Genomic DNA, 230,686 nt, shown 5'->3' with positions numbered 1-230,686 from the left:
AACATGGTTAAGTACATTATAGAATTACCCGATCGTGAAGAACGTAATAAATATGCTCAGGCGGTAATTGACCTAATGGGATTCTTAAATCCTCATTTACGGGATGTTGCCGATTTTAAACATAAACTTTGGGACCATTTACATATTATATCAGGTTATAAGATAGATGTAGATAGCCCTTACCCTAAGCCTACCCCTGAAGCGGCTTTAATAAAACCTAATCATATTGGGTATCCTCAGCAAAAAATAAAATACAAACATTACGGCAAAACCGTTGAAGTAATGATTGAAAAAGCTAAAGCTGTTGATGAACCGGAACGCAGAGCTGCAATGGTACAAGGTATAGCAAATTTCATGAAAATGGCTTACGTTACCTGGAATAAAGATAGCGTAGCTGATGAAACAATCTTCAAAAATTTACGTGAACTATCTGGCGGTCAGCTTCAATTAGACGACAATATTAACTTAAATAAGGTTGAATTTAAACCTGTTGTAAGCAGACCTTCTAATAACAACAACCGAAATAGAAATAACAAAGGCCGACAAAATAACAACAACCGTCAGCAACGTAATAATAATCCTAAACAAAGACATTAATCCTTACCGATTTTAAAATTTAGATCCTTAACAGTAGTATGAACGCATTCGAAATAATTGGTGGAAAGAAGTTAAAGGGTGAAATTCATCCTCAGGGAGCAAAAAATGAGGCTTTACAGATCATTGCTGCTGTTTTATTAACAGATCAGAAAATAACCATCAGCAATATCCCAGACATTAAGGATGTAAACAAACTTATTGAATTGTTAGGCGACCTGGGTGTTAGTATAGAGCGTTTATCTAAAGATACTTACACTTTTGAAGCTAAAAATATTGATCTTAACTTCTTTTTATCTGATACTTTTAAAGCTAAAGGTGGCGGTTTAAGAGGCTCTATTATGATAGTAGGCCCGCTTTTGGGACGATTTGGAACTGCTGCAATCCCTAAACCGGGTGGCGATAAAATAGGCAGAAGAAGGCTAGACACCCACTTTTTAGGCTTTGAAAAATTAGGCGCTAAATTTATTTACGACTCTAAAAAAGAGTTTTTTAACGTTGATGCAACAAACCTTAAAGGGGCATATATACTATTAGATGAGGCTTCTGTAACGGGTACAGCTAATATTGTTATGGCAGCTGTACTTGCTAAAGGTACTACAACCATTTATAATGCTGCATGCGAACCGTACTTGCAACAATTATGCAAGATGCTAAACCGTATGGGTGCAAAAATTACCGGTGTAGGTTCTAATCTTCTTACTATTGAAGGAGTTGAAAAACTTGGTGGTACTGAACACAGAATGCTTCCTGATATGATTGAAATAGGTTCATTCATAGGTTTGGCAGCAATGACTGAGTCTGAAATTACCATTAAAAACGTATGCTATTCTGAGCTTGGGGTAATTCCTGATGTATTTAGAAAGCTGGGTATAAAATTTGAATTACGTGGTGATGATATCTATATCCCTTCTCAAAAACATTATGTAATTGAGTCGTTTATAGATGGTTCCATGCTAACCATTGCCGATTCTCCATGGCCGGGCTTTACTCCCGATCTTTTAAGTATTGTGCTGGTTATAGCTACACAAGCCAGAGGAAACGTACTTATTCATCAGAAAATGTTTGAAAGCAGACTATTTTTTGTGGATAAACTGATTGATATGGGTGCTCAGATCATTCTTTGTGACCCACATAGAGCAGCAGTTAATGGTATTGACAAGAAATACAAACTTAGAGGTATCAGCATGACATCTCCAGATATACGTGCAGGGGTTTCTCTACTAATTGCAGCACTATCTGCCGAAGGAAAATCTACAATCTTTAATATCGAACAAATTGAACGTGGTTATCAGGATATTGACATTCGCTTACGTGCATTAGGTGCACAAATTAAGCGTATCGAAGCTTCTGCCCCATCGCATTAAATCATAAATAAAAAAGCCCCAATCGGGGCTTTTTTATTGTATAGTGGTTTTTTGTCTCGGTTGCTTATTTAAGCAGAAATAGCGTTAATTATATCGTATTGAGTGATAATTTCGATCTTACCACCCTCAGTTTCAACCAGTACTGCACTGTTTTCTTTGTTTATTAACGCAGAAATTCTATCAATTGATGTGTTGAGGTCAACAAAAGGAAAACCAGATGACATAATCTCCTGAACCTTAGCCGATTTAAGCGATGGATTTTCCATTAATGCTTTTAAAATATCTCCTTCGGCGAGTTTGCCCACAACCATCTCCTTTTGGGTAACCGGAATCTGCGAAATATTTAACATATGCATCGTATTAATTGCTTCAAGAATGGTTTTTTCGCAATCAATTGTTACAATTTCTGTTTTGTCCTTTTTGTCGATAATTGTAGCAGCAGTAAGCTTTTCGTCTTTTAAAAAGCCTCGCTCCCTCAACCAATCTTCGTTATACATTTTACCCATATACCTGCTGCCATGATCATGAAATATAATCACTACAACATCTTCAGGTTTTAGTTTATCCTTTAATTGTAACAGTCCGGCAACTGCAGAACCAGCTGAATTACCAACAAAAATCCCCTCTTTGCGTGCTATATCACGTGTCATCAGGGCAGCATCTTTATCTGTTACCTTTTCAAAAAGGTCTATGATATCAAAATCTACATTTTTAGGAAGAAAATCTTCTCCAATACCTTCGGTTATGTAAGGATAAACCTCATTTTTATCAAATATTCCAGTTTCCTTATATTTTTTAAAAACCGATCCGTAGGTATCAATACCCCACACCTTAATATTGGGGTTCTGTTCTTTAAGGTATTTTCCGGTACCAGAAATAGTGCCGCCGGTACCAACACCAACTACCAGATGCGTGATCTTTCCTTCAGTTTGTGCCCATATTTCGGGACCAGTTTGCTCATAATGAGCCTGGGAGTTCGATAAATTATCGTACTGATTTGGCTTCCAGGAATTCGGAACCTCACGCTCTAAACGTGTAGATACCGAATAGTAAGACCTTGGATCTTCAGGTTCAACATTAGTTGGACATACAATTACCTCAGCACCAAACGCACGCAAAGCATCTACCTTTTCTTTCGATTGCTTGTCGGTAGTAGTAAAAATACACTTATAGCCCTTAATAATGGCCGCCATGGCCAATCCCATACCGGTATTTCCTGATGTTCCTTCTATAATAGTACCGCCAGGTTTCAGTTTACCACTTTTCTCAGCATCTTCTATCATTTTAACTGCCATACGGTCTTTTATTGAGTTACCTGGGTTGGTTGTCTCAATTTTAGCCAATATAGTAGCAGGAATATCCTTTGTAATGTTATTCAATTTTACCAGTGGAGTATTACCAATGGTTTCTAAAATATTATTGTACCACATGACACAAAAATACAGATTGAAGATTGGAATTTTATTTATAAATAGATATTCATAATTTAATATTGAAATAACGGAATTTATAGAATATTATTTTAATCTAGTACTCCAATAGACTTACAAACAAAGCAATATATAGGTATATAAAAAATTTCATTACAGACCTGGCTGGGCCTAACCACTAAGTTTATACATTTTACCTGGTAAAGAAATCAGAATTCCCTGCATTTCAAGGTTTAACAAATGCATGGCAAGCTTGCTTTGAGGTATTTCTGTTTGCAAAGAAAGCTCATCAATCCTTAAAGAAGATCTTCGTAAAAGATCAACAATTTTCTGTTCCTCATTTGAGAGCCCTATTAATAATTGAGTTTGTTCTGTTTTTTTTGGTTTCACTTCATGCCATCCCATGTAATAAACCAAATCTTTTGCATGATTAATCAGCGCTGCCCTATTCGTTTTAATTAAAAAATTGCAACCTTCAGAGCTTACATCGGTTGTTTTGCCAGGAAAAGCATACACATCGCGGTGATATGAATTTGCAATATCAGCGGTAATTAATGCACCCCCTTTAGCGGTTGCTTCTACTACTATTGTGGCATCGGCAAGCCCTGCAATAATGCGGTTTCGCTTAGGAAAATTCTCCTTATCGGGATTGGTGTGCAGGGAAAATTCTGTTAGCAGACCGCCATTTAATACCATTTTTTGAGCTATTGGCTGATGTAAAGGCGGATAAATCCTATCCAATCCATGTGCAAGCACTCCAACGGTAGGAATATTTTGATATAAGCTTTCTTTATGAACAGCTATATCAATGCCATATGCCAGGCCGCTAACTATAACAACATCATAATCAGCCAAAGTTACAGCCAACTGTTTACACAATTGCCTGCCGTATTCTGTAGCTTTTCTGGTGCCAACAATGCTTATAATCCTACCATGATTAAGATCTGCAGTACCTTTATAATACAACAGCACTGGCGCATCGAAACAGTTTTTTAGCCGTTTAGGATAGTTATCATCAGTATAAAATAAAACATCCACCTTATGCTTTTTAATAAATTTCAATTGCTCTTCGGCAATTTTTAATGCATCATTAGCTAAAATCTGGTCCGCAGTTACAGGTCCTATTCCGGGAATTTGCAATAATTCCTTTCTTGTTGCTTTAAATATAGCCTCTGCTGTACCAAAATGCTCAAGTAAGCTTTTGGCGATTACATGCCCCACACTTTTAATTAATGTGAGGCCTATTTTGTGGATTAAACTCATGGGCTAAATTATATATTAATTTACCTGTTAACCAGCAATTCAAAATATACACCTGTAAATCAGATAATTAAAAACAAACTACAAAAATAGTTTGCAAACTATAAAAATAGTAGTAACTTTAATTAACAACAATATTTAATACATGATGAGAGAACTTACAAAGGCGGAAGAACAGGTAATGCTAATTTTATGGGAAATAAAAGAGGGTTTGGTAAAGGATGTTATAGACAAAATGACCCCACCAAAACCAGCATACAATACAGTATCAACGGTAATCAGAGTATTAGAAGGCAAGGGGTTTATAGATCATAAAGCCGTTGGCAACACTCACATTTACTTCCCAATAATAACTGAAGCCGAATACAAGCACTTTGCATTTGATAAAGTAATGAACAATTACTTCGAAAATTCTTATCAGAGCCTGGTATCCTTCCTTGTAAAAGAGAAAAACATGGACATGGATGAGCTCGACGAATTGATCCAACTTGCCGAAAAACTTAAAAACAAGAAATGATGAACTGGTTGTACTATCTGCTGGAGGCTAATCTATATTTAGCTGCGTTTTACGGCTTCTACCGTTTGCTTTTACATAAGGAAACTTTCTATTCATTAAATAGATACTACCTTATTATTACAAGTATTATAGCTTTTATTATTCCACTTTTGCAGGTAGGATACCTTAATAATTTATTAAACAAGCAACAGGAAGTCAGGGTTTTGTCGGTTCAATTGGCACAAGCAACAGAAAAGACCAGTGCTATTACCCTAAATGAACTGTTGGTATACTGCTACCTCCTTATAGCTTTAACTTTTGCCATAAAAATGGGAATTAGCATCTATAAGATCATTTTACTTTCTATTAATGCTAATAAACAGAGGGCAGGCAGGATTACATATGTAGAACTGGATGAATCTCATGCCGCATTCTCATTCTTTAATCTATTGTTCTTAAACCCGGCTGTACAGGAGAAACACACTGTTCTTAAGCATGAAATGGTGCATATACAGCAGAAACACAGCTTAGACATTATTTTCTTTGAAATTATACAGATAGTATCGTGGTTTAATCCGGTTACTTATTTTATTAAAAAGGAAATTAAGCTGCTGCACGAATACATTGCTGACGACATTACAACAGGTAAGGATATCCAGAAACATCAGTACGCTATGTTTTTGATTCAAAACTCCTTCGGTATTGTGTCTAATCAGCTTACCAATCAAATATTCAATCAATCAATATTAAAAAGGAGAATTAACATGTTAAACAAAGAAAAGTCAACGGGAAGAGCAAGGCTCAAACTCCTGTTTGCATTGCCAATTGCCGGAGGAATGCTCTGTGCATCCACTATGGCGTTCACTAAAGATTATGCGATGATAGACCTGTATCCGGAGAAATACGAGGTCAATCAAACCGTAAAACAGGAAACGCCTAAGAAAAAAGCAAGTGAAGCAAAAGAGTTTAAGACTAAATCAGATGTAAAATCCAAACCAACAAAAAAAGGCGAGGTTGTAGAAGTTAGGATTGCGCCACCGCCACCGCCACCCCCTAAAGTTAAAACCGTCAAATTCCCGCCACCAATCGTAAAACCTGATGCACCCGCGCGACCAAAAAGAGCCAAATCAGGTGAAAAAGTGAAATTTCCGCCACCGATAGTAGTTCCTGATAAACTGGTACCTCCTCCACCACCGCCTGTTGAGCCAGTAAAAGAGGAAGGAAAATCAATAACTATTAAAGAAAATGACGGTATCACTTCAAATAACAAGAATGGAGAACCGGCAAAGGAAATAAAGAGTCAAAGAATCACTTTTACAGGGATAGGGAACTTGGGAACATCTAAAAATGACTCTAAAGAAAAACTAGGAAAACCTACAAAAGATGGTGCCAAAATAATACAAAAAGGTACCGTTACTTTCGAAGCCAACCCAGACAATTAACCTCTACTGCGGGATATAAACCACGAATTTAGTTTCAAAAAACTCTTCTTCAAAGTAATCTGAAAGCGGATACAATTCCGCTTTCAGTCGTGATTCAGAAATCTCTTCCTTCAAATCACCACCTTTTAAGTATAGTATACCATTAGGAATGGCATTTTTAGAGTCTTTATTAAACTTACCTTTAACCCACGGGTAAAAATCTATAAGCCTGGTAACTGCTCTTGACACCACAAAATCGTACTTATCGGTAATCTGTTCAGCTCTTAAATGACTCGCCTTAACATTCTTTAAACCCAGTGCTGAGGCTACCTCAGTAACTACTTTAATTTTTTTACCAATAGAATCTACCAGATGAAAATGGGTTTGGGGGAAAAGAATAGCTAACGGAATACCAGGAAATCCACCTCCGGTACCAACATCCAGTACCCGTTCTCCTGCTTTGAAAGTGCAGAATTTAGCAATTCCCAACGAATGCAGAATATGACGTTCATACAATTCATCAATATCTTTTCTTGAAATTACATTGATCTGGGAGTTCCAAAAACTGTATAATTCATACAATTGATCGAATTGAGCTATCTGCTGATCAGTTAGCCCTTTAAAATATTTCTGTATAAGAGTAGACTTTATTTCCACTGTACTTTTTTAACAAATATAGACAGAATGCCATTAAACACCAGGAAAATGAACAATAGAATATCCAAAACAGGAAACCAAAAGCTCAAATTACCATAACTTAACCGCTTTAACAGACGCGGATAAACAAAACACCTGATTATAATGCTCAGCACAAAAACACCAAGCGATATATATAAGGTAGCTTTAAAAAACAATAAAGCTACAAATAACGCATAAAACAGGAATTGGATAACAATTTGTGAAGAAAGGATAAACTTATGTTTTCCCTTATATAATTTACCTGCTCCAAAATGTCTCTTTTTCTGCCTCAAATAAGCCCCAAAGCTTGTATTAGGCTCACTCCAAACATGAGCATCTTTATTAATAGAAATTGCGGTATTACTTTTTGTGGCATGCGCATTTACGAAGAGATCATCATCGCCCGAAGGAATATGCATGTGTGCGGCAAAGCCCTTTTTCTTAAAAAACAGCGATTTTTTATATGCCATATTGCGTCCAACACCCATATAAGGCATACCTTTTAATGCAAATGAAAGGTAATTTACTGCTGTAAAAAATGTCTCGAAACGAATTAAAGCATTCAATATCCCTCTCTTTTTCATGTATGGCGAGTAGCCTAAAAGGATATCTGTATGCTCATCTGCAGGTTGCTGCATACCCAATAACCAATCTTGCGATGCTGGCAAACAGTCGGCATCTGTAAAAACAAGCCATTCATTTGTGGCTGCCTTAATACCCATCGTTACCGCAAATTTCTTTCCTGCTATAAATTTCTCTCCCTCGCTTATCTGTACAACTTTAAGGTGTTTATACTGTTTTTCAAAAGATTCAAGCAGCTCACGTGTTCCGTCCCACGATCTGTCATTAACTACAATAACCTCATAATCAGGATAATTCTGTTCCAAAACCGACGGCAGATATTCTGTGAGGTTCTTAACTTCGTTACGCGCACAAATTACCACGCTTAACGGTTTTTTACCTGTTTCAGGGATAGGGTCTATTTTAACTAAAGCTAGTTTTAAGTGAACAAAGAGGCTAAAATATAGCTGTACTAAAAAGCAAAAGATTAAAGCGCCGAGCAGGCAGCTCTCAATTAAGGTTAATTCCACGATGTATTTTTGTAACCGGCAAATTTCTCATTTTTAATCTGTAATGTACATTTATGTTGATAAAAAATTTAGCCTGTAAATAGCTGGTTTTTTGCTACTTTTGCCCTGATTTTCTGAAACTGGAGTTTACACACGAACTTCTAAATAATCAAAAATCAATAAACGTACACAGATGAAGTTTAGTTTAGAGGCAAAAGATACACATTCAAAAGCAAGAGCAGGAACAATTACAACAGACCATGGGGAGATACAAACCCCTATTTTCATGCCTGTAGGCACTGCCGGAACAGTTAAAGCGGTACACCAAAGGGAGCTCAAAAATGATATCGATGCTAAAATAATCCTCGGAAATACTTATCATTTATACCTCAGACCAGGTTTAGATGTACTTGAACAAGCCGGCGGATTACACAAATTCATTGGCTGGGACCGCCCGATTTTAACTGATAGTGGTGGCTATCAGGTATATTCTTTAAGCCAGGTAAGAAAGATAAAAGAAGAAGGCGTTACATTTAACTCGCATATTGACGGTTCTAAACACCTGTTTACGCCTGAATATGCAATGGATATACAACGTACCATTGGGGCCGACATTATTATGGCTTTTGATGAATGTACACCTTATCCTTGTGATTATAAATATGCAGCTTCGTCTATTAATATGACCCATCGCTGGCTAAAACGCTGCTGTGCAAGGTTCGATTCAACAGAACCAAAATACGGCTTTAACCAAACCCTTTTCCCTATTGTACAGGGCTCGGTTTATAAGGATCTAAGAAAAAAATCAGCTGAATTTATTGCATCTATGGATCGTGAGGGTAATGCAATAGGTGGTTTATCGGTTGGTGAACCTGCTGAAGAAATGTACGGAATGACTGAGGTTGTATGCGATATTTTACCGTACGAAAAGCCTCGTTATTTAATGGGTGTTGGTACTCCAATCAATATTTTAGAGAATATTGCGTTAGGTGTAGATATGTTCGACTGTGTAATGCCTACAAGAAATGCCAGAAACGGCATGCTTTTCACTAAAAATGGCATCATAAATATTGGCAATAAGAAGTGGGCGAACGACTTCTCGCCTATTGAAGCTGATAGCGATCTGTATGCAGATCAAGTGTATTCTAAAGCTTATTTAAGGCATCTAATGCACTCAAAAGAGATCCTTGGTGCACAAATAGCTACCCTGCACAACCTACATTTTTACCTGTGGTTAGTTAAACAAGCCCGCGAAAAAATCATTACAGGCGAGTTTTATGCATGGAAAAACAAAATGGTAACTATCTTAGGGAATAAATTATAGATGAGTTTCTTTAAAGACAGGATTAAAATCATTGATTGGTACATTATCAGTAAGTATCTGGGCACGTTTTTATACACCCTGACCTTATTTGTAGTGATCATTGTTATTTTTGACTTGTCGGAGAAGCTAGACGATTTTCTAAGCGCAAACCTTACTTTTTGGCAGGTTATAACCCTCTATTACGCAGGTTCAATCCCTTTTTATGTTAATATGCTTTCGCCTCTAATCAACTTTATTGCTGTAATTTTCTTTACAGCGAAGATGGCTGATCAGACCGAAATTGTGCCTATTTTGAGTGGTGGAGTAAGTTTTAACCGCTTCCTTTTGCCTTATTTTATATCAGCATTTATCATATTTTCTGTAAATCTGGCCTCAAATCTGTACATACTGCCTTACACAAATCAGCTTAAAAACAGCTTCGAAAATACCTACGTTAAGAAGAATGCTTCGCCAAGCAAGAACAACATCCACATGAAATTAGATGCAAATACCTACATCTACATGGATAGTTTTGACAATAAAACAAAGAAGGGAAGCAGGTTCTCATTAGATAATTTTAAAGGCGATGTACTAACCAAAAAGCTCGTTGCAGAAGAAATATCGTACGATTCTCTTAAAAGATCATGGAAGCTAACAAACTACTCTGTAAGGTATATTAATGGCCTTAAAGAGACCTTTGTAAGGGAAATGACCAAACCTAAAGACACAGTTCTGGATATGAGGCCTGATGATTTCTCGGCCTACGACAACATATTTGAGAACCTGAGCAACAAAGAGTTATCTGATAAAATCAGAAAGGAAAAAACCAGAGGCACAGGTATCTGGAATGACCTGTTATTTGAGCAGTATAAGCGCTATTTACACCCTCTTTCGGCATTTGTTTTAACTCTTATTGGGGTTGCACTATCCTCCAGAAAGGTGCGCGGAGGCGTTGGCTTACCCCTTGGAATAGGTATTTTATTAAGCTTTGGGTACATTGTAATGAACCAATTTGCCAAAATGTTCTCCCTAAAAGGAGGCACTTCTCCACTATTTGCAGTGCTTGCACCCACACTTTTCTTTGGCCTGCTTGGCTATTATTTACTGCGAAAAGCACCTAAATAATGACTCCGGTTACATAACTCCATTTATCTACTTCACAGTAACCAAAACCAGTATCAGGGTAACTAAAAAGCAGTTTTTACAGTTCTTTTTTACCGGCAGCATAGTAGCTGTACACTGGATACTGTTTTTTCATGCTATTAAGGTGTCAACAGTCTCTGTAGCCCTTGTATGCCTCTCTTCCTTTACCCTTTTTACAGCAATTTTAGAGCCTCTGATAAAGAAACAACGCATACAGATATCCGATGTCATCGTTGGTTTAATCATCATTGCAGGCATATATATGATCTTTAAATTCGAATCGCAATATACTTTGGGTATCATTTTCGGACTTGCTTCAGCTGTTGCATCGAGCCTATTTGCCACCATAAATTCAACTTTAGTCCAAAAAAGCGACCATAAAATTATTGGATTTTATGAGATTTCGGGTGCCTTTTTCTGGATCACAATGTATCGTTTTGCCGACCAAAGCCTGCTTACTGAAGCGTTTAATTTAAGCCTTACCGACTGGATTTACCTTACCGTTTTAGGCACCATTTGTACCGCACTTGCCTATGTTGCCGGCGTGTCTGTGATGCGAACTTTGTCGGCTTTCAGAGTAGCGCTCATCACCAATCTCGAACCTGTTTACGGCATCCTTCTAGCCTTCATTTTCTTCGGAACCAAGGAGGCAATGTCGACTGGATTTTACCTCGGGGCCGGGCTTATTTTAGGCTCAGTTTTCCTTTACCCTATCTACAAAAAAAGAAAGAATTTACAGTAGTAAAATGCGCCTTAAAAGAGCTGGTTTAAGGAGTGATTTAAGGCCTCCAAAATCCCATAACCAACAGATCAATAAAGCGTCTGCAATATAAAAATCAGACGCAAAAAAACGCTCCATTTCTTCTAAAAATACAGCACATTTTGCCAGCATTTTATTGCTTCGGTTTTATCATTTCCGTATACATTATGAAATTTTAACAAAGAATTTTTGTTGTATTTTAAGCTTAATTAGTGTACCTTAACAGCAGATTCCGACAACCTGAAATCAATTAGCGCAAGAAACTCAAAAACCCCAGTTTAAGCGCTAAAAATTCACAAAAATCAGAATTATCAGTTCTTTAATTAATTAATATATTTATTTGAAAATCAGAAAATTAAATTAATATATATAAATTAAAAAATCATCAAAATAAGCCTTCAAAAAAATACAATTACTAATTATTTTAGTAAACAACAAATATGACACTAAATAAAGAGTTAAACAAACTGATAATCAAATTAATAATTACAATAACTTTAAGTATTATTTCACATAGTGCTTTTGCACAGATTTTTGGCAGCGAACAAAACCCACTTAGTGTAAAATGGCGGCAAATAAATGCTTCCGGCTTCAGGATCATCTTTCCGGACGAACTCGAAAAAGAAGCGCAAAGAATGGCCAATACCCTGGGCTACATTTACCCTCGTGTTGGAGGTAGTCTGAGAAGACAAAAAACCACCCTCCCACTCGTCCTTCAAAACCGTGGGGTGATGGCAAACGGCTTCGTTCAGCTGGCTCCAAAAAAGTCTGAATTTTACACCACTCCTCCTCAACAATTCGACAGTCAGGATTGGCTAAATAACCTGGCCGTTCACGAGCTTCGACACGTTGCTCAATTCGACAAATTAACCGGCGGACAGGCCTACCCTTTTCCCGAGTATGTTTACTTCGCCTGGTTTGGAGTTAGCATCCCACTTTGGTTTTTTGAAGGCGATGCAGTAACCATCGAAACTGCACTTACAAATGCCGGTCGCGGAAGGCAGCCTTCATGGATCATGCCTTACCGAACCAGCTTACTCGAAGGCAAAAAATTTTCATACAGCAAAGTCAGCTTTGGATCAGAAAAAGACATCACTCCCGGTTACTACCAACTCGGGTACCTGATGGCATCGAACATCAGAAAAGAATTCGGAAAAAATATTTTCGACAGCCTGCTTACCGACATCCGTAAAAGGCCAATAAGACCTTACCCCTTTTCGAACAGTTTAAAAAAGTTCACCGGCAACGGCACAAAAAAATGGTTTAACAAAACAACCGAAACTTTAAAAAAAGAATGGACTGCGCAGTCAGAAAAATCTGAAACAGAAAATTACCCTTCGCTAAACAAGGATTCAAAATTTGCAACAAACTACTTCCTCCCTGTAAAAATTAAAAGCGGCGAAATTCTGACACTGAAACAAAGCAAGGCAGAGACAGCACATTTCACAATAATCGACAGCGCAAAAAAAGAAAAGAAACTACTAAGCATCGGTTACCAGGAGCAGCCATGGTTTAGTTACGCGAACGATGCTGTGGTTTGGGATGAGATCCGTTACGACCCAAGATATCGCCAGCGCAGCTACAGCGTAATTTGCAGTTACAACCTAAAAACCGGCCAACAAAAAAAACTAACTACCCGAAGCCGGATTTTCTCGCCCACACTCTCTGCCGATGGAAAAAAAATAGTCGCAGTAAAATTCGACCTCAGCAACAAGTGCAACCTGATAGAACTTGATGCAGAAACCGGCAAAATTCTAAACACCATCCCAAATCCGGAAAACCTGATACTGCAAACGCCTTCCTACAACCCAACAGCAAATCTGATCACCTACATCAGCGTTAGCGAAAAAGGAAAGGCTTTATGGGTTACCGACCGGGAGGAAAAAAACGAACAACTGCTAAAAGAAACGCAACAGCAGATAAGCAGACCAATATACATTGGCCGAGGAATAGCTTTTAACGCACACTACAACGGAATCGACAACATTTACAGCATAGATACCATTTCAAAAAAGATAAGCGCTCTGAGCGCTTCTAAATACGGCGCCTTTAACCCAACACAAGCCGACAGCACCACTTCTATCATTTTCAATAACTACACCCTATCGGGCTATGGAATTTCAGAAATGACATTGCAGCCAAAAACTCCGGGCGAAAACAACTTCGCTTATTTCGGAGGCGCAACACAACGACAGGAAAACACTACGAATGTTTTTGACAACATTCCCGACAGCACCTATACTTCAAAACCATACCGTACGTGGGCAAATCTGTTCAACGTACACAGCATAATTCCGATTATAGAAAATGAATACCGCGGCGGACTGCAATTAAATTCCGACAATCTGCTTAACACTTTTGGTTTTTTTGCAGGAGTTGATTATTACCGCGACCTGAAAAAATTTGAGTACAACGCTGGCTTCACCCTAAAAAGTTTTTACCCCATACTGCGGGCAACTTACAGGAACCGACCCCGAAGAACCCTCTACAACACAAAATCAGGCGTTCTGCAAGGCGATTGGAGAGAAAACAACATACAACTCCAGGCATCAGTCCCAATAAGCTTAAACGCGCTAAATGAGAGTTACAATTTTTCGTTCAACGTACTCACCAGCTATACCCAACGGTACCAGCCCGAAAACCTGCCCAAAAATTTCATCAGCAAATTAATTTTTCCGATGGAATACAATTTCACTTTTAACCACAGTACGGCACAAGCAGCCAGAGACATTGCTCCGAAATGGGCTCAGATATTCAGAATTTCTTACATGCACCAACCGTTCGACGAAAATCTTGCGGGCAGTTTATTTGCCTTCGAAGGATTTATGTATTTCCCTGGTGTGCTAAAAAACCACTCCTTCCTTGCCAACTTTAATTACCAAAACACCTCGGGCATCAGGTTGTACAATCAGGAAATCAATACGGTTTATGGCTATAGCAACATCAGGGCAAAAAGTATTCTTAGAAACACCCTGCTTTTCAATTACCGTTTCCCTATCGTTTTTCCTGATGCTGAAATCGGCCCGCTGGCTTATATCAGAAACCTGAGAGCAGGCATGTTTTGCCACTACGAGAACATTGGCTCGGAAACAAATTTAGCAGAACCTAAAACTTTTGGTTTTGAATTGCGTAGTAGTATGAACCTGTTGCGCTATCAGCCAATTGTTGATGTTGGCGCCAGGTGTGTTTTTGTAAACAAAGTATATAATCAAAATCCTATATTAGAATTAATTTTAAACTATAGCTTTTAAGTCATGAAGACCAAAACCATTTTCATCATCGCATTTACCGCCATCATTACTATTTTTTTAATGATAAATACAGACGCTGTAGAATTTAACTTCATTTTTGTAAAGAAGGAAATTTCTAAACTGCTGGTAGTGGGTGTATGTACTTTTGTTGGATTTATACTGGGGTATTGGGCCGGCAGACCTAAAACTACACTAAGCACGTATGACAGGGTTGATACGCCAATAAAACCTGAAGATCGAAAAAGGGCTTTAAGCGATGAGGATCGCGATTACATCAGTTAAGAGATATGGCCGTCATCTCGACTTTAGGAGAGATGACGGGGTTCAGATCAGAGTGACCTTACTGATGAATTTCGTATGTAAAATTCAGCGTAGCTGAACGCTCCAAAATATTAGATACTGAGCAATATTTTTCGAAAGTTAAAGCAAGTGCTCTTTCTACTTTTTGCACATTTAATGCTCCATAAAGATCAAAATGAATGTTTATCACATCAAATATTGGTGGCATCTCCTGATCCTTACGCGTAGCCTTAATATTGATTTTAATATCATCCAGCGGTTCTTTTTGTTTTGTTAAAACGTTCACAACATCAATTCCACTGCAGCCTCCTAAACCAACCAACAGCATCTCCATTGGTCTGAATCCTTTACCTTCTCCCCCAATTTCAGGTTTAGCATCAAGCTCTACAGTTTGACCACCCGGGTTCAGAGCTTCAAAGTTAAATTTATTATTTTTACGTATCAGGTTAATTTCCATTTGTAAATTTCTTTTTTGCTTTTGTAAATATATTTTCAGGCATTAAATGTTATAAAACACCTTATTATCCTTTTCAAGTCCGGGTAATTTAACCCCGTGTTCAAATATTGCAAAAACTGACGAACCACTACCACTCATGGCAGCAAATATTGCTCCCTCATGATAAAGCGCCTGTTTTATTACTGCTATTTCAGGATATTTTAGAAAAACAGTACTTTCAAAATCGTTCTTCAGATTTGATTTCCAATCTCTTAACGGCAATTGAATTAACTCCTTTAGTGATTTGGAGGATCTATGAGGCACAATTCCACTATAAGCATCGGCAGTAGACACATGCACCGGGGGCTTAACCAATATAATCTTGTAGCCAGAAAGATCAACATCGACCTCGCTAAACTCATCGCCCCTTCCCTCTGCAAAAACCGGTCTATTGTTAATGAAAAATGCACAATCGGCACCCAACTGCCTTGCATAATCTTCCATCTGATGGGTATTTAAGCCCAATTGAAATTTATCGTTCAATAACTTGATCAGAAATGCAGCATCAGATGAGCCCCCACCTAAACCAGCTCCTACCGGAATATTTTTAAGCAGTGTGATTTGTTGATCTGGTAAATCGAAATCCTTTTTAAGCAATTCAAATGCTTTTAAGCAAATATTATCCTTGGCACTGCCAGGAATATCTATCCCTTTAATCTGACAAGTTGTCTCTTCTGCATCTGTAATTTCTATAACATCATTTATTTTTACCGGATAAAATACGGTTTCCAGATTATGGTATCCATCAGGTCTTTTTTCAGTTACATACAGACCAAGGTTTATCTTGGCATTAGCAAATGCAAGCATTGATTTTTGCGTTTATTGTTAAGCTGGTAAACTTAGTTAAATCAAAAACATAAGACAATCGTTTAACTACAATTTTTTTAAAGTCCATGTTGAGTCCATGGTAAGTCCATGTCTAGTCCATCTTTTTACGATAAAAATATAGACTCAACGTTCATTACCAGCAGATTCATGTTTTAATTCTATCTTCCTGTAACTAAACTGTTCTGCGCGTTTAATTCTAAACACAAACAAGCGTTGGGAAATTCGACGGCAAGTTTCCAAAAAGATTCTATATAATATGTACTTTTGTATTCAATAGCCTTTTTAAATTAATCAGATGAAACAGTATTTAGATTTGATGCAGCATGTGCTTGATCATGGCACACAAAAACATGACCGTACCGGAACCGGAACCATCAGTGTATTTGGATATCAGATGCGATTTAATTTGCAGGAAGGCTTCCCTATGGTTACCACAAAAAAGCTGCATTTAAAATCAATCATCCATGAATTGATCTGGTTTTTAACCGGCGACACCAATATTAAGTATTTAAAGGATAATGGCGTAAGGATATGGGACGAATGGGCTGATGCTGATGGCAACCTGGGTCCTGTGTACGGATCGCAATGGCGCTCATGGCCTAAGCCCGATGGTGGACACATTGACCAGATTGAGCAGATTATTAATACCATTAAAAACAATCCTGATTCAAGAAGAATTATCGTATCGGCATGGAATGTTGCAGATGTGGAGCATATGGCGCTTCCGCCCTGCCATGCGTTTTTTCAGTTCTACGTTGCCGACGGAAAACTAAGCTGCCAGCTATATCAGCGCAGTGCTGATATATTTTTAGGTGTTCCTTTTAATATTGCTTCTTATGCTTTGCTAACCATGATGGTTGCACAGGTATGTGGCCTGGAGTATGGAGATTTTATTCATACCCTTGGTGATGCCCACTTATACAACAATCATATTGAACAGGCCAAACTGCAATTGAGCAGAGATCCTAAAAAATTGCCTGTAATGGAAATAAACCCAGAGGTTAAAAACATCTTTGATTTTAAATTTGAAGATTTTACTTTGAAGGATTATGAAGCGCACCCTCATATTAAAGGAGTGGTTGCGGTATGATCTTATCAATTGTAGTAGCTATTGCTCAAAATAATGCCATTGGCAAAAACAACCAGTTATTGTGGCATTTACCGGCCGATTTAAAGCATTTTAAACAAATAACCAGCGGGCATACTATTATTATGGGCCGAAAAACCTATGATTCTATTGGCAAGCCGTTGCCAAACAGGCGCAACATCGTAATAACAAGAAATACGGGCCTGACTATTGAAGGCGCTGAGGTAGTAACCACACTTGAGGATGCTTTAGCCCTTTGTGATAACGAAGACGAAGTATTTATTGTTGGCGGTGCCCAAATCTACGAACAGGCGCTTGCTAAGACCCACAGGATCCACCTAACTACCGTACACCAGAACTACGATGGTGACACTTTTTTTCCGGAAATTGATAAACAGGTTTGGAAAGTAATAAATTCTGAAGATCATGCACCGGATGAAAAAAATGTGGTAGCTTACACTTTTTCGACACTTGAGCGGTATTAAACAATCTTTAAAGCAAATAGTTGGAGGCCTATAATAAAAACTTTCATAACGTGGCCTATTAATTAAAAAAATAATTAGATTTGCCGACTTGTTAAAAAAATATATAGCATATAGACTAATAATTACAAACAAATGCAGGGTAAAGGTTTTATAAAATTTATGGCGATCCTTCTGGGTATCGTCTGTGTGTATTCTCTCTCATTCAACTTTGTTACTTCTAAAGTTGAAAAAGACGCAAAAGCTTATGCTAAAGGAGACCTGGATAAGGAAAAAGCTTATTTAGACTCGATGGCAACAGTACCGGTATATCCTCTTTTTGGATTTAATTACCAGTTCTGTAAAGAAAAAGAAATAAACCTTGGTTTAGACTTAAAAGGTGGTATGAACGTAACGATGGAAATTTCGTTATCAGAACTGGTTAAATCTTTAGCCGGAAATCCTGATGATGCTAATTTCAACAAAGCGTTGGTTACTGCTCAAACTCAATTGAACGCTGGTGGTAAAGATTTCATTAACTTGTTTGTTAACGAATTTGAAAAACTTTCTCCTAACACAAAATTAGCTGACTTCTTTTCTAACCAGGACAACTCTAAACTTCTTAAACCTGATGCCAGCAATTCAGAAGTAAAAAGCTTTTTATCAAAAGAAGCTACTAGTGCTATTGACCGTTCATTCGTGATCATCAGAAGTCGTATTGATGGTTTCGGAGTTGTAAGTCCGAACATGCAGAAACAAGAAGGTACTAACCGTATCCTTATTGAGATGCCAGGTGTTCAGGACAAAGAAAGGGTTCACAAATTATTACAAGGTTCTGCCGAATTACAATTCTGGCAAGTATACAACAACGAAGAGGTGTATCCGGTTATGGAGAACATCAACAAAACACTTGCATCTTCTTTAAAAGTTGTTGATACAACTGCAACCGCAAAAACTTCTACTGATACTACTGCTGCTAAATCAGAAAGTAAATTAGCAGGTTTAGCTAAAAATAAAGACACTAAAGATTCGGCCGGAGTTAAAAACGCTGAGCTTGCAAAATCTAATCCTTTATTCTCGGTATTAAACATCCCTACTTACCAAGGTCAGAACGGACAGCCTTCATTACGTCCGGGACCAGTTATTGGTTGGGTTGCTCAAAAAGATACTGCTAAAGTAAACGCTTTCTTTAAAAGACCTGAAATTGCTTCTATCATTCCTCAGAGCTACAAATTCATGTGGAGTGTTAAGCCGATGGACATTGCTCAATCAGGTGGCGCAAAGATTTTTGAATTGTATGCAATCAAATCTCTATCTGCTGATGGTAAACCTGATTTAGGTGGTGAGGCAATTAGTGATGCCCGTCATGATTACGATCAAAAAGGTCGCCCAGAGGTAACCATGTACATGACTGGTGAGGGTGCTGCAAAATGGAAAAAAATTACTGCTGAAGCTTCTGCTGATCCAAACAATAAAAAATCTATTGCTATTGTATTAGATAATACAGTTTACTCTGCACCTACTGTACAAAATGAAATCCCTAACGGTATTTCTTCTATTACAGGAAGTTTCACTGTTAACGATACTCAGGATTTAGCAAACATCTTAAAAGCAGGTAAACTTCCTGCTCCTGCCAGAATTGTTGGTGAATTCGTTGTTGGTCCATCACTTGGTGAGGTTGCTATTCACAACGGTTTATTATCATTCGTACTAGCGTTTGTTGTTATCCTTGTATTTATGGCTTTATATTATAATAAAGCAGGATGGGTTGCTAACCTTGCATTGGTAATCAACTTATTCTTTATCATGGGTATCTTGGTATCACTGGGTGCTGTGTTAACATTGCCTGGTATTGCTGGTATCGTATTGGTAATTGGTTTATCGGTAGATGCGAACATTCTTATATTTGAACGTGTTAGGGAAGAACTTACTTTAGGCAAACCTACTCCGGTAGCTATTAAAGAAGGCTTCAAACATGCAATGTCATCTATCATTGACTCAAACGTTACAGTATTTGTATTAGGTGCTATCCTTTACATCTTTGGTAGTGGCCCGGTTCAAGGTTTTGCTACTACATTATGTATTGGTATTTTATCATCTCTATTCTGTGCGGTATTAATCTCACGCTTAGTTTTTGAATATCTTTTAGATAAAAAATCTAACATCACTTTTGGTAACAAATACACTATTCACGCGTTTAAAAATATTGCCTTCAACTTTGTTGGTCATAGAAAGCTTTACTATTCTATTTCATCAGCAATCATTATTTTAGGTTTTATTTTCTACTTCAAAAATGGTGGTTTAAACCTTGGTATCGACTTTAAAGGTGGTAGAACTTATATCGTTCACTTCGATAAAGGAATGCACACTGAAGAAGTTAAAGCTACTTTAAATTCGTCTTTCCCTGAGTCAGAAACTATTGTTAAAACTGCAGGTGCTGATAATGAACTAAAAATTACAACTACTTACCACATTACTGATCAGGATCAGGGTGCTGATAAATTAGTTGAGAAAGCTTTACATGAAGGTTTAGCAAAAACCGGTGTTAAATACACTATTGAAAGTAATGAGAAGGTAGGTCCTATTATTGCGAGTGATATTGTTTACGGAGCTTACGGAGCAATTCTATTCTCTTGTTTAGTGATGTTCTTCTACATAGTAGTAAGGTTTAAGAAACTAAACTATGGTTTAGGTGCGGTTATCGCATTGTTCCATGATGTGCTTCTGGTACTTTCATTCTACACAATATTAGATGGCGTATTACCATTCTCATTAGAAATTGGACAGGACTTTATTGCAGCGATCTTAACGGTAATGGGTTATACCATGACTGAAACAGTAGTTGTGTTTGACCGTATCCGTGAGAAACTTGCTGAAAGCGGTAAAGAAGATCTTCATGGCGAGGAACGTAATAAATTAATCAACTTTGCATTGAACAGTACTTTAAGTCGTACTATTTTGACTTCATTAACTGTATTCTTCGTATTATTGGTAATCTTCATCTTCGGTGGAGCTAGTATCCGTGGATTTATCTTTGCTTTATTGATTGGTCGTATTATCGGTACATACTCATCATTATGTATCTCTACCCCTATCGTTATTGACCTTGGTAAGAACAAATAAGTAATTACTTACAAATGATAATTAAAGGCACCCTTTTTGGGTGCCTTTTTGTTTGTTATGTATATTTACCAAAATTGATTTTTATGGAACAACGTTTTCCTAAAGGCAACAAACCCAGAATTGTAATTGTAGGCGGTGGCTTTGGCGGCATTGAGCTGGCAAAAAAACTGCGAAATAAGGACGTAGAAGTAATTATGCTAGATAAACATAATTACCATACATTTCAGCCATTATTGTATCAGGTTGCTACGGGAGGCTTAGAGGCCGACTCTATAGCTTTTCCGTTAAGAAAAATCTTTAAGGGTCAAAAAAACCTAACCTTTAGGGTTACTGAAGTGAAAAAGGTTTTACCTCTTGAAAATGCCATAGAAACTACAATTGGTATTTTTGAATATGACCATCTTGTAATTGCTACAGGATCGACCAGTAACTTTTTTGGGCAGGCAGAGATAGAAAGAAATGCCATGCCCATGAAATCGATTCCTGAAGCTCTAAATCTCAGGAGCCTGCTGCTTCAAAATCTGGAAGCTGCACAGATCGCTACGGATAAGCTTACCGAGGCTGAGCTGCTGAATTTTGTTGTTGTTGGCGGTGGACCAACCGGAGTAGAAACTTCGGGTGCAATTGCAGAACTTAAAAAACATGTTTTAAAAAGTGATTATCCTGAGTTAGACCTTAAGAAAGTAAATATCTTTCTGATAGAAGGCTCTCCTGAATTACTTGGAGCCATGTCTGTTCAGGCGCAAAAGAAATCTGAAGAGTTTCTTGGAGAGCTTGGTGTAACCGTTATGACCAATTCCCGCGTTCAATCTTACGACGGAAGGCAGCTGATCCTTGTTGATGGCAGGATTATCCCTACTTCAACTGTAATTTGGTCGGCCGGAGTAAAAGGAGTGGTAATTGACGGCTTAAATCCGCAGTGCGTGGTTAGGGGAAATCGTGTAAAAGTTAATGAGGTGAGCAGAGTTGATGGGCATGACAACATTTATGCTATCGGAGATGTAGCCGCAATGATTACAGAGGAGTTCCCTAATGGTTATCCGGGTGTTGCACCTGCAGCTATACAACAAGGAAAGCAACTTGCCGAAAATCTGATCAATATTATTGGTAACAAACCGACTGAACCTTTTAAATACTTTGATAAAGGTGCAATGGCAACTGTGGGCAGAAACAGGGCGGTTGTAGATATTCATAAAGTTAGGTTTCAGGGCATATTTGCCTGGTTTACCTGGATGTTTGTTCACTTGATGACACTTGTTGGCTTTAGAAATAAACTGGTGGTATTTGTGAATTGGGTATGGAGCTATTTTAGTTACGACAGAGGAACAAGATTAATTATACGCCCATTTTTAAGGGGAAATCCAGAACCGCCTGTAGCTGCCACTCCTGTAGTAGAACCCAAACCTGTAAATGATGAAGCAAAGGTCAATTAAGCTTATAGAGTGTCCGCGTGATGCAATGCAGGGCCTTCATGATTTTATAGCTACTGATGTTAAAGCAGCATATATTAATTTGCTTTTGCAGGTTGGCTTTGATACTATAGATTTTGGGAGTTTTGTGTCTCCAAAGGCAATTCCTCAGTTACGTGACACACGTGAGGTTTTATCAAAGCTTGATTTAACCACTACACGTTCTAAACTTTTGGCTATTGTAGCTAATTTACGTGGCGTTGAAGAAGCAGTTGTACATAATGAGATAACATACCTTGGTTTTCCGTTTTCTATTTCAGAAACATTTCAGCAAAGAAATACCAACTCCAGCATTGCTCAGTCAATGGATACGGTAAAGCAGATGCTTGAGCTCTGTGATAAAAATGGTAAAACAGCGGTTGTTTATTTGTCTATGGGTTTTGGAAATCCCTATGGCGATGAATGGAATATAGAAATAGTTGAAAAATGGGCTGCTGAACTGGTTGCTAATGGAGTAAAGATTCTTTCTTTATCAGACACTACGGGTGTTTCTTCTCCTGAAAAAATCAGGAAGATTTTACCATCTCTGGTTAGAAAATTTGAGAACACGGAGATCGGACTGCATTTACACAGCACCCCCAATACGCGTTTTGAAAAGATTGAGGCTGCTTACGAAAGTGGATGCCGAAGATTTGATAGTGCATTAAAAGGATTTGGCGGCTGCCCTATGGCTACAGACGATCTGACAGGCAATCTGGCCACAGAAGAACTTATTACCTACTTAGAGAGCAGGAATGAGGCCTTAAATCTGAACATGGATAAATGGTGGGAAGCTGTTGAGTATTCTCAAAAGGTTTTCCCGTTATATTAATCTAAACTTATTTACGCATGATGGTGCTTTTTAACCATTCTGTAGTGCTGTATACCGGCTTCTTCAAATTGGTCGCCCTCTGCTATAAAGCCAAATCTCGAATATAACCTCATTGCATCCAGCTGCGCATTTAAATAAATGTAATCTGCATCAGAAGGTAAGTCAGACAAGGCTGCAGCTACCAGGGCCTGTCCTATTCTTTTTCCTCTGAACTTTTTTAGTACAGCAAATCGTTCTAATTTATATCCATTTTCTGTTTTGCGCCAGCGGCATGCGCCACAAGGTTCGTTGTTTAACAATGCCAGAAAATGTTTTGAAACATCTTCATTTTCCCATTCCAGCTCTGGAGGGCAGTTCTGCTCTTCAACAAAAACGGTTTTTCTAATTGCAAATACTTTATCCAAATCTTGCGGATTGTTTACCTTAATTACCTGAAGTGCGTCCATGATTTCTATTTATTTTTAGCTTTAAAATGCAACAAAAAAAGCGCCACAAGTATAATTCCTGTGGCGCTTCGAAACTTTTACCCAAGGATTATAATTTGTCGCTTGCGTCTTTACAATTTAAATCTTCAAATGCTTGTGTTAAACGTTTAACAAAGGCTTCTTCGCCTTTACGTAACCAAACGCGAGGATCGTAATATTTCTTATTAGGTTTATCTTCGCCATCAGGATTTCCGATCTGAGCCTGAAGATATCCTTCATTCGCTTTATAGTAATCTAAAATACCTTCCCACATAGCCCATTGCATATCTGTATCGATATTCATTTTAATAGCTCCGTAAGAAATAGCTTCTCTGATTTCTTCCTGAGAAGAACCTGAACCACCGTGGAATACAAAGTTGATAGGTTTATCAGCAGAAATATTGAATTTTTCTTTGATGAAATCCTGAGAATTCTTAAGAATTACCGGCTGTAATTTTACGTTGCCTGGTTTATAAACACCATGAACGTTACCAAATGCAGCTGCAACAGTAAATTTATCACTTACTTTACTCAACTCTTCGTAAGCATAAGCAACTTCTGAAGGCTGGGTATATAATTTAGAACTATCTACATCGCTGTTATCAACGCCATCTTCTTCACCACCTGTAACACCAAGCTCGATTTCAATGGTCATGCCTAATTTAGCCATACGTGCTAAATATTTAGCAGAGATTTCCATATTCTCTTCGATAGACTCTTCAGATAAGTCAAGCATGTGTGAAGAAAACAATGGTTTTCCAGTCTCAGCAAAGAATTTCTCGCCATGATCTAACAATCCGTCAATCCATGGTAATAATTTTTTAGCAGCATGATCAGTGTGTAATATTACAGCAACACCATAATGTTCAGCCAATAAATGAACGTGTTTAGCTGCAGATACTGCACCTAAAACGCATGCATTTAAATTATCATTATTTAATGTTTTACCTGCGTAGAATTGTGCTCCACCGTTAGAAAGTTGAATGATAACAGGTGAATTAACTGCTTTGGCAGTTTCCATTACTGCATTAATGGTATTTGTACCGGTAACATTTACTGCTGGCAAAGCAAATTGATGTTTTTTAGCCTGTTCAAACAATTCCTGAACGGCATCTCCGTAAATTACGCCTTTGTAGCCTTTTAAACTCATTTTTTATAATTTTATATCTGCCGAAGTTAGGAAAAATATCACTTTGGGCAAACCAATAAGGGGATTATTTTCAATTAAACCGTATTGTTTAGGCTTGGTAATGAAGTGGTCATGAGTTATTTTATATTTTTTTGATGATTTTAATACTCATAATCGTTTAACTAAAGTATCCTTAAACTGTTCTAATTTTTTTTTGTTTCTTTGTAATCGCATTTTTCAAGAAATAACATGGCTTGGTTTAAAAGAGAGAAAAAAGGTATTAGTACGCTTACTGAAGAAAAAAAAGAAGCGCCAGACGGTTTATGGAACAAGTGTCCGAATTGTAAAAAAGCATTACATACTGCCGATCAGATTGAGAATAAATATGTTTGCCAATATTGTGACTATCATTTAAGGATAGGATCTAAAGAATATTTCCAGGTATTATTTGATGATAATAAGTTCACTGAGCTTTTTCCGAATTTAACATCAGGAGATCCGCTGAACTTTACAGACAGTAAGCCTTACACTGAAAGATTAGTGGAAAGCATGACTAAAACCGGATTAAAAGACGCAATTAGAGCTGCTCATGGCAAAATAGAAGGCGAAGATCTGGTTGTAGCTTGTATGGATTTCAGTTTTATTGGCGGATCTATGGGTTCAGTAGTTGGTGAGAAAATTGCCCGCTCTATTGATTATTCTATGAAGCATAAAATTCCGTTTTTAATGATCTCCAAATCTGGAGGCGCACGGATGATGGAAGCAGCATTCTCCTTAATGCAAATGGCTAAAACTTCGGCCAAACTGGCATTGCTAAGTCAGGCTAAAATTCCTTATATATCTTTACTTACAGATCCAACAACAGGTGGTGTTACGGCTTCTTATGCAATGCTTGGTGATATTAACATTGCTGAACCGGGTGCTTTAATTGGTTTTGCCGGCCCAAGGGTTATTAAAGAAACTATAAAGAAAGATCTTCCTAAAGGTTTCCAAACTGCAGAATTTGTTTTAGAACATGGTTTCCTTGATTTCATTGTTGATCGCAGAATGATGAAAGCTAAACTTGCTGCTTTCCTTAAAATGATGAAGAACTAAAAAAATACAATAATAAAAAAAGGCGAGGTAAATATTTACCTCGCCTTTTTTTTGCTTAACTACTGTTATTTACCTGTATCTGTTGAAAGTGAATAAGGGAAATCGGCCTCATTAGAGCCTCTTTCTTTATTCGGAGTTCCAGACATATCAAAATCCAAGGTTGCTCCTTGTAATAAAGTAGAGTGGCTTAACCAGTTTTTAGAATACGGCTTTCCATTGTACTTTAAGGTTTGTACATATTTGTTATCAGCACTGTTTTTTGGCGCGTTGATAGTGATCGTTTTACCGTTCTCTAAATTAAGTGTTACCTTTTTAAATAATGGAGCTCCGATAACATACTGATCTACAGCCGGAGTTACAGGATAAAACCCTAAGGCAGAGAACACATACCATGCAGATGTTTGTCCGTTATCTTCATCTCCGCAATATCCGTCAGGCGTAGCTTTATACATTCTATCCATGGTTTCACGTACCCAGTATTGAGTTTTCCATGGCGCACCACCATAATTGTATAAATAGATCATGTGTTGAATTGGCTGATTACCATGAGCATACTGGCCCATGTTTGCAATTTGCATTTCGCGAATCTCATGGATAACACCACCATAATAGCTATCATCAAATACTGGAGGAAGTGTAAACACTGAATCTAGTTTCTGAACAAATTTCTCTTTTCCACCCATTAGCTTAGATAATCCGTCAATATCCTGGAATACTGACCACGAATAATGCCAGCTGTTTCCTTCTGTAAAGGCATCACCCCATTTAAATGGATTAAATGGAGACTGGAATTTACCATCCTGATTTTTACCGCGCATTAAACCTGTTGATGGGTCAAACAGATTCTTGTAGTTCATACTGCGTTTTTTATAAATATCAATTTCAGAAGCAGGTTTACCTAAGGCTTTACCTAACTGGTAAATCGCAAAATCATCATAAGCATACTCCAATGTTCGTGCAGCATTTTCGTTGATTTTTACATCGTAAGGTACATAACCTAATTCGTTATAGTATTTAACACCACGACGGCCAGTGGCTTCAGGGCCTTCATTATTGGCACCATGTTTTACTGCATCCCATAAAGTATTGATGTCATAACCGCGCATACCTTTAATATAGGCATCAGCGACAACAGAAGCAGAGTTATTTCCGATCATACAATCTGAATAACTAGGGCTTGACCATTCAGGCAACCATCCGCCACCTTTATAATCGTTTACTAAACCTTCCTGCATCTCTTTATTAATTGATGGGTAAACAAGGTTAAGGAAAGGATACAAGGCTCTAAAGGTATCCCAGAAGCCGGTACCAGCAAATCTGTAGCCTGGTGCTGTTTTACCAGTGTACGGGCTGTAGTGTACAACTTTGTTACTTTTATCTACTTCATACATTTTATGAGGGAAGAATAAAGTACGGTACAAACTTGAATAAAAAGTACGAACCTGATCTATAGTTCCACCTTCAACAGAGATTTTGCTGAGTGTTTTGTTCCAAATAGCTTTTCCTTTTTGTTTAGTTGTTTCGAAGCTATCGTTTGATAATTCTCTTGTTAAGTTAATATCCGCCTGCTCAAAACTGATAAATGAAGAAGCAACTTTCATATTAACTGCCTCACCTTTTGCAGTTTTAAAGCCCACAATAGCACCAGAGTGATCACTTTGCAACTCCAGGGTATCCTTTGCAAGATTTTTGCCTCTCCATGCATTTGCAGAAGTAAACGGTTTATCAAAGTAAATAACGAAGTAGTTTTTAAAGTTTTCGAGTTTTCCGCGGCTATATCTTGTACTGTAACCAATTATTTTACGCTCGCCTGGAATTATTTTGATGTAAGATCCTTTATCAAAAGCATCAACAACTACATATGCATCGTTTGTTTTTGGGAAGGTGAAACGGAACTGAGCAGCCCTTTCTGTAGGGGTTATTTCTGTTGTCACATCAGCATCAGCCAAATAAACACTATAATAGTAAGGTTTTGCAATTTCAGATTTATGAGAGTACCAGCTTGCTCTATCATCCTGGTTGAATCTCATTTTACCTGTTACAGGCATTACTGAAAACTGACCGTAATCATTCATCCATGGAGATGGCTGATGAGTTTGTTTAAATCCTCTTATTTTATCGGCGTCGTAGGTATAAGCCCATCCGTCGCCCATCTTACCAGTTTGTGGTGTCCAGAAGTTCATTCCCCATGGCAAGGCTATGGCCGGATAAGTATTTCCATTAGACAAGTCTGGTTTACTTGCAGTACCCATTAGCGGATTAATCCATTCAACTGGATCTGTTACTTTACCCACCGACTGTGCAAACAGTGCAGAGGATGCCAGAACTAATGAGGCGGTTAAAAATTGTTTAATCATGTTTAAAAAATATCAAGTGTGGTTATAATGTTTTAATCGATTTAGCACACAAATAAACATAATAAAATGAAGATTCCCTAGTTGATAATGGTAACAAAGTAATAATAAAAGATGAGAGTACGAAAAAAAGCCATCTTTAGTAAGATGGCTTTTCATAATTTCTATAAAATTGTTAACTAAGCAGTCACATTCTGACTAACGATTTGTTTTACTTTCTCTACTACAAAATCCAATTCTTCTTTGGTATTGTACTTACTAAAGGAGAACCTTACTGATGGGCGATTAGGATCAGCAGCTATACCTGTAAGTACATGTGAGCCAATATTAGAACCTGATGAACAGGCGCTTCCTCCAGATGCAGAAATCCCATTAATATCAAGATTAAACAGCAGCATATCTGCCATGTCCATAGCTGGGAAAGAAACATTTAAAACAGTATACAAGCTTTTTTCAGGGGCTGTTTCCCCGTTAAAAAACAGATCTGGCACTTCATTTTGAAGCCTATCCATTAAATATGTCTTTAATTCCTGAATATGATTTTGGTGCTGTTCCATTTCGGAATATGCTATTTGCAAAGCCTTTGCTAAACCTACAATGCCATAAACATTTTCTGTTCCACCGCGCATATTACGTTCCTGAGCCCCTCCAAAAATCATAGGACTGATTTTTATAGAATGATTAACATACAGGAAACCAACACCTTTTGGACCATGTAATTTATGAGCAGCACATACTATAAAATGAGCTTTGAGCTTTCTTACATCATGTACGTAATGCCCCATGGTTTGTACAGTATCACAATGATAAATGGCATTATATTGTTCACAAATATCACCTACCCTTTCTATATCTGTTAATGTACCCAATTCGTTATTTGCGTGCATTAAGGATACAAAGGAACGCTCATTGTTTTTAAGCAGCTCTTCAAGATGATTATAATCAATATTACCTTTTTCATCTACATTAACAAAACTCAACTTATCAATTACGCCTTGCTGTAAAAGCATATTAAGGGTATGCTCTACTGCATGATGCTCAATTTTAGAGGTAATGGCATGCTTAATATTGAAGGCTGCAATACCACAGCGAATGGCTGTATTATCGGCTTCTGTACCTCCTGAAGTAAAAAAAATCTCTGCAGGCGTTGCATTTAAAAGTCCGGCAACTGTTTTTCTGGCCTTTTCAATTAATGTGCGCACCTCACGTCCCTGGGCATGTATGGAGGATGGATTACCATAATAAGAATTCATCACATTAACCATTTCCTCTATCACTGCTGCATCCAGGGGTGTAGTTGCAGCATTATCTAAATAAATTCTTTCCATTTTTGTATTAACTCAGTTTTAATATTTCTTTGATGTCGGAAATGATTTTTGTAGCTAAACCCTCGGCTACAGTTTCTGATCCTGCTTCGCTATAAATACGGATAATTGGTTCTGTATTTGATTTACGCAGATGTACCCATTCCTTATCAAATTCAATTTTTAAGCCGTCAATTGTGCTGTTTGGCTGATCTTTATATTTCTCCTGAACTTTAACCAATAGGGCATCAATGTCCATTTCAGGAGTTAATGTTATCTTATTTTTAGAAATATAATACTCAGGGTAGCTTTTACGCAAAACAGAAATGGACTTACCAAATTTAGCCAAATGAGTTAAAAATAAAGCTATTCCAACTAAAGCATCACGACCATAGTGTAATTCAGGATATATAATTCCTCCGTTACCCTCTCCACCAATAACTGCATTTGTAGCCTTCATTTTGTTAACTACATTAACTTCGCCAACTGCTGATGCGTTGTATGTTCCGCCAGCATTTTCAGTAACATCTCTAAGCGCTCTTGTAGAAGAAAGGTTAGAAACTGAATTACCTGGTGTGTTTTTAAGAATATAATCGGCAACTGCTACTAAAGTATATTCTTCGCCAAACATAGAACCATCTTCGCAAACAAAGCACAAACGGTCTACATCAGGATCAACAACAATACCCAGATCAGCATTTTTGCTCTGTACAACTTTAGCAATCTCTGTTAAGTTTTCAGGAAGCGGTTCAGGGTTGTGAGGGAAATGACCATCAGGTTCACAATATAGCTCATAAACAGTTTCAACGCCCAAAGCTTTTAACAAAGCAGGTACAAATATGCCTCCTGTTGAGTTAACACAGTCGATTGCTATTTTAAAATTAGCTGCTTTTATAGCGTCAACATCTACTAATGGAAGCGCAAGGATTACATCGATATGTTTTTGCAGATAAGTGTTATTGCTTACTACTTTGCCTAAATCATCAACATCAGCAAATGCAAACTCAGATTTCTCTGCAATTTCCAAAACTTCCTTTCCGTCTGCATCGCTAATAAATTCACCTTTGTCATTAAGGAGTTTCAGCGCATTCCATTGTTTTGGATTATGGCTTGCAGTTAAGATTATGCCACCGCCGGCATTTTCCATTGGAACGGCAATTTCAACAGTTGGAGTGGTAGAAAGACCAAGATCTATTACCTCAATACCCAAACCTTGCAAGGTACCAATAACAAGATTATTAACCATTTCGCCAGATATCCTGGCATCTCGGCCTAAAACAATTCTTTTGTTATTGGTTTTGCTGATTACCCATGAGCCATAGGCTGCAGTGAATTTTACAATATCGATTGGGGTTAAACCATTACCGGCAATACCACCGATTGTCCCCCTTATTCCAGAAATAGATTTTATTAGTGTCAATTTGTTGATTGTTTTTTTTCCAAAAATAACAAAAATTAGGCAAAGCAGGTTAACCCAGTACCATGCATTAGTAAAATTATACCAGACTTAAAATTGTTTTATGATAACAATTTTATCTAAGTTTGTTTTTTTTCTAAAACATCAAAATACAGGCTCTATGCAGCGAAAATGGTTTCAATATTGGTTCAACTCTCCTTTCTATCATATACTTTACAGTCAGCGTAATGATGCCGAAGCCGAGTTTTTAATTGACAACCTTTCTGCTTATCTGAAACCTGCTGCAAATTCCAGAATCTTAGATATTGCCTGTGGAAGAGGCCGGCATTCAATTTACCTTAATAAGAAAGGATATGATGTAACCGGAATTGACCTATCTGAACAAAGTATTAAATACGCTCAGCAATTTGAACAAAAGAACCTTCATTTCTTTGTTCATGACATGCGTAAGCTATCTTTTATCAACTATTTTGATATAGCAATGAACCTTTTTACCAGTTTTGGTTATTTTGAAACGGAAAAAGAGCATGTAAATGCGATAAAGGCTTTCAGAAAGAGTATAAAAGACGATGGTACTCTGGTAATAGACTACTTTAACACGCAAAAGATCCTTAAAAATCTTACTCAGCAAGAGATAAAAACCGTTGAGGGGATAGAGTTTCACCTACATAAATTTATAGCTGATGGTAAAATCATTAAACATATAAATTTTGAGCACAGAGACAAACCTTATGCATTTGAAGAACGTGTACAAGCCTTTACATTGAAGGATTTTGAACGTATGTTTGAAAAAAGCGGCCTAAAAATAGCAGCTACATTTGGTAGCTATGGATTAGAACCATTTGATGAAACCAAATCTGACAGGTTAATACTAATTTGCAAAAAAGCATGATAGAAAGTTTACAACAATTTGATGTAGAACTTTTTCTTAAAATCCATAGAGGGTTGGCTAATCCATTTTTTGATTGGTTACTTCCTTTAATGCGTAATCGTTTTTTTTGGGCACCATTGTACCTGTTCATTATTGTATTCTCTTTTATTGAATACAAAAAGAAAGGCTGGTACATTATTGGAATGTTACTGGTAACTTTTGCTATTGGTGATTTAGTTTCATCAAGAATTATTAAGCCAACAGTAGCCAGAGTAAGGCCATGCAATGAAATAACGCTGGCTAATGATATCATTCATCGTGTGCCATGCGGAAGTGGGTATAGCTTCCCTTCTGCGCATGCTACAAATCATTTTGCAATAGCTGTTTTTCTTATCTTTGTATTTTACGACAGGTGGAAACTGATATTGCCAATTGGGCTCTTCTGGGCATTTATTATTTCGTTTTCTCAGATTTACGTAGGTGTTCATTACCCTATTGATACTATGGCAGGCGCAATACTCGGTATGCTTATAGGCTTATTGACATCAAAAATTTATAAAAAATTACAACCACAGTTATAATGGAAATCTGGAAGGTATTAATCCTATTTTTTAGTGCATTTTTAGGCGGATCGGCCATTTTTTTAGTAAAAAGTGATAAATCTCAGCTTTTAAAACTAATCCTCTCTTTTAGTGGTGCCTATTTGTTTGCTATTACTGTTTTACACTTAATTCCGGATGCATATAGTGGTTCTGATCCGCAAGAAATAGGAATTTTTATACTTATAGGTTTCTTATTACAAATCTTTTTAGAACAGTTTTCGGAAGGTGTTGAGCATGGACACATCCACAAACACCATGAAACACAAGTATTTCCATATGGAATTATGATCAGTCTTTGTTTGCATGCATTTCTGGAAGGAATGCCTTTAGCAAAAGATCAACATAATGCTTTGATATTTGGAATCTCGCTACATCATATTCCTGCTGCCTTTGCATTAGCTAGTATTTTAGTGCAAAACCAATTCAAAAAGAGTAACGTAATCATTTACATCGCAATTTTTGCTATAATGGCACCTCTTGGGTTTTATGTAAGCAATGGGTTGAGCAATGGAACTATCGGTGGTATAGAGAATTATTTTAATAGAATTATGGGAATAGTAATAGGTATATTTTTACATATTTCTACCACCATATTATTCGAATCAAGCGTAGACCATAAGGTATCAAAACGTAAAATGATTGCTGTTTTATGTGGTATCGGTATTGCGTTAATTGGATATTTTAGCTCAGGCCATTCGCACTAAGGAGATCTGCTAACCTCTCATTTTATCAAGCAGGTTGTTTAGCGTAATAGCTTCCTGCTCTGTTAAGTTTGATGAAATAAGTACTGAAAGGCTGACTTCTTTGTCCATCAGCTCCAGTAATTCCAAACCTTTATCACTAATTTTAATATCTACAGCACGTTTATCGATAGCATTTGCCTCTTTTACAACAAGCTCTTTTTGCACAAGCCGGTCTACTATTCTTGAGGTATCACTCATTTTATCCAGCATTCTTGATTTCAGAAGATTTATGGTAGCTGGATTAGGATTTTGTCCACGTAAAATTCTTAAAATATTAAATTGCTGAGTAGTTACCTCAAAAGGCGCTATAGTTTGTTTTAGTCTCTCTGTACACCAATTGCCGGTATGCCAAACATTTACAATGGCTTGGTGATGAATACTTTCAAATCGAGTGGTAAGCGTTTCTTTCTGCAACTGCATCTTTTCGTTCTTTATTTGTTTGGTGGCGTAGCTTTTGTTTTTTGCTTCCCAAATCCCCACGGGCAATGTTTGCATTTATTTTTACAGCAGTATCCACGTTTTAAGTGATAAGCTTCTGTAAAAACCATAAACCCATTTTCATTGAAGTAGTAATCTACACCTTCTTTCATCAGTTAAGCAATTTCACTACCAAACTTTTTTCGTAGTGTTTCTTTAAATGTTGCCCGTTGCCATGATTTGTCCAAACTTGTTGGGGTTTAACCTTTTCTATAGTTAAAATAATATCATTCCAATCGGCATGATCTGAAATGTACAACTGGATTTCCTGACCAGTTTGAAGGTGTTTCCAGCCTGTAGCAAATATCCTTACCACGTTAATTGCCTTGAAATAGCTTTTGAAAACCAGTGGTGGAACCATATAAACCATATTGGTTTGATTGTTTTTCATAACCTTCCGATCATAGATTTCATACTTGCCTAAATCTATACCCATTTGTTCATATATTTTCACGAAAGGCAACATACTATAGTGAACAAGTATCCTTTTTTCTGTACAGTATTCATTCATCAAGCTGATGAGGCGTTGGCATTTTCCTAAGGCATAAGCGCCAAGCATAATATTACTCTGTGTTGAGTTCAACTTAAGTATTTCAGCCTCTGCAACGGGATGTTGTGTTTGCGGATCAGCAAATGTAGTTTCCGTTATCAACACATCAGCTTCTACAAATTCTACTGGCTCACAAGTTTTATCAGGTTGCAGCTTATAATCTCCGGTATAGAGGTATTTTATACCCATATATTCCATCAATATCATTGCTGACCCTAAGATATGTCCGGCTGGAATAAATTGTACCTTAACATCATTTACATCAAAAGTTTGATGATAATCTATTATATTGAACTCCCCTCCTGCAAACTTTCTGTATCTGTGAAGCATAAATAAAGAGGTTGCTTCTGTACAATACACATTAAGATTACCCCCAACAGCATGGTCGCCATGAGCATGTGAAATAACTGCATTTTTAACTGCTTCTTTAGGATCGAGATAAAAATTGCCGTACTTGCAAAACAGACCGATTTTATCGATCACTATAAAATCTTCTAATATCATTAAAGTCCGTTATTAAGAAACAGTTGGTGTAACTCCATTACCTGATTGATAAGGGAATCTGTTTCGTTATTATTGATCAGATAATCAGCCATCTTTATCTTCTTTTCGTCAGTAAACTGTTTATCCATTCTGGCTTTTACCTGATCCGCAGTTACCCCATCTCGGTTCATCACGCGTTCCAATTTCAGTTCCATTGGAGCGGTTACCAAAATATTTTTATTGCACATTTTGTAGGAGCCGCTTTCAAACAATAACGCTGCTTCTTTAAGTATGTAAGGGGTGTCTTTTGGTAACTGAGCAGCCCAATTGTCAAATGCTCTAAAAACTGCAGGATGAACCATAGCATTTAATTTTGCTAGTTCCTGCTCATTATTAAATACAATACCAGCTATATGCTTATTATTTAATATACCTCCGGGCAGATAACTTTCTTCACCAAAAGAGTCTTTAACTCCCTGAATCAGAATAGTATCATTTACCATAATTTCTTTGGCAACCGTATCGGCATAGAATACCGGAATACCCAGTGTTTCAAAAATTCTGCATATAGTAGTCTTACCACTACCAATTCCTCCTGTAATCCCTACTTTTAACATTATTTCTCTATTATAAAATCAATCTTATCAGGAACAACATCTATTAGCTTGCAATAATCCGGAAAACGGGTTATTTTAACTCTTAACTGATTGTGTTTTAAATCTCTCCACTCATCCAAATCTACCACTGCATCTATAAAGTTTTCATTAGTTTGCTGGTATTTTGATAAGGCAACCAAAATGGTAACCTTAATTTTTTTAGGGTATAGTTTAACGTTATAGTACTCTTTGTTATTTATGATTCTAAGCGACAAATCAATCGTCTTTTCTGTGTATTCATCAACAGGTACTTTTACTTCTGCACTGGTAGGAAAAATACTCACATTCTTCATTTTATTCTGCATCATTGCTATTCTTGAAACAGTTGTATTTTGAACATTTGAGAGCTTTAAAGAATCTGTTGGCCATTCTTTAATCTTTTTAATTTCTTCTTCGGGCCCAGATAGGGTTACATATTTAGGAATAATTTCGATATCATCTGAAACTCCATACTGCTTAACAAATTCAAAATTAGAAACTAGTTTTACGGGAACTCTTTTAACAGTTCGTTCAGAAAAATCAAAATAAAGTGTATCAGGCCTTACAGAGATTATCTTTTGCGAGGTCTCCAGCTGCCTGTTTACGTTAAATAATTGTTCGGAAAAAAGGATGAAATTGCGATTATTTAATTTATCCAAACTAATGGCTATTGATTGGGGCTTAACTCTTAAACGGGCAAACAACAATTGCCAGCCTGTTCCCTCGACCTGCAAATCAACTGTATCTGACTGAAGAGCATGAAAGGCCCTTTTTTGGGGGAAATTCTTATAAACCAATACTGTTTTTGCCGTATAAACATACTTATTATTTAACGCCATTAGTAACCATGCTCCAATTGCCAATAATAAACAGGTAATCAAAACCAGGAAACGTTTGCGTTCTATTTTTGTAAGCTTTATAAACGGCATAATTGTAAAGTAAACAAACTTAGATAAAAATAAAACAAAAAAGCCGCTTCTAAACAGAAGCGGCTGTAAAAACATTATTTAAGTTATGCCTTAGGTGCTTCGACAGCTTTTGGGGCCGCAGCCTTTGTTGCATCCAAAGAGATTGCAGTTTTATCGAAACGAATTTTTGTCCCTCCTTCAACTTCGATAAGGAAAGTAGTATCGTTCATATCTACAATTCTACCGTGTATTCCGGCAGTAGTAACTATTTTATCTCCTTTTTTCAACTCTTCAACCAATTTTTTATGGTCTTTAGCTTTTTTTACCTGAGGTCTGATCATGAAGAAATAAAATACTACCATAATTAGAACCATCGGTACTAAAGTACTTAACATACTGCCACCACCTGCTGCCTGTAATATTATTGTTGATATCATACTGTTATTTTATAAATTTATTATTCTTTAATTTCACCTGTTAAGTGTAGCTCAATTGCGCTGTTTAATGCATTAGATCTAACTGAAACTATCTTATCTTGTCTGCCAGTTTTACCTGCACTATTGAACACAACATTAAGTTCTCCTGCTTGTCCCGGTTTAATAGGCTCTTTTGGCACCTCTGGTACTGTGCAGCCACAAGTTGCAATTGCCTCCTTAATTATCAATGGCATTTTACCTGTATTTCTGAACTTAAAACTGTAAGAAACTTTCTCTCCCTTTTCAATTTTACCAAAATAATAATTGCTGGTTTCAAAGGTTAATACTGGTCCGTCTACACGACGAACTGCCTCAGCTTTAGCAGAATCGGCTTTTGATGCAATTGCCGCACTATCAGTTTCAGCTGATACAGTGTTAACATTTTTGTCAGTTTTTGATTGGCAGGATGCTAATGTCAAAGCAACTGCTGCCAGTAACAAAATTTTCTTCATAAATTTTTATTCTTCTATAAGTCCGCGACCAATTTTCTTGATGCTGTTTGTTCTCTTAAGATCGCCCATAATTTTATCCAAGATACCGTTAATAAATGAATTACTTTTCGGCGTACTGTAATCTTTTGATAAATCAAGGTATTCGTTGATAGTTACCTTCACTGGAATTGAAGGAAAATTTAGCAATTCACAGATTGCCATTTTCATCAATATAGTATCCATAAGTGCTATACGTTCAGACTCCCAGTTCTTTGTACGTTCGGCTATAAATGCCTGATAATCTTTATCATTCTTAAGTGTATAGGCAAACAAATCTTCAACAAATTTCTTATCCTCATCCCAATCCTGGCTTATAGGTGTGAGCTTGTTTGCGAACGCATCCTCGGAAGTAAAATTTTTGATAGTTTTAGCTACCATACCTTGCATCACTTCCTTATCTACAGTCCAATTGATAAATTTATCTTCAAAAGCCTGTATAATGTTGTGACTTTTAAGAATGATTTTTCTAAAGATATATTTGATTATCGTTTTAGATTCTTCCAGATCATTTACTTCATCAGCAAGATAAGCAGCATATTCTGGAGTAACTTTTAAAGAATTGAAAATGGCTTTAACAAATTCAGGATCCGACATCCAGTTAATCTTGTATTTATTTACAGCCGCAATAAAATCCGGATTATTCTTTAAGGTAACAGCAAATTTATTGTTTAGTAGTTTTAAATTAGGATTAAGATCCTCTGCTGTAGGTAAATGCTTATTGGCACGTTCCGTTGCATCAATATCTGTATATTCTGTAACCTCTACTAAAAGAGAAAGCATCCATATGTACATTTCATATACATTATCAATACTATGCATAAGAGCCTTCTTAGAAGAAGTTAAATCTCTTTTGTCTGTCATGTGCCAAGCAAATATATTTTGCAAAGCTTTAATTCTTAAGTGCCTTCTATTTAACATGAATGTAAGAACGAGTGGTAAATTACCTGTTTATTAAAATGATGATTTTATTTTCTTAATGTCTATTATTCTTTGTTCTGCAATGCGATTAGCTGCCCATATTGTTGGAATATTATCCTTTTTGGACATCTTAATTACATCACGTGTAGCGTTATAAATGTTCTCTGTTAGCTGCATTGTACGTTTTTTTCCATACCCTGTTAGCTCAGAATAGCAGCTAATTAAGCCTCCAGCATTAATCAGATAATCTGGTGCAAACAGAATTCCTTTATCTAATAAAAGTTTGCCATGTAATTGTTCATCTGCTAATTGGTTATTGGCCGAACCAGCAATAATGGCAAATTTCATTTTTTCGATGGTTTTTGAATTTACTGTAGCTCCAAGTGCACATGGAGCGTAAATATCAGCATTGATTCCAAAAATCTTGTCTGCCGAGATTGGTTTGGCTTTATAAGTACGAGCCACATGTTGCAAACGATCTTCATTGATATCACTAATGTACACCTCTACATTTTCAGCTCGCAACAATTCTACCAAATGCTCTCCAACATTTCCAATTCCTTGTACAACAACCGAACGGCCTGCAAGCATATCAGTACCAAAAACCTCTTTAACACAAGCTTTAATACCGAGAAAAACTCCCTTAGCTGTTGTTGGTGCCGGATTCCCTGCTCCCCCTAACGATTCTGGAACTCCTGTAACGTGTTTGGTTTCCATTTGGATATATTCCATATCACGAGTATTGGTCCCCACATCTTCAGCAGTAATAAATTCTCCGTTAAGATTTTTGATAAACCTGCCATAACTACGCATCATGGCTTCTGATTTTCCTTTATAAGAGTCGCCGATAATTACAGCATTACCCCCGCCTAAGTTAAGGCCTGTAATAGCCGCTTTATATGTCATTGCCCTTGATAACCTTAACACATCTTCCAGTGCCTCAGCTTCGGTAGCATAATTCCACATTCGTGTTCCACCTATTGCAGGGCCCAACGTAGTATCATGAATAGCAATAATCGCTTTTAAACCGGTATCTGGATCATTACAATAAACAACCTTCTTATGCCCGGAGGCACCAATTTGATCTAAAACTGAATTTACGATAGAACTATTACCAGACATATAATTTTGTTTATCAGATAAGCCGCAAAACTAGTCAAAAAAACATTATTTACATTGTTTTAACTAAAGTCTTTAAAAAAATTATCTTCATTTGGCTAACTTTACCTCCTCATGAAACATCTCCGGTTTTTAAACAAGTACTTTTATAAATATAAATGGTGGATTATTCCAGGAGTTTTCTTTGTAATTATATCGAATATTTTTGGCGTAATCCCAGCTCAGGTTATAGGCCACGCATTCAATTTAATTACTGAGAATATCCAGATATATGGCTTGTTTTCTGGATTTGAACGTCGTGAGATTATTTATGACATTTTTTCTTACAGTTTACTATACTTTGGCGCACTTGTTTTGGTGTTGTACCTTTTAAGAGGCCTGTTTCTATTCTTTATGAGGCAAACGATCATACTTATGTCGAGACATATAGAGTATGATATGAAAAATGAGATTTATGCCCATTACCAGGAACTAAGCCTGGGCTTTTATAGAAGAAATAATACTGGCGACTTAATGAACAGGGCTACTGAAGACGTGAACAGAGTAAGGATGTACGTGGGGCCCGCTATTATGTATGCTATAAATACCGGGGTTTTATTCTTACTGGTAATTTATGCCATGTTTTCTGTTAATACTACACTGGCAATTTTTTGTTTATTACCACTTCCTGTATTGGTAGTCATAATTTATTTTGTAAATACTATGATTAATCAGAAAAGCGAGCAGATACAGGAGCAACTTTCAAAACTGTCGAGCTTTGTACAAGAAAGGTTTTCGGGCATACGTGTTATAAAATCATACGTTCGCGAGCCCTATACAAAAAAAGTGTTTGCTGAAGAAAGCGAGGGCTATAAACAAAGTGCTATGAGCCTTGTTAAAGTGCAGGCTTTATTTTACCCGACCATGCTTCTTCTTGTTGGTTTAAGTACCATACTTACTATATATGTTGGCGGAAAACAAGTGATTAACGGATCGATTACTCCCGGAAATATTGCCGAATTTATTGTATATGTGAACCAACTAACCTTTCCAGTTTCTATGCTTGGCTGGGTAACTACACTTATCCAAAGGGCTTCTGCTTCGCAAAAAAGGATTAATGAATTTTTACAACTTAAGCCTGAAATTATTTCTGGCAAACAGGAAAAAAGAGCAATAAATGGAAATATCAAGTTTGAGAATGTAAGCTTTACCTATCCTGACACAGGCATTAAAGCTTTACGAAACGTAAACTTTGAAATTAAACAAGGTCAGTTCGTTGCAATTATTGGCAGAACGGGCTCTGGGAAATCAACTTTGGCAAACTTAATAATGCGGATGTATGATGTAGAAGCTGGCAGGATAATAATTGATAACACGTACCTAAAAGAGCTTAATTTACAGGATTATCGCAATCAGATTGGTTTTGTTCCACAGGAAGTATTCTTATTTTCTGACACCATTAAAAACAACATAGCTTTTGGTCTCGATACTGTTAATGATAATGAAGTTGAAGCAGCAGCTAAGAATGCTGCAGTGTATAACAACATTATAGATTTCGAGCTTAAATTTGAAACCATGCTGGGTGAAAGAGGTATCACCCTATCAGGTGGACAGAAACAACGTGTTTCTATTGCGAGAGCTTTAATTAAAGAGCCTAAGATTCTGATTTTTGATGACTGTCTTTCTGCCGTTGACACCAGAACTGAGGAAGAGATTTTGAATAACCTTGGCAGAATAATGAATAATAAAACAAGCATTCTTATTGCTCATCGAATTTCAACAATAAAGAATGCAGATAAAATTCTGGTTCTTGATGATGGACAGATCATTGAAGAGGGCACTCATAATGAGTTATTGCAAAAAGGAGGTGCTTATGCAGAAATGTATCAAAACCAATTACTTGAAGAAGAAAGTCAATCTGTGTAATTTCTATTTTGAACTTTAGTAATTATTCCTTTATATTTACCCGAACCAAAACCAAGAGCTAAAGCAACCATGGGAGAATTTGACAACAAAGAGAGAGAAGAGGTTTTTTCAAAGAAAGTAAGAGCTGGCAAAAGAACTTATTTTTTCGACGTAAAAGCAACAAGATCAGGAGATTACTACTTAACCTTAACCGAAAGTAAAAAAAGACTGGAAGATGGTGTTTTTGTAAAACACAAAATCTTTTTATACAAAGAGGATTTCGAGAAATTTGCTGAAGGACTAAATGAAACTGTTGATTATATTAAAAGTCATCAGGAAGTAGTAGAAAAACGTTATGAATATTCTGAGAACCACGAAGGAGCTGGAACAAGAGTTCAAAACGACGACTTTTCATTTTAAAAAAATAATAAAGAAGCGCCCTGTTTGTAAATTGCAAACAGGGCGTTTTTTATTAACAGAACCCTAATAAAATGAGTTTAGGAAAACAGATCCATTACAGGCTTACCTAAACCATCAGGCGTAGTATAAAACGGTCGTTTCTCAACAAGATAATTCGTATCCGGAGCTATCCCAAGTGCATGATAAATACTTTGATGAACCTGATCAATAACTATAGGATTTTCAATCGTTTTACATGGCCTTTCATCAGCAGTTTTTCCGTATACCCCGCCCTTTTTTATACCGCCACCAAACATTAGCATTGAACATCCATCAGTAAAATGACGGTGCATACCATAATTTTTAATATCCTGGATAATATCTGGCTGATCTACCTGCTCCTGTACTTTTGCGTCGGGACGCCCCTCCACCATCATATCCCTACTAAATTCGCTAGCCAAAATAACCAATGTCCTATCTAACCTTCCACTCTTCTCTAAGTCTTTGATTAGCTGTGCTACAGGGCCATCTATCTGCTTTTTCATCTCTATTAGTCTGGTATAACCGTTGTCATGCGTATCCCAACCTTTAAATGGCTCATATTCGGTAGTTACACTAATAAATCGTGCCCCCTGTTCTGTAAGTCTGCGTGCCATAAGGCAGCCTAATCCAAACTTGCCTGTGTTGTAAATATCATATATTTCTTTAGGCTCCTGGCTTAAATCAAAAGCTTTGGCCTCTGGAGATTTCAAGAGTATGTATGCTTGCTCCATTGATCTTTTTAATGATTCTTTTTGATAATCACTACCATACTCTCCCATTGGACTTTTACTTATTAGATCATAATAAAGCTTATTCCGTTTTTCGAACCTACTTGAAGACATTCCCACTGGAGGCTGTACACTTTCTAATCCTCCTGAAGGATCCGGTATTAAAAAGGGACCAAATTCATTACCTAAAAAGCCTGCTGTATGAAAAGCTTTGAGTTCTTCTGCTTCACCAAGGGTAAACCGTTGTCCTATATCAATAAATGCAGGTATTACAGGATTTAATGGCCCTAATTCTTTTGCAATCCAGGATCCAATATGTGGGGCCAAAACGGATTGCGGTGGTTTATAACAGGTATGCCAGTGATATTGATGTCGTGAATGTAAAATATGTCCCATATCAGCAGCTACATACGATCGGATTAACGTTCCTTTATCCATCACTTTACCAATAGATTCCAACCCTTCAGAAAAATTAATTCCATCCAGAATAGTTGGTACAGATTTAAAGGTACTTAATACACTATTTGCCTGCATACCTTTAGTAAAAGGCGTATACTTCTTTGGATCGAAGGTATCAGTATGTGCCATACCACCTGCCATCCATAATAAAATAACAGTATCTGCCGTTGCATTGTTACTTTTTGTATTGCAGGAAGACAGCAAATTAGTAAGCGGAATTCCGGCAGCCATAGCAGCTAAAGTTGCTGCACTTGTATTCTTCAAAAAGTCTCTTCTGTTCCAACTCATCGTTATATGGGTATAGTTAATTTAAGCATAATTTGTGTTAATAGATAATTTGAAATTCGGGCAATAGTACAATGGCCCAAAATAAATCCTGAATGGCATCAACCCCCGGAGATTTACCAAGTGCCTGCTTCGCAATTTTCAATTCTGAATCGACCGGCGCTCTTCCTAAAGTTTTTAAATAAATATCCCTTATTAGCAAATCAGTATTTTTAAAATTTGCTTTCCAATGCTCAGCTCCGCTTTTTAATACAGAATTGAACCTCCAGCCGTTGGTCAGTTCAAGAGCTTGCAGCAAATTGGCTTGCGAATCTCTACTGGTGGCAACTGTTTCCCTATTTGGCCTGCCTAATGCAGTAAGGAAGCTGTTGTTTGCCACCATAGATGCCCGTATAAAAGACGGCTGAATTTGAGGTCTGTATCTAATATTTGAATCAGCAAAAACCGGGGTTACAACACTACTAACAGCATCAGTAAACTGCTCGGCCGACATCCTTTTGCGTACCATGCCTTTAAATTTATAGTTTGGATTGCTAACCTGAGCTACCTCTTTGAAACCTACTGAAGGCAGTTGATAAGTTTTGGAGGTTGTGATCTGATAAATGAGTTCTTTTAAATCTGATTTATTAGCAACAAAATTAAAAGCCATCCAATCTAACAAATCCTGGCTCCAGGGCTCATTATCCATAACATCAACAGGTTCAACCAGACCACGGCCCATTAGCTGCGCCCAAATCCGGTTTACTATTGTACGATAAAGCCGTCCGTCTTCAGGTTTTACCAGATTTTCGGCCAGTTGTTTTCGTTTCTCTTTAATTGGAGCTTTACTATCTATTGTACCAAGTTCTTTCCAAAGCATCCTCGCATCTACATACTTTCCTGTTGGCTTATCACAACGGTTAATTTCCAGAGTAGTGTCGGCAAAGATATTAGCAAACGCATAAGCATCCTCCAATTTTAAATCGCTAATAAAACTATTGTGACAAGAAGCACACTTTAAATTAAGGCCTAAAAAGACCTGTGAAACATTTTGAGCCGCCTGCATCTCCGTTCTCTGACTCGCATTTACAACACCACGCCATTTTATCCCCTCTATGAATCCCTTGGATTCTTCGGAAGGACTAATTAGCTCTTTAACAAACTGATTATATGGTTTATTCTCCTTTAAAGATTTGTATAACCAATCTGTGATATTAAAGCGTCCACCAGTAATATATCCTGTTCCAGAATAATCATTTCTTAATGCATCATTCCAAAAACTTAACCAATGTAACGCATAATCGTTATCAAGGCTTAAAAGTTTTTTAACCCATAAGGCTCTTTTATCTGGTCGGGTGTCTTTTAAGAATGATTCCAGCTCAGTTGTGCTGGGTAATAAGCCGACTATATCAAGGTAGATTCTCCTTAAGTAAGTACGATCATCCACCAATGAAGGCCATTTGGTATTGTTTTTAGCAAAATACTGGTTTGTCCATAAATCAACAGGGTTAGATAAATTATTTGATAGTGCTGGGAGAACAGGGTTACGTGGTTCCAGTTTGGCAACTCTAAAAACATTTTCCTTAGTCCCATCATCTGGCCATGGGGCTCCCTTTTCAATCCAAAAGCGAACAATTTGAATATCTTTTTCAGCTAGCTTTTTCCCTTTGGATGGCATCACATCCTTATGGTCAGCAGGTAATGTTATACGTTTGAATATTTCACTTTCCAGCGGATTTCCAGGCACTATTACTGGTCCATTTTCGCCACCTTTAAAAGCAACATGTTTCCCGTCAAGTCTTAAATCTCCTTTTACTTTCTCAGCACCATGACATTTGTAGCAGTTATGTGCAAGTATAGCCCTTACCTCAGTATTTAACTCTATTTCTTGTTTTTTAGTCAGTTTAGTAGTATCACTTTCTAAAGCAGCCAGATTAAAATTATCTGAGCCACCTGTTTTGTAGTCCTTGCTCCATGGCAGTGTACTAGTCAGGAAATCACCGCCATGCGTTAAATTAGCGCCAAAGTGTCCTGCAACAGAAATACCGATGGCAGTTGAGAACAACAATCCCCTGTAAACTTTAACTTGTCCAAACTTTGCTCTGTTGCGAATTTGATAAAGAAAGAAAAGAGTTAAAAGACTAAGCGCTGCAGTTGCTACTCCAATCCACTGGTGCAGTACTAAAACACTACCACTATAATCGCCATCCAAAGATAACAACCATCCGAAAGCAGCTGAAATTACAGCACCCAATGCCCCTGCAGCAAGAAGCGCATCAATACCTGAACGTAGTTTTGAGTTAAAGTTTTTTAATGTAAACAACTCCAGTACAGCAGCAAATAGAAGTAATGCCACTGGAAAATGCACTGCTAAGGGATGCAAATGACCTAAAAAATCCCAAAGCCAGAATGCCATGTATTGGAACATAATTCGATATATATTTGGTTTCAAAAAAGAGACTATGCTATAATAAGAATACTTATTGATCTCATTCTGATTATAGCACAGTTCTCTATGTGTTAAATAAATATCTAACTATATTCTATTCCAAGCAACCCGTACTGTCCTGCTTATTTAATTATTATGAATTTTAACAGAACGTCCTGATCTTCCGTTGTTATTAAATACTTTAAATATAATATCTCCTTTAGTACTTAGGGGCGCCAAATATGCAGCGCTATTAACAGTAGGCTCCGTTCCATCTGTAGTATACCTAATTATAAAACCGGGTAACTGTAAATTGGCCATCACTTTACCGTTTGCTACAACCACACCTGGTGTAGGGATACGATAATTATAACCCCCTGCGTAATGATTTAATCGCGGCATTTCTCTTTTACCAATGATATTGACAAATTCAGACCAATTTTGATTGTATATTGAAGCACTTTTTACTGTATCAGTTTCTGTGGCCCATTCAGGATTTTTTGCCCAGGCCCTTTCGGCCACACCAAACAATTTTGGCAAAAGCATATATTCAAATCTTTCGGGAGTTTTAATGATTTCACTCCACAAAGGTGCCTGTATACCTACAATGTTTGATTTTCCAAATTCAGTTAGTGTGGTTTTTCCCTCGAGGGTCTTTTTATCAATAGGATTGCCACCTTCATCTTCCTTTAAATTTTTGAACAGTTCATAAGGAACAAAATAATAAGGCTTATCAACATCTACATAACCTCCCCAATACTGCCCTGTTTCATTAAAACTCTTGTTGATAGCCAGATCCAGATAAAGATTTGTAACACAAGTTAGCACAACTTTATAACCAGCATTAGCTAATTTATAGGCAAGATCTTCATTACCACTTAAATTATTCCAAACATCAGCATGGAAATTTTCTTTAGCAAACCGTTCATCAAGTACCATCTTCTTTTCTCCATTTACCAGTGCTTTCCGCAGCCCAATTTCTTCCCATCCCGATAGATATAATTGCTTTGCTTTAAGCATATTATTAATCTTATTGAAGTAGTAATACCACATCTCATCAACACCACTCACAGAAGCATCAGCTTTTAGCAAATTTGCTACTGCAGGAGATCTTTCCCAAACTCCGGCAGGGACTTCATCTCCACCAAAGTGTATCGTTGCTAATGGGGCCTTAGCTTCTGTATACATAAAGCGTATTTCATCAACCACTTTTTCAAGAAAATTGTATGCTGACGGTAATGCTACATTGATTACGTTATCATTCCAGCCCTGAACAGATTCGTATATGGATTTATCATTCAAATCTCTTAATAAATACTGCTCAGCCTCCTCTTTTTTACCAGCTTTCATTAACCGCTTATATCTGGCATCCATAGACTTAATAGCGGCTCTGGCATGACCTGGGGTTTCAATCTCTGGTATAACGCGGATATGCCTGGCAGCTGCATATTTAAGAATTTCTATAAAATCTGAACGAGTATAAAACCCACTTCCTGAATTTACACCGATATCAGATCCGGATCCATACGATGGAACAATATTATCCCCGTCATCAATGGTATGTCCGCGCTGTGAGCCTACTGTGGTAAGTTCTGGCAAGTCCTGGATTTCTAATCGCCATCCTTCATCATCATTTAAATGAAAATGAAGAACATTCATTTTATAAAGCGCCATCACATCCAGAACTTTCAGCACTTCCTTTTTGGATTGAAAATTTCTTGCCACATCCATCATAAATCCTCTGAATCCAAACCGGGGAGCATCTTCAATTTCAACCGCTGGTATTGCGATTTCTTTTTGAATAACTCCCCAAGATGTGGAAGGGAGTAAGGTCTTTAAAGATTGTATACCATAAAATGCACCCGCCGGTTCGGCAGCTGTTATAAGTATTCGTTCTGGTGTAACACTTAGTTTATAAGATTCAGGGCCACTTACATTTCCTCTTTTAATTACAATTACATTTTTAGCGGGTGGCTGAACAAAAGCAGGCCTTTTACCTAATATTGTTGATAATTCATCAGCAAATAGCCTGGCTTCTTTATCAAACTCAATTTCAGTTATAATCGAAACTTCGGGGGTTAATTTAAATGTCCCATCTCCTTCTACATAAGATAAAGGTGTTGGAAAAACCTTTGGTAATTTCTCTAAAGGAATATCCTTTATTTGTTTGTTCTGATTAAATACATGAGCTGCCACATCAGTTTCTATTCTTCCAACATGCTGAATCGGATATACATCTTTATGACTAATATTATATCCTTTTGAAGGATTATTATCCCAGACGAGATAGAAGCCTGATGAGAGATCCGTAATATTTTTAACCTCCGTTGATAATACCTGAATCTTCATTGATCTACCCGATTTTAAATCCGAAAAACCTTTTATAGGATACAAACGAAATAGATCTCCATTTACATGTTTTATCCGTGCACTTAGACTATCCGAACCGGCAACTTCCATAGGCCTTGAATTAAAGTAAATACTCCATCCTTTACCTGGCAATGCTTGCTTTCCATTATTAGTAATTGTTAATACTGATAAAGTTTTATCCTCAGCATTACTCAATACCTCTCTGGTAATATACAGGTTACGAACGTTAAACGGCGATGACCGTTGTGCATAAGAATTTATTAAACCGCTAAAAAGCAGTGCAATTAAAATACAGAATTTCTTCATTTTGTTTGATAACTAAACGCGTATGTATATTTTCCTTTTATCGAGTATATATCCTACCAGCCAACAGATAAGCATAAAACATATTGCAAAAAGCAATGAACCAACAGGGCCAGGCGCTATAACCTGAAAAAACTTAGTACTAATCCATTCGTTAAAATTTAAACCAGGAATGACTACACCAATAATTGTTAACAGCACTTCTGAAACTATGTAAATGAACAATGGGTTTTTTCCAAAAACTGTAAAAAACCCTGTCCACTTTGTATAGGATTTTACTTCTATCACATAAATCAAAGCACCGATAATTACCAGATCCAGGCCACAGGTGACCAGAACAAAAGAACTTGTCCACAGCTTTTTATTTACAGGAAATACGGGGTTTAAGCAGATAGCTATTAATATTAACAGCCCCCAACAAGTAATAGTTTTGAAATTGTTTCAAATCCCTTTCCTTTTTCTTGTATGAATTTACCTGCAAAATATCCAATTATTACGTTTACACACGAAGGTATAGTACTCAATATTCCTTCAGGATCAAAAGCTATGCCCTCGCCATGATACATATGATTATCTCCCAACACATATAAATCCAGGTATTGACCGGCATTGCCTGTCATGCTAAAAGGATCTGTTGCATCTCCAAATAACAACAAGGCACCCCAATATCCAATCAGAAACAATACGCTGATAATTATTACACTTCTGGCACTTAGATAATGAATTAGCAATGAAGCAATTCCATAGCAAAGTGCTATCCGCTGCAGTACACCTAAAATACGGGTATTTGCTATTGGTGAAAAACTAATACCCCCACCTTCATTATAACTAAAAAAAGGAAACCAATACATTAAATACCCAATAAGAAATATAAGCAGAGTACGTTTAAATATTTTTGCCAGTACAGCTGAATTTTCCATTTGAGCAAATTTTTTCATGGAGAAACTCATGGCATTTCCTACAGCAAATAAGAAAGATGGGAATACAAGGTCTGTTGGTGTAAAACCATGCCATGCTGCATGATTCAGCATAGCAAAAGATTCAGCTCCTCGACCTGGTGTGTTCACGATGATCATGAAGCAGACAGTCATACCCCGAAATACATCGAGTGATAAAAAACGTTGTGGTTGGTTCATTGTTTTAGGTTATGTTCAGATTAATTATATCCTGGATTCTGTTTTAAAACCGGAGCACCATTAGATTGACTTAAATCGATCTGGCGCTGTGGTATTGGGTAATAATCATTCTTTCCCTTAACAAACTTACCATTCCTCACATCAGAAGTAATCTTTCCCTGATAGCTAAAATAGGCATTTAATTCCTGATCAGCTATACCCCAACGCACCAAATCAAAGAAACGATGTCCTTCCATTGCCAATTCTATTTTTCTCTCATAATAGATCGCTTTTAAAGCATAGTCTTTACCCTGGCTTGTGAAATTCCCAGCCGGATATTCGTTAATTTTGTAATTAGCTGCTGGTTCATCAGAAAATCCGGCAGATGGGTCTTGATCATCTTTATATTTAAAAAGCCAGCTTTCATGATCTGCAGCTCTTGCCCTAACCCTGTTTACATATTCTTGGGCCTTACTTAAACTCCCGATCTGCGCTTCGCATTCTGCAGCCATTAAAAGTACATCTGCAAAGCGGATAATTGAATAATTAACGGCAGTTCCCGGGGCCCAGGTACCCTGATCTCCATCACTATCTGCAGTTTCACTCCAGTACACATTCTTTTTAGGGCCATATGGCCCGCCATAACTTTGATCTCTTGCCCATGGTTTACCAGGATAAATTCCCCAGTCATGATAAGGTATACCACGTCGACCAGCTGTCCAATCCAAACGAGGATCTAGTGTTCCCTGATCTGGTGTAAAGGCTTGCCCCGCTTCTACTCCCATATCTGTTTTTATAGGAAAACTATTAAAGTTTGTTAAATAAGGAAGTCCTGTAGCTGGATTTGTTCTGAAATGATTTACCAAATCTATTGATGGCTGAAAGAATCCGCAGCAACTAAAAGGGCTACCATCCCCATAAGGAAAATTCAACATGTCTCCATTATTCGCATTTGAGGGACCTGTTGGATCTGCATTTGCAGCCATTTGGATTACAAAAACTGCTTCCGGATTATTTTCCCTGCTAGGCAACCAGTTGTCTTCAAAACTCTTGTTCAGATCGTATTTTAAACCTGAACTTGTTTGCCCTTGTGTAATAACTGCATCAAATACAGGTTTGGCAAGTTCATACTTATGTTGGTACAAGTAAGCTTTTGCAAGATATGCGCCAGCAGCCCATTTATTTGCCCTGCCTATTTCTGATTGAGCTGGAAGTAAATTATCATATGCATATTTCAGATCTTCAGTAATTTGTGGCCATATATCAACACTATTAGGTTGATTAAAGTTGGTTGTGGTTTCATCAATCCATGGAACCATATTCCACATCTTTTTTAATTCAAAATAATAATGACCTCGTAAAAAACGAGCCTGAGCACTAATGCTTTTTTGTTCGGCCTCACTCAGATCAGTAGCTTTTGCCATCAGCTTTAAAACATTATTTGTACGTGTTACGCCTTCATACAGTGCCTTCCATTTCCCATCATAAAAGGCATTAGTTGCTCCTGAATAAAAATTGGCAATTGGATCAATAGCCGGTTGATCTGCTCCATCACTTCCTTTAGAAGCATCACCCCCCACTACTGAACCAAAAACCCAGTTCGTAGGTGAGGCTTGCCAGGCATCGCCTCCACCAAGTGCAACATCCCCACCCTGCATACCATCTAAAGCGGCATAAGCCCCAATTAACAACCCATTAACGCCATTTTTGTTAGCAACGAGCTCTTCTGATAATGAGCCAAGAGGCGGCTGTTTTAGAGCCTTTTTACAAGAATAAAATAATTGCCCTGTAAACAACAGCACAACTATTAATATATATGTTGATCTTTTCATTTCCTTAAACCGTTAAGTAATTAAAACTGTAAATTTAAACCCAGCAAGAAAGTCCGCTGACTTGGATAAGAACCATCATCAACCCCATAAGCTGTCTGCTGTCCGGTTTCACTTGAAGTTCCAACCTCCGGATCCACTCCTGAATATTTTGTTACTGTAAACAAATTGGCAGCAGAGATATAAACTCTTAGCCTGTTAACACCTATCTTTTGAAGTGTATTAGTAGGAAGTGTGTAACCAATTTGTACATTTTTGAGTCTCAGGTACGAACCTTTCTCTACGAAATAAGAATTAGGGACGCTATTTGTACTAAAAGACTGGGTTGTTTCCTGTATTGGTGCTTTTGCGTTCTGATGTGAGGGAGTCCATGAATCATAAAGAGCCGTATGACTTTTTGCTCCTCCAAAAGAAGGCACAAAATCAGTCCACCATTTTACCTGGTTCCAAATTGAATTGCCTTGAACCCCATAAAAGAAAGCACTAAAGTCGAAATTTTTAAAGCTGGCACCAAGATTAAGTCCATAACTGAAATCTGGATTTGCATTACCTAAAAAGGTTCTGTCATCAGCAGTGATCAGTCCATCTCCATTTACATCTGCATATTTAAACCTGCCAACTTTAACATCATCCTGATATACGGTATTTGGATCGCCGGTAACGACCTGAGCTTTAGCATTTGCTGCTTCAATCTCAGTATCTGAATTCCAGAAACCTGCTATTTTATAACCAAAGAATTCACTAACAGAATGACCTACCGCATTACGAATGATACGACTTCCATCAAATCTTCTTGAATCTACGTCGTAATAATCAACATCCCCGGATACTTTTTTTATCTCATTCCGATAGGTTGTAATGGTAGCAGTAGCATTAAGCTTAAGATCACTGCCTACATCCTTATGTCCTGTTAAAGATATATCGAAACCATCATTTTTCATTTGGGCAATGTTAACAAATGGCACAGTAGCAGCACCTACTGTTGCAATCATCTCTGGGTTGTACAAAAGATCACGAACATTCTTCTGATAATAATCAGCAGAGATCTCTATGCCACCACCAAATAATGTTGCATCAAAACCAAAGTTTGAGTTTACATTTTTCTCCCATTTGGCATCGGGATTTCCTGTTTGATTTTGATAGAACCCTGCAACTACAGCATTCCCACCACCTATTGCATAGTAAGATTGGCCAATAGAGCTGCCAAATGTTGTAAAGGAGTTGGCGCCTGAAACATTTACCTGGTTACCCATAATACCCCAACCACCTCTTATTTTAAGATCAGTAATCCATTTTACATCAGACAAAAAACTCTCTTTAGAAATTCTCCAGGCAGCACTTACAGCAGGAAAAACTCCATAAGTATTTTTTAGAAATTTGGATGAACCATCTCTACGAATCGTAGCTCCGATAAGATATTTATCATTAAAAGCATAATCAACACGGCCTATTAGCGAAAATAAAGCATCGGCGGTTCTTTCACTAACAGTTTCCATTGGTCCACTGCCATTTGAAAGGTTTGTGTAATCAGGATCAAATGAAAAATATCCTTTGTTACTACCACTCATGGTGCTATACCGATTCTTATTATATTCAGTACCTACCAATACCTTTAAGCTATGCAAATTAAAAGTTTTGTTAAATGACAAGGTATTTGTCCAGGTATACTCTAGCCCTGTATTTGAAGATTCTGCATAACTATTACTGGTTGTATTCTCGGCATTTTCATATTGAGGAAAAACAAATGACCTTGATGCTCCTGAAAATGAATCGGCACCAAATGCAGTCCTAAGTGTTAGAAAAGGCAAAATATCAGCTTCTGCAAATATATTTCCAAATAACCTATTGTCTGTTGCTTTATTATCTTTAGTACGATACAACATGGCTACCGGATTATAGGCATCACCCAATTTCCCACCATACCCCCCGGCAAAATTACCCATAATATCATATACAGGAATTATTGGCTGTTCTCTAAAAGCATGCCCTATGGCGTTATCGCCGCTAAGTCCATCTATTTTAGGATTATTTGTAACGGTATAAGCTAAGTTCTCGCCAACTCTAACATATTTTCCAATGTTATATTGAGTATTAGAACGTACCGTGTATCTCTTTAGATAAGTTCTATCCAGAGTTCCTTTCTGATTAAAGTAATTTGCAGAAAAAAGATAACTCCCCTGGTCTGAACCGCCACTTACAGAAATATTCTGACTAGTTATTGGTGCAGGATTAAATATTTCATCATACCAATTCGTCCCTGATTTGTTTGCTTTGTTAATTCTATAAAAGCTATTATATTCTTCATCAGAAGTAAATAAGGGCTTTACGTTATACAATGATGGATTTACAGAAGGATCTCCTTCTTTAGCTCCAAGTGGATAGATATAGTCTGGCAATACATAGGTTGGCCCATTTCCATATAGTGGATCATCAAACTCCGTTTCTCCAGTATTTGTTTCTGCAAGTCTTTTCAGGTTTGCCATCTCCTGAGGCGACAGAATGTTCCAGACATTTCCTGTTTTAGGTCGCTGGCTACCATAATAAGCATCATACTGCACCTTTACTTTATCTTTCCCTTTTTTAGTGCTGATTACAATAACTCCATTTGCCGCACGTGATCCATATATTGAAGCAGATCCTGCATCTTTTAATACCTGCATCGACTCTATGTCATTTGGATTAATATCAGCCACATTGAGCGTTGGGACCCCATCAACTACGTAAAGCGGATTGTTATTACCAAAAGTATTTACACCCCTGATTCGTACCTGCGGTTCTTCACCTGGTTGTCCGGACCCCAAAATAGTAACACCGGATGCCTGCCCTTGTAAAAGGTTGTTTATAGATGGGCTAGGTTGCTTAATCATATCTGCAACGTTCACTACTGAGACAGCTCCCGTAAGGTCCTTTTTCTTTTGTGTAGAATAACCCAGAACAACAACTTCACCTAATGAAGTTTCTTCTTCGACAAGCTGAACATTTAAAGTGCTCTGGCCATTAACCGGAACTTCTTTTGACGTAAAACCGATATAAGAAAAAACTAAAACGGAATTGGCATCAGGTGCATTAATGACATAATTTCCATTTATATCTGTAATAGCAGCAGTTGTAGTACCCTTTATTTTCACACTCACACCTGGTAATGTTTCACCCTTTGTTGACGTTACCTTACCTTTAATTGGGAGAGGCGGCTTGCTAGTGTTTGGTTCATTAATTTTCTTAGAAACATCTTTATCGTAAAGAATAATTCGGTTGTCAATTACCCTGTAAAAGATACTTAATGGATATAATGTTTCATTTAAAATATCTCCAAGCCGCTTTTTGGTATAATTTGCTGATGTTTTACGGTCAGTTTTAATAACCGATGGACTATAAATAAATTTAACTTTTGTCTGGTCTTGAATTTCATTTAATAGCTCACTTATCTTAGCATTATTAATGCTGATGGAAACTTCTTTATTCAGTATCTCCTGAGCGCCTGCATTTTTTGCTGCTGCACCACAAGTGAATAGAACTACAAGAAATATTTGGGCTATAGATATCCTCATTGCTGTTTTTATTAAAGCAACAAATCGCTTTTTTTTCATAACTTTAGGAGTTTTGTTCGTTAATGTGAAACTTTTCGTACAGAATTCTTAACTGGCAATGTCCCGCAACATTGTCAGTTTTTTTTGATCATTTGGTTAGTAAAATTCTCTTTTCTTCATAAGCTGGTCTGGTTAGGTTTTTAGTTCTGGTTGATTTTTAGGTTTTACTTTTTTTCTTTGATTATTATTTTGGTTTCTTTTACCTGATAGGTTGCCTGAATTGATTCGCATAGAAAATCTAACTGACTGAATAAGTTTTGTTCTGAGAGGTCGCCTGTAAATGTATAATTGTACAATTCCTTGTCTTCTACCACAAATTCAACCCCATAAGATTTTTGAAGTTGATTTAATACATCAGCAACACGGCTATCATTAAAGGAATAATTCTCTTTTGAAGGCTGTTTACTATTTTTTGCTATTGGCAAAGGTTTATCTACAAGCGTGGTTGCGAAGGTATTTTCAGATGCACTATAAACAGTTTTTTGATTGGGTGTAAGCACTACCCCTTTTGCTGATTTTAAAATCTCATCAATTTTAAACGAAAGACTACCTGAATTTGGAGAAACAATTACTTTACCTGTTTTAACGGTTACTTCTGTTTCATTTGCTATTTCATTTGTTTTTACAATAAAGCTTGTACCTACAACCCTTGTGATTACATTGCTATTGTATACCAAAAATGGTCTGGATGGATTTTTGCTTATTTCAAAAAAACCTTCACCCTTAAGTGTTACTTCTCGAATGGTTTTTGAAAAATGCTTAGGATATTTCAATAAAGATTTTGGTTGCAGGATAACAGTACTGCCATCTTCCAAATTAACTAACATAGGTTGTAAAGTATTATTTGCAATAGAATTAATATCATCTGCAACTGCAGCCGCTAAGAATTCGGGCTTTTTACTATCTCCGGTAAAAAATATATATGCTGTAATAATAACAAAGCCTGCAACTATAGCGGCTACTGAAGCTACTAATGCTCTTGAAGGCCTATTGTGAGACTTAAGTTGACGAACTGGCACCTCACCTTCTGCTACTATGGCACTTTCATGTATTCTATCCCATAGTTTCTGCTCCAATGCATTTACCTGGGTAGAATCTACATCCTCCATGTCATGCTTGTCAAGCATTCCATACCATTTTTCAATAATTTCTTTTTCTTCATCTGTACATCTGTTCTGCAAGTACCTTTCTAACAATAGATGAAATGCTTCTCTGCTCATTTTTATAGCTTTTAAACTATATGTAAGCTAAGTAGCCCTTATCCCTAAAATAATTTTCAAAAAAATTGATTCCTATAGAAAAATAATAAAAGTAACCAGCAGAAACAGGTACTCTTTAAGATAAAATCGAATTGATTTAAGAGACTGGGTAATATGATATTCAACTGCCTTTTCTGATATATTCAGCTGTTCAGATATATCTTTAACTGATCGGTGCTCAATACGACTCATTCTAAACACTTGGGCTGTTTTTTTAGGGAGTAATGCAATACCCCTGGTCAGCGCATCAGAGAGTTCATTAAGCATCAATAAATAATCGGCATTGTTTACTACGCCATAATTTGCAGAAGCCTTTACATAATTATGGTAATTTTCCTGAACTAATAATGATTTATAGTGATTGATTATGCAATATTTTAAACTTCCGAAAAGATAAGCACTTAATGAGTTTATTGTAACCGTTTCCCTTCGCCTCCACAGCTCTACAAAGAGATTTTGAGTTAATTCTTCTGCAAGCTCCTTATGATGCACTTTCTTATAAGCGACCTGATACACCTTTTGCCAGTATCGCAAATACATTTCCTTAAAGGCATGCTGGCAACTTCCTCTGAAAAGAACAATTAATTCGTCGTCAGATAATTGCCTGCAATTCATGAATTTAATGTCTGCTTAAAACAAATTTAACAATATAATTCAAACAGTAACACGAAATTTTACTAATATATTGCTATCCGGTGCGATCTAAGCATGTATGGGCTTACTTCTGACTTACCTGCCTGTTGAAAGCTAATTACCTTTGAGGGTTTTAAAGGCATATGGCAATCAATGCAATTGGTTTTTACCATAGCACTTTCCAATGTTTTCTGTGTATGCTCTATGGTAGAGTGGCAACTTATACATTTTTTTGAATACAATGTTAAACTTCCTTTGTTCTGATCATGAGGACTATGACACGTTGAGCACTCTAGTGAATTACTTTTGGTGAAGCATTTGCTCCCCTCAAGCATCTGATTCTGTTGCCCATGAACATCTGGTTGAGACTCTTGTGAAGATGAAATATGAGCATAATATTCCTTAATATCCTCTCCCGGTTTAAATGAAAATGTAGATTTCAGCAATTCCGCATCATTGCCTGAATGACAAACACCGCATGCATCAACTCTCTGTTTCCTGGTAAGCGTTTTGTAAAGAGCAATAAATTTAGCGTCCTTCTTATCTGGATTTTTTAAATGGAATTCAACATGTTTACCTGCTGGTCCATGACACCGTTCGCAATCAATTCCATAAACTAAAGAAGATTTCAACATTTCGTGAGAAACAATTAAACTTCCATTGCTTTCCTTTTTACTTTCAATAAAAGAGCTATGGCACTCTAAACATCTTGAGTCTATTATCCTTCCAAAATCCGGGCTGCTTGTTCGCATACCAGGACTGTTGGCCCAGCCATTTATTTGCTTAAAAAAAGACAATGGAAGCTGGCTTAATATATTTCCTCGCCATGAGGCATAGGTATAAGCATTTTTACCCGAACCAATAGCAATATCAAATCTTCTTGCAAGTTTTTCATGGCCATTAAAATACACAACCTGAAAGGTACCACTATCTCTTTTTTCTATAGCAACTTTTAAATTTTTATCATATTCATAAACATAATCAGTGCCCAGATTAATCTGATTATTATTCTCAATTGGAGTTGAAGCAGCAAAATGAGCATTGTTTAGATATGAATTGGAAATATCTTTATGGCACTGCACACATGTTTTTGCCCCTGCAATGCTTGTTTCTGTTGCTTTCATTTTAGAGGCATCCATACATTGAGAAAACAGAATAACTAAAACAGCAATAATACTGAGAACAAGGAATAAACGCCCTTTACGCTTCATAGTTTGATCTGAGATTACATTTATCTAATAAATTGAAGGTAATTAAAATTAAAATAACCTGTATCTGCCAAAACCTTTATCCTTTGTTTTCCGGCATTTAATGCAATATTCTTTATTTCTATTGTTTTAAAGGTTTTCATATTCCCTGTATTTGGTACCTTAACCTCTTTAGCAATTAAAACACCGTTAGAAGTTAAAGAAATTCTTCCTCTGGAATTATCTGAAGCAATATTTAGTTTAATAGTATATACTCCTTTTTTCTCTATATCAACAGTATACTGAAGCCATTCTCCTGATTCGATATTGTTAACATAATAAGATTCATACTTAATATCGTCTTTTACGATATCTACTCCATCATTTCTATAAATCCTCCCCCTGTTTCCTGCAGTATATTTGCCTGTTGAGACATGGTAGTCTGCCGTATCCTTGTCAAAATACGCAATTCCATTTCTACCCAAATCATAGTCAACTGCATGTATTAAGGAATTGCTTCCAATAAAATGCTTTTTAAAAGGTTTGGTTTCGGCAGAAAAAGGTTGGCGTATCATCGCATCAATCACATCATAATGAATAATTGTATTTTCGAGTCTTGCATATGTAGCAAGTTCCATTAAGCCACTATAAACATTACTTTCTTTAGGCTTATTTCCATTGCCATTTATATAATTTACAACATCATTGTAGTTCAGGTTAGATTTTATTTCCATCGGATTATTAGCGCCAACCTTCTTTAACGGCCACCATGCCCAACCGATATTATTGGCTTCAAACAAACGAATAGCCTCTGTAAACCAAACGTTAGAATTCTCTCCTGTCTCGCCCAACCAAACAGGAATATTGTACTGATCTCTTGTTTTAATCATATTTTCAGCCGACGGTTGATCATTATAGCTCCAGTATTTATGAAAGCTTAAGACCATATTCTTATCCCATTGTGGAAGAATGCCATTATAGTTATTGCCCCAACCATTGCCCTCAATGATAACAATGTGTTTGTTATCTACCTCTCTTATTGCATTTGTAATATCAATCATCAATTTCCTTAATGGAGCATTCTTTTTTTCATTTATTCCATTTTTATCATTAGAAAGGTCTTCAAATCCCCAGTTTGGCTCATTTATAATATCGTATCCTCCAATCCACGGTTCATTGGCGTATCGTTCAGCCAATTTCCGCCATAATGCTATTGTTTTTTCCTGATTAGCCTGGCTATCCCATAATGAAGGTTTGGAAGGGTCACGATCTGAAATATTTAAATCATTGCCCTGACCTCCAGGTGCAGCATGAAGATCCAGAATTAAATACATCTGATTAGCCCTGCACCATGCAAGCAAAGAATCAGTCATAGCGAATCCTTTTTCAAGCCAGGTGTTTTGCTCCTTAACAGGTTCTTTTTCTATTGGTAAAGTGTATAGATTATAATGCATAGGTAACCTGATTGAGTTAAAACCCCATGCCTTCATTGAATCAACATCAATCTTTCTGGTATGATTAGCAAGCCACAGATCATAAAACTCCTGGGTTTGTTTCTCACCCATAAGTTCCTCAATTCTTTCACGGATACGATATTGTTGCCCCTCATTGTTTATTTTTAACATATAACCTTCCTGAAGCATCCAACCACCCAGGCCAATACCTCTTAACAATACATTTTCACCCCTTTCATTTACTATCTTCTTTCCATCTGCCCTTAAAAAACCTTGTGCAAAACCAGAACTGGAATACAAAACGGATACAGCTATTATAGAAAATAGCCTTATTAGTATTAATTTTTGAAACATAAAGTAAAAGTTAAATGTGTGTTAAAGTTGTTTTGAGGATGGCTTACCAAATATAAGTAGCCACATCATCACTCCCAATTGTATCGCTTACTAATTTTCCCATGAAGCTAATATTAAAAGTTTGTGCCTTCTCTCTACTGTTGGCTACAATAAGTACTTTCTTACCATCATGTGTTTTAAATGCAACATTAGGAAGACCTTGCGGTTCATTAGAAGCAATGCGTTGGGAACCGGGGCGAACAAACTTAGAGGCATGTGCCACAGAGTAATAAGCCAGGTTTCTTGTTACTTTGTCTTTATCAATAGTAACCGCACCCTGGCACATCGGGCATCCTCCTCTATCTGTAAAAGGCTTATTTTCAGGATCCGCAGCTAAATTCCATTCCAGAACATTTCTGCTCCAGTTTCTTGTTGCGCCTATAATGAGTCTTTTAATAGGCGATACAATATTGATCCTGCTTTCATTTGGATCTTCAATAACCATTTGCTCGGTAAAATAAATACTCTTGTCTGGATGGGCATTATGTACATCTGTTAACGCTTCAATTTTTCCGCCATAAAGATGAAAAGCCGAGCCATCTATGTATTTCCTCGCATCTGGATCATTTAAAATCGTAATTGGATAATCCGGACGATCTGCATTATGATCATAAATTATAATCTTCGTATTTATACCAGCCTTTTGGAAAGCAGGCCCCAGATTGTTCTTAATAAAGATTGCCTGATCAGGAGCTGTCATAAGCAGGCTTGGATTATTACCAGGATGAAGGGGCTCATTCTGAATGGTAACCGCATCTATGTGAATTCCTTCCTTCCCCATATCCTGAATATATCTTACAAAGTATTTTGCATAAGCTGCATAAAATTCCGGTCTTAACATTCCTCCCCTTGCATCGTAAGATGTTTTCATCCAAAGAGGAGGAGACCAAGGCGATCCCATTATTTTAATATTTGGATTAATAGCCAGTATTTCTTTCATTACTGGAATTACATCTATCCTATCAGGACCTAATTCAAATCTTTTCTGTTCCAGATCTGTTTCTCCTTCAGCTAAATCATTATACGAAAATACTTTTTCGTTCAGATCTGAGGCTCCAATAGTTAATCTTATATAGCTGACTCCAATATTATTACCATCAGTAGCAAATAATTCTTTTAACAAAGCAGTTCTTGCTTTTGGGCTCATTTTAATAATGTGCTGGGCACTTCCACCTGTTAGTGCGTATCCAAACCCATCAATTGATTGGAAAGACTCTTTTTCATTAACTATAATAGTTGGATTATTATTCTGTGCTCCAACAAATTTTAATGACATTTTCTGCTTTGTAAATAAAACCGTTTTATCTGCTTTTGTAAGCCATTTACTTACATCACTTTGAGCACTTGTAGTAAATGAAATTAATACAATAACTAGCCACAGAATTGCACAGAACCTTTTTGATCTCATAATTATTAAATGATATATTAAGAAATAAGAGGTGGATGAAATCATCCACCTCAAGGAGTATTATTTAGTACCGCCCCACTCTTTACTCTGAATTATTTTTGTATTATTTAGTTCAGCATTAGGAATAGGAAGTGTTTCATTTTTTCCTGCAGTAAAACCCTTAAAAGCTAATTTGGCCGGAGCAAGTCCCCACCGTACCAAATCAAACCAACGTTGTCCTTCGGCTGCAAGCTCTATTCGTCTTTCTTTCATTATATTATCCATCGTAACGTCAACGGGTTTCAATCCAACCCTAGCCCTTACAGCATTTAAAGCTGCATAAGCCCTGCTTCCCGCTCCAACGGCACCCCCGCTTTTCAAGACAGCCTCAGCTTCCATTAAGTAAGTATCTGCCAAACGTATTTCATAAAGATTATAAGGAAAGTTAAGTTCAAGCTGCCCACTGTTGGCTTTTGTTGATACTCTACCTGCATACTTTTCAACAAAGTAACCCGTATTATCGTTGGCGTGTTTATAAGTTACAATGCCTGCCTTTTCAAGACTATCTAAATTAGCAACTGTTGCCTTATTACGGGGATCAAAATGAATAAGATCAAAAAATTCTTTGGTGAATGGCATAACGCTCCAGCCGGAAACGTAATCGGGAGCTTTATCAGGAATTAGAATATTATAATTTCTTGGCCCCGACATAATGCCAGCAACATTACCTTCTCCACTCCCAACATTCCCCCAGCCCATATTTGAAGTACTGTTATAAGAAATCTCGAGAATAGACTCAGTATTGAATTTATTGGCTAGTTTATACAAATCTTCAAACTTACTCATTAGAGCATACCCATATTTACTAGGGGTAGTACCCGGCGAAGGGCCATTTACATCTGCAAACTCCGTAGCTGCTTCAGCAAATTTTTCCTGCCAAAGATATACCTTGCCAAGCAAAGCATGAGCCGCTCCCTGAGTCAGCCTTCCACCTTCCGTAGTTCTTGGCACTGTTACCGGAAGATTAGGTATAGCTTCCTTTAAATCTTGTTCAATTTGTTTGTACACATCAGCAGGTGGGACTTGCAAAACATTATACCAATCATTAGCTTCAACTGGCTTCAAAATAAGAGGTATATTCTTAAAAATTCGAACTAAATCAAAATAAAAGATAGCCCTTAGGGCTTTTGCTTCAGCAATATATCGGTTTTTAGTGCTCGCATCCATTTGTATCTCTGCTACTTTTTGCAAAAATACATTTGCTCTGTATGCTCCTGTAAATCCCTTACTCCAAAGGTAACTTGGAGCACCTGACAATGAACTTACCGTATAATTATTCATCGCCTGAAGATCACCAAGATCAGAGGGGAGTCTCCACCTGCATAATGATCATCAGATCCTGAAGAAAAAATATTTAGCTTGGTTAGATATCCTCCTGACTGATTCCCGAACTGATCATAAACAGAAATCAAACTGCTAAAGGCCTGTTCTGGAGTTTTATAATAATTAGATTCAAGTATTCTTTCTCTCGGATTTACATCCAAATCCTTTTTACATGCTCCCATGAACTGTGCTCCAATAAAAAGAGCGGCAATATATGTTAATCTATTTTTCATTTTGATACTTATTAAAATCCAACATTTAATCCAACCATAAACGAACGCGCTTGTGGATAAATACCCTTATCAACTCCAAATACAGTTCCTCCAATTTCAGGATCATAGCCAGTATATTTAGTTATAGTAAAGAGGTTTTCGCTCATCAAATAAACACGCACTCTTTGTGCACCTATCTTTTGAATTACACTTTTAGGAATGTTGTACCCAAGTTGTAATGTTTTTAACCTGAAATAATCTCCTTTTTCAAGATATCTTCTGGTGAAATTGGTGTTATTCTTATTATCATCCTTTTCAACAACTCTTGGTATTGTTGTTGAAGGATTAGTTGGTGTCCAGCGATTTAAAATTTCAGTTTGCCAGTTTGCAAATGTTACATCTAAACGGCGCAAACCCTGGAATATCATATTGCCGCCAGCTCCACTGCCAAATGCCACAAAATCAAAATTCTTATAAGCCATGTTTATCGTTAAGCCATAAGTATATTTTGGAATTGGGCTTCCCAGGTAAGTTCTGTCAGCCGCCTCGATTTGATTATCACCATTTAAATTAGCGAATTTAACATCTCCAGGTTTTGCGTTGGGCTGCAACTTAGTTCCACCTGGCCCAACATAACTATCAATTTCTGCTTGAGTTTGAAAAATACCAAGCGTTTCATAACCGTAAAATTCATTAAAGGAATGGCCTATACCTGTTCTGGTAATATTTCCCATCCCCTGGAAACTTTGTGCCTCATCTTCAATAAACAGTTTACCAGTAGCAAGTTTAGTAACCTTGTTTTTTAAGAAGGAAACATTCCCATTTACTCCCAGATTAAATTCTCCGAACGTTTTACGGTACCCCAGTTCTAGTTCCAATCCTTTATTTTCCATATCACCAATGTTCTGGGCCGGAGCTCCAGCTACCCCCAGATAATTGGGAAGTGTAGGATATTGAAGTACTCCAACTGTTTTCTTCTTGTAAACATCAAAAGCAATAGTAAAATTGGTAAATACAGTCGCATCAAATCCTAATGTAGTCTGTCGTGTTTCTTCCCATTTCAAATCCGGATTGGAAGGTGCCGCCGGACTCCATCCTATAGAACTTACATCTGTTGTTCCGAAAGTATAATTACGTCCGCTGGAAACCAATGCATTATATGCAAAATTTGAAATTTGATCATTACCGGTTACACCATAACCACCACGGATTTTAAAGAAATTAATAACACTATTTTCCTTCCAGAAATCCTCTTTAGTAGGTACCCATCCTAATGAAAATGAAGGGAAGTATCCAAACTTGTTATTATTACCAAAACGTGATGAACCATCGCGTCTGATAATACCTGTAAAAAGGTATTTTTCGTCGTAATTGTAAGATACGCGAGAAAACAACGAATTAACTTTATGAACGGTTCCATCATTTCCATCCGCACTACGATCAGCAGTAACTGGCTTGTAATTTAGGTTTGCTTGTTCAAAGTTAGTTGCAATAATATTATTGAATGTTACATTTAATGTTTTAACATTTTCATCCAGGTATATCCCTTGTCCAACTATAATATTCGCATTATGCTTTCCAAATGTTTTTGAATAACTCAGCGTATTTTCAAAATTGTAATTCAGCACATTATTCCAATTACGTACAAATGAATTTTTAGTTCTGATATTAGATGAATTTAAATAGGCCACCGGATTAAATGCATCATCACCATAAAATGCGATCTTAGTTCCTAATGTGGATCTAAATACCAGGTCTTTAATGGGTTGAACTTCTGCAAAGGCATTTCCAATTATGTTGTGATCCCATCCATAATTCCCAAGTTTAGTTTGAATGTAAGCCAATGGATTAATTAGCTCCTGACCTACCCATGGTGATAATCCGAATGGATTACCATTTTTATCTTTTAAAACATTTGCTATCGTGTAAGGTGGTTTTCCAATAAGATCAGCATTAGTTTCTACAGCAGGAGTAGTTGGATCTAAACCTATTGCGGAGCTTAAAGGCCCTCCAAATTCATTATTTGTATTTCCTAAGCTACTGTTTATAGAATGACTATATCCCAGGTTCTCTCCCACTGTTATCCATTTTGCTAATTTATGGGTAGAGTTTAAACGAATATTAGCTCTGTTCCACTTAGAGATGGGACTTGCCACTATACCCTCTTGCTTAATGTAACCAAAAGATGAATAAAAGGTAGATTTATCTCCTCCACCGGCTATGCTAAATTCATGAGTTTGTCTTCTTGCATCATTGTTGAATATAACATCTTGCCAATCGGTTCCCTTTCCCAATGCGTCAGGATTTGCGAATGGTAAAGTTGCATTAGGGTTTGTGTTTCTTGCTGCTTCATTTCTAAGTGTAGCATATTCCGATGCATTTAACAGGTCTAATTTTTTGGCTGCAGCAGAAGTACCATAAAATCCATTGTAATTAATTTGAAGAACCCCGGCTTTACCCCGCTTCGTTGTTACAATAATAACCCCATTTGCAGCCCGGGCTCCATAAATAGCTTGTGATGCGGCATCCTTTAAAACCTCAATTGATTCAATATCAGATTGATTTAGATAACCTATTCCCCCATTGTCTACAATTACCCCATCAACTACCCATAAAGGATTATTGTTTCCGTCTTTCGCAAAAGTAGTATACCCCCTAACCCGTACTGTAGCTGCACTTCCTGGTTGCCCATTGTTTGTTGCTATAGTTACTCCAGAAGTTCTCCCCTGTAAGGCTTGTTCAACCCTATTTATGGGCATACTTTCTAAATCTTTAGCCTTTACACTCGAAATTGAGCCTGTTACATTGCTCTTTTTCTGTGTTCCATAGCCTACTACTACCACTTCTCCTAATGCAGTAACATCTGTTTCCATAGTGATATTTAAAGGCGCATTACTAGCTATAGTTATTGTTTGCGGAATCATCCCCAGTTGGCTTATAACTATTTTTGAACCTACAGATGGAACTGCGATCCTAAAATTCCCACCTGCGTCTGTGAGCGTTGCTTTTGATGTGCCTTGTAATGTTACGGTAACTCCTGGCAATGGCTTTCCATCACTCTTGTCTGTTACCTTACCCGTTGCTATTACTTCTTGTGCCAATGTGGCAAATGGAGAAATAAGAAGACAGCAAACGAAGAAAATAAGTGTAAGACTTCTTTTCATACAATAAGATTTAGTTTAGTTTATAATTGGTTAATTTGGCTTCAACCTGGCGGTTTCAGCTAAGTCAAATCTATACCTGGAAATGGTTATTGTAACATTTCCATACCACTACACTACCCCTACAAAAAGAAATTCAAAGGTATTATTACAATAGTACTACCACTACATCGCCACTACAAAACAACCATAAAAACCTGATAAACAGAATGATTACCAATACACCTATTCAACAGATCTCGATATTTGTATAAGAAAATCATACAGATTAGTTTCTGACTGAATATGCAGCTTTTTTCTAAGGCGATACCTTCCTACCTCTACTGCTTTTATTGTAATATTCATGAGCTGAGCTATTTCCTTTGTAGAAAGATTCATCTTTAGGAAAGCACATAACTTAAGTTCATTAGGTGTGAGTTCGGGGAACTGATCTTTTAATTTATTGAAGAAATTTGTATTGACAGTATTAAAGTGAATTGAAAAATTGTCCCAATCCTGGTCACTCTTTTCCACATCTCTTATCAGACGGATCAAATGTCGGAAACTTGGCGAACTATCATTTATATCATTATTTTTAATCACAGCCGAAATCACTTCTTTTATTTTAGCCAATACCTTACCCCTTTGCACCAAATGCATAGTCATATTAGATAATTCTCTGTTTTTATAATTCACGTCGGCTTCAAGTTTTTCGTATTCCAACCGTACAATTTCCTTTTCACTTCGATCCATTTCGAGCTGGTGAAGGTAGCTTAACCTGGTTTGAGCTTTAATATGTTTCTTTTTCTGCCACTTAAAGAACATATAGATGCTTATTACCAAAAGCAATACATATAATATATACATCCATATTGTTTGATACCAGGCCGGTAAAACCTCAAAGGTGTAGCCTACAACTTCAGATTCATTACCAAAACTATTTCTGGCCCTAACGTTAAATGTATACTTTCCTGCAGGGAGATTAGTATAATCTTTTTCACTCTTTTGCGTCCAGGATGACCACCCCTTATCAAAACCGACAAGCTGATAACTGAATTCAATATTTGCCTGGTGTTCAAATAAAGTAGATGAATATTCGAAATGAAGAGAATTAAATACGTTATCGAGTTTTAAAACTGAAGATGGATCCTGAGTTTTCACTATATTCTCTTTATTAAGGAAATACCCGCCAAAAATTGCACTATCTTTCTTACCAAAAAGTTTTACTGAGCCTAGTAAAACATTAGGTTTTGGAATATTTTCCAGGTATTTAGCATAATTTAAATGGTAAGCACCTTTGTTTGCTCCAATAAATACATTCTCATCGTTCAAATAATAAATAGACTCAAACCCGCCCACAATTTTACCATCTAATTGGGGAAAATAATGTATGGAAAAGGTTTTTGTACCAGAAGGGCGACTAAAATCTAATATCCCAACCTTTTTATCCGAAACAAACCATAAATTTCCCTTAGTATCTTCCTTCAGATATTGGATGCGTATTTGCCTTAATGCTTCACTAAGTAATGGAAAAGCTTTGAATTTATCTTTTGCTGCATCATACTCATATACTCCATTTTTAGTTGCAACTACAACACGATTCTTTATTTTAAAAATGTAATTATATAAACGTGAAGGCAATCCCTGTTTATCTGTATAGACAGTATATTTCTTTATCTTCTTAAAATCTTCAGATAGTTCAATTTTGTATACTCCATGATAGGGGTGTGAAGCCCATAAATTATTATTCGCATCAAAAGCAATAAACCTTAAGGATTCTGTACGTCCTTCGATTTTACCATCATTAGTGAAACTTCCGTTTTTATAACTAATTTTTTGAAGTCCCAAGTAAGTGCCAGCGATGATACTGGCAGAAGGATAAACCTCTGAAGTTGGCTCAAACAACCATGTTCCAGGTCTATTATATATTTGATGGGCAACATCTTTGTCAATTTCAAAAAAGCCATCCTCATGCCCCATTAAAAGTTTATTATTGATTTCATCAAGATTCCAAACCTGCCCCTTAGAGTTTCTAACTTCTTTAAATACTCCCGTCGATAGACTTAAATCAGTGATTCCTGTTTCAATTTCGGTTACATAAAGGCCATTAGATGTTCCAATGTATAAATTCCCATTGAAATTGCGTATTGCATAACTTGTTATTTGCTTGTTTTTATCAGGAAATATGCTTTTTATAGCACTGTTAATCGCTACATAATCAATTCCGTCATTCAGTGCCAGCCAAAGATTTTTACTGCTATCCGTTATAAATCCCCTTACATTATTATTCTGCAAACCATCCTTGTAGGTGTATTTCTGTAAAACCTTTCCCTCTCTGTTAATTATAAGAACTCCTGCCGAGGTAGTTCCGATAACATATTTATCCCTGTCTATTTTGTCTGCACTATAAATTCTGTCATTATAAAATATCTGATCCAGTTTTGTCGGTTTAGGTGTAACCTTACCATTATGCATTAAAAACAGCCCGTTCTTTAAGGTAGCTACAAGCATTGTATCCTTGTTGTATTCCATAATAGACGTCACAGCCGATTTTAATAATACCGGGTCAGAGCAATATGGTTTCCAGATCTCTCCATCATAAACCATCAATCCATGTCCTTTAGAATGGGCAAAAAACTGATGATTACTTTTGCCTGCAAACTGCCACTCTATATCAGGCTTATACGTTTTTACAACACCATCCTTGTAATAAAGAATAACACTTGTAGTTCTGAAAATTACAGCATCGTCAATAATAGCTACATTCCATATATCAGCAAAGCTTCGGTACTTTTCGGGGATAAGGGGGATAATGGAATGATACTTCAATATTCCATCTTTTTCAGGATAAAAATATCCAGCCTCATCTTGCCCCCCTATAAAAATCCTATCATGCGAATCTATTTCAACAGATCTGACAGATGTAAAATTGGGTAATTTAATAAGGTTCCAAAATCTACCGTCAAAGGTTAGGAGGCCCTCATTATTACCAAAATATAGAATGCCATTTTTATCCTGAGCAACATCCCAATTTTGCATTCCGGCCTTATACTGATCATTATTATAGCTAAGTATTTGAGGAGTACCGATTTGGCCCCGGCCTTTAAAAGAGATAAAACAAAATAGAGTTAGGATGATTAATAAAGTTTTTCTCATAAGTAAGAACGAACAAAAAATCCGTATTTGGTTAGTTTCCCAAAGTACGGATTTTTGATCAGATCTTACATGAAGCTTCCGTCACCCCGTCGCATAATGCCTCTACCACCACGCCCTTGGGCCCCAGACCATTTTTGTAATCTCATACTCAGTTTAAGCATAAAATACCGGCTTATAGGATTTACTCTTGTATTTATATAACCGCCATCATCAGGCTGTTGCGTCCTCAGAAAATTATTCTGATTTAAAATGTCAAATGCCTGAAACGTGATCTGGCCTCTACGATTAAATAGCTGCCGTTCCAAACTTGCATTTATCACTAAAGGGCTATTATTTGTATTCCCAACTATACCATTTATGAATTGTTTACTTCCATTGTATCCAAACATCCATACATCCCATAAATATACTCTTCCATCTAAATTAAGAGAAAGGGTATTGATTTCGTTATTACCGGAACGAAGCGTTGAATTGGATTTTTCATTTTTGTATCCGATGTTCGGATTAATTTCGAACCATTCTGTAGGATTAATTTTTGGACCAAAGCGCTGATCTAAAGTGGTAATATTAGTAGTATTCAATATACCGTCCCTCATGCTCAAGCTGTGATTATAACTCACTGTACCGTTAAGTTGCAAATTATACTTTCTATTGTTCAGTTGTTTACTAATATTGTAATTACCCGTCAGTCTATATACCCCACTAACATTCAAAAAGTGTGTTTCATTAATTTTACTACCAGGAAGGTTTGGATCTGGATTATCTACGGTCTCCACATTTCTGATAACAGCATTTTTTGTATATGCCCCATTTAAATTTAGTGAAAGATTGAGCTTTGAGTTTGCAATATAATTATTGTAATCACCTCTTAAAGTGTGCACAAAAGTGGCAATCAGATCCGGATTACCAATAACAGGATTATTTGGATTTGTAACATCCCTAACTGGTTGTATCTGATCAAATGTTGGTTCTACTGCATTCCCTGAGTAGTTTAAAGATACTCTTTGCTGCCTGCTCCAGCGGTATTCAAATCTTGCAATAGGAATCAGGTTAAAGCTACTCCGGTTTGTTGTTGTACCAAGACTTACCTTAGTACCGGATAGTAATGCCGGCACACCTGTTAACCCAACAGAAAAACGAACTTTAGAAGTATTGGCCATTCCGTATCTAAAATTCAATGCAACGCGGCCCTGTGTAAAGGAATAGTTATAAATGTTACTTAATGAGTCTATAATACCACCAGAAACACCCTCCCCTAAAATATCTCTTGTAGTTGCAGTATTATCATACCCATTATAATTTACCTGGGCATTCACTTCAAATTGAGTATTTACTCCGAGAGGTTCCACATAAGTCATGCTTCCACGATAATTATCACGTCGATTCTTACGCGCTATGATCTGATTAATTATAGAATCTTTACCATCTTGTGCCGCTTCAGTATAAAAAGTTGTGAAATTATATCTTTCCTGCTCGTTATCCTGATTATTTTTATTCAAATCTATCTGTGCTGAAAAATTCCTTCTGTATTTTTTAAATAGATGCTGATAAAAAGTAGAGATACCAAATTGAGGTGCCGTGCTAGAATTTGAATTTGTTATGCGGCGATCCTGATCCAGCCCCATTGAAAGACTACTCCCCCTTTGACTTAAAGTAGAGGAACCATTATTAGTGGTAGAATTAGATTGGAAGGTGGGGACAACTTTAAGATAATTACTTGAATCCAGATTCACTTCAAATTCAAGCTTAAGATTATGATTATTCGACTTTTGCAGACCTGTGTTCGAACTATTGGAATGTAATTGTCCATTATTTAAAATACTTAGAGATTCGGTTTCATTTAAATTATCGCCATTGGAATTTTGAAATTGATAACCCAAATTATACTCTATTTTTTTCCCGATTTTATCACGCAAACTAAATCTCGCATTTGCATTCTTTGTTGAGCCGCTTAGTGCATTAAGATTAATTGCATCATTATAATTCCCGTTTAGCCCAATCTGTTGATTTCCGTTAATCCGCGTAGCAAACAATCCGGCTTCTTTTCTTTCGTTACTTCCTCCAGCGGTGTGCAGATTCATCATATTTCCAACAGATTTATCTGTTCTTGTAGTGATATTCAGTATCTTTTGAGGGTCACCATCCTTTACCCCTGTACGAGCTGCCTGATCACCATAGTCATCAACGATCTGAATTTTATCAACAATCTCAGCTGGAAGATTCTTAATTGCATTCGCAATGTCACCTCCAAGATATTCCTTTCCATTCAATTTGGCCTTAGTCACTGCCTCTCCCTGGTGCACTAAACTTCCATCATTACCTACCTCCATACCCTCCATCTTTTTCAGAAGCTCATCTACAGTTGCATTCTTTCTTACAATGTAATCACTGGCCTTATATTCAACAGTATCCGTTTTATAGGTAATAGACGGAGTTCCATTAATAACAACTTCATTTAAAGTGTTCCGTTCTTCTTTCAGAACTATTGGGTCCATTACAATTCTTGGGCTTGTATCGTTTTGTTTAAAGCGCATTGCCGGCGTTTTAATATAACCAATACTCTGTACCACTATAACATAGGTAGCCGACTTAACATTCCTGAATACGAATATCCCATCAGTATTAGTGCTTGTTTTTAGCGTGTCCTTATCTGAGGTTAAACTAACAGTAGCCCCAATTACTCCTAGATCAGTAGAATCCTTTACAATTCCACTTATTTCTCTTGTAGGCAATGGGGGTGGAGGGTTTTGTTCCTTTGTTTGGACCTGAGCATAAAGTACACCAGAACTGAATATCAATACAAGTAATACAATACCAGATTTCAATGCATTATATAAATAATTCATTTTTGTTTGTGTGGTTTATTTTGTGTGTGAATAGTATCTATGTAAAAGCTTATTTAAGGATATACTTTCCCCAAAAATCTGTTGGACTGGTTAATTCCTGAAAATCTATTCCAGAACCTCTTGGGCCGAAGTTTCCACCACCACCTCCACCACCACCTCTATTGCCCCCAAAGCCACCTCTTCCACCCCCATCTAGTCCCTGTAATTGCAAACCATTCACCTTAATATTATATGCAAATTCTTTTGGGGTATCTTTCGAAATTCCAAGCTCATCTAAAGGAATTGCCAATTCATAAAAGAATGCTTTGTCATTTCCAATACTAGAATATGCTTTAATCCCTAAATCGTTATAAATAGAAATAAGGGTATCAGTGGTTTTTTTAAATCCGTTAATCTTAATCTCTTTCACCTGGCTAAGTTGCCTTTTTTGCATCACAGCCATCATAGAATCTCTTTGTTCAGGTGTTTGAGTACTACCACTGCCCCCTCTACCAATTGCAAAACCTGCTACAGCTCCCATTTGGCGTCTTCCACCTCCCTGTCCACCACCTTGAGCAGGTCGGTTAATTAAAGGGTATGTAAGTGTAATACTTTCCTTTTCTCTTTTTTTACCTTCAGTATTTATTGCTAACGTAATGCCTCCGGCAAGAATTTTTGTATTATTTGCCACATCAGTAGACTTAATAACCAAGTATAAATTCTTATCATCGTTACTTATAGTATAAAAAATACCTGTTCTTTTATTTTCAGCCTGAAAAGTATCGTTCCACTCAGTGTTTCTACCGTCAACCTTTATGTTTGCCGGAGCACTTATACTTACCTCCTGCACATCTTTAAGTTTCTGAGCCTGCACAGTCATACAAAAACCTGCAATTAATAAAGTATTTACTGTAATTTTTAAGAATATTGATCTCATATTTGGTGAAAGTTTTGTCATTAACTATAGCTTTGAAACTATGACTCACCAAACTTGCTTAGGTTTAATCCTAATAAGCAGGTTTATTTGTTAATATTCTTGTTACAATTAACTTTCCCTTTCAACAAAAACTATTACCCTATAACAATTCTATAAAAAGAGAATTATTGAGTTTCCGGCAATTTCTTTTTTTGTTGAAATATATAGATCAGATAAACAAGGGCAGGCAAAATGAATATACTGCCAATTAATAAAGCATAACCTAATGTATCTATCGCTTTTGCTTGTCCCTGATGAATCAGCAGCGATAGATTGGTTCCATTTTTAAGCAATACAATATCGGGAAAATGGCTGTAAGTAGCTGCAAATAGGATCATGGTAACCTGAAACCCCGCAAGAACACGAAGAAATCTTGGCTTCTTACGCTGAAGTAAGAAAAACATTATAACTAACGAAATACTAGCTGCAATAATAGCAATCAAACCTAAAGTATCTCCAAAAATCCAGTTGGCTAATGGAATATTTTCTTGATATGCTGCAACAAAAACTAGTGCTCCGCAAAACATTACAGTATAAATTGTGCGTCGTGCCTTTCTTACAAAGAAATTCCTGTCATCATCATTAGCTGCCTGTCCTATTATAAAAATTGTTGCCAAAAAGCCGCAAATACTAACTGTAAAGATACCAACAGAAACAGAGAACCAGTTTAACCAGCTAAAAACATAGGCTGACAGAAAATCTTTAGCTTGTACATCTATCTGGCCAGATACTGAACTAGCAGCAATTATTCCTAGAAAAAATGGAGTAATTAAGCTTGAGTAAACAAAAATTGGGGTATACAGCTTCTGCATATCATCCTTTACAGCATCGTAGTTCCTAAATACAAATGCTGTTCCTCGTGCAATAATACCAAGCAACATACACACTAGTGGTATATGCAGATAAATTGAAACAGTAGTATAAATTTTAGGAAAACCTACAAAAAGGATAACAATAGCAATAATTAACCACATATGGTTTGCTTCCCAGATTGGGCCGATTGCATCATACATAGTTTTACGTGTTTTAGAGCGATTACCTTTCGAAGTAAACAACTCTATAATACCCGCTCCAAAATCTGCCCCACCTAATAGAATATATAATAAAATTGAAGTCCACAAGAAAACAATAACAACATAGATCATAGCATTAATTTTTAGGTAGTTTGGAAGTAGAGTCATATAATTTGCCAACCATAGTAATCTGACGATACAGCAGTAAACTCACTATAATAGCTAATGAAATGTATACCGCAGTAAAGAGATAAAATGAATAAGCGATTCCTGGCATTGGAGTTACTGCATCCGAAGTCCGCATAACCCCATTGATAATCCAGGGTTGTCTACCAACTTCTGTTACTGTCCACCCGGCTTCCAGCGCTATGAATCCCATGGGTGTTGCGATAACAAAAAGCTTCAACAGCCATCTGCTCTTAAGCCACTGCTTCTTTTTATAAAGTGCTAAAAAGTACAATAAAGCAATTAATACCATCGCCACACCAAGTCCAACCATAACTTGAAATGCATAATGCGTTACTGCTACAGGAGGGTGATCTTCTTTTGGAATAACATCAAGGCCCTTAACTTCACCATTAAAATCTCCAGTAGTCATAAAGCTTAGTAATCCTGGAATTTTAATGGCATAATCAACCTTTTTATTCGCAGTATCAGGTATCCCACCAATAATTAATGGTGCATTTCTTTCAGTATGAAAATGGGCCTCCATAGCTGCAAGCTTAGCAGGTTGACGATGAGCAACATCTTTTGCAGAAATATCACCACTTATAGGTTGCAAGCAAGCAGCAACGGTTCCAAACACAGCAGCTATTTTAAAAGCTTTGCTGTGAAAGAGTACATTTTTTCCCCTGAGAATCATTACAGCATGTACCCCTGCTACGGCAAACCCAGTTGACACAAATGCGGCTACCGACATATGTAGCGCCTGAGAAAACCAGGCTTCATTAAACATTGCCTTTATTGGATCAATATTTATATACTTTCCATCAACAAAATCGAATCCTGCCGGGCTGTTCATCCAGGCATTTGCCGCTACTACTAAGATTCCCGAAAGTAATCCACTTATTCCTACAACCACACCGGTAAACCAATGAAACCATTTATTGAGCTTGTCCCAACCATATAAATAAAAGCCCAGGGCTATTGCTTCAATAAAAAATGCCGTCCCCTCTAAAGAAAACGGCATTCCAAATATAGGACCTGCGTGCTCCATAAAAGTCGGCCACAAGAGCCCCAGTTCAAATGACAATACCGTTCCGGAAACAGCCCCTGTAGCAAAAAAAATTGCTACTCCCTTACTCCAGGCTTTTGTAACGTCTTTATAGACGACCTTTTTCGTTTTTAGCCAATAAAAATGGGCAACTGACATAAAAAAAGGCATTACCATACCAATACAAGCAAAAACAATGTGAAAGCCAAGAGAGAAGGCCATCTGGAGTCGGGCAGCTAAAAAATCGTCCATAGTTAGGATGTAATAAACGTTAGTCGCTAAAAGAAATAGTTAAGCAAAAGTACGTGTTTTAAGTGCAGGAACCCAACTTTAGAACATATTTCCATCAATACTTTTATCATTATTTCAATCCAGTTACAATTCTGTAAAAATAATTATATTTCTTTAAAAGAATTTAATACAAAACTATAAAGAAATTTAATTTGTTTTAAACGATATTTATAAATATGTTTGACGCTTATTATTAGCTAACATTTAAGATAACTGATGACTACATTAAAGTTTAAATACACACTTGCAGCGATTGGACTTATATTTTTAATCGTTTCTTGTAAAAAGAGAAAAATTCGCAAAGAGGAAAAACCTGTAGAAACAGATAAACCGGTCATTACAGACCCTGTCAAAAAACAATTGATCCCTATAAAATTTGAATCAGAAAACCTGAGCATTAACCTCAAATACATTGAGAACACAGCTTTTATTTCTGAAGTTAATAGTTCCAACGGCTACAGTGTCAAAGTCACTTATGAAAGCCAATTACCATATATATTTAAGCACAAAAACAATATCGTTTTTGAAGCGATTTATTTCACAAAGACAACTTCTCAAGATATAAAAGCTACGTTTTTTGATGTAGATGGCCGGGTAAGCTCCCCTACTGGTTCCTTAATATTAAAACGAGATATTAATGAACAGCTCGTCTCTATTTTAGCATCTGGCAATGGTCCTTCATATCCTTATAAAGAAAGTTCCTGGTCATATACCATAGCAGGAAATCTTTCAGACATAGTTGTGAAAAATGGCGCTGCTGAAACGACCCCTATTAAATATACCCATGATCAAAAAAATGGGATCTTCAAGAATGTAAAACATGCCCAGCTTTTATTTCTTGAAATGGGGTACAGTTTTTTCTGCGCAGATAAAAACAATAGATTAAGCTATTTAAATACAGATAAGCCATCTGAGGATACTGATTTCAATTATCAATACAATACTGATGATTATCCTAAACAGCTTACAATAACCCAAAGCAAACAAACTTTTAAAATAACTTATGCTGAACTTAAAGAATGATGCTATTCATTTAATAATTTCCGTGCTCTGAACAAGTTATCAGAGCATTGCAGAATTTTAGCTTTCAACTTTGGATTATATCGTGGATTTTTTTCTAAAAACTCTTGAACAACCTTTGCAGCTTCAGCACTCTGATAATAACCAAACGTAGCCTGTAGCCAATTTTGAGGAAAAAAGATATCTCCGGTTCGCTGTATTTCCAGCAACATATCTAAACTCTTTTTGAGGTATTTAAAAGAACTAGCTTGCCTTAAAGGATGATGAAGATAATATAAAGCAGCACCAACATTTGATTCCTTTTCTCTATTTGATTTTAGTTCAAGGCTCTTAAAGAAGGCGTCCCTCTTTGTTTCTGATGGAGATACAGCTGGCATAATAAATTCAAATCTTTTTCTTCTGTCAATATTACTTATTCGCTTAAGCTGTTTATCTAAAATTGAACTATCACCGCCTCTTAGAACAAGAGAAAAAGCCAATGATGTATAATCGTCTTCGGTAAGCTTTAATCCCACCGGAACTTTTTGGCTTTTCCAAATTGTATTTAACCGGTCCCCTCCCTTAACTGATAAATATACGTCCTGGTATGTCTTAAAAAGCACTTTCTTATTATTAGGTAAACTTTGTTTTTGCATAGCACTCCACAAGCTATTTTCCAACAGAGAAGATAAGGCCGAACGCTCTGAGTTAGAAATAAATCCCCAATAAATACTAATGATATAATTGGTTATCAATTTCAGATTTAGCTCCTCTTTTTCCTGGTCCAAGCCTTTTAGAAACAAATTCAATAAATCAGATGGTTTAATATACCTTCTATTTAACATATTCTCATATAGGGAGATGTATGCAGAGGCCCTGTCCAATGGTTTATCAATCAAATATATTCCACCAAACATTGCCTTATCTAATGGCCAGACACCATATCCTTGCCCCGACGAGTTAAACAGAACGTAGGATGGAATTTCCATACCTTCTGCTTCTTTTAATTCTACTTCTTTGCTATTTAGGTTAATTGTTAAATCTTTACTACGATCAGGGTAATATAGAGTAACTTCTATTATTTGAGGCCAAATCCTGTTTGTTCCATACTCTGGAGCTTGTTTAATTATGAATTCGCTAATTTTATTATTATTTCCTTTAATTGTATAATCTATTAAAGGTCTTCCTGTTTCGTTTACCCAAACCTTATTCCATTTAATTAAATCATCATCCGAATACTTATCAAGAATTGCTATAAGATCCGGCCATGATGCATTTTTATTTGCAAATTTTTTCAGGTATTCCTGTACGCCCAATTGAAATTTCTCCTTTCCCATTAAGCGTTCAAGTTGCCTCATCATAATTGGGGCTTTATGGTAAATGATATTTCCGTAAAGTGTTCCTGCATCCTTTAAATTATCCAAGTCCTGCCTTATTGGATTTGATCCTGTTGTTCGGTCCACTCCGTAAGCCGCAGGGAAATGATCTATCAAAAACTTAAGGTCAAAAGCTTCCTTTCCAGTAATACCCTCACTGCTTTTATCGGCCATAAAATTTGCAAAAACCTCTTTCATCCATACATCAGTAAACCAATTCATCGTAACCAGATCTCCAAACCACATATGAGCGGTTTCATGAGCTATCAGGTTATTACGCCCATTCAACTGATCTTTAGTTGCTCCTTCGTCTAAAAATAAGGCCGACGATTTATACTGAATTGCGCCTACATGTTCCATTCCTCCAAATTGAAAATCCGGAATAGCTACAAAACCGAACTTTTGAAAAGGATAAGGAATCCCGGTCCACTTCTCCAAATACTCCAATGATTTTGTATGGATATTAAACACTTCATCCAGGCTATTTTTTATTGTCAGTGAGTCCGTTTCTCTATATAAAAAATCGCTCAGCATAGATCCCACCTTCCCTTTTGCAAGTGTAAATTTTCCTGCTGCAAAAGCAAACAAATAGGTGCTTAGAGTATCTGAAGTATTAAACCGATAAGTTTTACGATTATCATTAACAACCGAATCTTTTAATGTAGCATTAGCCAATGCTTTCCAATCTGCAGGAATTTTTAAGGTTAAATTATATGTTGCCTTTAAATCGGGCTGATCGAAGCAAGGAAAAACAGTCCTTGCCCTATCCGGAACAAACAAAGTATACAGATAATCACTATTTCTGTTCAGTGCAGCCTCACCTGCTTCAAAGTTTAAACTTATTAAATTCTCACCCTGGTTTAAATATTTGGCATCAATAATTAAATGTTCATCCTTATAATTAACTATAACAGATGCTCCATTTACATGCAAACTCTTGATCTTTTTTGCATCCTCTCTAAAATCCAACTGTAATGGATATTGATTAGTACCAAGCTGAAATACAATTTCTTCAACAGCGTTTATTACCTCACTCCTTTCCTTAGGAATATCCAGCTCAAGCTTATAATTAATATTACTTAAAACTGATTTACGATAAATAGCCAGCTTTTTAGAAACTCCAGTCTCCAACACCGGTTTTGAGGCATATTTTGCGCCTGAACATGAGATAAGAAAGAGCGTTAAAACAGCTATTAAAATGCGCAAATTAACCATAGCAGCGAATTTAAGATTTTGTTGAATTAAAGCATTAAATAAGTGGTAATTTAGCGACAACAAAACTTAGATCAGTTTAAATTGACTGATCACCTAAAACAAATTTATGATCATGAAAAAGACATTAACGACAGTACTGTTTATTGCCCTGGCGGTATCATTACAATCTGAGCTTAAAGCGCAAGGCTTAAAAATGCCTCAACCAAGCTCAGGACAAACCATTTCTCAGGATTTTGGTTTGGGTAAAGTAACAATCAGTTATTCTCGCCCAAACACTAAAGGACGCAAAATCTTTGGTGGACTAGAACCATATGGCTCCGTATGGCGAACTGGTGCCAACTCTGCAACTACCATTGCTTTTACTGAAGCAGTTAAAATTGGGGGCAAAGATCTTGCTGCAGGAGAATATGAATTATTTACAATTCCCGGTGAAAGTGAATGGACTGTAATCATAAATAAAGGATCAAAACAATGGGGTGCTTACGAGTATAAAGAAAGTGATGATTTTTTACGTATAAAGGTTAAGCCAACTAAGCTTAAAGAAAAAGTAGAAACATTTACTATTCAATTTGCAGATGTTTATCCAGCTACTGCCAAATTACAGTTAATGTGGGAGAACACGGCTTTGACTATTGATCTAACTACCGATTTCGATGCCAAAGTTATGGCGGGTATTGATGAAGCAATGAAAGGTGACAAAAAACCCTACTTCCAGGCCGCGTACTATTATCTTGAATCTGGGAAAGACCTAAGTAAGGCTCTTGAATGGGCTACAGCTGCCGAAACTGCAGATCCTAAAGCTCCTTGGGTTAAATTATTAAAAGGTCGAGTTCAATTAAAATCAGGAGATAAAAAAGGTGCTGCCGCTACAGCAGAAGAAGGAATAAAATTAGCTACTGAAATCAAAAACCCTGAGTATATCAGATTACATACAGGCTTATTAGCTGAAGCAAAAAAATAGTAATTTAAATCACAGAAACTAAGTCTGTAAAATAAAAAACCGGATGCCATATATCAGCATCCGGTTTTTTATTTTTTTACCTGCTGGAGTACTACGTGCTTAATATTCCTCCTATCAAAAGTATAAGTAATATGAACTTTTCCGTCTTTAGATTGGATAATTGCCGGATAACTAAACTCTTTCTTTGTATCACCATCTTCAAGTTTCAAAATATCAGCCCAGTTTTTCCCATCTTCTGATAAGGCCACATTTAGTTTATAGCGTCCATTAAACCATTCCTTTCCTGGAACAGTTGGGTTATAAACAATCATGTGCGTGCCGTTTTTTAACGTTTGCGCATCAGTTCCTGAATTAGGATTCATTAAAGTGGTCGCATTTAATTTACCCCATGTTTTTCCATTATCATCAGACCATGACTCAACCACTGCTCCCTGCTTACTGCGGCATAGTATCTGTAACTTCTTACCTCCATATACCAATATGCTTGGTTGAATCACATCAAATTTACTATCTGGATCAACAGGAATAATTACCCATGTTTTACCTCCATCCGTGGATTTTTCAATGTGAACGCTCCATTTTTCATCCGTCTCAGTACTTGATGGAGATAAAATTGTTCCATCAGCTAACTCAATGGGTTTATTTTTTATTGGCCCTAACACTCCTTCTGGCAACCTGCTTTTAGCTGACCACGTCTTTCCGTTGTCATCTGAAGTTTGCACCATTCCCCACCATTCTCTAGGCGAAGGTCCCTCTTTATAAAATAAAAAAATCCTCCCCTTCTTTGTCTTAAACAATACCGGATTCCATAATGGATATGACCATTCACCATTAACTTTGCCATCTGCAACAGCAACCGGACTAGTCCATTTTCCATGTTCATTCACAGACAACCAGATCCTTACATCTTTACTTCCTTCATGGCTTCCCCCAAACCATGCAGCCATTAGTTTTCCTCCATCAATTTCAACTAATGTAGATGCATGGCATTGTTCAAATGGAGGATTATTAAATATCAACTCATCTGTCGTTTTCTTCCATACTTGCTGGCCAAATGCTATAGCTACAGAAATTGTCCAGATAAAAACAGTTAAAAAACTTCTTACCATATTAAATACTATTTTTCTCATTGGCAATTTCAGGTTTCTTCATTAAACTTTGAATAATTACAGACAAAAGAACTACTAACAAACAGCCTATCACGTTCAACCATAAGTAAGCTACCAGATCAAGTTTACCAATAATTACAATCACTGCTTCAGTTGCTAAGGCTGCAAAAAACACAGCTTTCCCATTCACATGCCTTACATAAAAAGCCACTAAAAACACACCTAGTATAGTACCATAAACATATGACCCAAGTATATTTACCGCCTCCAGCAAATTCCCTATCTTACTAGCATAAAGTGCCATAACAATACAAATCACTCCCCAAAACACAGTTGCAAGTCTCGAAGCTTGCAAATATTCATGATCTGACGCATCCTTTTTAATTAATCGCTTATAAATATCAATTACTGTTGTTGATGCCAAAGAATTTAAAGCACTTGCAGTAGACCCCATCGAAGCAAGAAATATAATTGCGATTAACAATCCGATTAAACCTTGTGGTAAATACTGAGTTACAAAACTTAGAAATATATAATTGTTATCTTTTGTATTTGCATGCTCATCATTTTTAACCATTAAATCAGTAGCCTGTTGCCTTATTTGCTTCTCATTTTCATCCGCTTGCTGCAATGCCTTTCTCTGTTGGTCAATTAATAATTGATCAGCCTGATCCAGAACAACATTCATTTTGTTAACTTCAATCTGCTTTTCCTTAAAAGCTTTATCATAATCAGCTTTAATTCTATCAAGTTCTGGGCTATACTTACTGTTTTCAAGTTTATTCAGTTCAAAGCTGTTGAAAAAGATTGGTGGTTTATTATATTGATAGAATGTAAACACCAGCACCCCAATTAATAATATAAGGAACTGCATAGGTATTTTAACAAGACCATTCATTAACAATCCCAATCTACTCTGACTAACAGATGCGCCTGATAAATATCGTCCTACCTGACTTTGATCTGTACCAAAATAAGATAATTGTAAAAAGAAGCCTCCAAGCAATCCGGTCCAAACGGTATACTGGTTGTTAAGATCAAAAGTAAAATCTATTGCATTAGCCCTACCCATTTTACCCGCTATACTTATCGCTTTCATAAAACCAATATCAGCTGGAAGCAAATGGACCACCATAACACCTGCCGCAAATAAACCACAAAATATGATGCTCATTTGCAGCATCTGTGTGTAGGAAACTGCCTTTGTACCTCCATAAACTGTATAAAACACTACCAGACTTCCAATAAACAATGTTGTATAAGTAGTATTTATATTTAAAATGGTAGAAAGAATAATTGAAGGAGCATAAATGGTAATACCTGTTGAAAGCCCTCTTTGTACAAGAAAAAGAAACGCTGTTAATGCCCTAGTTTTAAGATCAAACCGCTGTTCAAGATATTCATAAGCTGTATACACCTTTAAACGATGAAATATAGGTACAAAAGTGATACACAAAACAATCATTGCCAGAGGCACACCAAAATAAAACTGCACAAAACTCATCCCCGAAGAGTAAGCCAATCCTGGTGCTGATAAGAAAGTAATAGCACTTGCCTGGGTAGCCATAACAGAAAGACATACATGATACCATGGTAATGACTGATTACCAAGTAAATACCCTTGAATATTTTGAGCCCCTCGACTTTTATAAATACCGTAAGCTACAATTACAACAAGTGTAAGAATTAATACCGCCCAATCTATAATACTCATTCGAAATATTTTGTAAATGCGTAAAAGATTAGGATAAGAAATATAAGCCAGCCAATTAGCAACCGGTAAAACTGTTTCCAGGTTTTAACAAAAGGGGGTAACTCTTGTTCTGGGTTTTCTGGTACCGGGTTGTCATGCTCTGCCATGCTGTTTTATATTATTTCTTAACTGATATTAAATTCACAAACAATCTGTATGCTCCAGGAACGCCTGCTGGTAATTGTCTAAAAAACGAAAGGCCGGTATAAACAAATCTGCCTTTACCATAATCCGCGATAATTAATGAGCCTGTTTTCTCACTTTCACCATTATCATGCATCCCCAATAACGCCCTGTACTTTTGATCAGCATCTGTAACAAAATACAATCCTCGCTCTTGTACCCATCCTTCAAAGTCTTTATCTGTAATTTTGTTAGGATAATTTAAAACAGGGTCGTCAGACTTCAGTATCGTCACCTTGGCATCTTCTTCGGTTACCCTATCACGTGACAGACTAAAAGGATATGGCCCTAAATTATTGATTTTTAATGGCCCATTTACGTTATATTGAACAAGCAAAGTACCACCATCATTTACGTACTTCATCAATTTAGGCTGCATGCCCTTCATTTGTTCGTTTACGTTATATAACCTTACTCCAGCAATAATAGCATCAAACCCCGACAAATCACCATTTATAACCTGTCCGGCAGTTAAATTTATAACATCGTAGCCAATCTGCTTTAATGACTCCGGAACTAAATCTCCCGCTCCTGCAATGTAACCTATTCGCTTTCCGGCCAATTTTAAATCAACTTTATCCACTTTTGCTTCAGCAAATGGAAAAAGTGTTTGCGTAGGTATATGCTCATAATCTATTACGTGTAAACCGCGGTTATATGCTTTCCCTTCAACAACAACATTCAAAGCCAAATTACCGCTAATCGTATTTCCAGACGGGATAATTGTAAATTCCACCGCCTGTTCCTCACCTTTTTTAGCAATGTTAAAACTAATATCTTCCGGAGTAACCTTCCATCCAACAGGCACTTCAGGCTTCAATACCCCTGAAGCGTTTTCCTTAAAGCTTTTTAATTGAACAATTATTCTTTTAGGCTCATTATTAATAAACATAAATGCCTTTTCGCTCATAGTTGCTGTAACCGGCGGACCAATTACCAGTGGCTGATAAATTTCTCCACGAACCTGATCTGTATATTTATAAACTACAGACCGTTTCTTTTCAATCACCTCATCTCCAATTTTAATCCGGAACAGACCACTTAAGCCAATTGGATTTTCTGCCAATCCTATCTTTGATAATGAATCAACTACATATGAACCTAAAGTATGTTTCTTTTCAAGCCAATAGGGCTGAGTAATCCCCGTACCAGCAGTAGCTATTGTTTTGTCCTCCGAAACGAACTGATTAAGTGGCAAATCAAAAGAAGCTTTACTGTTAATTTCTTCAATGCTAATCTTTAAAGGAAAACCCTGTTTAGCCCTCGCAATAGCCTGTATCCTAACATCTACAGGGGAATTTATAGCATAGAATGAATTTACCGCAGCACTTTCAAACCATATACCTGCACAAGCTAAAATCAGATCATCCAGCAAACTCTGCTTAAAAGGTTTACCTTTAACCAATTGCCTAAGCTTCAAAAGTTTTATTACCGATTTAGATGGATCAGCTATATCATACTCAGCGTTAATTTCAGATACAAGCTTTTGTACTTCTCCATTTCCAGGGAAACGATTAAGTGTAAAATCTATCCCCTCAAATATATCTTTCGAAGCCTTTTCACCTGCTACATAGCTAAAAAATTCAATTGCTGATCCACGTTGTCTGGAGGAACCAAATCCCTGACTTCTATGATTAGATCTGCTTTCGGCAGCAATTTCTCCATAACTTTTACCTAATAAAGCATTATAGCCACCAACATCAATTTTCAGCTGATCATCTGAAGTAGTATTGTTACCACCAAAATTAAAAGTATTCCAAAGGATGCGTTTCGCCTTCCATGGTTTTACATAAGCAAGCTGTTCAGGAAATTGTTTTGGATCTGCAGCTGCCAAAAATGCTTCATGGGCAAGTATTGCAGATCCTGAATGATGGCCATGACCAGCACGCGAATCTTCGGGAAAGCGTGTAATGATCACATCAGGTTGAAACTTTCGGATCACCCAAACAACATCTGCAAGTATCTTCGACTTATCCCAGATCTTGAAACTCTCTTCAGGATTCTTAGAGAAGCCAAAGTCATTTGCTCTTGTAAAAAACTGCTCGGCACCATCTGTGCGTCTGGCTGCCAGCAATTCCTGGGTCCGTATCAACCCTAGCAATTCTGCCTGTTCATTACCAATAAGATTTTGCCCTCCATCGCCTCTTGTCAGCGACAAATAACCGGCTCTAACCTTTTTTTCTTTTGCCAGATAACCCAACAACCTGGTATTTTCATCATCAGGATGAGCAGCAACATATAAAACACTGCCAGCAACATTCAAACCTTCAAGACCCTGCTTTATCTCCGCAGCATTAAGCTGCTGCATATTCTGGGCCTTAATTAACGAAGGAATCAGCACCGTAATCAGGAGCGAACATAAACGTAACTTCATATAAACATCTTAGATTACATTTTATGTAAACTCTAGATAGCCCGAAAATAATTAAAAAACATTAATCCCAAGTGTTATTGAAAACTTAAATCCGTAACAATCCTGCAAAAATACTACGGTTCTTATAGGAGAATCTTACTGCTAACTTCCTTATCAATAGTAATAAAGCCTGGATACTTCACTAATCCTCCGGCAACTTTAATACTTGGTCTGATTTTAAGTGTAAGTATCCCTTTCTTTTCAGGTCCATTTTTCCCTGACTGAACAAAATCAGTGATCTCTCTCATTACTTTGCTGTCAGAAATAAACGGATAAACATTCACCTCCATATCAACGGGCACTACAGTAGCTTGTCCTGCAGTTACATTTACTTCCTGATTTACAAAACCTGTGGCAAGCTCCTGTCTGTTTATTAATATTTTATACTCAAACTGATTAATTGAAGCATCATTGCCAGTAGGATTTTTCACTTCCAGGTTCAAGCGCGCTCTTAATGGAATATCCCTTCTCAACAATCCAAGAGCAAGCCCCGGAAGGCTACCCAGATTAATATCCTGGTTATTGATCATCTTTTTTACATCAGCACCAGCCAAACTGATCTCATCAGCCGAAGTGATCCTGTATTTACATCTTTCAAGAGCTTTTATCTGTTGAGCCTGCTTATTTATGCCACAACCAGCTATCCCCATCGCCATCAGGCAAATTAATAATATCTTTTTCATAACAGCTATAACGGATTATTCAGAAAAATTATACAAATCGATTTTTCATTATCGTCTACGGCTATTACTATTACGGCTTATTAAATGATCTACACTATACTTACCTGAACCGGCAACAAGTAAAAACAAGTAGGTAACCAGAAAATGTAATCCAAGCTCTTTTTTCTCAAATGCATCTGGTGCATGAATAATAAGAACAGCAACAAGCATGAGTATTATCAAAGGTATTACTGCAAGTCTGGTTCCCAACCCTAATAAAATCAAAACAGAACATACAACTTCTGCAAATACAGTTAATACAAGAGATGTAGCCTGACCAAGACCTATAGGATCTGCAAACTGAATCTCACCCCCGGCTAAAAGCCACGGTAATTTCTGAAGGCCATGGGTAAGCATAAACGCAGCAACGGCAATACGGGTAATAAGAAGCATAAAATGTACGCCTTCATTGTTAAAATTAGTGTTAAATAGTTTTCTCATGTTTAAACTTTCAGTTTTCAGTTAACGATAAATATAGAAATTTTAGAAATTAATTATTTGTAAATGATTTAATAAATCCAGAAATCGCATCCTGAAGGATCAATTTCTTCTCTGGATCAGGTTTTCCAACCTTCTGAATCATCTCTATTGAAACCAAACCATGCAAAATGGAAAGGTAGGTATGATATTTTAAAAAATAGTTGATTTCGGTATTGCCACCTAAAGCAATTGCCTCTTGAATAGTAGTTATCATAATACCTGTCATATGTTTCATTTCGGCAATTTGATTTACCATTTCACATGCAGGTATCCCAAGACCAAACATCAACTGATAGTACTCCTTGTGTTCAAAAGCAAAATCCCAGTAAGCATGCGCCATAGCCTCTAGTTGTTCCGATGGTTTAGTGTGCTTGTTCTTCACTTCAACAAGCGCATCTGCCAATTTTTGAAAGCCCTCTTTAGTAAATTCCAAAAGAATAGCTTCTTTATTTTCAAAATGATTGTAAATAACCGGAATACTGTATTCAATGGCATCCGCAATTTTACGAATAGATAAAGATTGCCAGCCGTCAGTTAGCACCTGTAGCCATGCAGCTTCCAGAATACTCGATCTGAATTCTTCTCTTTGTCTGATTTTACGTTCTGCAATTCCCATACTGGTTTAATTTTAGTTAACAGTGTTAACAAAAGTAATGGGTTTAAGATACAATTAAAATTTCAAATACTTTTCTGACTTAATTCCAACAAACATTTCGCTTTCTTCTATTAACAAATACCAGATCCTATGATTTAATCATTCTAAAAGTCAAATTAATTCTTGGTTGAGTTTCAACTACCGTTTTAGGGAGTCTGTGCTCCCAATAATGCTGGGTCTCCCCTTTCATTATCAACAAGCTTCCATGGGTCAACTCAATAGAAACAATTGGCAATTTATCTTTATAATTCCTAAATTGAAAAATCCTTGAAGCTCCAAAACTTACTGAGGCAATTACAGGAAATTTACCCAGGTTTCGCTCATTATCTCTATGCCAGCCCATATAATCCTTACCGTCTCGATAATGATTCAACAGGCAGGCGTTAAATTTAGTTTCAAAAGTAGTTTCAATACTTTCTTTTATTCGTTGTAAGGTAGTTGTCCAAGGCAAAGCATTCATGGTAATACCAGAATAAGTATAACTTACATCATCGTTGCCATAAAAGGCAGTAAAGCGAGGCTGAAGAACAGTTTTTCCGAAAATCTTTATGGGTTCCTGTTTCCATTCAACCTCTTCTGTTAACCTATCCAGATACATATAGCTATCATCCTCCATAAAAAAACCCGGATGAAAAAATGCTTCACCGGGTATAGTTAAAAGATTTACATGATCACCATAGATTTTTTCCATGCATGCAATTTAGGCAATTAATCTCTGTTCCAAAATGCAGGTGGCTCAATACCTAAACTGCGCAGATAAACAGTACCCTGTGCACGGTGGTGAATCTCGTTATCAATAAAGTAAAGGATAATTCCATATGCCTCCCCCTCATATTGACCAAAAGCCAATACTACTTCCTGAAATTTCTCAGTAGGAATCTGTGCCCAAAAAGTATTAATCTCATCAGTAATCCTATCCCATTCCATCAACAATGCATCCTTTGAATTCACCTCAGTCTTTCCTGTATGATGATCCATTTCATTAATAGTTGTCCACTCATCAGTAGCAATACCTTTTACTCCCGGACCAGACATACTCGTAATTTCACTAATCAAACCTGCGAAAGGCCGCATTCCACCAATAGAATAATTAAATAATTCATCTTCCGGAAAAGCCTCAATTACACGTCTTGTTACTCTGCGGTGTCCCTGCCAATGGTTTAAAAGGTCATTAGAGTTAATAAATAAAGGTGCTAAAATTGTCTCCGTGGCTGTGTTAATCGTAGTCATAATGTAGTGTTTTTAGTAGTTAATCTTATTTCTTATACAAAGAAAACTACCCCTACTGACAACCCTATGGCAGTCTGTTTTTTAAAATAAAAAAATAATTACTTATGCTTTTTATCTCCTGTATAAATCATTTCACCAGCTTTAACCTTAAGTTTCAGGTCATTTTCTGCCGGAGGTTTAGGACATTGATAACCATCGCTATAAGCACAATAAGGATTGTACGCCTTATTAAAATCAACTTCAATAAAATTCCCTTTAATATCTTGGCTGCTTAGATCAATATATCTTCCACCGCCATATGATTCCTCAGAATTGGTTTCATCAGTAAATGGCAAAAATAAATGGTCCTTATATTCCGCAATTTTAGATAACGAAATACTCTTATATATAGTGAGCTTCTGAGGTTCGCCATTTAATTTGAAACCAAGGATTGCGTAACGGATATACTCCCTGCTTGTGCCTGTATAAGTTGGCATTTGAAACGGCGTTTCGTTCATCAAAAGCTCTATTTTAGCACTTACCCTATAATTACTATCAGCCTCAAAAAAATGTAAATTCTTTAGATCATCTTTCTTTAGTGGTGAACGGGTATCCTTCAAAAAATCTTCTTTGTAATTTTCACGGTGAGTTGCAATCTGTGCCTTATAATCTTGTGCAAAACTGTTCAATTGAATCATCATAAACAGTATAAAGCAATATCTAATCATATCATTAAAATCTAGCTTACAAAGCTATCATTTTATATATTAGAAACTGTTTTTATCTATCCATTAATAGCGTCTTCCAACTTAGAGCCATCTTTTGTCAACACTTCAAAATGATGGCTTTTAGATAGTTTTAAAAGATGACCTATAAAGTCTGTAGCCGTAGGATAAACGTGTTTATCGAATTTAAGAATAGTCTCGATCTTGTTAACTGCATTAACATACTCGTCGTTGATTTCTTTTTGGTTCATAACTTACTGCTTTAGTGTATAAAATAAACAATACAAGATACAAATTAATTCATTCATCATACAACCTCAAATCCTTACGATGATAATTATATTACATACATTTGAGTATTAAACCTATGGTAAAAAATGACGACAAAATCTCGGCAAGAAGACTAAAGGCCATTTTTGGCGGTTCAATAGGTAATCTTGTAGAATGGTACGATTGGTACGCTTATTCTGCTTTCGCAATTTATTTTTCTGCTTCCTTTTTCCCACAAGGCAATCCTACTGTACAACTAATAAATACGGCAGGAATATTTGCTTTAGGATTTTTAATGCGCCCACTTGGGGGGTATATTTTTGGGCGTATTGCCGATCGTATTGGCCGTAAACAATCCATGACACTTTCAGTATTATTAATGTCGCTGGGCTCTTTTCTAATCGCGCTAACTCCAACCTACAAAACTATTGGTATTATGGCCCCCATCGTGTTGTTAACAGCAAGACTACTTCAGGGCTTAAGCGTTGGCGGCGAGTATGGAGTATCTGCAACCTACTTAAGTGAAATGGCCACAAAAAACAGGCGCGGATTCTATTCCAGTTTTCAATATGTAACCCTCATCGGCGGCCAATTACTTGCCCTTGCCATTCAATTAATTCTGCAAAGATTACTACTCTCCGAAGATCAACTTCAGGAATGGGGTTGGCGCATCCCATTCATATTCGGGGCAATCCTTTCTATTGTCGCACTTTACCTTAGAAAAAACCTTGACGAAACAAGAGCATTCGAAAACCAAAAGCAACGAAAAGATGATAAAAAAGGAACTATAAAAGAATTATTAAAACATCCCAAAGCAGTAATAACAGTAATAGGACTCACATTAGGAGGTACTCTGGCCTTTTATACCTACACAACTTACATGCAAAAATTCCTGGTCAACACTGTTCACATGACAAAAGAACAATCAACATTGATGTCTTTTTTAACACTATTCATCTTTGCATGTTTACAACCTGTCTTCGGAGCCCTATCAGACAAAATAGGAAGGCGGCCACTTCTCATAGCCTTCGGTGTATCAGGTACAGTATGTACAGTTCCATTACTCACCGCGCTAAGCCATACCACATCACAATGGCAGGCATTTTTTCTTTTAATGATTGCGCTAATCATTGTTAGTGGTTATACAAGTATAAATGCAGTGGTAAAGGCCGAATTATTTCCTGCAGAGGTTAGAGCGCTTGGTGTTGGATTACCTTACGCATTAACCGTTGCTATTTTCGGTGGATCTGCAGAATATATTGCCCTGCAATTAAAAAACTGGCACCATGAAGAATACTATTATTGGTACATTACCATTTGTATTTTTATTTCCTTAGTGGTGTATATTTTTATGAAGGATACAAAACATACCTCCAAATTGAATCAAGACAACTGATAAAAATTCCCGGCAGCAAGTTTTTAAAGAAGGCATTGCTGTTCGATGCAGGAACAACAATGCCTAAAAACCAAATATAAGCATGTCTACAAATCTAGATAGACATAATTAAAGAAAAGTGCTAAACAAAAATTTATTTATGAGACTACAATTTAGGCGCACAATTCTATTAACAAAAGTCTCACTCTTCCAATTCAAAAACAAAGAATATCATACATTCCGCACTTTTTCCGGCTATTAACTTTACAGCAATTTTTTGTTTGGCGTTATCATCCATAAAAAATAAAATTCCAAATTTTGTATTTAATTAAATCTGCCAGATCTTATCAATTACGCTCTAAATTAAGCCATCACCGGATTATCAACAATAGGCAGCTTTGCAAATCTGATTACCTCAACGCTTGGGAAACCAAAATCCTCCACTACCTTCCCTAATATCAGGTAACAACCCTTTCCCCTAAAAGGATAAACAGGCGTATTGTTAGGAAAATGCGTAGTATCAAAGAAATTCCCATCTGCATCCAGGAAAGTACCAAACCACATTTTCTTATTATTTTTGGTATGTACAGTTTTTTCGCAGACATACAGCCCTACCATTTTTACTGTTTGTCCAACATATTGAATCAGGTTATTCGTACGTACATCTCCTCTGTATGGGGTTTTCAACAGATCAAACATCGAAAGTGATAAAGGAAACCCAAGCAGTTCCAACTCATGATAAGCATCTTCAAGTTCGGTATTAACCAATTCCGGCAATGTATAATGTTTGCTTTCCAGACGAAAAAGTTCTGCATAATTAAGGGGCTTAGCCTTACCGCTCAGCATCATATGCACCTCCCACAACAAAGTTTTCTTACTCTTACCTGTAAACCTTAAAGCCCCCACCCTAATCAAAATAATTGCCTGTTCCAAGCCCACTCCTGTACGTTTCACAAAATCTTCGAGATCAGTAAATACACCATTTCGTCTAACCTCTTCAGGAATTAGTTCTATATACTTATTTTCAAGCCCCTGTATACCAATAAGCCCCAAATAAGCATCCGTTCCCGTAATAGATACTACAGACGTACTTATATTTACACAAGGCAAATGCACCTTTGCACCAGCTTTCTGTAATTCATGAACATACAACCATCGCGTGTAAAATCCGCCATAATTATTCAGTACAGCAACCATAAACTCCAGAGGGTAATAAGTTTTTAAAAATAAGCTCTGATAACTCTCTACTGCAAAACTTGCCGAATGTGCTTTAGAAAAACTATAACCCGCAAAAGAAAACACCTGCCTCCATACCTCAGCTGTAATAGCCTCTGGCCTCCCCAAAGCCTTAGCGCTTTCATGAAACTTCTCTATCAGCCTATTAAATTCAATTTTCGAACGATATTTCCCACTCATCCCCCTCCTCAAAATATCGGCATCTGTACCATCCATCCCCGCATAATGAATACAGATCTTAATTACATCTTCCTGATAAACCATCACACCAAAAGTTTCTTGCAACTGTTCCTTCATTACCGGATGCAGGTATTGCACTTTATCCGGCTCATGAAAATTCTGAATATACGCCTTCATCATGCCCGACTGTGCAACCCCTGGTCTAATAATACTGCTGGCTGCAACCAGCGTCATGTAATTATCACAGCCTAACTTGGTAAGCAATTGTCGCATAGCAGGCGATTCTATATAAAAACACCCAATACTATTGCCCGATTTTAGCTTGTCATTCAGATTAGCATCTTTCATAAACACTTTTACCTGATGGATATCTATTTTACGTTGCTGGTTTTCCTCTATCAACCTCACTGCTTCCTTAATATGTCCTATTCCTCTTTGGCTTAAAATATCATATTTATCATATCCAATAACCTCTGCCTCGTACATATCCCATTGTACAGTAGGCATGCCTTTGGGTGGTAAATCCAGTGCAGTGTAATAGGTAATCGGCTCTTCCGAGATCAGCACACCACCGGCATGAATGCTTCTTTGATTCGGCATCTCCTTCATCATTCCATATATAGCAGTGATTTTTTCAAAAGTAGGGTTCTTTCTATTTTCCTCAGCTTTAGCCGGATCTGTAAAACCATCAATCTCCGCTTTTGGCAGCCCCATTACTTTACCAATTTCACGGATAACCGAGCGATCTTTAAAGGTGCTCATTGTGCCTAACAACGCAGTATGTGCTTTCCCGTAACGCTTAAAGATATAATCCTGTACATCTTCACGCTCGTCCCAGGAATAATCAATATCAAAATCAGGAGGCGAAGTACGTTGAGCATTCAAAAAACGCTCAAAATACAAGTCAAGCTCCAACGGGTCTACATCAGTAATACGCAAACAAAAAGCTACAGTACTATTAGCTCCAGAGCCCCTCCCCACATGATAATATCCCTTAGCCATAGAATAACGAATAATATCCCATGTAATCAAAAAGTAAGCACAGTATCCAAGGTCATTAATCACTTTCAACTCATCCTCTACCTTCTTTAATGCCTTTTTATTGCTCTTCCCGTAACGATATACCATACCTTCCATCGCCAGCTTTTCAAGCAATGATTTATCGTCATTCTTACTCCCTGTAAAGGTTTTCCTATTTAAGCGAACTTTTCCCTTCTCATAGTCCATCTTACAGCCATCCATCAGTTTCCGCGTATTATCCAGTATAAAAGCGTACTTACTAAATTTTGCTTCCAATTCCCCCGGGGGCAAAAACATATCGGTCTTGCTACATTTATCTTCAGGCACAACCATCGTAAGCAACGTATTCAAGTCTATTCCTCTTAAATACTCGTGTAAACGATATTCAATTCTATCAGCCACAAAAACGGGTTGTAATGCAAGCAGTTTATCCTTTACATTACTAATATTCTTTCCATGCAAACTGTGCAATTCATCGAAGCGAATTCCCAGATATTCATTTTCTCTTAATGATCCAGTGATAATATCATCTGTATAAGGATAAATTACTATTGCATATCTAAAGGGCTTTGCTTTGTCGGGCAATTCCTTCTGTTCCAGATTATGCTCGGTCAGGAAATCATTTAACTCTTTCATTCCCTCTTTATCCCTTGCAATCCCTACATAAAGTAATTGCTTATTTCGCCTAAATTCAATCCCTCCAATGGGTTTAATCCCATGCTCATCACACCCCCTCATAAACTCCATAATACCTGTAGAGTTATTAATATCAGTAAGTGCCATTTGTGTAACACCACAAAAGGCAGCTTCTTTTATAAGCTTCTCGATAGGCATAGTGCCATAACGTAAACTATAATGAGAATGAACATTTAAATACATAACTTATACATCAATACCCAAAACGGATGCCCTTGTTATTGCCTTTTCTCCAAAGCGCTTGCGAATTCTATCCATTGCCTGTACCAGGCTGTATTGCTCCTGCGACTCACTATACATGTCTATTTGTTCAAACCCGTTTACCAGACTAGATAAACGTACACCAACAAGCCGCAATAACATCCTCTTGGTATATACCTGTCTAAAAAGCTCTTTAGCCTTTTCAATAAGTGTACTATCAAGTGAAGTATAAGGAATAGATGCCTGCCTGGTAACATCCTCAAAATTAGAATACCTGATTGTTACGGTAATACAGGCAGCAAGTTTCTTTTTTTCCCTCAACTGAAATGCAATATCCATTACCATTGAAATAAGCAGGTTATTAATCATGTTTACATCTATAGTATCAGCTTTAAATGTACACTGCGTACCAATACTTTTTTGTTCGGCATAAGGAATTACCGGACTATTATCTATGCCTTTAGCTTTTTGAAGTAACGACAACCCATTTTTCCCCATTAGCATACTCATCTGGTCCGGATGGATCTGGGCCAATGTAGAAATCTTTTTAATCCCCATGTCACTAAGCTTAATAAAAGTCTTTTCACCAAGTCCCGGAATTTTCCTGATAGAAAGCGGATTTAAAAACGGCTGCACATCCGATGCTACAACATTCTTCTCACCATTTGGCTTGCATTCATTTGTAGCCATTTTGGAAACTGTTTTATTCACCGACAGCCCAAAAGAAATCGGCAGCCCCAATTCTTTGATAATAGTTTGCCTAAGTTCATGCGCATAAGTCATGCAGCCATAGAACCTGTCCATACCCGTCATATCTATATAATGCTCATCAATACTCGCTTTTTCAAACAAGGGCACCTTTTCTCTGATAATATCAGTTATTTCATGAGATGCTTTTGAGTAAGCATCCATGTTCCCTCTAATAAAAACCGCATGTGGGCATAGCATTTTCGCCATCCTGGCTGGCATAGCTGCGTGTACGCCAAACTTACGAGCCTCATAACTACATGAAGTTACCACTCCACGGTCTGATGTACCGCCAATAATTACAGGCTTTCCAGCAAGACTGCGGTCTTTTTTAATCTCTACAGACACGAAAAACGCGTCCTGATCCATATGAATTATTTGCTTCCCTTCCCTCATGACAAATAAATTTAGGTCATGACAAAATTAAGCTAATATTTTTAGTTAAACAATTTAATAGCTAAAAATATTAGTAATCAGGCAAGCGTAAGCCCGGGAACCTCTTTTAGAATCTGATCCCTGTGGGCCGCAGATAGCCAGATATTAGACTCCAGATTTAAAATATCTATATTTTCTTTAAGAAAGTAATTCCAGCAAATCTTTCCACTTTCTTTCGTAGTAGTAACAATATCATGAATAATATCATTCGATATAACAACAGGGGTACTATCTTCTCCATGATTAAATTCAGTTACATGAACATCTTCTAACACCACGGTACCTAAAACAGCCGAATTTTCCTGACTTTCATCCTCGGCAGAAATTATCAGTTCATAAGTATTGGTGTCTTTTTTAGAATACCCAGTCACTTCTTCAGAGAATTTAAAAGCTGCGCAATGAGAGTGTTTTGGAATTTTAGCAGCATTCAATTGTTCCCATTCCTTTCGGTGATCCGGATTTTGATGCTCATCACAGTACCATTCCGGGTTGCGTACCCAAATTTTAACGACTATGTTCATACACTATTCCTATTTGATTAGATAATGAAGATAATAAAAAAAATCTTTACTAATTACAGCACACCTTTCAATTTCGTCCAAACGTTTTCTGCAAGTATCTTTTGTCCTTCAGCAGTAGGATGAATACCATCGTTCTGATTTAGCTTAGGAATTCCCGCTACCCCCTCCAATAAAAAGGGTAAAAAAACCATTTCGTTCTTAGCCGCAAGCTCCTTAAACATGTTCCTGAAATCAGAAGCATATTTAGCCCCCATATTAGGTGGCACTTCCATCCCGGTCAAAATCATTTTCGCCTGTGGGTATTTCTTTTTAACCTTATCTATTATAGCCTGCAAATTTGCAGTAGTTTCATTTACAGCTACTCCACGCAAACCATCATTAGCCCCCAGTTCAAGCACAAAAACGGCTATAGGTTGTTTTAGCAGCCAATCAATTCTGTTTTTCCCGGCTGCTGATGTCTCTCCACTTAATCCTCCGTTTATTGCTTTATAAGGAAGTTTAAGTGAATCCAGTTTCTTCTGTAAAAGCTCCGGATAAGCCTCTCCTTGTTCAAGTCCATATCCCGCTGTTAAACTTGTGCCAAAAAATAAAATATTTTTCTCTTTAACCAAAACCTCCGTAGCCACGGGAGCCGCCTCAGCAGGGTTTGCCTTTGATTCATCAGTCTGTTTATTTTGGTTATTTCCACATGATGCCAATACAACTGACAATAGTATGATCAGGGTTGAAGCTTTAAAACGTAACATATCTATGTAATATAAATCTAAAATTAGCCATTACTTACCAGGCCTCGTATATTTAACTATAAAAATACCTATTTATTAATAATATGCCTTCAGAAAACATACTCCATATTGAAAACGTAAGCAAAATATATAAAAGCGCCGGAAAAGAACTTACAGTTCTTAACAACGTCAATTTCTCTGTAGAAGGAGGCTCTACACTTGCCATAACAGGCCCATCAGGCAGTGGCAAAACTACACTTCTGGGACTTTGTGCAGGGTTAGATAGGTCTACCACGGGCTCAGTTAAGTTAAATGGCATCAAATTAGACGAGCTTACCGAAGATCAGCGGGCCGCAGTACGCAACCGTTATATCGGTTTTATATTCCAAAATTTCCAGTTAATGCCAACCCTTACTGCGCTTGAGAACGTGATGGTACCAATGGAGCTGCGCGGAGAAAAAGACATTCGGGCGCATGCCATGGATCTGTTAGATAAAGTGGGCCTTGCAGAGCGTTCACATCATTATCCGGTTCAGCTTTCAGGTGGCGAACAGCAACGTGTTTCACTGGCAAGGGCATTTTCCAATAAACCCGCTATACTCTTTGCCGATGAGCCTACCGGAAACCTGGATGCTGAAACCAGCGAAAAAATAGAAAAACTAATGTTTGAACTGAACAGAGATGCCGGCACTACACTCATCATAGTTACGCACGATCTGGAACTGGCTATGCGTACAAACAGGATAATAAAAATAAAAGGTGGCGTAATCATTTCAGACGATCCAAATGCAACAAAATAACCCCGTACTTAAAAGATCTGTAAACATTGGCTGGCTATTTAAAATGGCTTGGCGCGATGCCCGCCGCAATAAATCCCGCCTCTTTCTTTTCGTATCATCAATTATCCTGGGAATAGCCGCTTTAGTAGCTGTATATTCATTTAGAGATAACATGCAACGCGATATCGACGATCAGGCAAAAACCCTTACCGGGGCAGATCTGGTAATACATGCACGCAAGCCCGTAAGTGCAAAAACACAAGCAGTACTGGATACCTTAGGAAATGAAAAAGCATCAGAAAGAAGCTTCGCTTCAATGATCTATTTTCTTAAAAATGAAGGCAGCAGATTGGTACAAGTGCGTGCCCTTGAAGGCAACTACCCCTTTTATGGCACCATAGAAACTACTCCTGCAAATGCAGCCACAACCTTCCAGCAAGATCGCAGGGCATTGGTTGATAAAACAGTAATGCTGCAATTCAATGCCAAACCAGGCGATTCAATTAAAATTGGCTCAGTTCACTTCCTAATAGCCGGAGTACTGGATAAGGCACCCGGACAAACCGGAATATCGGCCACCGTAGCACCCGTAGTTTATATCCCCCTAAAATATCTGGAACAAACCGGATTAACCAAAATAGGTAGCAGAATCCAATACAAATACTATTACAGGTACAACAAACCATCCGCAGTAGCAGGTCAGGTAAAAAAAATCCAGCACTTACTCGATAAAGAAAACCTTGATACAGAAACTGTAGAATCTAAAAAAGAAAGTACCGGAAAATCATTCAGAGATGTAAGTCGGTTCCTTGAACTTTCAGGTTTTATTGCCCTGTTACTAGGGTGTATAGGTGTTGGAAGCGCCATACATGTATACATCCGCGAAAAACTAAATTCCATAGCCACCCTACGATGCCTCGGTTTAAAAGCCTGGGAAGCATTTTTAATTTACCTTATCCAAATTGTTTTTATAGGCTTTATCGGTGCCGTTTTAGGTGCTGCATTAGGTACAATAATACAATTTGCGTTACCTCTGGTATTAAAAGATTTCATTCCTGTTCAGCTCACCATCCAAATTTCATGGCTGGCCATTGGGCAAGGTGTACTCCTGGGTTTAATCATTTCGGTCTTATTTGCTTTACCTTCATTGCTTTCGGTACGCATCATTTCTCCCTTAAATGCCATCAGGCATTCATTCGAAAAATCAACCGACCCCAAAGATCCGCTAAAATGGATTGTATATCTGCTTATTCTGCTTTTTGTGTTGGCCTTTACCAGATTTCAAATGAGTAGCTGGATGCAGGCAGCAGTATTTACCGGAAGTATATCAATTGCGTTCCTCTTACTTTTTGGCTTATCAAGGGTCTTAATGTGGACGGTTAAAAGGCTTATCCCAAGTTCTTCCAGTTATTTATGGAGGCAGGGCTTTGCAAACCTCTACCGGCCAAACAACCAAACCCTTATGCTTACCATATCCATAGGTCTATCAACAGCATTCATTTGTACACTATTTTTTGTGCAAGGTATTTTAATAAAAAGGGTAACCATATCCTCTGCCGCCAACCAGGCAAATATGATATTGTTCGACATTCAGAACGAACAGAAAGAGGCAATTGCCACACTAACCAGAGATTTTAAATTGCCTGTAATGAACCAGGTACCTGTTATAACTGTCAGAATTGAGAAAATCAACGGAAAAACAGCACTTCAGGATACTGCCGGTGATTCCCGACGTGCCTTTCAAGGAGAGCTTAGGGTAACTTTTCAAGACACCCTTACCTCAGCCGAAAAGGTAATTAAAGGTGTATGGCAAGGCAAAGCAAAACCAGAAGAAAAAGTCTATGTATCTTTAGAAGAAGGTTACGCCCGAAACATCCACGTAGGCGTTGGCGATAGTATAGTTTTTAATGTTCAGGGATTATTGGTCCCCACCATTGTTGGAAGTTTAAGAGAGGTGAACTGGGCACGGATGCAAACCAATTTCAGAGTTGTTTTCCCAACAGGCGTGTTAGAGGATGCTCCTCAGTTTCATGTACTGATGACTCGAATTACCTCAAACAATGTTTCGGCTAACTACCAAAGTGCTGTGGTTAGGAAATTTCCTAACGTATCCGTAATAGATTTGGGGCTCATATTAAAAACCTTAGATGAATTGTTATCAAAAATAAGCTTCGTAATACAATTTATGGCTGCCTTTAGCATGGCAACCGGATGGATAGTGCTCATTTCTGCGGTGCTTACAAGCAGGGGACAGCGTTTAAGAGAAAGTGTACTGCTCAGAACTCTTGGAGCAAGCAGAAAACAGATTCTGGCAATTACCACCATAGAGTACCTGTTTCTTGGAGCATTCTCTGCCGGTGCAGGAATAATTCTGGCACTTGCAGGCAGCTGGCTACTGGCGGTGTTTAGCTTTGATACCAGCTTTACCCCTTCACTGTTACCAGTATTGTTATTGTTTGTGCTAATCTGCTTTTTGGTTGTACTAACTGGTGTATTAAGCAGCCGAAAAGTATTAAACACCCCACCTTTAGCAGTATTAAACGCCTAAGCCTATGCCATTATGAATTTAATGTAATTACTTTAACTCCACTTTTTCCTGCTATTATTGCTTTTGTAGCAATTCTATAAAACAGAGAATGCTCTACAACGCCAGGTATCATTTTAATCTGAACGTTGAGCTTTTCTAATTCCGGCAATTCAGCAAAGTGAACATCGGCAAGCAAATTTCCATTATCTGAAATAACAGCCCCGTCTTTTTGGGTACTTATACGCAGCTTTATGGCTGCTCCCGGAAACTCAAACGACAATCTGCCTAATACCATCTGCAAAGCCTCAGGCAATATCTCTAATACCAGTGGGTAAGTAGCATCCAGCTTCGACACAAATTTCCCCTCATCTCCTATCAATATAAAGTCCGCAGCCATCGATGCCAGTATCTTTTCAGTAGTATGAATACCACCTCCGCTTTTTAAAGCATTTAGTCCTTCATCAAACTGATCACAGCCATCAAAATAAATATCTATTTTTTTAAGTAATGAGGGCGATTGCACCTTTAACCCACTTTGCTGCAAATAAGCAGTGGTTTTAAATGACGACGAAGTAAAAACAACACCTGTAGCCAAATTCTCATTCTGCCTCACCATATCCACCAAATGAGATACCGTTGTACCTGCGCCCAAACCTACAATTTGGCCAGTTTTAATAAACGGCAGGGCTGCCTTTGCCGCTTCTATCTTATAATCGATCATGTCGGCAATTTAGAAATTAATAAGAATTATCACCACCTTGATTTTAAAAATTGACTAAGCGTACAAACACTTATAACCCCGACGATACACCCAAACGCAAATAACTATACTTATTGCGGTAATAAATATTATACGGATCCTCTCCATAATACCCAACAGCAGCCATTAAAAACACATTATTCATAAAAGGAAAACTGTAATTAAATGAACCTTCTATATTAAGTCGTTTTTTTATAGCCAAAGCCCCATAATTCTGCATTGCATTCACGGCATAATTCAATCCAATATCACTACGCCAGTTCTCTTTCTTTTTAACATACCTGCGAAGCGAAAAATCATAAATTATCCTTGTAAATCCATAATCATGCGTTAATGCTTTCTCGTAATGAAACCATTTATGCCATTCAAAACCCGCATAATGATTAAATGAATAGGAAACAGCATTTACCGCACTCGTTTTTGTTCCGGAATTATAACCAATAGTGAGGTAATTGGTACTAAAATTACCATCGCGGGTATTTATCCTGCCAGTACTATCTAATGCTTCGCCATCCTGCCCGTTCGAGTGGTGAGTAAATTTTAATGTTGCATATTTATAATTGCTAACAGATTTACTTAATCTGAAATAGAAAGTTCCTCCCAATTTTAAGCTTGGAGTTCTTACACCCGATGATCTTTCATCAATTACTTTAACCGTAAAATCAGGCACCATAGCAAAAGCTACAGGCAATTCAGGTATTGCAAGTATCATATAAGTTTTAGTAATTCTGCCGTTAATAATGTACTTAATGGGGCCGGCTAGTTCCCCTCTTGGCGATATGTACGACAAATCTCCGTTTTCCTTATAAATGTCGCTATACTCCCTGTTATGTAAATACCTGCGTGTAATCAACGAATCTCTGGCAGCTGAATTTACAGCTTGCGAAATTACAGTTCCAATGCCCGCAAAATAAAAAACTACAATCAGATACAATAGTTTCATTGTGCTTTTATTGAAATATACGTTACAACAGCTATAACAGTTTATCGGGTATTTGTGTTTTTCAATATCCGGCCTACTCAGACCCCCAATGTAAAGTGTTTGATAAATTTGAAGTACAGACTCAATTATTTAAGCTAATTCTTATATTAGCATACTCAAAATAAAAACTCATGAAAAGAAAATTAATCGTTTTAGCAGCCTCTGCATTCTTATTTACCACTGCAATGGCTCAAACACCTAATACGCTCTCAAAAGAAGAAAAAAAGGCTGGCTGGAAATTGTTATTTGACGGAAAAACGACAAAAGGATGGCACACCTATCTTAAAAAAGAAGCAGGTGCAAAGTGGGAGGTTAAAGATGGAGCAATAGTTTTTAACCCTACCTTGTCGACAGGTGGAGGCGATCTTGTTACTGATGGCATTTATGAGAATTATGAACTTAACCTAGAGTGGAAAATATCTAAAGGTGGTAACAGTGGAATCATCTTCGATATTCAGGAAGATCCAAAATACGGAGCTACTTACCTTACCGGCCCTGAAATGCAGGTATTAGATAATATTGATGCTAGCGATAACAAAAAAGAAAATCACCTTGCAGGATGTTTGTACGACATGTCTGGCGATGCAACTGTATCTAAACCAGTACCAGTTGGCGAATGGAATAAAGTTAAACTAATCCAAAACAAAGGACATCTTACTTTCTGGTTAAATGGCATCAAAACATTTGAAGGTCAAATAGGTAGCGACCAATGGAACCAAATGGTAGCCAACAGTAAATTCAAGAACAAAGAGTTCTCGGACTTTGCTAAGGTTGCAAAAGGCAAAATCGCTTTACAGGAACACCCGGGATCTAGCCAGTGGAGAAACATCAAAATCCGCACTTTATAAATCCAATATAAAATCAATTTAAAAGAAGAAGGCCCGAATCATGATTCGGGCCTTCTTCTTTTTATCTATTTACATTCGGTTGGGGCAAAAGTAAACCTACCTCTTTCAAAGTTAATCGGTTTTCCCTTCACAAAATATGATCTCCCTAACGATGTTTCAATCTGACCCACACCTAAAACCAGCTTACCATCTTTTTTCAACAATGCCAGTGGGTTTTTATAAATGGCTTTATTTTCGCCAATTTTAAAGGTATAATCAACAAACAAGGTATCACCTCTAAACTTTCCGTCAATTAAGCCATCATTGGTTGCTTTTTCATGATACTTTATAACCAAACCACCTGTAACTTTTCCCTTTCCAGAGGTTATTACATTTAAATGTGCAGTATCAACCCCATCAATAGCAATAAAACATTCATTGCTCACTTGGGCGTCTGCACTATCAATCATTGTACTATCTTTTAGTTCCGAGCTTTTATCTCCTCCCTGATTGCAGCTAAATGCCAAAGGCAAAGCTATAAGTGCTAAATAAAGTGCTGATTTTTTCATGACCATAATTTAAATTGAGGGTTTACTAAATACTATACAAAATTTGATGCTATATGGTTTTATAAACAATACATCCGATTTTAGAAGGATGATCTTGTACTAATGTTTCCATATCCAACTTTCTAATCATATTTATCATCATAAAATCGCCTCCGGCAGCCATGGTAAAGAACATACCAAATGCAAAAAGCTGAATATTTCCGGTAATTAAAGCTAAAATTACAGGGATTATTCCTAACAGTATAGCAGGCATAATAGCACCCAATATATAGTGTTTTATTTTTAAAGGCTCTTTACAGTGGCAATATGGCGTAACCGCTTTCCAGATTACACCGAACTTAATCGACTTAAATCTTTCCTTTGCAAACAGGCACCATGTTATTCCATGAATTAATTCATGGAGCACAATTCCTATAAGTATTACCAAAATCATGATTGCGCTTGTCAGCAAACCATTCATCTCCTTTGGAAATAAATTTTTGAATAGGTCAAGTGTTCCGTCACCCCACAAAAAATAGTAAAGTGGGCAAAATAAAATAACAAAAGGGATAAAATAGACAATTGAAGTAATCTGCGCTTTTGCGGCATCAATAGTCATTTCTTCCATTTTATAGCCGGATATATTGAATTGTTCCATAGTATGGAACTAAGGTATAAAAGTAAATTGAATTATTTTACCCTCAAATAGAACTTGCTGTAACCGTCATAATAGTTATCGCTGATAAGTAAGGAATCATTTCTCAACCCAAGTACATATTTCCTTTGCTCTTTAGAGATGGGATCTGTTTCATTAAATGATATTGCTGTTTCCAGTTGCCCTGAATAAATACTTTTAACTTCCGAAAGCACATATTTCCCTTCCTTAACTACGCTACCATTTTCAATCTGCTGGTAGGTACTTTTAGATTTGAATGCTAAAACTGAGCTTTTTCCCTCTTCAATAGGTATAGTTTTACCAGTAAAACCACCACTTGAAGATTTAAGTTCCCACTTGCCAATTATTTTTTGCTCAATATTCGGATCAGACTTTTGCTTCTCGCAGGCATAAAAGCCCACAGTTGTAAAAGCAATAATTGCTAAAAAATACACTTTCATGTCCATGCTTTAAGTTATATATAAAAACGTTTAAAAAGCAAAAATCGCTACACCTTAACAATTTTATGCTCAGGTTAGCGATTTTTATAAATTCGATATCAGCTTTAACTTAAGCTGTTTCCAGTTTTACTATGTTTCTGTAAGGAAAAGATCCAAAAATATGTCTGCGTGCAAACCTACCAGGCGAATCAGCATTTACTAACTTCACATAAACCGCCTTAGGTACGCCAAAATATTCATAAGCACTGCCATCAAGGAAATGAACAGTTAGTACTAAACCTGCCCAGTTATAATCAGCAATACCGCAAGTAGCAGTAGTTTGAGTATACTCGTCAAGTGAAAGTGCTAATGTTTCAGGGGCAATACTAACCAGAAAATGATAAGCCTCAATTATTTCTTTACTTTTCGTTTCTGCTTCTAACTTCGCCTCTTCACTATCCTGAAACTTATCAGGATGCCAATCTTTCATTAAGCCCCTGTAAATGGTTTTTAGTTCTTTTAATTCGGTATCCTTCTGTACACCCAATAACTTCCTGTAATCAACGATCTTTTTCATAAAATTTGCGCGAAGGTACGCAGATTTTTCGGGTAATCATATTATGTTTCAATTAATTAATGTTTGGCACCATGTGATACTTTAAATCCTATCTGTTCCCTCGGAGTATCTTCCTTATCTATAAATTTATTAAGGTATGTAAATAACAACTCTATTTTCTGGTCTTGTTTAATCATCTGTTTTTCAAATTGTTCTACTTTAATCAAAGCATCTTTATTATCTAACAGGATTTTCCTGATTTTTGTAAATATTCTTATGATCTCGATATTAACTTTGATAGCACGTTCACTGCTTAAAACACTTGATAACATTACTACCCCGTACTCTGTAAATGCGAATGGGCTAGATGGACTATACTTTGCATTCTGTGGGAGGTTATCACAAATTGTGATAACCTCTAACCATTCTTCTTTACTAAGCTGAAACATAAAATCATCCGGAAATCTGACAATGTTTCTTTTTACTGCTTGTTTCAAAGCTCTAGTTTCGACACTATATAGAGCAGCAAGATCAAAATCAAACATCACCTTCTGATTTCTTATCATATAAATTTTATTTAAAACAATTTCATCAGGAATTCCTACAAGTTTATCAGTCATAATCTTTATTCAGTTATTATAGCATACCAAACATAATAAGGAAACTTAAAATAACAAAAATATCTAATAGATTAACAACAAAGTATTTAAAGTAAAAATTGAGTATAATATCAATATTTTGAGATGTACATAAAACTATGACAATTTTCAACTACTAGAAAGATCCGTATGCGAGATCATTGACAGGGCGTTCAGAGAGCTTTACTAGGGCCTTGGTAGGGCTAAAGACCTCCCAACACCCTAGCAACCCCCCGTTAATAATCATGATTTTCCTTGCTATTTGGAAGTCACCTGTATAAAACTTCTCCGCCAGATACTATATATTTGCCATATATGTTCAAAATTGGATTAGCAGAAGATGATGTAAAAATAGCCGCTTTAATAAAAAGCGGACTAGAGGAACATCAATACCATGTTACCCCTATACATGATGGCAGCCTCGCTTTAACAGAGTTTAAAGATCACGAATATGACCTGGTGATACTGGACATTATGATGCCCGGTTTAAACGGCATCGAGGTATGCCGCCAACTGAGAGCAAAAAACAAAGACCTTCCCATCCTTATGCTAACCGCGCTAGGCTCTATTGAGGATAAAGTAACCGGCCTAAGTTCCGGGGCCGACGATTATTTACTTAAACCATTCCATTTCAGAGAATTACTTGCGCGCTTAGAGGCGCTTTTAAGAAGAAACAATAAAAAATTCACCCCGCATAATATCCTTAATTTTGCAGATATCACTATGGACACCTATAGCAAATCTGTTGAAAGAGCGGGCGTAACAATTGAACTTACTGCTAAAGAATATATACTGCTAGAGTTATTTTTAAAGAACCCAAACAGATTACTATCCAGACAATACATTGCAGAAAATGCCTGGGATATTAGCTTCGATACTGGCACAAACGTAATTGATGTTTATATCAATTTCCTCAGAAAGAAAATTGAAAAGGGCTTTGATAAACGATTGATACATACAAAAATTGGGATGGGCTATATCCTGAAAGAGTCATGAAAATAAAAGACCGGTTGGCTTTATACTTTACACTGATCAGCACTTTGGTATTGGTTTGTGTACTCTTTACCATATATTTTACCTTCATAAAGTTTATGCAGGGCGACTTTTTTGATCGACTTACAGACCGAACCATGGTTACTGCCAAACTTTATCTGGAAGCCGATGAAATATCAAGTGATTCATTAAGCCGTGTAAGGGAGCAATACCTCGAAAAGCTAAATGGAGAGGTGATCCGTATTTATAACAGCAAAAACGACGCAACTTTTATTGGTGATGATCAGCAATACTGGAACATTCAAACCATCGAAAGGGTAAGGCGATATAAAAAAGCCAGATTTAAGGATGGCAACAGACAAGTGGTAGGTATTTATTATAAAGACAACCAGGGTGATTTTGTAATCCTGGCCTCTGCCATCGATCAAAGTACTATTACCAGGGCTGAAAAATTGCTTAAAATAATGGCCGTTATTTTCCTTGTTATCTTTATTGGGTTGCTTGTTTCTGCACGATGGATTGCAAAAAAAATACTCCTGCCCCTGGATCTTTTTATAGATCAGGTTAAACTCATTAAGTCAAACAACCTGCATTTCAGGGTAAAAGAAGGTACAAATAAAGACGAAATCCATCTGCTGGCACAAAACTTCAACAACCTGATGGAGCATCTGGAGCAGTCATTTATATTGCAAAAAACATTTGTGGCTAATGCTTCACACGAACTCAGGACACCAATTACCCGAATGATCATAGGTACTGAAATTACACTTTCTCAGAATCGCAGTAAAGAAGAATACCAAAAAGCCCTATCCTCGGTATTGGAAGACTCCGAAAAGCTGGAAAACATTATCAGCAGTTTACTTAAGCTTGCCCAGGCTGATCTTGAATATGGTTCATCTAATCTCCAAAAGGTACGTATTGATGAAATGATATGGAGTTTGCAGCAGGAATGGAATAAGAAAACCGATAAACATCAGCTTCTGGTTGAGGTAAAAGACCTGCCTATGGACGAAGATCTGCTAACCATTGCCTGTAACCCTACCCTATTGCAAATTGCAATTGATAATCTTATTTCAAATGCATTTAAGTTTTCAGACAATCGGCCTGTTAAATGTACGCTTGAGGTTGAGGATGATGGCATTCATATTTTAATTACCGATACAGGTGTCGGAATAGAACCCGCAGATGTTGACAATGTATTTAAACCTTTTTACAGCTCATCAGCTAAAGCCGAACATGCTGGCAGCGGAATGGGCTTATACATGGCACATAAAATCATTACACTTTACCGCGGAAACATCACTGTAAAGTCAAAAAAGGATCAGGGCACCACTTTCCATGTGCACTTCCCGCGATTTTAATCTCATTTTAATTTCGCTTTAATTTCGCTTTAATTCCCTCAGGGTAGGTTTGACCAAACATTACACAAATGGTCATGATACCTTTAAGATTCAATACCTTTTTAGGCTGCACACTGCTCATTTTCTTTACAGCAACAGCTTCAGCACAGGTAACAGATTCAATTAAACTAAGTCTGCAGGATGCCGAAAGTCTTTTTGTAAAGAGCAACTACCAGCTAATTGCCCAGCAATACCAAACAGATCAGGCAAAAGCCGATGTGATAACCGCCCGCTTATTCGACAATCCGGAAATCAGTTACGAAAATCTTTTGTACAACAAGGAAACCAAAAGATTTCTGGAAACCAGTAAGGCTACCGGTCAGTATCAAGCCTCTTTATCTCAAATGATTAAGCTTGCCGGCAAACGCAATAAAAATATTAAACTGGCTACCACCGGTGTTAAACTGGCCGAGTACGAATATTTTGATCTGATGCGCACCTTGCGGTACACGCTTAGCTCAACCTTCTATAAGATGTATTACGACCAGCAATCGGCCAAAGTATATCAGGAGCAGATTAATTCTCTGGAACTTTTATTAAATGCCAATGAACAGCAGTTAAAAATGGGAAATGTGGCTATGAAGGACGTCATAAGAATTAAGTCTCTGCTATATAGTTTGCAAGGAGAATACAACAGTCTGCTTAACGACATTGAAGATCTGCAAACTCAGATTAAACTGATGACAAATATTAAGCCTGATGCCAATCTTGTGCTTGTAGTTTCGGCAGCAGAGGAACAAAATTATCAACCTGATAAAAAGCCATATACCAGTTTACTGGATACTGCAATGAACAACCGTGCTGATCTTCAGCTCGCAAAAACAGGGATCATGTTTGCACAAAACAACCTGAGGTTGCAAAAGGCCAATGCCATTCCTGATGTGGAACTCTCTCTTGTTTATGACCTTAAGGGTTCCTATCCCGACAATTATACCGGCTTAGGCATAAAACTTCCAATTCCATTGTTTAACCGGAATCAGGGTGAAATAAAAAAGGCAAAAATTGCAATTGATGCAAGTAATTCTAAGCTCGATCAGCAGGAAGCAACTTTGTCCAATGAAGTATACAACAGTTATACATCGGCTTTAAGAACTGAAAAATTATACCGTGGCTTCGATAGTAATTTCAATGCTGATTTTGACAAATTGATTGTTGAAGTAATTAAAAATTTCAAAAACAGGAACATCAGCCTTATCGAATTTTTGGATTTCTACGACTCCTATAAAGCCAGCACACTTCAAATGAACACCTTAAAATACGAGCGCATGAACGCCAAGGAAGAAATCAATTTTGTTACCGGCTCAACTATTTTTAAATAACGCACACATGCAAAAAATCATTAAAACCATCAGTACACTCACCGCTCTTTCTGCTGTAATATTTCTGCAAAGCTGTTCAGAACAGCCCAAAGAAGCTCCAAAGGAAGAAAAATTTGTAATCACAGATTCCTTACTTAAAAGACTGGAAATAGATACTGTGCAAGGCGAAAATAATCAGGCAGACCTTAATTTTTCGGCAAAGATTACAGCTAACGAAGAGAATCTTTCAAAAATTTATCCTATGGTAAGCGGCCTGGTAAAAAACGTTCCGGCGAAGCTTGGAGATCGGGTAAGCAAAGGACAATTACTGGCCACCATGACCAGTGCAGAAATGGCAGGTTTTGATAAAGAAGCCATCAGCTCTTCAGCTGAATTAAGAAATGCACAACGTAGCGTAAAGCTTACGGAGGATATGTTTAAAAGTGGGCTAGCTTCTGAGAGAGATCTTGAACAGGCAAAAAACGACCTTCTGGTTAAAGAGGCCGAGGATAAAAGAAGCAGGTCTATTTTATCACTAAACGGAGGTAATAAAAATGGCACCTATGCCATAAAAGCACCAATATCTGGCTTTATAATAGATAAAAATGTAACCAGCAACATGCAGGTCAGGCCTGATAATAATGAGAACCTGTTTACAATAGCTGATCTTTCAAATGTATGGGCATTGATCAATATTTATGAGTCAGACATTTCCAAAATTAAAGAAGGCGATGAGGTAAACCTCTCTATTCTATCCTATCCTGATAAGCCATTTAAAGGCAAGATCAGTAAGATTTACAACATGCTGGATAATGACAGTAAAGTAATGAATGCACGGGTGGTAATAGATAATCCTGGCTATTTATTAAAGCCGGGAATGATGGCAACTGTACAAATTGCTACCAGGAATGGTGCAACCTTGCCGGTAGTAAGTACAGATTGCCTCATTTTTGACAACAATAAATACTACGTTCTGGTGCTTGATCCTATAAAAAAAGTACGCATACAGGAAATAGAAATAGGCAGAAAATTTGAAAACAAGGCTTATATCAGTAAAGGCCTTAATGCGGGAGATAGAGTTGTTGCCTCTAAACAACTTTTCCTGTACGACAGTTTGAGACCTCAGTAACCACTTAACTTACAGTAATGAATCAATTCATTAAGTCGATCATAAATTTTTCCCTTAAAAATAAATACTTTGTATTTTTTGCCACCTTTATTTTAGTGTTGGCGGGATATTTGAGTTTCAAGCACACCACCATTGAAGCTTTTCCGGATGTAACAAATACCAATATAACCATAATTACACAGTGGCCTGGCCGCAGTGCCGAAGAGGTTGAAAAGTTTGTTACCCGCCCACTCGAAATAGCTATGAACCCAACCGAGAAAAGAACAAGTATCCGTTCTTCTTCTTTGTTTGGATTATCAGTAGTTAAAATCACATTCGAAGACGATGTAGATTATCAATTTGCAAGGGTGCAGGTCAATAACCACCTTGATGAGGCCGACCTGCCTTCGGGTGCAAAGCCGGAAGTACAGCCCCCATACGGACCCACCGGAGAGATTTTCCGTTACACACTTAAGAGCGATAAGAAATCTGTAAGAGAACTAAAAACTTTGCAGGACTGGGTGGTACAGCGTGAGTTGCTATCAGTACCGGGTATAGCCGATGTGGTAAGCTTTGGCGGAGAAGTAAAAACCTACCAGATCACAGTTGATCCACAAAAATCATTACAATACGGAGTAACTGCTACTGAACTTTTCGAAGCTGTTTCTAAAAGCAACATTAATGTGGGTGGCGATGTGATTGAGCAAAGTGGACAAGCTTATGTGGTACGCGGAATTGGCGTTTTAAATAATATTGATGAGATCAAAAACATCATTATTGACAACTTTAATGGTACGCCGGTATATGTTAAAACCATTGCCGAGGTAACGGAATCGGCTCTGCCGAGATTAGGCCAGGTGGGCAGAGACCACGACCCTGATGTGGTTGAAGGGATTGTTGTAATGCGTAAGGGCGAAAACCCAAGTGAGGTAATCCGCAACCTTAAGGAAAAAATTAAGGAGGTAAATGAAACCATTTTACCAGGTGATGTAAAAATAAGCCCTTTCTATGACCGCGAGAATCTGGTAAATTTTGCCACACATACAGTAATGCACAACATGCTGGAGGGGATAATTTTTGTTACCCTGATCGTGTTTTTATTCATGGCCGATTGGAGAACTACACTGATCGTTTCGGTTATTATACCTCTGGCACTATTATTCGCTTTTATTTGCTTAAAACTAAAGGGAATGTCGGCCAACCTGCTTTCTATGGGTGCCATAGATTTTGGGATCATTATTGACGGTGCGGTAGTAATGGTAGAAGGGATTTTTGTGGCTCTGGATTATAATTCCCATAAAAACGGAACAGAGAAATTTAACCGGATGAGCAAGCTGGGCATCATTAAAAGAGCTTGTCTGGAGAATGGAAAGGGTATTTTCTTTGCCAAACTAATTATCATTACCGGCTTAATGCCAATCTTTACTTTCGAAAAGGTTGAAGGCAAAATGTTTTCGCCACTGGCATGGACCTTAAGTTTTGCATTACTGGGTGCCTTATTGTTAACTTTTACCCTGGTACCTGCAATGGCCAGTGTATTGCTCAGAAAAAACATTAAAGAAAAGCACAACATATTTTTAGAGTTCCTTGCAAAAGTGGTAATGCGGGTTTACACGGCATGCTTTAAAGCCAGAAAACTCGTGTTTGGCACCGCTATGGTTATACTTGTTGTTGGCCTGTTCAGTTTTAAATTTTTAGGAACAGAGTTTTTACCCACCCTTGATGAGGGTTCCATATATGTAAGGGCAAGTGCCCCCCTAAGCGTTTCACTTAATGAAACCAAAAAGCTTTCGAACGAAATGCGCAAGATATTTTTAAGCTTTGAAGAAGTTAAGCAAGTAATATCGCAAACCGGCAGGCCAAATGATGGCACCGATGCAACGGGATTTTACAACATGGAATTTCTGGTTGATATTTACCCCAAAGCAGAATGGAAACGCAAGCAAACCAAAGAGGAACTTGTGGAGCGTATGCAGGAAAAACTTAAAGGTTATCCGGGCATTAGTTTAAACTTTTCTCAGCCAATTTCTGATAACGTAGAAGAAGCGGTTTCAGGTGTAAAAGGGTCTATTGTAGTTAAAATGTTTGGAAACGACTATTCTTTTATTGAAAAGCATGAACAGGACATATATAATATTTTAAAAACAGTTGATGGTATTGAAGACCTGGGAATTCTTAGAAATCTTGGACAACCGGAATTACAGATAAACCTTGATCAAAGTAAAATGGCGCTATATGGCGTTAGAACAGAGGATGCAAACTCCATAATAGAGATGGCAATTGGCGGTAAGGCTGCTACACAAATTTATGAGGGAGAGCGCAAGTTTGATCTTCGGATCAGGTATCCTGAAGATTTCAGAAAAGACGAAGCTTCAATTGGTGCCTTAAGGATTCCTACCATTTCGGGTGCCAAAGTTCCGTTAAGTGAAATTTCGACTATCCGTAAAATTACCGGGCCAAGTATCATTTATCGTGATAAACATGAACGCTATGGGGCCATTAAATTCTCTATAAGAGGACGCGATATGGGTAGTGTAATTGCTGAGGCACAGGCAAAAGTAAAGGCTCAGATTAAGCTCCCTAAAGAATACAAACTGGAGTGGGCAGGTGATTTTGAAAACCAGCAAAGGGCTACCAGTCGCCTATCAGAGGCTGTTCCAATCAGTTTGCTGCTCATATTTTTTATCCTGTTTGTACTGTTTGGGAACATTAAAGATTCACTTCTGGTATTAAACAATGTACCGTTTGCAATGATTGGAGGGATACTTGCGTTACTGGCCACAGGAGTTAACTTTAATATTTCTGCCGGTATAGGGTTTATTGCGCTGTTTGGCATATGCGTACAAAATGGGGTAATCCTTATAACCCGATTTAAAAGCAATATGATAGAATTAAAGCATAGACCCGAGTGGACATTTGCTGATGCATTGAAAGATGGTATTGCCAGCAGAATGCGCCCCGTAATTATGACCGCTTTAATGGCTGCCATTGGTCTGATGCCGGCCGCATTATCAACAGGAATAGGTTCAGAGGCTTCCAAACCTCTGGCTATTGTAGTTATTGGCGGGTTAATAACCAATACATTATTTAACCTTTTTGTATACCCAATAGTTGTCTACTGGGCATACCAGAAAAAGGTTAAACATTTACATCTATCATCTGCTCCACAGAATTAATGCCTATAAGTCCGGTGCTTTATATAGTTGTACGCTTGAAAGTACCGGGCAGGCATTTGCATCCAGGATATTCACCCTGATCTTACTGGTTTTTACAGTAGGGAACACCAGGATTCTCTTGCGGCCAATGGTAGTTTGTGTATCTAGGGTTTTAAACTCAGACCCTTCCAAATACTCTACTGAGAAAGATTTTACTCTTTGTCCTAGTTTAATATACTCCTGAAGTACGATACGGTTAAGCTCAGTTTCTTTACCCAAATCTATGGTAATTACTGCATTTTTAACCTGATCATCAGTAGTCCAATAGGTTTCAGCATTTCCATCCGTTAAGTTTTGGGCAGCAAATTTTTTATCCTTTCCTCTGAAGCTGCTTGCTGTTACTTTTTTGCCTTTTGCAAGATCAGTTTTGTAGGCAGCATCAAGATATTTTTTGAATTCCATTAATCTGGTTGAATCTGTTGGATGAATCAAACCATCACGATTTACAGGAACATTTAGCAATAAGTTACTGTTCCTGCCAACAGAAGTATTGTAAATAGATTCAAGCTGATCAAGCGTTTTAACCTGATCATCGGTGCTGGCGCTGTAAAACCAACCCGGTCTGATAGATACATCAACCTCAGCCGGGATCCAATATTTACCATTTTCATTACCTGTATTAAGCACTTTACCTTCAGGCGCTGCAGCCCCTACCCCAAAACCATCTGTGTTTAAGGTCGACCAGTTGGTTTCACCTGCAACACCTCTTTCATTCCCCATCCAGCGAATATCAGGGCCAATATCACTAAATATTACTGCCTGTGGTTGGTTTTTACGCACTACACTATAAAACTTAGGCCAGTCGTACACCTGCTTTTTCTCGCCACCATTTGCTCCATCAAACCATTGTTCAAAAACACTTCCATAATTGCTTAATACCTCATTAAGAGTATTTGCAAATACATCATTATATTTAGGAGTACCATACTCAGGGTGATTACGATCCCACGGAGATAAATAAACTCCGAATTTTAGTCCATATTCTTTACAAGCTGCAGATAGCTCTTTTAGCACATCTCCCTTACCATCTTTCCAGGCACTTTCTCTAACAGTATGTGTACTGAATTTACTTGGCCAAAGGCAAAAACCATCGTGATGTTTAGCTGTAATGATAATGGCCTTCATACCGGCATTTTTTGCAGTACGGGCCCATTGGCGGGCATCAAGTTTTTTAGGGTTAAATACTTTTGGGTCTTCATCGCCATGCCCCCACTCTTTATCTGTAAAAGTATTTGGTCCAAAATGGATAAACATATAGTACTCCATTTGTTGCCAGGCATATTGATTCTTGTTTGGTACTGCACCATAAGGCTTAGGTGCTGCTACGGAGGATTGCGCATAACTGTTTGCAGTAAACAATAATGAGCACAATGCCGCTGCTGAATAGGTTTTTATTAGTTTCATCGTGTATGGTTAATTACGAACTTTAAAAATGCAATTTATGCATTGCTAAAAATTCTATGTAATTGTCATTAAAATAAATGATTTTGGCAAATCTTAAAACTTATCAACCAACAAAATGTTATTGTTTTATCGTTGCCAATAAAATGAGCCATCTAATGAAAACACATGAAACTAATTTAAAACTACGGTCGGGAAAATTCTCTATCGAGAAGCATCATTACGAAAATATAGGTCTTACAGAACGTATGGTTTCCGTACTGCTAAGTGGCATACTGATGACCAGAGGTATCAGAAGGCCGCTTAGAGCGCAATTTTTATACGGTGCCTACCTGGCATACAGAGGCTTTACCGGACGATGTTTCTTATACGAAAAGCTTGGCATTGATGGCAATAAACCAAGGGCTATAAATATTAGAGGCGAATTTGAAATTGACAGACCTGCGCACGAAGTATACGCTTATTGGCGTGATTTAAACAACCTTCCGGGAAGTATTAAACACTTGCTAAATGTTGAGGTTATTGACGAAAGCCTCTCTCATTGGAAAAGTAATGTAATGGGAAATTTATTCTCTATTGACTGGGATGCAGAAATTATTAAAGATGAGCCGAACCGGTTAATTGGATGGAAATCTTCTCCAAGCTCTTTAATAAGCCATGTTGGCCGGGTTAAATTTACTGAAACAGCAGATAAGTCAGGGACTATATTGAAGGTGGTTCTATCTTATCATCCTCCTATTGGAGGGGTTGGCATTGGTTTGGCCAGATTGTTAAATCCTTATTTTGAGAGTTTATTAAAAAAGGAAATCAGAAGTTTTAAACATACAATAGAAAACAAGGTTCCGATATATGCTAACGGAACCCTGTAAAAGTACATTTAGTTATTAAGCAGCAACACTGCCTGCGCCCAAATAGGCTACAATGCCAAGAAGGAAAGAGATAATATAAAGACCTAGTATGGTAATGGTAATGATACCCCAAAACTTAAAAAATGATTTCATTTTGCTCATTGCCTCACTTAACGCTGGCTGATCTCCATATAACACTGCCTGCTTTGCCGAATTGGCATATTTAAACATCAATAAGCTTGGGTAAAAATAAAGTAAAGCCGATAATAGGAAAACTACTGTAAGAAAACCACCTCCAAGGGCTGCCCAGGGATTGTTGGCCGCACCTACCTTGCCATTCATTGTACTTATAAGCGCCTCGGCGCTAAATGAAAACAGAATCATAATTCCTGTTACTACAAATCCTACAATAGATAGAAATTTGGTCCACTTTGCGGTTTCGTATATATAACTGCGGATGTCTTCAGTAACTGTCAGTAATACCTCATCTTGTTCTTGAGGGTCATTCTGCGTTGTTTCTTCAGGATTTTCTTCTTCAAAATATTCCATGTTTAATTGTATTGTTTTTTAAAGGGCTTTTAGCTTGCCTAAACATAAAGAATATTTTTAAAAAATTGATACCTTTGCGGCAAATCAAGAAAAAAACATACATGGCATTACAATGTGGTATAGTTGGTTTACCAAATGTTGGAAAATCTACTTTATTTAACTGTTTATCTAACGCAAAAGCTCAGGCCGCTAACTTTCCTTTCTGTACTATCGAACCAAATATTGGTGTTATTACAGTTCCCGATGATAGGTTAACTAAACTTGCAGAACTCGTAAATCCTAACAGGATTGTACCAAATACAATAGAAATTGTAGATATCGCGGGTTTGGTTAAAGGTGCCTCAAAAGGCGAAGGTCTTGGTAATCAATTCCTGGGTAACATTAGGGCAACAAACGCTATCATACACGTTCTACGTTGCTTTGATGATGGAAATGTAATTCACGTTGATGGATCTGTAGACCCTATCCGTGATAAAGAAATTATTGACACAGAATTACAGCTTAAGGATTTGGATACTGTTACAAAACGTATCCAAAAGGTCGAAAAAATGGCTAAAACTGATAAAGATGCCAAAAGAACTTTTGATATCCTTAGCGTTATAAAAACTCATATCGAGAGTGGTAAATCAGTGCGTTCTGCGGCTGTTTCTGCTGAAGATTTTGAATTTATTCAGGATTTAGGCTTACTTACCCAAAAGCCTGTAATGTATGTTTGTAACGTAGATGAGAATTCGGTAATAAACGGTAATGCTTATGTTGACCGTGTTAAAGAAGCAGTAAAAGATGAAAATGCTGAGGTATTGGTGATCTCTGCTAAAATTGAATCTGAAATTGCTGAACTTGAAAGTTATGAAGAGCGTCAGGAATTTCTTGCCGATCTTGGTTTAACTGAATCAGGTGTAAATAAATTGATCCGCGCTGCTTACAGGTTACTAGACCTATATACTTACTTTACCGCAGGTGTACAGGAAGTAAGAGCATGGACCATTACTAAAGGTTTCACTGCACCTCAGGCAGCTGGTGTAATCCATACAGATTTTGAAAAAGGATTTATCCGTGCAGAGGTAATTAAATATAACGACTTTGTAACACTAGGTTCTGAAAACGCATGTAAAGATGCCGGAAAACTAGGTGTTGAAGGAAAAACCTATGTTGTTGAAGACGGAGATATTATGCACTTCCGTTTTAACGTATAATCTTAATTAGTAAAGAGGCAAAAAGCTTACTATTCTGAGACTGGAATAAATGCGCTGAAGAAGCGCAATGATTCCTAGGTCTCTTCATAGTAAGCTTTTTTATTTCCAAATTATGCATCATGCCTCCACAAAATCGGTCTTCTAAGAAAAGACCGATTTTGTCCTTTATAACAGCACTCCCGTAAGAAACAGCACCGCTACAGAAAAATAGATAATTAATCCTGTTACATCCACTAAAGTGGCTACAAATGGTGCCGATGAAGTAGCAGGGTCAGCTCCAAGCTTCTTGAGCAATAACGGAAGCATTGATCCCGCAAGTGAACCCCATAATACCACCCCTACTAAAGCTACCCCAACTGTAATACCTATAAGGAGCCAATGCGGGCCATACATATCAGTAAAGAAGGTCCATGCAAAGATCCTTAAGAATCCTATAGTACCCAGTACCAACCCCAGCATTAAGCCAGAAATGATTTCCCTTCGCATAACCCTCCACCAATCACCAATGGTGATCTCACCAAGGGCCATTGCCTGAATAATCAATGTAGAAGCCTGAGAACCACTATTTCCACCACTCGAAATAATCAGGGGAACAAACATGGCCAATATAACTGCCTTAGCAATATCATCTTCAAAATGTGCCATTGCAGTAGCTGTGAGCATCTCTCCTAGAAAAAGTACAACAAGCCATCCAATCCTTCTTTTAAATAAACCAAGAATAGGCATATCTAAATAAGGTTCATCTAATGCTTGGGTACCCCCAATTTTATGCATATCCTCAGTATACTCCTCGTTGGCTATCCATAAAATATCATCAACTGTTACTATACCAAGCAGTACATTATTATCATCAACAACCGGTAATGCTACCCTGTTATTCATCCTAAAGGTGTTAATGGCTTCTTCCTGATGGTCACTAGCTTTTAAAGCAATCAATCGCTGATCTGTAAGATCACCAATTTTTGCTTCAGGATCGGCCAATAGTATTTCCCTTATTCTGATGTCATCTAATAACACCCCATCCTTATCAATCACATAAACCACATCAATGGTCTCAGAGTTTTTTCCATAACGTCTGATGTGCGAAAGTACACGGGCTACTGTCCAATACTTTTTAACTGCAACATAGTCGGGAGTCATCAACCTACCCACACTATCTTCCTCATAACCCAGAAGCGAGAGTGCTTCAACCCTATCTTTGGCAGGTAAAAGGATAATTAACTTTTTAACTGCATCACCTTTAAGCTCACTAAAAAGCGAAGTACGGTCATCAGGAGGAAGCAAATTGATTAGCTCAGCTAACTTATTACCCGGAAGCTTTTTAATGATCCTTTCCTGGGTAGGAAAATCAAGAATACGGAATACATTTACCGCCCTGTTAACAGATAAAGTCTCAATAAATTTTACTGCATACTGGGGGACTTCGTCTATCAGATGTTCTACATCTGAAATATTCAGATCATCTAAATAAGCCTTTAATTGTGTATCGTCCTGGAGCTCTATAAGCTTTACGATTTCTTCAACAACTACCTCTTCCATATGCACTAAATTCTTTACATGATTTTCACTGTTTTTACGGGTGCAAAAATGCCTTTTTATTTTTAAAAAAGGCATTTATAATCAGAAAAATATTTGAATTAAAATAGGGCTCTGCAGAGCCTGGAAGCTTAGTTAACAAGGCCACCCATTATTGTTGCCCTTATTCTCCAAAATTTTTCTAAATTTAGTAGACCAAATTTAATCACCCTAATCCTCCCCTCTAATGAACCTAAATTTTATTGATTTAAGTACGTCTCCCCCATCCGGCTAGTTTATTTTATAGATAATAATAGCCTCTTAAGTTTTGCATTTCACTAAAACAATATGCTCTCCAAAATGGAGATTATGTGTTTTTGGTAAGTCATACGCATGCAGACTTAACAAAAATTTAATCTGTTTATAAATTTTCTGCAATACTATTTGTTTCTTTTTGCAGATCAAAATGATGTAGATGCACGAGATAGATGATCATGACATTCTTATTGATCTAATAGCTGGTTGTGATAAAGCATTTTCAACTGTTTATCACACCTACCAAAACCAGGCTTATACCTATTTATTCCGCCGTACCGGATCGGTTACCTTTGCCGAAGAATTGGTTCAGTTAAGCTTCATTAAACTTTGGAAAAATGCAACTGCATTAAACCCTACTATAGCTTTAAATATACAGCTATTTAGAATTTGCAGAACTGTAATGATCGATGAAATCAGACGGTTGGCAGTACGTAAAAATACCGAAATGGGCTACATTGATGTTGTTGGAGAACCCGCAGCAAATAATGATGCATTGGTAAAACAACTTAAAGACGATATCCACTCCGCAATTTCAGCATTGCCCCCGGCAAGAAAAAAGATTTTTCAGCTAAGCCGAATCGAAGGGTATTCCCATAAAGAAATTGCACAAATGATGTCAATCTCTACAAGTACAGTTGAAGATCATATTGGAAAAGCCTTAAAACTACTTCGGAGAAAATTAAAGGACAGCATTTATTTTTTTCTGTTCTAAGCCAATATTAACTAAAAGTAATGTTACCTGAATATTAATAACATTAAATTTATGTAAACAGCAGGGGCAAAGCATTTTGGATGCGTATTAGTAGTATAAATGCGATCAAAATGGACAAGCAACTGCTTCAAAAATTCCTCAATCAACAATGCAGCCCTCAGGAGGCAGAATATGTACATAACTGCCTTCGGCAAGATCCCGACCTATTGTCTCGCCTGCTTCCCGACGAAGAATGGGCAGAAGCAGGTCGCGACCTCTTATTAATGCCAAATGCAGAAACTGTTTTTAAACGCATTAAACCTAATAAAACACTTTGGCGGTATAAATTTAATTGGGGATCTGTTGCTGCTGTACTGGCTTACGCTGTGCTCACATTGCTTACTGTAAAATACATTATTCCTACAGAAAACAGACCACAGCTCTCCTATCAGCATACCACACCAGAAAGTAAGCAGATTATTGTAAAAAATTCAGGTTCAACAGTTCAGGTAATTAACTTAAAAGACGGCTCAATTGTTAAACTAAGCCCAAATAGCACCCTTCAATATCCGCAACCTTTTCCTGCAACTCAACGAAATCTGATTTTGCAGGGCGAAGCTACCTTTGATGTAGCGCACGATAGCACCCGCCCTTTTACAGTTACCGGCCAAGGCATCAATACAACCGCTTTGGGTACCTCGTTCCGTGTGCGTGCTTTTAAAGCAACTAACGTAGAAGTACAACTATTTAAAGGAAAAATAAGAATTGCAAAGGCTACCGGTTCCTCAAAAACATCCTTTAATCAAGTAATCCTCTATCCTGGGCAGCAGTTCTGTTACGCAGCCGGAAAAGTAAAAATTACTCAGTTTGAGCAAAGTATAAGGCAGCACTTACTAATTAAAAAACCAAAACCAATGGCTACCGAAAGCCCTGCTCCTTTGGTTGGTGGTGTGCTAGAGTTTGATAAAACACCTTTAACACAAGTTTGTAAAGAGCTATCTGAGCGATACAACCAGGCCATAAACTGCGAAAAAGTACAAAAGCCAATTCTTTTAACGGGGCAGTTTAATGGAACAGATAAGCTGAAAGAGATACTGAACAAAATTGCATTGTTAAATAACCTGACAATAGCCCAGCTTCCAGATGGCTCTTACCTGATTACTGAAGAAAAATAACAAATCATCACATACATAAAACTATAAGAATCTACTCTAAACAACAAAATCATGCAATTAAAAATTACTCTTCTTTTTAAACGTTTTAGCAGGAGGCTTCTATTGCTTTTGCTGGCGTTCAGTATCACTTCTCTTGGCTTTGCCCAGGTAAGTCCCGGAGGCAAAGTCACCGGATCAATTAATGACGAAAAAGGCCTTCCACTAGTTGGCGTTTCTGTTATGGCTGTTAATGAATCTACCCAGCTTAAAAAAACCACCTCAAGCGATAATAAAGGGCTTTTTACTTTTACTGATCTGCCAGCAGGCAAGGGATATTCATTTGTAATTAGCTATGTAGGCTTTCGCACTCAGAATTTAAAAAACTATGAAGTTAAAACAGGTGAACAGATATCATTAATAGTAAAAATGCTCGAAGATCAGAGCGACCTGAACGAAGTAGTTGTGGTTGGTTATGGCACCCAGAAAAAGGTAAACCTTACCGGTGCTGTTGCCACTGTAAACGCCAAAACTCTAGAAGACAGACCAATAGCTAACATAACCCAGGGCTTACAAGGTGCTGTTCCTAATTTAAATATCTCTTTTGGTGATGGCAGGCCGGGATCGGAAGGAAAAATTAACGTACGTGGTTATACTTCAATTAACAGCGGCGGTAGCGGTGGAGGCCCTCTGGTACTGGTTGATGGTGTTCCGGGGGCAATAAATAACCTTAACCCTAAAGATATAGCAAGCATCTCTGTACTAAAAGATGCCTCTTCGGCTGCCATTTATGGCGCCCGTGCTGCTTTCGGTGTAGTTTTAGTAACCACCAAAAATGGAAAAAAAGGCAGAACCACAATCACCTACAGCAACAACTTTGGCTTTACAGATCCAACTACAAGTACGGATTTTATGACCGATGCCTATGATGCTGCAAAAATGAACGACGAGGCATTTATCCGTGCAGTAGGTAATTCATATACCGGCTATACAGACGAGGATTACGCCTATCTGTTAAAACGCAGAACTGATAAAAGCCTTCCTGATTATATTATTGACAACAGAAAAGGTAAAGATCAATATGTTTACTATGGCGATACGGATTGGTGGCATACCATTTTCCGCGACAGGCAAACAAGCATGGACCATTCACTATCAGTATCCGGAGGAAGTGAAAATACAGATTTCCTATTCTCAGGACGTATGTATCAGAAAAATGGGATGATGCAAATAAATCAGGATAAGTATAAATCCTACAACTTGCGGGCTAAAATAAATACCAAAGTAAACAAGTGGCTAACTATTGGCAACAACCTTCAGTTTAATACTTCTAACTATGATTATCCGGGATGGGGCGTTAATGCAAATTTTGTTTCAGTATCGGTACATGCCCTACCTTCCTATTTGCCAAAAAATCCTGATGGTACAGCAACCTACCGTACAGAACTTAATAACTATACCATTGGTGATGGTCTTTTTGCAGATCTGTTACACGGCAAATCAAAAGGAAATGAAAAAGAATATGAATTTATTAACCTATTCAACGTAACCGCTCATTTAGCCGAAGGATTAGAACTAAAAGGTAACTACACTTATAACTTTAAACCATCAGGCGTATGGGCGCGCAGAGCACAGGCACCATGGTCAATATACCCGGGTGTTATCAGCCAGTTTGGCTTTGATCAGTTTTCAGAAACCAATTACACCAGGCAATCGCACGTGGTAAATATTTTTGGAGATTACACTAAAACTTTGGGTAAGCACACCTTTAAAGCACTATTGGGCTACAATCAGGAATTAAATACCTACAAAAGAGTTTTTGCACAAAGAAATGATCTGATATCGCAGGACCTTAACGATCTTGATCTGGGATCGGGTGATGTTTTTGCTACAGGAAATGCCAACGAATATGCATTACTAGGTGGATTCTTCAGGCTAAATTACGATTACGAAGGCAAATATCTTTTAGAAGTAAACGGACGTTACGATGGTACTTCTAAATTCCCTCCAGGAAAGCGCTTTGGCTTTTTCCCTTCTGTTTCAGCAGGATGGAGAATCAGTCAGGAGAAATTCTTTCCACTTAAAGGAATCGTCGATGAGTTGAAATTCAGAGGATCTTATGGCTCGCTGGGCAACCAACAGGAAGCTGCAGAATATGGCTACATACCACTATTATCCAGAGGAACTACAGATTATATAACCGATGGCAAAAAAACCGAATACCTATCTTCTCCAACCCCTATTTCGCCTAACCTAACCTGGGAACGCGCAACTTCAGTAAACTTTGGGGTAGATGCCGGATTTTTGGACAATCGCTTAACCGCAACCTTTGATTACTATGTCCGCAATACTTTTGACATGCTAACTGCCGGCAAAACAGTATCTGCAGTTTTCGGAGCTGGCTCACCAAAACAAAATGCAGCCGATTTAAGAAGTAAGGGTTGGGAACTTGCCTTAAACTGGACACAGAATGGCACATTGGCCGGAAAACCTTTAAACTGGAACATCGGTGTTGGCTTATCGGATTATACCGCTGAGATTACCAGGTTTGACAACCCAAACAACCTTTTAAACAACTACTATGTAGGGCAACAGATAGGCGAAATTTGGGGTTACCGTGTAGATGGTTTCTTCAAAACAGATGAAGAAGCGCAAGCCTATAAAATAAACCAGAATTATGTAAACCAACAGCGCTTAAAGGCACCCGGAAACTGGGCTAAGCTATCAGCAGGAGATTTAAAATTCCTTGATATAAACGGAGATGGAATTGTAAACAACGGAAAAAACACATTAGCTGATCATGGAGATTTAGAAGTAATTGGCAATTCACTACCACGTTATTCTTATGGCATTAATGCCGGAATTAACTGGGGTAATTTCGATATCTCGGCCATGTTTCAGGGAATAGGTAAACAGCAATGGTACCCAGGAAATAATGCTGACAAATTCTGGGGACCTTTTTCCCGTCCTTATTACTCTTTTGTTGACAAAGATTTTCTTAAAGATGTTTGGACTCCAGAAAATCCAAATGCTTATTTCCCTAAGCTAAGAGGATACGAGGCATTAAACGACAGAGGAGAACTGAATGTAAAAAATGACAGGTATTTACAAGATTTGGCATACATCAGATTAAAAAACTTAACCGTTGGCTTTAGCTTACCGGAAACCGTATTGAAAAAGATAAAACTTTCAAAAGTTAGAGTGTACTTAAGTGGCGAGAACCTATTTACTTTCACCAAACTACGTTCAAACTATATTGACCCTGAGCAGGCTGCCGGCGATTATAACAACTCTACTGTAGATGCAAACGCAAGAGTATATCCTTTCAGTAAAGTTTATTCTTTCGGTTTAGATGTATCCTTCTAATTTTTAACAATACTAAGATGAAAAATATAAAAATATCAATAATTGCTGTTTGTATACTATTAACGGCATGTAAAAAGGATTTTCTTGACAGGCAGCCTTTGGCTCAAATCTCGCCTGATGCCTTTTTCAGAACAGAAAGCGACCTAAAACTTTATACCAACTCTTTTTACACTGCTATCCCATCTGCAGAGGGTATTTATAATGAGGCGGTAGACAATGTTGTAAAATCTGATCTTGGTGAGCTGATCACCGGAAACCGTACCGTGCCTGTTTCGGGAGGTGGCTGGACATGGACTGAACTTAGAAAAATCAACTATTTCCTGGAAAACTATGATAATATTATGCCAGCCGAAGCCGGCAAAAAATATGCAGCTATTGCAAGGTTTTTTAGGGCATACTTTTATTTCGACAAGGTTTCCAGGTTTGGTGATGTGCCCTGGTACTCAAAAACCATTGCCTTTGAAGACGAAGAAACCTTAAAAAAAGCAAGAACACCAAGAACTCAGGTTATGGATTCGGTACTTGCCGATCTGGATTTTGCTATTGCCAATGCCGATGAAGGCAAAAATGTTGAAAGGGTAACAAAATGGACTGCTTTGGCATTAAAATCAAGAATATGCCTTTTTGAAGGAACATTCAGAAAATACCATACAGAATTTAAGCTTCCTGATGCAGAACGTTTCCTGCGCGAGTCTGTTTCAGCATCAGATAAATTAATGTCAACCGGCCCGTATAGCATATACAAATCAACCCCAGAAAAATCTTATCTGGATCTGTTTGCATCAAAGGCAGCTATAGACCAGGAGATAATTTTAACCAGACGTTTTAGCACTGCGCTACAGGTTTGGCATAACTTAAATTATTATACCATTACCGCATCATATGGCAGACCAGGTTTAAACAAAAGTCTTGTAAATACCTATTTAATGAAAGACGGAAGCAGATTTACTGATAAGCCTGATTTTAACAAGATCCAGTTCTTTGAAGAGGTACAAAATCGTGATCCACGGTTGTCGCAAACCATCCGTACACCGGGATATACCCGTATAGGAAATACCAAAATTTTAGTACCCGAATTTACTGCGTCAACCACAGGTTATCAGGTTATTAAATATGTAACAAGCGAGGCAAACGACTCGTTCAATAAATCTGATAATGATATGCCAATCTTTAGAATGGCCGAAGTGCTGTTAAATTATGCTGAAGCAAAAGCTGAACTTGGCGAAGCTGCCCAACCAGATATAGATCGTTCAATTAAGCTGTTACGTGACAGGGTTGCAATGCCGAATTTAAATATTGTTACAGCAAATGCTAATCCTGATGCTTATCTTGCTTCGCAATACCAAAACGTAAATGGAGGGAACAAAGGTTTGATCCTGGAAATTAGACGTGAGCGCAGAATTGAGCTGGTAATGGAAAGCTTACGATGGAATGATTTGATGAGATGGAAAGAAGGTCACTTAAATGCACAACCATACGTGGGTATGTATTTTCCGGGGCTTGGCAAATATGATCTGGACAAAAACGGAACCACAGATGTGGAGATTTATACCGGTACCAAACCTACAGGATCAGGGATACAGTTCTTAAAATTAGGAAGCGAGATTATCCTTGAAAACAACACCAATGGAGGCAATGTATTGGTAAATCCGAGCACTCCCAAAACCTTTCGCGAGGACAGAGATTATTTATTTCCAATTCCGATACAAGAGCTTCAGCTAAATGAAAACCTCACACAAAATCCTAATTGGGAATAAATGAATCAATTTATAAACACATATATGAAAAAATACCTAAAACATCTGGCTGTAATTCTAGCCCTAAGTAACTGCGCCATGATTGCGACTGCAAGTACCGCAATCAAAAAAGCAGACTCTTTAAAAGTAATGACCTACAACATTCATCATGCAAACCCTCCGGCTCAGGCGGGCGTGATAGATCTTCAGGCCATAGCCGATGTAATTAAAAGTCAGTCGCCTGATCTGGTAGCTTTGCAGGAACTTGATGTATTAACCCCGCGCAGCGGCAATGTTGATCAGGTGAAAAAACTGGCAGAATTAACGGGAATGTATAGTTACTTTTCAAAAGGAATAGATTATGATGGAGGCGAATACGGTGTTGCCATACTATCTAAATTTAAAATCAACAAAACTGAGCGTTTTCCTCTTCCTTTTAAAGAAGGGCTGCAAGCAGAACAACGCTCATTGGCAATAGTAAATGTTACTTTGCCTAATGGAAGCAAACTTGATTTTGCCTGCACCCATCTTGACCTTAAAGATGAGCATCGCCTATTGCAAGTGGCCGAAATAAACAAAGTATTGGGGAACAGAAAAAATGAGGTTATTTTGGCTGGCGACCTTAACCTTACAGCTTCAAACCCTGCAATGGCCATACTGGAGAAGCATTTTACCCGCAGCTGTGAGCAAAACTGCGCACCAACAATTCCGGATGTAAATCCGGATAAGGAGATTGATTTTATCCTTCTAAAAAAGAAAAGTAAACTTAAGGTAGCATCTCATAAGGTTATAAATGATATTCATGCCTCAGATCATCTTCCGTTGGTAGTTACCTATACCAAATAAGAAGTTTTATAAAACAGAAAGGGCCTGCATAATGCGGGCCCTTTCTGTTTTTACTATTTGATTTTACTGGTATCAAGTTCCCAATCATCGGTTCTAAATGGAGCAACAGGTAAGCCTCCTTTACTAAAAAGATTACCTAACCCTGTATTGCTAAACTGGTAGCGTACAGCAGCCGGTGCCTTTACCTGCTTACTAGAAACAAAGATTTTATTGCCCTTAATTTTAACCGTTGCAGGATAAAATACTTTATCCGCTCCTGCTATAAAAATTTCTTTAGGTTTGTCTCCTTTTAGCATTAATCCAGTTTCTTCTGCATAATCAAAATCAATCACAGCGTTGTTCCCGCTGGCATTGAAAGATTTATAAAGCGGACTATTATACGAGTCTTTTTTTAATCCGTAAGTTTCGGCCAAAGCCAAATTGGCTAAACGCAGGCCTACATCCTTCTTATTGGTTGGGTGGATGTTCAGTGTATCGGTAACTAAATCAGAAACTACCACCATTCCGGTTTTTTCTGTGGCAAGGTTTTTAGTTTGGGCCTCTCTTAATAAGGCAGCAATATTGTAAGTATCGTACTTATATGGGGCTATTTGCACATAATAAAATGGGAAATTATTATCCCATGCCTTGCGCCAGGCACCTATCATTGTATTCATTAATTGAGTGTAGCTCGATGCGGTTCCGGTATTACTTTCGCCCTGGTACCAGATTGCACCTGCTATGTTATAATTAACAAGCGGAGCAATCATAGCATTATAAGCATAACCCGAAGCAACAGGCCACCATGGAGCAGGTGTTTTTTTTGCTGCGGCTTCTTTTAAAACTGCATTACCTTCAACTAAATTTTCGGGTGTCCAAACCTCGGCCGGTGTACCACCCCAATTACTGCTTATTAGTCCTATCGGCACATTCAAATCCTTATTCAGCTCTTTCCCAAAATAATAACCCACAGCACTAAATGATTTTAAAGTGTTGCTATCGCAAGCCACCCAGCTACCCTCGGTATTATCCTGTGGTGTTGTTGAAGTTGTTTTAGCTACTTTGAATAACTTGATATTTAGCTTGCTGAGTTGCGAAAATTCATCTTTAACACTGGCAAGCCCGTTGTTGTAGCTCCACTCCATATTCGATTGCCCGCTGCATACCCAAACCTCACCAATAAATATATTTTCGAGAGTAATTTTGTTTTCACCTTCAAGAACAATGTTGTAAGGGCCACCAGCTTGTGGTGTTGAGATGCTTATTAGCCATCTTGCATTTCCATCAGTTAAGGCCTCTATAGTTTTGTTATCCCATGAAGTAGTAATCTTTACCTTTTCGCCGGGCGATCCCCAGCCCCATAGCTTGGTGGTCGATTTCTGTTGTAATACCATATTGCTACCCAATATATTTGGCAAACGGATATTGGCATGTAGCGCAAAAGCGAGAAAAGAAAAGGTAAGGAATAACAGATATTTTTTCATTTGGTTATATTTTGAACAGTTTAAAAGCTGATTGGTTTGTTGATAAGCTTAAAGATGCAATTATTTTTAAGAAAGAGACTGCAAATATTTTCTCCCTGCCTCCATTTATCCATTACTTGTAAGTAAAATTTTGGTTCGACAGTTAAATTTATTTGGAGCCGTTTTGGGAGGTTCAGGTCCTTCGGGCCTGGCGCCATTTTGGTTCGCTACATATTCGACTCTGGTCGAACGAGGGCCGTACCAAACCCGTATTAGCATGCTTCCGAAAACGACTATATTATATGCCGAAAAATGTGTATTTCCCAAATCCGGCACCAGGCCAAATTCCATTCAATTTCTTTACTTATTTATTCTATAATTAAATATAAAAGAAATTTAAATGCGCATTTGTGCTTTACAACAGTAATTAACGCATTATGCGTAATAGTACATATTATGCACTTTTTATGGTTTTAAAATGATAGACCTTTCAAAAACAATTTCGAGAAGACTCTTTGGAATCCACCAAAGAGCCGCTCACCAAATTTAACTACCTAAATTGTTTTCTTGCAATGCTAATAACCAATTTTCCAACTTGCATTGCTTAAGAAACCGAGCCACAAAACTAACACCCCCTGCCTTTATGTTGCTGTACCCACATTACCAGAAACTGACACTTTATTACCCATTATTTAGTTGCTTTAAATGATTTATAACTAAGCTTACTACTCTATGCTGATTTAGAGAATCTTTTGAATTTTAGCCTATATTTGGGTTCAGAATCGTCTCGATTTGTACAACATTCTTGAAGTTAAATTACATGCGAAAAATAAATTTTGGGGTTCTTACTATTAAAGATATTGCCAAAGCATTAAATGTCTCCGTATCATCAGTATCCAAAGCCCTTAAGGATAGTCATGAGATTAGTGAGAAAACAAGGAAACTAATTCAGGATTACGCTAAAAAGCATAACTTTCAACCAAATCCGATGGCCCAAAGCCTAAGGCATGGCAATAGCAGATCTATTGGGATTGTGGTGCCGGAAATTGACAATCCTTTCTTCTCTCAGGTCATTAATGGAATTGAGTCTATTGCAAATAAGAAACAGTATAATATCAGCATTTCACAAACACATGAGTCATACGAGGTTGAAAAAAGGAATATTCAACATTTAACAACACGTGCAATTACAGGTCTTCTGATTTCCTTATCGGCCGAGACTAAAAACATAGATCATATAAAGGCACTGCACGTTCAGGGATTGCCGATTGTTTTTTTTGACCGCGTAAATGAAGAAATTAATACACATAAAGTAGTGGTTAACAATTTTCAGGGAGCTTATGATGGCACCACTGAACTTATTAAATCAGGCTATAAAAGAATTGCACATATTACCAGTTCACGAAATTCTTTTGTTACCTCTGAAAGGCTTAAAGGCTACAGGGCGGCACTAAAGGAAAACAATATTAAGCCGCAGGCAGCTTATGTTAAATATTGTGCACATAGTGGCAGGGAGCCGGATGAAATAGGGACTGCAATAGATGAATTGCTAAAAACAGACAACAAGCCGGACGCAATATTTACCGCATCAGACAGGATAACCACCACAACACTGTCTATGCTTAATAAAAGGGGAATTTCTATCCCTAATGAAATGGCATTGCTTGGCTTTACAAATACTCAGTTTGCCAGTGATCTTAATCCTTCATTGAGCACTGTTTTTCAACCTGGTTTTGAGATGGGCGAACGGGCCATGGAAATGCTAATTGGCATTATTGAGAGTAAGCGTCCGATAGAAGAATTTCAGACTACAGAGTTACCCGCAATTGTAATTGGCCGGAATTCATCTTTACCAATCATTAGTTTACCGTAAATACTGATGTTAATTCGTCACAAATTCATCCAAATTTTCATATCTTAGCGCCCCGCTCCCGTAGTTTAATGGATAGAATGCGTGGTTCCGGTCCTCGTGATAGGGGTTCGAATCCCTTCGGGAGCACAGTAAAAAGCCTTAGATTTCTCTAAGGCTTTTTTTGATACACACTATCGGCTACAGCATCTAACCATACTGTTTCGCCTTTTTCCCTTCCGGTTATTGCTACTTGAATAAATTTGGTATCTGAACTTGCGCCATGCCAGTGAGGGATATTTGCGGGACATTTTATTGCATCACCTTTGCGAAGGATTTTTTTGGGTTGTCCTTTTTCCTGATAATAACCAATGCCATCTATGGCCAATAATATTTGTCCGGCCGGATGGGTATGCCATTTGCTTCGGGCTCCTGCCTCAAAAGTTACGCTACCAACAGAATTCTGGTTCAGGGTATCAGCCTGAATTAAGTTTTCAAGCCATACGGTTCCGGTAAAATTATCATTGGTTATCTTTTTCCCTTTTGCAAAAACAGTTGAATTTTGCAATTCAGATGTTTGTTTCGTTTCATTTTTCTGAGTACAAGAAAATGAAACTACCCCAATGAGCAGTAGTATAGCTATATTTTTAAAGTTCATAGTTTTCATTTTTAAAGATTTGCTTTATAAAATTCAAGCAATTTATTTACTGCTTTAGATACATATTCTGGTTTCCAATAGGTCTGTATATGTGTAGCTCCATCGATCAGAAAAAGTTCCTTGTTTTTTGCATTGGTTGCTTTCTGAAATGCTTCGTCTGTCATGTATTTTGTATCAGCTTTGCTTCCTGCTATCATTAACAAAGGCTGATTGATTAAGTCCATATTTGTTGCAGCATCCCAAGTCATTAAATCCAGCAGACTGCTCATTGTGTATAAAAAGGTAGAATTTGGATGCGCATGAGATCTATAATAATACTCGAATCCTTCACGATACAGATCGGTTTTAGTTTTAGCTATTTCTTCGTCAGTTATGCTTGCCACACCAGCATAAATCATTTTACCACCTATGGCTTCCTGCTGGCGGGAATCTGAAGCTTGTTTTAGTCGTTCCTGAATGGTAGACAATTGGGAATTCTGAAAACCATTACGTCTTACTTCACCCGAATTAAACATACTCAATGTAGCAACAGCCTTAAACCGCTTGTCTGATTGAACTGCTTTTAACGTATAACCGCCGCCACCACAAATACCTAAAACACCTAAGCGATTTGCATCAACCCCTGCATATTGGGTAATAAAGTCGGCCATGCCATGAATATCTTCAATACGGTTTGCAGGTTTATCCGTATGACGTGGCTCACCGCCACTTGCACCCTGGTACGCTGCATCCGCAGCAATGGATATGTAACCCGCCTCTGCCAAACGCTGCGCATATAATCCGGCTGTCTGTTCTTTTATACCACCATTAGGATGTGCTACGGCTACTGCCGGATATTTCTTTGAAGCATCGTAATTTGCAGGAGTATAAACATTTGCAGCAATATCAATCCCGTTCAGTTTATATTTCACAGGATGAATATTCACTTTTCCTTTTTCATTCTTGGTTATGGCACCTTCGTATACCAGCGTAAAAGGATTTTGTTGCCGTCCTTTTTGTGGAGTCTGCGCACTTATTGTATCTGTAGCTCCCATTGATATTGCTAATGCGATTATCGATGTTAATTTCTTCATCATTTTAATGTTTTAAATTTTACTTTTTAGCACTTCATCCAAAACTTTGTGTGCTGCTTTTGCTTCCTTTTTACCTATAACTGATTTGAGAGTCTCGATGAACTGCTGTAATTGATTTGTAGCTATACCAATGTTTAAACAAATGTTTAGATGTGAGCGCAACATAGGCTCAACACCACCAATACTGCTCAGTACCGAAACGGTAACCAATTCTCTTTCAGCATAGGTTAATACATCCCTTTCAAAAATATCAGCGAAAAGATGCTCTTTTAAAAAGACTTCTATTTCAGGTGCAAATGCCGCATATCCTGTTTTCGATGCTGTTTCCTGCACGCCGGTTAGTTTTTCTAATATTGCCTTGCCCCTTTCATACTTGCTCCGTTCATCACTAATTAGCGAGGCTTTTAAACCTATTTCATCATTAATACCTGTGGCTTTGCGTTCATCCAAAACGGTCATAAACGTTTGTAATCCTCTGATGCTACGTGGAAAACCAGCATAGGCGTAAAGGTGAATAAGTGATTCTTTGACCTGATTAATGGTTAATCCGGCTTCGAGCCCCTTATGCAACTCCTCCTTTAATTTTGGCAGATTACCTTTTGCTGCAATTGCCGCAATAGCAATCATACTTTCTTGTTTGGAACTTAATGGTTTTTCGATAGCGTTTTTTTGTTGCGCAGTTACGCTAGATAATGTACCCACTATTCCGATTGATACGACTGCCAATATGATGCTGAATACTTTAATTGTTCTCATCTTTAATTCTTTGATACAAAGATCCAAAGAACTAAAAGATTTAATGTAGATGGATTACGGAGATTACTACCAATATTACTTATCCAATCCTTTTTCCTTTAACCATTTAGATAGCAGATTGGCTATTTCCATGTTATTTAAATCCGAAAAGGGAAAATGGGTATTGCCTTTAATTCCTATTTCAGGCAAATGGACTACTGTTGCATCGCCTCCATGTTTGTTAATTGTAGCCGCCCAGATTCTTGCCATTTCAAGTCCCGAACGCCAATGGTCTTTATTCCAAACTTTGGTAGGTTCTTTAGCGATATTATCGCCATAGTAAACTACAATAGGAACTTTTGCAAGTCTGTTGAAATCGGCTAAAGGTATTTCCACACCTTTTAATTCGCCAAAAAGACCTGCAGATGCTATTGGTTCAGGTAACTCTCCTTTAGGAAAAACAAAGCCACTATATGGTTCGTAAGCCACAATTGCTTTAACCTTATCATTTTTAATAGCCGTAGTCCAGCCTGGGCCTCCTCCTTGAGAGTGTGTTACCAAAATACCTCCGCCAATTTTATCAAACAAGTCAGAAACTGCATCAGCAATAACATTACCGTCAAAGCTGCCAGTATTTGGGGTCATTTGCCTATAAAATTGTTCTAATGAAGCTGAATCTTTTGGAAACTGTACTCCTTCAAAATATTCAGGGTAATTACCTATCCTGAATTGCGTAAACCAAAACTGTTCGTCAGCAGTTGGAGTAATGGTTGCAGGAACTGCGCTCTTTCCAGCCTCGCCACGCCTGGGCTGATCAAGCAGATAAACGCTGTAACCTCTTCTTAAAAATATATTTTGAAAGCCTTCTCTACCGTCGGGTGTGGTTTCCCATGTTTTTTTAGATTGTCCTGCGCCATGCAGAAAAACCAGTGGATACTTGCGGGCTTTTACGGGAATCTGGTAAAAAGCATAAGCATGATCAGCGTGAAAAGTCTGGCCAGCAGGCTTCAGGGCATCAGTTAAAACAAAACTACCAGGCTGTGTAGTCTTTGCGCCACCAACTAAAAAACTGCCTTGTTCTGCAATTATTAAAGGTTTTTGTCGCACGGTTTGCTGGGCAACAGCCGACGCTAACGCCGATATTATTACACCTGTTAATACTAAGTATTTTAATTTCTTCATATCTAATACTGCCAATTATTTATTATTGGTCAATTTAACCGGCCTTCTCAAATGCGAAAACGTTAACGAACCCATTTTCCATTTGCCATTTTCTTTAATATACACCTCGGTTACCATAAAAGCATTGGTAACTTCGTTTCCACCTACTACTGCCACCAGGTCGATATCATTTAACAGAATTGCTGTGTTGCCAAATATATTTACCGATGCTGAGTAGATTTCGGCTTTTTTGTACCAAATCATCCCACTTTTTATAACTTCCATCTCACGGCTTTTGTCAGAACCACCACTCATATGAACAAAAACAGCTCTGTCATCAAATAGTTTATCTAGCGTATCCAATTTCTTGTCAGCCATCCAAAGCCATTTAGCTTTCGAAAGGTCAAGAATTTCCTGTTCTGCTTTTGTAGGAGTAGTCTTTGTTTGCGCATTGGACAATGATATGCTAACGATTAATAAAAATAGTCCGATAATTGAGATTCTCATAATACTGTTTTTTGGGTTTATGTAATACTTGCTAATTTGATTTTCTTAATTTTTACCGCCCAATCATTTTCTGACTCTGCTCAGGATAGCGATGTCCCTGTATTTCAATTTTGGATAAGATTGTTTCAATTTCAATGAGTTCACTCCCTGATAGTTGAACCTGCGCTGCTCCAAGATTTTCTTTCAACCGGTGCACTTTGGTTGTCCCGGGAATAGGCACGATCCAGGGCTTCCGGGCAAGCAACCAGGCCAATGCTATCTGTGCCGGTGTAGCATCTTGCTTTGTAGCTATACTACCCAACAGATTAACCAATGCCTGATTTACTTTTCGGTTTTCCTCAGTAAAGCGGGGAACGCTATTACGAAAATCTGTTTTATCGAAGGTGGTGTTTTCATCAATCTTACCTGTTAAAAAGCCCTTACCAAGTGGACTGAATGGTACAAATCCAATTCCAAGCTCTTCCAATAGCGGCAACATTTCCTTTTCAGGTTCGCGCCACCAAAGTGAATATTCGCTTTGCAGGGCTGCTACGGGTTGTATGGCATGGGCTTTACGTATGGATGTTACACCTGCCTCTGAAAGACCGAAATATTTTACTTTACCCTCAGCAATTAAGTCCTTTACGGTTCCTGCAACATCCTCTATGGGCACAGCCGGATCAACACGATGCTGATAAAACAGATCTATGCGATCAGTGCGGAGTCTTTTCAATGATGCTTCTGCTACAGCTCTGATGGTTTCCGGACGACTGTCTAGCCCTTCACTTGTCCTGGCATTTTTGAAGCCAAATTTAGTAGCAATCACTACCTCATCACGGAATGGTGCAAGGGCTTCCCCTAAAAGTTCTTCATTTGTATATGGGCCATAAACTTCTGCAGTATCAAAGAATGTAACTCCTTGCTCGAAAGCCAAACGAATCAGTTCTATTGCTTTGCTTTTTTCTATAGCTGGGCCATACCCAAAGCTCATTCCCATACAACCAAGGCCTAAGGAGGATACTTCCAATCCGCTATTCCCTAATATTCTCTTTTCCATGTTTTTCTGTTTGGTTACTATTCTTCAAATTTTCTTTCTCCCAGCCATTTCACCATAGCCGGGTCACGGTGGTCAAAAAAGCTGCTGGCATTTGTATCCAGTATTTTTATAGAGTTCATGTCATCAGCACTTAGCTTAAAATCAAAAATGTCAAAGTTCTCTGCCATGCGTTCCTTGCGCACAGATTTTGGAATAGCCACCACACCACGTTGAATTAGCCAGCGAAGAATTACCTGAGCAACTGATTTGTTGTATTGACCAGCAATAGCAACCAATAATTCATCATTAAAAATATCGTTTTTCCCTTCTGCAAAAGGCCCCCACGATTCAATCTGTACATTGTTTTCCTTTAAAAAGTGGTGTGCATCAAGTTGCTGATGAAAAGGATGGGTCTCTATTTGATTGATAGCCGGAACAATTTCATTATGAACAATTAAATCCATTAGCCGATCAGGCTGAAAGTTACTTACGCCAATTGCACGGATCTTTCCTTCTTTATAAAGTTCTTCCATTGCTCTCCATTCACCATACACATCGCCAAAAGGCTGATGAATAAGATAAAGGTCAAGATAATCTAGCTGAAGCTTTTTTAACGAAGCTTCAAAGACTTTTTTTGTATCGGTATACCCGTTTGATTGTATCCAAAGTTTTGTTGTTATAAACAGTTCCTCTCTAGGTACATTACTATTTTTAATTGCCCTACCAACTGCTTCCTCGTTCATATATGAGGCAGCAGTATCAATTAAACGGTACCCAGTGCTAATTGCATCCAATACGCTGCGTTCACATTCTGCCAGGTCGGTTACCTGAAATACCCCAAATCCTAGTAAGGGCATTTCTACCCCGTTATTAAGTTTTACTGATTCCATATAGTTAATCTTTTTGACAATACAAATATCCGCTCAATAACTAAGAGCTATGGTATACAGATTCCTGCTTTTGCTACCAATATTACTGATAGTGTTCATGTTACAATGATAACAATACTCAATTGCGTAAGTTTGTACAAGTAATACAAGGAGTTATGGAAAAGGAATTTAATTTTGAAACGATCAGTGAATACAATGACTTTAATAACCACGAGACACTGCATCCGTTGGTTAGTGTGATAGATTTTTCAAAAGCAAAAGAAAGGACTGGCTCTAAAATGAACTTTGAGCTTTATTGCATCTTTCTTAAAGATGTTAAATGTGGCGACCTTAAGTATGGCCGTCATAATTATGACTATCAGGCAGGCACATTAGTCTTTATATCGCCAGGGCAGACTATCGATGTAGAGAATAAAATAGATTACTATCAGCCCGTAGGGCATGGTTTAATATTTCATCCTGACCTAATCCGCGGAACCTCACTGGCAAAAAGCCTGAGTGAATATAACTTCTTTAGCTACCATACTAATGAAGCCTTGCACCTGTCATCAAAAGAACGTCAGCTTGTACTCGATTTATTTGCCAAGATTAACTCAGAGCTCCAGCAGTCTATCGATAAACACAGTAAAAAGCTCATTGCCTCAAATATTGAATTGCTGTTAAATTACTGCGATCGTTTTTATGATCGTCAGTTTATCACACGGGATATGGTAAATAAAGGTGTTCTAGAGACGTTTGAGGAACTGCTGAATGGTTATTTTAAATCTGAAAAACCTTATTCAATTGGCTTACCTTCGGTTGCTTACTGCGCGGAAGAGCTTCATTTTTCGGCAAATTACTTTGGCGATCTAATTAAAAAAGAAACTGGCAAATCGGCTCAGGAATTTATTCAGGCGAAGATTATTGATGTAGCTAAAAATAAAATCTTTGACAGCAATAAAACTGTAAACGAGATTGCTTATGAACTTGGATTCAAATATCCACAGCACTTTATCAGACTGTTCAAAAAAAGGGTTGGCGCAACGCCAAATGAGTACCGTAGCCTTAACTAATCGATTTTTAGAAGTATTTTGAGCATTTCAAGTAAAAGATATATTTTACTTAAACATGGCTGTAACTTGTTTCCAGATTTCTTCATTTACAGGGATACCTGTTTTTTCATTTTCGAGACGCGTTTGCAATGTACGTTCTCCTGGGTAGGCTACCTTTTCATCAGAACTAACACCAGATTCTGATTTGATATATTCTAGAATATGGTTTATTAATTGGGCATGCATATTTGGCTGACGAATGCAGATAAAACATTGTGAAACACTGGTTTCATCTATACTCGCCGTTATTTGGCCTGTTGAATTACCACCGCTCAATGCTACAACCAACAAATCAAGCATTAATGCAAGGCCTGAGCCTTTCCAGAAACCAATTGGCAAAGCCAGCTTTGTTTTTCGAATGATGGTGGGATCTGTGCTCAGGTTTCCATGTTCGTCATATCCACCTGGAAATGGCAACGACTCATTTTTTAGTTCATACTCCTGCATTTTACCATAAGAAAACTGTGACATGGCCATATCCAATACCACATGACCACCCTCGCGGGGTATAGCTATAACCAAAGGGTTATTACCCAACACAGAAGCTTTGCCTCCCCATGCAGGCATACTGGCTATTGCATTGGTGAAACAAATGCCTATACAACCCTCATCGGCAGCTTGCCATCCATAAGTTCCTCCACGCATCCAATGATTGGTGTTTTTAATAGCAACACAGCCTATTCCATTTTGCTTAGACAGCTCAATTGCCCTACTCATACAATGGGTAGCATTAGACATGCCGGGAGCAGAATTTCCGTCCCAACGCTCTACCATTCCATTTTTCTCCAGTAATTTCGGTGATGCATTTGGGTCAATCAAGCCTTTCTCTACATAGTTTACAAAAACGGGAAATCGGTTTAGTCCATGAGAATATACCCCATCGCGACTGTTTACGGCAAATATTGTAGCACAGGTTTCGGCAGTCCCCTCAGGAAACGATAACCTTAAAAGTATCCTTTTAAATTCTTCTTTAAGTTCTTCAAATGGTATACGCATACTACTGTTCTTTTAAAAATAAATTTTACCCTAAGGTAGTTAATTATCCGGTGGAGCCTGCAAAACGAATATTCATGCCTCTATCTTTCATATAAAGGATTTTGATTCACGTTTACAAAACAATATATTTACATATCATGCAAAAAATGGGAATTTTAGGCAGGATAGATTTACGCTCTGTAAATAACAAAGAACCAAACTAACCTAATGAAACTACGTTTAAGCCTATTGGTAATAATATGCCTTGCAATTGCAAGTTGCAGTAAGAAGCCCGTTGAAAAAGATCCTGACGATGATATTAGTTTAGGCAACGATTCGTTGGTGAAAAGGTTAAACTTAAAAATTACTGATAAGCAAAACCTGATAATTAAGGTATTGGTTTTTAAGGATAGCAAAAACAACAATGTAATTGCCGGAGCTAAGAACAAAAAATACTGGATAGGTTATTTTGATGCATCTGGCAATGAATTAAAGGTTAAAACTTATACCGACGACCCTACCGAAATTCCAACAGCAAGCGGTAGTAAAGTACCTGTAGGTTATAACTTTTATACCAGGATTAAAGAGGTAAATAAAGTTGTTTACATTACCAGGCAAATGAGAGAGAGCCAGATCAATAATGCGCCTGACCCTTTTATAGAAGATTTCACGAGAATTGACATGAACAGCAATGCAATTGCCAATAACTACACCTCTGTTATACCTGGCAAGGATGAGCCCTATACCTCGGAAATATCAGTCTGGACAAATAGCCTTACCGCAATCACAAAAAGCAACCTGGACAACGCCGGTAATATTTCCAGTTCAATAAAGTATATATACAATGAACAGGCTACTTTGATGGGCAGCTTTGCATCTCCTAAAGACCTCAAGTATATCGAGAAGCCTTTATCTGCTACTGAATACATCCTGGTAACTGGTAATTTCCATTTTATTTGTAAAAAACTTACTGATAATTCGGTTAAGTATGATGTAGATCTGCTTGCAGGTATACCCCCAATTAGAAGCGGCACTATCGGTTTGGTTACCATTACCGGCAATGTAATTGAAATTGAATATCCATTGAATATGGCAGATGGTTCGAGCAGAAATGGTTACAAGAAAATAGATTCAACTACCGGAGAAGAGCTATAAAATTGACATAAAGCACATTCTGTAATAGAATTGTTATATAATTTATTAAAGAATGATTTTCTCTTTAATAAATGTTCTATTTGTTAAAAAACAATTATGCTCCCTGTTGAAAAAAAATCAGCCCCGCTTTTACTTGTTGCACTGGCCTTTCTTATCGTTTACATGGTATGGGGCTCAACCTACTTCTTTATTTCTAAAGCAGTAGCAGGCTTTCCTCCTTTCTTTTTAGGAGCCTTTAGGTTTATCATTGCAGGTATACTTTTGCTGGCCTGGTGCATTTTTACTGGTTTGCCGGTATTTAATAAAAAGAACATATTTCATGCTGGTGTAAGTGGCATACTTATGCTGGGTGTAGGCAATGGAATTGTGATATGGGTAGAGCAATTTTTACCTAGTGGCCTTGTTGCCATTATGGTATCATCGGCAGCGATCTGGTTTGTGATACTTGATAAGGGCAAATGGAAAGAAAACTTTAGCAATAAGTTTACTGTAGCCGGCTTAATAATAGGCTTTTTAGGAGTAATCCTTTTATTCTGGGAACAACTAAGTGCCAGCTTTTCTGTTCAGCAGGATCCACGAAATATTTTAGGAATGATCCTTTTAATTATTGGCCCGATTGGCTGGGCTGGTGGGTCGTTGTACTCTAAATACCACCCCGCTCCTGATACTCCCGCATCGGTTTCTACTGCCTGGCAAATGTTAATTGCCGGTGTTGTGTTTATACCGGGTAGCATTATAGCCGGGGAAATGAATAACTTTCAATTTCAAAATGTTCCGGAATCTGCATGGTGGTCAACTGCTTACCTGATCATATTTGGTTCTATAATAGCCTTTAGTGCGTATGTATGGCTTTTACAGGTCCGATCTGCAACTTTGGTAAGTACCTATGCATATGTAAACCCTGTGGTTGCAGTACTGCTTGCAGTATTTTTTGCAGGTGAGATTATAAGCATTATTCAGGTAACAGGTTTAGTTGTTATTCTGGCAAGTGTTTTACTTATAAACCTTTCTAAATATAAAAAGTCGCCCGTTAAGGCGACTTAATTCACAAACTAAACTTAACTAACTACTATTAATTCTGGTGCTGAACCACCGAGTAATACTTTAGTTCAATAATATCATTGGGTAGGGGTTTTGTATTCCATGATTTATGAATGGCCAAAGCTGCCCCAACTGCAGTTGCCTGAGCCATAAAGGCTGCAAAAACCTCAAGTTCAGGAAAAGCAAGTGCAAGCAAATTCATAAATATGGAATTTTTACTAAACCCACCATCTACAAATATTCTTTTAACAGGTGTTCCTTTAAGTACTCTATTTGTTGCTATGTATTGTTGATTTACCAGATCTAAAACAAGCTGATGATAGGCCTCAATGTCTGACGCAAAGTCTGACAGGTTCCGCTCTCCAAAAGATGTAATGTCTGTTTGGGTTTTATGAGCCAATTCATCAATAATCCTGGAATCGTATGGAACAGAACGATAAGTAATGATATCTGTACCAAAGTGGGCTGCTATCCGTTTCACCTGCTGCTCATGTTCATACCCTGAAAAAAGACGTGATGCTTTAACAGGCTTACCTTCATATTGCAGGTAACATAGGCAATCGTTTTCCAGCTCCTCTTTTGTAAGCGGGCTCGAATTAAAAGGATTTAAACTAATGCACCATGTACCTGTAGAAAGTAAAATAAACGGTTCATGGAAATTTACCAGATAAGGTACCAAAGCCGCTGAACTATCATGAAAACCTGCCCCTACGCCATAGTTGCTGCCAGGAAATGCTGCAGTCAACACACTGTTTGAAGGAACAATAGGTGCAAGCTTGTCAAATATGCCTTCCTTTTTAACCCATTCATGGTAGGTGTTTTTAGTAAAGTCCCATAAATTGGTGTGGCAGCCTATGCTTGTAAGGTCTGAATATACTTCACCTGAGATCAAATAACTAAGGTATTGTGGTAAGTGAAGTGCATACTTTATCCTTTTAAAAAGCTCAGGATTTTGGTATTTGATCCGATACAACTGCATTCCTGAATTCAGGCTTCCCAGTACTGGAGAAGCTGTAAGGTTAGAGAATGTATCTTTACCACCATAGGTATTATAGAATTGTTCTGTAAGTTCTTCAGGATAGGCTTTCAAATAATTATACAATGGTGCCAAAGGGTTCCCGGCCTCGTCTATGTAGACAAAGCTGGCACCATAAGTTGCAAAATTGATCGACTTTATTTCGAAAGCAGGATTTCTGAAAACTTCTCTTAAAGAGTCGAATACAGATAGCCTTAAACTTTCTAAATTTTCGCAAGGATCCCCATCCTCATCTACAGTTTCTGTAAACCGTGCTGATCTTTCAAAAACGATCTTATAATTCTCGTCAAAAAGAAACAGCTTTTTATTGGTTTTACCAACATCAAAAATTGCTATTACCGGGATTGCCTTCATTTTAACTCCCATTAGTTACAATCCGGTTGCTACGGTTTTTGAGCCACGGTTTTTAATTAACTCTTGCCTTACATTGAGCTTCCTGAAAACTTGAAGAGGTGATAACGCCGCTCCTGAACGCAAACGTGCTTCGGCTACCAATGGGCGTACATCTGTTCTGAAAGCCTGCTGCAAAATTTCCTGGCTACGTACTACATCATTAATGGCCTGTGCTTCCTGTAATGCAACACGATCAACAGATAATGCCTGAGCATAAGCAATCATGATGGCTTCTACAGATTGTAAAAGATCTTCAAGCGGATCTTTTACATTATGCGATGCATCAATCATCCAACCCAAGTCTTCTCTATGATCCATTCCTCTTGCATCCATACCTTCAACAAGTTCATTAAATATAAGGAACAATTGGTAAGGTTTAATACTGCCGGCCGTTAGGTCGTCATCGCCATATTTTGAATCATTAAAATGGAAACCACCAAGTTTTTCTTCCATTAGCAAAAGAGAAACAATTTGTTCAATATTTGCATTTGGTAAGTGGTGACCCAGATCTACCAGTGTATATGCCTTAGGGCCTAATTTACTTGCGTACAATAAAGATTGCCCCCAATCTCCAACAGTTGTTGAATAAAAATTAGGTTCAAACGCTTTATACTCAACAAAAATCTTCCAGTCGTTAGGCAAAGCTGCATAGATTTCGCGCAAGCTTTCCAAGGTATTTTGAAATGCTTTTCTAAAATTTAGCTGCCCAGGGAAACAAGATCCATCTGCCAGCCATACGGTAAGCGCCTTTGAACCCAATTCAACACCCTGGCGGATAACTTCGATATTATGCTCTATAGCGTGTTTTCTCACTGCTTTATCTACATGCTGTAACGATCCGAATTTATAACTCTGCGCCTGACCTGGCTGATCCTGAAACGTATTTGAGTTCATAGCATCAAAACGTAAACCATATTGTGCAGCCAAAGCTTTAATTGCATTTGTATTATCTGCAGTATCCCACGGAATATGTAAAGAAATTGCACCGCTTGAGCCATTAAGCTTATGGAGTAAACCTATATCTTCAATTTTCTCTTCCAGATTTCTAGGCTCACCTCCCGATGAGAATCGCCCGAAACGTGTTCCCCCGGTACCCAAAGCCCAGCTTGGTATAGCGATCTGGAAATCTACCAGTTTCTGAATAATGCCTTGAGCATCAGAAATTTCAGAAGTAATGAAATCCAGCTGGCGCTGATGCTTTGCCAGGTGTTCACTGTTATATGATTCTAATTGATAATTTTCTAGTTTCATCTGTGTAGGTTTTAAATTTTAACGAACAAAGGCATTTGCAACGCCCCCATCCACATTAAGTACATTACCGGTCGATTTATTCATTAGTCCGCCAACAAAAGCAAAACATGCATTTGATATATCCTCTGGCAATATCACTTCATTAAGCAAGGTACGCTTTGCATAGAACGCTGGCAACTCCTCGATAGTAATTCCATAAGCTTTTGCACGACCAGCAGCCCACTCGCCTTCCCAAATTTTGCTGTCAGATATTACAGCATCGGGGTTAACTGTATTTACGCGGATATGATCAGTACCCAGTTCTGCAGCATTTAACCTGCTTAAATGTAGCTGAGCAGCTTTCGCAGAACCATAACCTGCGTTGTTTGGTCCTGATACCAATGCATTTTTACTAACTATATTTAATACATCGCCACCAATGGCTTGTTTGCGCATTATTTTTACCCCTTCCTGAGTAACAAGAAACTGACCCTTTACCAGGATATCATATAACAGATCCCAATCTTTCTCAGTATGCTCTTCAATAGGTTTTGAGATTGAGATACCCGCACAATTTACTACTATATCTACCCCTCCAAATTCCAAACTAGCCTCTTCAAAGGCATTTTTTATACTTGTTGCATCAGTTACATCTAATACCACAGCAGTATAAGCATCCTTTCCAAACTCACTGTTGAAGCTGTCGTTAGCTTTTTGTAATCTGCCTGCATCATTGTCATTAATTACGGCACACGCACCTTCTTCAATAAATTTACGGGCAATGGCCTTACCAATTCCACCGGCGCTGCCAGTAATGAGGGCTACTTTACCTGAAAGTGGTTTCGGCTTAGGCATTCTTTGTAGTTTTGCCTCTTCCAAAAGCCAATATTCTATATTGAATGCTTCCTGTCTCGGTAAAGAAGTGTATTCAGATATGGCTTCAGCGCCTTTCATTACATTAATGGCATTAGTATAAAACTCGGCAGCAACTCTGGCAGTTTGTTTATCCTTTGAGAAAGAGAACATTCCTATTCCGGGATATAATATAATTACCGGGTTAGCATCACGTATGGCTGGGCTATTATCGTGTTTACAAGAATTATAATATTCGGCATACATGTTACGGTATGCTTCAAATTCAGGCGCTAATCTTTCTTTCAATGCTTTCAGATCGCTGATCTCTTCATTGGGCTTAAGTTTAAGAACAAGCGGACTTATCTTGGTGCGCAGAAAATGATCAGGACAACTTGTTCCCAATGGAGCCAAACGATCCAGATCATTAGAGTTAATAAACTCCAGCACTCTTGCATCGTCAGTAAAATGGCCTGCCATATGTTTTTCACTTGAGCAGAAACCTCTTAATACAGGAGCAATGGCAGCTGCTTGTTTGCGACGCTGGTTTTGTCCGGCACTTTCAATTTTCTGGCCTCCAAATACAGGCTTCTTTTTACCATAGTTGGCTTCCAGATATTCAGCACATTTTTCTATTACTTCAAGTGTATTGATATAACTTTCGAAAGCGGTATCTCCCCAGGTAAACAAACCATGTGAGCCTAACATTATACCCCTGATTCCAGGATTATCATCTAAACATTTACGCAACTGCAATCCAAGCTCAAAGCCTGGTTTTTGCCATGGCACCCAGCCAATTGTTCCGTTAAATAATTCTTTGGTAATGCGTTCACCATCTTTAGCTGCAGCTATCGCAATTGCAGCATCAGGATGCAGGTGATCAATATGCTTAAAGGGTAAAAAGCCATGCAACGGAGTATCAATAGATGGAGCTTTAGATTTCAGATCATATATACAATGATTAAACAATTCAACCATTTCATCTTCATAGGCAAGTCCTCTGTAAATATTTTTAAGATTTCGCAGGCTATCTACATACAATGCGGCTAACCCGCTTTGTTTTAATGTACCTAAATCACCTCCAGATCCTTTAACCCACATTATCTCGGTCTCCTGCCCGGTTAAAGGGTGCTTTGCAATTGCCTTACAAGAGGTATTTCCACCTCCATAATTTGTAAGCCTCAAATCGGCACCCAGTAAATTTGAACGGTAGATTAACAATGCAACCTCATCACCGGCCAATTCAGCAGCCTTTGCATCATCCCACAAATAACTTACATGTTTAAAATCAGTTGTTCTAACAGTCATAAAAATATTTCATTAATTAAATTTGCATTTACCTGATTGAGTTTCCGTAGCCAACAACTAGCACAGAAATAATAATAATAGCTATACCGGCTATAACGGTACCGAAAGTTCTTTTCTTTACTCCCGACCACTCTTTTAATACAAGCCCCCATGCGTTGGCAATTAAAATGATAAACGCCATGTGCAATATCCAGGAGCTAGCCCCATTACCCAATTTACTTTCGCCCATACCATAGAAAAAGAACTGTAAAAACCATGTGGTTCCTGCCAATGCAGAAAATATGTAGTTCTTTAAAAGAGGTGTCTTTTTATTTGTATAATCACCAAATGTTTTATTGCGGAAATTCAAGATCATACACCAGATCAGATTGGTAGTTAACCCTCCCCATAATATAAGGATATAGGTTACATTGTTCTGAAAAAGGAACTCCCCTTGCCCAGGATGTGTACTTTTCCAGATTTCATTTGCTGTATTGGCCATTTCTTTTCCGGCATCAATACCAAAAGCAAAACAGGCACTCAGGATACCCGAAATGATAGATACAATAAGTCCCAGACCAATTTTATATTCATTATTAGATGGATCTGCCTTACCTGCAGCTATCAGGTCTTTTTCTTTCATTCCGCCGGCCTTACCACATACTATAATACCTACAACACAGATTGCCAAACCAAGTAAAACCATTTGCCCCCAATGGCTGTTCAGCATATCAGTTAAACTGTCCTTTCCGGCCTTTGGATTAAAATTATAATATACGGATGGAATCAGGGCTCCGAAAACAGAGCACAATCCAAGGATAATGGAGCTTCCTAATGATACCCCAAGGTACCTTACACCTAAACCATAAGTTAAACCGCCTATGCCCCATAATGCCCCAAAAAAATAAGTAAGCAATAAGATTTTGCCATTTGTTGTAGCAATGATATCTGCAAACCCAGGTATAGTAAGCCATGCTGCCAAAGGCGGTACAAGCAACCATGAAAATATACCGCCTACAATCCAATAACTCTCCCAGGCCCATCCTTTAACTTTCTTGTAAGGAATATAAAAACTACCAGAGGCAAAGCCTCCTATAAAGTGGAAAATGACCCCGAAAATTACTTGCATACTTAGTGAACTTATATTTGGTTAAAATAATAGTCCTAATTTATACAAGTAGATTTTTAAAACTGTCATGTACTATCATGAACAGGGTAAAAAAAGTTAAATTGATGCTCTGCGGGTATAGTAAAAAGGCACTTCGATATGACGCCTTGAGTTATCGAGGATAAGATTTGCTGCCACCGTACCCATAAATTTAAAATCAGTAGAAATAGTGGTAATGCCGTTCAGCAATATTTTCTTTAATGGGGTTTCATTGTATGATATTACACCAACATGCTTTCCTATTTTATACTTCATATTTATAAGCCTTTCCAGTAAAATTACAAGGTCGGCTTCCATTAGGTTAATAAAAGCTTCACCCTCGCTTATTGGCTCAACAGATATATCACTTACTACATGATGAGAAAAAGCATACTGCTGACAAAAGCGATGGAATCCATCCAATATTTCTTTTGGGAAATAGCTTCTTTTAGGGAAAATGATTTTTAAAGTATGGTATTTACTTAATTCATTACGAGCCTGTTCTAGTGCATCGTAAATGTTTTTTTCAAAATTCTCATAGGCGGCGCCATAATCACCATCAACTCCCTTGATCTTTTTATCCAGTAAAATCAATTTTTCTTTTGGAATGGTATTGATAATGTCTCTGGCATACTCTTCGCCTTCAATAAAATGAGGGATAATCACATAGTGAGAGTACTCTTCTTTTTTGTCGTTCAGGAATCTTTTAAAAAGTCTGAAATCATTGTTATAAATATAGAAATCGACAGATACATCATCACCTAATGCTGCAATAAACGCATCGTAAACAATCTTTTTGTGTGCGCTAAGTTTATTAAAAAGCAGGAATACTTTTAGTTTTTGCTTAAAATCTATATTGGCAATATAATAGCCTTTACCGGGAACCGAGTTAATTACCCCTATGTTTTTAAGGTACTTGTAACCCTTTTCGGCAGTATCGCGCGAAATTTCCAGTTTATAGCTCAGCTCATTAATTGAAGGCAATAAATTGTCCTTTTTTAACTTTCCCTGCTCAACGGACTTTATAATCGCACTGGATAGTTGCAGATACTTTGGTGTTGCAGAATACTCATCAATATGAATAAAATCAAAAAACTTAGTCTTCATCTTCCTAAAAGTAAGTAATTTAATGCAATTGCACTATTTCAGACTAATAAGTTCTATTTAATTTCAAACTGATATTTACCTGCTCCAATGTTTAATTTAGCCAAAACTGCTTTGCCATCTCTGTAGGCTTTTTTATTACCCGTTAATGGGAAAGTTATGGTAGCGCTTGAATTTGCCGGAATAGTTACAGAATAGATTACCGAATTACCAGCCCTTTTCCATGAAGACACAATTTTGCCATAAGGCCCGTCGTGCTCAGCCTCGAAATGTTCTAATCCGGAAACAAAATTAGGACGAAGCTGCACATTCTTAAATCCAGGTTGCTGTTCATCAGGATGAATTCCGCCCAGACCTTTAAAGAACCAGCCTCCAATTTCGCCAAACATCATATGGTTTAAAGAAATATCTCTTTCGGCTTTAATATCCCAGTTTTCATATAAGGTAGTTGCTCCGTTCACAATCCACCATCCCCATGATGGGTAAGTATCCTGGGCAGCAAGTTTGTATGCAGTTTCTGCCTGTCCATTATCGCTCAAAGCATTTAAGATTGCTTTTGCACCTAATACACCCACATCAAGGTGCATCCCATCGGCCGCAACTCTTTTAGCAAGGTTCTCTGCAACTTTTGCTACAAGTTCATTTGGTACCAAACCCCATTGCAAAGCAACACTTAACTCAGTTTGTACACCTGATGCATAAATACCTGTTGCACGGTTTAAATACTTATCGTTTATCGCTTTTTTTATTTTCTCGGCAAGGTTGCTGTAATAACTATAGTCGGCCTGCTTACCAAACATTTTTGCTGCTTTTGCCAGGATAACTGCATCTACGTAGTAATAAGTAGAAGAAGTATATTCTAATGAAGATTGCGATTTAACAGGTACCCAATCGCCTCTACCAAATGTTGTTAAGCCCGTAGGACTGATTTGCTCTATATAATTCACATATCTTTTAATGCTGTTATAAGAATCTGACAGCAACTTACTATCTCCATAAAACATGTATATGTTCCATGGAATAATAGCAATTGTACTTGTCCAGTCGGTTCCATTTGCCGATCCATAGCCCCAGCCACCAGTAGGGATAATATCAGGGAGTACCCCATTTGGTTGTTGCTCATCTCTGTGGTCTGCCAGCCATTTTTCATAAACTGTAATGCCATCAAAATTAAACAGGCCAGTCTCAACAGCAAAATGCCCATCACCCGTCCATCCATTCTTTTCTCTCTGCGGGCAATCTGTAGGATATCCCATCAGGTTAGATAAGTAAGAATTATTAGTAGCCCACCATAACCTGTCAATCAGTTTGTTTGATGAACTTATTTTACCCGTAGGGGTAACATCACTATGCATAAAATAACCAGTGATACTTTCTTTTGTTAACTGAATTGGCTTGCTGCTGGTTACTTCAACGTACTGAAATCCCTTGTAGTTAAACTTAGGCATAAATTCAAGCTCCCCTTTACCGGATAAGGTAACAATATCTGTTTGAAAAGGATCTGTATTGTCTTTTGGACGATAGTAAACATCAATATTTGATAAGTCTACCCTACCGTTTGGATACAAACGTTCGCCATGCTTAATGCGGATAACAGTTCCTTCCTCTCCGCTTACCTTAATTTTTGTTACCCCCGAAATATTACGTCCCAGATCAAAAACATATGCAGTGTCATTAATCTTCTGCATAGTTTTAGAAGGAATTTCTTCAACATTTCGAATTGGCTGCATTACCTGACTTACTACATTGTTTGATGGTGCAGCTCTTAACGAAATGCCATTCCACTTTTTGTCATCAAAATCGGCAGTATTCCAACCTGGTTGTTCTTTACGCGCATCATAATGCTCAGCAGTATAAATGTTGTTAAGTACTATCGGGCTTGAACTTGTTTTCCAGTCACCTCCAGAGGTAATTACATCAACAGATCCATCATTGTAAGTAATCCTTAAATCCAGACAAAAAGCCGGCCTTGCTCTCCATGGGGCTTTATCAAAATTCCAAACACCTATAGACTGATGATTATACCATCCATTGCCAAGTAAAACGCCAACCGCATTTTTACCATTTTGAAGCTGAGAAGTAACATCATACGAAACATATAAGTTACGTCTGTCAAAACGGGTATACATAGGATCTAATCTGTGGTTTCCTACTTTCTTCCCATTCAGGTATAACTCGTACAAACCTGCAGCGGCAATATAGGCCCTCGCAGATTTTATCTTTTTAGAAGGTTCAAATACTTTTCTGAAATATGGTGCTTCCCTTTTATCGATATCGTTTCCATCACTAATCCAAGTACCTTTCCAGTTGTCAATCTTCATCATTCCTGTTTCAAAGCTCACTACCGGACCTGACGAAACTGGTTTACCATCTTTATCCCAAAGCTCAACAGACCAATAATACTTAGTAAAAGGCTCTAATGTTTTGCCTTTATAATTAATAAGGTTGGCAGACGATGTTATTTTGCCAGACTCCCATGAAAGTCCTTTTTTTCTTGCTACTTCTGATGAGTCTTTGCCCACAATAATTCTATAGGCCGTTTGTTTTGCACCCTGACGATTATCGGCCATCATCCATGACAAGCGAGGGTTTAACAGGTCTACCCCAATTGGGTTTATCAGATGCTCACATTGCAAACCAGAAGGTTTAACTTCATTGGCATTTGCTTTTTCGATGGTAGAAAAAGTAAATAGCACCAGCAGGAAAGAATAAAGGTATCTCATTAAAATAATTCAAGTAAAGTTTAGTGTGTTTACAATGTTAATTTTCTTAGTCATTTTCAGCAACCCGTACTGTCCTGCTCAAAATACAGAATATTTATTTTATGAATTTCTATAGGATTAGTAGATTATTCTTATATTTGTCCCAGCAAATGGTTCTTAAAACTTCCTGCTTATCAAGAAAGACTGAGGGATTGGCCCTATGATGTCTTAGCAACCTCTACAATTTATTGTAAAAGGTGCTAATTCCACTTCGCTGCAAAGCGAAAAAGATAAGATTAAACAGCAAACGCGAGTTTATCCATCATCATAACCAAATCTAATTCTGTTCACGACAAAGTATGGAAGGGCTGACCCAAACTATAAATGTATAAAAACATGAAACAGAAAGTACAATTACAAGAAATGCGCTGCTCCTCTCCTCCTCAGTATCCTCTAACTGGTCTTATGATCGGTCAGCAACGAATGCACTGTTGCTCTATTTAATACAACCAAAAGATTTAATATTAACCACTTTATTTAATTCAAATGTTAAAAATATACAAAATTTTTGCAGGGATCCTTATATCCTTTTTTTTCCTGCAAACCGTACAGGCACAATCTGTTAAAATAACAGGAACTGTTACCGGAAACCCAGATGGAGAGACCATTCCGGGAGCTTCAATTATTATAAAAGGAAAAAAAAGCGGCACAACTACAGATGGTAACGGCAAGTTTTCTCTTGCTGCAGACGTTAATGATGTGCTTAGTATATCTTATCTGGGATATGCTACAAAAGAAATAACCATTACCGCAGCAACAGCTACATTAAATATTACACTTGATGTAGCCTCAAACGCTTTAAGCGAAGTTGTTGTTACCGCCCTTGGTATCTCTAAGGAAAAGAAATCATTAGGATATGCAGTGCAGGAATTAAAATCTAAAGATATTGCTACTGCAAAGGAAACGAACCTGATCAATTCACTTGCCGGAAAAATTGCCGGTGTGCAAACAACAAATAGTCAGGGTGATATGGGTTCATCAAGAATTATTATTCGAGGTGAAACTTCAATCTCAGGGAATAACCAGCCTCTTTTCGTAGTAGACGGGGTTCCGGTTGATAATTCGCAGAATCTGGGTATAGCTGGGTCAAGAGATTTTGCCAACACCATTTCTGATATTAATTCGGAAGACATTGAATCTATCAGCGTGCTTAAAGGTCCAAATGCTGCTGCATTATACGGATCTCGTGCTGCAGCCGGTGTTATTCTTATTAAAACCAAAACAGGCAGAGGCCAAAAAGGTTTAGGTATAAGTGTAAACTCAAACACTACATTTTCAAATCTGTTAACACTGCCAGACTATCAGAACTCATTTGGGCAAGGTACAAGCGGCAAATTCAGCTTTGTTGATGGAAAAGGTGGGGGCGTAAACGATGGTGTTGATGAAAGCTGGGGGCCAGCTTTAGATGGCCGTTTAATACCTCAGTTTAACTCTAAAGGTGTAGCGGTGCCATTTATTGCTCATCCAGACAATGTTAAGAATTTCTTTGAAACGGGCTACGCACTTAACAATGGTATTGCTATTGCAGGATCAGGCGAAAAACAAGATGTCCGTTTCTCTTACAACAACCTTACCCAAGGTGGCATATTACCAAATTCATCTCAGGATAAGAATTCATTATTACTAAATACCTCATACAGGATCACGCCTAAATTAACGTTAAATGCATCTGCCAATTATATAAAAAGCAATGCTGATAACCTTCCTGCTTCTGGCGGAAAACGCGCAACGGGACCAATGCTTCAATTTACATGGTTTGGAAGACAGGTAGATGTTAGCCAGCTTAAAAACTATAAAGATGAAAACGGAAACGATTTTAACTGGAACAACAGTTATTATAGCAACCCGTACTTTATAGCTTACGAGAATACAGTTGGTCAGAAACGTGATCGTATTATTGGTAATGCTGAATTGAATTATAAAATTACCAGCGCACTTTCAGCAAATTTTAGAACAGGAAACGATTATTATACTGATCGCAGAAAGATCAAAATTGCTTATGGAACTAACGGTACTCCATTTGGTTCTTATGAGGAAGATGCATATACTGTTAATGAAAACAATACAGAGGGTCGTTTAGAGTTCAATAAAAAACTAAACTCAGATTTCTCAATAGATATTTTGGGTGGTGGAAACATAAGAACCTCTACTTTTGAACAAAACGATCAGAAAGCAACAAAGCTTGCAGTAAACGGCTTATATACCTTAAGCAACTCAAGAGACCCGTTGGTGTCTTCAAACTTTTACAGCAAACTTAGAACCTATAGTTTATTTGGATCAGCCCAGTTAGGTTTTAGAGACTATGCATACCTTAACTTAACCGCGCGCAATGACTGGGACTCTAGCTTACCCGAGCCTAACCTGTCTTATTTCTACCCTTCTGTTAACGGAAGTTTAATTCTTACAGAAGCTTTTGACATTAAAAGTGATGTGCTCAGCTTTGCCAAAATAAGAGGGGGATGGTCTAAAGTAGGAAAAGCAACAGATCCTTATCAGCTAATTAATACCTATAGTTTTACTGCGCCGTTTGATGGTAATCCACAACAATCAGCCAATACAATCGATCTTAACCCAAACCTTTTGCCCGAAATCACCAAATCAGCTGAGGCTGGTGCTGAAATTGGATTGTTCGACAATAGAATTAAGCTGGATCTGAGTGTATACAACACCAACAGTATTAACCAGATTTTAAAAGTTGACGTAAGTTCAGCAACGGGATATACACAAAAACTTATTAATGGTGGAAGCATCAACAATAAGGGTATTGAAATCCAATTGGGTCTAACTCCAATTAAACAAAAAGACTTTAGCTGGGACATTAATTTGAACTATTCACGTAACCGCAGTAAGGTTACTGAACTTGATAAAGAAGGACGCATTAGCAGTTATACCATAGGTACCAGCGGAACTCTTGATGTATTGGCAGCCGTTGGCCAACCTTATGGCACTTTCTTTGGAACTGCTTATCAGCGTGATGCTGCCGGACAAGTTATTGTTGGTGCTAATGGCACCCCACTTATCGATCCTGCAAAGCAGATTCTTGGTAAGTTCACTCCAAACTGGATAGGCGGAATTACCAACAGCTTTACTTATAGAAACTTTAATCTGAACTTCCTTGTAGATGCAAGAATTGGTGGTAAAGTTTTCTCAGGCACTAACTCTACCGGAACTTATACAGGGGTACTAGCCAGTACAATGAGAGGTAGAAATGCAGAGAATGGCGGGCTTACCTATACAACCGGGGGTGTTACCTATAATGACGGGATGATTTTTGATGGCGTTTTGGCCGATGGAACTAAAAACACCAAAGTTATCTCTGCTGAAGAGTATTATAAAGCTACAACCAAATCAAATGAGGAATTTGTTTACAGTGCTTCTTACATAAAATTAAGAGAGGTAAGATTAAGCTACAATATTCCTTCGCAATGGGTTAAAAAGATTGGTTTGCAAGAAGCTAACTTCTCATTAGTAGGGCGTAATCTTTGGATCATCCATAAAGATATACCAAACATTGATCCTGAAACAGCATTCAATACAGGAAACGCTCAGGGCTTGGAAAGCTTAACACTTCCAACTACAAGATCATTTGGTTTTAACCTTAATTTTAAATTCTAGACATCATGAAATTCAAATATATTCCAATCCTTTTTTCTGCAATATTGGCAACCTCTTTTACTTCGTGCAAAAAAGAGCTGGCAGATATCAACAAAAATCCTAATGAGGCAGAGAATCCACTTCCAGATTATTTGCTAACCGGCGCAATAAAAAGTACAACTGATGCTTATTGGGGAACTAACAACATTAATTCGAGCCTGTTATTTGTTCAGCATTGGGCAAAAATACAATACACAGATCCTGATCGTTATATTTTTTCTAATACTGATCTTCAGGATTTATGGAATAGTGGTTATACAAAAGGCATTACCAACCTAAACAAGCTGATTGAGCTGGCTGATGCTCAACAAAACACCAATTACAGAGGTGCGGCCAAGGTTTTAAGATCATGGACATTCCTTTTACTTACTGATGCTTATGGAGATATTCCTTATTCACAAGCCATACAGATCAAACAATTTGTAACTCCTAAATATGACACCCAAAAAGATGTATATTTTGGCTTACTTGATGATCTGAAATCGGCTCAGGCTGATTTGGCCTTGAATGGCAAAGCAATTGCCGGCGATATCATTTATGGTGGCAAGATCGACCGCTGGAAAAAATTTGCAAATGCTTTAAGGCTTCGCATAGCACTTAGAATAGCCGACCGCGAACCAGAAAAAACTAAAGCCGTATTAGCAGAAATTGCAGCTGAAGGTGGCGCTTATATTAGCAGCAATGCAGAAATAGCCCAACTGGTATACGTTACTTCGCCTAATCAAAATCCAATAAGCAATACATTTGATACACGTAACGATCACAGGATCAGCAAGACTATTGTAGACAAGTTAAAGAGCTTAAGCGACCCTCGCCTTCCAATATTTGCGAGTCCTACTAAAGATGTAACGCCAGAGGTTTATATAGGTGTACCGAATGGCTTGCTAACAAGTGATGCAAATAGCCTTGGTTTAAATAAAACTTCTAAACCCGGCACTTACTTTCTGGCTCCATCAGCACCGGCAGTTATCTTAAGCTATGCCGAAGTATTATTTGATCGCGCAGAAATAGCCGCACGTGGCCTTAGTAATGAAGATCCGGCAGCCTTATATAAACAAGCTATTGAAGAATCGTTAAGACAATATGGTGTTACAGAAGGTGAAATTAACACTTACACAAGCCTTCCGGCTGTAAAATATAATGCAGGCAATTTCAAAAAATCTATTGGAGAGCAAAAATGGATTGCCTTGTTTGGCCAGGGATTAGAAGCATTTGCCGAATGGAGAAGACTTGACTATCCCGAACTTGCACCTGCCGTAGCGGGTACATTAGGTGGAAAACTACCCGTAAGATTTATATATCCTGGACGCGAGCAATCGCTGAATGGCGAAAACTATAAAGCTGCTGTTGCAAAACAAGGTGCAGATTTATTAACTACTAAACTGTGGTTTGATGTAAAATAGTAGGTAGTATCTAGTACTTAGTAATTAGACAGGTTAAAGTAATCGCTAACTAAAACACTGATCTAAATACTAAGTACTATCTACTAAATACTAAATTTTGCTTTCAAAGTGATAACTACCAGATCCAATTTCTTTGGTAGCCTCTGGCAGTACTACCTTGGCTTTTGTATTTGCAGGTATGGTAACATCAAGCTTTAGCAATCCGTTTTCCAAAGTCCAGGCAGACTTTACTGTACCATAAACGGTTTCCAATTCTGCTGACGCATTAGTTATTTTACCTCCTGGTTTTGGCGAAATAACAATGTACTTGTAACCAGGCTGGTCGGCTACCGAATTAATTCCTGCAATAGTTCTGTACATCCAATCGCCTATGGCGCCATAAGCATAATGATTATAAGAGTTCATATCAGGAGTTTGAAAAGATCCATCCGGCTTTATACCATCCCATCTTTCCCATATTGTAGTAGCACCCATTTTGACAGGGTAAAGCCATGAAGGATAACTTTCCTGCATCAAAAGATCATAAGCTACATTATTGTGCCCATATCTGGTAAGTACATGACATAAATAAGGTGTGCCCAAAAATCCGGTTGTGAGGTGGTTCCCGTAATCACGAATATTGGCAACAAGGCGATCGGCGCATGGTGCCCTAAGTTCTTCAGGCAGCATATCAAACTGAAGTGCAAGCACATATGCTGTTTGTGTTCCAGATACCAGTCGGCCGGTTGGGGTCATGTATTCTTTTACAAAAGCAGCTTTAATATCTGCAAGCAATGTTGTGTATTTGGCTACATCATCTTGTTTACCCAATACCTTTGCAGCATTGATCAGCAATTGGGTAGAATGCGCATAAAAAGTTTGTGCAATCAGATATTTATCAGTCACTGCAGCCCTTCCATCATTGTCATCATTCGGACGATAAAACAACCAGTCACCAAAGTGGAAGCCCGAATTCCAAAGGTTGTTTTTAGCAACTGATGACATATAGCCCACCCATTTCTGCATACTTTCATATTGTGTTGCCAATATCCTGCGGTCTCCGTAGGCTACGTACATATCCCACGGAATAATTGTAGACACATCAGCCCATCCAGCCGATGCACCGTCATTAGGTCCAAGCACATTTGGAATTACATGAGGGATGAGACCATTAGGTTGCTGATCAGCCTTTACATCTTTTAGCCATTTGGTAAAAAAACCTGCCACATCCATATTGTAGGCTGCAGTATTAGCAAAAGCCTGTGCATCACCGGTCCAGCCCAGGCGTTCATCGCGCTGCGGACAATCGGTTGGGACATCTACAAAGTTTCCTTTTTGTCCCCATTGAATATTATGTTGCAATTGATTTAGTAAAGCATTAGAAGTTGAGAATTTACCGGTAGCCTCCATATCCGAATACACAGCAACGGCGGTCATATCTTCTGCTTTTAGTTCTCCCGGATACCCCTCTACCTTCACATATCTGAATCCCTGGAAAGTAAAATGAGGCTCAAAAACCTGCTCGGTGTTCTCTTTTAGGATATAAATATCCTGTGCTTTTGCCGACCTCAGATTTACCGTATAAAAGTTACCCTCTTTTGTAAGCACCTCAGCATGGCTTAGCGTTATCCTTGTTCCGGCAGCCCCTTTGGCTTTAAGCATTACCCATCCTACAAGATTCTGCCCAAAATCCACTACTGTTTCGCCTGAGGGCGTTTTGAAAATTTTAAGCGCTTTAAATTGCTCATGTTTCCTTACAGGGGGTCCGCTCATTGCCACTAGCCTTTCATTACCCTTGTCCATTATGCCAACTCCTATCCATGATGCGGTCTCTTTAAAACCGGTATTGTCCCACCCGGCTATTTCCATTCTTGCATCATACCTTTCACCATCATAAATATCTGAGGCCATAATTGGCCCATAGGCATACTTCCAGCTTTCATCTGTATTTACAATTTCTTTAGAGCCATCAGTATACTCCACTTCCAGTTGCATTAGTAATCCGCGCGTGTCTCCATAAAAGTTATGTTGATTTCCAAAACCAATTCTTCCTTTATACCAGCCGTTTCCAAGGGTTGCACCAAATACGTTAGGGCCACTTTTTAAACTGGAGGTTACATCGTATACCTGGTATTGCAGATGATCCTTATAGCTGGTCCATCCCGGTGCAAAATAAGTATCACTTACACGCTTACCATTTATACTGGCTTCGTACAATCCCTTTGCAGTAATATATGCTATAGCCGATTTAACTTTCTTTTGTAAGGAAAACTCTTTTCTAAAAAGTGGGCTTCTGGCAGAAGTATCTTTTCCTGATACTGTGATCCATTTTGCAGTCCAATCTGCCGAAGAAATTCCCATTTGAAAAAAACCAGGCTCTGACCATCCCGAGATATTGCCATGATTGTCTTTTACCCTTACCTGCCAATAGTATTTCTTTTTTGATTGTAATTCAGTACCAGAATAATCAATCAATACCGATTGCTCTGTAGAAATGGAGCTTTTCCAAACCAGGTCTTTACCTGCATTGATTGAGGCCTTATTGGTACCTACTCTAATTTCATAAGAAGATTGCAGTGTGTTCTTTACAGTTGAAGCTATTTTCCAGCTAAATCTGGGCGTCGGTGTTTCAATGGCCAGAGGGTTTATAAGATGTTCTACCTTAAGGTCATTTACGCTTAATTTTTGGGCAAGAGCCGTAAGATTCACGGCAAACAAAATCCCAAATACTGCAAATGTTTGCAGCAAATTCTTAATACTTGGTCTCATATTCGATTAATAATGAGTTGCCCGGAAATCCTAAGCAACTCACTATTATCCGTAATTAATTTGATATAAGTGTCATGCACTATCCTGTCTGTAACCAATTACTGCCCAATAAAGCTATATACTTTACCAGTTAATGTATTAAAGCTATACTTATATCCATTTTCGTCTTTACTGTTTTTAACCGCAAAAGCAGCTTTTAAAGAATTTGGTACGCGCAGATTGCATGCTCCCCCAGATAATGATTTTACAACCAATTTAATGATCTTTCCATTTTTCCACTGTAAGTCTGTGATCTCGAAATTTCCTCTTGCACGCAAGCCCTTCACACTCCCACTGATCCATTCTTTTGGTAAGGCAGGAAGCAATTCGATTTCTGAGGTCTGGCTTTGAAGCAACATCTCTGCTACACCTGCCGTGTAGCCAAAGTTTCCATCAATCTGAAAAGGAGGATGCGCACAAAACAGGTTGGCATAAATACCCCCACCCTTATTATAATCAACTCCAGAACCACCAACAAGAGTAATAAAGTTTTTAAGGATAAGATAAGCGTGATCGCCATCATGTAGCCTTGCCCAGAAATTCATTTTCCAGGCCATAGACCATCCGGTTGAAGCATCACCACGAGCAAGCAAACTTACTTTTGCAGCTTTAGCCAGCTCTGGGGTTTCAGTAGTACTAAATTGCCTGCCCGGATGTAAACCAAAAAGATGAGATGCATGTCTGTGATTATCCTTCGGATCATCACGATCCGTTTCCCACTCTTGTAACTGGCCCCACTTACCAATTTTAGGCTTTAACAAATGAGCACGCATATCCATAACCTTATCTCTGTAAGCTTTATCAACACCTAAGGCATCAGCAGCTTCAATGTAATTGGTAAACAAATCATATACAATTTGTTGATCATATGAAACACCATCTTCGGTAGGTCCATGTTCAGGCGACCAACCTTTAGGCGCCACTAAAGTCCCATCGTCTCTACGTTTTAAATAATCATCCCAAAATTCGGTTATCTCTTTTAGTATTGGATAGCCAAAGTTTTTAAGGTAAGCTTTATCCTTTGTAAATGCATAATGCTCCCAGATAGATTGTACATACCAGGCACTACCGGGTGTGTTCCATAAAAAACTTTCGCCGCCAAAAATATTATTTTCTGTTTTCACGGTCCATCCGCGTACTCCCGGATACTCTTTTTTAGTATTTTCTTTTTTCACTTCGCGCATACTGTTTATATAATCCAGATAAGGAAAATGAGACTCAGAAAGATTGGTAGGCTCAGCAAGCCAATAGTTCATTTGTATGTTAATGTTCGAATGATAATCAGACCTCCAAGGTGGGTTGTTGCTTTCGTTCCATAAGCCCTGCAAATTAGCAGGTAACCCACCCTTTCTAGAAGAATTAATCAGCAAATACCTTCCATATTGAAAAATAAGTGCTTCCAACTGTGGGTCAGTTACTTTCTTATAATTAAGTATTCTTTTATAGGTTGGTAACAATTGAGTTGATGCCGGGGTAGTACCAAGGTTTAATGACACCCTGCCAAACAGATTCTGATAATCTTTAATGTGGTTGTTTAACAACAGTTGATAATTTTTAGGTGATGCTGCGGCTAAAATCTCTTTAACCTTGATATCAGGAGCTTCGCCTTTCCATTGCTGCTCACGTTTATTACTATAGTCCGTAGCTGCCGAAAGCAAAACAGTAAATGCGTCAGCTTTATTAATACTTAACTGAGATCCGCCTTTGCCATCAGATTCTACTACTACAGATCCACCTTCTGTTTTTAATAATAAAGTAGCGCTGTATGCCATTCCATTCTCAAGTTTCCCTGCAATAGTTAATGTTGTTCCATTTGCAGTAACTTTTGCATCATGTGCATCTTTAAGCTGTATGGAAGCCGAAAAGGCAGATTTTTTATTGGCAGTAAAACGCAAAACCATCACCTTATCGGGGAAACTGCAGAAATATTCGCGTTTATAGGCAACTCCATTGTCTGTGAAAGAGATTTTCTGAACAGCTTTGCTAATATCAGTTTCTCTGCGATAATCAGCCGGAACAGCCGCTTTATCATCTTTGTCTTTAAAATTAATGTAAACATCGCCAAATGCCTGATAGGCACCGGTATTAGTTTCATCTCCCGTCCATAAACTAATTTCATTGAACTGAATGTGTTCCTGAGCTATTCCGCCAAATACCATCCCCCCAATTCTTCCATTTCCCATTGGGAAGGCTTCCGTCATCCATTCTTTAGCCGGCTTGTCATCCCACAGTTTTAAGACCTGTGAGGCTTGCCCTGTTTTCTTAACCTGAGCAGTCAGACTAAGCTGACATAGCAGGAAAATAAAAAGTGCATAAATTTGTTTTTTGTGTGGTTTCATTTTGTGTTATACAGGTTTGGTCTAAAAAGTTCTCCAATAATACCTAAAAAAGCCCACAAAAATTCAGCAATTCTTACATGTTCTTAAGGAATTTTAACATTAATCAGGTAAGGTACACTGAGATTAGTGATACTTTTTAATCACTGATTCTTTTGTAAACATACTGCCTGTCAGCATTTATAAGGAGCTGCATTTTCTTCTTTTTCCCCGAGAATACAGCATCAACCGGATCATTTTCATTTACAAAAAACTTATCGTTTGCGTAAGGTTTTATTTCAATAACCCCCTTTTTACGAATCATGTTAACTATACCTGGGGCTACAGTTATTTTCAGTGTATCATTAGTAAAATCATTATAATAAGATCCCTGATAGGTATCTAATATTTGCTGATCTACAGGAACTTTGCTGTATTTAAATTTTTTAATGCCCAACATCCAGATATACAGGCTATCCGTATTGTATGCCGAAGTCCAGCTGTCATGGCCATCTTCCGGGAATATGGTGAATTTAACATCCGGATTAATGGGCTTTAAAGCATCAACCATATCCTGACTCTGTTTAAGTGGCACAATATTGTCTTTCCCACCATGAAAAACCCAAACCGGTGTATGCCTGATGGTCCAAACTTTAGATACATCTCCACCACCACAAATGGGTATAATTGCAGCAAACATTTGCGGATATTTCATAGCCATATCCCAACTACCATAGCCCCCCATACTTAAACCGGTTAAGTACAAACGATCTTCATCAACCCTATACTTTTTCTTAATGTCTTTCATCAGGCGGAACAAATCTGTACTTTCCCAACGTTCTCCCTCTGGCACCTGTGGTGAAACAACGATAAAAGGAAACTTTTTTCCACCGGCAATCAGCTTGGGTAGTCCATTTACAGCTACCTTATTTACATCTTCCCCACGCTCACCACTTCCATGTAAAAACAAGACTACAGGAAATTTTTGCTGATCATCTTTGTTATAGTTTTCGGGCAAATAGAGTAGATACTTTATTTCATTAGTATATTTTTCCTGGGTTTGCTGGGCAATAGCATTGCCACACAACAAACTAAAAGCAACAAAGAGAGAGAATAGATGTTTCATACTGAACAATTTAATAATCAGACTCTTAATATACAAGAATGTTACCAATCGAAGAAACTATCTAAAACATTGATAACTGCTCATCTATTGGCATGAGAGGCTTGCCTTGAAAAACAAACTCATCGATTACTGCAAATTGGGTTTGATCTTCACGAACACGAAGAACTATTCTATCGCAAATGAAGTTTAAACTTACCTCTGTATTTATAAACAGTTCCCTAGCCAGAGATAATTGTTCGTTGTTTAGTTTTCTACCTATTGTTATGTGCGGGTTAGAACTTCCAGGAACCAATTTAACTTTCATAGATTTACGAATCCGTTTCATCAATGGTTTAAGCATATTCTCCGATTCTTTGTTCGGCAATAGGCAAACTACACCATTTACTTTATTCTCATAAATGCCTATATGATCAAAAGTTAAATTTAGAGCTGATTCTGTAGCACAAAGCTTTTGTAATAGACTTTTAATACCCAGCAATTCCCTTTCACCAACTGCGTTACACTCGCATATTGTTACATGGGCTTTTGAATTTCTACTTCCAAACCAACCGGTAAAGGATGCTAACTCATCTTTCATAGCCTTCACCTTTTTCATTATAGATATATCAGGATATATCGCTATAGAATAAACCTTACTCATAGCTACAAGATAAGTAATTACTTACTCCTGGCCTTATATCTTTTATAAGAAACAAGCGCTAAAGCAAAAACTACAGCCAAAGTAATATACACCCATGATGGAATTGGTACCGGGTCACCTTGTGCATAAGAGTGCAAACCAGTCAGGTAGTAATTAACCCCAAAGTAAGTCATGATTATACTAGAGAAAGCCAGTAACGACAGCAAGTTAAATAAGTATTTACTTCTTAATCCAGGAATTAAGCGAACATGTAAAACAAAAGCATAAACAATAACAGAAATAAATGCCCAGGTTTCTTTTGGATCCCAGCTCCAATAGCGTCCCCAACTTTCATTCGCCCATATTCCACCTAAAAATGTACCAACAGTTAATAAGAACAGGCCTACCGTTAACGACATCTCGTTAACAATTGTTAGCTCAGTTATCGAAGCTTTAACCTTAGCACTTATCTTATTGTTGTCAATAATATAAAGTATCAATACTACTGTTCCCATTAATGCACTTAACCCAAAGAAACCATAGCTCGAAGTGATAATAGCTACGTGAATCATCAGCCAATACGATTTCAATACCGGAACCAATGGAGTAATCTGAGGGTTCATCTGAGAACCTCCATGAGCAAAGCCCATTAATATTACCGCAATTAAACAACCTGCTGCAGGTATAAATGCATTACTGTTTCTATACATTAGCAAGCCAGATAAAACACCTATCCAGCTAATAAATAAAACAGCTTCATAACCATTACTCCAAGGCTCATGCCCAGAAATGTACCAGCGTACACCTAAACCAACACCCTGTAATATTGCGGCTATTCCAATTAGAACTAGTACTACTTTAACAAGTGTATCAAGTGATTTAGAGTTTTTAAAGAGCTTCATAAAAGCAAGCGAAAGTATCACTACTCCTAATAAGGCATAGGTAATCATTAAATTCAGGAAGATATTCCATGAATTATAACTGATCTCCCACTCTATTTTCCCCTGCGAAGGCACAACGTCTTTACCATATTTTTGCTGGGCATCACTAACATTTTTCAACGCTTCATCAGCCTGAGACCAGTTATCTGATACTTGCGCTTCATTAACAGCCTTAACATAACGACTTATAGCACTTGGCTTAACAAGTACGCTATCAAGATCATTCATTGTCATTGCAATCCATGTATTATTTGCATCGCCAATAACCGGAGAAACACGCAAATACTGACCATAAATTAATTGCTCCATAGCCTGTAGCTTATCATTAAGGTCTATTATATCTTTATCGAAACTATTTTGCTCAGCCGGCTTTTTAGCAAAAGCTTTTAAATATTCATCCTTTAACAAGAACTCTGCGGTTCCATCTGGGTTAATCTTTATCAGATTAACCATAGATGTATAACCATCCGCTGTAGCGCTTACCGTTTTAAGCAATTCCGCCCCCCCTTAGTATTTACTTTAATCAACGGCACGTTGATCCAGTTTAGCGGCATAGTCGAAATTGAAAGGAAAAACTGATTGGCACTTAAAGTATAAAAACGATCCTTGCGGTGTAATTTGCGTAGGATTTCAAGAGCCATAGTATTAACAGGCTCAATCCTGCCATCAATATTCTGAACCAATAAGTGGCCAAATCTATCTGCATGACTAGCATCAATTTTAATTGATGAAACAAATTGGGCCGCATCTACAGTCTTGGTAGGCAAAAACAATTGTGTGTCATTATGCTCATGTTTATGCTCTGGCATTGCACTATCTTGTGGTACAACATTATGCTCATGATCGTGAACCTCACCATTTTCATGAACATGTGTAGTTCCATCAGTACCATGCATATCTATCTTCTGACTGAAAGCTGCGCCTGCCGGTAAAAAGAAAAGCAATAATAATAGTGTTTTTGATTTAGAAATAGTTTTTAACTGCTCATTCAATTTTGAGAAATGCGTTCCTTTCCAGAACAGCGTAACAAACATCCCCAGAAAAAGTAAAGTATAGCCAATATAAGTAACGTTTGTACCTAATGAATCATGATTTACGGATAATATTGTACCCTTTTCATCCTCATCAAAACTCGCCTGAAAAAAGCGGTAACCAGAATGATCTAACACATGGTTCATAAATATTTTGTAAGGAGTTTCAGCTCCGCCGTCCTGTATCATCACATCAGAAGAATAAGCTGCCGGACTATTGCTACCCGGATATTTTTCCATCTTAAAGTCTACCAGTTTAAGCTTAAATGGTGTTTGGTATATTTTAGATCCATAAGCCAAAGAAATCCTTAAGCCACCAACTTCACTTTGATGCTGGAAATTGGTCATACCCTTGCCACCATAAAATGAAACCGTGTCAACAGCTGTCGGAGTAGTTATTTGCACCTTTACCAAATCCAGATCATGCTCATGAGTTCTCTTGTCTCCCTCAAAATAAATGATGCGGCCAGGTACAACACCTTCAGGTACAACAAATGCAAGTCCGCCATAAGTATACAAACTTCTAAGGTTAAAAGGCTGGGGGACATCATTTCCGGCAACTGGCTTCCTTTCCTGAGTAGCCATAATCATATAATTCCCTTCATATGGCGAAGAAATCTGTAATGCACCACTTGTGTCATTTAAATTAATAGCACCCGGCGTTTCCTTGTTGTAACTTACAAGCATGTTCTGCATTAGCTGAACACCCCCTGCCGGAATGTATTTATTTACACGCTTGCCATTTTCAAGTACAACAAGGTGTAGAGTAGGTGTGCCTGAAGCCTCACGAACCAATGAATCCTGAGCTCTGGCGTAAAAATCTACCACTTTTAACTTTACACGTTCTCCATTATAATCATACTCCGAAGTAAATGTTTTCTTAAAAGGTTTTAAGTATGTAGGAATTCTGTTTGAAGTTAAAATAGCCGGTACATCATCATATGCCAGCGCCTGATCTCCCTTCCCTATCTGGACCTTAATAAAGGTTTTATCCGAAACAATTTCATTGCTCGCTTCACCTTCTCTGATATGCATTGAGCCCTCAAAACTTATATAGCGCGTAATATATCCGCCAACAAAAATGATTATAAATGCAAGGTGAAACACCAGTAAAGGCCATTTTTTACGTTGCGTAAGTTGGTATCTCCCAATATTTCCAATAAAATTCAATACCAGGATTACCATAATCAGCTCAAACCACCAACAGTCATAGATTAGCGCTTTGGCTACAGCAGTACCATAGTCGTTTTCCACAAAAGTGGCCATGGCCATAGAAAAAGCATAAAGCAATAACATTACACCCATGGTACGGGTTGAAAAGAGAATTTTACCTAACCGATTAATCATTATTTGTGTTTCTTATTTATTCTTTCTGATAAGACTTTATAAATCTTACCAAAAAACAATTTGTGCATTATAATCGGTGGCAAAGATGCCCTTAGCAAATCAAAAAAAATAAGAGAATTGAATTTATGGCAAAAATAAGACTAAACGTCTGCTAATAAAGCTGTGAAAAAGGAAAAGATAGTTGTTTGTATAAAACATCATCCAAACCATAAATATCTTTATAGAAGTGAACGGCACCCTTTTTATCAGCCCAGGCTGTGTAATAACTAATCCATACGGGCACCTGAAGTGGTAAACCTATATATTTTGCTCTTGGATAACCATTAGCCATTGCTTTTTTTATCTGGTCAAACTTTTCTCCTTTACCAAACAACGCGTAAGCAAGGTTTAAAGGCTGCTCAACGCGTACACAACCATGGCTTACTGCCCTTCCCTTTTGTTTAAAAGGGGCTTGTACAGGGGTATCATGCAGGTAAACACTGCTCTCATTATTAAAAAGAAATTTGATTCTTCCCAATGGATTTTGTTCACCCGGTTGTTGTTTAAAAGAATAAGCGCCGGTTTCCTCCGATTTCCAGTCAATAGATTCCGGGTCACCTACCAGCTTACCATTTCTGTATACATTTATATCATTATTAGCAAAATAATATCTGTTCTTTTTAGCGTATGCGATAATCTCGTTACCGGCAATACTCTGTGGTATATTCCAAACCGGATTTACCTGTACACTATATATCTTGCTACCCAGCTGGGGAGTCTCTTTATCCAAGGCTTGCTCACCAACGCAAACCTTCATCCTAAGAGACACTTTCCCACTATCTATTACACTTAACATAAACTCCGGAATATTTACCTGCACATATTTATCTGTTAGAGGTTTATTTTTCCACCTCAATCGTTCCAGATTTACCTTTAAAATGCGATAAGTACTGTCATTCTCCTGTGGGTTTTCTTGTTCCGCTTTTAGTGCCTTTTGCAAAGCAACATATTGTTTGTCTTTTGGTTGTATACTATCCAGATAAGCTTTAAGGTTTTTTACCTTTAAAACTTGTATTACAGTCATGCTATCAGGTCTAAGCGTTGGAGTGCTGTAATTAATATAAACCCTTGCCGGATCAACAATACCAAATTGCATAGCGTTACTATACTTTATTATGGCATCGGCAATAACCAATTCAAGCTCCATGGCATCTCTATAGCTTTCCCGTTCTTTCTTTCGGGCATTTTCATGAATATAATTGTCTAATAGCTTTTTTATCCGATTCACAGTAAAAACCTGGGGGTCTATTCCATGAGCATCAACATTCATTAAATAACCTTCAAAAGTTTGTAGCTGGTCATCCGCCATAAATCTGGATATCAATACTGGCTGATATTCATTATTTTTATAAAAAGAATCAATTTGATCCGGATAAATGAAAGTCAGGCGACTAGCTTCAAAAATTCTTTTGAATTCGGCTGCAACATTCATTTTTTCGGTATGCTTTTTTAAAACAGGAGGTTCTATTTTAGTTAGCTGAATTGCCGGAGTTGGTGCTAAAGGGCGCTTAACTGAACATGAAGCGCAAAAGAGTACACAAATCATTATAAAAATGACGTTCTCCTTCAAAAAAAGGAGTTTAAGAGGATGATTTGTATCGAACATCTCTATGATACTTATACCAATCTAACAAATAAACCAACCTCTTGTTTTACAACATTTAACCTTATTTTACGAAGCCTGATCGCTTAGAATTACTTGCAATTCTTAAGAAAAATGGCATAAAATAACCCGCGACAAATTAATGTCGCAGGCTATTTAAATTAACGCTCTCGATACAAACGTACATACCAATTATGAAGATTTGATGAATTTTTCTAAATATTTAGCCAATACACGAATTTAACTACCAAAGCCCTGTTTTTAACCGCAAAAGGTTCTGGCAAATAATTATCGGTATATACAATAAACAAATCTGAGGCAGGGCGATACCGCCATTGAAACCTTGTATTTACGTTCATATTTTTCATTTGCTCATTGTACTGCACAAAGCCTGTAAGAAACAAAGTGTTTGTCATCGTAACATCCACTCTTGGCCCTATCAACCAAAAATCATTGTAGCCCCAGGGTTTCGGTAAGTTCAGTTTATTATAGTTTGCACTTAGTGCTATACTTACATAAGGCTGAAAGCGGTAACCAAACTCCCCACCCAATGTTAATCGTTTACCGTCAGCGTAATAGCCCCCATAACGAGCATTCAATGCATATGTAAACAAGCTTTGAGGCTTTGATACATAATCTGCCCCTACAGTAGCCCAGTTGTGTTCACTACCGGCCACCAGCGTATCTATTTTAGTACTTGCCGGATCAAATGGCTGTAAAAGCTTAATATAAGTACCAGACCCCCAAACCGTAAGTGTATTTCTGCTTCTAAAAACCATACCGTAAGATGCCAGCAGTTCATTATCTGTACGATGCATGTTTTCATCAAAGAAATTGGTCGATGTTATTTGAGGCCCATGACTTAACAAAGGGCCTTTTTTTGGAAAGAAAAGACGCGTAATCTGTGGCATCAATTTAACATAACCCTGCCTTGGCACATAGCCTACTTCGGCAGTATAATTACGTCCCACGTATTCATGTTGCCAGCTGATGTTCCATTTACCACTTGTGTATTGCAGATTGGCGGCGTGTGTCCAGTCATGCCCGCTTTTCCCCGGACTAAAAGATTTAAGCACCATGGCCTTTCCCGTCCAGAAGTTATTGGCAGAAGCCAGATTATATTCCATCCCGAAGTTCCTGTTGTAGCGCGAATAAGCAGCTGTTCCTGGGGCCAGATCATTCGGATTATAGTTTAAAGATTCTTTATTGATCAATAAAAAGCCAACGTTAGAGCGGGCAAACACACGGCGCTGTAAGGCTGCCACAGTAAAGTTCTGTGCTGGTAAAGCAGTTGAGCTTTGCTTCTCAGTTTGCATATTCATAATACCCAATCTCCAGTCTTTATTTAATTTACCACTTAAGCGTGCCCCAAATTTAATAGGTACGCCCAGACCTATCCTACGCGAAAAGAATGGGCGGATACCGGAATAGCCGAAATTGGTAAACTGATCTCCATTTTCCAGAAAAAACTGCCTTCTTTCCGGATAAAATAATTCAAACCTATCGAGGTTGGTTACCTGCTTATCTACGTCAACCTGCGAAAAATCAGGATTTACAGTAAGATCCAGATTTAATGAAGAAGTAATAGCTACTTTAGCATCTAATCCTATATCCTTTCTGTATGTAGAAGGCTTGTCAGTTTGAAAATCTTTAATTACACCACCAAGTGCATAAGGAATCAAAGAAACGGTAGTTCCGGGATCAGGGGGAGGCATATCCCAAACCAATGTACCTGTGTAAGCCAATGATGCTGATGGGAACTGCCTTGGCACAGGTGCCCAGCTGCTTTTTTCAGTAGTCTTCAGGTCATTTCTACCAAAATTTATTCCCCATTTAGTAATACCTTTCTTATATCTGATACTTTTAAAAGGAATTACGGCCTCAAAAATCCATTTATCAGGATAGTTCTTTACTACAGACTGCCATTTATTATCCCAGCTCAAATCCACCTTACCCCCATCATACATCAAACCGTCCCATTGTGCACCGGCAGCATTAGCACCAAACGCGAAACCATTGGTTTGATCGTCAAAAGGATCCATGAACATGATAAAGTTATCATTCTTTAAAAAAGAAAAATCACGACGCAAAGATTCCACCATATATGGTCCCTCAGTGCCATTATAATTTATTACCGATAGGTAAAGATTTTGCTGATCATATGTCATCCGCACATCAGTTCGCACTTTCGCGAAACTGGTATCCATTGGCAAAATCATATAGAAATCTGTTGCCACCTCGGCATCCTGCCAGGCTTGTTCATCTAGTTCACCATCTATTTTAATTGGAGATGAAGCTTTATTAATATGTAACTGATAGCTGTCATTCTTTTTTTGAGCTGAAAGAGATAAACTGAAAAAGAAGGCAAGTAAAAAGAGGTTAATTCGCACAATGGTTAGGTTCGGTTAAGGGCTCCAAAGTATAAAAAAAAGTAAGCACTCCAATGTTGCAATTGTAACATGATGAACATAATAGCCTATAAACTGAAGAAATTTAAAAATATTTGAGAAAAAAAAAAGCCTGAAACAATAATATCCATTCATGTAAAAAAGATTATTCCTAAGTTTACGCAGAAAAAACCTATACATAAACCTCACTAATGAAACAAAACTTCATTTCTACAATGTTCAGGGTAGCAATTGCCCTGAGTTTACCCTTAGTTTTCTTTGGCTGTTCTGTTAAACAATCATCACCCACCCTAAAATGGGAGCAAATGTTTGATGGCAAGGATTTAAACGGCTGGGATGTTAAAATAAGAAAGCATGACCTGAACGATAATTTCGGAAACACTTTTAGTGTTAAAGATGGAAATATTCAGGTGAGATACGATAAATATTCAGAATTTGATGAGCAATTTGGCCATTTGTTTTATAAAAAGCCATACTCCTATTATCTTATAGGTGTAGAATATCGCTTTACCGGCGATCAGGTAAAAGGCGGTCCGGGATGGGCATATCGCAATAGCGGTATCATGATCCATGGCCAGGATCCGGCAACTATGAAAAAAGATCAGGACTTCCCTAATTCTATTGAAGTGCAGTTATTAGGAGGTGCCGGAAATGGCGAACGTCCTACAGCAAACTTATGTACTCCAGGAACTCAGTTTGTAAAAGATGGCAAAGTAATTAAAACCCACTGTATCGAATCTAATTCTAAAACTTTCAATGGCGACCAATGGGTACGTGTTGAAGTTCTTGCCCTTGGAGACTCATTGATCGTACACTATGTAAATGGCGAAGAAGTACTACGCTACAACAGACCTCAATTAGATCCTGTTGGCGGTGCCGCAGAAGGTAAACTTTTAACTGGTGGATCTATTTCATTGCAAAGCGAAAGCCATCCAGTAGATTTCAGAAAAGTAGAGATCATCAATTTAGAAAAATATGCCAAAGATCCTGCAAAACTACAAGAGGTAGTTCAAAAACTAATGGCAGAAAAAAGAGTAGCAAAACAATAACACACTTATAATAAACACCTAATACCGTACACAAATGATTAAATTTTCTTTAAGTCTTATTTATTCCCTTGTTATATTTCTGGGAATAAAAAGCTTCTTTGGCGAACCAAAAGCCACCTCTTTTGACCCACCTGAATTAACAATTACTCCATTTGCCGGACCTGATGTTACCCCAAGTCCGGCTTGTTTGGCTGTTGCTGCAACAGGCGAAGTATTTGTTGGTGTTGATATGATTGGATCATTAGGTAAAGATCCAGACAAAGGCCGCATTCTTAAACTTATTGATAAGGATAATGATGGCAAAATGGACCAGCACGTTGAATTTGCAATGGTTGATAACCCTCGCGGTATCATTGCACAAGGCGACAAAGTTTTTGTATTACATACCACCTTTTCTAAAGAAACAAAAAAAGCTACAGGAATGGCCCTGGTAGTTTTTGAAGATAAAGATGGCGATGGAAAGGCTGATGGCCCTGCAAAACCACTTATTGAACACCTAAGTAACACTAAGTACATCCAGGAACGTGGAACAGACCATGCTACCAATGGAATTAGAATGGGTATTGATGGCTGGATTTACATTTCAGTAGGCGATTTCGGGTTCCACAATGCTACAGACCGTTCAGGCAAAAAGCTAACCATGTTGGGTGGTGGTATTGTCCGCGTACGTCCTGATGGAACTGAAATGGAAATATTTATGCATGGAACACGTAACGTTTATGATGTTGCTATTGATCCGTTTATGAATGTTTTCACAAGAGAAAACACCAATGATGGTGGTGGATGGAATGTTCGCTTTTCTCACTTTATCCAATCTGGAGAATACGGATACCCTGTTTTATTCCAGCACTTTACCGACGAGATATTACCAGCTTTAGTAGATGTTGGTGGAGGTTCTGGTACTGGTGCTTTATATATGAGCGAACCAAACTGGCCTGAAAAATACAACAACGTCCCAATGATGGCTGATTGGGGAAGAAGCATGTTGTATATCCATAGGGTTACACCTGATGGACCTACTTTTACCCAAAAAGAAGAGGAGTTTATCAAGCTTCCTCAAATCACAGATTTGGATGTTGATGGATCAGGCAGACTTTATCTTGCTGCATGGGATGGCGCAGGTTATTCTGGTAGCCCAAGCAAAGGTTATGTAGTTCGGGCAGTACCAAACAACTGGACTTACAAAGCGTTTCCAAATGTGGCCAAAGCCTCTGTTAAACAACTTGCAGAGTTACTTAAATCAGCAAGTGCTGTAGCACGTTTAAGCGCATCGCAGGAATTAATTGCTCGTTCTAGTAAACAAGCTACTGCCACCGCTTTAAAAGTAGCGTCTGATAAAAAACTTCCTCTTGTTGTACGTGTTGCAGGTATCTATACTTACGCACAAGCCGCCGGAGTAGACGGAATCCCTACTTTGTTAGAATTCACCAAAGAAGATGCGATGAGAGAATTTGCTTTAAAAACTCTTGCAGATCGTAAAAACAACGTGCAGAACGTTCCAACTGAGCCTTTTTTAGCAGGTCTTAAAGACGCCTCGCCACGTGTTCAAGCTGTTGCAGCAATTGGATTAGGTCGTTTAGGCCATCTAGAAACTGCTTCTGCCCTATTGCAAACTAAAGTTCCTGCATCATTTGTAGAACCAGCTAAAGACGTTGAAGGCCCTCATGCTACACCTAATTCAGCTATTGTGTTACCTCACCTTGCGGTTCAGGCATTGGTAAGCCTTAACGCTGTTGATGCTACTGTAGCTGCCATTAATGGCGAAAACTCAACCATTGCATTATGGACTTTACGTTATATGCATGATCAAAAAGCGGTTGATGGTTTAATTAATGCTTATCAGCAATCAAAAGATGAGAAGTTAAAAAAACAAATTCTGATCACCTTAGCTCGTCTTTACAAAAAAGAAGATGCTTACGATGCTTCATGGTGGTGGGGAACAAGACCAGATTCTCATGGTCCATATTACAAAGGTGTTGTTTGGGCAGCTTCTCCTGCTATCGAGAAATTCTTAAAAGGAGAATGGGAAAAAGCAGATGCTAACGGCAAACAATTTTTTGTAGATCTTGATGCACGTAACCGTATGGAAATTCCAGCATTTGCTACCGAAGAAAAAGTTGCTGCTGCCGAAGAGCCTAAAGTAGACCTTGAAAAGATCAAAAATCAAAAAGGACAAGTTGGTAAATCATCTATCGAAGATGTATTATTAGCTATCAATAAATTAGAAGGAGATCCGGTTAAAGGTAAAGCATTATTTACCCGTCAGGGATGTATTGCTTGTCATAGCATTAGCAAAGGCGAAAAAATGAAAGGTCCTTTTATGGGTCAGATCGGTTCTATTATGAACCGCGAGCAAATTGCTGAGTCTATCCTTAAACCAAGTGCTTCAATTTCTCAAGGATTTGCTACTGTAATGATCTCTGCTAAAGGCGATAAAACTTACATGGGCTTTATTACTGAAGAAACAGCTGCTAAGGTTGTAATGCGTAATATTGCTGGCGAAGTTTTCACTATTAAAGCAAGCGATATTTTATCACGTAAAGAAATGGATTCATCAATGATGCCTGCAGGTTTAGCCAATTCATTATCGTACGATGAACTTGCTTCACTTGTTACTTTCCTTTCTCAGCAAAAGAAATAAGAATTATTCAAAAAAACCTTTACAAAAAGAGGGGTGTACTTCAATTGCAAGTACACCCCTCTTTTTTGTTTTTGTTTTTAGCTTATATCCTTCATGTGCATTCCTATTTCCTGTATACTCGTCATCTCTCCTATCTTTGAGATGACGGATATGATGGTGACGAACGCATTAAAACCTTCCAGCAAGTGAAATCCCATATGTTTTTGGGTTCCCCAGATGGGCAGCTCCAAAATCATAAACATAATCTACATAGGCTTTATCACCCAGATTTCTTCCCCAGAAAAACAGATCAAATCTCTTATTAGAAACACCAACTTTTGCATTAAACAAATGATAGCCCTTTTGCTCAAATCTGTTCTGAAGGTCAAAAAACTGATCCCCTGTATATGCCCACTCGCCGCGAGCAATTAAATTCAGCTTATTAACACTCTCAATTTGATAGCCATACTGCAAAGCAAGCAATGAGGTTAAATCTGGTGTGTAAATCTGTTTATTACCATCAAAATTTACTACCTTGTTGTCTACGGGCAAACTCAATGACTTATATTTTGCATCAGTATAACCAAAGTTATAATCAACACTTAGTCCTTTAACCGGTTTGGCCGAAAGCTCAACCTCAATACCTTTACTGGTCAACTTTCCAGCGTTTCTGGTTATTGTTATTGCATCCGGCAAGATCAGCACAGGTATTTGTGCATCTGTAAGTCTAACATAAAAGGCGGCAACATTAAGACTCAGGCGCTGATCAAAAAAAGTATTTTTAGATCCAACTTCTATATTATTGCCATATTCCGGCTTATATGCCACTAAAGGTTTTGCAGTTCTGTCGGAACCTATTTGTGTAAGGCCTCCTGCACGAAAACCTCTGCTATACGTTGCATAAAGACTATGATCAGGCACAAACAAATAGGCAAGGCTAACTTTAGGAGATAGTGCCTTGAAGCTGGCAGTTGCACTGGTATCTTTTTGTTCAACTATTGGTTGATCTTCTCCCGGCATTGACATTTCCCCATAAACACCTTGCTTTTTATGCTCATAATCATAACGTAAACCCGCAGTTGCCATTAATTCATCAGTTATTGCATAGCTAGCCTGCCCAAAAGCGGCCAACCCAAAACTTTTCCCCTTGTTAACACTTAGGATACCAAGCCCCGGTACAGATCCAACCATTTCTGCATCCTCACCAAAAGACAATCCCTGTTTTACCGGATTTTTCTGGTAAAAGCCATACACACCTCCAACCCACTTAAATTTTGAATCTGATGACGAAGGAGAGCTGAATTTAAACTCCTGAGTTAATACTTCTATTTTATTCCAATCCTTACCGTAATTATTGATCAGGGAAATTCCATCTATTGGTGAGAAATCACTGTCTATTGGTTTATCATAATACCTATAATTAGATTGATAAGCACTTTGGGAAGTAAAATTAAAAGCATCACCAGCATAATTTGCAGACAGCGAAGCATTAAACAGGTTATCAACCATGGTAGTTAGCGTATTTTGACTTACCTTAAACGGCTTACTTAATGCGTCTTCAACAGAAGCTACCAATGGGAATGTGCCATCATTACGGTTCTCATTATGCTTAACATTTAAAGTTAAATCAAACTTTGAGCTGCCTTGAAACTTCAGATAGTAATTACCCAGGTAACCATGCAAACGATCAAACTTTTTATTATTAAACTCATTGGTATAAAATCCGTTTTGTCTGTTAACCAGACCCGCTGCACCAAAAAATAACTTATCCTTAATTAAGGCAGTTCTAATCCCGGCGCTATAACGCTGCTGACCATAATTTCCGAAATCAACACCAGCAAACCCGGTAGTATAATTTGAAGGCTTTTTGGTAATAATGTTAATTACGCCACCCATTGCATTTCTGCCATACAAAGTGCCCCGAGGACCACGTAACACCTCTATCCTTTCTACATCAAACAGAGAAGAAATATAGGTATCTAAACCAAATTGGTTTACCCCATCAATATAAGTAGCCACCGCCGGGTCGTAAGAAGTTGTACCAATACCTCTTATCGAGGTTACATTCCGTCCATCGCCAGGGTTACTGCTGTAAAGATTTGGAACAATAGCCGACAAATCTCTTGTGTTTTGTATCCTGTAATCGTTAACTTTTGCTGACGAAAAAACAGAGATACCGGATGGTATATTCTGAACATTCTCTTCTGTTTTCTGTGCAGAAACAACTACCTCATCTAATTTCAGGCCTGCATCTTCTAAAGTAATATTCAGTACCCTGTTATCATCAGCTACCGTTTTATTTATCGCTGCGTAACCAACAGCACTAAATCTTAAACTTACTTTACCCGAAGGGACATTAACAAGTTCAAAAGCTCCGGTTAAATTTGTAACAGTACTTAAGTTTGTATTTAATACCTGTACTGTCACTGCAACAACAGGAATTCCTTTAGCGTCTTTAACCGTTCCTGAAACCTTACTCTGTTGTGCATTCGCTGCAAAACTGATAAAAATGCTTAAACACAAGCACGCTATTATTCTATTCATTCTATTTCTATTGTACAATTATTAATTGGCAACAGCCTCAAAAGCAGCGCTGAAATCTGCAATAAGATCTTCTTGATCTTCAATACCTACAGACAATCTAACCATAGAATCAGGAATCCCCATTTCATCACGTCTTTCTTTACCTAATTCAAAGAATATGGTATGAGCAACAGGAATGGCAAGCGTGCGGGTATCACCAAGATTACTTGATTTAATAACCAGTTTAAGTTCATTCAGGAACTTAAAGCAATCAATGCCATCAACAAGTGCAAAACTCATTAATCCGCCATAACGATGGAACAGATTTGATGCAAGCTCATGTTGAGGATGGCTTTTCAATCCTGGATAATAAACTTTACTAATTAAAGGATGATTATCAAGGAATTCGGCAAGTGCAGCTGCATTACTACAAGCACGCTCTAACCTTAAAGCAATGGTTTCAGAACCTACAGAAATACTGTGTGCTGCCTCCGGAGCAAGTGTACCTCCACCATCACGCAATCCTCTTTTTCTTATTTGAGTAAGCCCCTGCATTTCCGGACGGATCTGCTCGCGGATTATCGGTGCAATGTTAGGAAAGTTAAGCCAGTTAAACAAACCGGTATCAGTTACACTGCCACCTAAGGCATTACCGTGGCCTCCAATATATTTAGTAAGTGAGTTGATAACCAAACTGGCCTTTACTGCAACCGGACGGAACAGGTAAGGCGATGTCATAGTATTATCCACTACATAGATTAACTTTTTATCTTCACAAAAATCGCCAATGGCGCCAAGATCAGATACCTGTGTAGCAGGATTTGCTATGGTCTCTACAAACACCATTCGGGTGTTTTCCTGATAAGCATTTTTAATGTTCTGAACATCTGTTGCATCAACAAAAGAAATTTCCAGCCCCATATCCATATAAGTCTGCATAATACTTCTGGTGTTACCAAAAAGGTATGAACTTGCAATAATATGATCTCCTGCCTTTATTAAAGCAAGTATGGTAGAAGAAATAGCAGCCATTCCTGTTGCAAAAGAAACAGAGGCTAAGCCTTGCTCCATTTGTGTTACCTTGTGCTCCAGTGCTGCTGTTGTTGGATTACCCTGACGGGAATAAGCATAGCCCTTGGTTTTGTTTTGAAAAACATTTACCAATCCCTGAACATCGTCGTATCCCCAGGTTACTGCGTTATGAACAGGTTGATGTAATGCACCGAATTCTGGTTTCAAAAGTCGGTCTGAATGAAGTATGGTGGTTGTAAATCCTTTTTTATTGCTCATTTAAACTTAATTTTATTCAAGAAAACAAACTTCCATCTTTTATTTTAAAAAAAAGACGTTTTCCATAGGAAATCTGAAATATTACCACCCTATTTACAGAATGGTTACTTTTACCAGTAAATCTAAAACACACAATGAAACCATCATTAGTACTCATTTTCATCTTATTCCTGATTACAGGAGTTAGCGCTCAACAAATAAAATATGGTACCGGAAACGACAGTTGGAATCCGGATTCTCTGGGGAACCATAGGGCCGTAATAACGGTAAGCGGAGCAGGCAATGTAGCAAAAGCAACTATCGAATGGCGAAGAAGAGATACCCACCCGGAGCTTAAAGATATTTGGGTAGTTGATGCTAAAACCAACAGCAGAATTACAAATGTAAAAGCCGCAAACATCAATAGAGAACAAGGCACCATATATTTTGAACCAACATCCGGACCTGGCACTTATTATGTTTATTACATGCCATACCAGGTAGAAGGACGTTCTAACTATCCAAATGCCCAGTACAGAAAAGCACAGGCAGGCAATAACCAATGGCCAAAATCAACCGCAAATGCTATAACAGCTAAACTTGTACGCATAGAGGCCATTAATGCAATGAGCAGTTTCTACCCTATGGAAGTAATTGCAACTGCCGCAGAAACTAAAAACCTGATAAAACAGCATCCGCAAAAAGACTATCTTGTTTTTACTGAAGACAGAACCAATCCTATAAAAATGCAGAACGATCTGCCTCAGTTATGGATCACAAAAGGACTAAAGAACACCTTCTCGGGAACAGCATCTAAAGGAGAAAACTACACCTATCAACTTGGTATCTATCCCGTTAAAAAAGACTTAAATGATGTTAAAGTTACTTTTAGCGCCCTAAAAAATAAAGCAGGAAAAACCATTTCATCAAAAGCATTTTCTTGTTTAAACACAGATGGTATTAACTGGGATGGCAGTCCGCTTCATAAAACTGTAAACGTAGCAAAAAACAAAGTCCAGGCTTTATGGATACTTGCCGATATCCCTAAAGACATTGCAACAGGTACTTATACAGGTACAGCAACAGTAAGCGCCAAAGGTTCGGCCAGTACAACTATCCAAATTGCGATAACAGTAAACAATACAGTTTTAGCCGACGGAGGTATAAATGAACCTCAAAAACAAACACGTCTTAAATGGTTAAACTCAACCATGGCCGAGAAAAATGAAGTTATTGCACCTTACATTCCTCTTGTTATAAACGAAAAAATCATTTCTCTGCTAGGCAGAAAGTTTACAATTAATCAGGACGGTTTACCTGCCCAGATACAAACATTTTTTACCCCGGAAATGACAGAAATATCTGCCACTCCAAAAAACATCCTTACCGAGCCGGTTCATTTTCATGTAACCAAACCAGACAATAAGGATATTAAATTTAAAACTACCGAAGTTACCTTTACTGATAAACAACCGGGCATTGCAAAATGGACTTCAAAAAGTACGTCAGATAGTTTAAATATGGAGGTAAACGCCTCCATTGAATTCGACGGTTTTGTATCATACACGGTTAAGTTCATTGCTGTAAATAACATTAAGCTCAATAACATTAGTCTGCATCTACCTTTTAGTCCTTCCGCATCTAAATACATGATGGGGCTTGGTCAAAAAGGGGGTTACCGTCCCGATTCCTTAAACTGGAAATGGGATGTGGCCAACAAAAATCAGGATGGTGCATGGATAGGTGATGTAAACGCAGGTTTACAATACTCGTTAAGAGACAATCATTATGTGCGCCCTTTAAACACAAATTTCTATTTACAAAAGCCCTTATTGTTGCCAACATCATGGGGTAACGAAGGTAAGGGTGGAATTAAAATTGGTAAAAAAGGACAGGCCATTCTGGCCGATAACTACAGCGGAGAACGCCTGATGAAAAAAGGTGACACCCTATATTACAACTTCACATTGCTAATTACTCCTTTCCATCCAATCAATACAGATTTTCAATGGAGCAACCGCTTTTACCATAAATACAATAACATTGACACCATTAAAGCTACAGGTGCAACATTAATAAACATACACCATGCCACCCCTATTAATCCTTTCATCAACTATCCTTTTATTGCCCACAAGGAAATGAGAACATATATTGATGAAGCGCATTCAAAAGGGCTTAAAGTTAAAATCTATAATACTGTCCGCGAATTATCAAACAGTGCATACGAAACATTTCCACTGCGCAGCCTTGGTCACGAAGTTTATTCACCAGGTAAAGGCGGTGGCTATTCATGGCTACAGGAGCACCTTGGCGATGACTACATAGCTGCCTGGTATGTACCCGAAATAAAAGACGCAGCCGTTGTTAATAGTGGAATGAGCCGCTGGCATAATTACTATGTTGAAGGTATGAACTGGCTGGTTAACAATGTAGGAATTGATGGTCTTTACCTGGATGATGTAGCTTTTGACAGGACCACAATGAAACGTGTAAAAAGTGTACTTACTCAAAACGGGCATCCTGGCATTATAGACCTGCACTCGGCAAACCAATACAATAAAAGCGACGGCTTTAACAACAGTGCAAACCTATACATGGAGCATTTCCCTTATCTAAACCGTTTATGGTTTGGTGAGTATTTCGATTACGAAAAAAACACACCTGATTTCTTTTTAACAGAATCCTCAGGTATACCATTCGGACTAATGGGCGAAATGTTACAAGACGGTGGTAATGCATGGCGTGGAATGGTTTATGGAATGACTAACCGCATGCCATGGAGCGACGGTGCAGACCCAAGGGCAATATGGAAAGCATGGGATGATTTTGGAATGCAGGGAACAAAAATGATTGGATACTGGGTAGAAAACAATCCGGTTAAAACCAATAATCCCGATGTAATTGCAACCATTTACAAGAAAGATAAAAGTGCTCTGATAGCGCTTGCAAGCTGGGCCAAAGAAGACACAAAAATAAAGTTAAACATAGACTGGAAGGCGTTAGGAATTGATCCAGCAAAAGCTACAATAACAGCTCCTGCCATTAAAAACTTTCAACCCGCTAAAACTTTCTCTGCTACTGAAGAAATACCGGTAACAAAAAACAAAGGCTGGATGATTGTTGTTAAAGAAAATTAACATTTAACAAAATATGAGATTTAAACCATTTGCCTTTATTATTAGTATTGCTATTCCTTTAGCTATGGGTGCTATCGGCGGATGGTTTACCTCTCAGTATGTTAAAACATGGTACTTAACCCTAAATAAACCCTCGTTTAATCCACCGAACTGGATATTTGCTCCGGTATGGACAACCCTCTACATTTTAATGGGGGTTTCGGCCTATCTGATTTGGTTAAAAAGAAAGGAAGTTGAACATTTCTCCCGTACTGCTGCTATATATTTATTACAACTTGTTTTAAATGTAATGTGGTCTTTTCTTTTCTTTTATGCACATGAAATTGGATTAGCGTTTTTTGAAATTATCGCCTTGCTTATTGCCATCATTATAAACGCAAGGGTATTCTATAAAATTGACAAAACCGCAGGTCTACTATTCATCCCATATATTTTATGGGTTAGCTTTGCTACTATTTTAACCTATAGCATATTTTCGTTAAACTAACTAATGAGATAGCTTTGTGAAATAAAACTCTTATTTTTAGCATGCTATGCTTATAAGAATACTGCTCATTCTGGTTCTGTTTATAAGTGCATTAAATGTAAATGCGCAAAAAGTAGGATTAGTATTAAGTGGTGGTGGTGCCAAGGGCCTTGCTCACATAGGCATATTAAAAGCGCTTGAAGAAAACAATATCCCTATTGATTACATTACAGGAACATCAATGGGAGGCATTGTTGGTGCTATGTATGCCGCCGGCTATTCACCAACACAAATAGAGAAAATAGCTTTAAGCAGCGATTTTCAGAATTGGGTAAGCGGAAGATACAAAAGCGATTATAGCTTCTTCTTCCAAAAGAAAAACATTAACCCTTCAATAATTACGGCAAAGCTTTCGGTTGACTCTAATTTAAGGTTCAATTTCAGATCTAACCTTGTTAATGACATCCCTTTAAACTTTGCCCTGTTAGAACTCTTTGCACAGGCATCGGCTATTTCAAAAGACAACTTCGACAATCTGTTTGTTCCCTACCGTTGCATGGTATCAGATGTATTGTCGCAAAATAGTATAACCGTAAAAAAAGGCAGTTTAAGCGATGCCGTTAGGGCAACCATGACTGTACCACTTATTTACCGGCCTATTAAATTAGACGATAAGTATGTTTTTGATGGCGGTTTGTATAATAACTTTCCGGCCGATGTAATGAAGGAAACTTTTAATCCAGACATTATCATTGGCTCTAATGTATCATCAAAAAACTTTAACGAATACCCTAAAAATAACGATGAGCGGCTAATGAACCGCCTCATGGTTTTCATGTTTCTCTCTAAATCAGACTCAACACTTATTGGCCCTAATGGAATTTATATCCAGCCCAACCTAAGCGGGTATTCTGTAACCAATTTTAACCCTGTAGAAGCATTAATAAAGCAAGGCTACGATGCAACCATTGCCGATATGGACCAGATTAAGAAAAAAATAAGCAGACGGGTAACTACAGGAGATTTGATGATCAAAAGAACACAGTTCAACAATAAAAAACCCAACCTTGTTTTTAGTGGAATAACTGTATCGGGAGTAAATACCCAGCAAAAAAAGTACATAGAGCGTCTTTTTAAAAGAGATCAGAACACCTTTGACCTCGAAGACATTAAACAAGGCTATTATAAATTGGTTGCCGATGAAACTTTCGAAACCATTTATCCCAAAATAACCTATAACCCGGTTTCAGACAGCTATAACTTTGAAATAGTTGCCAAACCACAAAAAAGTTTTAAAATAGATTTTGGAGGCAATATGTCAAGCAGGCCAATCAGCAATGTATTTCTTGGAATGCAGTACAACTACTTAAACCAAAAATCGTACACTTTTGGCACTAATCTATATTCAGGACGTTTTTATGAATCCGTACAATTAAGCGGAAGGGTTGATTATCCTTCGCGGCTTCCGTTGTTCCTGGCAATGGAAATGACCTACAATCACTTTGATTATTACAAAACCAGTTCCATCTTTATTGAGAACCCCCATCCTACATATATTGAGCAAACAGATAGAAAAATTGATTTAAAGATCGGCTTTCCGCTAAACCGCAATACCAAAGTAACGCTAAACACTGCCTTTATTAATAACTACGACAGGTATAGCCCAAATAACACATTCGAAGTAGGCAATCAATTAGACAAAACTGTATTCAGTGCATCCAGATCAACCTTTGCTTTTGAACAGTACACCTTTAACCGAAAACAGTATGCTACCAGAGGTCGCAACTTCCTGTTAAGCCTAAATTATTTTTCTGGCAGAGAGAGCTATACACCAGGTAATATTACAGACGGACTAACTGAATCGGCAGAGCTTACCGCCAGTAAAACCGAAGTAAATAGAAAATACCGCCAATGGTTCAATTTAAAAGTAAGTGATGAAAATTACTTTATTACAAAGCCTAAATATGCTTTAGGTTATCTGCTCGAAGCCGTGCTATCAAACCAGCCTTTGTTTTCTAATTACTACTCTACCCTGCTGGCATCGCCAACATTTTATCCATTACAAGATAGCAGATCTGTATTTTTAGAAAACTTTAGGGCGACAAGTTATCTTGCAGGAGGTATTAAGAACGTATACAGCATTAAAAGAAATCTTGATCTACGACTTGAAGGTTATGTATTTTTACCATATCAGAAGTTTGAGAAGATAGGTTTTCAGGGAATAGACCGCATGAAACCACTTACCAGATGGCAATATGCCGCTACTGCGGGGCTGGTATACCACACCCCGGTTGGCCCAATAAGCTTTAGTTACAATTTGTACGATGACCCAATAAAAAGAAATGGGGTTTTATTACATTTGGGGTATCTGATTTACAATAAAAGATCTATAGAATGAGAAGAATATACCTGTTGATTTTGTTGTTAGTAATATGTGTTTCCGGCTATGCTCAAAATGCTGATATCAATAATTTTATAGTTAAAGAGAGCCTGCTTAAAAACAGCAAGCTTGCTATTATAGCTGCTGATTCATTAGATATACCTATAGAAAAAATAAACGGCACCTATACCTTTAGCGTAAGCGGATTTACGCAATCTATTAAATTTAGTGACGGTGTAGGAGTATTACCATTACAGCTTGAACGCTCTGCATTTGTATATATAAAACATCAGAATGACACCGGTACACACAGCAAGCTTTTGTATGTTCATAAAAAGGATGGTACCCTAACTCCATACGTAATTAACAGCATGTGGCTGGTATTATTTCCGGCTCTGATTATCTTTTTGGCCTTTGCATTCAGAAAGTTTATTATAGCCGCGGTGATTATTCTTTTAATATTTATCTATTTCAATCACAGTAACGGCTTAAACCTATCAACTTTCTTCGAAACTATATTTGATGGCTTAAAACGATTGTTTTAAACAGTACGTTTAAAAAGGCATTCCTATACCAAAGTTGTATTGAACAAAGCGATACCTTTCCGGGCTATGGGTAAGATAGTAGTTGTCTTTAAATGTTTTATTTCCGGTAAAGAACCGTTTAAACATCCATTGATCTGAACCTTCGAACTGCGGATCTTTAAGTTTTAACCCCACATCAAACCTGAATACAAAGTATTGAACATCATACCTGAAACCCATACCAGTACCCACAGCAATCTGTTTACCCAGCTTTTTGAAATCGAAATAGGTTGATGGTGTACCTGTTCTGGTAACATTCCATACATTACCTGCATCCAAAAATATAGCCCCCTTTAATTTGGCTCCAAAGAACTTGTTCAGCAACTTATACCTATATTCTAAGTTTGCTTCAATATGCAACTCTCCAAGCTGGTCGAGCCCATATAATGCTCTCCTTACACTATCAGAAGTAAGCTCTTTTCCCCTGTCGTAATTTCCAGGCCCCAATGTTCTGGCCTGCCATGCCCTTATACCGCTTGAACCACCTGCAAAAAACAACTTCTCAAACGGAACCGATTTAGAATTACCATAAGCATAACCAATTCCACTGTTTACACGGGCAACAAACTGTTTATCACCACCAAGGCTTTTATACCAGCGCAAATCAAGTTCCGGCCGCATATACTGGTTAAACGGTAAGCCGAAAACTTTAGCATATTTATCTTCGGCCAAATTAGGCTTATCGCCTGCAATACTTGTTGCCAGTTGCAGCATATTGCCGGCTAAATCCATGCTACCTCTAAAATAAATAAAGCTTCCATTTGTTAACAGCTTATCGGCATTAAGAGAATAAGTGTATTTAATACCAAGGGTAATATCTCTCCTGTTTAACAAAACAAGATTATAAAAATTCTTAAATAGCTCTTCCCCGTTAGTCGGATCATTAATATCAAAAAGAAGCCCGCCAAACCTGTATTCAAAATTTAAAGGGGTAACAGAATGATATTTCGATTTCGATTCAACAAACTCATAAGTTAATGAAGTAAGAAAAACATGTCGTTCAAAAAAGCTTTTTTGTTGTGCATATACATAACTGGTAGAGAATATGGTATGCGGCATCCCGCCTCTTCGGCCAGGTCGGGCAGTAATAAATGGCAACATTAACCTCGGAACAGTTAAGTTGGCGCTAATAGAAAAATCGCGCTGATAAATATCCTTAAACAGCGAATTACCCTGTCCTATTCTGGATTGCAACCCCCCTTTAACCTGAAATTCAAATCGTTCCGCACCACGAAACAGATTATTGTTGGTGTACGTATTTGACAAAGTGAAACCAACCGTACCTGCATTAAAGGGCACCTCGCCCTCAACACGGTTACTCATAATTTTTTGAGGAATTAACTGAATAACCGGGAACACTTTATTAGCACTATCCTTTGGCCTGTTATAATCTATCTTAACATTTTTAAAAACATTAAGCTCATACATACGATCGTAGGTAAGATTCTCATTATAAATATTATAATACTCACCCTGGTGAAGAAAATTATACCGTACTATTGGATTTCTTCTAAATTTTTTAGAGAGATCGGTATACCTTAATCCCTTAAAAACCCTATCGTTCATATTAAGCGTATCAGGGAAACCATCTGAATTTGGAGCTATAATTACATTAGCCTCACCAATAAAAAATTGCTCATGTTTGGGCTTATCCTGAGGGTTATCAATAATCAAAGTAACATTAGCCTTGCTCGAATTTAAGTTTGAATCAACCTCATATTTTACATAAGGCCTTGCAAAATCGAAATATCCCCTCTCTTTCATCACCGTATAAATCCGGTCACGTTCATGAGCCAAAGAATCATCATCATACCTCATTCCCTCTTTCAGGTAGGTCTGCACAGCTCTGCTTTCCATATAAAACTTACTAACAAGCTCATCAGGAATCTCGAACTTTATTTTATTGATCTGAAAAACAGGGCCAGGATTTGCCTTAAAAAAAACATCGGCGCGTTTGTTTTTAACCTTTATCTCTGATTTTACTTTTGCCATAAAATAGCCCTTACTCATCAGAAATTTCTCTATCTGACTGCGCGAAATCTCAACCAAAGCACTATCAAGAATCGGTGGTGGCGTACCAAGTGGTTTTATATTAGAAGTTTTATAACGACCATTTTTGGTATTGAACATGTTATAAATAATAACATTGATACCAACGGTTGATGTTGGCCTGATGTCTTTTTGAATATAATTGAGTGCTTCTTCCTCGAAAGCTTTATCTATACTGTCTATTTTTACATTCTTAACAATAGACTGGTAGTCCGCAATATATTTTGTTGACGAGCATCCCGTAACAAAAACAAGAATAAATAGTAATATTGCATGAAAATGGACATTCCTTTTATTATTATAGTATGCTTTCAAAATCTCAGATAGGTTATATAAAATCGTTACATCAAAAAAAGTACCGTAAAGAAAATGGGATATTTATTATTGAAGGTATAAAATCTATTGTAGAATTTATTCAATCTTCATACCAAATACATAGCATTTATTATCTGGCTCAATATCAGTCTTTACTGCCCAATTTGCCTGCAAATATAAAGTTATTTGAAGTAAACAACGCCGAACTGGATAAGATTAGTACTTTACAAACACCACAGGGCGTGCTTGCGCTTGTGCACATTCCTAAAAGCCGCAACCTTGATATAAGTAGCTTGAAAGGGACATTTTCTTTAGTGCTGGATGGAGTTCAGGACCCTGGTAATCTGGGAACAATTATCCGCACTGCCGATTGGTTTGGATTTAAACAAATCATATGTTCTAACAACACTGTTGAGGTTTATAACCCAAAAACAGTACAGGCAACCATGGGCTCGCTTAGCAGGGTAAATATTTATTATGAAGATCTTTCTGCTTTCTTAAAAGATGCTAAGGTGCCCATTTTTGGAGCTGTTCTGGATGGCACAAGTATTTATGAAACAAAATGGGGAACAGAAGGTATAGTAATTTTGGGTAACGAAGGACAAGGGATAACACCTGAAATAATAAATTTAATTACCAATCCGGTAACAATACCAAGGGTTGGAGAGGCTGAGTCTTTGAACGTTGCGATATCAGCAGCAATTCTTTGTGCAGATATTATTAGAAATTTGCAGAAATAAATTGCATAGTAAGTATTATTTACTATTTTTGCAGCCTGAATTTGAATAGGGTCGAGTGGCCGAGTGGCTAGGCAGAGGTCTGCAAAACCTCCTACAGCGGTTCGAATCCGCTCTCGACCTCAAGATTTATAATAAATTAAAAAAGATTAACATGGCAGTTACAAGATTAAAAAGAAAAGACAGAAGAAATAAAACTTTCGCAAAGTTAGATGTGAAAAACTTAAAACTTGCTACTAACATTGAATTAGGTAGCCGTTCACGTCAATCTACAAAAGATCAGTTAGCTAAAAACAACGCGATCTTAGATAAACTTACTGCAAAAGCATAAGTTTTTTCTAAAAGAAAATAAGGAGCCCGTATCATAAATCGTGATACGGGCTCTTTTACGTTTACCAGTATTTCTATAGTCTTGATTATTAACAATTTAAGTTGTTTTTTTTAGTATTAAATTTGGTTTAACTTATTGATTTTCATATATTTATGATATAAATCAGTAGTGAATATGGCCAATAAGAAACCCGTTTTTAAGCCCTATTATCAACATCAGCTCATGGCGTTTCCGCCTACTTTCGATGAGTTGATTCCAGCAGATCATACTGTAAGACTTGTCGACAAGATTATTAATGTGATCAATGTAGAACCTTTGTTGAATGCTTACCACATCAGAGGTGCGTCCAATTATCATCCGATATTACTTTTAAAAGTTTTGGTCTACGGCTATGTGACCAATACGTATTCCAGTAGAAAGCTGGCCATAGCTTGCCGGGAAAATGTTCCTTTCATGTGGTTGAGCGGCATGAGTAAACCGGATCACAATACGATCAACCGATTTCGGGGTGTCCGCTTAAAACATGCCCTGCGCAGTGTATTTGAGGAAGTGGTTAAATATCTGGCCGAAGAAGGACTACTAAGTATTGATGAAGTTTATACCGATGGAACCAAAATTGAGGCCAATGCCAACAAGTACACTTTTGTCTGGAAAAAATCCATTCAGACCAATAAAGCGAAGATGCAAAAGCAGTTGGATGAAATCTGGAACTACGCCCAGAGTGTGGCTACGGTAGAAGATTTATTACCTGAACCGCCTACAGCCAAAATAGTAAGTCCGGAAAGCATCCAGGCAGCGGTTGATAAACTCAATGAAGTACTGGCTAACAATGATCAGGTTGATAAAAAGACCAAAGCAAAGCTCCATTACCTCACTAAAAACTATCCCGAAGCTATCGCCAAGTATAAGCATCAGGAAGAAATACTCGCCCAGCGCAATAGCTACAGCAAGAGCGATCCGGATGCTACTTTTATGAGAATGAAAGAAGATCATATGCGTAACGGACAGCTCAAACCCGCTTATAATGTGCAGATATCCACTTCAAACCAGTTTATTGTCAACTACACCATTCACTCCAATCCTACAGACACCTTAACTTTAAAATCACACCTGGAGCAACATGAAAATAGTTTCAATCGTCCCCCAAAGACCCTTACTGCTGACGCCGGTTATGGATCAGAAGAGAATTATGCCCTGTTGGAGCAAAAACAGGTGGAGTCTTTCGTTAAGTTTAACATGTTTGATAAACAACAAAATGTACACTATAATCAAAAATATCCTTTTGCTGCAAATCAGCTTTTTTATCATGAACAAAAAGATGCTTACATCTGTCCAATGGGACAAAGCATGGAATTTGTGGGAATAGTTAAAAAACGTACCACAAGCGGATTCCAGCAGCAAGTCAGGCGATATCAAGCCAAAAATTGCAACAATTGCCCACTAAACGGTGCTTGCCACAAATCCAAAGACGACCGCTTGATAGAAATCAATGAAAATCTCCAAAGACATAAGCAAAAAGCACATCAGCTACTCAATACAGAGCGAGGCATCAGTCACAGAAAGAAACGATGTCATGATGTAGAACCTGTTTTTGCCAATATCAAACAGAACCACGGGTTCCGCCGATTCATGCTCAGAGGTAAGCAAAAAGTAGAAATAGAATGGGGATTATTGGCAATTGCACAAAACATAAGGAAAAAAGCAGCTTAAGAGAGCTGGTTTTTGTACGCATCAAGAAATATTCAAAGAAAAAAGGTATAGTAAGGAAATACTCAGAACGGATCTCACAATAAACAAAAAAGGAAGCCGTATCATCGTTTGATTAATGATACGGCCTCTTTTTTATACCCATTACTTTGTGCTTTTTCAGTGCTGCTTTAATTAGAAGTTCTTTAGTGTAAGTCCACGGTGAGTCCACGGTGAGTCCACCTTTTCCCAGTAAAAACGTGGACTCACACTGGTCTTACGACCCAAAAAACGTGCAGGCATTCGAACCCGATATCAATTTACACCAGATCCCTATCTTATCAAGAAATAATTTAACTTGCTTTAACTAGCTCTTTGCAGATTCTTTTGATTAAACCGGGCCCTTCATAAATGAAACCGGTATACAACTGCACTAACGAAGCACCTGCATCCAGCATATCCTGAGCATCTTTAGGAGAATGAATTCCTCCCACTCCAATTATTGGAAATGCTTTGTTCGATTTGACAGCCAGATATCTAACTACTTCTACCGACCGCTGTGTTAACGGCTTACCGCTTAAACCACCCATTTCGCTTTTAAGTGGCTCGGGGCTTTGCAATGTGCTTCTATCTATAGTAGTATTGGTAGCGATAACTCCTGCTATACCTGTCGACATCACAATCTCAACAATATCGTCCAATTGCTCATTGGTAAGATCGGGAGCTATTTTAAGCAGAATTGGTCTGCTCACGTTATTTTTATTATTGCGTTGCTGTAAAGTATTTAACAGCTCCATCAAGGGTTCTTTTTCCTGTAAAGCCCTTAACCCGGGAGTATTTGGAGAACTCACGTTCACTACAAAATAATCAACCACATCAAATAAGCGGTCAAAACATTTTATGTAATCACTTATGGCATCCTCATTGGGGGTATTTTTATTTTTACCGATGTTACCACCTACAACAATATCGCTGTTAGCGGCTTTTAATAACCTAAGCCTTTCAGCAAGGGTATCAACCCCTTTATTATTAAAACCCATGCGGTTTATGATAGCGCTATCATCTTCCAAACGGAACATCCTTGGCTTATCGTTACCTGGTTGCGGCAAAGGCGTTACAGTACCTACTTCGATAAATCCGAAACCCAAATCGCTTAATGCTTCAATATATTCTCCGTTTTTATCGAAGCCAGCAGCCAGACCTACCGGATTTTTAAATTTAATACCAAAAACTTCGCGTTCAAGCCCTTTAATGTTAACATCAAAACTACCTCTAAGGATAGTCTGGCCAAGCGGAAAGTGATCGTGAAACCATTTCAGTCGTTTCACAACGAAATAATGCACTTCCTCTGGGTCAAATTTAAAAAATATAGGCTTAATTAAACGGTACATGGGACGAAGATAGGAATTTGTTTGTATTTTTGCAGCCACATGATTTCGATAAACGACTTAACATTTCTAATTGGCTCCAGAGCGCTGTATGATGAGGCAAACTGGCACATTAAACCAGGCGACCGGGTTGGGCTAATTGGTGCAAATGGAACAGGAAAATCTACTCTTTTAAAAATAATTGTAGGTGAGTATGCTCCTTCTTCAGGTACTGTTTCTATGTCTAAAGACTTAAAAATAGGCTACTTAAACCAGGATTTACTTTCTTACGATTCTCACCATAGTATATTACATGTTGCAATGGAGGCTTTTGAACGCCAAAACCAATTGCATGATGAAATTGAGGAACTGCTTAAAAAAATAGAAACAGATTATTCTGAAGAAGTTTTAAATAAACTGAGTGATAAGCAACAGGAATTTGAAGCTTTAGATGGATATAATATAGAATACAGGGCTAATGAGATTTTAGCTGGTCTGGGTTTTAGTACACAAGATCAGTTAAGGCCGTTAAATACTTTTTCGGGAGGTTGGCGTATGCGTGTTATGCTTGCCAAAATTCTATTGCAAACTCCAGACATTCTACTTCTGGATGAGCCTACCAACCACATGGATTTACCATCTATTAAATGGCTGGAAACTTATCTTGTAGGTTTTGAAGGTGCTATTGTAATTGTTTCTCACGATAGGTACTTTTTAGATAAGGTGGTAAATAAAACTGTTGAATCGCGCAAAGGAAAACTAACTTCTTATGCCGGTAATTACAGCTTCTACCTTGAAGAAAAAGCTTTACGTGGTGAAATTCAAAAAGGAGAATTCAAAAATCAGCAGGCTAAAATTAAGCAGGAAGAGCGCTTAATTGAACGCTTTAAAGCAAAGGCTTCTAAAGCTAAGATGGCTCAGTCCAGAATGAAAGCTTTGGACAGAATGGAACGTGTGGAGGATGTTGATGATGACAACCCTACTGTAAATTTTCAATTTAAGTTCTCTAAACCTTCTGGCCGTCATGTTGTTAGAATTGAGGGTGCTACAAAAAGCTATCCCAATGTAGATATTCTTGAAAACGCAGAAGGCGTAATTGAGAAAGGTGATAAAATTGCCCTGATTGGTGCTAATGGCAAGGGTAAATCGACCTTGCTTAGAATTATTGCCGGAGCTGAAGGCTATACCGGCAAATGCGAAACAGGCCATAATGTTACTACTACCTTTTTTGCGCAGCATCAATTGGAATCGTTGCATCTTGACAACAGTATTCTTGAGGAGCTGCAAGCTTTTGCTCCTAAACATACAGATACAGAATTGCGTGGTATATTGGGATGTTTCCTTTTTACCGGTGATGATGTGTTCAAAAAGATCCGCGTATTATCAGGGGGAGAAAAATCGAGAGTTGCTTTGGCCAAATCGCTAACAACCGACTCCAACTTCCTGATTCTGGATGAGCCTACCAACCACCTCGACATCCAATCTGTAAATATCCTTATTCAGGCATTGCAACAGTATGAAGGTACTTTTATTGCAGTATCTCATGATAGATATTTCTTAGATAATGTTGCCAATAAAATCTGGTTTATAGAAGACAAGGATATTAAAGAATATCCGGGCACTTATGCTGAATACGAAGAATGGAATAGCAAAAGACCTCCTGCAAAACCTAGCACTGTTCCGGTAAGGCCAGATAAAGAGGTAAAAGAGGTTAAAAAAGCTATTGAAGAAAAGCAACCTGTTACACCAAACAGTTTGCAGCAGCTTAAAAAACTAAACGACCAACTGAAAAAGATTGAGGTTGAGATTGCCGCTTTTGAATTGGACGTTAAAGCTGTTGAAGCTGAAATTGCAGATGAAGCAGTTTATTCGGACGCTGGCAAACTTGCCGAAACAAATAAGAAATATTTAGCTGCCAAACATAAGCTGGATACTGCCCAGAATACATGGGAAGACCTGGCTTCTGAAATAATGGAACTGGAAAGTAAATGATAAAACCCGCAGGATTATTTTTTTTGCTGCTGTTAACTATACAAATCGCTGTTGCACAACAGCAGCAATTTGTATACGAAAACAAGGTGTACCTGCCTCAAATAAAAACGGTACAGTGTTACAACGCGCAAAAAGAACAATCGTTACCGGTAATTGCTCTAAAATCTAATGAGCGTCTGGTGTTTTCATTTGACGACCTCAATGCCGGAAGTAAAAATTACTGGTATACGGTTGAACATTGTACTTCGGACTGGAAATCGTCGCGCTTATCTACCATTGATTATCTGGAAAGTTTAAGCGAGGATAGAATAACAGATTACAAATATTCCTTTGGTACCATCCAGAAATACACACACTACCAACTGACGTTACCAAATACTCAGATTCGCCCTAAAATTTCGGGCAACTATATTTTAAAGGTTTATGAGGACGGCAATCAGCAAAAACCGGTAATTTCCCAACAGTTTTATGTGGTAGATAATTTGGTTAATATTGGCGTAGATGTGGTTGCCAGTTCGCAGGTTTCGTTACGTTTTAGCAACCAGAAAATTAACTTTACTATTTTACATCAAATGCCTATTCAGAATCCCTATACTGATTTGAAGGCGATAGTGATGCAGAACGGAAATCCGCAAACGGCAGTTTTAAATACTAAACCAAACTTTATCAGACCTGGGTCGTTGGCTTACAATGAGTTAAATAGCAATGACTTTGTTGCGGGCAATGAATTCAGAAAGTTTGATATCCGCAGCTTACGCTACAAAGGAGACAATGTGCAGGATATTATTAAAGACACCACAACCAGTGTTATACTTTTTCAGGACATCAATACCAGCAAAGCAAAATACAGCAATTTGATTGATGAAAACGGCAGTTTCTTTATCAGAAATAAAGAAGGTAGTGATGACCCAACTGAAGGTGATTACGCAAATGTGATGTTTACCTTAAATGCCGTGCCACCTACCCCTAATGGCGATGTATATGTTACCGGCAGGTTTAACAACTATATTTTAAACGAAGCCAGCAAGCTTAGTTTCGATTCCTCTAGAAAGCGTTTTTATGGCAATATATTGCTTAAACAGGGGCTTTATGACTATAAGTATGTTTGGTTAAATAAGGATACCGGAAAAATTGATCAGGCAGTTTTTGAAGGTTCATTTTTTGAGACCCTAAATACTTACCAGGTATTTGCTTATTATAAAAAACCGGGTATGCGCTGGGAAGAACTTATTGGATACTCAAATGTTGGCAGTGTAAAACGCTAATCAGCTTTTAATACCCAAACTGAAACACTTTTCTGGGCACAAGTAAACACCGCCCATCCATCTTCATTTACTACAACCTGTTCCGCCACATTACCAAGCATATCTATAAAGGTTTTATTTGCGTGTTTAAGCCCCATTTCCATTTTTTTACTGGCCGCAACACTATTGCACATTAATACAGCAATACCTGAACCTGGGTTTTCATCGGCACCTTCTCTTATCCATCCTATGCAGTTCGGATGGTCCAGGTAATCACGTTGAATACCATAAGAAAGATCTTTACGAGCGGCACATAGCTTAGGTAATTCAAACACTGCCGAAAGCTCTATTTCTATTTCATTTCCATTATGGTCTTTGTCTTTATAAGCACAGCCATAAAGATCAGGATAGAATAAACATGGCATCCCCTGCTCTCGTAAAAGAATAAGTGTGTACGCTAATGGGCGAAACCAAGGCTCAACAAATGATTCCAGTGCCTGCAATGGTTGCGAATCATGATTATCAACAAATGTGATTGACAAATATGGGTTTATCTGCGTAAGTGTTCCTTCAAAAATTTTGCTAAGATCGAATGTTTCGCCTTGCTTACCTGCTACATAGAAGTTTTGGTGCAATATGGAATCGAAAAGCTTCATCCGGCCTTCAGTAATTTCTATATAATTTTGAAGATATGCTACATTATCAACTACCCAATTCTCGCCTACGATGAAGAAATCCTTGTTAAAGGTATTTCTCATATGATCTATCCATTCATTTAAAAACTTATGAGAGATGTGTTTAACGGCATCCATCCTAAAGCCATCCATACCACAGGTATTATAATACCATTCTCCCCATTCTTTGAGCTCTTGTCTTACTGCCGGATTTCTTGATTCTATATCGTTAAACATCAGGTAATCGTAATTACCATGTTCCTTTGAAGGCACATCTTCCCAGCCTTCTCCAAATTCATTCTGAATAGAAAAAATGCCTTCTTCCTTTAGGTTGGCGGCAAAATCGAGCCCGCTGAAACAGCGGTAATCCCAAATAAAAGTTGAGTATTTGCCTTGCCTGCCGGGAAATGTAAATTTGGTCCAGGCCTCTATTTCTATAACAGGAGAAATAAATTCTTTGCGGTTCTGCTCATTTACTTTACGCACTTTTATCTTTTCCAGCTCATCTCCGCCAGCCTTATGATTAAGCACTACATCGGCAATAGTTCCTATACCATTAGCTTTTAGTAGGCTTATTGCATTCAGGTATTCATCTTTAGTTCCATATTTGGTGGCTACGCAATCTTTCTGGTTAAATTCTCCAAGGTCAAACAAATCGTATGGGTCGTAACCTACTGAAATATCTCCAGAAGTAGCTTTATAGGCTGGTGGTAACCAGAGCCCTGTAATTCCGAGATCAACAAATGTTGGAACTTCTTCGGCAACTCTAACCCATAGTTTTACGTCTTCACGATAATACCAGTGAAAGTATTGTATCAGCGTTTGATTTTTCATGCATCTACAATAACGTGAAGATCTTTTGTTTCTTATTTACCGAATTAAAGAGGGCAGACATACTAACCATTATAGAACTAAGATACTCCTTTTATCATATAAAAGTGATTTGTTGAATTTTGTTTACTTTTGCCAAAGATGAGTACAAAAGTAAAAAATCCGAAGGATTCATTCACCATCATGAATGAGTTGGTATTACCCAACGACACCAATACGCTTAATAATTTAATGGGTGGCAGATTATTGCACTGGATGGATATTGCTGCAGCAATATCTGCACAAAAACATTGCAATAGAATTGTGGTAACGGCGTCTGTGGATAATGTATCATTTAAACAGCCTATAAAGCTTGGTGATGTGATTACAATTGAGGCCAAAGTGACCCGCTCATTTAATACCTCTGTTGAGGTGAGGTTAGATGTATGGGCTGAAAATATTCCTTCGGGAAGCCGGGTAAAATCAAATGAGGCTTATTATACTTTTGTAGCCGTTGACCAAAGTGGAAGGACTATTCCCATTCCGGAATTAAAACCTGAAACTGAAGAAGAAATCGAATTATTTGCAGGGGCGTTAAGAAGAAGACAATTGCGTTTGATATTGAGTGGAAAGATGATGCCAAATGATGCTGTTGAGCTGAAAGCCCTTTTTTTTAAAGAATAAACAATAACAGCGGGTATGCTGTTATTAAATAAATAGGAAAAATGACGACCTACACTACACTAATCATTTTAAGCGGCCTGGTCATCTTCTCTTATTTATTTGACCTTGTTGCCAGTAAAACTAAATTACCCTCAGTGTTATTGCTATTACTGTTGGGTATTGGCCTGCGCGTACTTGTAGACAACCTTAAGCTCGAAACCTTTGACTTTTTAAAGATTTTGCCCGCTCTGGGTACTGTTGGCTTAATTATGATTGTTTTTGAGGGATCCCTTGAATTAAAGTATGATCGGGATAAGAATAAAATCATTAAAGGGGCGTTTCTATCAGCTCTTGTAATACTGATTGCCTCTGTTTCTGTTATTACTTTTATTATATATGAGATTACAGGAAAAGATCTTTATACCTGTTTTACCAATGCAATTCCATTTAGTGTTATTAGTTCGGCTATTGCTATTCCATCGGCCGCAGCGTTATCTAAAAAAGGTAAAGAGTTTATCATTTACGAATCGTCGTTTTCTGACATACTGGGAATTATACTATTTAATTTTGCTATTTCTAACCCTCATATTTCCACTTCGTCGTTTACCGGATTGGGATTAAGCACAATATTGATACTTATATTATCAGCTATTTCGTGTATTGTATTGCTTTATATTATGGGAAAGATATCGCATCATATCAAATTTTTCCTGATTATTTCGATATTGATAATGGTGTATGCAATTGGCCAGTCGTACCACTTGTCGGCACTTATTTTAATACTTTCTTTTGGTTTGTTTTTAAACAATGCCGATACAATTAAGTATGTCTGGTTCAGGAGTATTTTTATTTATAAGAATTTATCTAACGATTTAACCCAACTACACCAGCTATCGGCCGAAAGTGCCTTTATTTTAAGAACATTTTTCTTTGTAATATTTGGTTTTACAATGAACATTTATCAGCTTAATGATCAAATTGTTATTATAAACGGCTTAATTATGCTTGCTTCGGTATTTATAATCAGGTTTACTTATCTTAAAATCTTTAGAAAGGAAAATAGCGGGGCCGAAACTTTTATTGCACCCAGAGGGCTCATTAGTATTTTGCTTTATTTTAACCTTCCGCAAGCGCTTAAAATACCCGAAGTAGGAACTCCTTTTTTGTTTGTTGTTGTACTGGGATCGAGCTTAATAATGAGTATGGGCCTGCTCTTATCAAAGAAATATGTAAGAGCAGAACCTTATTCGGGACTGCATTAGCTACCCATTTCTAATATTTTATCAAATTCTGCTGCTCTAAGTGGCATTACAGATAATCTGCCTTGTCTAACCAATGAAATGTCTTTCAGGCTTTCTTCTGCCTTGATCTGCTCCAGACTGACAGGGTTTTTCAGTGCCTCAACAGGAGATAAATCTACTACCACCCAGTTAGCATCATCGGTAGTTGGGTCCTGATAAAACTCTTTTACCACCTTTGCTATACCAACAACATTTTTGCCTTCATTACTGTGATAGAATAAAACTAGATCTCCTTCTTTCATCTCTTTCAGGTTATTACGCGCCTGATAGTTGCGCACACCATCCCAAAAGGTTCTGCCGTCTTTGTTAAATTTCTCCCAGCTGTATTTAAAAGGCTCTGATTTTACTAACCAATGATTCATTTGTTTCCGTGTTTAAAGTGGTTTAAAGGCGGTTTTTTAGTTCAATTTTCGAATTGGCAACAAAAGTGGCGACAAACGCAACTTTATGAAACAGTCAAAACAATCTCAGTTGATACACATCTGGGAAGATTATGAGTTCTATCTTAACATCCCAAAAACCTTTACAGGTTCAAACAAGCCTTTTGTTTATTTCTATTATTTAAATGCCAAAGCTAATAAATCAGAAAGAATTAGAAGGTATGTTGGTAAAAATGGTGGAAATATCAAATAGGTAAAAGAAGAAGCCAAAGTTATAGTTAAGGAATTAGCATTGATGCTTAGTAACAATTGGAATCCAATAACCAACCTTCAAAACGAAGTTACTTTAAATTCTACATCGACTATCCTTAATTGCATTGATTATTGGTTAGGTAAACGAGAGGCATTTAATAATCAATCCATCGGTAAAATAAAGACTTTGTGCTTCACTAATTACTGTAATTTTGAATAAATCTTAGTAATGAAAAAGTATTTGCAATATGCTGTTCTGGTTGGTTTTTTTTGCTATTGGCTCCTTTTAGGTTACAAAGCATTAAGGGCAATTAATTATGAGTTTAACGGAAGAGTCCAAAAAGTCACATCTACTTCAAGCTATTATAAGATAATAACAGTTAACAACAAGGATTTTGACCTAGAATGGGTTAGGTGGTATGATGGTTTAACAAATGTAGAAGTCGGTGATAGCGTAATGAAGAAAAAAGGTAATCAATGGATGGAAATAATAAAGAAGTAACAACACCAATACATTTAACCCTAATTATCAACCAATTACCGGAAATTATTAGTAAATTAGAGAATGCTCTATCACCGATCACCATCTTTAATTACAGGCCACCCCATCAAGAAAAGGCTTGAAGCTCGTAAACTAGCTAAATCTGAAAAACTTTCAACTGTTGAGGAAAAACCGACTCTGTATAGTCTCTTCTACCCTTCTATTTTTTTTCTCATCATATTGGTGGTAGTCGTTTTGGGTGGGCTGCTGTGCATCATAAGGATTTTCTGAAAACAAGCGGGTAAATCATCTCTCCTACCTCGAGAGGCAATCAATTAGATTTCTCTCCGCTACGTAAGAAAGTGGTTAGCATCAAAGTAAAAATTGCTACAATAACCAAATCATATAATAAGTTTTCCCTTATTAAAGAAATTGTTGTACTAGTAAATTCTGGGGATTCATAATTCGTTTTCTCCAAATATGTAAAAGGAAACCCTACTTTGACAAATGAAAATTGGTTCCACAAAAAAGGCAGCGCAGATAACAGTGCAAAAGACAAAATAAATAATGCAACAAATTTCATATGTTACGAGAGTTAATTGACTTGTAATATAAGAATATCTAATCGTCCCAATGATAAAAAGCACTTGAAATTTTTCAACTCTCAATGTCTTAATCACATCCCAGCCTTTTGACTTTTTATTAAGATTATGTAATTTACATAATAGTCAATTAGCAGAGCCTTATGTATATTCACAACTTTAAGTTTGTTAAACGATCAAAATCTAAACCTAAATATCTAGTAGGATATCAGCCACTTGATGGATACAATGCTTATCATCAACCAAAAAAGAACCCACTGTTATTTACCATTTACGATCCTGTAAAGGAACTTTACCACACCTTTGAGTACAATGGGACTTCAAGTAGATTTGGAGATATTGTGAAGGATTTAATATATACCGTAAGAAACGTAATTAGGCAACCAGCAAGCAATTATTAAAATTCAATACCTTTAATTCTTACCATTCTTTATCGTTGGTGCAATCATTATCTATTACAGGAATAAGGATTAAAATATTGTAGTTCCAATTAAATTTGGAGGCAGCCCTGTTAATATAAACAATCAGATATTTTTGGATGGAAGTTTTCATAGACAACAAGTGACTCCATTTTAGAATAAAGTAATGAATTTCAATACATAATTATGAGACAAGAATTTGAAAAATATTTTAAATATTTCTATTGGAACACTAAAAATGAGGAACATTTAGTGAGTCTAAAACTTAATTTAGAGTTTGATCTCCCCGGAGATTACATTGAAATTATGAGAGAGCATGATGGTGGCGAAGGAGAAATTGGAGCCGGTAGCTGGCTTCAATTATTTTCACTTAGTGAATTAATTTCACTTAATGAAGATTATAATCTACTAATGGAGCAAATCCCTGATTTGTTTTTGTTTGGTAAAGATGCCGCTGATACTGGGTATGCATTTCATAAATTCAATAGAACATTTCATTCATTCGGCCTAATGTCCAATTTCGAAACAGATTATATAGATTTTTGTGGTAACAATTTTCTAGAATTTCTTGAATATCTCTATAACAAAGAGTAACCAATGATTCATTTGTTTTCTTTAATTAAAGTAGGTTTTTAGTGTCGGCACCGACAAAACCGTTGGCAAAATTATGCTTTTTATTTCTATTATTTAAACCCATAGTTGATCTAAAAGAAGTCATAACACCTTAACCCGTTAAAACGATTATAACCAGAACTATTTGGAAAGTATTTTTCATATCCAATACTTGCTTCGGTGGTGCCACTTGTATTGGTATAATTAATTTTTGAGGTTGTTGCGTCGTGGCTTATACCCAGCCTTAATTTTTCTCCATTACGCTTGCCTTTAAAAAGATCAAAAATCAGGGAGAGAACAATTGCATCGGGTCCATTCTGTGGTCCGGTACGATACCAAAGCCCCGTATTTAAACTCTTATATTTAAATTGAGCTCCCACACTTATATTGCTATTACTTGCTTGTCTGTAATAAACTACAGAGGGTATAAGAGAAGCCCCTTCGTCTTGATTATAATCAAAATATGGAGTCAGCGGAATCTTAAAACTTGCGTTTACGGTAATTCTCATTGGAAGCTTGGCCTGTGTTCCGCTAAAGGATTCGTCGGGCCTGTTAATATGATGCAAAGCTGTTCCTAGCATAAAATTACGATAAACAAGATTTACACCTGTTGCCGCATCAAAGAAAAATTTATTGGAGATGTCTGGTGGATTTGCAGCAGAGATACTACCAGGAATATACCCTAAGCGAGGATCTATCTGATCAGAAAAAACCAATTTACTCCAGTCTATATTTCTATTGGTAAAACCAGCCTGGATACCAAACGACAATACAAAATCATCGCCCCCAACACTATAGGAATAGGTAGCTGCTGCATTATTTTTAACTAAATATGCTGTACCCTCACTTGAACGGTTAAAAATCAACCCTACTCCACCTGGGAATTTAGCAATATTTAAATCGGCAGAAGCTGAAATATACGATAGATCTCCGCTTAAGCCAGACCATTGATTTCTATATATAAGGTTCATTCTGATATCCCCTTCAAACTGACCTGTTAAAGAAGGGTTTAGATATATAGGCTGGTTAAAAAACTGTGAATAAATATGGTCTTGCGCAGAAGCAAAGCCTAGACCCACTGTGGTTAGCAAAATCAATAGAATTTTTAATGTCTTTGCCATATTATCTGATTAAATGTATTGGACCTGTACGTTTTGGTGCACTATTATCATATGCCATCCCTTTCCATTGTGATCCATTAATGAATTCGACATCAATTTTCCAATAATAAACAGACTGAGGCAGTTCTGCATTGCGATATGTTCCGTCCCAACCTTCCTGAGGATGCCCATCTTCAAGTTTGGTTGTCTCCCATATGAGTTGTCCCCATTTGTTAAAAACCGACATCCTCCAAGATTTAATGCCTGACCCTTTAGCTTTAAACTGCCTAAGTTCAGTGCTTTGGCTGCCAGGTATAAAGGAATTTGGCACAAACAGATATCCGGGTACACCGTTAATTCTTACATTCTTAACTGAAGTGGTGAAACAACCATTTTGATTGATCACTTTTAAAGTTACTTTATATGTTCCTGTATCAGCATAGGTATGTGACGGGTACCTTTCGGATGACCCTGAGCCATCTCCAAAATCCCAAATCCATTGATCAGGATTGTTTTGACTTTGATCGATAAATTTGAAGGTATAATTAGGGATACTGATCTGAATGGAAGGATCAACATCAAAAAGTGCTAAAGGCGGAGGCATTATATGAATATATTGCACTTTTACCTCAGTATTTGAACAACCAAGCGAATTGCTTGCTGTAAGCGTTACGGTATAATATTCCTGATCTCCGGTATAAGTATGTACAGGTGGTTCAACTCCGGTAAATGTTGGTGTCCCATCTCCAAAATCCCATATAAAGCCTGTAATATTTGTATCCTGTGTGGTATTTTTAAATTGAACCTGCAGCCCCGGACAACCTTGGGTAATGTCGGCCTCAAATGTTGGTATCGGTTGAGCCAGCACTTCAATCTCTTCATAGGTAGTATCTCTTGCACAATTATGGCTTGTTGCTATCAGCATCACTTTGTAAATACCCGGCCTTGTAAAGGTGTAATCAAATCTTTCTGGTGATAGGATAGATTGCCTTGGTTGGGTGCCGTCATTAAAGTCTACACTAAATTGATCAGCACCTGTAGAATTGTTGTCGAAGGTTACTTTAAAAGGCGCACATCCTCTTTTTTGATTCCCACTAACCACAAGTTCAGCATTGACATTATTAGGCCTCACTTCTATAATATAAGGTACAGTAGATTTGGTACCACATGAATTTACTGCCGTCATAATGGCATTGAAACGCAGTGTGGTTGTAGTTGCTCGGTAAACATGTGTTACACTTGACCTGGCGTTTGTTACAAGGATTGGAGATCCATCACCAAAGTCAAATGAATATCGGGTACCTGATTGCAGGGGCGAATTATTTGTAAACGTGATCAGCGCTGGTGAACATACTGAAGTTTCGCTGGGCGAGAATACAGGTTTAGGCTCCGATTTTATCAATACAGTCCCTTTTATAGAGTCAGCGCCGCAAGGTGTAATAGCATACAAGGTTACTACGTAGGTTGTATCTTTTCCTGAAGGACTAGGATTAAAAGTAACGGCAGCAGGTGTAACAAGGTTAGAAGTTTGGCCATTGCCAAAATCCCATTTAAAGGATGTATCACCATTCTGTATAGAGGTATTCACAAAGGTAACTGGTGTTGGCCCGCAATTTACTGTAGTCACCGGAGTGAAGGAAGGGACATTTTTTTGTATCGTGGTGAATTCCTGGCTAAATTCGCTACTCTCACACCCCAAACTACTTGTAACCACAAGTTTTACGATAACACGTTCATTTGGGTTTTGAATGGTATATCCTGGAAATACTGGTCCGGTAGATTGAGTAATGTTTCCATTTGCATTGATTATCCAGGTATAGGTATCATTTCTATCCGGATAAAGCACTGCGGTAATGGGCAAAGCAAACGGTGCGCAGGAACTTAATGTATTGCCATACGTATACTCTGCTTTTGCATTTGGGTTGATGGTGACCTTAACAGCTGCGCTAAGGCTTTGTATTGTGCCGCTGCATGCTGAGGTACTTATGCCGCGTCTGTAATAAGTAGTTTCAGTAAGAACTCCCGGCTGGTAATTCTGAGCATTTGCATTTGAAATATCTGTCCATGTATTTCCATCTAGGCTTGATTGCCACTGATAAAAATAGATGCCATCTCCACCAATGGGCACAGAACCTAGCAATTGCGTCGGCATAGATTCCCTGCAAATTGCCTGCTCTCCGGTCACGGTATTTCCTGTTACCGGAGGTCGTACGGTAACAGATACTTGCACGGGTTCTCCAGGGCATCCGTTCAGTAATTGAGGTGTAATTGTATAAGTTACAACTATATTGGTGGTTGCTGTACTGGTAAGAATTTCGTTAATTGACGTTACTGCCACTGGAGTAGTTTGATCTGGATTACCGCTTATACCCGCCGCTGGTGTTCTGGTCCAGGTATAATAAGTTACTGTGGGAGCAGCAAGGTTAGAGGTTAAATTAATCCCTGCCTGATCTCCGCTACAGATAATGGGCTTGGCTGCTGTGGCTGTCAATATTGGTTTAGGAATAACGGTTACAGTAAGCGTAAAAGGTGTGCCCGGACAACCATTTGCTGCAGGGGTAATGGTGTAGACCACAGTGGCGTTTGCTGTTGAACTTGTATTAGTTATGATGTCATTTATAATAGGTCCACTTCCTGTAGCAGAGTAACTTCCCCCCGCAGCATTTCCATCGGCATTGGTGGCAGTCCAGCTAAAGGTTGTACCGGATACTTCTGAAGTTGATGTAAAATCAACCGAAGTTCCTGTACAGATGGCTTTTGCATTATTTGTATTTGATAATTTGTTCTCTGGGAAAATAGTAATGTCAACTTCTTTAAATACAACTGCACAGTCTCCAGCAAGACCTGTGTTTACTCTTAAATAGATTTTAGCCAAACCTGCCGCACGCTCTGCCATTGTAGGTGTATAAGTAGTGGTTAAACTGTTTGGAGCTGAAAACCCCGTACTGTTCACGCCGTTATCCCAGGCAAAAGAACTCCGATCCGGATTAATGGTTCCTGTTAAACTAACAGTCGCGGTATTGCAAATGGAATTGGATCCTGGAATGATATCTACTAGGGGCGCTTGTGAAAGGATAATTTTCTGTGTTCCTGTAACCCCAATAGGATTACAACTGTTTTTGTGAACAAATGTGATTGTATATTCCTTTCCGTATTCTGTGAAATTAATGACTGGATATTTTGAGGCAGCATTAAATGGGGCTACAAAGTTATAATTCCCTCCTGTGACAGTCCAGAAATAAGTACCATCCACTTCATCTGCCGTTCCATTAGCCGTAGTTTTTGTACTGATTTCATCTGGACCAAAGGTCTGTGGTCCGGTACTGCATAATGTAATATCAGGAGACATTGTAATAGTTGGTTCAGCATTTACTACTACACGCTGATTAGCAGTGGCCACTGAACAGGTTCCTGATGCTATTTCCAAATGAATATTGTAAATGCCAGCCCTAGTAAATTTAAATTGAGGATTTGGACTATGCGAGTTTGTCCCTGACATGTAGGTAACACCTGCCGCAGGTGTTACCACCCAGGTATATATCGGAACAGCAGCTGAACAAGTATTATCTAATATAGTAGAACTGCTGTTTGGTGTAAGCGTACCTGTAGTTAAACAAATCGTATTGCTTGGCAAGGTAAAGCTTGGCTTAGGCGGATCTTGAACACAGATAGTAAACTCTACCGGATCTGCCTGACAAGTCCCACCAACATTAATTGAAGTTAGCCTGATCGTATGCTGTCCCTTTGTTGTAAAATTGTGAACCAAATTAAACGACAATGGTTTGTTAGATGCAACATCCTCACCATCAACAGCCCAGGTATAAAGAAGTGAATTTTGTGCACAGCGTGGATCATTAGTATTAGCCCGCTCACCTGGAATTGAGATGTTATTAAAGGTTACATTTCCTAAACAGGCGACAGCTGGCCCATCGATCATATTTTTAGGCCTGGAAACCACTCGTGCTGCGGTAGATAAAGGGGAACCTATCTTGCCACAAAATGGGCTAACTACGCCAACATTGATCCCAAACGCATTATAAGTTGTTTGATTCCCAGAGGTATATGTCAGTCCACAAGACGACTTTGTAAAGGTATGGGAAACCTTTCCTGCAAGGTTCAGTATGTCGCAATAGCTATAATCATTGCTATTGCCATCACCCCAATCAATATGATAAATGTTCCCGGGAAAATTGTCCTTTATTCCCCCATCTCTGTCTAAATTAACTAAATAATCAAAAGTACCTATTGGGAAACAGACAGTATTTCCACTTGTTGTAGTAAATGCCGTAACAGCCAAATTGTTAATTAGAAAATAAGCTTGAGTGCCTACAGAGCCATCTGCTGCCGTGGTTTTAACAAACATTGTATAATGCGTTAGCTTTGCAGTGTACGTTTTTAACTCATCTGCTGAAGTAAAACTTATAGTTGTGGGAGTACCTCCATTAAGTTCATCTTTTAATGTTACTACAGTATTTCCAATAGTCGACTTATTTGTAAAACTAAATACCGTTTCCCCCTGGTTAATATCTGTTTCACAAGAACCAAAAGTTAAAGGATTTGTACTGAGTGTAGAAGCAGATGAAAGCTTTGCAGTAACCACTGTAGCTGCTCCAATTGTAAAAGGCCCACTATCAGCCATAAACACCGGATTAGTCGATTTTACTCTTAGTCTGTATCCAGTTCCAGCTGGTGTTCCCTGAGGGATTATTCCGTTGACGAAGGTAGTATAAAAACCAGTATAAGAACCAATAGGGGCAGTTGAAACAAAATTCCCTGCGGCATCTGATAAATAAAGCTCAAACTTATTAGTCGCTTTATCCATGCACCCCGCACCTATGGTAAAAGTTGCTGCTATACTTGATCCGGGGGCATAAGGCCCGGGTGCAACCTGATCTATAGTAATTTGAGAAAATGCTATAGAAATATGATAAAAAAATAAAATAAGCGTCAGTAAAAGTAACCGTTTTATCATATAATAAGGATTATGATAAAAATAGATATTTTTTTACTTATTGTTCATTTTATTCATTAATAATCATTCTAATTATTAATACTATCAAATTTGTCTTGTATTTATTTTTGATAAAGTAAATTTCATTAAGCAAATACTTGTTTATCGGTCATTATCAAGACTATGCTACTAAAAGGTGATTTTCCTGTAAGGTTAATTTTAAGGAAAAATAAAAACCCGCATTTAAATATATTTAAATGCGGGTTTGAAAAAGGTCAGGCAAAATATTACCCACCAAGTGTAGCCATGTCAATTACGAATCTGTAACGCACATCGCCTTTAAGCATTCTTGCATACGAAGCAGTTATATCTTTAATATCAATCATTTCAATATCTGAAACGATATTGTGCTCAGCGCAAAAATCAAGCATTTCCTGAGTTTCAGGTATACCACCTATGCCTGAACCTGCAACGCTTTTGCGGCCTCCCAAAAGTGAAAACGGATGAATTGAGTATGGCTCAGATGGAACCCCAACACACATATGTACACCATTTGTTCTTAGCAATGACAGGTACATATTCATATCGTGCTCTGCAGAAACAGTATCCAGAATAAAATCGAATGAACCTCTAACAGCATCCAACTGTGCAGGATCAGACGTAACAACGAAATTATGTGCTCCTAATGCTCTGGCAGCTTCTTCCTTTGAAGCTGATGTACTTAAAACTGTTACTTCAGCACCAAAGGCCACACCAAATTTCACTCCCATGTGTCCTAAACCTCCCAGTCCTAAAACTGCAAGCTTATGGCCTTTACCAACTTTCCAGTGACGCAGCGGCGAATAAGTAGTGATGCCTGCGCAAAGCAATGGCGCTGTTGCTGCAAGTGGCAATTTATCGGAAATATGGAGTACAAATTCCTCGCGAACGACAATAGTATTGGAATAACCACCATAGGTAGGTACGCCATCTCTACCTTTATTATTATAAGTTTGTGTGCTCCCTTCGAGGCAATACTGCTCTAGCCCTTCCTTGCAATTTTCGCAAGTCTGACACGAGTCTACCATACATCCTACACCAGCAAGATCATCATTTTTAAATTTCTTTACATGGTCGCCCACCTTAATTACTCTTCCAACAATTTCATGTCCAGGCACCATTGGGAATACTCCCGGGAACCAATCATTCTTTATCTGGTGAAGATCAGAGTGACAAACACCACAGTATAATATTTCCAGCTGAACATCATGTGGTCCAACCTCCCTGCGTTCAAAACTCCAGGCGGCTAAATCTGTTTCAGCATCTTGTGCTGCATAACCTTTGGCTTGTATCATAGTTAATTTACATTTTATAGTAAGACAAATCTACATCAGGTAGCATAAAGATTCATTACACAATTCAAAGCATTTATTACGCATTTCAAACATTTTGAAGTAATGACAAATCAGTGACTTCTGACATGTGAGTTATAAAATTAACTAATTTTATCAAAAAAAGGGATTAGTGGATCATCTTAAATAACAACTCTTTTAACAATTCACCATCGGTAGTATTGCCTGTACTGTCTACCCCTTTGCTCTTTAAATCATATTCTCTTAAAAGGCTAATGATATCAAAAGTTTTATTAAGGCTATAACTACGGGCAGCGGCCTCATAGTCTTTAATAAAATATGGGTTTACCCCTAGTTCTTTAGCGGCATCGCCTTTATTCTGCAGGTAATGATACTTTAAGATCTTTGAAAAATATGAATTCAAATTGGCCATAACCATAACCATTGGGTTGGCTTTGGGGTTATCAGCAAAATAGTTGATGATCTGATTACATTTTAAAACATTCTTTACCGCCAGGGCTTTCTGCAATTCAAAAACATTATACTCTTTACTTATTCCTATATTTTTTTGAACAAGGTCAGTATCAATTGTTGTTTCTTTAGTTATATTTAAAAGCAGTTTTTCTATTTCATTAGCAATCTTGGAAAGATCAGTACCCAGATATTCTGCCATTAATGCTGATGCCTGAGGAGCAATTTTGTAGCCTTTTTCTTTTACAAGATCATCTATCCAGCCGGCCAATTTGTAATCTCTTACCAGTTCTGATTGAAATATAGCACCACTCTTATCAATTGCTTTATAAATTTTCTTACGCTTGTCGAAATTAGCATACTTATAACCTAATACCAGGATTGTGGTTGGCATCGGTTTTTCAAAATAATTGAGTACAAACTCAGCCTCTTTACTACTTCCCTCAGTCTCCTTAGCCCATTTCAAATCCTGAGCTTCTTTTACAATGATCAGCTGATAGTCAGACATCATAGGGTAGCGCTTGGAAGCATTCATAATGGTGGCCATATCTGTATCTTTTCCATACAGAACTGTTTGATTAAACCCTCTTTCCATATCATTCAACACATTACTTTCCATGTAATGGATGATCTGATCGATGTAATAAGGTTCTTCGCCATGCAATAAATACACGGGTTTAAATTTTCTGGCTTTAATGTCTTTGATTATATCTGCAGCACTCATATGATAGGTCAAACTTAGATAAAATTTTTTGCCTATTTTTACACAAATGTCATTTATACCAACAGCACTTAACCTACCTCAGTATCCTTTCAAAATTACCTTAAAGGAATCGCGTTATTTTATATTTGACGAGGTAAGAAAAAAGCACCTGATACTTACACCCGAAGAATGGGTTAGACAGCACTTTATACAGTTCCTTATACTGGAAAAGAAATTCCCAAAATCACTAATTCAAATTGAGGGTGGGCTAAGCTTAAATAAGCTTCAGAAAAGAACAGACATTGTTATTTTCAATACCCATGGAGAGAGAATAATGGTTATTGAATGTAAGGCTCCCGCTGTTAAAATAAGTCAGGCTACTTTTGATCAGGCCGCCCGGTACAATTCAGTGCATAAAACCAGATGGCTGGTAGTAACAAACGGATTAATGCATTGTTATGCAACAATAGATCACAAAGAGGAACGGTTTGTATTTATAAAAGATCTTCCTGAATATCAATTCTTATAAATACAAACCGTTTCTTCTTATTTTTATTGGCACCCGCCCCCAAGAGCGCGATAAAGGGTAATTACTGCCTGCCATTGCTGCAGTTTATCTCCTATATTATCCAGCTGTGCCGATAGCAGGTTTTGTTCGGAAGTTAATACATCTGTATAATTTGTGGCTGAACTATACCTTAATAGTTTTTTTGTAAAGTCAACAGATTTCTGCAGCGATTGCAATTGCTTCGTTCTTATATTTTGCTGTTCAATTGCAGTATGATAAGAGAAAAGTGCATTCGAGACTTCCTCTCCTGCCTTTAATAATGATTTCTGGAACAGATAGGCCGATTCTTGCTGAGCGGCACTGGCTGCTGTTAACCGGGCTTTGTTTGCACCTTTATTAAAGATCGGCTGTGCAATACCCCCTGCAATATTTGCAAACAGACCCGAAGGAGTAATCCAGTCTTTGAAACTGAAACTGGTAAAACCACTGGAAGCAGTTATACTGAATGATGGATAAAACAATTTCCGGGCAACATTGGTTGTCTCAAAAGCCTGCATAAAAGCATACTCTGCCTGTCTAACATCCGGCCTGTTTTGAAGTAATTGAGCAGGAATACCAATATTCAGATCTAAAGACAATTGCTGAGATTCTAATGACTTCCTATTTATGGAGCCGGCCTCGCGAACCAGTAAAACATTCATCGCGTTTTCCGTTTCTCTTATTTGCCTTTTTAAACGTGGGATAGCAACTTCTGCGGCATACTGATTGGCTTCACTCTGTACCTCTGCAGCTCCGGTTACTATATTTGCAGCTTTTAAAGATTTCATTGTGCTTACGTCTGTTTTTCTATTGGCCACGGTTTTCTCTAAAACAATTAACTGTTCATCCAAAGCCAAAAGCGTAAAATAGTTATTTGCAATTTCGGAAATCAATTGTGTTTGCACAGCTTTTCTAGCTTCTTCAGTTTGCAACAAACCAGCTAATGCACTACGCTTACTGCTTCTGAGTTTACCCCAAATATCGGCTTCCCAGCTGGCTGTTAACCCTACATCGAGCTGGGTTGATGAGCTGATAATACCAAACCCTTGTGGGTAGGCCAGTTTTGACCTGGTTATGGCTGCATTACCATTTAAGTCCGGTAAAAAGGCAGCCTTACTCTGTTTAAAGCACGCTCTGGCTGCGTTTATATGTTCTACAGCTATTTTTAAATCTAGGTTTTGCTGTAACCCCTCTGTTATCAGTTCAATTAAAACAGGATCACTAAATAATTTTTGCCATGGTATAGTAGCAATATTGGCTGTATCAACCAATTGTTGATCCCTGTAGACATTCTTAGTTTCTATTGTTGGCCTTTCATATTTTTTTGACACCTGGCATGAAACCAGCACAGTCAATAAAATCATTAGCCCTATATATTTTCTCATTACATTTATTTCTTAGGAATTATAAAACTTCATTGTTTTTGCGTATACCGGATATTTTCTCCTGAAGAGATTGAAAAACCACAAACAAAGCAGGGATCACAAATACTCCGAATACTGTACCTATAAGCATTCCTCCAACCGCAGCAGTTCCAATTGAGCGGTTGCTTAAAGCCCCTGCTCCGGTAGCAATCATTAATGGAAGCAAACCGAAAATAAAGGCAAATGAGGTCATCAAAATTGGCCTTAATCTGGCTGTAGCACCTGAAATTACCGACTGAATTAAACTCATTCCACTAAGTCGGTGCATCAGCGCAAACTCTACAATAAGGATGGCATTTTTTGCGAGCAGGCCGATGAGCATAATCAAGCTGATTTGAAGGAATATGTTGTTATCAAGCCCAAACAACCGGGCAAACAAGAATGCCCCGGCCAATCCTATAGGCAATGAAAGTAACACTGAGAATGGTAGAATATAACTTTTATACTGTGCACTTAACAAGAAATAAATGAACAGCAGGCTAAGCATAAAGATCAACAGGGTTTGACTGCCACTCGACAACTCTTCTAAAGTCAACCCTGAAAACTCATATGTATAACCCTGTGGTAAAGTCTGGGCAGCTACTTCCTGAATAGCTTTTATCGCATCGCCTGAGCTATAACCAGGCTTAGGGGCACCATTTACCGCCCCTGAAGTAAACAGGTTAAACCTGTTTATAAATTCCGGACCATAGATCTTTTTAAGTGTAATGAATTCTGATATTGGAGCCATTGCACCTTTATCATTTCTTACATATATCCGGTTGATAGCTTCTTTATTAGTTCTCTGTTCGGCTTCAGCCTGGATCATTACACGGTACTGCTTACCAAAACGATTAAAATCTGACGCATAAATACCACCTAAATAACCCTGTAATGTTCCGAGCACGCGATTAACAGGAACACCAGCTTCTTTACATTTTGCAACGTTTACATTAACCTCGTATTGGGGGAAACTTGTATTGTATGATATGGCCGCATACATAATCTCGGGGCGCTGATTCAGTGTACCCATAAATTTGCCTATCACCGCATCAAATGCTTTGTAGCTTCCCCCTGTTTTATCCTGCAGCTGAAACTCGAAACCATCGTTATTTCCAAACCCTTGTAATGTTGGTGCTGCAAAAAATATGATACTGGCACCTTTAATTTCTGCAGTTTTTGCAAACAGCTGACCAACAATACTTTTAATATCCTGTCCTTTTTTTGTTCGTTCTTTCCATGGTTTCAACCTGATAAATATGGCTGCATACGAACTTCCGGTACCACTCATTAAATCCATACCGGCAACTCTTGATGACAATTCAATTTCGGGAATAGACCTGGCAATACTGTCTATTTTATTAGCAATGAATTCTGTGCGTTCCAAAGAAGTTGCCGGAGGTAAAATAACATTACCATATATAGAACCGCTATCCTCATTGGGTACAAATCCGGTTGGGGTAGTTTTAACTAAAAAACCGAACAAAAGACTAAATACAAGGATTATCGCAAATGCGATCCATTTTTTTCCTATCAGGAAAACAACCGACTTCTTATAACGGTTGGTCATGGTGCTGAATGAAGCATTAAACCCAGCATAAAAACGCTGTAAAAAGCCTGTTTTCTGTTCATGACTTTCACCGTGAGGCTTTAATAACAATGCACAAAGTGCCGGACTTAAAGTAAGTGCATTTACAGCAGATATAATAATAGCTACAGCAAGTGTTAAACCAAACTGCTTGTAAAACACCCCCACAGATCCCGTAACAAAGGTTACCGGAACAAACACCGCAGCCATAATGAGCGTTATGGAGATGATAGCACCACTAATTTCGCTCATAGCATGCATGGTCGCTTTTTTAGCTGATTTAGCCCCCTGATCTAATTTAGCATGAACCGCCTCTACTACTACAATGGCATCATCTACTACAATACCAATGGCCAGAACCAGGGCAAAAAGTGTGAGCAGGTTAATCGTAAATCCAAAAAGCTTAAGGAAAAAGAATGTTCCTATAATAGCTACCGGAACTGCAATGGCCGGAATTAAGGTAGAACGGAAATCCTGCAAAAAGATAAATACAACAATGAATACCAATATAAAAGCCTCAATAATTGTAACTATAAGCTTAGAAATTGAAGCATCCAAAAACTCATTTGCATTGGCAAATACGCTGTACTTAACTCCTTTTGGAAAGGTTGATGAAGCATCGTCCAGTATTTTTATACACTTCTTTATGATCTCATTGGCATTGGAACCTGAAGTTTGATTGATTGCAACATATGGTGATTCATGACCTTGCGCCATGATGGTACTCGAATAAGTAAAAGAGCCCATGTCTACCTCAGCAATGTCTTTTAACTTAAGTACCTGCCCATTGCCGGCAGACTTAAGGATAATGTTTTCAAACTGGGCCGGTTTTTCAAGTCTACCTGTATATTTTAAAGTATATTGAAATGACTGGCCACTGTTCTCTCCTACTTTACCTGGTGCAGCTTCTATGTTCTGTTCTGCAAGGGCTTGTGTTATATCAGATGGAATTAATCCGTAGGCGGCCATAGCATCCGGCTTAAGCCATATTCTCATACTATAATCCATACCTCCATACACAGCAGCATTACCTACACCCTCAACCCTTTTGATTTGGGGCATCACATTAATTTTCAAGTAGTTGTCCAGGAATTTTTGGTCATACTTTCCATCTTCGCTATATAAGAGGAAACTAAATACTTCACTATTCAACCGCTTACTTGTGGTAATACCCACTTTGATTACTTCGGCCGGCAGCAAACTTGTTGCTTTGGTAATTCTGTTCTGCACATTAATTGCAGCCATGTCCGGATCTGTTCCTTGCTTAAAGTTTATTGTAATACTGGCACTCCCATCGTTACTAGCTTTAGAGGTCATATAGGTCATGTGTTCCACTCCGTTAATTTCTTCTTCGAGGGGAACAATTACGCTTTTCATTACCACATCTGCACTTGCCCCCTGATAGGATGTACTCACTTCAACTGCTGGCGGGGCAATGTCGGGGTATTGGGAAATAGGCAATGAGTAGAGTCCTAATAATCCAACTATAACGATGATAACCGATATAACGGTAGACAAAACCGGGTTATCTATAAATTTCTTTAACATAATATTTTAGTGTTTTGCTTTAATTTTCATTCCATCTTTCAGGCTTCCCATCCCTTCTGTCACAATCTGTTCACCCGGGTTCAATCCTTTTGTTACTACATAAAATTCGCCTGAAGGGATGTCCATTATTTCTATCTCGGTACTTTTCACAGTACCATTCCTGACCGTGTAGACCATTGTTTTTTCCTGCATTTCAAAGGTTGCTTTAACTGGCACCAATAATGCACTGCTTAATTTTAATGGAATGCGAATAAGTGCACTTGCACCACTTCTGATCAATCCGTCAGGATTAGGGAAACTAGCCCGCAGATTGACAGAACCTGTTTCTGTATTAATTAATCCATTTAAGGTCTCAAGCTTGCCTTTTTTTGAATATTCTGTCCCATTAGCCAACAAAAGGGTTACCGGTGGAATATTCATTAGCTTATCCTTTATAGTCTTCCCTTTGTTGTTTTCTGTAAAATCCAGGAACTGCTTTTCATTGAATGAGAAATAAGCAAAAACATTGGCAATATTTGAAACTGTTGTTAGTGGCTGCTGAGATGAGCTGCTTACAAGACTTCCTGTTTTATAGGGTAAATTCCCAACAACCCCATCTGCTGGGCTATTTATTCGGGTATACCCAAGATTAGTTCTGGCATTTGCCAAACTTGCTTTTGCCTGTGTCAGAGCTGCCTCTTTAGCATTCAGATTAAAATTTGCCTGCTTAAGTTCATAATTACTTATAATCTCTTCTTTTACTAATGGCAAAGTCTTTTCAACCTGCATTTTTGCGGTATTTACTTCTGCTTCTGCATTTTTTATTGCCGCTGCAGCCGTTCTGACTTCCTGTTCGTACTGAGGGGCATTTATTTTAAAGAGTAACTGACCTTTCTTTACAACCGCACCTTCATCAACAAGTATCTCTTCAACAAAACCATCTACTTTCGGTCGGATCTCTATGTTCTGCTGTCCCTGGATAGTTGCCGTGTAATCTGTATTTAGAACAGCATTTTTTGCTTGTAATGTTGAAACCGGATATTCCTGAATAGTTTCTTCCTGTGTTTGGCTTTGTGTTGGACTGCAAGCTTCAAACAGTAGCATTCCAATAATTAGTGAGAGTAATTGTATTGTTTTCATAAAATGTAATTTTTCTTTTAAGGCATAAGCATTCCCTATCTCCTAAAAAATTTCTTTTTGGCAGTTAAGGTTAACAGCGATAATCTATCGCCCGAATTAAGTGTTGAGTTATTTAATTAAATGTGGAGTATTAAGGTAATTTCATCTTTTTCTATTTTAATTATAATTCCTTATTTCATTAAAAAGTTAAGCAAAGTTAGTACTTTTGTGAATAAAACAACTAAATGCTTGTTTTATTAGATTATGAAGACAAATCGATTCTTAATGTTATTAAAAACCCGGGGAGCGTTAACCGCAGGAGAAATTTCAAAAGAACTTGGAATTACAAGCGAGGGGGCACGTCTGCAACTTATTAAATTAAGCGAAGAGGGATTAATTAAATCGACCAACGAATCCAAAGGGGTTGGCAGGCCCACTGTATATTTTAGTTTAACAGAAGAAGGAAATGCAGGTTTTCCTGATACACATGCTGAACTTACCGTTAAACTGATACAGCTTGTAAAAACTACACTGGGTGATGAGGCTCTTGATAAAGTGATAGCAGCAGGCGAGCTGGCTGGAAAAGAAAGATATTCGAATGAATTGCAGTCAATTACTGACCTTGAAGGCCGCATATCTCAGCTTGCTGATATCCGTACCCGAGAAGGGTATATGGCTGAATATAGTAAAGATGAACAAGGCTATTTATTGGTAGAAAATCACTGTCCTATTTGTGCCGCAGCACAGGTTTGTCAGGGTTTTTGTACTTCTGAACTTAACACTTTTAAGTTAGTACTTGGTGAGGATATAGACATTACGCGGGTAAACCATATCATTGCCGGCGACAGAAGATGTGCCTATAGAATAACATTGAAAAAGGCCAGTTAAAGAATTAGTTAAAGAATTGAGCATTCTCCAGCCAGCTGCCGCAGAATGCCCAATTAAATTTATCCTTTTAAAGCGGCAAGACTTTCTTCGATAGTATTGATCTTCGATTCAGCATCTGCCTTTTTATTACGCTCATTTTGAATGATCTCAGGTTTTGCATTTTGCACAAACCTTTCGTTGCTTAGCTTAGCATCTACAGATTTTAAAAAGCCCTGTAAGTAAATCAGCTCTCCATTTAAACGTTCTATTTCAGCATCAATGTCTATGGCTTCATTCAGATGAATAAAGAACTCATCATTGCCAACCATAAAGTTTACCGCGCCTGGGATTTTATCATTTACAAACTCAACCTGGTTAATGTTGGCAAGTTTAAATACAATGTTTAGCCACTTCTCGAAATCCAAAGAAGAGTTTACTTTTATTGCCAGAGGAAGCGCTTCTTTAGGTGAGATTTGTTTTGTATTTCTAACATTTCTGATCTCGGCAACCAGGCCTTTAATAACCTCTACCTCTTTAAGCAATTGGGCATCTGCACTACCAACAACAGGGTAGCTAGCTACGATACAGCAATCAAGTTCAGCTTTTTCTCCAAAGAGTTCATCGTGCCATAATTCTTCTGTTAAGAAAGGCATAAATGGATGCAGTAAGGTTAAGATTTTCTCAAAGAAGCCGATTGTTACCTTTAAGGTTTCGGCATCTATTGGATGCTGATAAGCTGGCTTAACCATTTCCAGGTACCAGGCACAGAAATCATCCCATACCAGTTTATAACAAGCCATTAAAGCTTCTGACAAACGGTATTGCTTAAAGTTATCTTCAATCTCGGCAAGAGCCTCATTGAAGCGATTTTCGAACCATAGTATAGCCTGCTGATTAGGATTCTCAAGGTTTTCATTTACTTCCCAGCCTTTAACTAACCTGAAAGCATTCCAGATTTTATTGGCAAAATTACGGCCTTGCTCACAGTAACTTTCATCAAACATTAAATCATTTCCGGCCGGAGAGCATAAAAGCATCCCTACCCTTACCCCATCGGCACCATATTTTTCAATTAGCCCAATAGGATCAGGAGAATTACCTAATGATTTAGACATTTTACGGCCTAATTTATCTCTTACAATACCTGTTAAATAAACATTTGTGAAAGGTTTTTGCCCTCTAAACTCATGGCCTGCCATGATCATACGAGCTACCCAGAAGAATAGGATTTCAGGGGCAGTAACCAGATCATTGGTAGGGTAGTAATAATTAATATCTTTATTATCAGGATCTTTAAATCCATTAAACACAGAAATAGGCCACAACCATGATGAGAACCATGTATCCATTACATCCGGATCTTGAGTTACAAAAGGTGCCAGCTGATGTTTAAAGCCATGTGCTTCCGTTTCGGTAAACACTCCGTCAATATCTTTAAGTTTTAAAAACTCGTTAAGTGCTTCTTCTTTGGTTTTCGCTACTATCCAATTACCTTTATCATCATACCATGCAGGAATTTGCTGTCCCCACCACAATTGTCTGCTGATGTTCCAATCCCTAACGTTTTCCATCCAATGACGATAGGTATTTACGAACTTTTCAGGAATTAGCTTTACATCGCCCTCCAGTACATCTTTCAATGCCGGCTTAGCCATTTCATCCATTTTACAGAACCATTGCATAGATAGCTTTGGCTCAATAGCTGCATTTGTACGCTCAGAGAAACCAACTTGCGATTTATAATCCTCAACTTTCTCTAAGTGACCTGCTTCATCCAGTAAAACAGCAATCTTTTTTCTTGCAACAAAGCGGTCTTCACCAACAAGCACAACAGCAAGTTCGTTTAATGTACCATCTTCATTTAAGATGTCTATTACAGGCAACTTATGCTTAACACCTAGTTCATAATCGTTCAAATCATGGGCCGGAGTAACTTTTAAGCATCCGGTACCAAAATCCATCGTTACATATTCATCCTGAATAACAGGTATTTCACGATTAATTAGCGGTACAAAAACTTTTTTCCCTTTCAGGTGCTGGTAACGCTCATCATTAGGATTAACACAAATGGCGGCATCAGCCATAATTGTTTCTGGACGGGTGGTTGCAATGGTTAAGAAATCATCGGTACCCGAAACAGAATATTTTATATAATATAGCTTTTGATTTACCTCTTTACGGATAACTTCTTCATCAGAAACTGCTGTTTTACCTGCAGGATCCCAGTTAACCATACGCACCCCGCGATAAATTTTTCCCTTTTTATACAAATGGATAAAACTATCGATAACTGCTTCTGAAAGATCATCTTCCATGGTAAAGCGTGTACGTTCCCAGTCGCAACTTGCGCCCAGCTTTTTTAACTGATCAAGAATAATACCGCCATATTTCTCTTTCCATTCCCATGCATATTTCAGGAATTCTTCTCTGCTCAGGTCTTTTTTGCTGATGCCTCTTTCCTTAAGCATAGCAACAACTTTAGCCTCTGTAGCAATTGATGCATGATCTGTTCCTGGTACCCAGCAAGCATTTTTACCCTGCATACGAGCTCTACGGATCAGCACATCCTGAATTGTATTGTTTAGCATATGCCCCATGTGCAAAACACCTGTCACATTTGGAGGAGGTATTACAATAGTGTAAGGCTCACGCTCATCAGGCTCAGAATGAAAAAAATTCTTCTCTATCCAGTAGCTGTACCATTTGTCTTCGGTTGCCGCCGGGTCGTATTTTGTAGAAATGCTCATTATTTTGAAAAAGTATCAGATTTGGCTGTAAAAATAAGAATAAAAAAGACAGATGCTATTCGCTTCCCCAAAATCTTGAAGGGAAGATTTTGCATGTCAGCTCATAACACTGACTTTTTTGGGAAAAGGAAATAGAAAAATAGGGAAAAAGATCAATGTACATTGATCTTTTTTAACCTTAGTTTCTTTACTTCAGGTTTTGCATAAAGTAATCAGTAACCTTTTGATACAAATGTGCTCTGTCTTTACCAATTACATTATGCTCATGGCCAGGGTAGATCATATAATCTACTTGAATACCCTTATCAACAGCTTTTTTAACGAAATCGACAGAATGTTGCTGTACTACAACAGGATCCTGCAGGCCATGGATTAACATCAGTTTTCCCTTTAGCTGGTCAACTTTACTACTCAAGTCAGTAGCAGCATAACCCTCAGGATTTTCCTCCGGAGTATCCATATAGCGTTCAGTGTACATCACCTCATAAAACTTCCAGTTTATTACCGGACCACCTGCAACAGCAGCTTTAAAAATACCAGGATGTGTAACCATAAAATCAACCGTTCCAAAACCTCCAAAGCTCCAGCCAAATAGCCCCATATTAGCAGAATCAACATAAGGAAGCCCCTTCAAGTAATCTACTGCCTTCATCATATCTTCCATTTGAACATCCCCTGCTCTGCGGAACATAGACTGTTCAAAAGCTCTACCCCTATTATCACTTCCTCTTGTATCCATGGTCAATACCACATAACCACGCTCAGCCATATACCTGAACCAATAATCTCCCGCACCGGCGTTCCATGAATTTAAAATAAGTTGTGCGTGTGAACCACCGTACCAATAAACAATAACCGGATACTTTTTTGTGCTGTCGTAACCAACTGGTTTATATAAGCTACAATACAAATCGTCTCCACTGTTACTTTTTATAGTAAAGATTGAGGAGTTTTCTGTAGCAAATGCGGCTAAAGGGTTGGGTGCTTTTAATAATGTTTTTGTTTTAGCAGTTGCAGTTTCTATTAACTGGATTACTCGGGGTTGTTCCGGACTACTATAATTATCAATTACAGTGTTTCCAGAAGTGCTCACCTGTGCACCATGTACAGCAAATCCTTGTGTAATCCTATTAGATTTACCTGATTTTAAGTTAAGCACATATAAATTACGGGTTATGGGAGATTCTTCAGTAGAAACATAAAACAGCTGATCACCTTTTGAATTAAATCCTTTTACATCAAGTACCTCCCAGTTTCCTTTTGTCAATTGTTTCAATACTTTTCCATTTAAATCATATAGATATAAGTGATTCCATCCATCACGGTTACTTTGCCAGATAAACTTAGCAGGATCATTTTTGAGGAATAACATAGGCACCAATGGCTCAACATATTTCTCATCCTTTTCTTCAAATAATGTTTTCACAAAATCACCGGTTGCTGCATCATATTGATTTAGCTTCATGTGATTCTGTCCGCGGTTTAAAACAGCAATGTATATGTATTTATCATCCGGGCTCCATGCAATATTAGTAAGATACTGCTCAACAGGTTCGCCTGTTTTAAGGTACACCATAGCTTTGGTATCTGCATTATAAACCCCTACAGTTACCTCATGGCTTTTATCGCCTGCCATAGGATATTTGATATTTACATTTTTTGCGGGTCTTGTGGTCCAATCTATGATCGGATAATCAGAAACCATGCTTTGATCCATTCTATAAAAAGCGAGTAGCTTACCGCTATTGCTCCAGAACGTACCTTTAGTTATTCCAAATTCATCACGATGAACCGACGAAGCATACACAATATCTTTGCTGCCATCTTTAGTTACCTGATTTTGACCAGTACCATTTGTCACAAACAAATTAAAGTTATCCAAATAAGCGATGTAACCAGCCGTACTTTGTTCAACATTAGTTTTACTACCAATAGATTGATCTATGAGCACCTTATAGGTATTCTTTACAGGATTAAACGCAACTTTACTTCCGTTAACCGTTAATATCCAGTCGGGTCCCTGATTAAATTGAATAACAGGCATCGACTTTAAAGTATCCTTTTGAAATGACTTTAATTTCTGATTTAACTGGACCAATGATAAAAATTGCTGTTCATGCTGACTCTTAAAATTGCCACTCATCCAAATAAGATCATTCCCTGTTCTTTTGGCATACACATAATTTTCAGTACCATATATGAATTGAATTTGAGAAAGATTTTCAGGTGCCAGAGTAGTGCGGGCATTACTCATTGCATCCTGAATAGTCAATATCTTATTCTGGGCTACTCCATAAAAAGCAATTGATAGCAATTGAATCAGTAAAATCAGTTTTTTCATCAGTACAAAGTTGTTCTAAAAGATGACGAAGCTACCATGCACTGCACAACATAAGCTATTTTGGCCTATAAGATGCAGTACATGATGGTTTCATCGTATGATTAATAAGTTGGAGCCAAACTTATACAAAATATTGCAAATTACATCGTTGGCTTAACTACCTTTGCGATGTGAAAAATATCTTTATCGGTTTACTGTTCGCTATGCTATGGGCCTCGGCATCTGTAGCCACAAAATTCGGCATTTTATCAGCTCCCCCATTGGTTCTTGCAAATATTCGTTTTTTCATAGCTGGTATGGTATTACTTTCAATTGGATATGTATTTAACAGATCATATAAGCTACCTAATGCCGATGAGTGGAAACATCTGGCAATTTTCGGGCTTTTAAATACTACAGTTTACCTTGGCTTGTATGTATGCGCTATGAAATATACCGCAGCCGGAATAGGCAGTCTTGCTACTTCAACAAACCCGCTATTAATTGTACTGTTATCCTCATGGCTAATTGGCCGAAAACCATCCAAAGAGGAAGTTTTTAGTATCCTAATAGGTATGATAGGTATCGGAATTGCAACCTATCCACTTTTAAAAGATAGTAGCACAACAATAATGGGAGTGAGCTTATTAATGCTAAGTATGGTCTCCGTATCTTTTGCAAGTGTATATTATGCACGAGTAAAATGGACACTACCCAACATATTGATTAACGGCTGGCAGGTAGCATTGGGAGGAATTTTTCTACTTCCAATTACCTTTTCACTTAGCGACTTTTCATCCATCCAGGTAGACAGCAGACTAATATTTTCTTCTTTATGGCTTAGCCTTTCTGTTTCAGTAATAGGCTTAATTTGCTGGTTCTACTTATTAAAAATTGATACCGTTAAAGCATCCCTATGGTTATTTCTTTGTCCTCTTTTTGGTTTCTTCTATGCCTGGTGGTTAATGGATGAACCTATCACCATGTATACTGTTCTGGGTACTTTACTTGTTATTTTCGGACTCTACCTGGGTCAGCGAAAAAACTTAACTGCAAAGACGAAGAAACAATAAGGAGGTTACATCTAACCAAACAATAAAACATATTTTATATTCCCTACACAATAAAATATGTTAAAATATGTTAAATAGATATAACTGACCTAGTCATGAAAACGATAAAACTATTTTTCTTTTCGAGCTCACTGCTCAGGCGATTTAGCTTAACTAAGATCTATTACTGGTTTAACAAGTAATATTTTGAATATACAAAATGCTTGTTTCACGGTATTTATTACTTTTACCACATTGATGTTATTATAAACACCACATGTTGCAGGAATTATCCTGCACAAGGTAAAGTGTTATAATCTGTTGACTAACTTTATGAATATTTCAAAACTGACCAGGCATATTGCTGCCTTGGGAATTCTTGCGAGTGGCTATACAGCTAATGCTCAATCTCCCACAAAATTTATCAACCCCGACAACATGGATCTCAGCGTAAAACCTGGAGATGATTTTTACACCTATGCAAGTGGCACTTGGATTAAAAACAATCCGGTTCCGGCCAAAGAAACCCGTTGGGGTAGCTTCAATGTATTAAGAGATTTTAATATCAATGCGGTAAAAGGACTTGTAGAAGATGCTGCTGCTGATAAAACAGCTCCTTTAGGTTCCGTTAAAAAACGTGTAGGCGATTTCTTTGCTGCTGCAATGGATAGTGTAACAATTGAAAAATTGGGTTATAACCCAATTAAAGCCGATCTGGAAAAAGTTAAACAACTTAAAACTGTTCAAGACATTTTAGATCATACAGTATATATGCGCGTAAGCGGACTTGCTTCCCCTATGTTTGGATTTAGTGTTGGTCAGGATAGAAAGAATGTGACCAAATATCTTCCTCAGCTTGGACAAGGAGGCACTACCCTGCCTGATCGTGATTATTACCTGAAAGATGATAGCAGGAGTGTGAAAATTCGGGAGGCATATACAACCTATATGACTACACTTTTTAACTTAATTGGCTACAAGAATGCTGAAGCTCAGAAAAAAGCCGCTACAGTAATGTCAATAGAAAAGAAACTGGCAGAAGCTCAAATGTCTCGTGTTGAAATGCGTGATCCTTATAAAACCTATAATAAGTTTACAGTTGCAGACTTTGGTAAAACCACTCCATCGGTTGATTGGGCAAAAATGTTACTTAGCTTAAAGGTGAACGGCCAGGATACGATACTTGTTTCTGCTCCTAAATTCTTTGTAACTTTTGATCAAATGCTGAAGGATGTCTCCTTAAAAGACTGGAAGACTTACCTGGAGTGGAATATCCTGAAAAATGCAGCGCCTAACCTAAGCTCTCCTTTTGTAAGCGCAAACTTTACCTTTAATCAGGTACAAAGCGGGCAAAAAGTTCAAACCCCAAGGTGGCAGAGAATGTCGCAATTAACAGACGGCACAATTGGCGAGTTATTGGGTCAACTATATGTTGCCAAATATTTTAAACCAGATGCAAAACTGCGTATGCAGGAACTTATCAGCAATCTTAGAAAAGCATTTGAGATAAGGATTAAAAATCTGGATTGGATGAGTGCACAAACAAAAGAAAAAGCACTTGCCAAACTAAATGCATTTGTTCCAAAAATTGGTTATCCTGATAAGTGGAAAAACTATGATGGATTAGTTATAAGTCGGGCAGCTTACTTCCAAAACCTAAGAAACGCAGGTGCATGGGGATACAAAGAAATGGTTGGCCAGTTAGGTAAACCTGTCGACCGTACGCGTTTTGGAATGACACCACCAACAGTTAATGCTTATTACAGTGCAACAATGAACGAGATTGTATTCCCTGCCGGGATTCTTCAATTCCCTTTCTTTGATCCAAACGCTGATGATGCAGTTAATTATGGTGGGATTGGCGCAGTAATAGGACATGAAATGTCGCACGGTTTTGATGATTCAGGAAGTCAGTATGATAAAGATGGTAATCTTAGGAACTGGTGGACTGACGAAGATAAGACCAAATTTGAAGCAAAAACCAAAGCTTTAGGAGAACAATTTGATGCCTATACCGTTTTAGACACCATTCATGTAATAGGAAAACTAACCATGGGCGAAAATATTGGCGATCTTGGAGGCCTTAATGCCGCCTACACTGCATTTAAGCTAACTAAGCAAGGTCAGTCGAATGAAAAAATTGATGGCTTTACACCAGATCAGCGTTTTTTCCTTTCATGGGCACAAGTTTGGAGAGGTAATATTTTACCCGAAAGTGCTGCCCAGTTAATTAAAACAGATCCGCACTCACCAGGTCCCTACAGAACAATTGGAGCACCGGTAAATATGGATGCCTGGTACGAGGCATTTGACGTTAAACCGGGTGATAAATTATACAAAAAACCGGAAGACAGAATTAGAATGTGGTAAATATTTAATGGCGCTTGCAAAAGCGCCATTTTAGCTTCTTGCTTTATCGTAAACAAGATCTGTAAGTTGATCAAGTGAATTTAGTATCCGATCCATATCCTTCGGATTATTAATATCTATACCACAAAACGGATTTCCGCTAGCTTTAGATTGTAATACCATAAAAATTATACCTGCAATCTGTAGCGCCATTATAGCGCGAAAATCAACACCTGAATCTTCAAAATGTGGCAAAAGCATTTTAAAAACCTCTTCACCAAATGCTTCGCGCTTTAAACCCACTTCTTTCATCAGCTTATTTTTTTCGCTCGTTTCCCAGATAACAATCTTCTGCATCTCCTCCTCAGTGTAAAAAAAACTAAGGTGTGTTTTTAAAATCGTCTTCACCATGGGCCTGCCACCATCAATCTGCGATTCAGCAATAAGTTTCTCCATGTCTCCTGATAAGCCAATCCAATAATCCTTTGTTTTCACATAGGTTTCTATCAAATTATTTACATTATTATCAAAATACCTGTAAATCAGCTTCTTATTAACTTCGGCTTTCTTAGCAATATTATTAACACCTAGTGCCGTATATCCCTCATTTTTAATGATTTCCCCTACTGCGGCAATCAATTTAAGCATAGTCCTTTCCTTATCTCTGATTGCTCCTGCTATACGTTTTCTTGGCTTGTCCATGGGCTAAAAATAAGAAAAAAACACGTATGTCACCACTTACCAAAATTCTAACAATTATTTTTGGCTTGTTCTATTCATCAAAATAACTGAATTAATACTCTCTGTATGAATTATGCACCTGAATCTTTACCAGATTTAAAAGCAATTAATATTTCGGCCCTGGTAGTAGGAGACATAATGGTGAATTTAGGACCAGTACTTGAAATTATTGAAAATGATAACCATTTCTCATTAATTATAGATAGAATGGAACAAAAGCAAATCTGGAGTTTTAACAAAACAGAAGAAGTATTTATAAAATCCTATTCATAAAGGATAACTCAAAAATATTAACTCAACGCTCAACAACTCAAATGATCAGGAAGAAATTTCTGGTCATTTTTTTTTACACAAAAAATCTATTTCCAACACCACAGAGGCATATTTTCACTTTTTTTTTTATTCACTGTAACCTTTTGCATCATTTCAGCATCTTATAAATAACTTAAATAAAAATCACAAAACCATTCACATATTCAATTAATATGCTTAATAGCGTATGTGGAAAAAGTATGCCTATTATGAAACCTAATAAATATATCCTATTCCTAACTATACTTGCCAACGTTCTTATGTTTAGCGCTGCAAATGCACAAACGGATAGCGCAATCGGAGAAATATCAGGCAAAGTGTTAGATGAGCAGCAAAATGCATTTCCCTATGCTACTGTTAGCTTGTTAAATGCCAAAGACTCGACAACGGTAAAAGGAACACTTACCGCTGATAATGGAACTTATCAGTTAAAAGAAATTAAACAGGGAAATTATCTTATAGCTATTTATGTAGTTGGATACAAAAAAGTATTTAAAGGCCCCTATTCCATAAGTGCTGATAAAAAATCTCATAATCTAGGAAATGTTCAATTGGCTACAGATGCCAAAGAGCTAAAAGGCGTTGAGATTGTTAAACAAAAACCACTTATAGAGAGACAGATTGATAAAACTGTAATAAATGTAGAGAATAGTGCATTGGCAGCTGGCAATACAGCTCTCGACATTTTACAGAAATCACCTGGAGTAACTGTTGATAAGGATGGTAAGATTAGCCTTAAAGGTAAACAAGGTGTAACCATAATGCTTGATGGCAAACCTACTTACCTATCAGCAGAACAATTAGCCAATCTGCTTCGTTCAACAGAAGGAAATGCCATCCAGTCAATCGAATTAATCACAAATCCTTCTGCAAAATATGATGCTGCTGGCAACTCAGGCATTATTAATATTAAATTAAAAAAGAACAGAAATTATGGCACTAATGGTTCAGTACTTGGAGGCGTTGGTTACGGCCGATATTATAAAGCAAACGGAGGTTTGAACCTAAATCACCGCGAAAAAAAGATTAATATCTTCGGTAATTATGATTACGGCCGTAACAAGGGGTTTGGTAGTACAGATATCCGAAGGGTAAACAACACAGCCACAGATCAAACCTATTTTGATCAAACCAATGGCAATATAAGACGTAGAAATAACAGCAATTATAAAGGTGGTATAGATTACTTTATTAATGATAAAAACACAATTGGGTTTGCTTTTAACGGATATAATGCAAATGGAAAAAATGCATCGGATGTTCTTACCCTGATTGGTGATCAGCCTTTCAAAACAGATTCATCAGTAGTTGCTCAAAATCCTAACAAGTATAAGTATACAGGTATGTCTTACAACCTAAACTATAAAGGGACAATAGACAGCCTTGGGCAGGAAATAACGATAGATGCTGATTACTCTGAACACATTGGGAGACAAGACAACAACTTCAACAACAAATATTTAAACAATTTAGGCCAACCCGCCAAACCCGATTACATTTTTAGAAATGCGACACCATCTACAACAAAAATATGGGCAGGAAAAACAGATTACACCTATCCTATTAACAAGGAAATGAAACTTGAAGTTGGTTTAAAATCAAGCTTTGTAGAAACAGACAACAACTTTATTTTCGAAAACTACGAAAATAACCAATGGCAAAATGATGTTAAGCGTAGTAATCAATTCCTTTATGATGAAAACATCAACGCTGCGTATGCCAACCTTAATAAAAAATTTAAAACCACATCTGTACAACTAGGACTGAGAGCTGAACAAACTAACTCAAAAGGAAATTCTGTTACAGAGTCAAAAATAGTAAACAGGCATTACCTTAACCTTTTTCCAAGCGTATTTATAAATCAGGAACTTTCTAAAGATCATGAAATGGGACTTTCATACAGCAGGAGAATTGACCGTCCTGATTACGGTTCATTAAATCCGTTCATTTATTACCTCGATTTATATTCATACAGATTTGGGAATCCATTCTTAAAACCTCAGTATACCAATGCTTTTGAGCTATCTTATTCTTATAAAAAAACTTTAAACGTAACGTTTGGATACAGTCATACTACCGATGTAATGTCTGATGTTCTGTTAACTGATACAGCTAAAAAAACAATTTTTATATCTAACCAGAACCTTGCTACGCAAGATGCGTACAACCTGAACGTTAGTTACCCAATACAAATAACCAAATGGTGGAGCAGCAACAACAATTTCACAGGTTTCTACAATGACTTTAAAACACCCGATCTGCTTGGCAAACCATTTCAAAGCGGAAGATTAGCATTTAACTTCAACACAACGCAAACCATTACTGTAAATCCAACATTTAATATAGAGTGGTCTGGCTTTTATCAATCTAAACAAGTTTATGGAACCATACTAATAGACCCTCAATATGGCATTGACCTTGGTATAAATAAATCTTTTCTTGATAAAAAGGTCAATATAAAGCTTGCAGCAAACGACCTCTTTAAAATGCAAAAAAGCGTAATTACAAGTGCACTGTCTTCACAAAACTATGTTGTAAATGAAAGATGGGAAAGTCAGGTATTCCGCTTAACATGTACTTACCGTTTCGGAAGTAATGATATTAAAGCCGCCCGTCAGCGCTCGGGTAGTTCCGAGTCAGAAGGCCGCAGGGTTAAATCAGGCAAATAGCCATTAGTTATACTTTTCCTGAACCTTTTTACTAAGTTTTCTTAGTACAAAGGTTCGGGATTCTGCTACTCTGCTCTTCAATTCATGATCTGGCAATACCTCCAGACTTTCTAAAGATATCCATTGGCGCTTGGCCATATGATAAGCCTGCTTAATGCCTGGTCTGGCCACAAGCATATCAAACTCATCCGGATCACATTTAATAGACAGTCTTCCTTCTTCCAGAGACATAATCACATAGATCTTTTCTTCTATCATGAAGCAAAGGTGATCCCATTTCATCCCTTCCGTAGTTCCCTGCAAACTCAAACAGTAATCTCTAAAAGTTTCAATATCCATAACAAGCAATTAAGACTTAAAGTTAAAAACTATTTTATCTAAGTTTGCACCGATGAACAAACTTATCCAAACCGCCGATGGTTCAAATACTTTATACAATGAAAGTATTGGGGAAAATTACCATTCTAAACATGGAGCCTTGCAAGAAAGCAAACACGTATTTATTGATGCGGGTTTAAAACATGCAATTGCTAGTTTTCCAGGTAAAGAAATATCCATTTTAGAGGTCGGTTTTGGAACAGGACTTAATTTTTTATTGAGTATTGCCCATTGTACAGAACATAAAATTCCGCTTACCTATACAGGTTTAGAGGCTTTCCCGTTAAAGATTGAAGAATTAGAATCAACAGGCTATGCCGCATACGTACCTGATAATGTATACAATAGTCTGATTAATAATTATGGAAAAGCATTATTGCAAGCGGTAACCTTGCTTCCAGATCAGCAACTTAAAATTGTGCAAACCTATCTTCACAGGTTCCAGACCGAACAAAGATTTGACCTCATTTACTTTGATGCTTTTTCTGTGCAGCATCAGCCAGAAATGTGGACAGATGAAATCATTGCACATACTTGTCAGTTTCTAAATTCGGGGGGCATATTTGTAACTTATGCAATTACCGGAAAACTTAAACGTGCCCTTAAATCGGTAGGCTTTACCATAGAAAAGCTACCCGGAGCACCAGGAAAGCGGGAAATGTTGAGAGCTACCAAAATAACTGAAATCAAATAGTTGTCTATAAATTACAAACCACCGACTGTATTAGAAACACGATGCTATTATTTTTGTTAAGTAAGTAAAAACAATAACAGCATTATGAAAAAAAGAAAATTAGGAAACTCCGATTTGTTTGTTTACCCAATTGCCTTTGGGGGAAATGTATTTGGCTGGACTGCAAACGAGAAGAAATCATTCGAAATACTTGATGGTTTCAGTGATGCAGGCTTTAACTTTATTGATACAGCAGATGTTTACTCAGCCTGGGTACCCGGAAACACCGGTGGCGAGTCTGAAACCATTGTTGGAAAATGGATATCACAAAAAAACAACAGAGATAAAATTGTAATTGCCACAAAAGTTGGAGCCCCAATGGGGCCTGATAAAAAAGGTTTATCTAAAAAATATATTTTTCAGGCTGTAGAAGACTCTTTAAGAAGATTAAAAACAGATTATATAGACCTCTATCAGTCTCATTACGATGATCCGGAAACCCCAATTCAGGAAACTTTAGAAGCTTACAATCAACTCATAAAGGAAGGTAAGGTTAGGTGGATTGGCGCTTCTAACATAACACCAGAACGCTTAACAGAATCATTAGAAATAGCAAAGAAACTTAATTTACCCAAATACCAAACCCTACAACCAGAATATAACCTTTACCAACGTGAGGGTTACGAAAAAAACTTTGAACAAATTGTATTAGATAATGACCTTGGAACAATTAACTACTATGCCCTTGCTAGTGGTTTCTTAACCGGGAAGTACCGTTCAGAACAAGACCTCAACAAAAGTCAGCGGGGTGGAGCAGTTAAAAACTACCTCAACGAAAGAGGTTTTAAAATACTAAAAGCTCTTGATGATGTTTCGGAACAATACAGTGCAGATCAGGCAAGCATAGCGCTGGCCTGGCTGATTGCCCGTCCATCCATAACTGCGCCAATAGCGAGTGTTACCAGTTTAGATCAGCTAGAGGATTTAAAAAAAGCTGCATCTTTAAAATTGAATGTAGAAGATATTGCAATTCTGGACGAAGCCAGTTCCTGGAAATAACTAAAAACAAACGCTCTGTTAAATATTTGGCAGGGCGTTTGTTTTTAGTTAATTTTCCTAAGTTAATTTTTTGAAACTGGCTTAATAAATATCTATGAGAAATATCGCGCTCCCCTTTTACGCTAAAGTGGCTTTGGTGCTATTTGCAATCATCTGTTTAGGGTATCTGGCCATTTTGGGGCAAACATTGCTTGCACCATTATTAACCTCATTCTTACTCGCATTATTATTATTGCCTTTTTCTAGTTTTCTGGAACAGAAATGGAGGTTTAAAAGGAGTCTGGCTTCAATTGTGTCCGTAGTACTCATGATTGCTTTTATATCGGGCATATTATATTTTCTTGCCAACCAGCTCACCGATCTTTGGCAAGACTGGCCTGCCCTTAAAAAGCAAGGTGAAACTTCATTCCACGACATCCAGAACTGGATTTCCAATACCTTTAACATCAATACAAAAAAACAAATAGACTATTTAAAAGATAGCACGAGCGCCGCACTTTCAACCAGTGCAACAGTTTTAGGGGCTACATTAGTTACCTTATCCTCTACGCTCCTTTTTCTATCTTTCCTACTCCTTTTCACTTTTTTCATATTAAACTATCGCAAAGTCCTTTTTACTTTTTTAACCTCAGTGTTCGAAGAACAACATGCCGATAAAGTAGGCGAAATTGTAAGGCGTATACAATATATTATCAAAAAATACATTACAGGACTGTTCTTGCAAATGCTTATTGTTACCTTATTGATGATCATGGTACTTTGGATATTAAATGTAAAATATGCTGTTTTGCTTGGTCTGATAACAGGCATTTTTAACATTATTCCATACATAGGTATTTTTACTGCTTTGCTTATCAGTTCACTCATCACTTTTGCTACGGCTGGTGCGGCAAAAATGCTCCTGGTAGTGATTGCATTTGCAGGTGTTCATGCACTCGATGGTAATGTATTAATGCCCCTGGTTGTAGGCTCAAAAGTAAAAATTAATGCTTTGTTTGCTTTTATAGGCATAGTAGTTGGCGAAATGATATGGGGCATATCAGGCATGTTCCTGTGTATCCCATACATGGCAATGCTAAAAATTATTTTCGATCGTGTAGACTCGTTAAAACCATGGGGAGTATTACTTGGAGGAGAAGAAAAACCACATAAAAAACGTAAAATTTATCGCATCACCAAAAATATTAAGCTCGAAGAACAAGAGTAAAAACAAACTTTAAACATGTGATAAATGCCTGAAAACAGAACACCACATATCCTCAACACCTCTGCAACTTTATTGGGGCTGTGTTTT

At 37.7% G+C, this 230,686-nt stretch carries 175 protein-coding genes, 2 tRNA genes and 1 riboswitch (2 of these 178 cut by a window edge); of the genes, 73 read left to right on the top strand and 104 right to left on the bottom strand.

The genetic code is table 11. The features are described 5' to 3' along the window. A protein-coding gene (locus tag CPT03_RS01555; RefSeq protein ID WP_099437193.1) for a DUF4290 domain-containing protein crosses the window boundary here: on the top strand, window positions 1-597 show its 3' portion. It extends 66 nt beyond the left edge of the window; 597 of the gene's 663 nt are visible here — the last part of the coding sequence; the start codon falls outside the window, past its left edge; the stop codon is at window positions 595-597. Window positions 598-635: 38 nt separating this feature from the next. Then, window positions 636-1,961, top strand: a complete 1,326-nt coding sequence (murA, locus tag CPT03_RS01550; protein ID WP_099437192.1) for a UDP-N-acetylglucosamine 1-carboxyvinyltransferase — start codon at window positions 636-638, stop codon at window positions 1,959-1,961. A gap of 68 nt (window positions 1,962-2,029) precedes the next feature. Here murA and CPT03_RS01545 read toward each other — a convergent pair whose 3' ends face one another. After that, window positions 2,030-3,391: a pyridoxal-phosphate dependent enzyme gene (locus CPT03_RS01545; protein ID WP_099437191.1), complete on the bottom strand. Its 1,362-nt coding sequence runs from the start codon at window positions 3,389-3,391 to the stop codon at window positions 2,030-2,032. A gap of 171 nt (window positions 3,392-3,562) precedes the next feature. Beyond that, a complete protein-coding gene (dprA, locus tag CPT03_RS01540) occupies window positions 3,563-4,654 on the bottom strand; it encodes a DNA-processing protein DprA (protein WP_099437190.1) in 1,092 nt (363 codons plus the stop codon). Window positions 4,655-4,832: 178 nt separating this feature from the next. Here dprA and CPT03_RS01535 point away from each other — a divergent pair, with 178 nt between their 5' ends. Beyond that, the gene (locus CPT03_RS01535; RefSeq protein WP_410522623.1) at window positions 4,833-5,168 is read left to right on the top strand and encodes a BlaI/MecI/CopY family transcriptional regulator; all 336 of its coding nucleotides are present in this window, start codon (window positions 4,833-4,835) and stop codon (window positions 5,166-5,168) included. After that, complete coding sequence (locus CPT03_RS01530) at window positions 5,165-6,589, top strand: M56 family metallopeptidase (protein ID WP_099437188.1); 1,425 nt, start codon at window positions 5,165-5,167, stop codon at window positions 6,587-6,589. The genes CPT03_RS01535 and CPT03_RS01530 overlap by 4 nt, the downstream gene beginning before the upstream one ends. A 3-nt stretch (window positions 6,590-6,592) precedes the next feature. On the opposite strand, the gene rsmG is transcribed toward CPT03_RS01530, so the two are convergent. Beyond that, window positions 6,593-7,225: a 16S rRNA (guanine(527)-N(7))-methyltransferase RsmG gene (gene rsmG, locus CPT03_RS01525; RefSeq protein WP_099437187.1), complete on the bottom strand. Its 633-nt coding sequence runs from the start codon at window positions 7,223-7,225 to the stop codon at window positions 6,593-6,595. After that, window positions 7,216-8,337 carry a glycosyltransferase gene (locus CPT03_RS01520; protein ID WP_099437186.1) on the bottom strand — a complete coding sequence of 374 codons (1,122 nt, stop codon included), beginning with the start codon at window positions 8,335-8,337 and terminating at the stop codon, window positions 7,216-7,218. The genes rsmG and CPT03_RS01520 overlap by 10 nt, the downstream gene beginning before the upstream one ends. 172 nt (window positions 8,338-8,509) lie before the next feature. Here CPT03_RS01520 and tgt point away from each other — a divergent pair, with 172 nt between their 5' ends. The 5 genes from tgt to CPT03_RS01495 all read left to right on the top strand — a co-directional run bounded on the left by tgt (window position 8,510) and on the right by CPT03_RS01495 (window position 15,055). Next, on the top strand, window positions 8,510-9,640 hold the full coding sequence (gene tgt, locus CPT03_RS01515) for a tRNA guanosine(34) transglycosylase Tgt (RefSeq protein ID WP_099437185.1): 1,131 nt from the start codon (window positions 8,510-8,512) through the stop codon (window positions 9,638-9,640). After that, complete coding sequence (locus CPT03_RS01510; RefSeq protein ID WP_172954121.1) at window positions 9,641-10,744, top strand: LptF/LptG family permease; 1,104 nt, start codon at window positions 9,641-9,643, stop codon at window positions 10,742-10,744. After that, a complete protein-coding gene (locus CPT03_RS01505; protein ID WP_245869943.1) occupies window positions 10,710-11,504 on the top strand; it encodes a DMT family transporter in 795 nt (264 codons plus the stop codon). Before CPT03_RS01510 ends, CPT03_RS01505 begins: the two co-directional genes overlap by 35 nt. Window positions 11,505-11,962: 458 nt before the next feature. Continuing rightward, window positions 11,963-14,773 carry a TolB family protein gene (locus tag CPT03_RS01500; protein WP_099437183.1) on the top strand — a complete coding sequence of 937 codons (2,811 nt, stop codon included), beginning with the start codon at window positions 11,963-11,965 and terminating at the stop codon, window positions 14,771-14,773. A 3-nt stretch (window positions 14,774-14,776) separates the two neighbouring features. Next, window positions 14,777-15,055: a LapA family protein gene (locus CPT03_RS01495; protein ID WP_099437182.1), complete on the top strand. Its 279-nt coding sequence runs from the start codon at window positions 14,777-14,779 to the stop codon at window positions 15,053-15,055. A 58-nt stretch (window positions 15,056-15,113) separates the two neighbouring features. On the opposite strand, the gene CPT03_RS01490 is transcribed toward CPT03_RS01495, so the two are convergent. Both CPT03_RS01490 and ispE read right to left on the bottom strand, forming a co-directional pair. Further along, complete coding sequence (locus CPT03_RS01490) at window positions 15,114-15,530, bottom strand: OsmC family protein (protein ID WP_099437181.1); 417 nt, start codon at window positions 15,528-15,530, stop codon at window positions 15,114-15,116. Between the two features lie 42 nt (window positions 15,531-15,572). Next, complete coding sequence (ispE, locus tag CPT03_RS01485; protein WP_099437180.1) at window positions 15,573-16,376, bottom strand: 4-(cytidine 5'-diphospho)-2-C-methyl-D-erythritol kinase; 804 nt, start codon at window positions 16,374-16,376, stop codon at window positions 15,573-15,575. A gap of 316 nt (window positions 16,377-16,692) precedes the next feature. On the opposite strand from ispE, the gene CPT03_RS01480 reads away from it, so the two are divergent. From CPT03_RS01480 to CPT03_RS01460, 5 genes are all read left to right on the top strand, one after another. Then, on the top strand, window positions 16,693-17,487 hold the full coding sequence (locus CPT03_RS01480; protein ID WP_099437179.1) for a thymidylate synthase: 795 nt from the start codon (window positions 16,693-16,695) through the stop codon (window positions 17,485-17,487). Beyond that, on the top strand, window positions 17,484-17,969 hold the full coding sequence (locus tag CPT03_RS01475; protein ID WP_099437178.1) for a dihydrofolate reductase: 486 nt from the start codon (window positions 17,484-17,486) through the stop codon (window positions 17,967-17,969). The genes CPT03_RS01480 and CPT03_RS01475 overlap by 4 nt, the downstream gene beginning before the upstream one ends. Window positions 17,970-18,101: 132 nt before the next feature. Continuing rightward, window positions 18,102-21,068, top strand: coding sequence for a protein translocase subunit SecDF (gene secDF / locus CPT03_RS01470; RefSeq protein ID WP_099437177.1), 2,967 nt, complete (start codon window positions 18,102-18,104; stop codon window positions 21,066-21,068). Between the two features lie 83 nt (window positions 21,069-21,151). After that, the gene (locus tag CPT03_RS01465) at window positions 21,152-22,501 is read left to right on the top strand and encodes an NAD(P)/FAD-dependent oxidoreductase (protein WP_099437176.1); all 1,350 of its coding nucleotides are present in this window, start codon (window positions 21,152-21,154) and stop codon (window positions 22,499-22,501) included. Further along, window positions 22,479-23,348 (top strand): hydroxymethylglutaryl-CoA lyase, encoded by an 870-nt coding sequence (locus tag CPT03_RS01460; protein ID WP_245869942.1) that lies wholly within the window; start codon window positions 22,479-22,481, stop codon window positions 23,346-23,348. Before CPT03_RS01465 ends, CPT03_RS01460 begins: the two co-directional genes overlap by 23 nt. An 11-nt stretch (window positions 23,349-23,359) precedes the next feature. Here the strand turns inward: CPT03_RS01460 and CPT03_RS01455 are convergent, their stop codons facing one another. Both CPT03_RS01455 and fbaA read right to left on the bottom strand, forming a co-directional pair. Further along, a complete protein-coding gene (locus tag CPT03_RS01455; RefSeq protein ID WP_099437174.1) occupies window positions 23,360-23,794 on the bottom strand; it encodes a GNAT family N-acetyltransferase in 435 nt (144 codons plus the stop codon). Between the two features lie 88 nt (window positions 23,795-23,882). Beyond that, window positions 23,883-24,962, bottom strand: a complete 1,080-nt coding sequence (gene fbaA, locus CPT03_RS01450; RefSeq protein WP_099437173.1) for a class II fructose-bisphosphate aldolase — start codon at window positions 24,960-24,962, stop codon at window positions 23,883-23,885. A gap of 228 nt (window positions 24,963-25,190) precedes the next feature. On the opposite strand from fbaA, the gene accD reads away from it, so the two are divergent. Next, window positions 25,191-26,036, top strand: a complete 846-nt coding sequence (gene accD / locus CPT03_RS01445; protein WP_099437172.1) for an acetyl-CoA carboxylase, carboxyltransferase subunit beta — start codon at window positions 25,191-25,193, stop codon at window positions 26,034-26,036. A 65-nt stretch (window positions 26,037-26,101) separates the two neighbouring features. Here accD and CPT03_RS01440 read toward each other — a convergent pair whose 3' ends face one another. The 3 genes from CPT03_RS01440 to glmM all read right to left on the bottom strand — a co-directional run bounded on the left by CPT03_RS01440 (window position 26,102) and on the right by glmM (window position 31,114). After that, window positions 26,102-28,393: a GH92 family glycosyl hydrolase gene (locus CPT03_RS01440; RefSeq protein WP_099437171.1), complete on the bottom strand. Its 2,292-nt coding sequence runs from the start codon at window positions 28,391-28,393 to the stop codon at window positions 26,102-26,104. Window positions 28,394-28,569: 176 nt separating this feature from the next. Further along, a complete protein-coding gene (locus CPT03_RS01435; RefSeq protein WP_099437170.1) occupies window positions 28,570-29,718 on the bottom strand; it encodes a cysteine desulfurase family protein in 1,149 nt (382 codons plus the stop codon). Between the two features lie 7 nt (window positions 29,719-29,725). After that, window positions 29,726-31,114, bottom strand: coding sequence for a phosphoglucosamine mutase (glmM, locus tag CPT03_RS01430; protein WP_099437169.1), 1,389 nt, complete (start codon window positions 31,112-31,114; stop codon window positions 29,726-29,728). A 157-nt stretch (window positions 31,115-31,271) separates the two neighbouring features. On the opposite strand from glmM, the gene CPT03_RS01425 reads away from it, so the two are divergent. The 3 genes from CPT03_RS01425 to CPT03_RS01415 are packed head-to-tail and all read left to right on the top strand — an operon-like array spanning window position 31,272 to window position 33,288. Beyond that, window positions 31,272-32,003 (top strand): class I SAM-dependent methyltransferase, encoded by a 732-nt coding sequence (locus CPT03_RS01425; protein ID WP_099440970.1) that lies wholly within the window; start codon window positions 31,272-31,274, stop codon window positions 32,001-32,003. Then, window positions 32,000-32,563 carry a phosphatase PAP2 family protein gene (locus CPT03_RS01420; RefSeq protein ID WP_099437168.1) on the top strand — a complete coding sequence of 188 codons (564 nt, stop codon included), beginning with the start codon at window positions 32,000-32,002 and terminating at the stop codon, window positions 32,561-32,563. The genes CPT03_RS01425 and CPT03_RS01420 overlap by 4 nt, the downstream gene beginning before the upstream one ends. Beyond that, entirely contained in the window at window positions 32,563-33,288 is a 726-nt protein-coding gene (locus CPT03_RS01415) for a ZIP family metal transporter (RefSeq protein WP_099437167.1), read from the top strand. The genes CPT03_RS01420 and CPT03_RS01415 overlap by 1 nt, the downstream gene beginning before the upstream one ends. Before the next feature lie 9 nt (window positions 33,289-33,297). Here CPT03_RS01415 and CPT03_RS01410 read toward each other — a convergent pair whose 3' ends face one another. From CPT03_RS01410 to CPT03_RS01375, 9 genes are all read right to left on the bottom strand, one after another. Then, window positions 33,298-33,822, bottom strand: coding sequence for a MarR family winged helix-turn-helix transcriptional regulator (locus CPT03_RS01410; protein WP_317044323.1), 525 nt, complete (start codon window positions 33,820-33,822; stop codon window positions 33,298-33,300). Next, the gene (locus tag CPT03_RS22870) at window positions 33,759-33,917 is read right to left on the bottom strand and encodes a DUF5522 domain-containing protein (RefSeq protein ID WP_172954120.1); all 159 of its coding nucleotides are present in this window, start codon (window positions 33,915-33,917) and stop codon (window positions 33,759-33,761) included. The genes CPT03_RS01410 and CPT03_RS22870 overlap by 64 nt, the downstream gene beginning before the upstream one ends. Beyond that, entirely contained in the window at window positions 33,917-34,858 is a 942-nt protein-coding gene (locus CPT03_RS01405; protein WP_099437165.1) for an exonuclease, read from the bottom strand. Before CPT03_RS01405 ends, CPT03_RS22870 begins: the two co-directional genes overlap by 1 nt. Then, window positions 34,858-35,454 (bottom strand): dephospho-CoA kinase, encoded by a 597-nt coding sequence (coaE, locus tag CPT03_RS01400; RefSeq protein ID WP_099437164.1) that lies wholly within the window; start codon window positions 35,452-35,454, stop codon window positions 34,858-34,860. Before coaE ends, CPT03_RS01405 begins: the two co-directional genes overlap by 1 nt. Further along, complete coding sequence (locus CPT03_RS01395) at window positions 35,454-36,401, bottom strand: hypothetical protein (protein ID WP_099440969.1); 948 nt, start codon at window positions 36,399-36,401, stop codon at window positions 35,454-35,456. The genes coaE and CPT03_RS01395 overlap by 1 nt, the downstream gene beginning before the upstream one ends. An 83-nt stretch (window positions 36,402-36,484) precedes the next feature. Next, window positions 36,485-36,817: a preprotein translocase subunit YajC gene (yajC, locus tag CPT03_RS01390; RefSeq protein WP_099437163.1), complete on the bottom strand. Its 333-nt coding sequence runs from the start codon at window positions 36,815-36,817 to the stop codon at window positions 36,485-36,487. 20 nt (window positions 36,818-36,837) lie between these two features. Next, window positions 36,838-37,308: a DUF1573 domain-containing protein gene (locus CPT03_RS01385; RefSeq protein ID WP_099437162.1), complete on the bottom strand. Its 471-nt coding sequence runs from the start codon at window positions 37,306-37,308 to the stop codon at window positions 36,838-36,840. Between the two features lie 6 nt (window positions 37,309-37,314). Further along, window positions 37,315-38,265: a transcription antitermination factor NusB gene (nusB, locus tag CPT03_RS01380; RefSeq protein WP_099437161.1), complete on the bottom strand. Its 951-nt coding sequence runs from the start codon at window positions 38,263-38,265 to the stop codon at window positions 37,315-37,317. Between the two features lie 33 nt (window positions 38,266-38,298). Continuing rightward, complete coding sequence (locus tag CPT03_RS01375; protein ID WP_099437160.1) at window positions 38,299-39,387, bottom strand: Glu/Leu/Phe/Val family dehydrogenase; 1,089 nt, start codon at window positions 39,385-39,387, stop codon at window positions 38,299-38,301. A gap of 111 nt (window positions 39,388-39,498) precedes the next feature. Between CPT03_RS01375 and CPT03_RS01370 the strand changes: the two genes are divergently transcribed. Together CPT03_RS01370 and CPT03_RS01365 are read left to right on the top strand one after the other, a co-directional pair. Further along, window positions 39,499-41,289 (top strand): ABC transporter ATP-binding protein, encoded by a 1,791-nt coding sequence (locus CPT03_RS01370; protein WP_099437159.1) that lies wholly within the window; start codon window positions 39,499-39,501, stop codon window positions 41,287-41,289. A 69-nt stretch (window positions 41,290-41,358) separates the two neighbouring features. Next, the gene (locus CPT03_RS01365) at window positions 41,359-41,688 is read left to right on the top strand and encodes a DUF3276 family protein (RefSeq protein WP_048906949.1); all 330 of its coding nucleotides are present in this window, start codon (window positions 41,359-41,361) and stop codon (window positions 41,686-41,688) included. A gap of 77 nt (window positions 41,689-41,765) precedes the next feature. Here CPT03_RS01365 and CPT03_RS01360 read toward each other — a convergent pair whose 3' ends face one another. The 19 genes from CPT03_RS01360 to CPT03_RS01275 all read right to left on the bottom strand — a co-directional run bounded on the left by CPT03_RS01360 (window position 41,766) and on the right by CPT03_RS01275 (window position 75,275). Continuing rightward, entirely contained in the window at window positions 41,766-43,184 is a 1,419-nt protein-coding gene (locus CPT03_RS01360; RefSeq protein WP_216641585.1) for a DUF1501 domain-containing protein, read from the bottom strand. A gap of 37 nt (window positions 43,185-43,221) precedes the next feature. Then, window positions 43,222-45,588, bottom strand: coding sequence for a DUF1549 domain-containing protein (locus tag CPT03_RS01355; protein WP_099437157.1), 2,367 nt, complete (start codon window positions 45,586-45,588; stop codon window positions 43,222-43,224). A gap of 147 nt (window positions 45,589-45,735) precedes the next feature. After that, window positions 45,736-48,264 (bottom strand): family 20 glycosylhydrolase, encoded by a 2,529-nt coding sequence (locus CPT03_RS01350; protein WP_099437156.1) that lies wholly within the window; start codon window positions 48,262-48,264, stop codon window positions 45,736-45,738. A gap of 401 nt (window positions 48,265-48,665) precedes the next feature. Next, a complete protein-coding gene (locus CPT03_RS01345; RefSeq protein ID WP_245869940.1) occupies window positions 48,666-49,397 on the bottom strand; it encodes an acyltransferase family protein in 732 nt (243 codons plus the stop codon). Between the two features lie 20 nt (window positions 49,398-49,417). Continuing rightward, window positions 49,418-51,208 carry a RagB/SusD family nutrient uptake outer membrane protein gene (locus CPT03_RS01340; RefSeq protein ID WP_099437155.1) on the bottom strand — a complete coding sequence of 597 codons (1,791 nt, stop codon included), beginning with the start codon at window positions 51,206-51,208 and terminating at the stop codon, window positions 49,418-49,420. Between the two features lie 20 nt (window positions 51,209-51,228). Then, on the bottom strand, window positions 51,229-54,792 hold the full coding sequence (locus tag CPT03_RS01335) for a SusC/RagA family TonB-linked outer membrane protein (protein WP_099437154.1): 3,564 nt from the start codon (window positions 54,790-54,792) through the stop codon (window positions 51,229-51,231). Window positions 54,793-54,956: 164 nt separating this feature from the next. Further along, window positions 54,957-56,012 (bottom strand): FecR family protein, encoded by a 1,056-nt coding sequence (locus CPT03_RS01330; RefSeq protein ID WP_099437153.1) that lies wholly within the window; start codon window positions 56,010-56,012, stop codon window positions 54,957-54,959. Between the two features lie 72 nt (window positions 56,013-56,084). Beyond that, entirely contained in the window at window positions 56,085-56,666 is a 582-nt protein-coding gene (locus tag CPT03_RS01325) for an RNA polymerase sigma factor (protein WP_099437152.1), read from the bottom strand. Window positions 56,667-56,728: 62 nt separating this feature from the next. Next, entirely contained in the window at window positions 56,729-57,895 is a 1,167-nt protein-coding gene (locus CPT03_RS01320; protein ID WP_099437151.1) for a multiheme c-type cytochrome, read from the bottom strand. A 20-nt stretch (window positions 57,896-57,915) separates the two neighbouring features. Next, complete coding sequence (locus CPT03_RS01315) at window positions 57,916-59,679, bottom strand: cellulase family glycosylhydrolase (RefSeq protein WP_099437150.1); 1,764 nt, start codon at window positions 59,677-59,679, stop codon at window positions 57,916-57,918. 43 nt (window positions 59,680-59,722) lie between these two features. Then, the gene (locus CPT03_RS01310; protein WP_099437149.1) at window positions 59,723-61,126 is read right to left on the bottom strand and encodes a glycoside hydrolase family 30 protein; all 1,404 of its coding nucleotides are present in this window, start codon (window positions 61,124-61,126) and stop codon (window positions 59,723-59,725) included. A gap of 60 nt (window positions 61,127-61,186) precedes the next feature. After that, window positions 61,187-62,446 carry a RagB/SusD family nutrient uptake outer membrane protein gene (locus CPT03_RS01305; protein WP_216641584.1) on the bottom strand — a complete coding sequence of 420 codons (1,260 nt, stop codon included), beginning with the start codon at window positions 62,444-62,446 and terminating at the stop codon, window positions 61,187-61,189. Continuing rightward, window positions 62,443-62,721, bottom strand: coding sequence for a hypothetical protein (locus CPT03_RS22920; protein WP_216641583.1), 279 nt, complete (start codon window positions 62,719-62,721; stop codon window positions 62,443-62,445). Before CPT03_RS22920 ends, CPT03_RS01305 begins: the two co-directional genes overlap by 4 nt. A gap of 11 nt (window positions 62,722-62,732) precedes the next feature. After that, entirely contained in the window at window positions 62,733-65,864 is a 3,132-nt protein-coding gene (locus tag CPT03_RS01300) for a SusC/RagA family TonB-linked outer membrane protein (RefSeq protein ID WP_099437148.1), read from the bottom strand. Window positions 65,865-66,086: 222 nt separating this feature from the next. Next, window positions 66,087-68,996, bottom strand: a complete 2,910-nt coding sequence (locus CPT03_RS01295) for a triple tyrosine motif-containing protein (protein WP_099437147.1) — start codon at window positions 68,994-68,996, stop codon at window positions 66,087-66,089. A gap of 65 nt (window positions 68,997-69,061) precedes the next feature. Continuing rightward, complete coding sequence (locus tag CPT03_RS01290) at window positions 69,062-71,842, bottom strand: outer membrane beta-barrel protein (protein WP_099437146.1); 2,781 nt, start codon at window positions 71,840-71,842, stop codon at window positions 69,062-69,064. 49 nt (window positions 71,843-71,891) lie between these two features. Then, window positions 71,892-72,758, bottom strand: a complete 867-nt coding sequence (locus CPT03_RS01285) for a hypothetical protein (protein ID WP_099440968.1) — start codon at window positions 72,756-72,758, stop codon at window positions 71,892-71,894. A gap of 164 nt (window positions 72,759-72,922) precedes the next feature. Continuing rightward, on the bottom strand, window positions 72,923-73,942 hold the full coding sequence (locus tag CPT03_RS01280) for a cytochrome d ubiquinol oxidase subunit II (RefSeq protein WP_099440967.1): 1,020 nt from the start codon (window positions 73,940-73,942) through the stop codon (window positions 72,923-72,925). A 4-nt stretch (window positions 73,943-73,946) separates the two neighbouring features. Next, window positions 73,947-75,275 (bottom strand): cytochrome ubiquinol oxidase subunit I, encoded by a 1,329-nt coding sequence (locus tag CPT03_RS01275; RefSeq protein ID WP_099437145.1) that lies wholly within the window; start codon window positions 75,273-75,275, stop codon window positions 73,947-73,949. A 255-nt stretch (window positions 75,276-75,530) separates the two neighbouring features. On the opposite strand from CPT03_RS01275, the gene CPT03_RS01270 reads away from it, so the two are divergent. Next, window positions 75,531-76,337, top strand: a complete 807-nt coding sequence (locus tag CPT03_RS01270; RefSeq protein ID WP_099437144.1) for a hypothetical protein — start codon at window positions 75,531-75,533, stop codon at window positions 76,335-76,337. Window positions 76,338-76,339: 2 nt separating this feature from the next. Here CPT03_RS01270 and CPT03_RS01265 read toward each other — a convergent pair whose 3' ends face one another. Further along, complete coding sequence (locus tag CPT03_RS01265) at window positions 76,340-78,904, bottom strand: M1 family metallopeptidase (protein WP_099437143.1); 2,565 nt, start codon at window positions 78,902-78,904, stop codon at window positions 76,340-76,342. Between the two features lie 112 nt (window positions 78,905-79,016). Here CPT03_RS01265 and CPT03_RS01260 point away from each other — a divergent pair, with 112 nt between their 5' ends. Further along, window positions 79,017-79,865, top strand: coding sequence for a DUF2911 domain-containing protein (locus CPT03_RS01260; protein WP_245869939.1), 849 nt, complete (start codon window positions 79,017-79,019; stop codon window positions 79,863-79,865). A gap of 68 nt (window positions 79,866-79,933) precedes the next feature. Here CPT03_RS01260 and CPT03_RS01255 read toward each other — a convergent pair whose 3' ends face one another. From CPT03_RS01255 to CPT03_RS01210, 10 genes are all read right to left on the bottom strand, one after another. Next, entirely contained in the window at window positions 79,934-80,995 is a 1,062-nt protein-coding gene (locus tag CPT03_RS01255; RefSeq protein ID WP_245869938.1) for a sialidase family protein, read from the bottom strand. Next, complete coding sequence (locus CPT03_RS01250; protein ID WP_099437142.1) at window positions 80,976-82,688, bottom strand: sodium:solute symporter; 1,713 nt, start codon at window positions 82,686-82,688, stop codon at window positions 80,976-80,978. The genes CPT03_RS01255 and CPT03_RS01250 overlap by 20 nt, the downstream gene beginning before the upstream one ends. Before the next feature lie 157 nt (window positions 82,689-82,845). Beyond that, window positions 82,846-85,284 (bottom strand): PIG-L family deacetylase, encoded by a 2,439-nt coding sequence (locus CPT03_RS01245; protein WP_099437141.1) that lies wholly within the window; start codon window positions 85,282-85,284, stop codon window positions 82,846-82,848. 122 nt (window positions 85,285-85,406) lie between these two features. Then, the gene (locus CPT03_RS01240; protein ID WP_099437140.1) at window positions 85,407-86,006 is read right to left on the bottom strand and encodes an LEA type 2 family protein; all 600 of its coding nucleotides are present in this window, start codon (window positions 86,004-86,006) and stop codon (window positions 85,407-85,409) included. A gap of 48 nt (window positions 86,007-86,054) precedes the next feature. After that, a complete protein-coding gene (locus CPT03_RS01235) occupies window positions 86,055-86,486 on the bottom strand; it encodes a DoxX family protein (RefSeq protein WP_099437139.1) in 432 nt (143 codons plus the stop codon). A gap of 49 nt (window positions 86,487-86,535) precedes the next feature. Next, entirely contained in the window at window positions 86,536-87,141 is a 606-nt protein-coding gene (locus tag CPT03_RS01230) for a TetR/AcrR family transcriptional regulator (protein WP_099437138.1), read from the bottom strand. A 127-nt stretch (window positions 87,142-87,268) separates the two neighbouring features. After that, the gene (locus tag CPT03_RS01225) at window positions 87,269-87,871 is read right to left on the bottom strand and encodes an alpha-ketoglutarate-dependent dioxygenase AlkB family protein (protein WP_099437137.1); all 603 of its coding nucleotides are present in this window, start codon (window positions 87,869-87,871) and stop codon (window positions 87,269-87,271) included. Window positions 87,872-87,888: 17 nt separating this feature from the next. After that, window positions 87,889-88,410, bottom strand: coding sequence for a DinB family protein (locus CPT03_RS01220; RefSeq protein ID WP_099437136.1), 522 nt, complete (start codon window positions 88,408-88,410; stop codon window positions 87,889-87,891). A 98-nt stretch (window positions 88,411-88,508) separates the two neighbouring features. Continuing rightward, complete coding sequence (locus CPT03_RS01215) at window positions 88,509-89,090, bottom strand: DUF1684 domain-containing protein (protein WP_245869937.1); 582 nt, start codon at window positions 89,088-89,090, stop codon at window positions 88,509-88,511. Window positions 89,091-89,173: 83 nt separating this feature from the next. After that, the gene (locus tag CPT03_RS01210) at window positions 89,174-89,365 is read right to left on the bottom strand and encodes a hypothetical protein (protein WP_099437134.1); all 192 of its coding nucleotides are present in this window, start codon (window positions 89,363-89,365) and stop codon (window positions 89,174-89,176) included. A 116-nt stretch (window positions 89,366-89,481) separates the two neighbouring features. Between CPT03_RS01210 and CPT03_RS01205 the strand changes: the two genes are divergently transcribed. Further along, window positions 89,482-90,780 (top strand): MFS transporter, encoded by a 1,299-nt coding sequence (locus tag CPT03_RS01205; protein WP_099437133.1) that lies wholly within the window; start codon window positions 89,482-89,484, stop codon window positions 90,778-90,780. Window positions 90,781-91,122: 342 nt separating this feature from the next. Here the strand turns inward: CPT03_RS01205 and dnaE are convergent, their stop codons facing one another. The 4 genes from dnaE to CPT03_RS01185 all read right to left on the bottom strand — a co-directional run bounded on the left by dnaE (window position 91,123) and on the right by CPT03_RS01185 (window position 96,541). Further along, entirely contained in the window at window positions 91,123-94,074 is a 2,952-nt protein-coding gene (gene dnaE / locus CPT03_RS01200) for a DNA polymerase III subunit alpha (RefSeq protein WP_099437132.1), read from the bottom strand. A 3-nt stretch (window positions 94,075-94,077) separates the two neighbouring features. Continuing rightward, the gene (gene dinB / locus CPT03_RS01195) at window positions 94,078-95,235 is read right to left on the bottom strand and encodes a DNA polymerase IV (RefSeq protein WP_099437131.1); all 1,158 of its coding nucleotides are present in this window, start codon (window positions 95,233-95,235) and stop codon (window positions 94,078-94,080) included. A 77-nt stretch (window positions 95,236-95,312) separates the two neighbouring features. After that, a complete protein-coding gene (locus CPT03_RS01190) occupies window positions 95,313-95,795 on the bottom strand; it encodes a hypothetical protein (protein WP_099437130.1) in 483 nt (160 codons plus the stop codon). A gap of 53 nt (window positions 95,796-95,848) precedes the next feature. Further along, window positions 95,849-96,541 carry an arylesterase gene (locus CPT03_RS01185; protein ID WP_099437129.1) on the bottom strand — a complete coding sequence of 231 codons (693 nt, stop codon included), beginning with the start codon at window positions 96,539-96,541 and terminating at the stop codon, window positions 95,849-95,851. An 83-nt stretch (window positions 96,542-96,624) separates the two neighbouring features. Here CPT03_RS01185 and CPT03_RS01180 point away from each other — a divergent pair, with 83 nt between their 5' ends. Together CPT03_RS01180 and CPT03_RS01175 are read left to right on the top strand one after the other, a co-directional pair. Then, a complete protein-coding gene (locus CPT03_RS01180) occupies window positions 96,625-97,320 on the top strand; it encodes an ABC transporter ATP-binding protein (protein WP_099437128.1) in 696 nt (231 codons plus the stop codon). Beyond that, entirely contained in the window at window positions 97,307-99,847 is a 2,541-nt protein-coding gene (locus tag CPT03_RS01175; protein WP_099437127.1) for an ABC transporter permease, read from the top strand. Before CPT03_RS01180 ends, CPT03_RS01175 begins: the two co-directional genes overlap by 14 nt. 10 nt (window positions 99,848-99,857) lie before the next feature. On the opposite strand, the gene rpiA is transcribed toward CPT03_RS01175, so the two are convergent. Together rpiA and CPT03_RS01165 are read right to left on the bottom strand one after the other, a co-directional pair. Beyond that, window positions 99,858-100,547 (bottom strand): ribose 5-phosphate isomerase A, encoded by a 690-nt coding sequence (gene rpiA, locus CPT03_RS01170; RefSeq protein WP_099437126.1) that lies wholly within the window; start codon window positions 100,545-100,547, stop codon window positions 99,858-99,860. A 70-nt stretch (window positions 100,548-100,617) separates the two neighbouring features. Then, entirely contained in the window at window positions 100,618-101,529 is a 912-nt protein-coding gene (locus tag CPT03_RS01165) for a hypothetical protein (protein ID WP_245869936.1), read from the bottom strand. A 170-nt stretch (window positions 101,530-101,699) separates the two neighbouring features. Between CPT03_RS01165 and CPT03_RS01160 the strand changes: the two genes are divergently transcribed. Further along, window positions 101,700-102,416, top strand: coding sequence for a DUF1080 domain-containing protein (locus CPT03_RS01160; protein ID WP_099437125.1), 717 nt, complete (start codon window positions 101,700-101,702; stop codon window positions 102,414-102,416). A 65-nt stretch (window positions 102,417-102,481) separates the two neighbouring features. Here CPT03_RS01160 and CPT03_RS01155 read toward each other — a convergent pair whose 3' ends face one another. The 5 genes from CPT03_RS01155 to CPT03_RS01135 form a co-directional block, all read right to left on the bottom strand. After that, complete coding sequence (locus CPT03_RS01155; RefSeq protein WP_099440963.1) at window positions 102,482-102,964, bottom strand: hypothetical protein; 483 nt, start codon at window positions 102,962-102,964, stop codon at window positions 102,482-102,484. A 49-nt stretch (window positions 102,965-103,013) separates the two neighbouring features. After that, window positions 103,014-103,601, bottom strand: coding sequence for a DUF3267 domain-containing protein (locus tag CPT03_RS01150; RefSeq protein ID WP_099437124.1), 588 nt, complete (start codon window positions 103,599-103,601; stop codon window positions 103,014-103,016). Between the two features lie 32 nt (window positions 103,602-103,633). Further along, complete coding sequence (locus CPT03_RS01145; protein ID WP_157766313.1) at window positions 103,634-104,059, bottom strand: hypothetical protein; 426 nt, start codon at window positions 104,057-104,059, stop codon at window positions 103,634-103,636. A gap of 109 nt (window positions 104,060-104,168) precedes the next feature. Further along, a complete protein-coding gene (locus CPT03_RS01140) occupies window positions 104,169-104,615 on the bottom strand; it encodes a KTSC domain-containing protein (protein WP_099437122.1) in 447 nt (148 codons plus the stop codon). A gap of 56 nt (window positions 104,616-104,671) precedes the next feature. Continuing rightward, on the bottom strand, window positions 104,672-105,214 hold the full coding sequence (locus tag CPT03_RS01135) for an ORF6N domain-containing protein (protein WP_099437121.1): 543 nt from the start codon (window positions 105,212-105,214) through the stop codon (window positions 104,672-104,674). A gap of 333 nt (window positions 105,215-105,547) precedes the next feature. On the opposite strand from CPT03_RS01135, the gene CPT03_RS01130 reads away from it, so the two are divergent. From CPT03_RS01130 to CPT03_RS01110, 5 genes are all read left to right on the top strand, one after another. Beyond that, window positions 105,548-106,228, top strand: coding sequence for a response regulator transcription factor (locus CPT03_RS01130; RefSeq protein ID WP_099437120.1), 681 nt, complete (start codon window positions 105,548-105,550; stop codon window positions 106,226-106,228). Beyond that, window positions 106,225-107,586 (top strand): sensor histidine kinase, encoded by a 1,362-nt coding sequence (locus CPT03_RS01125; RefSeq protein WP_099437119.1) that lies wholly within the window; start codon window positions 106,225-106,227, stop codon window positions 107,584-107,586. Before CPT03_RS01130 ends, CPT03_RS01125 begins: the two co-directional genes overlap by 4 nt. A gap of 74 nt (window positions 107,587-107,660) precedes the next feature. Continuing rightward, window positions 107,661-108,944, top strand: a complete 1,284-nt coding sequence (locus CPT03_RS01120; protein WP_245869935.1) for a TolC family protein — start codon at window positions 107,661-107,663, stop codon at window positions 108,942-108,944. Between the two features lie 7 nt (window positions 108,945-108,951). Then, window positions 108,952-110,052, top strand: coding sequence for an efflux RND transporter periplasmic adaptor subunit (locus tag CPT03_RS01115; RefSeq protein WP_099437117.1), 1,101 nt, complete (start codon window positions 108,952-108,954; stop codon window positions 110,050-110,052). A 17-nt stretch (window positions 110,053-110,069) separates the two neighbouring features. Further along, window positions 110,070-113,207 (top strand): efflux RND transporter permease subunit, encoded by a 3,138-nt coding sequence (locus CPT03_RS01110; protein WP_099437116.1) that lies wholly within the window; start codon window positions 110,070-110,072, stop codon window positions 113,205-113,207. Between the two features lie 3 nt (window positions 113,208-113,210). On the opposite strand, the gene CPT03_RS01105 is transcribed toward CPT03_RS01110, so the two are convergent. Beyond that, a complete protein-coding gene (locus CPT03_RS01105; RefSeq protein ID WP_099437115.1) occupies window positions 113,211-114,650 on the bottom strand; it encodes an alpha-L-fucosidase in 1,440 nt (479 codons plus the stop codon). Between the two features lie 155 nt (window positions 114,651-114,805). Here CPT03_RS01105 and CPT03_RS01100 point away from each other — a divergent pair, with 155 nt between their 5' ends. Continuing rightward, window positions 114,806-115,516: an SRPBCC family protein gene (locus CPT03_RS01100; protein WP_099440962.1), complete on the top strand. Its 711-nt coding sequence runs from the start codon at window positions 114,806-114,808 to the stop codon at window positions 115,514-115,516. 15 nt (window positions 115,517-115,531) lie between these two features. Here the strand turns inward: CPT03_RS01100 and CPT03_RS01095 are convergent, their stop codons facing one another. Further along, complete coding sequence (locus CPT03_RS01095) at window positions 115,532-116,044, bottom strand: DUF5362 family protein (RefSeq protein WP_099437114.1); 513 nt, start codon at window positions 116,042-116,044, stop codon at window positions 115,532-115,534. A gap of 101 nt (window positions 116,045-116,145) precedes the next feature. Here CPT03_RS01095 and ychF point away from each other — a divergent pair, with 101 nt between their 5' ends. Next, window positions 116,146-117,240, top strand: coding sequence for a redox-regulated ATPase YchF (ychF, locus tag CPT03_RS01090; RefSeq protein WP_099437113.1), 1,095 nt, complete (start codon window positions 116,146-116,148; stop codon window positions 117,238-117,240). A 165-nt stretch (window positions 117,241-117,405) separates the two neighbouring features. Here the strand turns inward: ychF and mgtE are convergent, their stop codons facing one another. Beyond that, window positions 117,406-118,779, bottom strand: a complete 1,374-nt coding sequence (gene mgtE / locus CPT03_RS01085; RefSeq protein WP_099440961.1) for a magnesium transporter — start codon at window positions 118,777-118,779, stop codon at window positions 117,406-117,408. A 451-nt stretch (window positions 118,780-119,230) separates the two neighbouring features. Between mgtE and CPT03_RS01080 the strand changes: the two genes are divergently transcribed. The 5 genes from CPT03_RS01080 (at window position 119,231) to CPT03_RS01060 (ending at window position 126,863) form a co-directional block, all read left to right on the top strand. After that, on the top strand, window positions 119,231-119,785 hold the full coding sequence (locus tag CPT03_RS01080; RefSeq protein ID WP_099437112.1) for an RNA polymerase sigma factor: 555 nt from the start codon (window positions 119,231-119,233) through the stop codon (window positions 119,783-119,785). Window positions 119,786-119,895: 110 nt separating this feature from the next. After that, window positions 119,896-120,939, top strand: coding sequence for a FecR family protein (locus tag CPT03_RS01075; RefSeq protein WP_172954119.1), 1,044 nt, complete (start codon window positions 119,896-119,898; stop codon window positions 120,937-120,939). A gap of 51 nt (window positions 120,940-120,990) precedes the next feature. Continuing rightward, the gene (locus CPT03_RS01070) at window positions 120,991-124,281 is read left to right on the top strand and encodes a SusC/RagA family TonB-linked outer membrane protein (protein WP_099437110.1); all 3,291 of its coding nucleotides are present in this window, start codon (window positions 120,991-120,993) and stop codon (window positions 124,279-124,281) included. Window positions 124,282-124,298: 17 nt separating this feature from the next. Next, a complete protein-coding gene (locus CPT03_RS01065) occupies window positions 124,299-126,038 on the top strand; it encodes a RagB/SusD family nutrient uptake outer membrane protein (RefSeq protein WP_099437109.1) in 1,740 nt (579 codons plus the stop codon). A gap of 24 nt (window positions 126,039-126,062) precedes the next feature. Further along, window positions 126,063-126,863 (top strand): endonuclease/exonuclease/phosphatase family protein, encoded by an 801-nt coding sequence (locus CPT03_RS01060; RefSeq protein WP_157766312.1) that lies wholly within the window; start codon window positions 126,063-126,065, stop codon window positions 126,861-126,863. A 53-nt stretch (window positions 126,864-126,916) separates the two neighbouring features. Here the strand turns inward: CPT03_RS01060 and CPT03_RS01055 are convergent, their stop codons facing one another. Continuing rightward, window positions 126,917-128,326 (bottom strand): sialate O-acetylesterase, encoded by a 1,410-nt coding sequence (locus CPT03_RS01055; RefSeq protein ID WP_099437107.1) that lies wholly within the window; start codon window positions 128,324-128,326, stop codon window positions 126,917-126,919. Between the two features lie 799 nt (window positions 128,327-129,125). Between CPT03_RS01055 and CPT03_RS01045 the strand changes: the two genes are divergently transcribed. Together CPT03_RS01045 and CPT03_RS01040 are read left to right on the top strand one after the other, a co-directional pair. After that, complete coding sequence (locus CPT03_RS01045) at window positions 129,126-130,178, top strand: LacI family DNA-binding transcriptional regulator (RefSeq protein WP_099437105.1); 1,053 nt, start codon at window positions 129,126-129,128, stop codon at window positions 130,176-130,178. 54 nt (window positions 130,179-130,232) lie between these two features. After that, a tRNA-Arg gene (locus tag CPT03_RS01040) sits at window positions 130,233-130,304 on the top strand. Window positions 130,305-130,326: 22 nt separating this feature from the next. On the opposite strand, the gene CPT03_RS01035 is transcribed toward CPT03_RS01040, so the two are convergent. The 7 genes from CPT03_RS01035 to CPT03_RS01005 all read right to left on the bottom strand — a co-directional run bounded on the left by CPT03_RS01035 (window position 130,327) and on the right by CPT03_RS01005 (window position 136,193). Beyond that, a complete protein-coding gene (locus tag CPT03_RS01035; protein ID WP_245869934.1) occupies window positions 130,327-130,812 on the bottom strand; it encodes a cupin domain-containing protein in 486 nt (161 codons plus the stop codon). A gap of 11 nt (window positions 130,813-130,823) precedes the next feature. Then, complete coding sequence (locus CPT03_RS01030; protein WP_245869933.1) at window positions 130,824-131,888, bottom strand: alpha/beta hydrolase; 1,065 nt, start codon at window positions 131,886-131,888, stop codon at window positions 130,824-130,826. A 9-nt stretch (window positions 131,889-131,897) separates the two neighbouring features. Next, the gene (locus CPT03_RS01025) at window positions 131,898-132,641 is read right to left on the bottom strand and encodes a carboxymuconolactone decarboxylase family protein (protein ID WP_099437103.1); all 744 of its coding nucleotides are present in this window, start codon (window positions 132,639-132,641) and stop codon (window positions 131,898-131,900) included. Between the two features lie 75 nt (window positions 132,642-132,716). Then, on the bottom strand, window positions 132,717-133,802 hold the full coding sequence (locus CPT03_RS01020; protein WP_099440959.1) for an alpha/beta hydrolase: 1,086 nt from the start codon (window positions 133,800-133,802) through the stop codon (window positions 132,717-132,719). Between the two features lie 15 nt (window positions 133,803-133,817). After that, window positions 133,818-134,288 carry a nuclear transport factor 2 family protein gene (locus CPT03_RS01015; RefSeq protein ID WP_099437102.1) on the bottom strand — a complete coding sequence of 157 codons (471 nt, stop codon included), beginning with the start codon at window positions 134,286-134,288 and terminating at the stop codon, window positions 133,818-133,820. A 52-nt stretch (window positions 134,289-134,340) separates the two neighbouring features. Continuing rightward, entirely contained in the window at window positions 134,341-135,324 is a 984-nt protein-coding gene (locus CPT03_RS01010; RefSeq protein ID WP_099437101.1) for an aldo/keto reductase, read from the bottom strand. Between the two features lie 17 nt (window positions 135,325-135,341). Then, on the bottom strand, window positions 135,342-136,193 hold the full coding sequence (locus CPT03_RS01005) for an aldo/keto reductase (protein ID WP_099437100.1): 852 nt from the start codon (window positions 136,191-136,193) through the stop codon (window positions 135,342-135,344). A 155-nt stretch (window positions 136,194-136,348) separates the two neighbouring features. Between CPT03_RS01005 and CPT03_RS01000 the strand changes: the two genes are divergently transcribed. Next, window positions 136,349-137,245: a helix-turn-helix domain-containing protein gene (locus CPT03_RS01000; protein WP_099437099.1), complete on the top strand. Its 897-nt coding sequence runs from the start codon at window positions 136,349-136,351 to the stop codon at window positions 137,243-137,245. A gap of 45 nt (window positions 137,246-137,290) precedes the next feature. On the opposite strand, the gene yiaK is transcribed toward CPT03_RS01000, so the two are convergent. Beyond that, window positions 137,291-138,280: a 3-dehydro-L-gulonate 2-dehydrogenase gene (gene yiaK, locus CPT03_RS00995; RefSeq protein WP_099437098.1), complete on the bottom strand. Its 990-nt coding sequence runs from the start codon at window positions 138,278-138,280 to the stop codon at window positions 137,291-137,293. A gap of 207 nt (window positions 138,281-138,487) precedes the next feature. Between yiaK and CPT03_RS00990 the strand changes: the two genes are divergently transcribed. Together CPT03_RS00990 and CPT03_RS00985 are read left to right on the top strand one after the other, a co-directional pair. Continuing rightward, on the top strand, window positions 138,488-139,414 hold the full coding sequence (locus tag CPT03_RS00990; RefSeq protein ID WP_099437097.1) for a hypothetical protein: 927 nt from the start codon (window positions 138,488-138,490) through the stop codon (window positions 139,412-139,414). Window positions 139,415-139,510: 96 nt separating this feature from the next. After that, window positions 139,511-140,458: an EamA family transporter gene (locus CPT03_RS00985; RefSeq protein ID WP_099437096.1), complete on the top strand. Its 948-nt coding sequence runs from the start codon at window positions 139,511-139,513 to the stop codon at window positions 140,456-140,458. Between the two features lie 28 nt (window positions 140,459-140,486). Here CPT03_RS00985 and CPT03_RS00980 read toward each other — a convergent pair whose 3' ends face one another. The 6 genes from CPT03_RS00980 to CPT03_RS00955 form a co-directional block, all read right to left on the bottom strand. After that, window positions 140,487-141,845, bottom strand: coding sequence for an FGGY-family carbohydrate kinase (locus CPT03_RS00980; protein ID WP_099440958.1), 1,359 nt, complete (start codon window positions 141,843-141,845; stop codon window positions 140,487-140,489). A 15-nt stretch (window positions 141,846-141,860) separates the two neighbouring features. Then, the gene (locus CPT03_RS00975; RefSeq protein ID WP_099437095.1) at window positions 141,861-143,135 is read right to left on the bottom strand and encodes a TIM barrel protein; all 1,275 of its coding nucleotides are present in this window, start codon (window positions 143,133-143,135) and stop codon (window positions 141,861-141,863) included. Window positions 143,136-143,153: 18 nt separating this feature from the next. Next, the gene (locus tag CPT03_RS00970; RefSeq protein ID WP_099437094.1) at window positions 143,154-145,274 is read right to left on the bottom strand and encodes a bifunctional aldolase/short-chain dehydrogenase; all 2,121 of its coding nucleotides are present in this window, start codon (window positions 145,272-145,274) and stop codon (window positions 143,154-143,156) included. Between the two features lie 28 nt (window positions 145,275-145,302). Further along, window positions 145,303-146,382 carry an L-rhamnose/proton symporter RhaT gene (rhaT, locus tag CPT03_RS00965; protein ID WP_099437093.1) on the bottom strand — a complete coding sequence of 360 codons (1,080 nt, stop codon included), beginning with the start codon at window positions 146,380-146,382 and terminating at the stop codon, window positions 145,303-145,305. 96 nt (window positions 146,383-146,478) lie between these two features. After that, window positions 146,479-147,507: a GntR family transcriptional regulator gene (locus CPT03_RS00960; RefSeq protein ID WP_099437092.1), complete on the bottom strand. Its 1,029-nt coding sequence runs from the start codon at window positions 147,505-147,507 to the stop codon at window positions 146,479-146,481. A gap of 53 nt (window positions 147,508-147,560) precedes the next feature. Then, window positions 147,561-150,227, bottom strand: a complete 2,667-nt coding sequence (locus tag CPT03_RS00955) for an alpha-L-rhamnosidase (RefSeq protein WP_099437091.1) — start codon at window positions 150,225-150,227, stop codon at window positions 147,561-147,563. A 167-nt stretch (window positions 150,228-150,394) separates the two neighbouring features. Beyond that, window positions 150,395-150,503: riboswitch (SAM riboswitch) on the top strand. Window positions 150,504-150,752: 249 nt separating this feature from the next. Here CPT03_RS00955 and CPT03_RS00950 point away from each other — a divergent pair. Together CPT03_RS00950 and CPT03_RS00945 are read left to right on the top strand one after the other, a co-directional pair. After that, window positions 150,753-153,881 (top strand): SusC/RagA family TonB-linked outer membrane protein, encoded by a 3,129-nt coding sequence (locus CPT03_RS00950; protein WP_099437090.1) that lies wholly within the window; start codon window positions 150,753-150,755, stop codon window positions 153,879-153,881. 5 nt (window positions 153,882-153,886) lie between these two features. Further along, complete coding sequence (locus CPT03_RS00945; protein WP_099437089.1) at window positions 153,887-155,323, top strand: SusD/RagB family nutrient-binding outer membrane lipoprotein; 1,437 nt, start codon at window positions 153,887-153,889, stop codon at window positions 155,321-155,323. Between the two features lie 90 nt (window positions 155,324-155,413). Here the strand turns inward: CPT03_RS00945 and CPT03_RS00940 are convergent, their stop codons facing one another. From CPT03_RS00940 to CPT03_RS00910, 8 genes are all read right to left on the bottom strand, one after another. Beyond that, window positions 155,414-158,071 carry a glycoside hydrolase family 78 protein gene (locus tag CPT03_RS00940; RefSeq protein ID WP_099437088.1) on the bottom strand — a complete coding sequence of 886 codons (2,658 nt, stop codon included), beginning with the start codon at window positions 158,069-158,071 and terminating at the stop codon, window positions 155,414-155,416. 98 nt (window positions 158,072-158,169) lie between these two features. After that, a complete protein-coding gene (locus tag CPT03_RS00935; RefSeq protein ID WP_099437087.1) occupies window positions 158,170-160,449 on the bottom strand; it encodes a glycosyl hydrolase family 95 catalytic domain-containing protein in 2,280 nt (759 codons plus the stop codon). A 136-nt stretch (window positions 160,450-160,585) separates the two neighbouring features. Then, the gene (locus tag CPT03_RS00930) at window positions 160,586-161,551 is read right to left on the bottom strand and encodes a prolyl oligopeptidase family serine peptidase (RefSeq protein ID WP_099437086.1); all 966 of its coding nucleotides are present in this window, start codon (window positions 161,549-161,551) and stop codon (window positions 160,586-160,588) included. A gap of 61 nt (window positions 161,552-161,612) precedes the next feature. Beyond that, window positions 161,613-162,191, bottom strand: a complete 579-nt coding sequence (locus tag CPT03_RS00925; RefSeq protein WP_099437085.1) for a 2'-5' RNA ligase family protein — start codon at window positions 162,189-162,191, stop codon at window positions 161,613-161,615. 17 nt (window positions 162,192-162,208) lie between these two features. Further along, window positions 162,209-163,564 carry a c-type cytochrome biogenesis protein CcsB gene (gene ccsB, locus CPT03_RS23015; RefSeq protein WP_245869932.1) on the bottom strand — a complete coding sequence of 452 codons (1,356 nt, stop codon included), beginning with the start codon at window positions 163,562-163,564 and terminating at the stop codon, window positions 162,209-162,211. Window positions 163,565-163,590: 26 nt separating this feature from the next. Then, window positions 163,591-165,489: a cytochrome c biogenesis protein ResB gene (locus tag CPT03_RS23010; protein WP_245869931.1), complete on the bottom strand. Its 1,899-nt coding sequence runs from the start codon at window positions 165,487-165,489 to the stop codon at window positions 163,591-163,593. Window positions 165,490-165,640: 151 nt separating this feature from the next. Further along, window positions 165,641-167,098, bottom strand: a complete 1,458-nt coding sequence (locus CPT03_RS00915) for a L,D-transpeptidase family protein (protein WP_157766311.1) — start codon at window positions 167,096-167,098, stop codon at window positions 165,641-165,643. Between the two features lie 248 nt (window positions 167,099-167,346). Next, window positions 167,347-169,521 carry a DUF5916 domain-containing protein gene (locus CPT03_RS00910; protein WP_099437083.1) on the bottom strand — a complete coding sequence of 725 codons (2,175 nt, stop codon included), beginning with the start codon at window positions 169,519-169,521 and terminating at the stop codon, window positions 167,347-167,349. A 209-nt stretch (window positions 169,522-169,730) separates the two neighbouring features. Between CPT03_RS00910 and CPT03_RS00905 the strand changes: the two genes are divergently transcribed. Next, window positions 169,731-170,588 (top strand): DUF1080 domain-containing protein, encoded by an 858-nt coding sequence (locus CPT03_RS00905; RefSeq protein ID WP_245869930.1) that lies wholly within the window; start codon window positions 169,731-169,733, stop codon window positions 170,586-170,588. A gap of 34 nt (window positions 170,589-170,622) precedes the next feature. Further along, window positions 170,623-173,229, top strand: a complete 2,607-nt coding sequence (locus tag CPT03_RS00900; RefSeq protein WP_099437082.1) for a c-type cytochrome — start codon at window positions 170,623-170,625, stop codon at window positions 173,227-173,229. 168 nt (window positions 173,230-173,397) lie between these two features. On the opposite strand, the gene CPT03_RS00895 is transcribed toward CPT03_RS00900, so the two are convergent. Both CPT03_RS00895 and CPT03_RS00890 read right to left on the bottom strand, forming a co-directional pair. Continuing rightward, entirely contained in the window at window positions 173,398-175,752 is a 2,355-nt protein-coding gene (locus tag CPT03_RS00895; protein WP_099437081.1) for a TonB-dependent receptor, read from the bottom strand. A gap of 21 nt (window positions 175,753-175,773) precedes the next feature. Beyond that, the gene (locus CPT03_RS00890; RefSeq protein ID WP_099437080.1) at window positions 175,774-177,021 is read right to left on the bottom strand and encodes a cystathionine gamma-synthase family protein; all 1,248 of its coding nucleotides are present in this window, start codon (window positions 177,019-177,021) and stop codon (window positions 175,774-175,776) included. A gap of 134 nt (window positions 177,022-177,155) precedes the next feature. Here CPT03_RS00890 and CPT03_RS00885 point away from each other — a divergent pair, with 134 nt between their 5' ends. The 4 genes from CPT03_RS00885 to CPT03_RS00870 are packed head-to-tail and all read left to right on the top strand — an operon-like array spanning window position 177,156 to window position 183,531. Next, window positions 177,156-180,140, top strand: a complete 2,985-nt coding sequence (locus CPT03_RS00885; RefSeq protein WP_099437079.1) for a glycoside hydrolase domain-containing protein — start codon at window positions 177,156-177,158, stop codon at window positions 180,138-180,140. Between the two features lie 13 nt (window positions 180,141-180,153). Next, the gene (locus CPT03_RS00880) at window positions 180,154-180,627 is read left to right on the top strand and encodes a TspO/MBR family protein (protein WP_099437078.1); all 474 of its coding nucleotides are present in this window, start codon (window positions 180,154-180,156) and stop codon (window positions 180,625-180,627) included. A 46-nt stretch (window positions 180,628-180,673) separates the two neighbouring features. Further along, window positions 180,674-183,004 (top strand): patatin-like phospholipase family protein, encoded by a 2,331-nt coding sequence (locus tag CPT03_RS00875; protein WP_099437077.1) that lies wholly within the window; start codon window positions 180,674-180,676, stop codon window positions 183,002-183,004. Then, entirely contained in the window at window positions 183,001-183,531 is a 531-nt protein-coding gene (locus CPT03_RS00870; protein ID WP_099437076.1) for a hypothetical protein, read from the top strand. Before CPT03_RS00875 ends, CPT03_RS00870 begins: the two co-directional genes overlap by 4 nt. A gap of 9 nt (window positions 183,532-183,540) precedes the next feature. Here the strand turns inward: CPT03_RS00870 and CPT03_RS00865 are convergent, their stop codons facing one another. Then, a complete protein-coding gene (locus CPT03_RS00865) occupies window positions 183,541-185,934 on the bottom strand; it encodes a BamA/TamA family outer membrane protein (RefSeq protein ID WP_099437075.1) in 2,394 nt (797 codons plus the stop codon). Here CPT03_RS00865 and CPT03_RS00860 point away from each other — a divergent pair. From CPT03_RS00860 to CPT03_RS00845, 4 genes are all read left to right on the top strand, one after another. Further along, window positions 185,925-186,674, top strand: coding sequence for a TrmH family RNA methyltransferase (locus tag CPT03_RS00860; RefSeq protein ID WP_099437074.1), 750 nt, complete (start codon window positions 185,925-185,927; stop codon window positions 186,672-186,674). The genes CPT03_RS00865 and CPT03_RS00860 overlap by 10 nt on opposite strands. Window positions 186,675-186,723: 49 nt before the next feature. Then, window positions 186,724-186,794: transfer RNA gene (locus tag CPT03_RS00855), tRNA-Cys, on the top strand. Window positions 186,795-186,825: 31 nt separating this feature from the next. Next, the gene (locus CPT03_RS00850; protein ID WP_099437073.1) at window positions 186,826-187,002 is read left to right on the top strand and encodes a spore protein; all 177 of its coding nucleotides are present in this window, start codon (window positions 186,826-186,828) and stop codon (window positions 187,000-187,002) included. Between the two features lie 174 nt (window positions 187,003-187,176). Then, window positions 187,177-188,712: an IS1182 family transposase gene (locus CPT03_RS00845; RefSeq protein WP_099437072.1), complete on the top strand. Its 1,536-nt coding sequence runs from the start codon at window positions 187,177-187,179 to the stop codon at window positions 188,710-188,712. Between the two features lie 329 nt (window positions 188,713-189,041). Here CPT03_RS00845 and CPT03_RS00840 read toward each other — a convergent pair whose 3' ends face one another. Then, entirely contained in the window at window positions 189,042-190,079 is a 1,038-nt protein-coding gene (locus tag CPT03_RS00840) for a quinone-dependent dihydroorotate dehydrogenase (protein WP_099440956.1), read from the bottom strand. Window positions 190,080-190,118: 39 nt separating this feature from the next. Here CPT03_RS00840 and CPT03_RS00835 point away from each other — a divergent pair, with 39 nt between their 5' ends. After that, entirely contained in the window at window positions 190,119-192,047 is a 1,929-nt protein-coding gene (locus CPT03_RS00835) for an ABC-F family ATP-binding cassette domain-containing protein (protein WP_099437071.1), read from the top strand. Then, complete coding sequence (locus tag CPT03_RS00830) at window positions 192,044-193,312, top strand: DUF5103 domain-containing protein (RefSeq protein WP_099437070.1); 1,269 nt, start codon at window positions 192,044-192,046, stop codon at window positions 193,310-193,312. The genes CPT03_RS00835 and CPT03_RS00830 overlap by 4 nt, the downstream gene beginning before the upstream one ends. On the opposite strand, the gene CPT03_RS00825 is transcribed toward CPT03_RS00830, so the two are convergent. Beyond that, a complete protein-coding gene (locus tag CPT03_RS00825; RefSeq protein ID WP_099437069.1) occupies window positions 193,309-194,799 on the bottom strand; it encodes an alpha-amylase in 1,491 nt (496 codons plus the stop codon). The genes CPT03_RS00830 and CPT03_RS00825 overlap by 4 nt on opposite strands. 138 nt (window positions 194,800-194,937) lie before the next feature. Here CPT03_RS00825 and CPT03_RS00820 point away from each other — a divergent pair, with 138 nt between their 5' ends. Both CPT03_RS00820 and CPT03_RS00815 read left to right on the top strand, forming a co-directional pair. Then, window positions 194,938-195,459, top strand: coding sequence for an acyl-CoA thioesterase (locus CPT03_RS00820; protein WP_099437068.1), 522 nt, complete (start codon window positions 194,938-194,940; stop codon window positions 195,457-195,459). A gap of 41 nt (window positions 195,460-195,500) precedes the next feature. Further along, on the top strand, window positions 195,501-196,700 hold the full coding sequence (locus tag CPT03_RS00815; RefSeq protein ID WP_099437067.1) for a sodium:proton antiporter: 1,200 nt from the start codon (window positions 195,501-195,503) through the stop codon (window positions 196,698-196,700). Here CPT03_RS00815 and CPT03_RS00810 read toward each other — a convergent pair. Beyond that, entirely contained in the window at window positions 196,697-197,101 is a 405-nt protein-coding gene (locus CPT03_RS00810) for an EVE domain-containing protein (protein WP_099437066.1), read from the bottom strand. The two genes, CPT03_RS00815 and CPT03_RS00810, sit on opposite strands and share 4 nt — an antisense overlap. Before the next feature lie 85 nt (window positions 197,102-197,186). On the opposite strand from CPT03_RS00810, the gene CPT03_RS00805 reads away from it, so the two are divergent. The 4 genes from CPT03_RS00805 (at window position 197,187) to CPT03_RS00785 (ending at window position 199,467) form a co-directional block, all read left to right on the top strand. Further along, the gene (locus CPT03_RS00805) at window positions 197,187-197,372 is read left to right on the top strand and encodes a hypothetical protein (RefSeq protein ID WP_099437065.1); all 186 of its coding nucleotides are present in this window, start codon (window positions 197,187-197,189) and stop codon (window positions 197,370-197,372) included. 228 nt (window positions 197,373-197,600) lie between these two features. Beyond that, entirely contained in the window at window positions 197,601-197,873 is a 273-nt protein-coding gene (locus CPT03_RS00800) for a hypothetical protein (RefSeq protein WP_099437064.1), read from the top strand. Window positions 197,874-198,597: 724 nt separating this feature from the next. After that, on the top strand, window positions 198,598-198,855 hold the full coding sequence (locus CPT03_RS00790) for a hypothetical protein (protein ID WP_099437062.1): 258 nt from the start codon (window positions 198,598-198,600) through the stop codon (window positions 198,853-198,855). A gap of 204 nt (window positions 198,856-199,059) precedes the next feature. After that, window positions 199,060-199,467 (top strand): SMI1/KNR4 family protein, encoded by a 408-nt coding sequence (locus tag CPT03_RS00785; protein ID WP_099437061.1) that lies wholly within the window; start codon window positions 199,060-199,062, stop codon window positions 199,465-199,467. Window positions 199,468-199,577: 110 nt separating this feature from the next. Here CPT03_RS00785 and CPT03_RS00780 read toward each other — a convergent pair whose 3' ends face one another. The 4 genes from CPT03_RS00780 to holA all read right to left on the bottom strand — a co-directional run bounded on the left by CPT03_RS00780 (window position 199,578) and on the right by holA (window position 208,062). Next, entirely contained in the window at window positions 199,578-200,606 is a 1,029-nt protein-coding gene (locus CPT03_RS00780; RefSeq protein WP_099437060.1) for a PorP/SprF family type IX secretion system membrane protein, read from the bottom strand. Between the two features lies 1 nt (window position 200,607). After that, window positions 200,608-205,557, bottom strand: coding sequence for a PKD domain-containing protein (locus CPT03_RS00775; protein ID WP_099437059.1), 4,950 nt, complete (start codon window positions 205,555-205,557; stop codon window positions 200,608-200,610). Window positions 205,558-205,823: 266 nt separating this feature from the next. Beyond that, complete coding sequence (locus CPT03_RS00770; protein ID WP_099437058.1) at window positions 205,824-206,870, bottom strand: NAD(P)-dependent alcohol dehydrogenase; 1,047 nt, start codon at window positions 206,868-206,870, stop codon at window positions 205,824-205,826. Between the two features lie 166 nt (window positions 206,871-207,036). Further along, a complete protein-coding gene (gene holA / locus CPT03_RS00765) occupies window positions 207,037-208,062 on the bottom strand; it encodes a DNA polymerase III subunit delta (protein ID WP_099437057.1) in 1,026 nt (341 codons plus the stop codon). 46 nt (window positions 208,063-208,108) lie between these two features. Between holA and CPT03_RS00760 the strand changes: the two genes are divergently transcribed. After that, window positions 208,109-208,570 (top strand): type I restriction enzyme HsdR N-terminal domain-containing protein, encoded by a 462-nt coding sequence (locus CPT03_RS00760; protein WP_099437056.1) that lies wholly within the window; start codon window positions 208,109-208,111, stop codon window positions 208,568-208,570. A gap of 23 nt (window positions 208,571-208,593) precedes the next feature. On the opposite strand, the gene CPT03_RS00755 is transcribed toward CPT03_RS00760, so the two are convergent. Genes CPT03_RS00755 through CPT03_RS00745 form a run of 3 tightly spaced genes read right to left on the bottom strand, consistent with a single transcriptional unit; the run spans window position 208,594 to window position 214,246 of the window. Further along, window positions 208,594-209,973, bottom strand: coding sequence for an efflux transporter outer membrane subunit (locus CPT03_RS00755; RefSeq protein ID WP_099437055.1), 1,380 nt, complete (start codon window positions 209,971-209,973; stop codon window positions 208,594-208,596). Window positions 209,974-209,992: 19 nt separating this feature from the next. After that, window positions 209,993-213,127, bottom strand: a complete 3,135-nt coding sequence (locus CPT03_RS00750) for an efflux RND transporter permease subunit (protein ID WP_099437054.1) — start codon at window positions 213,125-213,127, stop codon at window positions 209,993-209,995. 6 nt (window positions 213,128-213,133) lie between these two features. Further along, a complete protein-coding gene (locus CPT03_RS00745; RefSeq protein ID WP_099437053.1) occupies window positions 213,134-214,246 on the bottom strand; it encodes an efflux RND transporter periplasmic adaptor subunit in 1,113 nt (370 codons plus the stop codon). 264 nt (window positions 214,247-214,510) lie between these two features. Here CPT03_RS00745 and CPT03_RS00740 point away from each other — a divergent pair, with 264 nt between their 5' ends. Continuing rightward, entirely contained in the window at window positions 214,511-215,113 is a 603-nt protein-coding gene (locus tag CPT03_RS00740; RefSeq protein ID WP_245869929.1) for a helix-turn-helix transcriptional regulator, read from the top strand. Between the two features lie 59 nt (window positions 215,114-215,172). On the opposite strand, the gene CPT03_RS00735 is transcribed toward CPT03_RS00740, so the two are convergent. After that, on the bottom strand, window positions 215,173-217,839 hold the full coding sequence (locus tag CPT03_RS00735; RefSeq protein WP_099437051.1) for a valine--tRNA ligase: 2,667 nt from the start codon (window positions 217,837-217,839) through the stop codon (window positions 215,173-215,175). Window positions 217,840-218,026: 187 nt separating this feature from the next. Continuing rightward, on the bottom strand, window positions 218,027-220,180 hold the full coding sequence (locus CPT03_RS00730; protein ID WP_099437050.1) for a S9 family peptidase: 2,154 nt from the start codon (window positions 220,178-220,180) through the stop codon (window positions 218,027-218,029). A 170-nt stretch (window positions 220,181-220,350) separates the two neighbouring features. Here CPT03_RS00730 and CPT03_RS00725 point away from each other — a divergent pair, with 170 nt between their 5' ends. After that, the gene (locus CPT03_RS00725; RefSeq protein WP_099437049.1) at window positions 220,351-221,232 is read left to right on the top strand and encodes a DMT family transporter; all 882 of its coding nucleotides are present in this window, start codon (window positions 220,351-220,353) and stop codon (window positions 221,230-221,232) included. A 312-nt stretch (window positions 221,233-221,544) separates the two neighbouring features. Further along, entirely contained in the window at window positions 221,545-223,581 is a 2,037-nt protein-coding gene (locus CPT03_RS00720; RefSeq protein WP_099437048.1) for a M13 family metallopeptidase, read from the top strand. 30 nt (window positions 223,582-223,611) lie between these two features. On the opposite strand, the gene CPT03_RS00715 is transcribed toward CPT03_RS00720, so the two are convergent. Beyond that, on the bottom strand, window positions 223,612-224,262 hold the full coding sequence (locus CPT03_RS00715; RefSeq protein WP_099437047.1) for a TetR/AcrR family transcriptional regulator: 651 nt from the start codon (window positions 224,260-224,262) through the stop codon (window positions 223,612-223,614). 105 nt (window positions 224,263-224,367) lie between these two features. On the opposite strand from CPT03_RS00715, the gene CPT03_RS00710 reads away from it, so the two are divergent. Continuing rightward, window positions 224,368-224,574, top strand: a complete 207-nt coding sequence (locus tag CPT03_RS00710) for a hypothetical protein (protein ID WP_099437046.1) — start codon at window positions 224,368-224,370, stop codon at window positions 224,572-224,574. 248 nt (window positions 224,575-224,822) lie between these two features. Next, entirely contained in the window at window positions 224,823-227,282 is a 2,460-nt protein-coding gene (locus tag CPT03_RS00705; RefSeq protein WP_172954118.1) for a TonB-dependent receptor, read from the top strand. Between the two features lie 3 nt (window positions 227,283-227,285). On the opposite strand, the gene CPT03_RS00700 is transcribed toward CPT03_RS00705, so the two are convergent. Then, window positions 227,286-227,621, bottom strand: a complete 336-nt coding sequence (locus tag CPT03_RS00700) for an MmcQ/YjbR family DNA-binding protein (RefSeq protein WP_099437044.1) — start codon at window positions 227,619-227,621, stop codon at window positions 227,286-227,288. 52 nt (window positions 227,622-227,673) lie between these two features. Here CPT03_RS00700 and mnmD point away from each other — a divergent pair, with 52 nt between their 5' ends. The 4 genes from mnmD to CPT03_RS00680 all read left to right on the top strand — a co-directional run. Next, on the top strand, window positions 227,674-228,354 hold the full coding sequence (gene mnmD, locus CPT03_RS00695) for a tRNA (5-methylaminomethyl-2-thiouridine)(34)-methyltransferase MnmD (RefSeq protein WP_099437043.1): 681 nt from the start codon (window positions 227,674-227,676) through the stop codon (window positions 228,352-228,354). Window positions 228,355-228,438: 84 nt separating this feature from the next. Continuing rightward, window positions 228,439-229,392, top strand: a complete 954-nt coding sequence (locus CPT03_RS00690) for an aldo/keto reductase (RefSeq protein ID WP_099437042.1) — start codon at window positions 228,439-228,441, stop codon at window positions 229,390-229,392. Window positions 229,393-229,486: 94 nt separating this feature from the next. Beyond that, window positions 229,487-230,599, top strand: a complete 1,113-nt coding sequence (locus CPT03_RS00685) for an AI-2E family transporter (RefSeq protein ID WP_099437041.1) — start codon at window positions 229,487-229,489, stop codon at window positions 230,597-230,599. A gap of 24 nt (window positions 230,600-230,623) precedes the next feature. Further along, window positions 230,624-230,686, top strand: partial view of a hypothetical protein gene (locus CPT03_RS00680; protein WP_099437040.1) — the beginning only. It continues 234 nt past the right edge of the window; only the first 63 of its 297 coding nucleotides appear in the window; the start codon lies at window positions 230,624-230,626; the stop codon falls past the right edge of the window.

The organism is Pedobacter ginsengisoli, from assembly GCF_002736205.1.
GTDB classification, from domain to species: Bacteria; Bacteroidota; Bacteroidia; order Sphingobacteriales; family Sphingobacteriaceae; genus Pedobacter; species Pedobacter ginsengisoli_A.
The sequence above is the reverse complement of the archived record's forward strand: the minus strand, read 5'-3'. Positions and strand labels throughout refer to the sequence as shown.

Coding starts and splice junctions, on each gene's coding strand:
- CPT03_RS01080 (WP_099437112.1), top strand. CDS start 119,231: ATGCACGAGATAGATGATCATGACATTCTTATTGATCTAATAGCTGGT.
- CPT03_RS00950 (WP_099437090.1), top strand. CDS start 150,753: ATGTTAAAAATATACAAAATTTTTGCAGGGATCCTTATATCCTTTTTT.
- fbaA (WP_099437173.1), bottom strand. CDS start 24,962: ATGAGTTTAAAAGGCTACAAAGGCGTAATTTACGGAGATGCCGTTCAG.
- CPT03_RS01070 (WP_099437110.1), top strand. CDS start 120,991: ATGCAATTAAAAATTACTCTTCTTTTTAAACGTTTTAGCAGGAGGCTT.
- CPT03_RS01075 (WP_172954119.1), top strand. CDS start 119,896: ATGGACAAGCAACTGCTTCAAAAATTCCTCAATCAACAATGCAGCCCT.
- CPT03_RS01335 (WP_099437154.1), bottom strand. CDS start 54,792: ATGAAAAAAAAGCGATTTGTTGCTTTAATAAAAACAGCAATGAGGATA.
- CPT03_RS00940 (WP_099437088.1), bottom strand. CDS start 158,071: ATGAGACCAAGTATTAAGAATTTGCTGCAAACATTTGCAGTATTTGGG.
- CPT03_RS00880 (WP_099437078.1), top strand. CDS start 180,154: ATGAGATTTAAACCATTTGCCTTTATTATTAGTATTGCTATTCCTTTA.
- CPT03_RS00945 (WP_099437089.1), top strand. CDS start 153,887: ATGAAATTCAAATATATTCCAATCCTTTTTTCTGCAATATTGGCAACC.
- CPT03_RS00975 (WP_099437095.1), bottom strand. CDS start 143,135: ATGAAACTAGAAAATTATCAATTAGAATCATATAACAGTGAACACCTG.
- yiaK (WP_099437098.1), bottom strand. CDS start 138,280: ATGCGTATACCATTTGAAGAACTTAAAGAAGAATTTAAAAGGATACTT.
- CPT03_RS01440 (WP_099437171.1), bottom strand. CDS start 28,393: ATGATTAAACAATTTTTAACCGCCTCATTAGTTCTGGCATCCTCTGCA.
- CPT03_RS01110 (WP_099437116.1), top strand. CDS start 110,070: ATGAATCAATTCATTAAGTCGATCATAAATTTTTCCCTTAAAAATAAA.
- CPT03_RS01030 (WP_245869933.1), bottom strand. CDS start 131,888: ATGATGAAGAAATTAACATCGATAATCGCATTAGCAATATCAATGGGA.
- dprA (WP_099437190.1), bottom strand. CDS start 4,654: ATGAGTTTAATCCACAAAATAGGCCTCACATTAATTAAAAGTGTGGGG.
- ychF (WP_099437113.1), top strand. CDS start 116,146: ATGGCATTACAATGTGGTATAGTTGGTTTACCAAATGTTGGAAAATCT.
- CPT03_RS01495 (WP_099437182.1), top strand. CDS start 14,777: ATGAAGACCAAAACCATTTTCATCATCGCATTTACCGCCATCATTACT.
- holA (WP_099437057.1), bottom strand. CDS start 208,062: ATGAGTGCTGCAGATATAATCAAAGACATTAAAGCCAGAAAATTTAAA.
- CPT03_RS00875 (WP_099437077.1), top strand. CDS start 180,674: ATGCTTATAAGAATACTGCTCATTCTGGTTCTGTTTATAAGTGCATTA.
- tgt (WP_099437185.1), top strand. CDS start 8,510: ATGAAGTTTAGTTTAGAGGCAAAAGATACACATTCAAAAGCAAGAGCA.
- CPT03_RS01190 (WP_099437130.1), bottom strand. CDS start 95,795: ATGAACATAGTCGTTAAAATTTGGGTACGCAACCCGGAATGGTACTGT.
- CPT03_RS01215 (WP_245869937.1), bottom strand. CDS start 89,090: ATGATGATTCAATTGAACAGTTTTGCACAAGATTATAAGGCACAGATT.
- CPT03_RS00720 (WP_099437048.1), top strand. CDS start 221,545: ATGAATATTTCAAAACTGACCAGGCATATTGCTGCCTTGGGAATTCTT.
- CPT03_RS01205 (WP_099437133.1), top strand. CDS start 89,482: ATGGTAAAAAATGACGACAAAATCTCGGCAAGAAGACTAAAGGCCATT.
- CPT03_RS01095 (WP_099437114.1), bottom strand. CDS start 116,044: ATGGAATATTTTGAAGAAGAAAATCCTGAAGAAACAACGCAGAATGAC.
- CPT03_RS01220 (WP_099437136.1), bottom strand. CDS start 88,410: ATGACTACGATTAACACAGCCACGGAGACAATTTTAGCACCTTTATTT.
- CPT03_RS01465 (WP_099437176.1), top strand. CDS start 21,152: ATGGAACAACGTTTTCCTAAAGGCAACAAACCCAGAATTGTAATTGTA.
- CPT03_RS01260 (WP_245869939.1), top strand. CDS start 79,017: ATGAAAAAGACATTAACGACAGTACTGTTTATTGCCCTGGCGGTATCA.
- CPT03_RS01270 (WP_099437144.1), top strand. CDS start 75,531: ATGACTACATTAAAGTTTAAATACACACTTGCAGCGATTGGACTTATA.
- CPT03_RS01480 (WP_099437179.1), top strand. CDS start 16,693: ATGAAACAGTATTTAGATTTGATGCAGCATGTGCTTGATCATGGCACA.
- CPT03_RS01230 (WP_099437138.1), bottom strand. CDS start 87,141: ATGGGAATTGCAGAACGTAAAATCAGACAAAGAGAAGAATTCAGATCG.
- CPT03_RS01375 (WP_099437160.1), bottom strand. CDS start 39,387: ATGTCTGGTAATAGTTCTATCGTAAATTCAGTTTTAGATCAAATTGGT.
- dnaE (WP_099437132.1), bottom strand. CDS start 94,074: ATGTATTTAAATGTTCATTCTCATTATAGTTTACGTTATGGCACTATG.
- CPT03_RS00730 (WP_099437050.1), bottom strand. CDS start 220,180: ATGAAAAAACTGATTTTACTGATTCAATTGCTATCAATTGCTTTTTAT.
- CPT03_RS01285 (WP_099440968.1), bottom strand. CDS start 72,758: ATGAGATCAATATTCTTAAAAATTACAGTAAATACTTTATTAATTGCA.
- CPT03_RS01120 (WP_245869935.1), top strand. CDS start 107,661: ATGATACCTTTAAGATTCAATACCTTTTTAGGCTGCACACTGCTCATT.
- CPT03_RS00735 (WP_099437051.1), bottom strand. CDS start 217,839: ATGAGCATTTCTACAAAATACGACCCGGCGGCAACCGAAGACAAATGG.
- CPT03_RS01275 (WP_099437145.1), bottom strand. CDS start 75,275: ATGGACGATTTTTTAGCTGCCCGACTCCAGATGGCCTTCTCTCTTGGC.
- CPT03_RS01020 (WP_099440959.1), bottom strand. CDS start 133,802: ATGAAGAAATTAAAATACTTAGTATTAACAGGTGTAATAATATCGGCG.
- CPT03_RS00790 (WP_099437062.1), top strand. CDS start 198,598: ATGTATATTCACAACTTTAAGTTTGTTAAACGATCAAAATCTAAACCT.
- CPT03_RS01175 (WP_099437127.1), top strand. CDS start 97,307: ATGCAACAAAATAACCCCGTACTTAAAAGATCTGTAAACATTGGCTGG.
- CPT03_RS00820 (WP_099437068.1), top strand. CDS start 194,938: ATGAGTACAAAAGTAAAAAATCCGAAGGATTCATTCACCATCATGAAT.
- CPT03_RS01410 (WP_317044323.1), bottom strand. CDS start 33,822: ATGCAAACATTGCCCGTGGGGATTTGGGAAGCAAAAAACAAAAGCTAC.
- CPT03_RS01130 (WP_099437120.1), top strand. CDS start 105,548: ATGTTCAAAATTGGATTAGCAGAAGATGATGTAAAAATAGCCGCTTTA.
- CPT03_RS01115 (WP_099437117.1), top strand. CDS start 108,952: ATGCAAAAAATCATTAAAACCATCAGTACACTCACCGCTCTTTCTGCT.
- CPT03_RS01320 (WP_099437151.1), bottom strand. CDS start 57,895: ATGAAGCGTAAAGGGCGTTTATTCCTTGTTCTCAGTATTATTGCTGTT.
- CPT03_RS01415 (WP_099437167.1), top strand. CDS start 32,563: ATGGAAATCTGGAAGGTATTAATCCTATTTTTTAGTGCATTTTTAGGC.
- CPT03_RS01240 (WP_099437140.1), bottom strand. CDS start 86,006: ATGAAAAAGATATTATTAATTTGCCTGATGGCGATGGGGATAGCTGGT.
- CPT03_RS01100 (WP_099440962.1), top strand. CDS start 114,806: ATGAAAACACATGAAACTAATTTAAAACTACGGTCGGGAAAATTCTCT.
- CPT03_RS01500 (WP_099437183.1), top strand. CDS start 11,963: ATGACACTAAATAAAGAGTTAAACAAACTGATAATCAAATTAATAATT.
- CPT03_RS01395 (WP_099440969.1), bottom strand. CDS start 36,401: ATGCCGTTTATAAAGCTTACAAAAATAGAACGCAAACGTTTCCTGGTT.
- mnmD (WP_099437043.1), top strand. CDS start 227,674: ATGAACAAACTTATCCAAACCGCCGATGGTTCAAATACTTTATACAAT.
- CPT03_RS01510 (WP_172954121.1), top strand. CDS start 9,641: ATGAGTTTCTTTAAAGACAGGATTAAAATCATTGATTGGTACATTATC.
- CPT03_RS00710 (WP_099437046.1), top strand. CDS start 224,368: ATGAATTATGCACCTGAATCTTTACCAGATTTAAAAGCAATTAATATT.
- CPT03_RS01350 (WP_099437156.1), bottom strand. CDS start 48,264: ATGAAGAAATTCTGTATTTTAATTGCACTGCTTTTTAGCGGTTTAATA.
- CPT03_RS00930 (WP_099437086.1), bottom strand. CDS start 161,551: ATGAAACATCTATTCTCTCTCTTTGTTGCTTTTAGTTTGTTGTGTGGC.
- CPT03_RS00715 (WP_099437047.1), bottom strand. CDS start 224,262: ATGGACAAGCCAAGAAAACGTATAGCAGGAGCAATCAGAGATAAGGAA.
- CPT03_RS01475 (WP_099437178.1), top strand. CDS start 17,484: ATGATCTTATCAATTGTAGTAGCTATTGCTCAAAATAATGCCATTGGC.
- CPT03_RS01165 (WP_245869936.1), bottom strand. CDS start 101,529: ATGAAACTATTGTATCTGATTGTAGTTTTTTATTTTGCGGGCATTGGA.
- CPT03_RS01315 (WP_099437150.1), bottom strand. CDS start 59,679: ATGTTTCAAAAATTAATACTAATAAGGCTATTTTCTATAATAGCTGTA.
- CPT03_RS00845 (WP_099437072.1), top strand. CDS start 187,177: ATGGCCAATAAGAAACCCGTTTTTAAGCCCTATTATCAACATCAGCTC.
- CPT03_RS01455 (WP_099437174.1), bottom strand. CDS start 23,794: ATGGACGCACTTCAGGTAATTAAGGTAAACAATCCGCAAGATTTGGAT.
- CPT03_RS00955 (WP_099437091.1), bottom strand. CDS start 150,227: ATGAGATACCTTTATTCTTTCCTGCTGGTGCTATTTACTTTTTCTACC.
- CPT03_RS01160 (WP_099437125.1), top strand. CDS start 101,700: ATGAAAAGAAAATTAATCGTTTTAGCAGCCTCTGCATTCTTATTTACC.
- CPT03_RS01265 (WP_099437143.1), bottom strand. CDS start 78,904: ATGGTTAATTTGCGCATTTTAATAGCTGTTTTAACGCTCTTTCTTATC.
- CPT03_RS01140 (WP_099437122.1), bottom strand. CDS start 104,615: ATGAAAAAGATCGTTGATTACAGGAAGTTATTGGGTGTACAGAAGGAT.
- CPT03_RS00925 (WP_099437085.1), bottom strand. CDS start 162,191: ATGAGTAAGGTTTATTCTATAGCGATATATCCTGATATATCTATAATG.
- CPT03_RS01310 (WP_099437149.1), bottom strand. CDS start 61,126: ATGAGATCAAAAAGGTTCTGTGCAATTCTGTGGCTAGTTATTGTATTA.
- coaE (WP_099437164.1), bottom strand. CDS start 35,454: ATGTTAAAAGTAGGGATTACAGGAGGAATTGGTAGTGGTAAGACTACT.
- CPT03_RS00870 (WP_099437076.1), top strand. CDS start 183,001: ATGAGAAGAATATACCTGTTGATTTTGTTGTTAGTAATATGTGTTTCC.
- CPT03_RS00810 (WP_099437066.1), bottom strand. CDS start 197,101: ATGAATCATTGGTTAGTAAAATCAGAGCCTTTTAAATACAGCTGGGAG.
- CPT03_RS01325 (WP_099437152.1), bottom strand. CDS start 56,666: ATGAATTGCAGGCAATTATCTGACGACGAATTAATTGTTCTTTTCAGA.
- CPT03_RS01305 (WP_216641584.1), bottom strand. CDS start 62,446: ATGAATAATTATACGGTAAGTTCATTGTCAGGTGCTCCAAGTTACCTT.
- CPT03_RS01000 (WP_099437099.1), top strand. CDS start 136,349: ATGGAAAAGGAATTTAATTTTGAAACGATCAGTGAATACAATGACTTT.
- CPT03_RS01300 (WP_099437148.1), bottom strand. CDS start 65,864: ATGAAAAGAAGTCTTACACTTATTTTCTTCGTTTGCTGTCTTCTTATT.
- CPT03_RS01045 (WP_099437105.1), top strand. CDS start 129,126: ATGCGAAAAATAAATTTTGGGGTTCTTACTATTAAAGATATTGCCAAA.
- CPT03_RS01290 (WP_099437146.1), bottom strand. CDS start 71,842: ATGAATTATTTATATAATGCATTGAAATCTGGTATTGTATTACTTGTA.
- CPT03_RS01425 (WP_099440970.1), top strand. CDS start 31,272: ATGCAGCGAAAATGGTTTCAATATTGGTTCAACTCTCCTTTCTATCAT.
- CPT03_RS01365 (WP_048906949.1), top strand. CDS start 41,359: ATGGGAGAATTTGACAACAAAGAGAGAGAAGAGGTTTTTTCAAAGAAA.
- CPT03_RS01185 (WP_099437129.1), bottom strand. CDS start 96,541: ATGTTACGTTTTAAAGCTTCAACCCTGATCATACTATTGTCAGTTGTA.
- CPT03_RS01055 (WP_099437107.1), bottom strand. CDS start 128,326: ATGAAAAAATATCTGTTATTCCTTACCTTTTCTTTTCTCGCTTTTGCG.
- CPT03_RS01255 (WP_245869938.1), bottom strand. CDS start 80,995: ATGAGAAAAATAGTATTTAATATGGTAAGAAGTTTTTTAACTGTTTTT.
- CPT03_RS23010 (WP_245869931.1), bottom strand. CDS start 165,489: ATGATTAATCGGTTAGGTAAAATTCTCTTTTCAACCCGTACCATGGGT.
- CPT03_RS00685 (WP_099437041.1), top strand. CDS start 229,487: ATGAGAAATATCGCGCTCCCCTTTTACGCTAAAGTGGCTTTGGTGCTA.
- CPT03_RS00970 (WP_099437094.1), bottom strand. CDS start 145,274: ATGACTGTTAGAACAACTGATTTTAAACATGTAAGTTATTTGTGGGAT.
- CPT03_RS01340 (WP_099437155.1), bottom strand. CDS start 51,208: ATGAAAAGATCAACATATATATTAATAGTTGTGCTGTTGTTTACAGGG.
- CPT03_RS01005 (WP_099437100.1), bottom strand. CDS start 136,193: ATGGAATCAGTAAAACTTAATAACGGGGTAGAAATGCCCTTACTAGGA.
- CPT03_RS01155 (WP_099440963.1), bottom strand. CDS start 102,964: ATGAAAAAATCAGCACTTTATTTAGCACTTATAGCTTTGCCTTTGGCA.
- CPT03_RS00690 (WP_099437042.1), top strand. CDS start 228,439: ATGAAAAAAAGAAAATTAGGAAACTCCGATTTGTTTGTTTACCCAATT.
- CPT03_RS00900 (WP_099437082.1), top strand. CDS start 170,623: ATGATTAAATTTTCTTTAAGTCTTATTTATTCCCTTGTTATATTTCTG.
- CPT03_RS00760 (WP_099437056.1), top strand. CDS start 208,109: ATGTCATTTATACCAACAGCACTTAACCTACCTCAGTATCCTTTCAAA.
- CPT03_RS00905 (WP_245869930.1), top strand. CDS start 169,731: ATGAAACAAAACTTCATTTCTACAATGTTCAGGGTAGCAATTGCCCTG.
- accD (WP_099437172.1), top strand. CDS start 25,191: ATGGCTTGGTTTAAAAGAGAGAAAAAAGGTATTAGTACGCTTACTGAA.
- CPT03_RS01105 (WP_099437115.1), bottom strand. CDS start 114,650: ATGAAACTAATAAAAACCTATTCAGCAGCGGCATTGTGCTCATTATTG.
- CPT03_RS00745 (WP_099437053.1), bottom strand. CDS start 214,246: ATGAAAACAATACAATTACTCTCACTAATTATTGGAATGCTACTGTTT.
- CPT03_RS00840 (WP_099440956.1), bottom strand. CDS start 190,079: ATGTACCGTTTAATTAAGCCTATATTTTTTAAATTTGACCCAGAGGAA.
- CPT03_RS01135 (WP_099437121.1), bottom strand. CDS start 105,214: ATGACTGATAAACTTGTAGGAATTCCTGATGAAATTGTTTTAAATAAA.
- CPT03_RS00785 (WP_099437061.1), top strand. CDS start 199,060: ATGAGACAAGAATTTGAAAAATATTTTAAATATTTCTATTGGAACACT.
- yajC (WP_099437163.1), bottom strand. CDS start 36,817: ATGATATCAACAATAATATTACAGGCAGCAGGTGGTGGCAGTATGTTA.
- CPT03_RS01125 (WP_099437119.1), top strand. CDS start 106,225: ATGAAAATAAAAGACCGGTTGGCTTTATACTTTACACTGATCAGCACT.
- CPT03_RS01435 (WP_099437170.1), bottom strand. CDS start 29,718: ATGGAAAGAATTTATTTAGATAATGCTGCAACTACACCCCTGGATGCA.
- CPT03_RS01015 (WP_099437102.1), bottom strand. CDS start 134,288: ATGAGAATCTCAATTATCGGACTATTTTTATTAATCGTTAGCATATCA.
- CPT03_RS01295 (WP_099437147.1), bottom strand. CDS start 68,996: ATGAGAAAAACTTTATTAATCATCCTAACTCTATTTTGTTTTATCTCT.
- CPT03_RS01355 (WP_099437157.1), bottom strand. CDS start 45,588: ATGTTCCAATACATGGCATTCTGGCTTTGGGATTTTTTAGGTCATTTG.
- CPT03_RS01010 (WP_099437101.1), bottom strand. CDS start 135,324: ATGGAAAAGAGAATATTAGGGAATAGCGGATTGGAAGTATCCTCCTTA.
- CPT03_RS00755 (WP_099437055.1), bottom strand. CDS start 209,973: ATGAGAAAATATATAGGGCTAATGATTTTATTGACTGTGCTGGTTTCA.
- CPT03_RS01060 (WP_157766312.1), top strand. CDS start 126,063: ATGAAAAAATACCTAAAACATCTGGCTGTAATTCTAGCCCTAAGTAAC.
- CPT03_RS01385 (WP_099437162.1), bottom strand. CDS start 37,308: ATGAAGAAAATTTTGTTACTGGCAGCAGTTGCTTTGACATTAGCATCC.
- CPT03_RS22870 (WP_172954120.1), bottom strand. CDS start 33,917: ATGAAAGAAGGTGTAGATTACTACTTCAATGAAAATGGGTTTATGGTT.
- CPT03_RS00815 (WP_099437067.1), top strand. CDS start 195,501: ATGACGACCTACACTACACTAATCATTTTAAGCGGCCTGGTCATCTTC.
- CPT03_RS00705 (WP_172954118.1), top strand. CDS start 224,823: ATGAAACCTAATAAATATATCCTATTCCTAACTATACTTGCCAACGTT.
- CPT03_RS01280 (WP_099440967.1), bottom strand. CDS start 73,942: ATGATCTATGTTGTTATTGTTTTCTTGTGGACTTCAATTTTATTATAT.
- CPT03_RS01330 (WP_099437153.1), bottom strand. CDS start 56,012: ATGAGCAGAGAAGCATTTCATCTATTGTTAGAAAGGTACTTGCAGAAC.
- CPT03_RS00800 (WP_099437064.1), top strand. CDS start 197,601: ATGAAAAAGTATTTGCAATATGCTGTTCTGGTTGGTTTTTTTTGCTAT.
- rhaT (WP_099437093.1), bottom strand. CDS start 146,382: ATGCAAGTAATTTTCGGGGTCATTTTCCACTTTATAGGAGGCTTTGCC.
- CPT03_RS00835 (WP_099437071.1), top strand. CDS start 190,119: ATGATTTCGATAAACGACTTAACATTTCTAATTGGCTCCAGAGCGCTG.
- ispE (WP_099437180.1), bottom strand. CDS start 16,376: ATGCTTGCATTTGCTAATGCCAAGATAAACCTTGGTCTGTATGTAACT.
- CPT03_RS01405 (WP_099437165.1), bottom strand. CDS start 34,858: ATGATATTAGAAGATTTTATAGTGATCGATAAAATCGGTCTGTTTTGC.
- CPT03_RS00860 (WP_099437074.1), top strand. CDS start 185,925: ATGCTTTCAAAATCTCAGATAGGTTATATAAAATCGTTACATCAAAAA.
- CPT03_RS00780 (WP_099437060.1), bottom strand. CDS start 200,606: ATGGCAAAGACATTAAAAATTCTATTGATTTTGCTAACCACAGTGGGT.
- CPT03_RS01065 (WP_099437109.1), top strand. CDS start 124,299: ATGAAAAATATAAAAATATCAATAATTGCTGTTTGTATACTATTAACG.
- CPT03_RS01035 (WP_245869934.1), bottom strand. CDS start 130,812: ATGAACTTTAAAAATATAGCTATACTACTGCTCATTGGGGTAGTTTCA.
- CPT03_RS00850 (WP_099437073.1), top strand. CDS start 186,826: ATGGCAGTTACAAGATTAAAAAGAAAAGACAGAAGAAATAAAACTTTC.
- dinB (WP_099437131.1), bottom strand. CDS start 95,235: ATGAGGGAAGGGAAGCAAATAATTCATATGGATCAGGACGCGTTTTTC.
- CPT03_RS01025 (WP_099437103.1), bottom strand. CDS start 132,641: ATGAGAACAATTAAAGTATTCAGCATCATATTGGCAGTCGTATCAATC.
- CPT03_RS00830 (WP_099437070.1), top strand. CDS start 192,044: ATGATAAAACCCGCAGGATTATTTTTTTTGCTGCTGTTAACTATACAA.
- CPT03_RS01210 (WP_099437134.1), bottom strand. CDS start 89,365: ATGAACCAAAAAGAAATCAACGACGAGTATGTTAATGCAGTTAACAAG.
- CPT03_RS01370 (WP_099437159.1), top strand. CDS start 39,499: ATGAAACATCTCCGGTTTTTAAACAAGTACTTTTATAAATATAAATGG.
- CPT03_RS01145 (WP_157766313.1), bottom strand. CDS start 104,059: ATGAAAGTGTATTTTTTAGCAATTATTGCTTTTACAACTGTGGGCTTT.
- mgtE (WP_099440961.1), bottom strand. CDS start 118,779: ATGGAAGAGGTAGTTGTTGAAGAAATCGTAAAGCTTATAGAGCTCCAG.
- CPT03_RS00990 (WP_099437097.1), top strand. CDS start 138,488: ATGAAACTACGTTTAAGCCTATTGGTAATAATATGCCTTGCAATTGCA.
- secDF (WP_099437177.1), top strand. CDS start 18,102: ATGCAGGGTAAAGGTTTTATAAAATTTATGGCGATCCTTCTGGGTATC.
- CPT03_RS01345 (WP_245869940.1), bottom strand. CDS start 49,397: ATGAACCAACCACAACGTTTTTTATCACTCGATGTATTTCGGGGTATG.
- CPT03_RS00935 (WP_099437087.1), bottom strand. CDS start 160,449: ATGAAACCACACAAAAAACAAATTTATGCACTTTTTATTTTCCTGCTA.
- CPT03_RS00750 (WP_099437054.1), bottom strand. CDS start 213,127: ATGTTAAAGAAATTTATAGATAACCCGGTTTTGTCTACCGTTATATCG.
- CPT03_RS01360 (WP_216641585.1), bottom strand. CDS start 43,184: ATGAGTTGGAACAGAAGAGACTTTTTGAAGAATACAAGTGCAGCAACT.
- CPT03_RS22920 (WP_216641583.1), bottom strand. CDS start 62,721: ATGAAAAATAGATTAACATATATTGCCGCTCTTTTTATTGGAGCACAG.
- CPT03_RS00980 (WP_099440958.1), bottom strand. CDS start 141,845: ATGAAGGCAATCCCGGTAATAGCAATTTTTGATGTTGGTAAAACCAAT.
- CPT03_RS01530 (WP_099437188.1), top strand. CDS start 5,165: ATGATGAACTGGTTGTACTATCTGCTGGAGGCTAATCTATATTTAGCT.
- murA (WP_099437192.1), top strand. CDS start 636: ATGAACGCATTCGAAATAATTGGTGGAAAGAAGTTAAAGGGTGAAATT.
- CPT03_RS00890 (WP_099437080.1), bottom strand. CDS start 177,021: ATGAGCAATAAAAAAGGATTTACAACCACCATACTTCATTCAGACCGA.
- CPT03_RS01460 (WP_245869942.1), top strand. CDS start 22,479: ATGATGAAGCAAAGGTCAATTAAGCTTATAGAGTGTCCGCGTGATGCA.
- CPT03_RS01535 (WP_410522623.1), top strand. CDS start 4,833: ATGCTAATTTTATGGGAAATAAAAGAGGGTTTGGTAAAGGATGTTATA.
- CPT03_RS01235 (WP_099437139.1), bottom strand. CDS start 86,486: ATGAGAAAACTATTTAACACTAATTTTAACAATGAAGGCGTACATTTT.
- CPT03_RS01545 (WP_099437191.1), bottom strand. CDS start 3,391: ATGTGGTACAATAATATTTTAGAAACCATTGGTAATACTCCACTGGTA.
- CPT03_RS00885 (WP_099437079.1), top strand. CDS start 177,156: ATGAAACCATCATTAGTACTCATTTTCATCTTATTCCTGATTACAGGA.
- CPT03_RS01420 (WP_099437168.1), top strand. CDS start 32,000: ATGATAGAAAGTTTACAACAATTTGATGTAGAACTTTTTCTTAAAATC.
- CPT03_RS01180 (WP_099437128.1), top strand. CDS start 96,625: ATGCCTTCAGAAAACATACTCCATATTGAAAACGTAAGCAAAATATAT.
- CPT03_RS00740 (WP_245869929.1), top strand. CDS start 214,511: ATGTTATTAAAAACCCGGGGAGCGTTAACCGCAGGAGAAATTTCAAAA.
- CPT03_RS00700 (WP_099437044.1), bottom strand. CDS start 227,621: ATGGATATTGAAACTTTTAGAGATTACTGTTTGAGTTTGCAGGGAACT.
- CPT03_RS00985 (WP_099437096.1), top strand. CDS start 139,511: ATGCTCCCTGTTGAAAAAAAATCAGCCCCGCTTTTACTTGTTGCACTG.
- ccsB (WP_245869932.1), bottom strand. CDS start 163,564: ATGGTTAATCTGATAAAGATTAACCCAGATGGAACCGCAGAGTTCTTG.
- CPT03_RS00770 (WP_099437058.1), bottom strand. CDS start 206,870: ATGATACAAGCCAAAGGTTATGCAGCACAAGATGCTGAAACAGATTTA.
- rpiA (WP_099437126.1), bottom strand. CDS start 100,547: ATGATCGATTATAAGATAGAAGCGGCAAAGGCAGCCCTGCCGTTTATT.
- CPT03_RS00960 (WP_099437092.1), bottom strand. CDS start 147,507: ATGAAGACTAAGTTTTTTGATTTTATTCATATTGATGAGTATTCTGCA.
- CPT03_RS00895 (WP_099437081.1), bottom strand. CDS start 175,752: ATGAATAGAATAATAGCGTGCTTGTGTTTAAGCATTTTTATCAGTTTT.
- CPT03_RS00805 (WP_099437065.1), top strand. CDS start 197,187: ATGAAACAGTCAAAACAATCTCAGTTGATACACATCTGGGAAGATTAT.
- CPT03_RS00775 (WP_099437059.1), bottom strand. CDS start 205,557: ATGATAAAACGGTTACTTTTACTGACGCTTATTTTATTTTTTTATCAT.
- CPT03_RS01245 (WP_099437141.1), bottom strand. CDS start 85,284: ATGAAGTTACGTTTATGTTCGCTCCTGATTACGGTGCTGATTCCTTCG.
- CPT03_RS00825 (WP_099437069.1), bottom strand. CDS start 194,799: ATGAAAAATCAAACGCTGATACAATACTTTCACTGGTATTATCGTGAA.
- CPT03_RS01250 (WP_099437142.1), bottom strand. CDS start 82,688: ATGAGTATTATAGATTGGGCGGTATTAATTCTTACACTTGTTGTAATT.
- CPT03_RS01225 (WP_099437137.1), bottom strand. CDS start 87,871: ATGGAAAAAATCTATGGTGATCATGTAAATCTTTTAACTATACCCGGT.
- CPT03_RS01150 (WP_099437124.1), bottom strand. CDS start 103,601: ATGGAACAATTCAATATATCCGGCTATAAAATGGAAGAAATGACTATT.
- nusB (WP_099437161.1), bottom strand. CDS start 38,265: ATGTTAAATAGAAGGCACTTAAGAATTAAAGCTTTGCAAAATATATTT.
- CPT03_RS01490 (WP_099437181.1), bottom strand. CDS start 15,530: ATGGAAATTAACCTGATACGTAAAAATAATAAATTTAACTTTGAAGCT.